At 59.7% G+C, this 194,003-nt stretch carries 176 protein-coding genes, 3 tRNA genes and 3 pseudogenes; 81 read left to right on the plus strand and 101 right to left on the minus strand.

The window, feature by feature from the left end; all coding sequences use genetic code 11:
- The coding region (locus tag AAEZ05_RS15475) for an IS3 family transposase (RefSeq protein WP_350647935.1) at positions 1 to 385 on the plus strand (385 nt) is incomplete at its 5' end.
- 86 nt (positions 386 to 471) lie between these two features.
- Here the strand turns inward: AAEZ05_RS15475 and AAEZ05_RS15480 are convergent.
- The 5 genes from AAEZ05_RS15480 to AAEZ05_RS15500 all read right to left on the minus strand — a co-directional run bounded on the left by AAEZ05_RS15480 (position 472) and on the right by AAEZ05_RS15500 (position 9,571).
- Positions 472 to 1,074 carry a DUF924 family protein gene (locus AAEZ05_RS15480; protein WP_350598000.1) on the minus strand — a complete coding sequence of 201 codons (603 nt, stop codon included), beginning with the start codon at positions 1,072 to 1,074 and terminating at the stop codon, positions 472 to 474.
- Between the two features lies 1 nt (position 1,075).
- The gene (locus tag AAEZ05_RS15485) at positions 1,076 to 2,086 is read right to left on the minus strand and encodes a class 1 fructose-bisphosphatase (protein ID WP_045061985.1); all 1,011 of its coding nucleotides are present in this window, start codon (positions 2,084 to 2,086) and stop codon (positions 1,076 to 1,078) included.
- Between the two features lie 286 nt (positions 2,087 to 2,372).
- Positions 2,373 to 3,746: a DUF3999 domain-containing protein gene (locus tag AAEZ05_RS15490; RefSeq protein WP_045061986.1), complete on the minus strand. Its 1,374-nt coding sequence runs from the start codon at positions 3,744 to 3,746 to the stop codon at positions 2,373 to 2,375.
- Complete coding sequence (locus AAEZ05_RS15495) at positions 3,743 to 6,958, minus strand: DUF2339 domain-containing protein (RefSeq protein ID WP_045061987.1); 3,216 nt, start codon at positions 6,956 to 6,958, stop codon at positions 3,743 to 3,745. The genes AAEZ05_RS15490 and AAEZ05_RS15495 overlap by 4 nt, the downstream gene beginning before the upstream one ends.
- 162 nt (positions 6,959 to 7,120) lie before the next feature.
- Positions 7,121 to 9,571: a glycogen/starch/alpha-glucan phosphorylase gene (locus AAEZ05_RS15500; protein WP_045061988.1), complete on the minus strand. Its 2,451-nt coding sequence runs from the start codon at positions 9,569 to 9,571 to the stop codon at positions 7,121 to 7,123.
- A gap of 259 nt (positions 9,572 to 9,830) precedes the next feature.
- Between AAEZ05_RS15500 and AAEZ05_RS15505 the strand changes: the two genes are divergently transcribed.
- Positions 9,831 to 10,271 carry a YkgJ family cysteine cluster protein gene (locus AAEZ05_RS15505; protein WP_045062033.1) on the plus strand — a complete coding sequence of 147 codons (441 nt, stop codon included), beginning with the start codon at positions 9,831 to 9,833 and terminating at the stop codon, positions 10,269 to 10,271.
- 173 nt (positions 10,272 to 10,444) lie between these two features.
- Here the strand turns inward: AAEZ05_RS15505 and typA are convergent, their stop codons facing one another.
- Both typA and thiI read right to left on the minus strand, forming a co-directional pair.
- Positions 10,445 to 12,265 carry a translational GTPase TypA gene (typA, locus tag AAEZ05_RS15510; RefSeq protein WP_045061989.1) on the minus strand — a complete coding sequence of 607 codons (1,821 nt, stop codon included), beginning with the start codon at positions 12,263 to 12,265 and terminating at the stop codon, positions 10,445 to 10,447.
- A 139-nt stretch (positions 12,266 to 12,404) separates the two neighbouring features.
- Positions 12,405 to 13,859 (minus strand): tRNA uracil 4-sulfurtransferase ThiI, encoded by a 1,455-nt coding sequence (gene thiI, locus AAEZ05_RS15515; RefSeq protein ID WP_045061990.1) that lies wholly within the window; start codon positions 13,857 to 13,859, stop codon positions 12,405 to 12,407.
- Between the two features lie 332 nt (positions 13,860 to 14,191).
- Here thiI and glnA point away from each other — a divergent pair, with 332 nt between their 5' ends.
- From glnA to AAEZ05_RS15530, 3 genes are all read left to right on the plus strand, one after another.
- The gene (gene glnA / locus AAEZ05_RS15520; protein WP_045061991.1) at positions 14,192 to 15,598 is read left to right on the plus strand and encodes a type I glutamate--ammonia ligase; all 1,407 of its coding nucleotides are present in this window, start codon (positions 14,192 to 14,194) and stop codon (positions 15,596 to 15,598) included.
- A 231-nt stretch (positions 15,599 to 15,829) separates the two neighbouring features.
- Entirely contained in the window at positions 15,830 to 16,339 is a 510-nt protein-coding gene (locus AAEZ05_RS15525) for a DUF4124 domain-containing protein (protein ID WP_045061992.1), read from the plus strand.
- A complete protein-coding gene (locus AAEZ05_RS15530; RefSeq protein ID WP_045061993.1) occupies positions 16,336 to 16,959 on the plus strand; it encodes a DUF4124 domain-containing protein in 624 nt (207 codons plus the stop codon). Before AAEZ05_RS15525 ends, AAEZ05_RS15530 begins: the two co-directional genes overlap by 4 nt.
- Before the next feature lie 33 nt (positions 16,960 to 16,992).
- On the opposite strand, the gene AAEZ05_RS15535 is transcribed toward AAEZ05_RS15530, so the two are convergent.
- Positions 16,993 to 17,166, minus strand: coding sequence for a hypothetical protein (locus tag AAEZ05_RS15535; protein ID WP_160298072.1), 174 nt, complete (start codon positions 17,164 to 17,166; stop codon positions 16,993 to 16,995).
- 23 nt (positions 17,167 to 17,189) lie between these two features.
- On the opposite strand from AAEZ05_RS15535, the gene glnL reads away from it, so the two are divergent.
- Complete coding sequence (glnL, locus tag AAEZ05_RS15540) at positions 17,190 to 18,275, plus strand: nitrogen regulation protein NR(II) (protein ID WP_045061994.1); 1,086 nt, start codon at positions 17,190 to 17,192, stop codon at positions 18,273 to 18,275.
- The gene (gene ntrC, locus AAEZ05_RS15545; RefSeq protein ID WP_045061995.1) at positions 18,272 to 19,708 is read left to right on the plus strand and encodes a nitrogen regulation protein NR(I); all 1,437 of its coding nucleotides are present in this window, start codon (positions 18,272 to 18,274) and stop codon (positions 19,706 to 19,708) included. Before glnL ends, ntrC begins: the two co-directional genes overlap by 4 nt.
- A 551-nt stretch (positions 19,709 to 20,259) precedes the next feature.
- Here ntrC and AAEZ05_RS15550 read toward each other — a convergent pair.
- Positions 20,260 to 20,700, minus strand: a complete 441-nt coding sequence (locus tag AAEZ05_RS15550) for a hypothetical protein (RefSeq protein ID WP_350597988.1) — start codon at positions 20,698 to 20,700, stop codon at positions 20,260 to 20,262.
- On the opposite strand from AAEZ05_RS15550, the gene AAEZ05_RS15555 reads away from it, so the two are divergent.
- Positions 20,699 to 21,154, plus strand: coding sequence for a tRNA (cytidine(34)-2'-O)-methyltransferase (locus AAEZ05_RS15555; RefSeq protein WP_007949025.1), 456 nt, complete (start codon positions 20,699 to 20,701; stop codon positions 21,152 to 21,154). The two genes, AAEZ05_RS15550 and AAEZ05_RS15555, sit on opposite strands and share 2 nt — an antisense overlap.
- Positions 21,155 to 21,262: 108 nt before the next feature.
- Here the strand turns inward: AAEZ05_RS15555 and secB are convergent, their stop codons facing one another.
- From secB to AAEZ05_RS15570, 3 genes are read right to left on the minus strand one after another with little or no spacing between them, the layout of a single operon-like run.
- Positions 21,263 to 21,754, minus strand: a complete 492-nt coding sequence (secB, locus tag AAEZ05_RS15560) for a protein-export chaperone SecB (RefSeq protein ID WP_045061997.1) — start codon at positions 21,752 to 21,754, stop codon at positions 21,263 to 21,265.
- Between the two features lie 39 nt (positions 21,755 to 21,793).
- Complete coding sequence (gene grxC, locus AAEZ05_RS15565) at positions 21,794 to 22,048, minus strand: glutaredoxin 3 (RefSeq protein ID WP_045061998.1); 255 nt, start codon at positions 22,046 to 22,048, stop codon at positions 21,794 to 21,796.
- Between the two features lies 1 nt (position 22,049).
- On the minus strand, positions 22,050 to 22,463 hold the full coding sequence (locus AAEZ05_RS15570; RefSeq protein ID WP_045061999.1) for a rhodanese-like domain-containing protein: 414 nt from the start codon (positions 22,461 to 22,463) through the stop codon (positions 22,050 to 22,052).
- Positions 22,464 to 22,616: 153 nt separating this feature from the next.
- Here AAEZ05_RS15570 and gpmI point away from each other — a divergent pair, with 153 nt between their 5' ends.
- The 4 genes from gpmI to AAEZ05_RS15590 all read left to right on the plus strand — a co-directional run bounded on the left by gpmI (position 22,617) and on the right by AAEZ05_RS15590 (position 27,822).
- Positions 22,617 to 24,146, plus strand: coding sequence for a 2,3-bisphosphoglycerate-independent phosphoglycerate mutase (gene gpmI / locus AAEZ05_RS15575; protein WP_350647939.1), 1,530 nt, complete (start codon positions 22,617 to 22,619; stop codon positions 24,144 to 24,146).
- Between the two features lie 251 nt (positions 24,147 to 24,397).
- Positions 24,398 to 25,693, plus strand: a complete 1,296-nt coding sequence (locus tag AAEZ05_RS15580; RefSeq protein WP_350647941.1) for a murein hydrolase activator EnvC family protein — start codon at positions 24,398 to 24,400, stop codon at positions 25,691 to 25,693.
- A 31-nt stretch (positions 25,694 to 25,724) separates the two neighbouring features.
- A complete protein-coding gene (locus tag AAEZ05_RS15585; RefSeq protein ID WP_045062002.1) occupies positions 25,725 to 27,044 on the plus strand; it encodes a S41 family peptidase in 1,320 nt (439 codons plus the stop codon).
- A gap of 1 nt (position 27,045) precedes the next feature.
- Entirely contained in the window at positions 27,046 to 27,822 is a 777-nt protein-coding gene (locus tag AAEZ05_RS15590) for a divergent polysaccharide deacetylase family protein (protein WP_350647943.1), read from the plus strand.
- A 132-nt stretch (positions 27,823 to 27,954) separates the two neighbouring features.
- Here the strand turns inward: AAEZ05_RS15590 and AAEZ05_RS15595 are convergent, their stop codons facing one another.
- From AAEZ05_RS15595 to AAEZ05_RS15625, 7 genes are all read right to left on the minus strand, one after another.
- A complete protein-coding gene (locus AAEZ05_RS15595; protein WP_045062004.1) occupies positions 27,955 to 28,710 on the minus strand; it encodes a substrate-binding periplasmic protein in 756 nt (251 codons plus the stop codon).
- Positions 28,711 to 28,787: 77 nt separating this feature from the next.
- Positions 28,788 to 29,558 carry an imidazole glycerol phosphate synthase subunit HisF gene (gene hisF, locus AAEZ05_RS15600; RefSeq protein ID WP_350647946.1) on the minus strand — a complete coding sequence of 257 codons (771 nt, stop codon included), beginning with the start codon at positions 29,556 to 29,558 and terminating at the stop codon, positions 28,788 to 28,790.
- 9 nt (positions 29,559 to 29,567) lie between these two features.
- Positions 29,568 to 30,305 (minus strand): 1-(5-phosphoribosyl)-5-[(5-phosphoribosylamino)methylideneamino]imidazole-4-carboxamide isomerase, encoded by a 738-nt coding sequence (gene hisA, locus AAEZ05_RS15605; protein WP_045062005.1) that lies wholly within the window; start codon positions 30,303 to 30,305, stop codon positions 29,568 to 29,570.
- 42 nt (positions 30,306 to 30,347) lie between these two features.
- Positions 30,348 to 30,602 carry a DUF2164 domain-containing protein gene (locus tag AAEZ05_RS15610; protein WP_045062006.1) on the minus strand — a complete coding sequence of 85 codons (255 nt, stop codon included), beginning with the start codon at positions 30,600 to 30,602 and terminating at the stop codon, positions 30,348 to 30,350.
- Complete coding sequence (gene hisH / locus AAEZ05_RS15615) at positions 30,603 to 31,241, minus strand: imidazole glycerol phosphate synthase subunit HisH (RefSeq protein ID WP_045062007.1); 639 nt, start codon at positions 31,239 to 31,241, stop codon at positions 30,603 to 30,605.
- On the minus strand, positions 31,241 to 31,834 hold the full coding sequence (hisB, locus tag AAEZ05_RS15620; protein ID WP_007897437.1) for an imidazoleglycerol-phosphate dehydratase HisB: 594 nt from the start codon (positions 31,832 to 31,834) through the stop codon (positions 31,241 to 31,243). The genes hisH and hisB overlap by 1 nt, the downstream gene beginning before the upstream one ends.
- Positions 31,835 to 32,116: 282 nt before the next feature.
- A complete protein-coding gene (locus AAEZ05_RS15625; RefSeq protein WP_350647948.1) occupies positions 32,117 to 33,778 on the minus strand; it encodes an OFA family MFS transporter in 1,662 nt (553 codons plus the stop codon).
- Positions 33,779 to 34,000: 222 nt separating this feature from the next.
- Between AAEZ05_RS15625 and AAEZ05_RS15630 the strand changes: the two genes are divergently transcribed.
- The 10 genes from AAEZ05_RS15630 to vapC all read left to right on the plus strand — a co-directional run bounded on the left by AAEZ05_RS15630 (position 34,001) and on the right by vapC (position 41,072).
- The gene (locus tag AAEZ05_RS15630) at positions 34,001 to 34,405 is read left to right on the plus strand and encodes an acetyl-CoA sensor PanZ family protein (protein ID WP_350647950.1); all 405 of its coding nucleotides are present in this window, start codon (positions 34,001 to 34,003) and stop codon (positions 34,403 to 34,405) included.
- A gap of 78 nt (positions 34,406 to 34,483) precedes the next feature.
- Entirely contained in the window at positions 34,484 to 36,703 is a 2,220-nt protein-coding gene (locus AAEZ05_RS15635; RefSeq protein ID WP_350647952.1) for an AsmA family protein, read from the plus strand.
- Positions 36,700 to 37,767: an A/G-specific adenine glycosylase gene (mutY, locus tag AAEZ05_RS15640; RefSeq protein ID WP_045062011.1), complete on the plus strand. Its 1,068-nt coding sequence runs from the start codon at positions 36,700 to 36,702 to the stop codon at positions 37,765 to 37,767. Before AAEZ05_RS15635 ends, mutY begins: the two co-directional genes overlap by 4 nt.
- Complete coding sequence (locus tag AAEZ05_RS15645; RefSeq protein ID WP_010464608.1) at positions 37,764 to 38,036, plus strand: oxidative damage protection protein; 273 nt, start codon at positions 37,764 to 37,766, stop codon at positions 38,034 to 38,036. Before mutY ends, AAEZ05_RS15645 begins: the two co-directional genes overlap by 4 nt.
- 103 nt (positions 38,037 to 38,139) lie before the next feature.
- Positions 38,140 to 38,215 (plus strand) — tRNA-Phe (locus tag AAEZ05_RS15650).
- Positions 38,216 to 38,377: 162 nt separating this feature from the next.
- Positions 38,378 to 39,340, plus strand: coding sequence for an alpha/beta hydrolase family protein (locus AAEZ05_RS15655; RefSeq protein WP_350648068.1), 963 nt, complete (start codon positions 38,378 to 38,380; stop codon positions 39,338 to 39,340).
- A gap of 37 nt (positions 39,341 to 39,377) precedes the next feature.
- A complete protein-coding gene (locus tag AAEZ05_RS15660; RefSeq protein WP_045062013.1) occupies positions 39,378 to 39,794 on the plus strand; it encodes a hypothetical protein in 417 nt (138 codons plus the stop codon).
- 6 nt (positions 39,795 to 39,800) lie between these two features.
- Entirely contained in the window at positions 39,801 to 40,253 is a 453-nt protein-coding gene (locus AAEZ05_RS15665) for a hypothetical protein (RefSeq protein WP_350647955.1), read from the plus strand.
- 181 nt (positions 40,254 to 40,434) lie between these two features.
- Positions 40,435 to 40,665, plus strand: coding sequence for a type II toxin-antitoxin system VapB family antitoxin (gene vapB / locus AAEZ05_RS15670; RefSeq protein ID WP_045062015.1), 231 nt, complete (start codon positions 40,435 to 40,437; stop codon positions 40,663 to 40,665).
- Positions 40,665 to 41,072, plus strand: coding sequence for a type II toxin-antitoxin system tRNA(fMet)-specific endonuclease VapC (vapC, locus tag AAEZ05_RS15675; RefSeq protein WP_045062016.1), 408 nt, complete (start codon positions 40,665 to 40,667; stop codon positions 41,070 to 41,072). Before vapB ends, vapC begins: the two co-directional genes overlap by 1 nt.
- 77 nt (positions 41,073 to 41,149) lie before the next feature.
- Here the strand turns inward: vapC and gabP are convergent, their stop codons facing one another.
- Both gabP and AAEZ05_RS15685 read right to left on the minus strand, forming a co-directional pair.
- A complete protein-coding gene (gene gabP, locus AAEZ05_RS15680) occupies positions 41,150 to 42,541 on the minus strand; it encodes a GABA permease (protein ID WP_350597964.1) in 1,392 nt (463 codons plus the stop codon).
- Positions 42,542 to 42,698: 157 nt separating this feature from the next.
- Positions 42,699 to 42,926 carry a hypothetical protein gene (locus tag AAEZ05_RS15685; protein ID WP_350647958.1) on the minus strand — a complete coding sequence of 76 codons (228 nt, stop codon included), beginning with the start codon at positions 42,924 to 42,926 and terminating at the stop codon, positions 42,699 to 42,701.
- Between the two features lie 175 nt (positions 42,927 to 43,101).
- Here AAEZ05_RS15685 and AAEZ05_RS15690 point away from each other — a divergent pair, with 175 nt between their 5' ends.
- From AAEZ05_RS15690 to AAEZ05_RS15720, 7 genes are all read left to right on the plus strand, one after another.
- On the plus strand, positions 43,102 to 43,875 hold the full coding sequence (locus AAEZ05_RS15690; RefSeq protein WP_247292342.1) for an ABC transporter ATP-binding protein: 774 nt from the start codon (positions 43,102 to 43,104) through the stop codon (positions 43,873 to 43,875).
- A 12-nt stretch (positions 43,876 to 43,887) separates the two neighbouring features.
- Positions 43,888 to 44,634, plus strand: a complete 747-nt coding sequence (locus tag AAEZ05_RS15695; RefSeq protein ID WP_045062019.1) for an ABC transporter substrate-binding protein — start codon at positions 43,888 to 43,890, stop codon at positions 44,632 to 44,634.
- Positions 44,635 to 44,712: 78 nt separating this feature from the next.
- Positions 44,713 to 45,408, plus strand: a complete 696-nt coding sequence (locus tag AAEZ05_RS15700; protein ID WP_045062020.1) for an ABC transporter permease — start codon at positions 44,713 to 44,715, stop codon at positions 45,406 to 45,408.
- The gene (locus tag AAEZ05_RS15705; protein WP_045062021.1) at positions 45,405 to 46,094 is read left to right on the plus strand and encodes an ABC transporter permease; all 690 of its coding nucleotides are present in this window, start codon (positions 45,405 to 45,407) and stop codon (positions 46,092 to 46,094) included. Before AAEZ05_RS15700 ends, AAEZ05_RS15705 begins: the two co-directional genes overlap by 4 nt.
- Positions 46,075 to 47,304: a methyltransferase gene (locus AAEZ05_RS15710; protein WP_350647960.1), complete on the plus strand. Its 1,230-nt coding sequence runs from the start codon at positions 46,075 to 46,077 to the stop codon at positions 47,302 to 47,304. The genes AAEZ05_RS15705 and AAEZ05_RS15710 overlap by 20 nt, the downstream gene beginning before the upstream one ends.
- A gap of 343 nt (positions 47,305 to 47,647) precedes the next feature.
- Complete coding sequence (locus AAEZ05_RS15715) at positions 47,648 to 48,472, plus strand: FkbM family methyltransferase (protein WP_350647962.1); 825 nt, start codon at positions 47,648 to 47,650, stop codon at positions 48,470 to 48,472.
- A 77-nt stretch (positions 48,473 to 48,549) separates the two neighbouring features.
- Positions 48,550 to 48,625: transfer RNA gene (locus AAEZ05_RS15720), tRNA-Thr, on the plus strand.
- Positions 48,626 to 49,189: 564 nt separating this feature from the next.
- On the opposite strand, the gene AAEZ05_RS15725 is transcribed toward AAEZ05_RS15720, so the two are convergent.
- The 4 genes from AAEZ05_RS15725 to AAEZ05_RS15740 all read right to left on the minus strand — a co-directional run bounded on the left by AAEZ05_RS15725 (position 49,190) and on the right by AAEZ05_RS15740 (position 52,176).
- Positions 49,190 to 49,867, minus strand: coding sequence for a glutathione S-transferase family protein (locus tag AAEZ05_RS15725; RefSeq protein WP_350647964.1), 678 nt, complete (start codon positions 49,865 to 49,867; stop codon positions 49,190 to 49,192).
- 154 nt (positions 49,868 to 50,021) lie between these two features.
- Positions 50,022 to 51,005 (minus strand): saccharopine dehydrogenase family protein, encoded by a 984-nt coding sequence (locus AAEZ05_RS15730; protein WP_350647966.1) that lies wholly within the window; start codon positions 51,003 to 51,005, stop codon positions 50,022 to 50,024.
- Entirely contained in the window at positions 51,002 to 51,403 is a 402-nt protein-coding gene (locus AAEZ05_RS15735) for a VOC family protein (protein ID WP_350647968.1), read from the minus strand. Before AAEZ05_RS15735 ends, AAEZ05_RS15730 begins: the two co-directional genes overlap by 4 nt.
- A 29-nt stretch (positions 51,404 to 51,432) precedes the next feature.
- Positions 51,433 to 52,176 carry an SDR family NAD(P)-dependent oxidoreductase gene (locus tag AAEZ05_RS15740; protein ID WP_350647970.1) on the minus strand — a complete coding sequence of 248 codons (744 nt, stop codon included), beginning with the start codon at positions 52,174 to 52,176 and terminating at the stop codon, positions 51,433 to 51,435.
- Positions 52,177 to 52,313: 137 nt separating this feature from the next.
- Here AAEZ05_RS15740 and AAEZ05_RS15745 point away from each other — a divergent pair, with 137 nt between their 5' ends.
- The 4 genes from AAEZ05_RS15745 to AAEZ05_RS15760 all read left to right on the plus strand — a co-directional run bounded on the left by AAEZ05_RS15745 (position 52,314) and on the right by AAEZ05_RS15760 (position 55,656).
- A complete protein-coding gene (locus AAEZ05_RS15745; RefSeq protein ID WP_350647972.1) occupies positions 52,314 to 53,210 on the plus strand; it encodes an AraC family transcriptional regulator in 897 nt (298 codons plus the stop codon).
- 156 nt (positions 53,211 to 53,366) lie between these two features.
- Entirely contained in the window at positions 53,367 to 54,278 is a 912-nt protein-coding gene (locus tag AAEZ05_RS15750) for a LysR family transcriptional regulator (RefSeq protein ID WP_350647974.1), read from the plus strand.
- A gap of 206 nt (positions 54,279 to 54,484) precedes the next feature.
- Positions 54,485 to 55,240, plus strand: coding sequence for an SDR family NAD(P)-dependent oxidoreductase (locus tag AAEZ05_RS15755; protein ID WP_350647976.1), 756 nt, complete (start codon positions 54,485 to 54,487; stop codon positions 55,238 to 55,240).
- 44 nt (positions 55,241 to 55,284) lie between these two features.
- Positions 55,285 to 55,656, plus strand: a complete 372-nt coding sequence (locus AAEZ05_RS15760; protein ID WP_350647978.1) for a cupin domain-containing protein — start codon at positions 55,285 to 55,287, stop codon at positions 55,654 to 55,656.
- A 44-nt stretch (positions 55,657 to 55,700) separates the two neighbouring features.
- On the opposite strand, the gene AAEZ05_RS15765 is transcribed toward AAEZ05_RS15760, so the two are convergent.
- On the minus strand, positions 55,701 to 56,915 hold the full coding sequence (locus AAEZ05_RS15765; RefSeq protein ID WP_350647980.1) for an MFS transporter: 1,215 nt from the start codon (positions 56,913 to 56,915) through the stop codon (positions 55,701 to 55,703).
- 64 nt (positions 56,916 to 56,979) lie between these two features.
- Positions 56,980 to 57,729, minus strand: coding sequence for a glucose 1-dehydrogenase (locus tag AAEZ05_RS15770; RefSeq protein WP_350647982.1), 750 nt, complete (start codon positions 57,727 to 57,729; stop codon positions 56,980 to 56,982).
- A 208-nt stretch (positions 57,730 to 57,937) separates the two neighbouring features.
- Here AAEZ05_RS15770 and AAEZ05_RS15775 point away from each other — a divergent pair, with 208 nt between their 5' ends.
- Positions 57,938 to 58,789, plus strand: coding sequence for an AraC family transcriptional regulator (locus AAEZ05_RS15775; RefSeq protein WP_350648070.1), 852 nt, complete (start codon positions 57,938 to 57,940; stop codon positions 58,787 to 58,789).
- Positions 58,790 to 59,121: 332 nt separating this feature from the next.
- Here AAEZ05_RS15775 and AAEZ05_RS15780 read toward each other — a convergent pair whose 3' ends face one another.
- Complete coding sequence (locus AAEZ05_RS15780) at positions 59,122 to 59,262, minus strand: hypothetical protein (RefSeq protein WP_350647984.1); 141 nt, start codon at positions 59,260 to 59,262, stop codon at positions 59,122 to 59,124.
- On the opposite strand from AAEZ05_RS15780, the gene AAEZ05_RS15785 reads away from it, so the two are divergent.
- Both AAEZ05_RS15785 and AAEZ05_RS15790 read left to right on the plus strand, forming a co-directional pair.
- Positions 59,249 to 59,713 (plus strand): toll/interleukin-1 receptor domain-containing protein, encoded by a 465-nt coding sequence (locus AAEZ05_RS15785; RefSeq protein ID WP_350647986.1) that lies wholly within the window; start codon positions 59,249 to 59,251, stop codon positions 59,711 to 59,713. The genes AAEZ05_RS15780 and AAEZ05_RS15785 overlap by 14 nt on opposite strands.
- A gap of 274 nt (positions 59,714 to 59,987) precedes the next feature.
- Complete coding sequence (locus AAEZ05_RS15790) at positions 59,988 to 63,794, plus strand: SIR2 family protein (RefSeq protein ID WP_350647988.1); 3,807 nt, start codon at positions 59,988 to 59,990, stop codon at positions 63,792 to 63,794.
- Between the two features lie 81 nt (positions 63,795 to 63,875).
- Here the strand turns inward: AAEZ05_RS15790 and AAEZ05_RS30765 are convergent, their stop codons facing one another.
- Positions 63,876 to 63,953 carry a hypothetical protein gene (locus tag AAEZ05_RS30765; RefSeq protein WP_371851362.1) on the minus strand — a complete coding sequence of 26 codons (78 nt, stop codon included), beginning with the start codon at positions 63,951 to 63,953 and terminating at the stop codon, positions 63,876 to 63,878.
- Positions 63,954 to 64,725: 772 nt separating this feature from the next.
- On the opposite strand from AAEZ05_RS30765, the gene AAEZ05_RS15795 reads away from it, so the two are divergent.
- The 4 genes from AAEZ05_RS15795 to AAEZ05_RS15810 all read left to right on the plus strand — a co-directional run bounded on the left by AAEZ05_RS15795 (position 64,726) and on the right by AAEZ05_RS15810 (position 69,050).
- Positions 64,726 to 65,007, plus strand: coding sequence for a DUF3077 domain-containing protein (locus AAEZ05_RS15795; protein WP_205893566.1), 282 nt, complete (start codon positions 64,726 to 64,728; stop codon positions 65,005 to 65,007).
- Positions 65,008 to 65,601: 594 nt separating this feature from the next.
- On the plus strand, positions 65,602 to 66,936 hold the full coding sequence (locus tag AAEZ05_RS15800) for an MFS transporter (protein WP_350647991.1): 1,335 nt from the start codon (positions 65,602 to 65,604) through the stop codon (positions 66,934 to 66,936).
- A gap of 66 nt (positions 66,937 to 67,002) precedes the next feature.
- Positions 67,003 to 68,253, plus strand: a complete 1,251-nt coding sequence (locus AAEZ05_RS15805) for an OprD family porin (RefSeq protein ID WP_045061351.1) — start codon at positions 67,003 to 67,005, stop codon at positions 68,251 to 68,253.
- A gap of 83 nt (positions 68,254 to 68,336) precedes the next feature.
- On the plus strand, positions 68,337 to 69,050 hold the full coding sequence (locus AAEZ05_RS15810; protein WP_045061350.1) for a GntR family transcriptional regulator: 714 nt from the start codon (positions 68,337 to 68,339) through the stop codon (positions 69,048 to 69,050).
- Between the two features lie 9 nt (positions 69,051 to 69,059).
- Here AAEZ05_RS15810 and AAEZ05_RS15815 read toward each other — a convergent pair whose 3' ends face one another.
- Both AAEZ05_RS15815 and AAEZ05_RS15820 read right to left on the minus strand, forming a co-directional pair.
- On the minus strand, positions 69,060 to 70,010 hold the full coding sequence (locus tag AAEZ05_RS15815; protein ID WP_045061349.1) for a PDR/VanB family oxidoreductase: 951 nt from the start codon (positions 70,008 to 70,010) through the stop codon (positions 69,060 to 69,062).
- 87 nt (positions 70,011 to 70,097) lie between these two features.
- Positions 70,098 to 71,156 (minus strand): Rieske 2Fe-2S domain-containing protein, encoded by a 1,059-nt coding sequence (locus tag AAEZ05_RS15820; RefSeq protein ID WP_350647993.1) that lies wholly within the window; start codon positions 71,154 to 71,156, stop codon positions 70,098 to 70,100.
- Positions 71,157 to 71,471: 315 nt separating this feature from the next.
- Between AAEZ05_RS15820 and AAEZ05_RS15825 the strand changes: the two genes are divergently transcribed.
- The gene (locus tag AAEZ05_RS15825) at positions 71,472 to 71,678 is read left to right on the plus strand and encodes a DUF6124 family protein (RefSeq protein ID WP_350647995.1); all 207 of its coding nucleotides are present in this window, start codon (positions 71,472 to 71,474) and stop codon (positions 71,676 to 71,678) included.
- Positions 71,679 to 71,783: 105 nt separating this feature from the next.
- Here the strand turns inward: AAEZ05_RS15825 and AAEZ05_RS15830 are convergent, their stop codons facing one another.
- The 4 genes from AAEZ05_RS15830 to AAEZ05_RS15845 all read right to left on the minus strand — a co-directional run bounded on the left by AAEZ05_RS15830 (position 71,784) and on the right by AAEZ05_RS15845 (position 75,268).
- Entirely contained in the window at positions 71,784 to 72,494 is a 711-nt protein-coding gene (locus AAEZ05_RS15830) for an SDR family NAD(P)-dependent oxidoreductase (protein ID WP_350647997.1), read from the minus strand.
- Between the two features lie 42 nt (positions 72,495 to 72,536).
- Positions 72,537 to 73,193, minus strand: coding sequence for a DsbA family oxidoreductase (locus AAEZ05_RS15835; protein WP_045061345.1), 657 nt, complete (start codon positions 73,191 to 73,193; stop codon positions 72,537 to 72,539).
- Positions 73,190 to 73,411: a tautomerase family protein gene (locus AAEZ05_RS15840; protein ID WP_045061344.1), complete on the minus strand. Its 222-nt coding sequence runs from the start codon at positions 73,409 to 73,411 to the stop codon at positions 73,190 to 73,192. Before AAEZ05_RS15840 ends, AAEZ05_RS15835 begins: the two co-directional genes overlap by 4 nt.
- 570 nt (positions 73,412 to 73,981) lie before the next feature.
- Positions 73,982 to 75,268: an OprD family porin gene (locus AAEZ05_RS15845; RefSeq protein ID WP_350648000.1), complete on the minus strand. Its 1,287-nt coding sequence runs from the start codon at positions 75,266 to 75,268 to the stop codon at positions 73,982 to 73,984.
- A gap of 381 nt (positions 75,269 to 75,649) precedes the next feature.
- On the opposite strand from AAEZ05_RS15845, the gene AAEZ05_RS15850 reads away from it, so the two are divergent.
- Positions 75,650 to 77,743 (plus strand): TonB-dependent receptor, encoded by a 2,094-nt coding sequence (locus AAEZ05_RS15850; protein ID WP_350648002.1) that lies wholly within the window; start codon positions 75,650 to 75,652, stop codon positions 77,741 to 77,743.
- A gap of 178 nt (positions 77,744 to 77,921) precedes the next feature.
- Here the strand turns inward: AAEZ05_RS15850 and AAEZ05_RS15855 are convergent, their stop codons facing one another.
- The 4 genes from AAEZ05_RS15855 to AAEZ05_RS15870 all read right to left on the minus strand — a co-directional run bounded on the left by AAEZ05_RS15855 (position 77,922) and on the right by AAEZ05_RS15870 (position 83,669).
- Positions 77,922 to 78,134, minus strand: a complete 213-nt coding sequence (locus AAEZ05_RS15855; protein WP_045061341.1) for an HAD family hydrolase — start codon at positions 78,132 to 78,134, stop codon at positions 77,922 to 77,924.
- 244 nt (positions 78,135 to 78,378) lie between these two features.
- Positions 78,379 to 79,485, minus strand: coding sequence for an agmatine deiminase (gene aguA, locus AAEZ05_RS15860; RefSeq protein WP_350648004.1), 1,107 nt, complete (start codon positions 79,483 to 79,485; stop codon positions 78,379 to 78,381).
- A gap of 5 nt (positions 79,486 to 79,490) precedes the next feature.
- Positions 79,491 to 80,369 (minus strand): N-carbamoylputrescine amidase, encoded by an 879-nt coding sequence (gene aguB / locus AAEZ05_RS15865; RefSeq protein WP_045061339.1) that lies wholly within the window; start codon positions 80,367 to 80,369, stop codon positions 79,491 to 79,493.
- Positions 80,370 to 80,756: 387 nt separating this feature from the next.
- Positions 80,757 to 83,669 (minus strand): aminotransferase, encoded by a 2,913-nt coding sequence (locus AAEZ05_RS15870; protein ID WP_350648007.1) that lies wholly within the window; start codon positions 83,667 to 83,669, stop codon positions 80,757 to 80,759.
- A 143-nt stretch (positions 83,670 to 83,812) separates the two neighbouring features.
- On the opposite strand from AAEZ05_RS15870, the gene AAEZ05_RS15875 reads away from it, so the two are divergent.
- From AAEZ05_RS15875 to AAEZ05_RS15885, 3 genes are read left to right on the plus strand one after another with little or no spacing between them, the layout of a single operon-like run.
- Complete coding sequence (locus tag AAEZ05_RS15875; RefSeq protein WP_350648009.1) at positions 83,813 to 85,621, plus strand: sensor histidine kinase; 1,809 nt, start codon at positions 83,813 to 83,815, stop codon at positions 85,619 to 85,621.
- Complete coding sequence (locus tag AAEZ05_RS15880) at positions 85,618 to 87,012, plus strand: sigma-54-dependent transcriptional regulator (protein WP_350597909.1); 1,395 nt, start codon at positions 85,618 to 85,620, stop codon at positions 87,010 to 87,012. Before AAEZ05_RS15875 ends, AAEZ05_RS15880 begins: the two co-directional genes overlap by 4 nt.
- A gap of 38 nt (positions 87,013 to 87,050) precedes the next feature.
- Positions 87,051 to 87,506 (plus strand): YiiD C-terminal domain-containing protein, encoded by a 456-nt coding sequence (locus AAEZ05_RS15885; RefSeq protein WP_350648011.1) that lies wholly within the window; start codon positions 87,051 to 87,053, stop codon positions 87,504 to 87,506.
- Between the two features lie 39 nt (positions 87,507 to 87,545).
- Here AAEZ05_RS15885 and cysQ read toward each other — a convergent pair whose 3' ends face one another.
- Positions 87,546 to 88,373, minus strand: a complete 828-nt coding sequence (gene cysQ, locus AAEZ05_RS15890; RefSeq protein ID WP_350648013.1) for a 3'(2'),5'-bisphosphate nucleotidase CysQ — start codon at positions 88,371 to 88,373, stop codon at positions 87,546 to 87,548.
- Positions 88,370 to 88,936 carry an ADP compounds hydrolase NudE gene (gene nudE, locus AAEZ05_RS15895; protein ID WP_045061333.1) on the minus strand — a complete coding sequence of 189 codons (567 nt, stop codon included), beginning with the start codon at positions 88,934 to 88,936 and terminating at the stop codon, positions 88,370 to 88,372. The genes cysQ and nudE overlap by 4 nt, the downstream gene beginning before the upstream one ends.
- An 89-nt stretch (positions 88,937 to 89,025) precedes the next feature.
- On the opposite strand from nudE, the gene yrfG reads away from it, so the two are divergent.
- Positions 89,026 to 89,688: a GMP/IMP nucleotidase gene (gene yrfG / locus AAEZ05_RS15900; RefSeq protein ID WP_045061332.1), complete on the plus strand. Its 663-nt coding sequence runs from the start codon at positions 89,026 to 89,028 to the stop codon at positions 89,686 to 89,688.
- A 53-nt stretch (positions 89,689 to 89,741) separates the two neighbouring features.
- Here the strand turns inward: yrfG and lysM are convergent, their stop codons facing one another.
- Positions 89,742 to 90,191 carry a peptidoglycan-binding protein LysM gene (lysM, locus tag AAEZ05_RS15905; RefSeq protein ID WP_045061331.1) on the minus strand — a complete coding sequence of 150 codons (450 nt, stop codon included), beginning with the start codon at positions 90,189 to 90,191 and terminating at the stop codon, positions 89,742 to 89,744.
- A gap of 138 nt (positions 90,192 to 90,329) precedes the next feature.
- On the opposite strand from lysM, the gene AAEZ05_RS15910 reads away from it, so the two are divergent.
- The 4 genes from AAEZ05_RS15910 to AAEZ05_RS15925 all read left to right on the plus strand — a co-directional run bounded on the left by AAEZ05_RS15910 (position 90,330) and on the right by AAEZ05_RS15925 (position 95,315).
- Positions 90,330 to 91,217, plus strand: a complete 888-nt coding sequence (locus tag AAEZ05_RS15910; protein ID WP_045061330.1) for a LysR family transcriptional regulator — start codon at positions 90,330 to 90,332, stop codon at positions 91,215 to 91,217.
- Between the two features lie 91 nt (positions 91,218 to 91,308).
- Entirely contained in the window at positions 91,309 to 92,148 is an 840-nt protein-coding gene (gene fdhD / locus AAEZ05_RS15915; RefSeq protein ID WP_350648016.1) for a formate dehydrogenase accessory sulfurtransferase FdhD, read from the plus strand.
- Positions 92,145 to 94,493: an FdhF/YdeP family oxidoreductase gene (locus AAEZ05_RS15920; protein WP_350648018.1), complete on the plus strand. Its 2,349-nt coding sequence runs from the start codon at positions 92,145 to 92,147 to the stop codon at positions 94,491 to 94,493. The genes fdhD and AAEZ05_RS15920 overlap by 4 nt, the downstream gene beginning before the upstream one ends.
- Positions 94,494 to 94,829: 336 nt before the next feature.
- Positions 94,830 to 95,315: a glycine zipper domain-containing protein gene (locus AAEZ05_RS15925; RefSeq protein ID WP_045061327.1), complete on the plus strand. Its 486-nt coding sequence runs from the start codon at positions 94,830 to 94,832 to the stop codon at positions 95,313 to 95,315.
- Positions 95,316 to 95,384: 69 nt separating this feature from the next.
- Here AAEZ05_RS15925 and AAEZ05_RS15930 read toward each other — a convergent pair whose 3' ends face one another.
- The 6 genes from AAEZ05_RS15930 to AAEZ05_RS15955 form a co-directional block, all read right to left on the minus strand.
- Positions 95,385 to 95,804 (minus strand): acyl-CoA thioesterase, encoded by a 420-nt coding sequence (locus AAEZ05_RS15930; RefSeq protein WP_045061326.1) that lies wholly within the window; start codon positions 95,802 to 95,804, stop codon positions 95,385 to 95,387.
- Between the two features lie 175 nt (positions 95,805 to 95,979).
- A complete protein-coding gene (locus tag AAEZ05_RS15935) occupies positions 95,980 to 97,206 on the minus strand; it encodes a 3-hydroxyacyl-CoA dehydrogenase (RefSeq protein WP_045061325.1) in 1,227 nt (408 codons plus the stop codon).
- A 240-nt stretch (positions 97,207 to 97,446) separates the two neighbouring features.
- Positions 97,447 to 99,381 (minus strand): RecQ family ATP-dependent DNA helicase, encoded by a 1,935-nt coding sequence (locus AAEZ05_RS15940; RefSeq protein ID WP_045061324.1) that lies wholly within the window; start codon positions 99,379 to 99,381, stop codon positions 97,447 to 97,449.
- 225 nt (positions 99,382 to 99,606) lie between these two features.
- Positions 99,607 to 101,148: a phosphoenolpyruvate carboxykinase gene (locus tag AAEZ05_RS15945; protein ID WP_122840747.1), complete on the minus strand. Its 1,542-nt coding sequence runs from the start codon at positions 101,146 to 101,148 to the stop codon at positions 99,607 to 99,609.
- 182 nt (positions 101,149 to 101,330) lie between these two features.
- Positions 101,331 to 102,233 (minus strand): Hsp33 family molecular chaperone HslO, encoded by a 903-nt coding sequence (gene hslO, locus AAEZ05_RS15950; RefSeq protein WP_045061322.1) that lies wholly within the window; start codon positions 102,231 to 102,233, stop codon positions 101,331 to 101,333.
- A 146-nt stretch (positions 102,234 to 102,379) separates the two neighbouring features.
- On the minus strand, positions 102,380 to 102,787 hold the full coding sequence (locus AAEZ05_RS15955) for an RNA-binding S4 domain-containing protein (RefSeq protein ID WP_045061321.1): 408 nt from the start codon (positions 102,785 to 102,787) through the stop codon (positions 102,380 to 102,382).
- A 116-nt stretch (positions 102,788 to 102,903) separates the two neighbouring features.
- Here AAEZ05_RS15955 and rimA point away from each other — a divergent pair, with 116 nt between their 5' ends.
- From rimA to rimK, 3 genes are read left to right on the plus strand one after another with little or no spacing between them, the layout of a single operon-like run.
- Positions 102,904 to 103,683: a S6 modification regulatory phosphodiesterase RimA gene (rimA, locus tag AAEZ05_RS15960; RefSeq protein ID WP_045061320.1), complete on the plus strand. Its 780-nt coding sequence runs from the start codon at positions 102,904 to 102,906 to the stop codon at positions 103,681 to 103,683.
- 16 nt (positions 103,684 to 103,699) lie between these two features.
- Complete coding sequence (rimB, locus tag AAEZ05_RS15965) at positions 103,700 to 104,179, plus strand: retropepsin-like aspartic endopeptidase RimB (RefSeq protein ID WP_045061319.1); 480 nt, start codon at positions 103,700 to 103,702, stop codon at positions 104,177 to 104,179.
- Positions 104,176 to 105,081, plus strand: a complete 906-nt coding sequence (gene rimK, locus AAEZ05_RS15970) for a 30S ribosomal protein S6--L-glutamate ligase (RefSeq protein ID WP_045061318.1) — start codon at positions 104,176 to 104,178, stop codon at positions 105,079 to 105,081. The genes rimB and rimK overlap by 4 nt, the downstream gene beginning before the upstream one ends.
- A gap of 64 nt (positions 105,082 to 105,145) precedes the next feature.
- Here rimK and AAEZ05_RS15975 read toward each other — a convergent pair whose 3' ends face one another.
- Both AAEZ05_RS15975 and ompR read right to left on the minus strand, forming a co-directional pair.
- Entirely contained in the window at positions 105,146 to 106,459 is a 1,314-nt protein-coding gene (locus AAEZ05_RS15975; protein ID WP_045061317.1) for an ATP-binding protein, read from the minus strand.
- A 103-nt stretch (positions 106,460 to 106,562) separates the two neighbouring features.
- Positions 106,563 to 107,303, minus strand: a complete 741-nt coding sequence (gene ompR / locus AAEZ05_RS15980; RefSeq protein ID WP_045061316.1) for an osmolarity response regulator transcription factor OmpR — start codon at positions 107,301 to 107,303, stop codon at positions 106,563 to 106,565.
- A 358-nt stretch (positions 107,304 to 107,661) separates the two neighbouring features.
- On the opposite strand from ompR, the gene AAEZ05_RS15985 reads away from it, so the two are divergent.
- The 7 genes from AAEZ05_RS15985 (at position 107,662) to tauD (ending at position 116,142) form a co-directional block, all read left to right on the plus strand.
- Complete coding sequence (locus AAEZ05_RS15985) at positions 107,662 to 109,986, plus strand: Tex family protein (RefSeq protein WP_350648022.1); 2,325 nt, start codon at positions 107,662 to 107,664, stop codon at positions 109,984 to 109,986.
- On the plus strand, positions 109,986 to 110,369 hold the full coding sequence (locus AAEZ05_RS15990; protein ID WP_045061314.1) for a PaaI family thioesterase: 384 nt from the start codon (positions 109,986 to 109,988) through the stop codon (positions 110,367 to 110,369). Before AAEZ05_RS15985 ends, AAEZ05_RS15990 begins: the two co-directional genes overlap by 1 nt.
- A 292-nt stretch (positions 110,370 to 110,661) precedes the next feature.
- Positions 110,662 to 112,245, plus strand: coding sequence for a glutamate--cysteine ligase (gshA, locus tag AAEZ05_RS15995; RefSeq protein WP_045061313.1), 1,584 nt, complete (start codon positions 110,662 to 110,664; stop codon positions 112,243 to 112,245).
- 256 nt (positions 112,246 to 112,501) lie between these two features.
- The gene (gene tauA, locus AAEZ05_RS16000; RefSeq protein WP_045061312.1) at positions 112,502 to 113,479 is read left to right on the plus strand and encodes a taurine ABC transporter substrate-binding protein; all 978 of its coding nucleotides are present in this window, start codon (positions 112,502 to 112,504) and stop codon (positions 113,477 to 113,479) included.
- Between the two features lie 16 nt (positions 113,480 to 113,495).
- Entirely contained in the window at positions 113,496 to 114,290 is a 795-nt protein-coding gene (gene tauB, locus AAEZ05_RS16005; protein WP_045061311.1) for a taurine ABC transporter ATP-binding subunit, read from the plus strand.
- Positions 114,287 to 115,120, plus strand: coding sequence for a taurine ABC transporter permease TauC (gene tauC, locus AAEZ05_RS16010; protein WP_045061310.1), 834 nt, complete (start codon positions 114,287 to 114,289; stop codon positions 115,118 to 115,120). The genes tauB and tauC overlap by 4 nt, the downstream gene beginning before the upstream one ends.
- 179 nt (positions 115,121 to 115,299) lie before the next feature.
- A complete protein-coding gene (gene tauD, locus AAEZ05_RS16015) occupies positions 115,300 to 116,142 on the plus strand; it encodes a taurine dioxygenase (RefSeq protein WP_045061309.1) in 843 nt (280 codons plus the stop codon).
- A 147-nt stretch (positions 116,143 to 116,289) separates the two neighbouring features.
- On the opposite strand, the gene mgrA is transcribed toward tauD, so the two are convergent.
- From mgrA to epsC, 3 genes are all read right to left on the minus strand, one after another.
- On the minus strand, positions 116,290 to 117,327 hold the full coding sequence (gene mgrA, locus AAEZ05_RS16020; protein ID WP_045061308.1) for an L-glyceraldehyde 3-phosphate reductase: 1,038 nt from the start codon (positions 117,325 to 117,327) through the stop codon (positions 116,290 to 116,292).
- Between the two features lie 67 nt (positions 117,328 to 117,394).
- Entirely contained in the window at positions 117,395 to 119,350 is a 1,956-nt protein-coding gene (gene betT, locus AAEZ05_RS16025; protein ID WP_177328583.1) for a choline transporter BetT, read from the minus strand.
- A 427-nt stretch (positions 119,351 to 119,777) separates the two neighbouring features.
- Positions 119,778 to 120,704 carry a serine O-acetyltransferase EpsC gene (gene epsC, locus AAEZ05_RS16030; RefSeq protein ID WP_045061305.1) on the minus strand — a complete coding sequence of 309 codons (927 nt, stop codon included), beginning with the start codon at positions 120,702 to 120,704 and terminating at the stop codon, positions 119,778 to 119,780.
- Positions 120,705 to 120,894: 190 nt separating this feature from the next.
- Here epsC and AAEZ05_RS16035 point away from each other — a divergent pair, with 190 nt between their 5' ends.
- The 13 genes from AAEZ05_RS16035 to AAEZ05_RS16095 all read left to right on the plus strand — a co-directional run bounded on the left by AAEZ05_RS16035 (position 120,895) and on the right by AAEZ05_RS16095 (position 133,931).
- Positions 120,895 to 121,887, plus strand: a complete 993-nt coding sequence (locus tag AAEZ05_RS16035) for a D-cysteine desulfhydrase (protein WP_350648025.1) — start codon at positions 120,895 to 120,897, stop codon at positions 121,885 to 121,887.
- A gap of 249 nt (positions 121,888 to 122,136) precedes the next feature.
- On the plus strand, positions 122,137 to 122,931 hold the full coding sequence (tcyJ, locus tag AAEZ05_RS16040; protein ID WP_045061303.1) for a cystine ABC transporter substrate-binding protein: 795 nt from the start codon (positions 122,137 to 122,139) through the stop codon (positions 122,929 to 122,931).
- Positions 122,931 to 123,596, plus strand: a complete 666-nt coding sequence (tcyL, locus tag AAEZ05_RS16045) for a cystine ABC transporter permease (protein ID WP_045061302.1) — start codon at positions 122,931 to 122,933, stop codon at positions 123,594 to 123,596. Before tcyJ ends, tcyL begins: the two co-directional genes overlap by 1 nt.
- A 4-nt stretch (positions 123,597 to 123,600) precedes the next feature.
- A complete protein-coding gene (gene tcyN / locus AAEZ05_RS16050; protein ID WP_122840763.1) occupies positions 123,601 to 124,356 on the plus strand; it encodes an L-cystine ABC transporter ATP-binding protein TcyN in 756 nt (251 codons plus the stop codon).
- 317 nt (positions 124,357 to 124,673) lie between these two features.
- On the plus strand, positions 124,674 to 125,915 hold the full coding sequence (locus AAEZ05_RS16055) for an SfnB family sulfur acquisition oxidoreductase (RefSeq protein ID WP_205893598.1): 1,242 nt from the start codon (positions 124,674 to 124,676) through the stop codon (positions 125,913 to 125,915).
- Positions 125,916 to 125,953: 38 nt separating this feature from the next.
- Complete coding sequence (locus AAEZ05_RS16060; RefSeq protein ID WP_350648027.1) at positions 125,954 to 127,147, plus strand: SfnB family sulfur acquisition oxidoreductase; 1,194 nt, start codon at positions 125,954 to 125,956, stop codon at positions 127,145 to 127,147.
- Positions 127,147 to 128,505 (plus strand): LLM class flavin-dependent oxidoreductase, encoded by a 1,359-nt coding sequence (locus AAEZ05_RS16065; RefSeq protein ID WP_350648029.1) that lies wholly within the window; start codon positions 127,147 to 127,149, stop codon positions 128,503 to 128,505. The genes AAEZ05_RS16060 and AAEZ05_RS16065 overlap by 1 nt, the downstream gene beginning before the upstream one ends.
- A gap of 128 nt (positions 128,506 to 128,633) precedes the next feature.
- Positions 128,634 to 129,443, plus strand: a complete 810-nt coding sequence (locus AAEZ05_RS16070; RefSeq protein ID WP_350648031.1) for a MetQ/NlpA family ABC transporter substrate-binding protein — start codon at positions 128,634 to 128,636, stop codon at positions 129,441 to 129,443.
- A gap of 2 nt (positions 129,444 to 129,445) precedes the next feature.
- Positions 129,446 to 130,567, plus strand: coding sequence for a methionine ABC transporter ATP-binding protein (locus tag AAEZ05_RS16075; RefSeq protein ID WP_350648033.1), 1,122 nt, complete (start codon positions 129,446 to 129,448; stop codon positions 130,565 to 130,567).
- Positions 130,557 to 131,201, plus strand: coding sequence for a methionine ABC transporter permease (locus AAEZ05_RS16080; protein WP_045061295.1), 645 nt, complete (start codon positions 130,557 to 130,559; stop codon positions 131,199 to 131,201). Before AAEZ05_RS16075 ends, AAEZ05_RS16080 begins: the two co-directional genes overlap by 11 nt.
- Before the next feature lie 498 nt (positions 131,202 to 131,699).
- Positions 131,700 to 132,050 (plus strand): DUF6124 family protein, encoded by a 351-nt coding sequence (locus AAEZ05_RS16085; RefSeq protein ID WP_045061294.1) that lies wholly within the window; start codon positions 131,700 to 131,702, stop codon positions 132,048 to 132,050.
- Between the two features lie 635 nt (positions 132,051 to 132,685).
- Positions 132,686 to 133,036, plus strand: a complete 351-nt coding sequence (locus AAEZ05_RS16090; protein WP_045061294.1) for a DUF6124 family protein — start codon at positions 132,686 to 132,688, stop codon at positions 133,034 to 133,036.
- Positions 133,037 to 133,301: 265 nt separating this feature from the next.
- Positions 133,302 to 133,931, plus strand: coding sequence for a class I SAM-dependent methyltransferase (locus tag AAEZ05_RS16095; protein ID WP_350598113.1), 630 nt, complete (start codon positions 133,302 to 133,304; stop codon positions 133,929 to 133,931).
- A 168-nt stretch (positions 133,932 to 134,099) separates the two neighbouring features.
- Here the strand turns inward: AAEZ05_RS16095 and AAEZ05_RS16100 are convergent, their stop codons facing one another.
- The 9 genes from AAEZ05_RS16100 to AAEZ05_RS16140 all read right to left on the minus strand — a co-directional run bounded on the left by AAEZ05_RS16100 (position 134,100) and on the right by AAEZ05_RS16140 (position 144,433).
- A complete protein-coding gene (locus tag AAEZ05_RS16100) occupies positions 134,100 to 137,153 on the minus strand; it encodes an efflux RND transporter permease subunit (RefSeq protein ID WP_350648035.1) in 3,054 nt (1,017 codons plus the stop codon).
- Complete coding sequence (locus tag AAEZ05_RS16105) at positions 137,150 to 138,217, minus strand: efflux RND transporter periplasmic adaptor subunit (protein ID WP_045061292.1); 1,068 nt, start codon at positions 138,215 to 138,217, stop codon at positions 137,150 to 137,152. The genes AAEZ05_RS16100 and AAEZ05_RS16105 overlap by 4 nt, the downstream gene beginning before the upstream one ends.
- The gene (locus AAEZ05_RS16110) at positions 138,214 to 139,317 is read right to left on the minus strand and encodes an efflux RND transporter periplasmic adaptor subunit (RefSeq protein ID WP_205893930.1); all 1,104 of its coding nucleotides are present in this window, start codon (positions 139,315 to 139,317) and stop codon (positions 138,214 to 138,216) included. Before AAEZ05_RS16110 ends, AAEZ05_RS16105 begins: the two co-directional genes overlap by 4 nt.
- Positions 139,318 to 139,597: 280 nt before the next feature.
- The gene (locus tag AAEZ05_RS16115; protein WP_045061290.1) at positions 139,598 to 140,380 is read right to left on the minus strand and encodes a MetQ/NlpA family ABC transporter substrate-binding protein; all 783 of its coding nucleotides are present in this window, start codon (positions 140,378 to 140,380) and stop codon (positions 139,598 to 139,600) included.
- A 234-nt stretch (positions 140,381 to 140,614) separates the two neighbouring features.
- Positions 140,615 to 141,544: a sigma 54-interacting transcriptional regulator gene (locus AAEZ05_RS16120; protein WP_205893929.1), complete on the minus strand. Its 930-nt coding sequence runs from the start codon at positions 141,542 to 141,544 to the stop codon at positions 140,615 to 140,617.
- A gap of 54 nt (positions 141,545 to 141,598) precedes the next feature.
- Positions 141,599 to 142,180, minus strand: a complete 582-nt coding sequence (locus AAEZ05_RS16125) for an alpha/beta hydrolase (RefSeq protein ID WP_045061288.1) — start codon at positions 142,178 to 142,180, stop codon at positions 141,599 to 141,601.
- 255 nt (positions 142,181 to 142,435) lie between these two features.
- Positions 142,436 to 142,837, minus strand: a complete 402-nt coding sequence (locus tag AAEZ05_RS16130) for an ExbD/TolR family protein (RefSeq protein ID WP_003220570.1) — start codon at positions 142,835 to 142,837, stop codon at positions 142,436 to 142,438.
- 1 nt (position 142,838) lies between these two features.
- The gene (locus AAEZ05_RS16135) at positions 142,839 to 143,564 is read right to left on the minus strand and encodes a MotA/TolQ/ExbB proton channel family protein (protein WP_205893928.1); all 726 of its coding nucleotides are present in this window, start codon (positions 143,562 to 143,564) and stop codon (positions 142,839 to 142,841) included.
- Between the two features lie 44 nt (positions 143,565 to 143,608).
- Entirely contained in the window at positions 143,609 to 144,433 is an 825-nt protein-coding gene (locus tag AAEZ05_RS16140) for an energy transducer TonB (protein WP_350648038.1), read from the minus strand.
- A gap of 461 nt (positions 144,434 to 144,894) precedes the next feature.
- Here AAEZ05_RS16140 and AAEZ05_RS16145 point away from each other — a divergent pair.
- A pseudogene (locus AAEZ05_RS16145) lies at positions 144,895 to 145,812 on the plus strand (LysR family transcriptional regulator); the annotation flags it as partial.
- Positions 145,813 to 145,879: 67 nt separating this feature from the next.
- Here the strand turns inward: AAEZ05_RS16145 and AAEZ05_RS16150 are convergent.
- A complete protein-coding gene (locus tag AAEZ05_RS16150; RefSeq protein ID WP_350648040.1) occupies positions 145,880 to 146,953 on the minus strand; it encodes a fatty acid desaturase in 1,074 nt (357 codons plus the stop codon).
- A gap of 100 nt (positions 146,954 to 147,053) precedes the next feature.
- Between AAEZ05_RS16150 and AAEZ05_RS16155 the strand changes: the two genes are divergently transcribed.
- On the plus strand, positions 147,054 to 148,058 hold the full coding sequence (locus AAEZ05_RS16155; protein WP_045059465.1) for an AraC family transcriptional regulator: 1,005 nt from the start codon (positions 147,054 to 147,056) through the stop codon (positions 148,056 to 148,058).
- A 2-nt stretch (positions 148,059 to 148,060) separates the two neighbouring features.
- Here AAEZ05_RS16155 and AAEZ05_RS16160 read toward each other — a convergent pair whose 3' ends face one another.
- Both AAEZ05_RS16160 and AAEZ05_RS16165 read right to left on the minus strand, forming a co-directional pair.
- Entirely contained in the window at positions 148,061 to 148,426 is a 366-nt protein-coding gene (locus tag AAEZ05_RS16160) for a response regulator (RefSeq protein ID WP_045059466.1), read from the minus strand.
- A gap of 54 nt (positions 148,427 to 148,480) precedes the next feature.
- Positions 148,481 to 149,170, minus strand: a complete 690-nt coding sequence (locus AAEZ05_RS16165; protein WP_045059467.1) for a Crp/Fnr family transcriptional regulator — start codon at positions 149,168 to 149,170, stop codon at positions 148,481 to 148,483.
- Positions 149,171 to 149,254: 84 nt separating this feature from the next.
- Between AAEZ05_RS16165 and AAEZ05_RS16170 the strand changes: the two genes are divergently transcribed.
- Positions 149,255 to 149,776: an Mpo1 family 2-hydroxy fatty acid dioxygenase gene (locus AAEZ05_RS16170; RefSeq protein WP_045059468.1), complete on the plus strand. Its 522-nt coding sequence runs from the start codon at positions 149,255 to 149,257 to the stop codon at positions 149,774 to 149,776.
- 102 nt (positions 149,777 to 149,878) lie between these two features.
- Here the strand turns inward: AAEZ05_RS16170 and AAEZ05_RS16175 are convergent, their stop codons facing one another.
- The 6 genes from AAEZ05_RS16175 to dibA all read right to left on the minus strand — a co-directional run bounded on the left by AAEZ05_RS16175 (position 149,879) and on the right by dibA (position 156,154).
- Positions 149,879 to 150,868 (minus strand): sulfate/molybdate ABC transporter ATP-binding protein, encoded by a 990-nt coding sequence (locus AAEZ05_RS16175; protein WP_045059469.1) that lies wholly within the window; start codon positions 150,866 to 150,868, stop codon positions 149,879 to 149,881.
- Positions 150,869 to 150,871: 3 nt separating this feature from the next.
- The gene (gene cysW / locus AAEZ05_RS16180; RefSeq protein ID WP_045059470.1) at positions 150,872 to 151,741 is read right to left on the minus strand and encodes a sulfate ABC transporter permease subunit CysW; all 870 of its coding nucleotides are present in this window, start codon (positions 151,739 to 151,741) and stop codon (positions 150,872 to 150,874) included.
- Between the two features lie 12 nt (positions 151,742 to 151,753).
- Positions 151,754 to 152,572, minus strand: a complete 819-nt coding sequence (gene cysT, locus AAEZ05_RS16185; RefSeq protein WP_045059471.1) for a sulfate ABC transporter permease subunit CysT — start codon at positions 152,570 to 152,572, stop codon at positions 151,754 to 151,756.
- Between the two features lie 140 nt (positions 152,573 to 152,712).
- Entirely contained in the window at positions 152,713 to 153,726 is a 1,014-nt protein-coding gene (locus AAEZ05_RS16190; protein ID WP_045059472.1) for a sulfate ABC transporter substrate-binding protein, read from the minus strand.
- 98 nt (positions 153,727 to 153,824) lie between these two features.
- Positions 153,825 to 154,007: a sulfur starvation response protein OscA gene (oscA, locus tag AAEZ05_RS16195; RefSeq protein WP_007975618.1), complete on the minus strand. Its 183-nt coding sequence runs from the start codon at positions 154,005 to 154,007 to the stop codon at positions 153,825 to 153,827.
- 227 nt (positions 154,008 to 154,234) lie between these two features.
- Positions 154,235 to 156,154, minus strand: coding sequence for a phosphodiesterase DibA (dibA, locus tag AAEZ05_RS16200; protein ID WP_350648043.1), 1,920 nt, complete (start codon positions 156,152 to 156,154; stop codon positions 154,235 to 154,237).
- A 145-nt stretch (positions 156,155 to 156,299) separates the two neighbouring features.
- Here dibA and desA point away from each other — a divergent pair, with 145 nt between their 5' ends.
- Positions 156,300 to 157,484, plus strand: coding sequence for a delta-9 fatty acid desaturase DesA (desA, locus tag AAEZ05_RS16205; protein WP_205893922.1), 1,185 nt, complete (start codon positions 156,300 to 156,302; stop codon positions 157,482 to 157,484).
- A 280-nt stretch (positions 157,485 to 157,764) separates the two neighbouring features.
- A complete protein-coding gene (locus AAEZ05_RS16210; RefSeq protein WP_045059475.1) occupies positions 157,765 to 158,754 on the plus strand; it encodes a GGDEF domain-containing protein in 990 nt (329 codons plus the stop codon).
- Positions 158,755 to 158,874: 120 nt separating this feature from the next.
- Here the strand turns inward: AAEZ05_RS16210 and AAEZ05_RS16215 are convergent, their stop codons facing one another.
- The 3 genes from AAEZ05_RS16215 to gabD form a co-directional block, all read right to left on the minus strand.
- On the minus strand, positions 158,875 to 160,089 hold the full coding sequence (locus tag AAEZ05_RS16215) for an HDOD domain-containing protein (protein ID WP_350648045.1): 1,215 nt from the start codon (positions 160,087 to 160,089) through the stop codon (positions 158,875 to 158,877).
- Positions 160,090 to 160,231: 142 nt separating this feature from the next.
- Positions 160,232 to 161,509: a 4-aminobutyrate--2-oxoglutarate transaminase gene (gene gabT / locus AAEZ05_RS16220; RefSeq protein WP_045059477.1), complete on the minus strand. Its 1,278-nt coding sequence runs from the start codon at positions 161,507 to 161,509 to the stop codon at positions 160,232 to 160,234.
- A gap of 185 nt (positions 161,510 to 161,694) precedes the next feature.
- Positions 161,695 to 163,137, minus strand: coding sequence for an NADP-dependent succinate-semialdehyde dehydrogenase (gene gabD / locus AAEZ05_RS16225; RefSeq protein ID WP_045059478.1), 1,443 nt, complete (start codon positions 163,135 to 163,137; stop codon positions 161,695 to 161,697).
- A 348-nt stretch (positions 163,138 to 163,485) separates the two neighbouring features.
- Here gabD and AAEZ05_RS16230 point away from each other — a divergent pair.
- Positions 163,486 to 163,562 (plus strand) — tRNA-Arg (locus AAEZ05_RS16230).
- Between the two features lie 91 nt (positions 163,563 to 163,653).
- On the opposite strand, the gene AAEZ05_RS16235 is transcribed toward AAEZ05_RS16230, so the two are convergent.
- The 5 genes from AAEZ05_RS16235 to AAEZ05_RS16255 all read right to left on the minus strand — a co-directional run bounded on the left by AAEZ05_RS16235 (position 163,654) and on the right by AAEZ05_RS16255 (position 167,403).
- Positions 163,654 to 163,923 (minus strand): hypothetical protein, encoded by a 270-nt coding sequence (locus tag AAEZ05_RS16235; protein WP_350597838.1) that lies wholly within the window; start codon positions 163,921 to 163,923, stop codon positions 163,654 to 163,656.
- A gap of 11 nt (positions 163,924 to 163,934) precedes the next feature.
- Complete coding sequence (locus AAEZ05_RS16240; RefSeq protein ID WP_350648047.1) at positions 163,935 to 164,492, minus strand: hypothetical protein; 558 nt, start codon at positions 164,490 to 164,492, stop codon at positions 163,935 to 163,937.
- Positions 164,489 to 165,070, minus strand: coding sequence for an RNA polymerase sigma factor (locus AAEZ05_RS16245; RefSeq protein WP_205894002.1), 582 nt, complete (start codon positions 165,068 to 165,070; stop codon positions 164,489 to 164,491). The genes AAEZ05_RS16240 and AAEZ05_RS16245 overlap by 4 nt, the downstream gene beginning before the upstream one ends.
- Before the next feature lies 1 nt (position 165,071).
- Positions 165,072 to 166,757, minus strand: coding sequence for a vWA domain-containing protein (locus AAEZ05_RS16250; protein ID WP_350648050.1), 1,686 nt, complete (start codon positions 166,755 to 166,757; stop codon positions 165,072 to 165,074).
- A gap of 85 nt (positions 166,758 to 166,842) precedes the next feature.
- Positions 166,843 to 167,403: a YbhB/YbcL family Raf kinase inhibitor-like protein gene (locus AAEZ05_RS16255; protein ID WP_350648052.1), complete on the minus strand. Its 561-nt coding sequence runs from the start codon at positions 167,401 to 167,403 to the stop codon at positions 166,843 to 166,845.
- Between the two features lie 157 nt (positions 167,404 to 167,560).
- On the opposite strand from AAEZ05_RS16255, the pseudogene AAEZ05_RS16260 reads away from it, so the two are divergent.
- Positions 167,561 to 167,797 (plus strand): annotated as a pseudogene (locus AAEZ05_RS16260) (pyridine nucleotide-disulfide oxidoreductase); the annotation flags it as partial.
- Between the two features lie 165 nt (positions 167,798 to 167,962).
- On the opposite strand, the gene AAEZ05_RS16265 reads toward AAEZ05_RS16260, so the two are convergent.
- The 22 genes and pseudogenes from AAEZ05_RS16265 to AAEZ05_RS30770 form a co-directional block, all read right to left on the minus strand.
- The gene (locus tag AAEZ05_RS16265) at positions 167,963 to 169,468 is read right to left on the minus strand and encodes a YdgA family protein (RefSeq protein WP_045059484.1); all 1,506 of its coding nucleotides are present in this window, start codon (positions 169,466 to 169,468) and stop codon (positions 167,963 to 167,965) included.
- Between the two features lie 285 nt (positions 169,469 to 169,753).
- Positions 169,754 to 170,389 (minus strand): hypothetical protein, encoded by a 636-nt coding sequence (locus AAEZ05_RS16270; protein ID WP_045059485.1) that lies wholly within the window; start codon positions 170,387 to 170,389, stop codon positions 169,754 to 169,756.
- 93 nt (positions 170,390 to 170,482) lie between these two features.
- Positions 170,483 to 171,931: an efflux transporter outer membrane subunit gene (locus tag AAEZ05_RS16275; protein WP_045059486.1), complete on the minus strand. Its 1,449-nt coding sequence runs from the start codon at positions 171,929 to 171,931 to the stop codon at positions 170,483 to 170,485.
- On the minus strand, positions 171,928 to 172,815 hold the full coding sequence (locus tag AAEZ05_RS16280; RefSeq protein ID WP_045059487.1) for an efflux RND transporter periplasmic adaptor subunit: 888 nt from the start codon (positions 172,813 to 172,815) through the stop codon (positions 171,928 to 171,930). The genes AAEZ05_RS16275 and AAEZ05_RS16280 overlap by 4 nt, the downstream gene beginning before the upstream one ends.
- Positions 172,812 to 173,021, minus strand: coding sequence for a DUF1656 domain-containing protein (locus tag AAEZ05_RS16285; RefSeq protein ID WP_045059488.1), 210 nt, complete (start codon positions 173,019 to 173,021; stop codon positions 172,812 to 172,814). The genes AAEZ05_RS16280 and AAEZ05_RS16285 overlap by 4 nt, the downstream gene beginning before the upstream one ends.
- The gene (locus tag AAEZ05_RS16290; protein WP_045059489.1) at positions 173,018 to 175,090 is read right to left on the minus strand and encodes an FUSC family protein; all 2,073 of its coding nucleotides are present in this window, start codon (positions 175,088 to 175,090) and stop codon (positions 173,018 to 173,020) included. The genes AAEZ05_RS16285 and AAEZ05_RS16290 overlap by 4 nt, the downstream gene beginning before the upstream one ends.
- Entirely contained in the window at positions 175,087 to 175,515 is a 429-nt protein-coding gene (locus AAEZ05_RS16295) for a MarR family winged helix-turn-helix transcriptional regulator (protein WP_045059490.1), read from the minus strand. Before AAEZ05_RS16295 ends, AAEZ05_RS16290 begins: the two co-directional genes overlap by 4 nt.
- Before the next feature lie 115 nt (positions 175,516 to 175,630).
- Positions 175,631 to 175,912 (minus strand): type II toxin-antitoxin system RelE family toxin, encoded by a 282-nt coding sequence (locus tag AAEZ05_RS16300; protein ID WP_350648054.1) that lies wholly within the window; start codon positions 175,910 to 175,912, stop codon positions 175,631 to 175,633.
- Entirely contained in the window at positions 175,902 to 176,147 is a 246-nt protein-coding gene (locus AAEZ05_RS16305) for a type II toxin-antitoxin system Phd/YefM family antitoxin (RefSeq protein ID WP_045059492.1), read from the minus strand. The genes AAEZ05_RS16300 and AAEZ05_RS16305 overlap by 11 nt, the downstream gene beginning before the upstream one ends.
- A 78-nt stretch (positions 176,148 to 176,225) precedes the next feature.
- Positions 176,226 to 176,471, minus strand: a complete 246-nt coding sequence (locus AAEZ05_RS16310) for a DUF2789 domain-containing protein (RefSeq protein WP_045059493.1) — start codon at positions 176,469 to 176,471, stop codon at positions 176,226 to 176,228.
- Between the two features lie 118 nt (positions 176,472 to 176,589).
- Complete coding sequence (locus AAEZ05_RS16315; RefSeq protein ID WP_045059494.1) at positions 176,590 to 177,051, minus strand: aminoacyl-tRNA deacylase; 462 nt, start codon at positions 177,049 to 177,051, stop codon at positions 176,590 to 176,592.
- A gap of 386 nt (positions 177,052 to 177,437) precedes the next feature.
- Positions 177,438 to 179,018: an efflux transporter outer membrane subunit gene (locus AAEZ05_RS16320; RefSeq protein ID WP_350648056.1), complete on the minus strand. Its 1,581-nt coding sequence runs from the start codon at positions 179,016 to 179,018 to the stop codon at positions 177,438 to 177,440.
- Positions 179,015 to 180,079 (minus strand): HlyD family secretion protein, encoded by a 1,065-nt coding sequence (locus AAEZ05_RS16325; protein WP_045059496.1) that lies wholly within the window; start codon positions 180,077 to 180,079, stop codon positions 179,015 to 179,017. The genes AAEZ05_RS16320 and AAEZ05_RS16325 overlap by 4 nt, the downstream gene beginning before the upstream one ends.
- 25 nt (positions 180,080 to 180,104) lie before the next feature.
- Complete coding sequence (locus AAEZ05_RS16330; protein WP_350648058.1) at positions 180,105 to 181,631, minus strand: MFS transporter; 1,527 nt, start codon at positions 181,629 to 181,631, stop codon at positions 180,105 to 180,107.
- A gap of 179 nt (positions 181,632 to 181,810) precedes the next feature.
- A complete protein-coding gene (locus tag AAEZ05_RS16335; protein WP_045059498.1) occupies positions 181,811 to 182,728 on the minus strand; it encodes a LysR family transcriptional regulator in 918 nt (305 codons plus the stop codon).
- Positions 182,729 to 182,898: 170 nt separating this feature from the next.
- The gene (locus AAEZ05_RS16340; protein WP_045059499.1) at positions 182,899 to 183,765 is read right to left on the minus strand and encodes an ABC transporter permease; all 867 of its coding nucleotides are present in this window, start codon (positions 183,763 to 183,765) and stop codon (positions 182,899 to 182,901) included.
- Between the two features lie 20 nt (positions 183,766 to 183,785).
- Positions 183,786 to 184,646: an ABC transporter ATP-binding protein gene (locus AAEZ05_RS16345; RefSeq protein ID WP_350648060.1), complete on the minus strand. Its 861-nt coding sequence runs from the start codon at positions 184,644 to 184,646 to the stop codon at positions 183,786 to 183,788.
- A gap of 5 nt (positions 184,647 to 184,651) precedes the next feature.
- Positions 184,652 to 185,677 carry an ABC transporter substrate-binding protein gene (locus tag AAEZ05_RS16350; protein WP_045059501.1) on the minus strand — a complete coding sequence of 342 codons (1,026 nt, stop codon included), beginning with the start codon at positions 185,675 to 185,677 and terminating at the stop codon, positions 184,652 to 184,654.
- Between the two features lie 17 nt (positions 185,678 to 185,694).
- Positions 185,695 to 186,582 carry a TauD/TfdA dioxygenase family protein gene (locus AAEZ05_RS16355; RefSeq protein ID WP_350648063.1) on the minus strand — a complete coding sequence of 296 codons (888 nt, stop codon included), beginning with the start codon at positions 186,580 to 186,582 and terminating at the stop codon, positions 185,695 to 185,697.
- A gap of 329 nt (positions 186,583 to 186,911) precedes the next feature.
- Positions 186,912 to 188,279 carry an HlyD family type I secretion periplasmic adaptor subunit gene (locus AAEZ05_RS16365; protein WP_350648064.1) on the minus strand — a complete coding sequence of 456 codons (1,368 nt, stop codon included), beginning with the start codon at positions 188,277 to 188,279 and terminating at the stop codon, positions 186,912 to 186,914.
- A complete protein-coding gene (locus AAEZ05_RS16370; RefSeq protein ID WP_045059504.1) occupies positions 188,269 to 190,425 on the minus strand; it encodes a type I secretion system permease/ATPase in 2,157 nt (718 codons plus the stop codon). The genes AAEZ05_RS16365 and AAEZ05_RS16370 overlap by 11 nt, the downstream gene beginning before the upstream one ends.
- Before the next feature lie 42 nt (positions 190,426 to 190,467).
- Positions 190,468 to 190,616, minus strand: a pseudogene (locus tag AAEZ05_RS30770) (TolC family outer membrane protein); the annotation flags it as partial.
- 547 nt (positions 190,617 to 191,163) lie between these two features.
- On the opposite strand from AAEZ05_RS30770, the gene AAEZ05_RS16375 reads away from it, so the two are divergent.
- On the plus strand, positions 191,164 to 194,003 hold a 2,840-nt coding region (locus AAEZ05_RS16375), incomplete at its 3' end, for a retention module-containing protein (protein ID WP_350648066.1).

The raw sequence follows: 194,003 nt of genomic DNA on the forward strand, positions 1-194,003 counted from the left end.
GGCCTATCAGATCGATACCCGACCAAGTTTTGCACTGGTAACCGAGATGCTGGATAAGGCTATTGAGCGGCTCAAAGGCCCGGTTAATTTAGTGCTTCACTCCGATCAGGGCTGGCAGTACCAACAGCCCCGATACCAACATGCGCTGAAGGATCGAGGTATAAAGCAAAGCATGTCGAGAAAGGGGAACTGCTTGGACAACGCGGTGATAGAGAGCTTTTTCGGAACACTAAAGTCTGAGTTTTTCTACCTCAACCGTTTTGAAAGCATAGAAGACCTCCAAAGGGGCCTAGACAAGTACATCCGTTACTACAACCATGACCGAATCAAATCGAAGCTCGGCGGAATGAGCCCTGTGGAATACAGAACACAGTCCGCTGGCTAGCAACAAAGACCGTCCAACATTTGGGGGTCAGTTCACAATGTGGGAGCCAGCCTGCTGGCGATGACGGCATCAGCCGCAAGGAAAATCTAGAACCTTGAACCAGGCCCCGAAAGAAACGCCAACTCTTCAGCCGTCGAATCCCTTCCCAACACTGCATTGCGATGCGGAAACCGCCCAAACCGCGCAATCACCTTCTGATGCTTTTCGGCGTAATTCAGGTAATCGGTAAACAACGCCTGATCACCCTCAGGTTGTTGGTTAACCAGATCGATGTACCGCGAAACGGCCTCGTTCTGCACCGCCAGATTCTCGCAATGCTCGAACACCATGTAGATGAATACCCGCTGAATCGGCTGCAACTGCCGATCAAAATCCGCAGCAATGCCTTGGGCTACCAGGGCTTGAGCCCTGAGGTCACCGAAAAAGGCTTTGGGGGAGTCGCGATAGATCATGCGTGGCAGCTGATCGAGCAACAGCACCAGCGCCAGCCAACCGTCGGGGCGTTGCGCCCAGTCAGTCAATCCGCCGGCCAGCGCCTGCTCGACCCAGTCCCCGAAACGCGTTTGCGCCTCGAGGTCCTGGCGGTCGTGCTTGCCGAACCATAACTTGCCCTTGTCAGCCGCTACCTCGTCAGAGGTCTGGGCTGAGCCAAACCACCATTCGAGCAACGGCTGCCAGGGCGCGGTCATGTTATTCCTTGTGGTAAGCCGTAACGCGGGCGACTTCTTCTTTCGAGCCCAGGTACACCGCTACGCGCTGGTGCAGGCCTTCTGGCTGGATGTCGAGAATGCGCTGGTGACCATCGGTGGAAGCGCCGCCGGCCTGTTCCACCAGGAACGACATCGGGTTGGCTTCATACATCAGGCGCAGTTTGCCCGGCTTCGACGGCTCGCGGCTGTCGCGTGGGTACATGAACAGGCCGCCACGGGTCAGGATACGGTGCACATCGGCCACCATCGCGGCAACCCAGCGCATGTTGTAGTTCTTTTTCAGCGGGCCTTCATCGCCAGCCAGCAATTCGTCGACGTAGCGCTGTACCGGAGCTTCCCAGTGACGCTGGTTGGAGGCATTGATCGCGAATTCCTGGGTGCTTTCAGGAATCGTGATGTCTTCATGGGTCAGGACAAAGCTGCCCATTTCACGGTCCAGGGTAAAGCCCTTGACGCCGTCACCCAGGGTCAACACCAGCATGGTTTGCGGGCCGTAGATCGCGTAACCGGCCGCAACCTGCTGGGTACCTGGCTGCAGGAAGGCCTTTTCGTTCAGGGCTTCGTTCTGGCTCAGGTATTCAGTTGGGCAACGCAGTACCGAGAAGATGGTGCCGACTGGCGCGTTGATATCGATGTTGGACGAACCGTCCAGTGGGTCGAACACCAACAGGTAGGCGCCTTTCGGGTATTTGCCCGGGATCTGGTAGGCATTGTCCATTTCCTCGGACGCCATGCCGGCCAGGTGACCGCCCCATTCGTTGGCTTCGAGCAGGATGTCGTTGGAGATCACGTCGAGTTTCTTCTGCACTTCGCCCTGGACGTTTTCAGTGCCCATGCTGCCCAGAACACCACCCAGGGCGCCTTTGGATACGGCGTGGCTGATTTCTTTACAAGCGCGCGCCACCACTTCAATCAGGAAACGCAGATCGGCAGGAGTGTTGTTGCTGCGGGTCTGCTCAATCAGATAGCGACTCAGGGTAACGCGGGACATGGAAGGCTCCGGTGGAATGGGGGGGCGGGAAACCCGCGCAGTTTAACGCGAGTCGGGGCGCATTTCCTCCTATCAGACGTGAGATGCCCAATAGAGTTCATGCGCGGGGTTTAGCGTAGTTCGAATCCTGCAGGATTTGGCGGAAGATTTTTGCCGACTCTGCGAGCGCCATCGCGGGCAAGCCTTGCTCCCACAGGCGCCATCAGTCAGGCCCAATCCCCCAGGACTTCCCTGATCCTGTGGGAGCAAAGCTTGCTCGCGATCCGGCGCGCAGCGCCGGCCATTCTCAGGAGTTCGCCGGCGGTTTGCGCAACAGGCTGAACGCCATCGCCGCCAGAAACACCACACTCAAGAGCAACACCGCCCAAAGACCGAATTTCTTCCAGTCGGTGGCGGCGGTGGCCGCAGTGGTCACCGTAGACGTCGGCGCCACGACCACTCCAGCATCTACCGACGCCTTGCCCAGCGCCGCCAACTTTTGCGCGCTGTAATCCGGGATCAGCGTCGACAACGGCAGGTTCGCCGCCTTCACCGTCGCACTGCCAAGCGCCAGGGTGTAAGGCCCCTCCCCGCGTGCCAGGAACACCAGCAGCGTAGAGCGCACGGCAAATTTCAGGGTCGGCGCCTGCGCGCCCAAGCCACCGCCGCGCTCGTCGACGACCAGCTTCAACTGCTGGACGGTCTGCCCGGCCAACTGCAACTCGTTCTGCACCACATCCTGGCCATTCTGGGTCAGGCGGTACAACAAACCGCTGCCCAGCGGCCGCCACGGCAAGCTGCTTTCCCGACGCCCGGACACCGTCACCGGCGCCAGGCTGTTGGCCTGATCCAACTCGATCTGGATGCGCTCCACGTTCAGCCCCGTCGGCAACTGCCAGATGTACTCACCGGCCTTGGCGCTGCTGGCGCCCAACGGCTGCGACCAGACCAACGGCAGCGGCAAGCTGCGCCCGCTGGCGCTTTCCAGTTGCGCCGAGGTCAGGACAGGCGCCGACTGCGCCGTGTTCCAGAGCAGGCGCAGGTAACGCGCCGATTGCCCCGGCAACCCCACCTCACGCTGCTCCACCCGCTCGTCGGCAAAGGTCAGCCGAGCCACCTGCCCTTCTCCCCAGGATTGCCAGTGCTGCAAGTCGTCGCTCGCCTCAATGGTGAAACGCTGGAAGCCATCGCGCTCACTGGTCCAGTCGAGTATCAACTGCTGCAGGGGCGCCTTGATTCCGCTGGCATCCAGCAACCAGCCGCGCAGCACTTCTTCGCCCGCTTCAAGTTGACCGGCTGGTTGCACTTCCACCAGCGTACCGTCACCGCTCGACCGCACCTTCACGCTCGGAGCGCGCTCAGTGGAGTCGGCGGAGGCGTACAGCGGGAACCATTTCACGTCGGTCAGCACAGGCTTCTCGCTGGCCTGCGCCGATTCCCGAGCCAGGGCATAGGCCTGGGGCTCGCCTGCGGCATTGAACACCCGTACATCTGCAAGATCGGTCTGGCGTGCATTCAATTGCACGCTCATCGGTAGCTCAAGGCGATACCACGGCCCCTCGCCGCTGATTGACAACGGCACCTGGGTGCTGAAGTCTGCCGGTTTTTCCTGGGCGCCGGCCGACAGCGTCACGCCTAGCGCAACAACGCCCAACCAACCCAGGCTCAGCTTCTGACTCAAGACGAAACTCCTTCGGTTTGCGGGGCCGGTTTATCCGCCTCCGCCGCAGCTTCGGCGCGCTTGGGCGGCAGCGGGGCGAAATAGCCCACCACCAGCAGCAACACCCCGACTCCAATGAAAGACACAATCCGCGCCAACCCGCCACGGTTGCTCAGCTCAACAAAGAACAACTTGGCAACCACCACACCGATCAGCGCGGCGCCGATCAACCAGACCTCGCGACGATGGCGCAGGTGACCACCAATCATCAGGCTCAGTGCCATCAAGGTCCAGACGATCGACAGCCCGGCCTGCACCCGCATGGATTCAAGCAATGCATCGAGCTGGAATGGCACGCCAGCCCAATGATGGGCGGTGCGCATCACCAGGACGGTGAAGAAGGCGAACAGCGAGACGCCTGCGATCATTTGCGCAGCCTGGTGGAAGTAGTTGCTGCGCAGCGCCAGTTGCGCCACTGCACTGCGCGCCCAGATAAATACGCCGAACAGCGCAAACAACAGGCCCAATTCCAGCGGATTGATCAACGGCACATAGGGCAAAGGGTCGGCCGACCCGTCGCTGACACTGTTCGCCAACCAGAACCAGCCAAGCATCAACAGCGCCAGCGGTACGGCCGCATAGACCCGGTACTCGCGGGGATAGGCAGCCACCGGCCATGGCCAACTGCGCGGCACCGCCATCAGCACCAGGTAGACGCTCGGCAGAATCGCCCAACCCAGCCAGCGCCAGGCATTGTACTGCTCGGACAACAGCAGCAAGGCGTAGCGCAACTCCGGGGCCAGCACGCCAATCAGCAGCCAGCAGCCGAGCACGTGGGCGATGCCGAGTGCGCGCTCGGGCACCCGCGCAGCCAGTCGCCGCAGCGAGATGAAATGCACGGCGAACACCGCGACCCACACCAGCCAGCCAAAATCGGCAGCCGGATGAAAACGGCCATGCAGCGCGTCCAGCAGCACCAGGGCGGCAGCAGGTATCAGCGTGAGACAGAGCAACCCCAGCGAGGCCCACTGCAGGCGCAAAGCAAGCACCGCCCACAGCGCGACGCTCACCGCCAGGACGGCCAGCAGCAACGTCGCTTGCAGGTCCACTGCAGCGAAACGCTGGATGTCCATACCCCAGGCGATCGCCCACCAACCCGCGCCCCACACCAGCAATACGTCAGCCAACCGCTTCAGGCTGAACGCACCGAATCTCGCTGCAGGGTTTCCGAACTGCAGGCACCAGGCCCCGACGAACGCTGCCAGGCCCAAAACCATTGGCGTCCAGAACCCGGTGTGCGCCAGTGGACGCAAGCCTTCGCTGGCGAACTGAGCGAAAAATCCTGCAGCCGACAGCGCGAAAGCCGCGCCACCCAGCAACTGCACGGCAAATGCCATGAACAGGAACGTGCGCGACTGCAGGCGCAGGCCGACAACCAAGGTCGCCAGGCCGGCCAGCGCCCAACTGATCGCCGTGCCCTGGGTCAGGAAAAACAGCGGCGCCAACAGATAGAGGAAGATCAGCCCCAGGCCCGCGAGCACCGGCAGCCCCTGACGTTCCCAAGGTGCAGTGTGCGCAGCAGAGGCTGTGCGCAATTGGTGGAAGCTGAACAACAACGCCGCGCCAAGCATCAACGCGCCCAGCGGTGCGCCTTGGAGCAAACTGCTGTCACCGAATCGCAGCTCGCTGAGAAACATCAGCGCCGAGCCCAGCTGCAAGAGCAAGGCAAAGGCGCGAGCCAATGTTCGCTGCTGACGCAGGCCAAGCCAGAGGATACCGGCCCCCTCAATAGCCCAGGCCGCAGACGTCCAGCGCGCATCCAGCCCCAGGGGAATCGCCAGGCTGGCGAAGATCACCCCGAGGGCGAGGCAGGTTTCCGCCAACAACAGCGCCCGGGCCCCCATCAGCCAACGGGCCAGGCCCATGTAGATCATGCCCAATGCCAGGGCACTGAACGCAGCGGCCAACTCCAGATGCTGGACCAGCACAAACTGCAGGCCAAAGCCCACCAGCGGCGGGCCGAAGAGCAGGGTGCCGTCGACGTAATCGCCCTTGCGCGCCGACCAGCGCAACAGCGCATCGCGACTGTCGTCCTCGGGTGTGTCGCTCATCTCCAACAATTTTCGACGGGCGAACAGCAGGCCGATGGCCAGGTACATCAGGAAAAACAGGATCAGGAACGGCTCGGTGCTCCACAGCAGCTCCGGCGTATAGGAACGCAAGCCCCAGGTGAAGCCGATACCGAAAGTGCCAACGAAGCCGATCACGTTGAGTAACCGCCAGGCCTTGAACCAGGCGATGGCGAGGATGCCCGCATTGAGCAGCGCGAAGTAACTGAACAGCGCGACGTGGCTGCCGGCGCCGGTCGAGGTTAGCAGTGGCGCGGCAAAACCGCCCAGTGCCGCAGCGGCGGCCAGGCCCAGGGAGTCCTGCTTGATGGCGAGGATGGCGGAAAACACTGTCACCGCCACCAGCAGGCCCAGGGCCGCAGTCGGGTCCAGCAGCGGATGCAGGCGCATTGCGGCGAACACCGTGAGGTACAGCACCGCGATCCCGGTGCCTTGCAGGATCAGCGCGTAGTTATTGTTGCGTGTGCGCAACCACCAACCCAGCCCAAGCAGGCTCAAAGCAGCCGCCGCCACCCCGGCGTACCGCAACTCGATCGGCACTACCATGCCTTCGGTGGCGTAACGCAGCAGGAACGCCAGCCCGAGGAACAACAGCACCACGCCGACCCGCAGCACGGTGTTGCCGCCGAATAACCAGGCACGGGCACCATCGATAGCCCGTTCGATGAAGTTGGGGCCGCGTGGAATCGCTGGCTCCAGGGGTTCGCGGGCGACCGGTGCGGCCCTCCAGGCATCGACGGGCGGCGGACGCCTCGCTTCAGAGGCTGCGACGGTAATCGGCTCGAGCTCGGGTGGAAGCTCCCAGACAAGTTCGGGCGCTTCAACAGGGATGTCGTCAAGAATGAACTCAGGAGCAGGCTCCGGTGCCTGCGGCGTCCTCATGCCGGACGTTTCGAGCGAAGCCAGGCGTTGCTGCAGCGCCAGCAGGTCGACTTGCGCCTTCTGTAACTGCAACTGTTGCTCGGTGGCTTGCAAGGCCAGACGGCCGATACGAATGGCCTGCCCGATACCCAGGCCGAGCAACGCACCCAATAGCGCATCGCCGAACGACTCGTCGAGCACCCAGCCGAGCACCAGCCCTATGAGCATGAAAATCCATTGCATGGTCGATATCCCTAAGCGCAGTGGCCAATCCGGGAAGATTAGCGCAGCCCGACACGAAAAGATCGCAGCCTTCGGCAGCGCCTACACAGGAATACGTCCCCCTGTAGGCGCTGCCGAAGGCTGCGATCTTTTCGGCGCCATTATATCCAGCCGGGCGGCTACTTACTCCAACGCTTTCCAGATATCTGTGGCGTACTCGCGAATCGTCCGGTCGGACGAGAACCAGCCCATCCGCGAGGTGTTCAGCACCGCCGAACGCCACCATTCGTTGGAATCGTGCCAATGCGCTTCGACCCGCATCTGCGCGTCCCAGTAGGAGTCGAAATCGGCGCAGACCAGGAAGCGGTCGTAGTCGATCAGCGAATCGATAAAGCCCGCGTAACGGGATGGATCATCCGGCGAGAACACCCCACCGCGAATCGCCTGCAGCACATCGTTGAGTCGATGGGACGCTGCGATGTCCGGCGTCGCATTGAACTCGTGGTTCTGCTTGCGCGCTTCAACCTGCTGGGCACTGAGACCGAAGATAAACATGTGCTCGGCACCGATGCGCTCGCACATTTCCACGTTGGCACCGTCCAGGGTACCGATGGTCAGCGCGCCGTTCAGGCCGAACTTCATGTTGCTGGTACCCGACGCCTCGAAGCCCGCCGTGGAAATCTGCTCCGACAAGTCCGCCGCCGGAATAATACTTTCCGCCAGGCTGACGTTGTAGTTGGGCAGGAACACCACCTTGAGCAGACCGCGCACGGTCGGGTCGTTGTTGACCACACGGGCGATGTCGTTGGTCAGCTTGATGATCAACTTGGCCTGGTGATAACTGGCGGCCGCCTTGCCGGCGAAAATTTTCACCCGGGGTACCCAGTCGGTTTCCGGCTCGGCACGAATCGCCTGATAAAGCGCCACGGTGTGCAGCAGGTTGAGCAGCTGGCGTTTGTACTCGTGGATCCGCTTGACCTGCACGTCGAACATCGCCGCCGGGTTGACGGCGATACCCAGGCGCTCGTGAATGATGTAGGCCAGGGCCTTCTTGCTGTGCAGACGCTGCTCGGCGAACGCCTTGCGGAAGGCGGCTTTCTCGGCGAACGGTTCCAGCTCCAGCAAGCGTTCTTCCGGGTTGTCCAGCAGGTCCGGTCCCAGGGCATCCACCAGCATTGAAGTCAGCTCGGAGTTGGCCTGGTACAGCCAGCGGCGGAAGGTGATGCCGTTGGTCTTGTTGTTGATCCGCTCCGGGTACAGCTTGTGCAGCTCGGAGAACACGGTTTTGCGCATCAGCTGGGTGTGCAGGCCGGACACGCCATTGACGCTATGGGAACCGAGGAACGCCAGGTTGCCCATGCGCACGCGGCGGCCATTGTCTTCCTCGATCAGCGACACCGCGCGCAACACGTCGAAGTCGTGTATGCCCTTGGCCCGCAACGAGTCGATGTGCTGGGCGTTGATCAGGTAGATGATCTGCATGTGTCGCGGCAGCATGCGCTCCATCAGGCCGACCGGCCAGGTCTCCAGCGCCTCGGGCAGCAGCGTGTGGTTGGTGTACGAGAGCGTATCGACCGTCACCTGCCACGCAGCGTCCCATGCCACGTCATAGACGTCGACCAGTTGGCGCATCAGTTCGGCTACGGCGATCGATGGGTGCGTATCGTTGAGCTGGATCGCCGCGTGGTCACCCAGGGTCAGCACCGAGGTGTGCATGTTGCGGTGGCGGCGCAGCAGGTCCTGCAAGGAGGCGGCAACGAAAAAGTATTCCTGGCGCAAACGCAGTTCCTGACCGGCTTCGGTGCTGTCCGCCGGGTAAAGCACACGGGAAATACTTTCGGCCCGGGCAACCTCGGCAACGGCGCCCAGGTGGTCACCGGCGTTGAAGCGTTCCAGGTGCAGATCTTCCATGGCGCGGGCGCGCCACAGCCGCAGAGTGTTGACGCTCGCCCCGCGCCAGCCGACAACCGGGGTGTCGTAGGCAATGGCGCGAACGGTTTCCACGGGTGTCCAGACCTGCTTGGTCTTGCCGTTCTCGTCAGTGACGGTCTCGACACTGCCACCAAAGCCGATCGGGTAAACCACCTCCGGGCGCTCGAACTCCCACGGGTTGCCGAAGTCCAGCCAATGCTCGGTTTGCTCCTGCTGCCAGCCATCCACGATGGCCTGGCGGAACAAACCATGCTCGTAACGAATTCCGTAGCCATGGCCGGCGATGCCGAGCGTCGACATGCTTTCCATGAAGCACGCGGCCAGGCGCCCGAGGCCGCCGTTACCCAGCGCCGCGTCAGGCTCCAGCAGGCGGATACGCTCAAGGTCGACACCCAGCTCGGTCAGCGCTTCGCGCGCAACATCAAGCAGGCCGAGGTTGCTCAGGCTGTCATAGAGCAGACGGCCGATGAGGAATTCCAGCGAGAGGTAATAAACACGCTTCTGGCCTTTACGGTAGATCTGCCGGGTGTGATCCATCCAGTGCTCGACCATGTGATCGCGCGCCGCCAAGGCAATGGCTTCGAACCAGTCGTGGTCGAAGGCGTGATCCGGGTCTTTGCCCACCGCGTAGGTGAGTTTGGTCAAGACGGCGTCGCGGAATGCGGCCACCTCTGCTTCGCGAACAAGTGGTTCTTGAGTCATCGATAAGACCTCGAGCGAGCGTGGAGTAGTTGAGCCTAGACGGTCTGACAGGCCGTGGAGAGTCTGGTTCGGCAGTTTTTCCCGTTAGTGCGAGATAGGTCGACATTACCTTGTCGTATGCCGGAAAGAATGCAGGGCCCGTGCCGGATTACCGAAGCCGATGAGCCGCGCTGGAAAAAAACTGGCGAAAGGTTGTTCAAAAATCCACCAGTCCCGGTATGATCGCGCGCCCTGATGCACACGCTGGTAACAACCGATGATGAAACCCAACCTGATCGCCGCTGCGGAGATCGATCGCCTCGATACCTGGGCCAAGTATTCTGCACCGATGTGCGGCTCTTGTGTGTCCAGCTGCTGCACCCTGCCGGTCGAGGTCAAGATCAAGGACCTGATCCGGATCGGCATCGTCGACGAATTCGAGCGCGGCGAGCCGGCGAAGAACATTGCCAAGCGTCTGCAGAAGGAAGGGATCGTCGAGCGCTACAGCCAGAAGACCGAGATCTTCACCCTCCAGCGCATGAGCAACAACGATTGCCTGTACCTGGATCGTAAGAGCCGTCTGTGCACTATTTATGAAAAGCGCCCGGATACTTGCCGCAATCACCCCAAGATCGGGCCGCGGCCGGGATATTGCGCTTACAAGCCCAAGGAAGTGGTGCGCGAGACCAGTAGCAGCCGTCGCACCCTCGAGAAATTCTAACGCCGAAAAGATCGCAGCCTCGTTTCACTCGACAGCTCCTACAGGGTTATGTGTACGCCTGTAGGAGCTGTCGAGTGAAACGAGGCTGCGATCTTTTGATTTTTTCTCCAGACAAAACAAAAACGCCCCCGATCTCGCGATCGGGGGCATTTTTTGTCTGCTAACTAAATGACTTAGTTACCGGACTTCTTGGCAGCGCGGGTACGCTCGCTTTCGCCCAGGATCTTCTTACGAAGACGGATGGACTTAGGAGTGACTTCGCACAATTCGTCTTCTTGAACGAATTCCAGAGCTTGTTCCAGGGTGAAACGGATAGGCGGAACCAGAGCGATGGTTTCGTCTTTACCCGAAGCACGCATGTTGTCGAGCTTCTTGCCTTTGGTTGGGTTGACGCCCAGGTCGTTGTCGCGGCTGTTGATGCCGACGATTTGACCTTCGTACACGTCTTCACCGTGACCCAGGAACAGTTTGCCGCGAGCTTGCAGGGTTTCCAGCGAGTAAGTCAGAGCCTTACCGGTAGCAACCGAAACCAGCACGCCGTTTTGACGGCCGGACATGTCGCCGGACTTCATCACGTCGTAACGGTCGAAGATCGAGGTCAGGATGCCTGCACCGGAGGTCAGGGTCAGGAACTCGTTACGGAAACCGATCAGGCCACGTGCCGGGATGTTGTACTCAAGGCGCACACGGCCCTTGCCATCCGGAACCATGTTGGTCAGGTCGCCTTTACGGATACCGATCTGCTCCATGATCGAACCTTGCGATTCTTCCGGCAGGTCGATGGTCACGTTTTCGTACGGTTCGTGCTTCACGCCGTCAACCATGCGGATGATCACTTCCGGACGACCAACACCCATTTCGAAGCCTTCGCGACGCATGGTTTCGATCAGTACGGACAAGTGCAGCTCACCACGGCCGGAGACCTTGAACTTGTCGGCGGTGTCGCCTTCTTCAACGCGCAGGGCAACGTTGTAGAGCAGTTCCTTGTCCAGACGTTCTTTGATGTTACGGCTGGTGACGAACTTGCCTTCACGGCCGCAGAACGGCGAGTCGTTAACCTGGAAGGTCATCGAAACGGTTGGTTCATCAACGGTCAGCGGCTTCATCGCTTCAACGTTCTGTGGGTCGCACAGGGTGTCGGAGATGAACAGCGACTCGAAGCCGCTGATGCAGACGATGTCGCCGGCAGCTGCTTCTTCAACGTCAACGCGGTGCAGACCGTGGTGACCCATCAGTTTCAGGATACGGCCGTTACGGCGCTTGCCGTCAGCGTCGATCGCAACAACCTGGGTGTTCGGCTTGACGCGACCACGAGCGATACGGCCAACGCCGATAATGCCCAGGAAGCTGTTGTAGTCCAGTGCCGAGATTTGCATCTGGAACGGGCCGTCACGGTCAACTTGCGGTGCTGGTACGTTGTCGACGATCGACTGGTACAGCGGAGTCATGTCTTCAGCCATGTCGGTGTGATCCAGACCGGCAATGCCGTTCAGGGCCGAGGCGTAGACGACTTTGAAGTCCAGCTGTTCTTCGGTGGCACCGAGGTTGTCGAACAGGTCGAAGATCTGGTCCAGAACCCAGTCCGGACGTGCGCCTGGACGGTCAACCTTGTTGATGACCACGATCGGACGCAGGCCGGCTTCGAAAGCCTTCTTGGTCACGAAACGGGTTTGCGGCATAGGGCCGTCTTGAGCGTCAACCAGCAGCAGAACGGAGTCAACCATCGACATTACGCGTTCAACTTCGCCGCCGAAGTCGGCGTGGCCCGGGGTGTCCACGATGTTGATGTGGTAGCCGTTCCAGTTGATGGCGGTGTTTTTCGCCAGAATGGTAATACCGCGCTCTTTCTCCTGGTCGTTGGAGTCCATCACGCGCTCGTCGTTGAGCTCGTTGCGCTCCAGGGTGCCGGATTGACGCAAGAGTTTGTCTACCAAGGTGGTTTTACCATGGTCAACGTGAGCAATGATGGCGATGTTGCGTAGATTTTCGATCACTTGTGTATCTCGATCAGAGGATTCGGTGTGCTGACAAGTCTTGGCAGCGATTAACAGTAGAGTCAGGCCTTGCCGTTACAGCTTGACGGCAGAGTCGGGGGGCCGGTGACGCAGGCCACAGGCAAACAGCCCCGGGCTCTTAGCTCGGTCGATAAACGCGCACATTGGCATGCCCCTCACTGAGCAAATGGTGGGCATGCAGGCGACTCATCACGCCTTTGTCGCAATACAGCAGGTACTGGCGAGTAGGGTCCAGTTCCTTGAAACGAGCGTTCAATGCATAAAACGGCATCGTTTGTACCTCAATGCCCGCGAGGTCCAGCGGCTCGTCTTCAGCGGCATCCGGATGACGGATGTCGATGACGATCTGACCTGCCAGTGCTTCGCCGACTTCTTCGATTTGCAAGTCCTGGCCCAATTCGTCGATCACGCGATCGATCGGTACCAGCTTGGCGTTCTCAAGCGCACGCTCGAGAACCGCCATGTCGAATTCTTTCTCTTCGTGCTCCACGCGCGGACGCTTGGCGTGGGTCTTGGGGTTCACCGAGATGACCCCGCAATATTCCGGCATGTGCTTGGCGAAATCGGCCGTGCCGATTTCGTTGGCCAGATCGATGATGTCCTGCTTGTGGCTGGCGATCAGCGGTCGCAAGACCAGCTTGTCAGTCACGCAGTCGATCACGGACAGGTTCGGCAGCGTCTGGCTCGACACCTGGGAAATCGCTTCACCGGTGACCAGCGCCTCGATCTCCAGCCGATCGGCAATACGGGAAGCAGCGCGCAACATCATACGCTTCAAAACTACGCCCATATGACTGTTATCGACTTTCCCGAGAATTTCTCCCAGTACTTCCTCGAACGGCACACTGACAAATAACACGCGTTGGGAGCTGCCGTACTTCTTCCAGATGAAGTGCGCGACCTCCATCACCCCCAATTCATGGGCCCGCCCGCCCAGGTTGAAGAAGCAGAAATGGCTCATCAGCCCGCGGCGCATGATCTGGTAGGCGGCCACCGTTGAATCGAAGCCACCGGACATCAGCACAAGCGTCTGCTCCAGGGCACCCAGCGGATAACCGCCGATGCTGTTGTGCTGGTTGTGGATCACGAACAACCGTTTGTCGCGAATTTCGAGACGAACTTCGATTTGCGGCTCTTTCAGCGAGATTCCGGCGGCGCCGCATTGACGACGCAGCTGGCTGCCGACGTATTTCTCGACATCCATGGAACTGAATTCATGCTTGCCGGCGCGCTTGCAGCGCACCGAAAAAATCTTCCCGGCCAGGGCGTCACCGAAGTGCAGCTTGCACTTGGCAACGATGTCGTCGAAGTCACCCAATGGGTACTCGTCGACCTGCAGGAAATGCGCAATGCCCGGCATGCAGCTCAGGCGCTCGGTCATCTCCTTCAGGGCCTTGGGCTCGCTAACGCGGGTTTCCAGCTCGAGATTGTCCCACACACCGTTCACCACCACGGCCGGGTCCAGGTCGCGGAGCACGGTGCGGATGTTCTTGGCCAACTGGCGGATGAAACGCATCCGTACCGGGCGGCTCTTGATGGTGATCTCGGGGAAGACTTTTACGATTAGTTTCATGAAAACAGCGCGCGCTGGGCCAGCCGAAAAAGGGGGGCGCGGATTATAGCGGAAATTGCTCAAGGTTTAACCAGTTAATATGCAGAACCTTCGACGCGCACCAAAACGGGTCATTTGTGTGATTATGCGCCACATAACGGGGCGAGTTTTGCCGTTTCTGAACGCCATACATCTATATAAGCGTGAATTTGGGGCGAAAAACCCATGCTGGGGCACTGGCATGCAATTTGCTCCCTTGTGAGGCAGGTTGCCTTGGCAGAGTATTCGCGCCGGCATCACCCACATTCCAAGGGCCATCCACTACCAAAGCCCGAAGCCACCCGGAGGACACTATGTCGAAGTCGGTTCAACTCATCAAAGATCATGACGTCAAGTGGATTGATCTGCGCTTCACAGACACCAAAGGCACTCAGCACCACGTGACCATGCCGGCTCGCGACGCGCTGGATGAAGCTTTCTTCGAAGAAGGCAAAATGTTCGACGGTTCCTCCATCGCTGGCTGGAAAGGCATCGAAGCCTCCGACATGATCCTGCTGCCAGACGACAGCACGGCCGTTCTCGACCCGTTCACCGAAGACCCAACGCTGATCCTGGTCTGCAACGTGATCGACCCGTCGACCATGCAAGGCTATGACCGCGACCCGCGCGCCATCGCCCACCGCGCCGAGGAATACCTGAAGTCGACCGGTATCGGCGACACCGTATTCGTTGGCCCGGAGCCAGAGTTCTTCATCTTCGACCAAGTGAAGTTCAAGTCCGACATCTCCGGCTCGATGTTCAAGATTTACTCCGAGCAAGGTTCGTGGATGTCCGACCAGGACATCGAAGGCGGCAACCATGGCCACCGTCCAGGTATCAAAGGCGGCTACTTCCCGGTTCCACCGTTCGACCACGACCACGAAATCCGTACCTCCATGTGCAACGCCATGGAAGAAATGGGCCTGACCATCGAAGTTCACCACCACGAAGTGGCGACTGCCGGCCAGAACGAAATCGGTGTGAAGTTCAACACCCTGGTGGCCAAGGCTGACGAAGTTCAGACCCTGAAGTACTGCGTACACAACGTTGCTGTCGCCTACGGCCGCACCGCGACCTTCATGCCTAAGCCACTGTACGGCGATAACGGCTCGGGTATGCACGTTCACCTGTCCATCGCCAAAGATGGCAAGAACACCTTCGCAGGTGAAGGCTATGCCGGCCTGTCCGACACCGCCCTGTACTTCATCGGCGGCATCATCAAGCACGGTAAGGCCCTGAACGGCTTCACCAACCCGTCGACCAACTCCTACAAGCGTCTGGTCCCAGGTTTCGAAGCACCGGTCATGCTGGCCTACTCGGCTCGCAACCGTTCCGCTTCGATCCGTATTCCTTACGTGTCGAGCCCGCGCGCTCGCCGTATCGAAGCCCGCTTCCCGGATCCAGCAGCCAACCCGTACCTGGGCTTCGCTGCACTGTTGATGGCTGGCCTGGACGGCATCCAGAACAAGATCCACCCTGGCGACGCAGCTGACAAAAACCTGTACGACCTGCCGCCTGAAGAGGCCAAAGAGATCCCACAAGTTTGCGGCAGCCTGAAAGAAGCCCTGGAAGAGCTGGACAAAGGTCGCGCGTTCCTGACCAAAGGCGGCGTGTTCTCCGACGACTTCATCGACGCTTACATCGCTCTGAAAAGCGAAGAAGAAATCAAGGTCCGCACCTTCGTACACCCACTGGAATACGAGCTGTACTACAGCTGCTGATCCGGTAGCGCCAGCACTCGCGGCGTGACAAAAAGAGGCCTCCTTCGGGAGGCTTTTTTTATGCGTACAAGATCAAAAGATCGCAGCCTTCGGCAGCGCCCACAGGCGCGTAGGAGCTGCCGAAGGCTGCGATCTTTGCTACTGCTTTTCATACCGAAATATTAACGACTTGGGTCAAGCGCCAGCCCTGACCTATGCTGCACCCCAACGCCTTCGCTTCTGGTCGATTTTATGGGTCGTGTTTTTTTACTGTTGTTGCTGCTGATCGCCCTGCCCGCTGCAGCGCAGATCTACAAGTACACCGACGCCAACGGCAACACCGCCTACAGCAACCAACCGCCCGATGGCGTCGTGGCGCAGCCGGTCGAGCTACCTCCGCTAAACAGCGTCGAATCACAAGCACCTGCTGCGCCGCCTGTTGACGCCGTAACTGACGAACAGCCGAGTAGCGCATACGAAGTGCTGGAATTGACCAACCTGCCCACCAGCGAAGCGTTACGCGCCAACAACGGCACATTCACCGTGAACGTGTTGATCAAGCCGCGCCTGCGGGGCCCGCATCTGTTCCGGCTGCTGCTGGATGAACAGCCCTACGGCCAGCCTGGCAACGTGCCAGTCCTGCAGTTGGTAAACATCGATCGTGGCACCCACAGCCTGGCGGTACAGGTGATCAGCGGGGACAACGTCGTGCAGCAAAGCCCGACCGTGACCTTCACCGTGCAGCGAGTGCACAAGCCTTGAAAGGGTGGCTGTTGGCCGGACTGCTGCTGGTTGCGCTGCCCGCGCCGGCCGAAATATTTACCTACGTCGATGCCCAGGGCAATCGGGTCTTCACCGATCAGCCCGGCTCCGGCAACGCCAAGCGCGTACCGCTGGCGCCGGGTAATCGCATGTCCGCCAATCCGGGCAGCGCCAAACCGGCGACCCCCAGACCACAAGCCGAAGCCCCCCCTCTTTATCGCTACGACCTGCTGAGGGTGCTGGTACCCGAACCTGACGCCACGCTGCGCAGCAGCGCCGGTGAACTGATCGTCAGTGTGACCAGCGAGCCCGGCCTGCAACGGGGTCACCGCTACCGCCTGCTGCTGGACGGCAAACCCACCGCCGAACCCGGCCTCAGCCCGGTCTTTGCCCTGACCAATGTCGACCGCGGCAGCCACAACCTGTCCGTTGAAATCCTCGACCAGCAAGGCCGCACAGTAGAGCGCACCGCCAATCAACCCTTTCACATGCTGCGAATTTCCCTTGCCCAGAAACGCCAGGTCAAACCCTGCGCCCTTTCCGACTTCGGCCAGCGCCCGGAGTGCCCGCTCAAGGACAAACCCGAAGAGGAAAAAAATCCCTTCCTGAAGTTCTTTTAACCCTCAGCCTGCTTGCGCACTATATTGGTGCGCCTAGAGGCGCACTACCCAGTTCTCATCCCATTTTGGTTCGAAACTACCCGTCGAAGCTGGCAAAACGCCACGCAAAAGAGCGTCAAACGCCTGTTTCAGGCGATCGACGCTTCTTTTCAGAGCCTTGGTTTGGTTTTTGCATTTTCCAGTAACAAACGCTTTTTTCTTGCGCACGCCCTGCTCCAAAAGAGGTCCTGATGACCATTAGCGACGCACTGCACCGCTTGCTGCTCGACAACCTGACTACCGCCACCATCCTGCTCGACGCGCAGCTGCGCCTGGAGTACATGAACCCGGCGGCAGAAATGCTCCTGGCAATCAGCGGGCAGCGCAGTCACGGGCAATTCATCAGTGAATTGTTCACCGAATCCACCGAAGCGCTGAATTCCCTGCGCCAGGCTGTTGAACAGGCTCACCCTTTCACCAAGCGTGAAGCGATGCTTACTGCCCTCACCGGCCAGACCCTGACTGTCGACTACGCAGTGACGCCGATCCTCTCCAACGGCGACACCCTGCTGCTGCTCGAGGTCCACCCGCGCGATCGCCTGTTGCGCATCACCAAGGAAGAGGCACAGCTGTCGAAACAGGAGACCAGCAAGATGCTGGTGCGTGGCCTGGCGCACGAGATCAAGAACCCGCTGGGCGGGATTCGTGGCGCAGCGCAACTGCTGGCCCGTGAACTGCCCGAAGAAAGCCTTCGCGATTACACCAACGTGATCATCGAAGAAGCCGATCGCCTGCGAAACCTGGTGGATCGCATGCTCGGCTCGAACAAGCTGCCATCGCTGGCCATGTGCAACATTCACGAAGTGCTCGAGCGGGTCTGCCATCTGGTGGAAGCCGAAAGCCAGGGTTGCATCAACCTGGTGCGCGACTATGACCCAAGCATTCCCGATGTCCTGATTGATCGTGAGCAGATGATTCAGGCGGTATTGAACATCGTGCGCAATGCGATGCAGGCCATCAGCAGCCAGAATGAGCTGCGCCTTGGCCGCATCAGCCTGCGCACCCGGGCCATGCGCCAGTTCACCATCGGCCACGTGCGTCACCGCCTGGTCACCAAGATCGAGATCATCGACAACGGTCCAGGCATACCGGCGGAACTTCAGGAAACCATCTTCTTTCCCATGGTCAGCGGCCGCCCGGACGGTACCGGGCTGGGCCTGGCCATTACCCAGAACATCATCAGCCAGCACCAGGGCCTGATCGAGTGTGACAGCCACCCAGGCCACACCACCTTCTCGATCTTTCTGCCACTGGAACAAGGAGCCACATCGACATGAGCCGTAGTGAAACCGTGTGGATCGTCGATGACGACCGTTCTATCCGTTGGGTCCTGGAAAAAGCCTTGCAGCAGGAAGGCATGACCACGCAAAGCTTCGACAGCGCCGATGGCGTGATGAGCCGCCTGGCGCGCCAGCAGCCGGACGTGATCATCTCTGACATTCGCATGCCCGGCGCCAGCGGCCTGGACCTTCTGGCGCGGATTCGCGAACAGCACCCACGGCTGCCAGTGATCATCATGACCGCTCACTCCGATCTGGACAGCGCTGTCGCGTCCTATCAGGGCGGCGCGTTCGAGTACCTGCCAAAACCGTTCGACGTCGACGAAGCCGTATCGCTGGTCAAGCGGGCGAACCAGCACGCCCAGGAGCAGCAAGGTCTTGAAGTCGTCCCGACCCTGACCCGCACTCCGGAGATCATCGGCGAAGCGCCGGCGATGCAGGAAGTGTTTCGCGCCATTGGACGCTTGAGCCACTCCAACATCACCGTGCTGATCAACGGCGAATCGGGCACCGGCAAGGAACTGGTCGCCCACGCCCTGCATCGTCACAGCCCACGGGCAGCCTCGCCGTTCATCGCGCTGAACATGGCGGCAATCCCCAAGGACCTGATGGAATCCGAGTTGTTCGGCCATGAGAAAGGCGCCTTCACCGGCGCCGCCAACCTGCGTCGCGGGCGTTTCGAACAGGCAGATGGCGGCACGCTGTTCCTCGATGAAATCGGTGACATGCCGGCAGACACCCAGACTCGCCTGCTGCGGGTCCTGGCCGACGGCGAGTTTTATCGGGTAGGGGGTCACACCCCGGTCAAGGTGGATGTACGAATCATCGCCGCGACTCACCAGAATCTGGAAACCCTGGTGCACGCGGGTAAATTCCGCGAAGACTTGTTCCACCGCCTCAACGTCATCCGCATCCACATTCCACGACTGTCGGACCGTCGCGAAGACATCCCGACCTTGGCCAAACACTTCCTTGCCCGCGCAGCCCAGGAACTGGCAGTGGAGCCCAAGCTGCTCAAGAGCGAGACCGAGGAGTACCTGAAGAACCTGCCGTGGGGCGGCAACGTGCGTCAGCTGGAGAACACCTGCCGCTGGATTACAGTGATGGCTTCCGGTCGCGAAGTGCACATCAGCGACCTGCCGCCGGAACTGTTGAACCTGCCTCAGGATTCGGCCCCGGTGACCAACTGGGAGCAGGCGCTGCGCCAGTGGGCAGACCAGGCGTTGGCCCGTGGCCAGTCGAGCCTGCTCGACAGCGCGGTGCCGGCGTTTGAACGGATCATGATCGAGACCGCCCTCAAGCACACCGCTGGCCGCCGGCGTGATGCCGCGGTGTTGCTGGGCTGGGGGCGCAACACCCTGACTCGCAAGATCAAGGAATTGGGGATGAAGGTTGATGGTGGAGATGATGATGAGGGGGAAGAGGGCTAAATACCCTATAAATCATCGTCGCTACATAGATCCATTCGCGGGCAAGCCCGCTCCCACAGTGAATCCGGTGTTTTCACGATTGCGTGAACAACACTGGACCCTGTGGGAGCGGGCTTGCCCGCGATGTTTTTGGCGCCATCGTGCACCGACTGAATGCACCGTGAACCGCAATCGCGCACAAATGCTGATTTAAAACCCCGCCTGCTTTCGCAATCGAACCCTGACCGAAAAAACACGAAAGCCCCGGAATACGGGGCTTTCGACGTTTCAATGCGACTTTCTGTTTCAACTTGTTAAAAACTGGCACGCCCCCTGCAATAGTCCATTCAGTGAATCAGTTCACTACCCAGTTTCGGGGACCTTGGTACAGGCAGGCCGGGGATTCCCCTCTTTACACCGGGCTCACACCGCACAAGCGACGAGCCCAACCAGTTTTGGGGCCCTTGATACAGGCAGGTCAGGGGTTCCTTCTTTACACCGGGCTCACGTCGTCATGCGCGAGCCCTCCCGTTTCGGGAACCTTGGTACAGGCAGGCCGGGGATTCCCTCTTTTATTGCTCCCGGAGATGGATCTCCAGCCGCCAGCGGTCATCGACCTCGCTACCGGCCCACTCGCCCAGCAGTGGCCGGGCAGCCACCACGGTCAGCAACAATCCCCCATCACTCAAACGCACTCGCCAGTTCGTGCTTTTATCATTGAGCTTGAGCTGCCCTTTCTGCGCCTTGCCTTCGGCCGCGAACAGCAGCGCAAGGCTGCCGTCGACGATCTCGCCATGGGTCTTGGGTTCGTTGCTGAACCACACGACCAATCCGTCACTCGTCACCTCGACCTGCTGCAGTTCACTGGGGTCGGGTGTGGTCAGGCGGCCAATCATCAGCCCGACCATGACACCGACTATCGCCAAAGAACCCATCACGCGCGGGAATAGTTTCGAACGCCGATCCTCGGGCGGCGTAGAATGCCGGTCATCTTTATCTTCGGAGCCGTGCATGTTTCACGTCATCCTCTTCCAACCAGAAATTCCGCCGAATACCGGCAACGTTATCAGGCTGTGCGCCAACAGTGGCTGCCACCTGCATTTGATCGAGCCGCTGGGCTTCGAGATGGACGACAAGCGTCTGCGCAGGGCGGGCCTCGACTACCACGAGTATGCCACCCTGCAACGTCACGCCGACCTCGCCAGCTGCCTGGAAAGCCTCGGTCACCCGCGCCTGTTCGCCTTCACCACCAAGGGCTCGCGGCCGTTCCATGATGCGAGCTTCGCCGAGGGCGATGCCTTCCTGTTCGGTCCGGAGAGCCGGGGCCTGCCGGCCGAGGTGCTGGACGCCCTGCCAGGCGAGCAACGCCTTCGGTTACCGATGCGCGAAGGCTGCCGCAGCCTGAACCTGTCGAACACCGTGGCCGTGGCCGTGTACGAAGGCTGGCGCCAGCTCGGCTTCAAGTAACCCGAAGATTATTTTCGCCTGACAGAAACAATCGCGGGCAAGCCCGCTCCCACAGGTTTTGCTCAATCCTGTGGGAGCGGGCTTGCCCGCGATTTGCAGCAGCGCCGCTTATTGAACCGTCGGAGTCTCGCCAGCTGCCTGCATGCGTTGCAGCTCTTGCGCGTACAGCGCATCGAAGTTCACCGGGGCCAGCATCAGGGCCGGGAACGAGCCGCGGGTTACCAGGCTGTCCAGGGTTTCGCGAGCGTACGGGAACAGGATGTTCGGGCAGAACGCACCCAGGGTGTGGCTCATCGAAGCGTCGTCCAGGTTCTTGATCAGGAAGATCCCGGCCTGTTGCACTTCAGCGATGAAGGCGACTTCGCCGCTCTCACCGTTCTTCACGGTCACCGACAAGGTCAGCACGACTTCGTGGAAGTCACCTTCCAGGGCCTTCTGGCGGGTGTTCAGATCCAGACCGACGCTCGGCTCCCACTGCTGGCGGAAGATCGCCGGGCTTTTCGGGGCTTCGAAGGACAAGTCACGTACATAGATGCGCTGCAAGGAGAATTGCGGTGCGGTTTCTTCTTCGCTAGCTGCAGTGTTCTGTTGGTCAGTCATCTCAGATCCTTTCTGATCTTGGGTCTTATAGGGAAGGCGTCAGGCCTTGAGCAGGGCGTCGAGCTTGCCGGCGCGCTCAAGGGCAAACAAATCATCACAGCCACCGATGTGGCGCTCGCCGATCCAGATCTGCGGGACGGAGGTCCGCCCGGCTTTCTGGGCCATGGCGGCGCGCACCTGCGGCTTGCCATCGACCTTGATCTCTTCGAAGGCCACGCCTTTGTTCTCGAGCAGGTACTTGGCTCGCGAGCAGTAAGGGCAGTAATCGCTGGAATAGACGACGACGTTGCTCATATCACTTCACCAGCGGCAGGTTGTCGCCTTTCCAGCTGGAGATCCCGCCGGACAGCTTGGCGGCGGTGAAGCCGGATTTCATCAGTTCGCGGGCGTGAGTGCCAGCGGTCTGACCCATGGCGTCGACCAGGATGATGGTCTTGGCCTTGTGCTTTTCCAGTTCGCCGACACGAGCAGTCAGTTTGTCGTGAGGAATATTCAGCGCGCCGACAATGTGACCGGCGGCGAAGTCCTTGGCCGGACGAATGTCGATCACCACGCCTGCGTCCTTGTTGACCAGCCCGGTCAGTTCACCGGTGCTCAGGCTACGACCGCCGCCCTTCATTTCATGGGCGATCAGCAGAGCCAGCAGAACGGCGAAGATACCGACAAGCAGATAGTGAGTGGTGGCAAATGCAATCAGGTGATCAACCATTGAAGGAGGTTCCAGGGCGTTAAAATGTCGGCCAGTATACACAGCCACTATGGTGGGCCAAACCCCGTCCGGCGGTGACGCAGCAGGAACTTACCTTTAAACTGCCACTCCCTTTTCCATTGCCCTCTTTTAACTCAGCCACGAGTGGAATCCATGACTACCACGCCTAAACCTTTGGTCCTGATCATCCTCGACGGCTTCGGTCACAGTGAGAGCCCTGAATCCAACGCCGTATTCGCCGCGAAGAAGCCTGTGCTGGACCGCCTGACGGCCTCCGTACCCAATGGCCTGATCTCCGGCAGCGGCATGGACGTCGGCCTGCCGGATGGCCAGATGGGCAACTCCGAAGTCGGTCACATGAACCTGGGTGCTGGCCGCGTTGTGTATCAGGACTTCACTCGCGTGACCAAATCGATTCGTGACGGCGAGTTCTTTGAAAACCCGACCATCTGCGCTGCCGTGGATAAAGCCGTTGCTGCCGGCAAAGCCGTGCACTTCATGGGCCTGCTGTCTGACGGCGGCGTTCACAGCCACCAGGACCACATGGTGGCCATGGCGGAACTGGCCTACAAGCGCGGCGCAGAAAAAATCTATCTGCATGCCTTCCTCGACGGCCGCGACACCCCGCCGAAAAGTGCCCAGTCGTCGATCGAATTGCTCGATGCCAGCTTCCAGGCCCTCGGCAAAGGCCGCATCGCCAGCATCATCGGCCGTTATTTCGCCATGGACCGCGACAATCGCTGGGACCGCGTAGCCCAGGCTTACAACCTGATCGTCGACGGCAACGGCGAGTTCAACGCCGCCACCGCCCAGGAAGGTCTGCAAGCCGCCTACGACCGTGGCGAGAGCGACGAATTCGTCAAGGCCACCTCCATCGGTGAGCCGGTCAAGGTCGAAGACGGCGATGCCGTGGTGTTCATGAACTTCCGCGCCGACCGCGCCCGGGAACTGACCCGAGTGTTCGTCGAGGACGATTTCAAGGAATTTGCCCGCGCCCGCCAGCCGAAACTGTCCGGTTTTGTCATGCTGACCCAATATGCCGCCAGCATCTCTGCCCCATCGGCTTTCGCCGCAGGCAGCCTGGACAACGTACTGGGCGATTACCTGGCGAAAAACGGCAAGACCCAGCTGCGCATCGCCGAAACCGAAAAATACGCTCACGTGACCTTCTTCTTTTCCGGCGGGCGCGAAGAACCGTTCCCGGGCGAAGAGCGCATCCTGATCCCGTCGCCAAAAGTCGCCACCTACGACTTGCAGCCGGAGATGAGCGCACCGGAAGTCACAGACCGGATCGTCGAGGCCATTGAAAACCAGCGTTATGACGTGATCGTGGTCAACTACGCCAACGGCGACATGGTCGGCCATAGCGGCGTATTCGATGCAGCAGTCAAGGCGGTTGAGTGCCTGGACCTGTGCGTGGGGCGCATCGTGGACGCGCTGGAAAAAGTCGGCGGCGAAGCGCTGATCACCGCCGACCACGGTAACGTCGAGAAAATGGCCGACGAAGAAACCCACCAGGCTCACACGGCGCACACCACCGAGCCGGTACCGTTCATTTATGTCGGCAAGCGTGATTTCAAGGTACGCCATGGTGGCGTACTGGCGGATGTGGCGCCGACCATGTTGATGCTGATGGGCCTGGAAAAACCGGCCGAAATGACCGGTACTTCGATCCTGGTGTAATCCGCCCGCACAAACACCGCAAAACCCTGTGGGAGCTGGCTTGCCAGCGATAGCTATCTGACACCAACCTCAATGTTGAATGTTCAGACGCCATCGCCGGCAAGCCAGCTCCCACAGTGGCTTATGGCGTTTTCGCAATGGAATCTGGCCTGTTGCTTGTCCCGGTTATCACACAGCCCCAATTGGGCATTTTTTTTGCTGCGCTTGGCGGGCATACTAGGCCGTCCCTTTCCCTGGTGTCGCCCGCCTTTATGCTTCGCGTCCTGATAGCCCTTGCCCTGACTTGCCTGCTCCAACCGGCCTTCGCTGACGAGCGCGCGCAAACCCAACAGCAGTTGGACGCCACGCGTCAGGACATTGCCGAGCTGAAGAAACTGCTGGGCAAGCTTCAGGAAGAAAAATCCGGTGTGCAAAAGGACCTCAAAGGCACCGAGACGGAAATGGGCAAGCTCGAAAAGCAGGTCGATGCCCTGCAAAAAGAACTGAAGAAAAGCGAAGCCGAGCTGCAGCGACTCGATGCCGAGAAAAAAAAACTCCAGAGCGCGCGCATTGAACAGCAACGACTGATTGCCATCCAGGCCCGAGCGGCCTATCAGAACGGGCGACAGGAGTACCTCAAGCTGCTGCTTAACCAGCAGAACCCGGAAAGATTCGCCCGCACCCTCGCTTATTACGACTACCTGAGCCAGGCCCGCCTGGAGCAGCTGAAAAACTTCAACGAAACCTTGCGCCAACTGGCCAATGTCGAAAAAGACATCGACATGCAGCAGGCTCAACTGCTGGTGCAGAAAAGCAGCCTGGACAGCCAGCGAGACGAGCTCGAAAAGGTGCGCCAGGAGCGCCAGCAAGTGCTCGCCAAGCTCAACCTCGACGTCAAGGCTCGCGACCAGAAGCTGGCGGCACGCGAGCAGGATCAGGCAGACCTGTCTAAAGTCCTTAAAACCATCGAAGAAACCCTGGCCCGTCAGGCCCGAGAGGCAGAAGAAGCGCGGCAAAAAGCGCTGATCGCCCAGCAGGAAGCCGAAAAAAAGCGTTTACGTGAGGCCCAGGCAGCAGCAGAAGACAACACTGACGCCCCACGCAAACAGGTCAAATCAACACCCGGCGCTCTGGTCTCAAGCTCAGGCGAAACCTTCGGTGGTGCTTTTGCTTCCACTCGGGGAAAACTTCCATGGCCTGTTGATGGTCGATTGCTGGCACGCTTTGGCGAATCCCGTGGTGATGACGCTCGAACCAAGTGGGACGGCGTAATGATCAGTGCTTCCGCCGGCAGCCAGGTGCATGCCGTGCACGGTGGTCGTGTGGTGTTTGCCGATTGGCTGCGCGGTGCCGGACTGCTGGTTATCCTGGATCACGGCAACGGTTTCCTGAGTCTTTATGGTCACAACCAGACGCTGTTGAAGTCTGCAGGTGACGTGGTTAAAGCCGGTGAGTCCATCTCCACTGTCGGTAGCAGTGGCGGGCAGGACACCCCGGCGTTGTATTTCGCTATTCGTCAGCAGGGTCACCCGAGTGATCCCGCGCAATGGTGCCGCGCGCAAGGATAAGCACGCCATCTACTTCAGGAGTTCGTTCGACATGCTGCATCTGTCCCGCCTTACCTCGCTGGCCCTGACGATCGCCCTGGTGATCGGCGCGCCTCTGGCGTTTGCCGCTCAACCGGCCCCGGTAGTCGCGCCTGCGGGCACTGCTGCGACCACCAAGGCGCCTTTGCCGCTGGAAGAGTTGCGCACCTTTGCCGAGGTCATGGACCGGATCAAGGCCGCCTATGTCGAACCTGTTGACGACAAGACGCTGCTGGAAAATGCCATCAAGGGCATGCTCAGCAACCTTGACCCGCACTCCGCCTACCTGGGCCCGGAAGATTTTGCCGAGCTGCAGGAAAGCACCAGCGGCGAATTTGGCGGCCTGGGTATCGAAGTCGGCGCCGAGGACGGTTTCATCAAGGTGGTTTCGCCGATCGATGACACCCCTGCGTCGAAGGCCGGCATCCAGGCTGGCGACTTCATCGTGAAAATCAACGGCCAGCCCACTCGCGGCCAGAGCATGACCGAAGCCGTGGACAAGATGCGCGGCAAAATCGGCCAGAAAATCACCCTGACCCTGGTGCGCGACGGCGGCACGCCGTTCGACGTGACCCTGTCCCGCGCCATCATCCAGGTGAAGAGCGTCAAGGCACAGCTGCTGGAGTCGGGCTACGGCTATATCCGCATCACCCAGTTCCAGGTCAAGACCGGCGAAGAGGTCTCCAAGGCCCTGGCCAAGCTGCGCAAGGACAACGGCAAGAAACTCAAGGGTGTCATTCTCGACCTGCGCAACAACCCGGGCGGCGTACTGCAATCGGCGGTGGAAGTGGTCGACCACTTCATCACCAAAGGCCTGATCGTCTACACCAAGGGCCGCATCGCCAACTCCGAGCTGCGCTTCTCGGCCACCGGCAAGGATGAAAGCGAAGCCGTGCCAATGGTCGTGCTGATCAACGGCGGCAGCGCCTCGGCCTCGGAGATTGTCGCCGGCGCCCTGCAGGATCAGAAACGTGCAGTGATCATGGGCACCACCAGTTTCGGCAAAGGCTCGGTGCAAACCGTGCTGCCGCTGAACAACGACCGCGCCCTGAAGATCACCACGGCGCTGTACTACACGCCGAACGGCCGCTCGATCCAGGCCCAGGGCATCGTCCCGGACATCGAAGTGCGCAAGGCGAAGATCACCAGCGAGCAGGACGGCGACTACTTCAAGGAAGCCGATCTGCAAGGTCACCTGGGCAACGGCAATGGCGGCGAAGACAAACCGACCGGCTCCGGCGGCAAAGCCAAGGCGATGCCGCAGGATGATGATTACCAGCTGGCCCAGGCGCTCAGCCTGCTCAAAGGTTTGAGCATCACCTCTGGCCGCTGAGATGTGCGTGCGGTTGCTGCTCGCCCTGTTGTGCTGCCTGGCGGGTGTTGCTCACGCGACGCCCGCCGCTACCACGGCGCATAAGGCCTACATCAGCCTGATCATTGACGACCTGGGGCAGAACCTGCCCCGGGACCGTCGAGTGCTTGCCCTGCCCGGCCCCGTGACGGCGGCGATCATGCCCGACACGCCACACGCCACCGAGTTTGCCCGTGAAGCACACCGCGCCGGCAAGACAGTGATCCTGCACATGCCCATGGACCCGGCCACCGGCCCGTTCGCCTGGCATCCCGAGCTGCCTATCGAAGAACTTGAGAAACGCCTCAACGCGGCGCTCAAGGTCGTGCCTTATACCGCCGGCATCAACAACCATATGGGCAGCCGCATGACCGCTCAGCGACCGGCCATGGCCTGGTTGATGGCGCACTTGCAGCGCCGGCACAAGCTGTTCGTCGACAGCCGCACCAGCGCGCAGACGGTTGCGGCGGCCGAGGCGCAGAAGATTGGGTTGGCGAGCGTTTCGCGGGATGTGTTTCTGGACGATGAGCGCACTGAAGCGGCGATTTTCACCCAGCTACAGACGGCGATCAGCCTGGCGCGCAAGCAGGGTTCGGCGGTGATGATCGGGCATCCGTATCCGCAGACGCTGGCGGTATTGGAGCGGGAATTGCCGAAACTCAAGGCTCAGGGGATTGAGTGGATCGACATCAAGCAAATGATCAGCGTGCGCGGCAATCGCGCGACGGCGGCTCACGGCAACGATGGCGTGTACCGCTAAAAGATCGCAGCCTTCGGCAGCTCCTACACGTCGGGGCGTTCGCCAGCTCCTACACGTGGGTGCGTTCGGCAGCACCTGTAGGGTGGTGCGTTCGGCGTAGGAGCTGCCGAAGGCTGCGATCTTTTGATTGACCTAGAGATACTTCGCCATGATCTCACCTACCACGCCTTCCTTGCGCAACTGATCCAGCGCGGCCTGCAGTTTGGCAACGGTGGTATCCGGAACGTCTTTGTTCAACGCCAGATAGAGCTCGGCACTGTTGAACCGCAGTACCGTCTTGAGCCCGTACACGCCCTCCTGACGCGCCAGATAACGCCCAGCCGGGTCACCCGTGGCCCACAGGTCGATCTGGCCATTGACCAGCTTCTTCGCGTTGTCCTGATCGCGCAGCACCAGGATCGGCTTTAGGCCCTGCTTGGTCAGCGTCTCGGCGATCGCATCGCCCTTGTAGGCACCGATCCGGTATTGGCTGGCCTGCTCCAGCGTCTCCAGGCTGATCTTGCTGTCTGCCTTGGCGAGCATGATCCAGTCATCAGGACCAATGGGGCCAACCCACTTGAAGAGATTTTCGCGATCAGGCAGTCGCGCCATCACGAACACGCCGTAGCCTGGTTTTTCGAGGGCGAGTTTATACACGCGCTCCCAGGGGAAACGCAGCGTCAGGCTGTAGGTGATATCAGCACGCTTGAACATCTCGCGGACGATGTCGGTGGCGATGCCATTGATATTTTCGTTCTGGGCGAAATTCTTGCCGTTCTTCGCCATGTTGTAGGGCGGGAAGTTTTCAGTCAGCAGCACCAGGTCGGTGGCGTGACTTTCTGCGGCAGGCACATTGTTGGAGAGCAATACGGCTGCGCTGGCGAGGACAAGAAGAAAGCGTTTCAGCATGTCTGGCTACCGAGATCCATGGCGTACCCAAGAGTGCCTTGAGCCCGCCATGATGTCCACTGGCCTGTACCGTTTGTTCAGCGCATCACAATGCCGCGATGAGCCATGTAGGCCTTGGCTTCCTGCACGGTGTATTCGCCGAAGTGGAAGATACTCGCCGCCAGCACAGCACTGGCGTGACCTTCGATAATGCCATCGGCCATATGCTGCAGGTTGCCGACGCCACCCGAGGCGATCACCGGGATCCCCAGTGCATCGCTGATGGCGCGAGTCACGCCCAGGTCGAAGCCGTTTTTCATGCCGTCCTGGTCCATGCTGGTCAGCAGGATTTCACCGGCGCCCAGGCCTTCCATCTTCTTCGCCCACTCCACCGCGTCGAGACCGGTAGGTTTGCGCCCGCCGTGGGTGAAGATTTCCCAGCGCGGGGTTTCGCCCGGGCCGGAGACTTTCTTCGCGTCAATGGCGACAACGATGCACTGCGAACCGAAATGCTGGGCAGCTTCGCCGACGAATTCCGGGTTGAACACGGCCGCGGTATTGATCGAGACCTTGTCCGCGCCGGCATTGAGCAAGTTGCGAATGTCCTGCACGGTACGCACGCCGCCGCCCACGGTCAGCGGGATGAATACCTGGCTGGCCATGCGCTCGACGGTATGTAGCGTGGTGTCGCGGCCATCGACGCTGGCGGTGATGTCGAGAAAGGTAATCTCGTCAGCGCCCTGCTCGTCGTAGCGACGGGCGATTTCCACCGGATCACCGGCATCGCGGATGTTCTCGAACTTCACACCCTTGACGACCCGGCCGTTGTCCACGTCCAGGCAAGGGATGATGCGTTTGGCCAGCGCCATAGTCAGTCCTCAGCCTTTATACGAATCGCAGAAAGCTTGCGCTTCGGCGACGTCGAGGGTGCCTTCGTAAATCGCCCGGCCGGTGATCGCGCCGATGATGCCAGGCGCCTTGGCGTCGAGCAGCGACTTGATGTCACCCAGGTTGTGGATGCCGCCGGAAGCAATCACCGGAATACGCGTGGCAGCCGCCAGCGCAGCGGTGTACGAAACGTTGCAGCCCTGCATCATGCCGTCTTTGGCGATGTCGGTATAAACGATGGCAGACACACCGTCGGATTCGAATTGTTTGGCCAGGTCGATGACGTTCACGGTGCTGATCTCAGCCCAGCCGTCGGTAGCGACGAAGCCGTCCTTGGCATCCAGGCCAACGATTACCTTGCCAGGGAATGCGCGGCAGGCTTCGGCGACAAACGCGGGGTCTTTCACGGCCTTGGTGCCGATGATCACGTAGCTCACGCCGGCTTTCACGTAGTGCTCGATGGTTTCCAGCGAACGGATACCGCCGCCGATCTGGATCGGCAGGTTGGGGTAGCGCCTGGCGATCGCAGTGACAACCTCGCCATTGACCGGCTGGCCTTCAAAAGCACCGTTCAGGTCGACCAGATGCAGACGGCGGCAACCGCCCTCTACCCACTTGGCGGCCATGCTCACCGGGTCATCGGAGAACACCGTGGAATCTTCCATGCGGCCCTGGCGCAGACGAACACAGGCACCGTCTTTGAGATCGATAGCGGGGATAATCAGCATCTGGCAAACCTTCAAATTCGATTGTTCAGCTTCGCTCGGAAATCAGTTTTTCTCGAGCGCCCACAAGTCGCTTTCGATGCTCTCGAACCTTTCTTTAAGGTGCGTCTGCACATCGAAAATCGCCCTGTTGTAATAGTGCGGAGCAATTTCGCGGGTAAACAGCTCAAGGATTTCGGCCGCTTCGAACGAACCCAGGTCCAGTTCGAAGCGATCCTCCATGAAGCGCTTGATCTTGTGATTGGCCTCATTCTCCTGTTCGGGAGTGAGGGTCAGGATCGGCGGCTTCTTCCTGGCCATTTACCAGCGACCATCCCACGCAGCGAAGTTCTGCAACAATTGCAGGCCATGGGTATGGCTCTTCTCCGGGTGGAACTGCACGGCGAAACGCGAGCCATCGGCCAGCGCCGCGGCGAAATCGACACCGTAGTGACCGCCACCCACCACCTGCCGCGCGTTGCCGGCAGCGATGTAGTAGCTGTGCACGAAGTAAAAACGCGCCAGGTCCGGAATGTTGTGCCACAGCGGATGCGAGATCGTCTGCTGCACTTCGTTCCAGCCCATGTGCGGGACCTTCAGGTGCTCGCCATCTTCATGCAGGTCCTTGCCGAAGAACTTCACCGCGCCGGGAAACAGGCCGATGCAGTCAACGCCGTCGTTCTCCTCACTGCTATCGAGCAGGGCTTGCATGCCGACGCAGATGCCGAGGAACGGACGGTCCTGGCTGACTTCGCGCACCAGCGAATCGAAGCCCAGGCGCCGGATCTCGGCCATGCAGTCGCGAATCGCGCCGACGCCGGGGAAAACCACCCGGTCGGCTTCGCGAATCACATTGGCATCGCTGGTGATCAGGACCTTGCCGGCACCGACGTGCTCGAGGGCCTTGGCCACCGAGTGCAGGTTGCCCATGCCGTAATCGATTACCGCGACCGTCTGCATTACAGAACGCCCTTGGTCGACGGCATTTGGCCGGCCATGCGGTCATCGAGCTCGACGGCCATGCGCAGGGCGCGGCCGAATGCCTTGAACACGGTTTCGATCTGGTGGTGGGTGTTGGTGCCACGCAGATTGTCGATGTGCAGGCTGACCAGTGCGTGGTTGACGAAGCCCTGGAAGAATTCCTGGAACAGGTCAACATCGAAACCGCCAACGGTGGCGCGAGTATAGGGAACATGCATCTGCAAGCCAGGACGGCCGGAGAAGTCGATGACTACCCGCGACAGTGCTTCATCCAGCGGGACATAGGCGTGGCCGTAGCGACGGATGCCTTTTTTGTCACCGATGGCTTTGGCAAAAGCCTGACCCAGGGTGATGCCGACGTCTTCCACGGTGTGGTGGTCGTCGATATGCAGGTCGCCCTTGCTGACGATATCCAGGTCGATCAGCCCGTGACGGGCGATCTGGTCCAGCATGTGCTCAAGAAAAGGTACACCGATATCAAATCGGGCCTTTCCGGTGCCATCCAGGTTGATCGAGGCTTTAATCTGGGTTTCCAGAGTGTCGCGCTCGACTGACGCCATACGTTCGGCCATCACCAGCTCCGCAAATCATTGGGCGAAAAAGGCATCCATTATAGGGGCGCGGGCGGGAAACAGAAACACGAGAGGTGATATCGCTGACGGAGTGAATTCAGGAGTGTGGCGGGTAGACATGTCCATACAAGCGATATTTGGAGACACATGAATCAAGTGTGGGAGTGAGCCTGCTCGCGACAGGGCCCGCACATTCAGCATTTCTGCCGACTGTCAGGCCGCAATCGCGGGCAAGCCCGCTCCCACAGGGTTGGGTGTTGGCCTGAAATTCAGGCCTGTCCCTTAGTGAAACAGCACCGCCGTTTTCTGCAGGGTCACCCAGACACCCCACGCCAACGGAATGCCCACCACCAGCCAGGCGGCAATCGCCAGCGGCTTGGTACCCGGGGCGGCTTTCCACTCCAGCACGGTAGTGCTGTCAGCGCCCTTGTCGTGACCCAGCGCCTGTTCGGCGGCCAGTTCGGCGTCGGTCATGAAGTACTTGTCCGCCACCGGCCGCACCAGCAGGTTGCACAGGAAGCCCAACACCAGCAGGCCTGCCAGGATGTACAAGGTGATGTCATACGCTGCCGCGCGCTCCACCCCCATGCTCAGCTGATACTCGCGCAGGTAGTTCACCAACACCGGCCCCAACACACCCGCCGCCGCCCATGCGGTCAGTAGGCGACCGTGAATCGCCCCCACCATCTGGGTGCCGAACAGGTCCGCCAGGTAAGCCGGCACCGTCGCAAAACCACCGCCGTACATCGACAGGATGATGCAAAACGCCGCCACGAACAGCGCGATATTGCCCAGGTGGCCCAGGTTCGGGATCAGCGCGTACAGCGCGAAACCCAGGGCGAAGAACACGAAATAGGTGTTTTTGCGGCCCAGGTAATCCGAGAACGACGCCCAGAAGAAACGACCACCGATGTTGAACAGGCTCAGCAACCCGGTAAAACCTGCCGCAATGGCAGCGATCGAAGCCAGTTGCCCGGCATCCAGTTGGCCAAATGGCAGGTCGACACCGATCAGCTTGCCGCCAAACACTTCCTGCAACAGCGGCGACGCCATGCCCAGGATGCCGATACCGGCAGACACGTTGAGGCACAGAACCAGCCAAACCAGGCGGAATTGCGGGGTTTTCCACGCCACATTCACGTGCACATGGCGATGGGTGATCATCGCATTCGCAGTTTTCTTGGCCGGGGCAGTCCAGCCCTCAGGCTTCCAGCCCGTTGGCGGAACGCGGTAGGACAGTGCGCCGCCGATCATGAACACGAAGTAGATCGCGGCCATTACCAGGAAGCTTTGCCACACCCCGACGCTGGTCGGCGAGGCAAAATGCCCCATCAGCGCCGCAGCGAGCGGAGCCCCCACCATAGCGCCACCACCGAAGCCCATGATCGCCATGCCAGTGGCCATGCCGCGTTTGTCCGGGAACCACTTGATCAGGGTCGAAACCGGCGAAATGTAGCCCAAACCAAGGCCGATGCCGCCAATGACCCCGGAACCTACCCACATCAGCCAGATCTGGTGGGTATAAATCCCCAGCGCCGATATCAGCAGACCACCACACCAGCACAATGCCGACACTACGCCAGCCTTGCGCGGCCCGGCGTGTTCCAGCCAGCCACCCCAGATCGCCGCCGAGCAACCGAGGAAAATGAAGAACAGGGTGTAGATCCAGCCGAGCATCGAGATCGGCCAGTCGCACTGGGAGGAGAAGATTTGCGAAATAAAGCTCATGTCCGGCGCGCAAGCCACCGGTGCGGTCACACCCAGGGCTTTGGACAACGGCAGCCAGAACACCGAAAAGCCGTAGGCCATGCCGATGCACAGGTGGATCGCCAGTGCGGCTGGCGGTACCAGCCAACGGTTGAAACCGGGCTTGGCGATGATGCGTTCCTTGGACAGGAACGCAGGCTGGCCGGCTATGCCGTCAGCCGTGATGCTCGTGGTCATTGTGTATCCCCCAATTATTAGTATTGTTCGCCAGCCACTGCTCATCCCCAGCCTTTATGCACACAGGCATGACTGTCTTGTCAGATGAAGCTCCATTTTGATGCAACATCAAGTCGCAGAAGGACGGACGTACCAGCAGAGGTTACCATTTGCGCGTGGCAGAAAAATCAAGCTGCCATCACCTTTTGCACGTCATCTGATCTCTTTCCCGCTGGAGCCGCCATGCCGATCGTTGTCGAGTCGCTCAAAGATGCCAACTATCAGGATCAGCAAGACCTGCAGAAGATCTACCTTGATGCGCCGCAGTGGCTCTTCGCACCCTTTGCCTCGCCGCAACAGTTGATCGAAGCCTGCCTGGGCGATGGCTCACTGATCGCCGGGCGCTTCAATGACCGGTTGCTGGGTGCAGCTCGCCTGCAACGGCACCAGAACGTCTGGCACCTGTCGCAATTGTGCGTGCGCAAGGTCACCCGTCGACGCGGCGTCGCCGAACGCCTGGTGGACGAGGCGCGGAAAATGGCCCGCGACGCCGGCGCCACCTTGCACCTGCTGGCCCCCGCCGGCCATCTTGAAGCCCAGGCGCTCGCCGCCAAGCTGAAAGTGTCGCTGGATGAACTGACAACGTGATCGCCGACCGATCGTCGTCCCCGGGGCGCTATACTCCCCGGCTGAATTTCGAATTTGACTAACTACAAGGACTCGCCCATGAAAGCGTTCGGCAAAATCCTGGGTCTGGTACTTCTCGGGCTATTGCTGATCATTGTGGCCCTGGGTTTTGCACTGACCCACCTCTTTGATCCCAATGACTATAAAGACGAGATTCGCCAGATAGCCCGCGACAAGGCCCACATCGAGCTGACGCTCAATGGCGACATCGGCTGGAGCCTGTTCCCGTGGCTGGGCCTGGAATTGCACGAAGCCAGTGTCGCGACCCTGGCCAAACCCGCCGAACCCTTTGCCGATCTGCAAATGCTCGGCCTGTCCGTTCGCGTGCTGCCCCTGCTGCGCCGCGAAGTCCAAATGAGCGATGTGCGGGTCGAAGGCCTGAACCTGCGCCTGAACCGCGACAAGGACGGCCACGGCAACTGGGAAGACATCGGCAAGGTGCCTGCCACTCAGACCACGCCACCTGCCACCCCCGGTGAGCCTGCCAGCGAGACCACGGCCCAGGCGGAAAAACCCGCCCAGCCCATTCGCCTGGACATCGACAGCCTGACCGTCAATAACGCCCGGGTTGAATACAGCGACGAAAAGACCGGCAAGCAGTTCAGCGCCGAAAGCATCCAGCTCAGCACCGGTGCCGTGCATGACTCGACCAATATTCCGGTCAAACTCACCGCGTTCCTTGGCACCAATCAGCCAGTCCTGCGGGTTCGCACTGAACTGAACGGCGAACTGCGTTTCGAACGCGCCCTGCAGCGCTACAAGTTCGAAGACATGAAACTGACCGGGGAAGTCGCCGGCGATCCGCTGCAAGGCAAGACCATGACTTTCGCCGCACAGGGCCAGCTTTTGCTGGATAAAGCGGCGAACGTCGCCGAATGGACCGGCATCAAGATTTCCGCCAACCAGCTTCGCGCACTCGGCGAGCTGAAGGTCAACGACCTCGACAAGACACCTCAGGTCAACGGCGCGCTATCGATCGCCCAGTTCGACCTGGCCAAGTTCGTCGACAGCATCGGCCAGACCCTGCCGGCCATGGCCGAAGGCAGCCTGAGCAAGGTCGAGCTGGTCAGTCGCGTCAGCGCAACGCCCACCAGCGTGGCCTTCGACAACATCAACCTGAAAATCGACGACAGCAGCTTCAGCGGTCGCATCGCCGTCGAGGACTTCGCCAGGCAATCGCTGCGTGCGGTGCTCAAGGCTGACACCTTCAACGTCGACCGTTACCTGAAGCCAAAATCTGCCGAAGCCAATAGCGCAACGCAAGTGCGCCAGGCCGAAGTGGCCAGCACCGAAGCCAATGCCATGGCCGGCGCAGGCAGCACTCCGCTGCCGGATGCGCCGACCAAGACAGCCTGGAGCAACGATCGCCTGTTGCCCGTGGAGCGCCTGAGCAAACTCGATCTCGACGCCGACCTTACTTTCGGCCAACTCACCCTCGACAAGCTGCCGATCCGCAACGCGGCCCTCAAGGCTACCGGCCAAAATGGCCTGCTGACCCTGGAAAACCTGCGCGGCGAATTGTACGAAGGTAACTTCGAAGCCAAAGGCACCCTCGATGTGCGCCAACAGGTCCCGGCGCTGAACCTGCAGACCCAGATCAACAAAGTGCCGGTGGAAAAAATCCTTGAAAGCCAGGGTAAAAACCCGCCAGTCAAAGGCCTGGTCACCCTCAACAGCAACCTGACCGGCAGCGGCAACAGCCAGAAAGCCCTGGTCGACACCCTCAACGGCACCGCCAGTTTTGCGATCAACAATGGCGTGCTGCTCAATGCCAACCTTGAACAGCAGCTGTGCAAAGGCATCGCCACGCTCAACCGCAAGACCCTCAGCGGCGAGCCGCGCGGCAAGGACACGCCCTTCCAGGAGCTCAAGGGCAACCTGACCTTTCGTAATGGCGTAGCCACCAACCCCGACCTGAAAGTGCGCATCCCCGGCATGACCGTCAATGGCGACGGCGATGTCGACCTGCGCGTGCTGGGCATGGATTACCGCGTCGGCATCATCGTCGAAGGCGACAAGAGCGACATGCCCGACCCGGCCTGTCAGGTCGGCGAGAAGTTCGTCGGCATCGAGTGGCCATTGCGCTGCCGCGGCCCACTGGAACTGGGTGCCAAGGCTTGCCGCCTCGATAACGAACGCATGGGCCAGGTCGCGACCCGGCTCGCGGGAGACAAGCTCAGTGAAAAAATCGACGAAAAACTCGGCGACAAAGTCAGTCCAGAACTGAAAAACGCACTCAAAGGGCTGTTCAAGCGATGAGATCCGAGCAGTTTTCGGCAGCAGTGCTGGATTGGTACGACCGCCACGGCCGCCACGATTTGCCTTGGCAGCAGGGCATCACGCCGTATCGGGTGTGGGTCTCTGAGATCATGCTGCAGCAGACCCAGGTCAGCACCGTGCTGAACTACTTCGACCGCTTCATGGCCTCGTTGCCGACGGTCGAAGCCCTGGCTGCCGCGCCGGAAGATGAAGTGCTGCACCTGTGGACCGGCCTGGGCTACTACACACGGGCGCGCAATCTGCAGAAAACCGCGAAAATCATTGTGGCCGACTACGCCGGTGAATTTCCGCGGGACATCGACAAGCTGGTCGAGCTGCCAGGTATTGGCCTGTCTACCGCCGGCGCCATCGCCAGCCTGAGCATGGGCATGCGTGCGCCGATCCTCGATGGCAACGTCAAACGCGTCCTGGCGCGCTTTACGGCCCAGGAGGGATATCCGGGCGAGCCAAAGGTGGCCAAACAGCTGTGGGCCACCGCAGAGCGCTTCACACCCCATGACCGGGTCAACGCCTACACCCAGGCCATGATGGACCTGGGCGCCACGCTCTGTACACGCAGCAAGCCCAGTTGCCTGCTGTGTCCGCTGGAAAAAGGCTGTGAAGCGCACATGCTTGGCCTGGAAACCCGCTACCCGATCCCCAAGCCGCGCAAAGCCGTGCCCCAGAAGCGCACGCTGATGCCGATGCTGGCCAATGGCGAAGGCGCGATTCTGCTCTACCGTCGGCCTTCGACGGGCTTGTGGGGCGGCTTGTGGAGCCTTCCGGAGCTCGATGACCTGGACGACCTGCAACACCTGGCCACTCAACACTCACTGGAGCTGGGCCAGCAACAAGCCTTGCCGAGCCTGGTGCACACTTTCAGCCACTTCCAGTTATCCATCGAACCCTGGCTGGTCCAGGTCCAGGAGGCGGCCCATCACGTGGCCGAGGCCGACTGGCTCTGGTATAACCTCGCCACCCCGCCGCGCCTGGGCCTTGCCGCCCCGGTCAAGACCTTGCTCGAACGCGCGGCCGCCGTATTGAACGCAGGAGAGTCGTCATGACCCGCACCATCATGTGCCGCAAGTACAAAGAAGAATTGCCTGCCCTGGAGCGCGCTCCATTCCCGGGCGCCAAAGGCCAGGACATTTTTGACCACGTCTCGGCCAAGGCCTGGGCCGACTGGCAGAAACACCAGACCCTGCTCATCAACGAAAAACGCCTGAACATGATGAACGCCGAAGACCGCAAATATCTTCAGGGCGAGATGGACAAGTACTTCTCCGGCGAGGAATACGCCAAGGCTGACGGCTACGTTCCGCCGGCTGAATAATCCCGATTTCACGGGGGTCGGATCGTAAGCGACGGTAATAATTAAATATTTTTTGAAAACTTGCTTGACGACCCCCTGAAAAACCAGTTTAATGCGCCCCGTTGCCCAGATAGCTCAGTCGGTAGAGCAGGGGATTGAAAATCCCCGTGTCGGCGGTTCGATTCCGTCTCTGGGCACCAAATACCGAAAACCCTGAATCGCAAGATTCAGGGTTTTTTTATGCCTGCGATTTGACCGGCGCAGCCGTGATGAACTTTCCTGCACACCCCGGCCTCGGCCTGGATTGTCCAACCGCCGCCCGAAGACTATCGTTGTCAGCTACCCGCATTGGTAAGACGCCGATGAATCTGCAGGACATGCCGTCACTGGCACCCAGCCACATCGAGTTGCCGCTGCCCGCGTTCGCGCCCGGCGAACCCTTCAAGGAACCCGCTGCAGACGGTTTCATCCTCGGCGGCTTTACCTGGCGCCATGCCCCCCATGACAGCGCGCGCCCGGTTGTGATCATCAACGCCGCCACTTCCGTGCGCTGCCGCCACTACGCGCGGTTTGCCGACTATCTGCATGCCAACGGCTTCGACGTCATCACCTACGATTACCGCGGCATCGGAGAATCGCGCCCCGCTTCGATGAAAGGCCTGAGGGCGTCATGGTCCGATTGGGGCACCCTGGACTTCGAGGCGATGCTCAAGCGCGCCCAGCGCGAATTCCCCGGCCAACCCATCGATGTGGTGGCTCACAGCTTTGGCGGCTGTGCAGCGGGCCTGGGAGCGTCGGGGCCGGTGATTCGTCGCCTGGTGACCGTGGGTGCGCAATTCGCTTACTGGCGCGACTATGCGCCCGCCCATCGCTGGCGCATGTTTGGCAAGTGGCACCTGGTGATGCCGTTGCTGACGATGCTGTACGGTTACTTCCCCGGCAAGCGCCTGGGCTGGCTGGAAGACACCCCTGCCGGCGTCGTCCGGGACTGGAGCACGCCCACCGCCCGTTACGAAAAGCGCCCCAGCGGCCGCGACCTGCATGTGAAAACCTTTGCGGCAGTCAAGGCGCAAGTCCTGGCCATCAGCATCAGCGACGACCCCTATGGCACAATTCCCGCCATAGAACGCCTGCTCGGCTACTTCACCCACAGCCGCAAAACCCATTTGCGCATCGCGCCTGAAGACATTGATCAGACAGACGTGGGACATTTCGCCTTTTTTCGCAGCGCATACCAAGCCACACTATGGCCCATTGCATTGTCCTGGCTGCAAAGCGGCGAACTGGCCCCCGGTACTCCGGGGCGGCTAGTGCCACGCAGCTGACTGATGCGCCCACTCAACGCAATACGGAACGACGCCCATGGCCTCCGCCAACAAGCAGCAAAAACGCGCCACCCGCGCCAAAGACAAGGCCAAGCAGAACCGTACCCAGCGAGCGGCTGCGCCGGTGGAGCTGGACCCGAACGACGATCGCATCGATTTTGACTCGGTGGACCTGACCGAACTGTTCAAGGAAATGCTCGACGCGCAGAAAATCAGCCAGCAAGCGATGTGCGCAGCCTTCCTCGAACACCCGCTGCTCGCCCTGGTGCTGGAACAGGAAGGCGAGGAGATCGCCACTGACTTCATCATCGGCGCGCTGATTGAGTATCGCCAATGGTCCACCGAAACCGACGAAGCCGGCGCCCTGGCGTGGATCGAATCCCCCGCCTTCCAGGTTGATTACGTGGCAGCCTCCGACGCCATCGCCGCCCAAAACCCACAGACACCCAACTGAGTTCCCATGGCCTCCCTGAACAAGCAGCAGAAACGCGCCAAGCGCGCAAAAATCAAAGCCAAGCAAATCAACATCCACGGCCGCAAACCCGCAGCGCTGGATGATGACCTGGGCGAACCGGGCGAGCCGATCCCGGAATACACCCTGGCGATGTTCAGCAAGATGCACGACGCCGAAGCAGTCGGCCGCAACGACATGCTGCAGGTACTGCTGTCGGAGCTCGCGGTTATCATCTCGGACCATCCCGACCTGCTCGACATGGAAAACGCCGACAACGAAGCCATGGCCGCCACCCACCTGGCCGCCGACATGCTGCTCGACTACCGCATGTGGGCCGACGGCATGGACCGCGAAACCGCCCAGGCCTGGCTCAACGAGCCGCAGTTCATCACCGACTTCGGTCATGCACTGGACCAATACCGCCAGGCGCTGGATGCGCAGGAAGAAAAGGGCGAGTAACCCGCTGCGCCCTGAAACAAAAACGGCCGCCTGTCATCCCTGACAGCGGCCGTTTTGCTAAAAATCCACAACGTGTCCTTCCCCTTATCCCACACTCTCGGTTACGTATATCCCGTTGACATATCCCGACAAGGATTTATCCTTGGGTTTATCAACGAAAACCAAAGCTGAGGAGGCCAATATGGAACAGACCACTCTTTTCATGAGCAATCGAAGCCAAGCCGTTCGTCTTCCGAAAGCCGTCGCAATGCCAAGTGACGTGAAGCGAGTCGACGTAGTTGCTATTGGAAGATCCCGAATCATTACTCCTGCAGGTGAAACCTGGGACAGCTGGTTTGATGGAGACGACGTGAGTAACGACTTCATGGCAAACCGCGCTCAACCAGCCGATCAGGAGCGCGAGTCGTTCTGATGCTCAAGTTCATGCTCGATACCAACATTTGCATCTTTACGATCAAGAACAAGCCACAAATCGTACGAGAAGCTTTCAACCTTCATAACGGGCAGTTGTGCATTAGTGCTGTTACGTTGATGGAGCTGATCTATGGGGCTGAAAAGTCAGCAGCCCCCGAGAAAAATCTTGCGGTAGTCGAGGGTTTAGCGGCCCGTCTTGAAGTCTTACCTTTCGATAAAGACGCGGCGGCGCACACCGGAATGATTCGCTCAGAGCTGGCAAAGGCAGGCACGCCCATTGGCCCGTACGATCAAATGATTGCAGGGCACGCGCGTTCGCGAGGATTCATTGTAGTGACCAACAATCTGAGGGAGTTCGAAAGAGTCCCTGGATTGCGCGTAGAAGACTGGGTGACCGCCGACTGAATGCCGATGACCGCACAAAACAAAAAACGGCCGCCTGTCATCCCTGACAGCGGCCGTTTTGCGTTACCCGTTATTTATCAGTTCAGCACTGCAGCGCCCAGCTTCTGCTGCTTGCGACGGCGCGCCACGAACAGCCCGGCGGCTACTACCAGCACGCTGAGCAAGCCGGTCGCGAGGATCTCCACGCGATGGGCTTCCTGGAACAGCATGATCGTCAGCACGCCAACGATGAACACGATGACCGCGTAGGTCAGGCCCGGGAACAGCCACATGCGGAAGGCGATTTTCTCGCCGGCGATGGCGCGCTGCTTGCGCATGCGCAGTTGCGACACCGCGATGACCAGGTACACCAGCAAGGCGATTGCACCGGAGCTGGCCAGCAGGAATTCGAACACTGCAGCAGGCGCTACGTAGTTGGCGAATACCGCGAGGAACGCAGCAGCCGTCGACAGCACCACGGCCCAGTACGGCGTGCCGCTGCCGTTGGTGCGCTTGGACACCGCCGGCGCATCGCCACGCTTGCCCAGGGAGAACATCATGCGCGAGGCAGTGTACAGCGCCGAGTTCAGGCAGCTGGTCACTGCAACCAGGACCACGATATCGACGATCATCTTGGCGTTTGGAATGCCCATGCGCTCAAGGACGGTCTGGTAGGAACCCACGCTGGCCAGGACTGGATCGTTCCATGGCACCAGGGATACCACGATGAAGATCGACACGAGGTAGAACAAGCCGATCCGCCAGATCACCGAATTGGTGGCCTTGGAGATTTGCTGGCCCGGGTTCTTCGATTCTGCGGCGGCAATGGTGACGATCTCGGTGCCCATGAACGAGAACATGGTGGTCAGAATAGCCGCCAATACCGCGCCCATACCGTTAGGCATGAAGCCCTGGGTGTCGAACAGGTGGGACACACCACTGACCTGACTGGTCGGCAGAAAGCCGAAAATCGCCAGGATACCCAGCACCACGAAGCCAACGATCGCAATGACCTTGATCAGCGCGAACCAGAATTCGAATTCACCGTAATTCTTCACACTGAACAGGTTGGTCGCCGTCAGCAACAGCGTGATGATCAGCGTAAACGCCCAGATCGCTATATTCGGGAACCAGGCGTGCAGGATGGTCGCGGCGGCGTTGGCCTCCAGCGGTATCACCAGCACCCAGAACCACCAGTACAGCCAGCCGATAGTGAAGCCGGCCCAATGACCGATCGCCCGATCGGCGTAGGTCGAAAATGAACCGGTGTCCGGTGAAGCAACCGCCATCTCACCCAGCATGCGCATCACCAGTACCACCAGGGTACCGGCGGCGGCGTAGGCCAGCAGCACGGCCGGGCCTGCTGCAGCAATGGCATGACCGGAACCGACGAACAGCCCGGCACCGATAACCCCGGCGATCGACAGCATGGTCACATGACGCGGTTTGAGCCCCTGTTCGAGGCCATTGGAACTTGGGGTACTGCTCATTGAAACTACCTTTGTAAGGAAAAGCGAAAGCATTGAGCTCGCCGTTTGTTCTCTCTCGTAAAAAGAAACCAACGGGTCGTTCCTTATTCTGCACGCAATAATTGCGCCAAAATGTTACGAACTCCCACGGCCCGGGGCTCTCCGCCTGACCGGACAGTCATCGCAAGTGATTGAGATTAATGGCAATTTGCCAGAGCGTTACCCTGCGACTCACTTTCAGGACGATTTGCCGCACCAGAAACACAACAAAAAATGCCCGTCGCACAATAAAAGTGCAGATCAGGAACGTTTGTCCGGTTAACGCTTCCAACCCCCCGGCAAAGCTGGCAACATCGCGCCTTTTTTTACGGCAGGACGTCGTTTTTCCATCGCCGGGCAGGTTCAAACACCTGTTCGTTTGATAGCAGCGCGACAGTCTGCTGTGACGATGCGACAACCTGCCACATGACATCCGTTTACTGCCCGTAGCGCTGTTGGCTGCCATTCAGACGCTATGCTAGCTTGGCCGCCTCGCCAGGAAGGCCGCCAACAGCAGGAGCAACACACTATGAGGAACGCACATGGCTGAGGCCACGCCCGCGCTTGAAATCCGCAACCTGCATAAACGCTACGGTTCGCTGGAGGTGCTCAAAGGCATCTCGCTGACCGCCCGCGACGGCGATGTGATCTCGATCCTGGGCTCCTCCGGTTCCGGCAAGTCCACGTTCCTTCGTTGCATCAACCTGCTGGAAAACCCGCACCAGGGCCAGATCCTGGTGGCCGGTGAAGAACTCAAGCTCAAGGCCGCCAAGAACGGCGAACTGGTCGCTGCCGATGGCAAGCAGATCAATCGCCTGCGCAGCGAGATTGGTTTTGTGTTTCAAAACTTTAATCTGTGGCCGCACATGAGCGTGCTCGACAACATCATCGAAGCGCCGCGCCGGGTGCTCGGGCAAAGCAAGGCCGAAGCCACCGAAGTCGCCGAAGCCTTGCTGGCCAAGGTCGGCATCGCGGACAAGCGCCACGCCTACCCCGCCGAACTGTCCGGCGGCCAGCAGCAACGCGCGGCCATTGCCCGCACGCTGGCGATGCAGCCCAAGGTGATTCTGTTCGACGAGCCCACCTCCGCCCTTGACCCGGAAATGGTCCAGGAAGTACTTAATGTCATCCGCGCATTGGCCGAGGAAGGCCGTACCATGCTGCTGGTCACCCACGAAATGGGCTTTGCCCGCCAGGTGTCCAGCGAAGTGGTGTTCCTTCACCAAGGCCTGGTAGAAGAGCAAGGATCGCCACAGCAGGTGTTCGAAAACCCGCTTTCGGCGCGCTGCAAACAATTCATGTCCAGCAACCGCTAACGGAGCTACAGCATGCAGAACTACAAAAAGGTCTTCCTGGCTGCCGCCGTCACCCTGGCGTTCAGCGCCGGTGCCATGGCCGAAACCCTGAAGATGGGCATCGAAGCGGCCTACCCGCCGTTCAACAACAAGGATGCCAGCGGTAATGTCGTCGGCTTCGACAAGGAAATCGGCGACGCCCTGTGCGCCAAGATGAAAGTCGAGTGCACCGTGGTGACCTCCGACTGGGACGGGATCATTCCGGCCCTGAACGCCAAGAAATTCGATTTCCTGATCTCCTCGATGTCGATCACCGACGAGCGCAAGCAGGCGGTGGACTTCACCGACCCGTACTACAGCAACAAGCTGCAATTCATCGCCCCGAAAGACAAAGACTTCAAAACCGACAAGGCTTCCCTGCAAGGCAAAGTGATCGGCGCACAACGTGCGACCCTCGCCGGCACCTGGATGGAAGACAACATGGAAGGCGTTGAAGTCAAACTCTACGACACCCAGGAAAACGCCTACCTGGACCTGACCTCCGGTCGTCTGGACGGCATCCTGGCGGACAAGTACGTCAACTACGAGTGGCTCAAAAGCGACGCCGGCCGTTCTTACGAGTTCAAGGGTGACCCGGTGGAAGAAAGCGACAAGATCGGTATCGCTGTACGTAAAGGCGACCCGGTCCGCGAGAAGCTGAACGCGGCACTGAAAGAGATCGTTGCCGACGGCACCTACAAGAAGATCAACGACAAGTACTTCCCTTTCAGCATCTATTGATTCTGACTTGCCTGGCAGGCGCCGTTCGCTAACGGCGCCCGCCCCTGGCATTGCCTGCCGCGATTTGAAAAGAAATCCATGACTATCGATCTCTACGGATTCGGCCCGGCGCTCGCCGCTGGCGCGCTGATGACTGTAAAACTGGCACTCTCGGCCCTGTGCCTGGGGCTGGTGCTCGGTCTGCTCGGCGCCTTGGCCAAGACTTCCCCGTACAAGCCGTTGCAATGGCTTGGCGGCACTTATTCGACCCTGGTGCGTGGCATCCCGGAATTGCTCTGGGTGCTGTTGATCTACTTCGGTACGGTCAACCTGATGCGCGAACTGGGCGAGTTCTTCGGCAACCCCGACCTGGAACTCAACGCCTTCGCCGCTGGCGTGATTGCCCTTGGCCTGTGCTTCGGCGCCTACGCCACGGAAGTATTCCGCGGCGCGATCCTGGCCATCCCCAAAGGCCACCGTGAAGCGGGCGTGGCCCTGGGCCTGTCTAAATTTCGCATCTTCACCAAGCTGATCATGCCGCAGATGTGGCGCATCGCCCTGCCGGGCCTTGGCAACCTGTTCATGATCCTGATGAAAGACACGGCGCTGGTGTCCGTGATCGGCCTGGAAGAAATCATGCGTCATGCGCAAATCGGCGTCACCGTCTCCAAGCAACCGTTCACCTTCTATATGGTGGCCGCGTTCATGTACCTGGGCCTGACGATTCTCGCCATGATTGGCATGCACTTCATGGAAAAACGCGCCGGTCGCGGGTTCGCAAGGAGCACCCAATGAACTGGGAAGTCATCATCAAGTGGCTGCCGAAGCTCGCCCAGGGCGCAACCCTGACGCTGGAGCTGGTGGCCATCGCCGTGATTGCCGGGTTGCTGCTGGCCATTCCGCTGGGCATCGCCCGGTCATCGCGCCTGTGGTACGTGCGCGCATTCCCCTACGCCTACATCTTCTTTTTCCGTGGCACGCCGCTGCTGGTCCAACTGTTCCTGGTCTATTACGGCCTGGCGCAGTTTGATGCTGTGCGCAACAGCTCGATGTGGCCCTACCTGCGCGATCCGTTCTGGTGCGCCACCGCCACCATGACCCTGCACACCGCGGCCTACATCGCGGAAATCCTGCGCGGTTCGATCCAGGCGATTCCCAAGGGCGAAATCGAAGCTGCCCGGGCGCTGGGCATGTCACGGGCCAAGGCGATGTTCTACATCATCCTGCCCCGCGCCGCGCGCATCGGCCTGCCGGCCTACAGCAACGAAGTCATCCTGATGCTCAAGGCCAGCGCCCTGGCCAGCACCGTGACCTTGCTTGAGCTGACCGGCATGGCCCGCACCATCATTGCCCGGACCTACCTGCCGGTGGAGATCTTCTTCGCGGCGGGCATGTTCTACCTGCTGATGGCCTTCGTTCTGGTGCGCGCCTTCAAGCTGCTGGAGCGCTGGCTGCGCGTCGATGCCTGCCAAGGGCGTTGATAGGCACGTGCTGTCGGGCGAGGCCCTGCTCGCCCGCTTCGCCGCGCTGGATGCTTTTCTGATCGAGCATCAAGCGCTGTGGAAGCCGCGACCGTTCACCCATCTGCAACTTCCCTGGGAAGCGTCCTGCCCGCAACTGGCGCAGTGGCTGCGCGGTCGCTCCCTGGAAGAGGCTGAACTCGCCCACAACCACCCCGCCCTGCTGGACGCGCCCGAGCCTTTCGCTTCGCTGGCCGCGCAGTCGCTGCAACTCAGCGCCATCGGCGAACTGCCGGCCCATGCGCTGGAAGAGGCCGGGCACCGCCTGAACGTCGATGTGCCGGGGCGCAAATGGCAGCAGATCGAAGCGTTCGCCAGCCGCCTGGAATTCACCCAGCCATCAAAACACTGGCTCGACTGGTGTGCCGGCAAAGGACACCTGGGCCGACGCCTGTTGCAGGCCGGCCAGCAACTCACCTGCCTGGAATACGACCCGGCACTGGTCGCCAGCGGCCAGGCACTCAGCCAGCGCCATCACCTGCACGCCCTGCATGTTGAACAGGATGTGCTCGCCGCCGACGCCGCCAGCCTGCTGAATGGCGGGCATACCCCAGTCGCGCTGCACGCTTGCGGAGACCTGCACGTCAGGCTGATCCAGCTCGCCAGCGCCGCAGGCTGTCAACAGCTGGCTGTCGCACCCTGCTGCTACAACCGGATCAGTCTCACAGCCCCTCAGGCGCTTTCCTCACCGGGCCAGCAATCCACCCTGCAGCTGTCCCTGGATGACCTGGCGCTGCCCGCGAGCGAAACCGTCACCGCCGGCGCCCGGGTCCGCCATCAGCGTGACACCTCCATGGCCCGCCGCCTGGGATTCGACCTGCTGCAAAGGCAACTGCGCGGAGTCGATCAATACCTGCCCACGCCATCTCTTCCCAGCGCCTGGCTGGACAAACCCTTCGCCGAATACTGCCATCACCTGGCCGCGCTCAAGGACTTATCCACAATCGGGCCGCAGGACTGGCCCGCGCTGGAGGCCTCCGGCTGGCAACGCCTGGCACAGGTGCGCAACCTTGAGCTGTTGCGCGGGCTTTTCCGACGCCCGCTGGAGCTTTGGCTGGTGCTCGACAGGGCCATTTACCTCTCCGAGCAGGGTTACACCGTTCGCCTCGGAACCTTCTGCGACAGCCCCCTCACTCCGCGTAATCTGCTGATCCTGGGCGAGCGCTGCTGAAGCACGCAGCCTGTGGATAACTCTGTTGATGGAATTATCCTGGATCCAATGTATACAGCTGTTTCCTCCCTGAAACACCTGTGTTCATTTTTCGTACACATGGATAAAAAACCATAAAAACAGGCATTTGCGGCCTAATGAGAACGGGTCCACAAAATCGGTATTGAGCAGTAAAGGCCATCACGCCCGTTGTGCATAAGCAATTCGCGAAAAGGACATAACCGCCGAATACGGGACCACGCCCGCAGGCATTTGCGCCCCGACCGCGACCCTTGCTATACAGGCAAACAAAGCGCCGACACTGCGGCCGTTAACAATAAAAACAAAACACAGGACTCGACTCGTGACGTTCATTTCCTACGCACAGAACTTCGAAGACATCCGCCTGTGGCGCGCCCTCAGAACCGTCGAAAACGGCTTCTACATCGACATAGGCGCCAACGATCCCGTCCACGACTCGGTCACCAAGGCTTTTTATGACCACGGCTGGACCGGCATCAACGTCGAGCCCGTCGCCAATTACCACCAGGCCCTGTGCGAACAACGCCCCAAAGACACCAACCTGCAATGCGTCGCCGGCGAAAACGCCCAGGACCTGACGTTCTACAGCATCGCCGACACCGGCCTGTCGACACTTGAACCCACCGTCGCGCAACAGCGTAAAGACGCCGGCATGGACGTGCGCAGCCACACCGTGCAATCGCGCACCCTGACCGCCATTTGCGAGCAACATGCCCAGGGCAAGCCCATCCACTTCCTGAAAATCGACGTCGAAGGCCACGAAGAAACCGTGCTGCGCGGCATGGACTTCAGCCAGTGGCGCCCGTGGATCATCCTCATCGAGACCCCATGGGAGCGCAACCAGTCCTGGGAAACCCCGCTCATCGACGCCGGCTACCAGTCCATCCTGTTCGACGGACTCAACACCTACTACCTCGCCGAAGAACACCTGAACCTCAAACCCGCCTTCGACATCCCGCCCTGCAACCTGGACAACTTCCAGCTCTGCCGCGGCCACACATTCAGCCACCCCCTCAGCGACGCCGACCAACACCTCGCCGCCGCTCTACAACGCGCCGAACAGGCCGAAGCGCAACTGCACGCCATCCAAAACAGCCGCACCTGGAAAGCCCTGCACAAACTCCGAACAGCACTGCGCCGCGCCTGACCCGAGGCCCGCTCAAAAATAGTCTGAATTCAGGGGTTTACAGAACCATTCCAATCGCTATAATCGTCGCCCAACACGCCGGTATAGCTCAGTTGGTAGAGCAACTGACTTGTAATCAGTAGGTCCCGGGTTCGACTCCTGGTGCCGGCACCATACAAAACGAAGCCCCTGCAGAAATGCAGGGGCTTTGTTGTTTCTGGGTCGCTTGTTTTTTGTCCGCACCTTGAAACTTTCGGGACCACCTACGGGGGCTACCTGAAAAGGGACACCTGTGGGAGCGAGCTTGCTCGCGATGAGGCCGCCAGCCTCACTGTAGATATCCAGTCATGACTATCTTGCTTCCCCTTCCCGCTATCTAACCGCCCCGCTGTTCGGCTGGCGCGCGAAAACTCTTGAGCGGTCGGTATGCCATCTACGATGTTCATTACACTGTCCGCTGGGATCCCTGTATCCCGCTCTACTTGGGCAGAAGTGCACGATGAAGCATTCGGCTGACTTCCTGCTTGATCCATCCAACGAGCCATTCTTTGGGGAAATAAACTCGCCAGGACGAGCCTATGCTGCCTATACCCCCCACCGGTCGCAACCGACACATTGCTGACGGTCAGCAGCGGCAGAAATCGGCCAAAAGCGGTCACTAGAATAGGTCGGGAATGTTGCTCGGCGGAGTTGCCCAATTGATCGTGGATTGACCTTGGGAGCATTTCCTACCTGATATCAGCCTCCTGAAGATAAAAGCCAGTGCGGTGGATATGCAGCATCAAAAGCTGGCAGAGCCTCCAGGCGAGCGAGCCATTTGGCAATTGCAGGATACGTGGACCGCACGTCATTGAACCTTAACTCCAGCGCCAGTACATCCGGGCGGATGCCCAGGCGCATAAGCATCAGTAGGTTGGGGACAACGGTAAAATCCGCCGCAGAAACCCGATCACCCGCCAGGTAATCGGTTACCCCCAATACGGCCTCAAGCCTCGCGAGCGATTCATGCACAGCGATGGTGGCGGCTGTCAGAGCATCCTTGCTATCTGGCTTAAGCCCTTGGCTCAGCGGCCGAACCACGCCATCGTCTATAAGGTCCCGCAATCCGTTCACAAACTCGAATATCCGTTGCCAAACAAGTCCAGTTTCGGCAGCGGTTACGCCAAACAATGGAGACTTCGGGTGCACGCTCTCCAGATAGGCCATGATTGCGATTGACTCACAGACAACAGTATCACCGTGCTTTAGAACGGGCACCTTGCCTTGCGGATTGAGAGTCAAAAAAGCCGAGCTTTTGTGCTCCTGCTTGCTGGCATCAAGCCGATGAGAGTTGTAAGAAACGTCTTTATACTCAAGCGCCAGCATCGCGCGCCAAGCGTTGGGGCTGCCGCTGATCCAGTAAAAGTCGTATTCCATTTTCAATCCTCTTCAGTGAGCATGCATAGACGATATCAACCGCTCTGGCCACCACCGTAACTCAGTGTATTGACGGAAGTACGCCGCGTCTGGTCCCAGCAAAGTCTTAAGTACTCAGAACCTTGAACCATGAACCATGAACCATGAGACTGATTTAGCCCACGAAATCGGTGATTGTCGTGCCCGCAATAGTCTCGGCGAATCCACCACCGAACAACCGGGCAGGCGTTTCAAAACCTGGCCTGCGCTCGCCGCCCAATACCCGTCGCGCGGCCTCAACGGCGGCAAGTGGCGTGTAGGAATAACCGTTGACGGTCTCGATCATCGACCGCGCAACCGTACCGTCAGCCCTTGATACCTCAGCCACTGCACGTGCGCGATGAGCATCACGTTGCTGAGCGCTCGGACCATCCGGTAGTTGTGATAGATCACCCTCAGGGAAGGCATCTCCAGAGATGTGTACAAACATTGCGATATTGGGAATCCCCGTCGAATGCCAACCTGTCACAAGGTCACCGAAGGACAGGGGTACGCACAGGACCGGGCCATCGCCAAAATCGAAGTGTCGTGGCTGCGCATCCGGCGCCGAAACGAGCTGACCGTCGACTCTCGCCAACAGGCCGGAGCCAATGATTTCAGCGACGCTCATTGCGGAACCCCGCGACATGGTGCCAGGGACCTGAAGTGCGACGTTCAGTGAGTGCGGTTGCAGTACACGTCGTGCGACATGCACAGCCAGGCAGTCCGTCGGTACGACGTCCCAGCCGACGCCGGGCATCAGCATGACACCCGCCTTCGCGGCGTGAGGACCCAAGCTGTCCGCGAGGCGATAAACGTTGATCTCGGCCGTGATGTCCAGATAGTTCACCCCGACTTTGATGCATGCGCGCATCAGCGCTTCAGCCGTTTGCGCGAAAGGCCCCGCAAAGTTCAGCAGCGTGTCGATACCGCCCAGAAAGCGCTCTGATCGGTCATCGAGCGTGAAGACTCGGTAAGGAACATCAAGAAGCGTGGCAAGGGATTGCAACCGTTCGGCATTGCGCCCGGCAATCTCGAAATTCAGCCCCAACATTTTGGCGCGTTCTGCCGCCATGCGGCCGGTATAGCCTGTAGCACCGTAGATGAGAAGTGTATTCATTGCGCGTGCTGCCAATTCTTGTAAACGAATTCAAGGCTGTAACCGTCAGGGTCAAGGACGTTGCCGGCGTAATAATTCGGGTCGTAATGCAGGCGTGCACCCGGCACACCGTTATCGATAGCACCAGCCGCCATGGCGGCGGCGTAGGCAGCGTCAACCTCGGCTTTGCTGCTCGCCACGAATCCAACGTGCACAGCTCGCCCTTCCACAACGCCTTCGCGCAACCAGAAAAACATTCGGCCATCGGCCCCAAAGCCCTTGAGGTCGGGGTGACCCGGAGGACCATCCCTGCCGTCGTAATCGAGTCGCGCGGTAATCCCGAGCGGAGTGAGTGCTGCGTCGTAGAAATGAATGGAACGTTCGATGTCGCTCACAGAAATAAAGATGTGATCCAGCATGGGATAGCCTCGCTTATTCAGTTGCTGATTCAGATGCTGTAACCACCCGCGACTTCGATAGTCTGGGCATTGATCCAGCGTCCCTCCTCGCTAAGCAGCATGGCGATAACGCGGCCAACCTCCTGCGGCTCGCCCACCCTGCCAAGGGCTGTTTGCGAAGCAAGCAGCGCCTCGAATTCGGCGTTCAGACCGCCGCCCAACTCAGTGCGGATCGCACCGGGCGAGACCGAATTCGCACGTATGCGCCGATCACTAAATTCTTTAGCCATGTAACGGGTGAGCACGTCCAGCCCACCTTTGAAAGCGGCATAAGGCGCCACGCCCGCCGTCGCTACACGCGTGGTTGCACTGGTCAAATTGACGATGCTCGAGTCAGTCTCCATCAAAGGAAGCAATGACTGGGTGAGGAAAAATGGACCTTTGAGATGCACGTTCAGCAGGCCATCAAACTGTGCCTCAGTGACCGACTCAAGTGGGTTGAACAGGCCATAGCCAGCGTTGTTGACCAAACCACTGAGGGTGGTCACGCCCCACGTTGCCTGTAATGTCAGCAATATCGATTCGCGAAACTTCTCGAAACTGCCGATATTGGCGACATCAAGTTCAACCGCGACGGCCTTGCCACCAGCGGCCTCGATACGATTTACAACTGAATCGGCGGCCTGCGGATTACTTTTATACGTGAGGATAACCCCCATGCCTCGCTGGGCGCAGTGTTCTGCCGCGCTGGCACCGATGCCACGACTGCCTCCGGTGATCAGGATAACGCTCATGGGGTGCTCCACTGTTGATCAAATGAGCTATCACAGTAACCATGATGCTGCGCAGGGGCGCAGCCGTTCCTACTCAAAACCTGCCTGTTTCTGCTTTTTGCTTGCACAGGGCTGACTCCTGGGATCAGCATGCGCTCATGAACAATCAATTGATCGAACTTCGGTCCTTGGCTTCCAAGGCCCAAAATCGCCGCACTGAAACGGGCATTCCACGCGTGGCCATGGTCCAGGGCAAAATCCCCGAGCACATGCTGGCCGCGGTCTACGATCCGATGATCAACCTGATCCTGCAAGGCAGCAAAACGATGACCGTCGGCGACCGCACATTGCGGTACGACCCGGCGACGTATTTCGTGATGTCCATCGAGTTGCCAGCGGTGGGAACAGTGCACCCAGCTAGCTCGGGCGAGCCGTATCTCGCAGTAAGTCTGACACTTGATCCTATGGTCCTGTCGACGCTGCTCGCCGACCTCCCCAAGCCCTCCGGGCGTTACGATAACGATCCAGGATTCTCGGTAGCCGCCGTTACCCCCGAATTGATGGACTCCTGGGTACGTATGTTGCGATTGATGGACCGCCCCGAGGATATAGCGGCCCTTGCACCCGCTTACGAACGGGAGATTCTGTATCGGGTTCTGCAAGGTCCAAACGGCTGGATGCTGCGTGAAATAGCGGCTCCTGATACCGCGATGGCCCGAGTAAGTATGGCTATTCAGTGGATTCGTCGAGACTTCGCCCAGTCCATTAGAGTGGACACCCTTGCCCAAAAAGCGGCGATGAGCGTGTCCGCCTTCCACCGCCACTTCAAAGCCGTCACTACCTTAAGCCCGTTGCAGTATCAAAAAAGGGTTCGATTGCTACAGGCTCGGACGCTCATGGTGGTCAATGCCCAGAGTGTCACGAGCGCTGCCTTCGAGGTCGGCTATGAAAGCGCGACTCAGTTCAGCCGTGATTACGCGCGGGTATTTGGTCTGCCTCCTGCACGAGATGCTGCAAGAATCTTGTTGGAGACCAGAGGCGCCGTTGGCGGATAAGTCGAGCACCCACATGTTGGTGTTCCAACGACCGGAGGGGGTGTACGGTGCACATCTAGCAGAAACCGCACCGCTATGCCGCGTCGAGCACAAGTGACATGCAACTGCGGACGCCGCCGATAGGTTTTCCCCCTCACGAGTCGCAGGAGCGCATTTTTGGACCAACTTCTCGCCATGCGGGTTTTCATACGAATCGCAGATGCTCGCTCCTTTGCGAAAGCGGCAGACTCGCTCGATATTCCTCGCTCGTCCGTCAGCAAGCTACTTCAAGACCTTGAGCAGCATCTGGATGTAAAGCTCATAGAGCGCAGTACGCGCTCATTCACCATTACACCGGCAGGTGAGGCTTACCGGGAACAAACCCTGGGTCTCCTGGCCCAACTGGACGAAATGGATACGGCCGCAGGGGACGCCCGTGCGAGCCCGCACGGCAGGCTGCGCGTTGACGTCGGTTCGTCACTGGCAAATCTGGTCATCATTCCTGCGCTACCTGAATTTCGAGCACGTTTTCCGGATTTAGAGCTGCTTCTGGGTGTCAGTGATCGCCCTGCCGATCTCATCGGTGAGGGCGTCGATTGCGTGATTCGAGGCGGTGCTTTGCCTGACAGCTCACTCATCGGGCGACACCTTTGCAGCATTGATTACGTGACATGTGCCACTCCCGCTTATCTCACGAAACACGGAATCCCGCTGCATCCCCAGGAACTCGAAGAGCGGCATCAAACCATTCGTTATTTCTTTCCGCACACCGGCAAATCATTGCCTCTGCACTTCAGTCGAGGGGACGAGAAGTACGAAATCAATGGGCACTCAGTGATGAACGTCAGCGAAAGTACCGCCCTCACGGAAGCGGTGTTAACAGGTTTGGGAATCGGCCAGATTTTTCGCTTCAGCGCGCGTGCGCATTTCGGCACGGGGCGGCTGGTTCCCCTCCTGGAAGACTGGGTTCAGCCCTCACATCCGATCCAGCTTGTATATCCGGCAACCCGCCACCCGAGCGCAAAACTTCGCGCCTTTGCCGATTGGGCAGTCGAACTCTTCAGTAGAAAAGACTGCAAGCCCGGGTAGCTTTCTTGGCCGCAAGAAACGTCCGCTGTGACACATCCATTACGCTCGGCCGGTATTTCTCCATATACAGATTTGATTATCCAGTGGCGTGGATTAAGTCTCTATTCTGGCGGGCTTCTGCCGTGTGTTGAGCCGCCCTAGACTCGATTCAGGAGGCTGACCTGACTTCTTCGGATCCGCCGCTCCTGACGCTAGGGAACATCACCATGCAGGATAGACTTGACGGCAAGATCGCCCTTATTACCGGCGCTACCAGCGGCATCGGTCTGGCCACTGCGAAACTGTTCGCGGCTGAAGGCGCACACGTTTACATAACCGGTCGCAACCGGGATGCCCTTCAAGCGGCCCAGGACGAAATAGGCGGCAACGTCACCAGCGTCCAGGCGGACTCGACCAACAGCGCGGATCTCGACCGTTTGTTTGATCAAATCAAGGCCGAAGCAGGCCGCCTCGATGTGTTATTCGCCAACGCCGGTGGCGGGAATATGTTGGCTCTGGGGCAGATCACCGAAGACCACATCGACGAGACCTTCGGGCGAAATGTAAAGGCTACGATCTTTACCGTTCAGAAAGCGTTACCCCTCATGGCCAAGGGCGCCTCGATCATCCTGGCGGGCTCTAGCGCCAGCATTGAGGGCACCGCTGCATTCAGTGTCTATTCCGGGTCTAAAGCTGCTGTTCGCAACTTGGCGCGCAGTTGGGCACTTGATCTCAAAGGGACTGGCATTCGTGTGAATGTATTGAGCCCAGGCCCCGTCCGCACACCATTCCTCCTCGACTTCGCTGGCGACGATCCCGCCCAGCAACAGGGCATGCTCGACTATCTCAGTACACGCATCCCCTTAGGCCGCGTCGGTGAGCCAGAAGAGATCGCCAGAGTCGCGCTGTTTCTAGCGTCTGACGACGCCAGTTTTGTGAATGGAGCGGAAATTTTTGCAGATGGCGGCCAGGCGCAAGTCTGATGCGCTCACCACCTGTTTTTCTCTAACGGACAAGGAACAATGCCATGAATCTCTCACCGATTATTTCCAGTTTTGAAGAGACACACTGGAAGGATTTCCCCGGAGCACCTGAGGTTAAGTATTTCGACGTCGAAGGCTCGATCACCGCGCCCGGCCCTTTCATTGCCCGCGTCAAGCTCCCTACTGGCCTGGCGGCAGCGCCACATTCTCATCGCGCGCCCTTCGCCGAGCGCAACACAGTGATCTCCGGCACCCTCCATGTCGGAGTGGGCGAAACGTTCGACAGAGCCCGTTGCGTGGCACTCAAACCAGGTGGCGTCGTTGTGTTTCCACCTGGCCTATCGCATTTCACGTGGAATGAAGATGAAACCGTCGTTCAAGTTCACGGTGAAGGTCCGTGGATAAGCGCTGACTGAGTAAAATAGACAGAGCCAGCTGACGTTCTGGCTGGCTCTGGTGACTATCGAACTTGCTTGTGCGGGAAGCGTGCAAAAATCCATATCGCTCCGCCTAACGCGCCCACTGCGCCTAACCACACGGCGCTCGCAACGCCATAGTGATCGACAGCTAATCCTCCCAACAGCGCCCCGGCCCCCATTGCGAGCTGAGCGATGGAAACAAACAGCGCTGCCACGCTTTCCAGACGATCAGGCGCAGCCCTGAAAATCCAGCTCTGAATGGCAATGGGCAACATCCCGAATCCGAATCCCCACGTGACGACAGCGGCTATTGCGGGCAATGGATCGTCGCCCATGGCACCGAGCAATAACATCGCAGAACCTAACAGCAGCGATGTTCCCAGCACTGCCAGACGCACATCACGTTCGACACACCATCCGCAGAACAAGTTGCCGAATATCCCGGCAACGCCATACCCCAATAAGAGCAAACTCAGCTCACTCGATTCAATCCCGCTGATTTGATTTAGATAAGGCGTGATGTAGGTATAGGCCGCAAATTGTCCGGTAAAGATGAGGATCACGGCCACCAGTCCCACCTGAACTTTAGGCAGTCTCAACACCGCCGGAATTTGCGCGAAACCCGACGACTTTTCCGGACGGATCGATGGCAGCAGCAGTACTAACGCGATGACGACCAGTGAGGCCAATGCAGCAAAAGCGCCAAATGCCATTCGCCAACCGAACAAACCTCCGAGCAGCGTTCCTGTCGGGATGCCTGCAACAGTTCCAAGCGTAACCCCCGAGAAGATAATCGATGTCGCCCGGCCCACCGCGTCGGGCCTCAACCTCGGGCCCAGCGCTACACCGATAGTCCAGAACCCGCCCACCGCAACGCCAAGCAGGACGCGGCCCGCTAACAGAACGAATAATCCGTTTGCACACGCCATTAGTGCGTTGGACACGACCAATAGACTGAGTAGGACCCACAGCACGTGTCGACGATCAAATGACTTGGCCAAACTGATCGTCAAAAGTGCCGAACAGGCCGCAACGAGACCGGGAATAGTGATCATGAGGCCTGCTTGCCCCTCACTGATTGCCAGATCATTAGCAATTTGAGGGAGTAGTCCGACAGGCAAGAACTCGGCGGTAACAAGCGCGAACGCCCCCACACCAATGGCTGCCACCGCGCTCCATGGAGCGGGGGCTGGAGAAGGAATAGACGTGGGGGATGAATCGGAGTGTAGATCTGCTGCAACTAAGGATTGTGTCATTATCTGGAACCTGAACACCTACAGACGCACGTCACCGTGCGCCTACAGCTTTAATCGGTGGTGTTTAGTAACCAACCCCTCGTACGCCACCCGAAGCCCGGATGGATTCGCCGGTGACCCAATGCGAATCCTCGGACGCCAGGAACACGGCCAGCGGTGCAATGTCCTCTGGCTCTCCAAAACGACCTAGAGGTGTGCCAGCGATGAGATTTTCTCCAAATTCACCGGCGAAGTTACCGTCAGTGGCTGGGGTGTTCGTGTGACCGGGCAAGATCGAGTTGACTCTGATGCCGCGCGGCCCCAGCTCTCGGGCCAATGCGAAGGTCAAGGTATCGACCGCGCCCTTGGTGGCCGAATAGACACTGGATGCCAGATACGGATCGGTGCTGAGGATGGAACTGATATTGATGATGCTGCCTGATTGGCCCAACAGCTTGACGGCCTCTCTAACCGCAAGAAGATAGCCCAGCACATTGAGATTGAATTGCTTGTGGAAGGCTTCTTCTGTGAGGTCTTCAATCATTTGAAAGACCGCAAGACCTGCATTGTTCACGAGGATATCCAGCGTCCCGTAGTCGATTCTGACGGTGTCAAACAAACGCGTCACATCGGCGGCCTTGCTCATGTCTGCTTGAATGGCAACAGCTGCGCCGCCCTGCGCTTGAATCTGTGCCACAACCGCATCGGCGTCAGTCTTGCTTGACGCATAGTTCACTACGACAGTGGCACCCGCCGCACCGAGCGCTCTGGCTATACCTGCGCCGATACCTTTTGATGCGCCTGTTACTACAGCAATTTTCCCATCGAGCTTCATAGGGGAACCTCTTCTAAGTTGAGTAATGTTTTGCTGAGAGACACGCACTCAGATTTTCAGGGGCCTGAGCGCTGGTGCCGCTTGCTAACAGTATTTGCTTAATAGAGGGTCCGACGTTTGCCGGTTTTTCGCACATCCTTGCCTATTCTTCTCGGGTAGCTTGCTTTGCTGTCGGATGTAGACCATGTTCAAACGCATGAACAATTCAATGCAAGAACTGCGCAGTATCGTGATGCGCGCAGATAACACGTGGACAGATACCGGGCTGCCGCGTGTGGCAATGGTCCAGGCCGAAGTCTGTGCAGATCAGGTCTATCAGCCGATGCTGCACCTGGTTCTTCAGGGCTCCAAGACACTGTCCATCGGCGAGCAGGTTTTTCATTACCCAGCGGGCAGCTATTTCCTCGTGCCCGTGGATGTGCCCGCCACCGGCGAGATTTACCCCAGCGGACCTGATCTCCCCTACCTCGCGATCAGCCTGACACTGGACCCCAATGTGATTGCCTCGTTGTTGGTTGAGGAGGGCAAAGCAGATAAGGCGTCAACCAGCAGTTGCTTTAATGCCGTGACGGCCCCTGCCGAAATGATTGATGCATGGCTGCGCATGATGCGTCTCATAGACAAACGGCACGAAGCTACGGTACTGGCACCGATGATCGAACGAGAGATTCTGTTTCGCGCTTTACAGGGGCCTCTAGAAGGAATACTGCGTGAAATCGCTCGCCCGGACGGACGGCTGGCGCAAATCCAGCGGGCCACCCTATGGATCCGTGAGCACTACACCGAACCCTTCCGTGTAGTACCGCTCGCCGCGATGACCGATATGAGCGTCGCTGCCTTCTATCGGCATTTCAAATCCATCACAGCGATGACCCCCATTCAATACCAGAAGAGGCTGCGCCTTCTCAGGGCACGCTGGTTACTGTTGTTCGATACTCTCGATGCCACTTCCATCGCTTACTCCGTGGGTTATGAAAGCGCCTCGCAATTCAGTAGAGAGTATGCCCGCCTCTTTGGCTTGCCACCTGTGCGGGACGCGGCGAGATTCAAATCCCCATAGCCGCAGCGCATAGCGCCGCACGTAGTTAATTGAACCCAAATCTGTGAACGGTAGTTCTGGGGCGGATAGGCAGAGCGTTGGCTCCGCTTGTGGAGAGCCTAATCCTAATACCGAGCCCGGAATTTTCTCTTCTGTTTAGGCATAGCACTAGGCTACTGTTGAGTCAGACCCACATCCGTGTGTTGCAAAGGGACTGACCAATGGAAGGATTACGACATGGCTAGATGCACGGCACCATCAAGAGGCCATCGCTCAGCAAGCGCGGCAGCGGACTGCCCCGCATGCAGTAGCCGCTATAGCCGTCACAGTTCAAACTCCTATTCGCCCTCATCCTACTCCTCGTCGAGCAGCAGCGGAGGTAGCTCTGGCAACAGTGGCGGCGGTGGCGGCAAGTCCAGCAGCAGTTCAAGGCCGCGCTGGTCGAGAGCGGGTTCGTCCGTGTCGTATACGTCTACCCAAGTGCAGTCACTCACGCCAATCCGCCAAACTGTTGAGACGCGAGCAGCGCAGCAGCCTGATCTTCGTGACGTCTTCCTGTGCCACGCGTGGGACGACCGTCAGGGGCCGGCCAAAGAGCTGCACGAATTGCTCGTGGCGGCTGGTGTCAAAGTTTGGTTCAGCGAGAAGGACCTTGGCCTCGGCGTTCCGATGATGCGCGCCATCGACAAGGGCTTAGCGAATTCTCGAATTGGGCTTGTGCTGGTGACCCCTGCGCTGTTGGCCCGCCTCCCCAAAGAGAGCGTCGCCGACAAAGAGCTTTCGGCACTCCTGGCAGGTAATCAGCTCGTTCCCATCGTGCACAACACGACGTATGAAGCTCTACGCAATGTCAGCCCCTTGCTCGCTTCCCGAAGCGGTCTGGACACTGAAGAAGACTCAATGGCGGTGGTTGCGGCAAAAATCGCCGAGCTGGTCGCGCTCTAGCTCTATTGCCCACCCAGGTTCGCCATGCGGCTGTTCGGAAAAGTTCGCTCCAACCCCTCGGTCAACCAGACCTAACTCCGGAAGACCGGTTAGCTCCAACGGTAGTGTCCGCTTTTAGTCCCTATCTGCCCTCTGCGAAGGGCAGCTTAGGGTCGATTTCAGCCGGTCGAGGAAGACAGAAATCGGCCAAAAGCGGTCGTTCCCAAGCGGCGGCTTTCGACCCTAGCAGCCCTTCGCTAAGGCGCGCTATCCATTCTAGTGGTGAGTTGAACTTATGAAATTTTACGCCAGTGGTCCCTCGATACCAGATGTTTTACTAGAGCGTTGCGATGCCGGTCGCGTGGTGTTTCTATGTGGTGCAGGAGTCTCAATTCCGTCTGGAATGCCCACATTTATCGGGTTGACTCAATACGTCATCGAGTTCTTCGGCCCGCCTGACGATTCGGAAATTATGACCTCGTTTCTGCCGTGGTTGATTCGTGAGTCGGATTCGAACGTGCCGCTGGACCAGATTTTTAACCTTCTTCATTTAGAGTATGGCAAGGATGAGGTTAATGCCCTGGTCACAGAGAGGTTAAGTGTTTCTTTGGAAGTTCATGATTTTGGGCGGGAACACAACCTCATAAAACGCATTTCTTCTAGTCAGGGTGGAATGCCACAGATCGTAACGACAAACTTTGATAGGTTGTTCGAGTTGCCGGGTGACGCTGGGCAACTGAAGTTGCATGTTCCTCCTGCTTTCCCAAATCTTAATTTTGGCTTGAATATAGAAGGTGTTACCTATCTGCACGGAAGACTAGTAGATACAACCGCAGAAAGTCACCCTTATGTCTTAAGTAGCGCCGATTTCGGGCGGGCCTATCTTTCCGAGGGCTGGGCGACAAACTTCATTAGGCATCTCCTTGAGCGCTATACGGTTGTTCTGGTTGGTTATAAGGCCGAAGATCCGCCGGTAAAGTACCTGCTTCAAGGGCTAAATCATGATGGCCAATATGATCGATCCAAACTCTACGCCTTTGACCGGGGGACAGTTGAAGATGTCGAAGTCAAATGGCGTGATCGAGGTGTTACTGGTATCGCTTATTCCGATCACTCAGACTTGTGGAAAAGCATGGAGGCTTGGGCTGAGCGGTCCGATGATCCGCGCAAGTGGCGTTTATCCACGATTGCTAAGAGTCAGAGGGATCCAAAGGAATTAATGCCCCATGAGCGAGGTCAAGTTGCTCATGTGCTTCGCACTGTGCGGGGTGCGAGAGCGTTTTCAGAGGCTGAGCCTGTACCACATCCAGAGTGGATATGCGTGATGGATGCTAATGTCCGATCAGGCGAGAAGAGTAGCGGTTATGGGAGTGAAAGAGAAACATTTGATCCTGTTTTCCATTATGGGCTTGATGATGATCTGATAGATATCTCTGAAAATGAGCGCAGGCAAGGGGTCACTAATGACAATCTTCTTGTGTGGCGTGAGGAAGATGATAATCCGCACGACTCCCATCGTTTGGGTGGACGACAGGTGGAGGGCTTAGAGAGTACGCCAAAAAGGCTTGGCCACCTTATATCTTGGATTTGCAAGTCTATCAATAGTCCTGTTTTGGCCTGGTGGGCAGTTCGCCAGAATGGACTGCATCCTAGGTTGCTTCACCAAATTCAGTGGCATTTGAGGCATTCCAAACTCCTCTCCGAACGTGCTCGCCATTTATGGCGGCTACTTGTTGAGCATCATCAAGACCCTCGCAATCGTCGATGGAATGGTGAGTGGTTTGACTTTAAAAACTTGATTGATGCAGAAGGTTGGACCCCTAATGCTCTACGAGAGTTTCGGAGATTCGCGACGCCAAAACTGCAGATTAGCCTCCCGTCCGGCTTAGGGAAGTCAATGCCTCCATCAGCATCTTGGGAGGAAATAGATTTTGACGACTTAGGGCGGTTTGAGGTCGCGTTCCTTGATCGGAACAATGAAGAATTACAGGTTCCAGATAGTCAGTTAAGTCAGGTTTTTGGGATTTTGGAACACCAGTTGAGTGTTGTTCCCAGCTTGCTGGAAGATGTCGACGTTAAATTCTTCGACACACCTACCTGTTATCCAGAGCGTGATATAGGTGGGCGGGAGCGGGTCACAAGTACAGCTGAGCCTATGATTTGGTTCGTTCAGCTTTTTGACAGGATGGCTTCCACCTGGCCAGAGATTGCAAGAGCGCACGCAACTATCTGGTCTATGGATGAGCAATTTTTCTTTAGGAAGTTAAAGTTATACGCGTTTAGTAAGGTTGATATCTTTGATGCGGATCATGTAGCGCAGGCGGTTTTGGGCTTGAGCCAGGAGGCATTGTGGGACACTGACGTGGTTCGTGAGCTGCTTTTTTTGCTTAGTGATCGGTGGGCAGAGTTTTCAACTGAATACCAGAGAAGAATTGCAGAGCGGATCATCGCCGGTCCCGATCAGCAATCTCACTGGTCTGATGAAGAGTTTCATGAAGTCAGAGACAGGATTGCGGCCAAATATGCTCGATATCTCGAAATTCAGGGCTGCAATTTGACTGGCGACCTCAGTCAGCGGCTTAAGGAAATTATTAGCGGGATTTCTGAGTGGAGCGACGGGTGGGCAACCTCTACAGTAACCATACATGGTTCGAGGGTAGGTTGGGTGGGTACTGACGAAGCTCCCGACAAACTTATGAATGTTCCCGTTAACGAAGTTATTCCCAAGGCTAAAGAAGACCATCAGCGCGACTTCGGCAGCTTCACTGATAAGCGACCTTTTGCAGGATTGGTGAAGGCCAATCCTAGGAAGGCGCTTACTGCGCTAACACTTGAAGGTAAGAGAGGTGAATACCCAAGTGCGTTCTGGAACTCCATGATCAACGATCTTCCAGCGGATATTTCCCCCAGACTGAAACGATTATTTATAAATAGACTGGCGCGCCTTCCGAACGTAGTTGTAGTAGAGCTGCGATACGTATTGACAAGATGGCTGGAGCAAAATATTAGGTCTGTCTTGGATTTTGATAGCGCCCTCGCTTGGGCTGTCTATGACAATGTTGTCAACGGAATTTTTAGTGGTGATCCTGATGCTACTGAGAGCGGGGTGGGTGAGGTTCACCGTGGTGGGAAGGCTGTCGAGCGATCACGTCGCACTTACAACTATGCAATCAATGGTCCCATTGGTATGTGCGCCGAAGCTCTTCTTCATGCACTTTCAAGTAATCAGCAGGGCGCGAATTCGTTAATCCCAGCTAACATAAAGTCTCGTGTTGAACGGCTTTTTTCTGCCCAGGGAGAGGGCGCGGATCACGCTGTTTCTATCGTGTTTCGTGAATTGAACTGGCTTATGTTTGTCGATCCAATTTGGACTAAGCATAAACTTGTCCCAATGTTATCGTTCGATCATCCAGTCTCAGAGCCTGCTTGGAATGGATTTCTTCATGTAGATATGCCCGCAACTGAATTAGTAGAGGTCATTAAGCCACTATTGCTTAATTTAATTCCGTGGATTAACGGTCTGTCTTGGGAACGCGATCTATCTCAGGTAGCCTCTCAATGGTTGGGGTTGATGAGGATTTTTCATCCGGATAGCCCACGCGGGCTTACACGAAGCGAAATGCGCTCGGTTCTTCGGGACATGTCCGACGATGAGCGAAATCAGTTCATTTTCTGGTTGGGGCTAGTTGGGCGGAAGAATGAAAACGGTTGGGTAGAGCACGTGATCCCATTTATTAATATGGATTGGCCAAGGGAGCGCCGATATAGGACATCTGCTTCGATAAAAGCATGGATCGGCCTACTTGATGATACGGGCGAATATTTTCCAAAGGTGTATGAGGCGGTGAAGAAATTCTTGGTGCCGGTGGAGATAAGTGACCATCCGTTTTATCGGTTTACCCTGGATGTCGGTGAAGAAAGACCGATTGCCGTTCTTTATCCTGAAGTTACGCTCGATCTTATGCACGCAGTTACTCCACAGGTGCTGACCAGAGCTCCTTACGAATTACCAAGCATACTTGCGTTGGTAGTTGAGAGCGCTCCTAGCCTTCAATCGGATACGCGCTATTTGCGCCTAATTGAACTTGTAGAGGCAAGCTGAGAAACAAGATAAATAACTAGGGTCGGGAGCATGGGGTGCTTTCGACCTTAGGGGTTAGGCTCAAGTCTCAACCGACCTGCACTACTGCGCTAACCAGGACTCTATTGAATTGGTCCCGTACTCAGCCATCCATTTCTTCAACACTTTATGGTTGGGCAATCCCTTTGGCTAGTAAGGTGTGAAGTGCAGTTGCTAAACCACTTGTGGCCGATTCCTGACTGTCGCGAAGCCTAAAACGCTCTAATGCAGCCGCGGCAATGGCTAATAGGCTTACTGCCAATCCGAAAAACACTGTAATCAGGCGAGAAACCGGTCGAATAGTTTTCTCAGAAATACATCGCCTGCCATAGAGTCTGAAAGCAAGTAATGCCCAGACCAATTGTCCCAACCCGACGCAAGGCTGAACTCAGCACACTGGAAATCGTGGTGCATTTTTTCACTAACCATTGTGACGTGCGAGCCTACGCGTCAAGGCCATCGATGAGCCAAAAGGAGCGCAGATGACCTCATCCTGCGAATTTCAGAAGTCAGCCCAAAGTTGTCGGTGGTTGCAGGGGGAGGAACGCTCGCGATACCCTGACGCCGTCGCTGCCAATTCAGCGACCGGGCTTGGTAACCCGAGGTAAATCACTGCGCAACAGTGCTATGCGTTCGCAGGCGCTTTTTTTTCGCCTGCAATATGCGTTATGGCGGCTGTGCGTGGGACGTCTTCGGACGTGCCGGTTTCCTTGATTTCCCGGTTTACCAACCTGCGCACAGCTGTCACCCATTCGCTTGGTAACGAATTGTGGCAGCTCTTCAAATTAAGGAGCTTCACTATGCGCAGCATAAATCCGTTCGAAATTTGGCTTTCCCCTCTACGCGGCTCCCGGTTGCGTGACGTCCCACCATCTGCCCTCCTCCACAGCCTCTCCATCAACGGAGGTGGCAAATGACCGACAATCCCGAACTCAAAACCATCGGCTTCACCCCCGCAATCTACCTCGGTAATCAAGCGATGTTTCACGTCATTGGTGGTGTGCCCATTGCCGATGCGTTATCGATGGCTTCGGATTTTCTCTGCCTTGCCAAGTCGCTGACTGAGGATGCGGCTTATGCGAAGGGCAATGGGCGGCATGCTTGGGCTGCGCATTATCTGGTGTCTATGGGTAAGGCGTTGGTTGATGATTCGGTGAAGGTTTTGATGCGGGAGCGAGGGGTTTCTGGGGGTTAGTCAAAGGTGGGCTTGCGATGGTGCTGCGTCATTTGGGTTTGTTGTGGATGATCTGGCGCTATCGCGGGCAAGCTTTGCTCCCACAGAGGTATTTCCCACAGGGGGTCATCCAAATCGGGCCTTCTGCAGCAGGGCTCCTGCTGATTCGGGCCCCGGGCGAGGGGCAGTGAACAGCCAAAAGCGAACGGTGCGTAAATAATGTCTGCGGCGCTCGGCTTAAAACGCAAAGCTTATCCCTTGGGTCTACCAAACCAGCCCTCCGCCGGCTATTAGTGGATCCCCAAAAGACAAAACATCCAATCCGTCCGATAATCGAACGCTTTTACAGCAATATAAGTCGTTGATTTTAAATAGCTTTATTTGTTATTTGAAAAAATATAGATCACATGTTTCTGTAGTCCACTTCTCAATGGATCCATAAATTGATTGACTGCCACCACACGGTGTCAGGTACCCCACCTGCCCGCCCATAAAAATAACAAGGGTGTCTGTCGTGATGAGTGACTTCTCAATCTGGCTCAAGCCTTGGCTTGCAGCCCCTTACGTCTGCTATTCCAGCCTTACCTGTGCACAACCTCGTCTCGAGGGCCAGCCATGACCGTCGATCTCAAGAGAGTGGTGGACGAGCGCCCCATGGCGCCGTTCCAGTGGCTGGCCGTGGGCATCTGCATTGTCCTGAACATGATTGATGGCTTCGACGTGCTGGTCATGGCCTTCACGGCCTCTTCGGTGTCTGCCGAATGGAGCCTGAACGGTGCGCAGATCGGCCTGTTGTTGAGCGCCGGGCTGTTTGGCATGGCGGCAGGCTCTTTGTTCATTGCCCCATGGGCGGATCGATTTGGTCGTCGCCCTTTGATTCTGTTTTGCTTGCTGCTCTCCGGGGTCGGGATGCTGTTGTCGGCGCTGACCCAGACGCCCTTGCAGCTGGCGCTAATGCGCGGGCTGACCGGCCTGGGTATTGGCGGGATCCTGGCCAGCAGTAATGTGATTGCCAGTGAGTACGCCAACAAGCGCTGGCGAGGATTGGCGGTGAGCCTGCAGTCCACCGGTTATGCCTTGGGCGCGACGCTTGGGGGCTTGTTGTCGGTGTGGCTGCTGACGCACTTTGGCTGGCGCTCGGTGTTTATCTTCGGTGGCGTCGTGACCCTGGCGGTGATTCCCCTGGTGCTGCTGTATTTGCCTGAGTCGCTGGATTTTCTGATCGCCCGCCGTCCCGTCAATGCCTTGGCCCGGATCAATCGTCTGGCCGCCCGCCTCGGCCAGCCGGAGCTAGGCGCCCTGCCCGTCGCCATGACAGCGCCGACTTCAGGCCGCGGACGCTTGGCGCAGTTGCTCTCACCAGCGTCGCGGCGCACTACGCTGCTGATCTGGTTGCTGTTCTTCCTGGTGATGTTCGGCTTCTACTTCGTGATGAGCTGGACGCCGAAGCTGCTGGTCGCGGCGGGGCTGTCGGCGCAACAAGGGATCAGCGGCGGGGTGTTGCTGAGTGTTGGCGGTATTTTTGGTGCGGCATTGATTGGTGCCATGGCCTCGCGCTGGCGGCTGACTCGGGTGCTGTCGCTGTTCATGTTGGTGACCGCAGGCTTGCTGGTGTTGTTCGTCGGCTCGGCTTCATCGGTGTCAATGGCGCTCAGCCTGGGGCTGTTGATCGGCCTGTTTGCCAACGGCTGTGTGGCGGGCCTGTATGCGTTGTCGCCGATTGTCTATGACGCTTCGGTGCGCGCGACGGGGGTGGGTTGGGGCATCGGTATCGGACGCATTGGCGCGATTCTTTCGCCGACGGTCGCCGGCCTGTTGCTGGACGGCGGCTGGCAACCCCTGCACCTGTATGGGGTGTTTGCCGTGGTTTTCGTCATCGCCGCCGCTGTGCTGTTGGCACTGCGGCCTGCCGCCCAACCACAGCCTGGCACCCAGCTCAGCCAGGCCTGACACCTTTGCAAAGAGGTAGCGGGGCCGTCCCCGCTACTGACTACATCCTTCAGGAAAACAACAATAATGACTTACCTCTCCTTCCCTCCCCGGGCGCTGCTCGGCGGTGCAATAGCGCTTGCCCTGATTCCTTCGGCGCAGGCTGAAAGCAGCGGTTTTTTCGAGGATTCGAAGACCAGCCTGACGCTGCGAAATTACTATTTCAATCGTGATTTCAACGATCCCGGCGCCAGTAAGAGCAAGATCGAGGAATGGGCCCAGGGCGCGATCCTCAAGTTCAGTTCCGGTTATACCCCGGGTGTGGTCGGCTTTGGCCTGGACGGTATAGCGATGTTTGGCGTCAAGCTCGACAGCGGCCCTCAACGCTCCGGATCGGAGCTGCTGCCGGTGCACGACGATGGTCACGCCGCTGACAACTATGGGCGCGCGGGGGTGGCGGCAAAAATGCGTGTTTCCGACACTGAACTGATGCTCGGCGAGCTCATGCCGGATATTCCGCTGCTGCGCTACGATGACGGGCGCCTGCTGCCACAGACCTTCCAGGGCACCACGCTGGTGTCCCGAGAGCTCCCTGGCCTGAGCCTGCAGGCAGGTCAATACACCGCCGTGAGCCTGCGTAACTCCTCGGACATGCAAGACCTCTCGGCCTGGGCGGCTCCCACCGTCATGTCGGACAGTTTCAACTACGCGGGCGCCGAATACCGTTTCAACGAACAACAAACGCTGATTGGCGCCTGGCACTCGCAACTCGAAGACATCTATCAGCAAAGCTATCTGAATCTGCTGCATAAACAGAAATTCGGTGACTGGACCCTCGGCGCGAACCTGGGCTATTTCATCGACAAGGATGACGGCAGCGCGCTTATCGGCAACGTGCAAAGCCATACCGCCTACGGGCTGTTCTCGGCCAACCTGGGGGGCCATACCCTGTATCTGGGGCTGCAAAAAGTCAGCGGCGATACCGGCTGGATGTCCGTGTATGGCAGCAGTGGGCGCACCCTGGGCAATGACATGTTCAACGGCAATTTCAGCAACGCCGATGAACGTTCCTGGCAGGCTCGGTATGACTACAACTTCGTCGCCGTCGGCATTCCCGGCCTGCAGCTGATGACCCGCTACGGCCATGGCGACAACGCGACGACCAAGGCTGGCAGCAATGGCAAGGAATGGGAGCGCGACACCGAGCTCAGCTACACCCTGCAAAGTGGCCCGCTGAAGAACCTCAGCCTGCGGGTGAACAACGCCACCAACCGCCGCAGTTTCAACAGTGACTTCGACCAGACCCGTGTGATCGTCAGCTACCCACTGTCACTCTGACCTCCGCCCAGGGGCGCCTGGCGCCCCTGCATCTCCCCCTCTCCTTGCGTTACTATGGCGACCCCTCACTGGAAGTCGCCTGCATGAGCAAACCAGGTCAAATGGTGCTGGTCGCACTGCGCAAAATGATCGCCTCGGGCGAGCTGGCGGCCGGCGAACGGCTGATGGAGATTCCGACGGCGGAACGCTTTGGCGTCTCGCGCATGCCGGTGCGCATGGCCTTCCTGACCCTGGAACAGGAAGGCTTGCTGGTGCGCCATGGCGGGCGCGGCTATCAGGTACGCTCGGTGAGCGCCGACGATATCGCCGGCGCCGTGGAGGTACGCGGGGTGCTGGAGGGGCTGGCGGCGCGGCAGAGCGCCGAGCGCGGGTTGAGTGAGCAAGCGCAGGCGGCGCTGCTCGAATGCCTGGTGCAGGGCGATGCGCTGTTCGACAAAGGCTTTGTGACCGAAGAAGACCTTGAGGTATTCCATGACCTCAACATGCGTTTTCATCAGGTGATCGTCGCCAGCAGCGCCAACCCGGCCATTGCCGAAGCCCTGTCGCGCAACGACCATCGCCCTTTCGCCTCAGTGTCAGCGCTGGCGATCGATCGCGAAGACATGGCGCGTGAATACCGGCGCTTCAACTTCGCGCACATGCAACACCACTCGGTCTACGACGCGCTGGTCAGCCGCCAGGGCGCACGCGCTGAAGCCATCATGCGTGAACACGCCAACGCCACGCTGCGCTACGCCGAAGTGTTCGGAGCAATCGGTAATGGCGAGCGGGTAAAAGTCATCGCGCGCGGCGAATGACCGGCTCGTTCAGAGATCCAGCACCAATAACGCGGATTTGGCCCTCGAACAGCAGGGCGTGAACTGATCATTGGCCGCTTGCTCGTCTTCGGTGAGGAACAGGTCACGGTGATCCGGCACCCCCTCCAGTACACGGGTCAGGCAGGTTCCGCAGACGCCCTGCTCACAGGAAATGGCAATCTCGACACCGTGGCTTTCCAGCACCTGGACCACCGTCTTGTCGGCGGGAATGTCGAACACCTGCCCGCTGCTGCCAAGCTTGACCTGGAACGTCCCGTCGCCGGCGGTATCCACCGGCGCCGCGGCGAAGTATTCACGGTGCAACTGCCCATCGCTCCAGCCCTGAGCCTTGGCGCTGTCGAGTACATGCTGCATGAAGCCTGAGGGGCCGCAGACATACAGGTGCACGTCAGGCTGCGGATTGGCCAGAACCCTGGCGGCGTCGAGGCGAGAATCGGCTTGTTCATCGAAATGCAGGTGCACACGATCGGCAAAGGATGCCCCTTTTAGGCGCTCGACAAACGCCGCACGTTCACTGGAGCGAGCACAGTAGTGCAGCTCGAAATCGGCGCCGCTGTGGGCCAGTTGCTCGGCCATGCACAGGATCGGGGTGATGCCGATGCCGCCGGCGAACAACAGGCTGCGTCGTCCCTCGGCCACCAGCGGGAACAGATTGCGCGGCTCACTGATCATCAGCCGATCGCCACTGTTGATCTGCTCATGCAGGCTCTGGGAACCACCGCGCGAGGCGGCGTCCCTGAGTACGCCAATCACGTAGCGATGGCGCTCTTGCGGGTGATTGCACAGCGAGTACTGGCGGATCAGCCCGCCGGGCAGGTGCACGTCGATATGGGCCCCGGCACTGAAGACGGGCAATGCCCCGCCTTGGGCACAGGTCAACTCGTAGCTGCAGATATCCAACGCTTCGTTGTTGCGGGATGACACGACGACTTCAATCATGGCGCACCTTCAAGACCGGCCACCGCAGTGGCCGCGAACAGGATCTTTGGGAGGGGACTGGCGTAGCGCGAAAGGCAATGCCCTTGGCTATTTGGCCGCTGCAATCAGCTCGACCGACGGTGCTCGTTCAAGGGCGATGAGACGTTCCAGCACGCGCCTGGACTGCACGCCCCCGGCATCGATGTTGAGCTTGAGCAAGTTGCGTTCGGGATGGGCCAGCAGGTTTTTCTGCTGCTGCTCGAGCATGTCGAGGTCTTCGCTGAAAATCTTACCCTGGCCCTCGCGAATGCTGGCGGTCAGGGCATCGTCGCCGGGATTGAAATTGCGTGCCATGCCCCAGAAGTACCAGATCGACGTTTCGGTCTCCGGGGTGATGAAGTCGACCACGATGCTCGCGGCCTTGTGTTGCGGCTCGGCGTGGTAACCGCCCTTGCCGGCGTGGGCCACGCCCACCTCGATCAACACGTGGCTGGGCGGGCTGAAGCGGCAGATCTGCCAACGGTCTACCGGCACGTCGTCGGCCAGATTGTTGCCGCGCAGGGCCATACGCCAGAACGGCGGGGCCATGATGTTTTCCATGTGCCGCTCGGTGACCACCTCGTTGCCCTGGACGGTGGTGACCGGCGCCGCTTCATCGATCTCTTTCTGGCCGATGCTCGAAGCGTGTACGTAGGTTTCGTGGGTGAGATCCATCAGGTTATCGATCATCAGTCGATAGTCGCAATTGATATGGAACAGCCCACCGCCGTAGGCCCACTCATCACTCACAGCCCATTCCAGGTGGTGGATCAGTGCAGGATCAGCCTTGTCCTGCTCCCCAGGCCAGACCCAGATGAAGCCGTAACGCTCTTCGACCGCGTAAGTCTTGTTGCACGGAAAACCCCGTACGCGCTGACCCGGCATTTCGACGGTCTTGCCGTCGCAGCCCATGACCAGGCCATGGTATCCACACACCAGGTTGCCGTTGTCGACATAACCAAGCGAGAGGGGAGCACCGCGATGAGGACAAAAATCCTCGACAGCGGCAACGCGCCCCTCAAGGCCTCGATAGAAAACGATTTTCTCACCGCATATTTGCCGCCCCAGAGGCTTGGAAGCGATCTCGTCAGGGGTGCAGGCGACATACCAGGTGTTTTTCGGATACATGAAGATCTCCAGCGCAGGCTTGTTTTTATGGATCCATTAAATAGGAGTATTCTCAAATCAGTCAAGCGTTAAGCCTGAAAATAGGCATTAGTGGATCCATTAAGCACTGGAAAGCTCGGGAGTAGACCGTTATCAGAGTTCGAAATACCAAGGCCGCATTCTCGGATCGCAATACAAACTGAGCACCGAAGAACGCGTTCGACGCTGTGGGCGTGAAGCGGTATCGGAGCAAGTGCAGGCCCGACTGGCTGAGGGGTCCGAGACCTGGGCGTTAGGTATGCACGCTCGAAGGCACGATCGTCAGAAATACCCACGATGTACACCATCAACCCGACAGTCGATATCCAGACTCTCCTGGGCTCCGTCAGCGAATCCCTGGCATCCGCCAGCGTCATCACCATGGACATCGCCGACCGCGAAACCGGCCCAAGCCGCAACTCCCTATTGGGCGTTCACCAGATTCTCATGCTGGCAGAGCTCTCGGTGAACCGGGCTCTGGATCAACTCGACCCGATAGCCTAAGCGTTCCGTTGCGTGAGATAGGGTCTGCAGGTAAACCTGTTTCGACCCCGCAAAACAAAGCCCTCAAACGAGGGCTTTGTTTGTCGAAGGCTGCAGCACCAAACCTCAGTGCCCAGCGCTCTGCCCACCGTCAACATGCAAAATCTCGCCAGTAACAAACTTGGCACTATCCAAATACACCACAGCCTGCGAAATATCGTCGATCTCGCCCATGTGCCCCATCGGATGCAGGCTGCCCAGCGCCGCATGAGTCTCCTCACCATGCATCGGCGTCTTGATGATGCCAGGCGAGACCGCATTCACCCGAATCCCGCGTTTGGCGTACTCGATGGCCAGGGATTTGGTAGCCGCGTTCAAGCCGCCTTTGGTCAACGACGCCAGTACCGAAGGCACGCCATCAATCGCATGATCGACCAGGCTGGTGGTGATGTTGACCACATGCCCTTTGCCTTGCTTTTCCATCTCGGTGATGGCGAGTTGGGTGATGTAGAAGAAGCCATTCAGGTTCACCGACAGCACGGCGGCGTAATCTTCGGCGGTGTAGTCCGTGAACGGTTTGGCGACGAAGATCCCGGCGTTGTTGACCAGGGTGTCGATGCGGCCGAAACGGGCGATGGTTTCGCGGATGACTTGTTGGGCTACTTCAGGTTCGCCGATGTCGCCGGCCACGGTGAGGATGTCCGGATCGGTGGACGGTTTGATCGAACGCGAAGTGGCAACCACCTGGTAGTCCAGATCACGGAAGGCTTTAACCATGCCGGCGCCGAGGCCTTGGGATGCGCCAGTAATAACGATGACTTTTTTCGAATTGCTCATGATGAACCTCTACTCATAAATGATGGTTTAGAAATCAGGTAATCAGGCTTCAGCGGGGGCGTTGGCCATTTGTCGCAACATCTGTTCGTAGTACTCGACCGACTGTGAACCGGACACCAGGTGACGACCGTTGAGCACCATGGCCGGCACCGAGTTGATGCCGTGCTGGCGGTAAAAACCTTCCAGCTCGCGCACTTCGCTGGCGAAAGCGCCGGACGTCAGTACTTCACGTGCTCCGTCCTCATCCAGCCCGGCTTCCACCGCCAGCCGCACCAGGGTTTGCTGATCGCTGGGGTTCTGGCCCTCGGTGAAGTAGGCTCGCAGCAGGATCTTCTTCAGTGCGATTTGCCGCCCTTGCTGCAAGGCCCACAACAGCAGGCGGTGTGCATCGAAGGTGTTGTAGAAGTGGCTGCGTTTCTCCAGGTCGAACTTGAAGCCGATGGCTTCCCCGCGAGCGATTTGCATGGCCTTGCCGGCGGCGACTTCCTCGGCGGTGCGGCCATATTTGCGCATCAGGTGCTCTACGGCTTTCTCGCCGGCTGCCGGCATGTCGGGGTTCAATTCGAAGGGTTTGTAGGTGAGCTGCACCGAGACATCGTCCGCCACATTCGCGATCGCTTGCTCCAGCGCCGTGGCGCCCAGGGCGCACCAGGGGCACACCACGTCGGAGACAAAATCGACGGTGACCGAGGCGGTCATGACTTGCCCTCCTCTTCAGCCAGTTGTTTTCGGTACGCAGTGGTGGTCATGCCGGCGTAGCCCCAGTTATCGGTGTCGACTTCTTCGATCACGATGTGGGTCAGGTCCGGGCGTTTGTTGAGGACGCGTTCCAGGGTTTCAGTGATTTCGGCGATCACCTGAGCTTTCTGCTCTGGGGTAACGCCATCGCGGGTAATGCGAACGCTGACGAAAGGCATGAGGAATCTCCAGTGACCTGCCCTCGGAATGATGGGTAGGTGTTGGAGCTCAATGTAGGGCGTTGGGTGCAGGGGATAAAGATGGGGACGGGAACATCATTAGTTACGTCGGGTAATCAATCATATGGGTATCGGATACTTGTTTGAGTCCCCATGGGTCCCTGTCGCGATTTCGTCAAACCTGACATGGGCGAGACACAGCGTGCCTCAGGGGGCTTCAATCAAAACCCACAATCTAGGCCCTTCGCCGCTTGAAAATGGAATTATGGAAATTATGGCTGGCCAATAATTATTGCCCAGCCATAAAAATCACTAAAACCCGAGGCTGATTCGTGCCCCTGCAAACTGCCCTATGTCGCACATAACGCAATGAGCCCAGAACGTGTCGCAATTTTCCACTTTTTGCGACACGTTATTGGAACGTGTCGCCGCCGACGACATGTTCGCGACACGTGTTCTCGAAATACGATTTCAGCGACATGACATCCTGCGGACAAAAACCCACCGCCCAGAAATAAAAAAACCCCGAACCAGTCGGGGTTTTTTCATGTTCGAAAACTCAAATCCGCATCAGAAGATGTTGATCGGGTAATCCACGAACACACGCACTTCGTTGCCGCTGACGTTGTACTCGCTCGACTTCTGCGAAACCCGCAGGATCGAGCTGCGCAGTTTTACGCTGAGGTCTTTGGCCGGGCCGCTTTGGACGACGTATTTGAACTGGTTGAAGATTTCGCGCTCGGTACCGCCTTCGCTGGTGGAAGTGGTGATGTTGTCGCCGCGCACGTAGGCGAAGTTGTAGCTCAGGCCTGGCACGCCGAAGGTGCCGAAGTCGAGGCCGTAGCCCAGCTGCCAGCTGCGTTCGTCTTCGGCGTTGAAGTCGGACCAGTAGGAGTTCGCCAGGTAGATGGTGTTGCCGCCGTCACCCACACGACCTTGGCCGCGCTGATAGCCGCCGTAGGCATAGCCCAGGTTGCTGTCGCCGGTGCTGCGCTGGTGGGCGATGGTGAACGAGTGCGGGCCGGTGGCGAAAGTGGCCGCCAGGCTCCAGATCTTGTTGTCGTCGCCGGTGGCGCCGCTGTCACGGACGTAGGAGTCTTCCAGCTTGGTGCGATAGCCGTTGAAGTCCAGGGTCAGGGACTGATCCTGGTCGATCGGGAAGACGTAGTTGGCGTTGAGGTACTGTTTCTTCAACACGTCTTCAACGTCGGAAGCGTAGACCGCTGCCTTGAACTGCTCGGTGAACTGGTAGCTGCCGCCCAATACGTTGATCGACTTCAGGCCACCGCTGTCACGGCCTTCAGCGCTCTTGCGCGATTCGGCGGTGAAACGACCGGCGTTCAGCTCCAGGCCCTTGATCTCCTTGGAGGTGATCAGGGTGCCGGTGTAGCTTTCCGGCAGCAGGCGCGAGTTGTCGTAGCTCAGTACCGGCAGGGCCGGCATCTGGTCGCCGTAGGTCAGCGTGGTGCTGGACAGGCGGAATTTGACCGCAGCGCCAGCCTTGGACAGGTCGTCAGCCGCAGCGCCGCTGTCGCCTTGTTTAAAGAAATCGATACCGCCAGCGCCGCTGCGGCCTTTGCCGCCGTCCAGGCGCAGTGCGTAGAGGCCGAAGGCGTCAACACCGACACCAACGGTGCCTTGGGTGAAGCCGGACGAGAAAGTGCCGATGGCCGCTTGGCCCCATTCGGCCTTGTCCGGGTTGCCGTCTTTGTAGTCACGGTTCATGTAGGCGTTGCGCAGCAGCACTTTGAGGCTGCTGTCTTCAACAAAACCCTTGGATTCGGCCTGGTCGTTAGCCATGGCCTGTGTAGCACTCAACATCCCCAGAGCGATCAGGCTGATACGCTTGTTCAACATTTTGTTCTTTTCCTTATAAGCGGTTAATACGCGCTGTGCCGAACGGCTGAAACGGCGCTGTTGCGCTCTTTTTTCAACGCAAAACAAAAAGGCCCGCCCACGAGAAATCGAGGCGGGCCTTTTATTATTTTGTCAGTCATGGCGGTTGGCCACAGGCGTTGGGGCGAATCCTAGCCGCGCCCTTAACGGTGTGTCAATTTGAAGAATCGTCTGTGAATAGGCGAAAAAAGTCTAAGGAATCATCAACGTAATGTTTCTGACATGATCAGTAACAATCGAACCAGGGAACTTTTCAGGAATAATTATCGAAAGTAAATAGCACGCATTATCATTCGAGCCGTTCAGCCACATCCCAAAAATTCTAAGGACGCGCCCTCCAAAATGCCTGCCCCTTTTCGCCTTGTGCCCTTCAGCTTGGGTCTCTCAGCTGTGCTTTCTGCCGGTTTTTCCTACGCCGCACCGACCACATTACCGGCGACTTCCATCAGCGCCGAAGCTGAGGCCGATGACCCGCGAGTGAAGGAAACCAGCACGGCGACCCGCACGGCGACACCGGTGCGTTACGTTCCCCAGGCCATCGACTCGGTGAAAACCGCGAACGTGATGGACTACGGCACCAACGACCTGGGCACGGCACTCAGTGGCATCCCCAACGTCAGCAGTGGCGCCGACACCCGTTTTGATAGCCTGCGCATTCGGGGCTTCGACGCCAGCAACGACTTTTACCTCGACGGCATTCGTGACGACAGCCAGTACGTGCGCGACCTGCACAACATCGAGAAGATCGAAGTGCTCAAAGGCCCGGCAGCCGTGCTGTATGGCCGTGGTAGCCAGGGCGGCATCGTCAATCGGGTCAGCAAACAGCCAGAATTCGGCCGCCGCTCGACCATTGAAGCCCAAGGCGGCAGCGAAGACCTGCGCAGCCTGTACGCCGACCTGAGTACCGACCCGACCGATAACATCAGCCTGCGCCTGAACATGGGCAATATGGACGAAAACAGCTTCCGCGATGGCGTCAGCGGCAATCGCCAACTGTTCGCGCCATCGATGAGCTGGCAGCTGACCCCGGACCTCAACTGGCTGGTGCAGTACGAGTACAGCCGTTACAACCGCACCCCGGATCGTGGAGTGCCTGGGGTAAATGGCCGCCCGGCAGATGTAGGACGGGATACCACCTACGGCAGCGATCACGATTTCATCGACGACAAGTCACAATCCCTGCGCTCCAAACTCAGCTACGAACTCAGCGATAACTGGCAGCTTCGCCATACCCTGGGCGTATTCAAGCTCAACAGTGATTTTGATAACACCTACCAGACCGGCTACACCCCGGCCACCCACCAGGTCACGCGCCAGCACTGGCAACAGGACCTGACCACCCGTAACGTTTTCAACAACGTCGAGCTGGAAGGTGGGTTCGACACCTTCGGCCTGGAACACCGGTTGCTCACCGGTATTGAAGTGGGCAGCCAGCGCCGTGATCCGACGCTGTACAACGCTGCTACGTCGGGGCCAGGCAGCTCACCGGTGCCGGCACTCGACCTGTTTAACCCCAACCGTGAGCTGCGCCATACCGGGCGCATGCAGGTGGCGAGCAACAACCACACCGAAGTCGAGAGCCGCGCGGTGTACGTGCAGGATCAGCTGCGCCTGAACGACCAATGGCAGGTGTTGGCCGGCCTGCGCTACGACACCTTCGATATCGAATCGACCAACCAGCTGCGCAATATTTCCGAAGACCGTGACAGCCACAGTACCAGCCCGCGTGTAGGCCTTGTCTGGACACCGCTGCAGGATCATTCCTTCTATGCGTCCTGGTCCAAGACCTTCTCGCCGGTGGGCGGAGGTTTGATCGGCATCACGCCGGGCGCCACCGGTAACGGCAATGACCTGAGTCCAGAGCTGACCAAACAAAAGGAAATCGGTGTGAAGTCCGACTGGCTCGACGACCGGCTGAGCACCACCCTGGCGATCTACGAACTGGAACTCTACAACCGGCGCACCAGCGACCCGCTGGACCCGACCATCACCTTGCTCACCGGCAAGCAACGGTCCCGCGGCATCGAGCTGACCGGTACCGGCCGTATCACCGGCAACTGGTATGTGCGCGGTGGTATGGGCATTCAGGATGCGACGGTGGAAAAGGACAACAACGGCTTTGAGGGCAAGCGCATCAGCGACGTGGCCAAGCGTAACGGCAGCCTGTTCGTGACCTGGAAACCGGAGATGGGTTGGTACGCGGAAACCGGTTTGACGCTGGTCGGTGATCGGTATGCCGATAACCTCAACACGGTGATGATGCCGGGCTATGGTCGGTGGGATGCATTGGCCGGGTTCCGGCAGAAGGATTGGGATCTGCGGGCGGCGTTGAACAATATTGCGGATAAGGAATATTACGAGTCAGCGACGAGTCAGTTTCAGATTCAGCCGGGGGCGCCGCGCAGCCTGGTTGTGACCGGAACCTACAGCTTCTGATCACCGCAAAACCTGTAGGAGTGAGCCTGCTCGCGATGAGGCCATGTCAATCGGCAGATGCTTTCTGACAGACCACTATCGCGAGCAGGCTCGCTCCCACACTTGATCTTCAGCGTTTAAAAAGCAAAAAAAAGCGCCGCCATCCCGGCAGCGCTTTTATCAATCCGTTGTTTTCTTCTTATCCTTCCATCACATCCCACAACGCTTCCAGTTCCGCTTCGCTGAATAAACCAGCGGGGTAGCGCTCGATCATCATCCGGCGCGGATCAGGTTCCCTGATCTGACGCGTTCCATTGGATTTCAACCAGTGCGCCAGGAGCTGGAGCGATTCGTTGTTGACTGCCAGGGGATGCGACGCCTGCTCGCTCACTACATTTACTTCGGCGTTCATCTCCGCGCTCTCTCCCGGTATATGAGCGGCTAACTTATCCAAGGTTTGTGACAGAACATCGCAGTTCTCCCCTCCTTGTTTAACCCCATAACCGATACAAGAGCTGTGCCAATGTGTTGACGTTGTCGATAAGCGGACACAAAAAAGCCCGCAGTCCTGATGGACGGCGGGCCTCTCGTGTCAGTCAGTAGGAAAATCGTCGAGTTGAAATTTTTCCAGTCAACTCAATCTGTTACAACCCCACTCACTCGTTGTGCGGCGCCGGCTGCTGTTGGGTAAGGCAGTGAATGTTGCCGCCGCCCAGTAACAACTCACGCCCCGGCACCATCACCACTTCGTGCTGGGGAAACAGGTTCTGCAGGATTTCCCGCGCCGGACCATCCAGCGGGTCGTCGAAACTTGGTGCGATGATGCCGCCGTTGACGATCAGGAAGTTCACGTAGGAACCCGCCAAGCGAACGCCAGGATTTCGTTCCTGGCTGCCGTCGACCGGATCCACGCCCGCACATTCTTCCTCGGTCGCGTACAGCGGCCCCGGAATCGGCATCTTGTGCACCGTGAATGGGCGCCCCTTGGCATCAGTGGCACTTTCCAGCACTTTCATTGCGGCCTGGCAGCGCGGGTAGTTCGGGTCTTGCGGATCGTCGGTCCAGGCCAGCAGCACTTCACCCGGACGGATGTAGCAGCAGAAGTTATCCACATGACCATCGGTTTCGTCGTTGAACAAACCGTCCGGCAGCCAGATGATTTTATCCACAGCGAGGTTCGCGCTCAGCACCGCTTCGATGTCAGCGCGGTCCAGGTGTGGATTGCGGTTGCGATTGAGCAGGCACTCTTCGGTGGTGATGAGCGTGCCTTCGCCGTCGACGTGAATCGAGCCGCCTTCGAGCACAAAACCTTCGGTGCGATAGCGCGGGCTGCGTTCGATCTCGAGGATCTTGCCGCCGACCTGCGAGTCGCGGTTCCACGGCGAATAGAGGCCGCCGTCGAAGCCGCCCCAGGAGTTGAAGTCCCAGTTCACGCCGCGAACTTCGCCACTGTTGTTGATCACGAAAGTCGGACCGGTGTCGCGGACCCAGGCGTCGTCGCTGGACATCTCGACGACCCGGATATTCGGCACGTCCAGGCGCGCACGGGCATTTTCATACTGACCGGCGGAGACCGCCACGGTCACCGGTTCGAAACGCGCGATGGCTTTTGCTACTGCAACGTGGGCGGCTTGCGCCGGCTTGCCGCCCAGACGCCAGTTGTCCGGGCGCTCTGGCCAGATCATCCAGGTTTGGGTTTGTGGCGCCCACTCGGCCGGCATGTAGAAGCCATCGGCGCGGGGCGTGCTGTTTAAAGTGGTCATGACGATCAGGACTCCAGGGCACCGTCTAGGGTTTTGATAGCACCATACAGGTTGGGGCGGCGGTCACGGAAGGAGCCCCATGCACTGCGGGTATGTTCCAGCAGGTCCAGATCGAAGCTCTGGACCAATACGCCTTCTTCGGTTTGATTGAGTTCCTGCACCTTTTCGCCGAACTGGTTGGCGATAAACGACGAACCGTAGAAGGTGATGTCGTACCCGTCCTGCTCTTCATTGCCGATACGGTTACTGGCGATCAGCGGCATCAGGTTGGCGCCGGCATGGCCTTGTTGCACACGCTGCCAGTGGTCGCGGGACGAGATGGTCTTGTCGTGCGGCTCGCTCCCGATGGCGGTCGGGTAAAACAGGATTTCCGCGCCTTGCAGCGCCATGCTGCGGGCACACTCGGGGAACCACTGGTCCCAGCAGATGCCCACGCCGATTTTCGCGTAGCGGGTATTCCACACCTTGAAGCCGGTATCGCCCGGGTTGAAGTAATACTTTTCATGGTAACCGGGGCCGTCCGGGATGTGGCTTTTGCGATAAATCCCGAGGTTGCTGCCGTCTGCATCGATGATGGCGATGCTGTTAAAGCGCGCGCGGCCGGCCAGCTCGTAGAAGCTTATCGGCAGCACGACTTGCAGCTCCCTGGCGATTTTCTGGAAGTGCTTGATGGCGACGTTGTCTTCGACCGGGGTGGCCAGTTGCAGGTAATCGGCGTTGGGCTTCTGGCAGAAGTACGGTGCTTCGAACAATTCCTGGATCAGGATGATTTGCGCACCCTTGGCTGCAGCCTCGCGGACCAGCCTTTCAGCGGTCTCGAGGTTGGCCTCGAGGTCCCAGGAACAAGCCATCTGGGTGGCGGCGACGGTAACGATACGACTCATGAATCATCTCCTGGGCAAGCGGCTGGGGTCAGTGTGACGACGACCCATGACAGAAAGCGGAAGCCCAGGCGGAATTTCACCATGCCGAGGCAATGGCGACTTTATAGCCGATAAAAATCGGCTTTAAAAGCGAATATTTTTATAAAACCGAATATATACGCTGAAAACACCGATAAGAATCGATATTCCTGGACGACCCCCACACCCCTGGGAGCTGCGTAGGAGCTGCGTAGGAGCTGCCGAGTGCAACGAGGCTGCGATCTTTTGATCTTAAAAAACACAAAAATCAAAAGATCGCAGCCTCGTTGCACTCGACAGCTCCTACACGCCCTCAACACAGTCCCAACACCCCCCCAACACAGCCCAACAGCGCAATGGGCATAGGGTTCAAAGGCCCTCTGCAAGCACCTTCGAAAGCATATCCACAAAGAAATCCACACTCCGGCGCGACGTCACCATCGGCGGTTTGATTTTCAGCACGTTCAGGTAATCCCCCGTCGGCTGCATGAAAATCCCCAGCTCGCGCAGCCGATCACACAGCGCCGTGGTCTCCTGCGTCGCCGGCTCCAGGGTCTCGCGGTTACGGATCAGCTCCACCCCAAGATAAAATCCGGAACCGTGCACCGCGCCCACCAGCGGATGAATATCGATCAGGGCCTCAAGTCGCTCCTTGAAGTACCCGCCCACGACCTGAGCGTTGTCCCAGAGTTTTTCTTCCTCCATCACATCCAGCACCGCCATGCCGATCTGGCAGCTCACCGGACTGCCACCCGCCGACGAGAAGAAATAGCCCTCGGCCTCCAGCGCCTCGGCGATTTCCCGGCGAGTGATCACCGCGCCCAAGGGCTGGCCGTTGCCCATGCCCTTGGCCATGGTGATGATGTCCGGCACCACGCCCTGCTCTTCAAACCCCCAGAAAAAGTGGCCCATGCGACCGTAGCCGACCTGCACTTCATCGGCGATGCACACGCCACCCTGGGCGCGTACCAGGGCGTAGACCTGCTTCAGATAACCCGGCGGCAACGAGATTCCGCCCGCGTTGCCATAGACCGGTTCGCAAATGAACCCGGCAAGCTGACGCTGCTGCCCGGCGATTTTCGCCAGGTGGTGCTCGACGCTGCGCACGTAATCGGGAGCACTGTCGGAGCCACGGAATTCGCCGCGATAGGTGTTCGGCGCCGTCACCGGGTGCACCCAGTCCGGGCGGCTGCTCAAGGCCTGGGGGTTATCGGCGATCGAAGTCGAAACGGCGTCCGCGCCCACCGTCCAGCCGTGATAAGCCTCCAGCACGCTGAGCATGTCGCGCCCGCCGCTGTAGGCCCATGCCAGGCGAATGGCCAGGTCATTGGCCTCGCTGCCGCTGTTGACCAGGAACACCCGGTCCATGGAGTCCGGTGCCAGCTTGAGCAGTCGCTCGGAAAACTCGGCGACCGCCGCGTAGTTGAAACGCGAGTTGGTATTGAGCAGCGACCACTGGCGACTGGCGACCGCCGCCATGCGCGGATGGCCATGACCCAAGACTGCAACGTTGTTGAGCATGTCGAGATAGGAGCGGCCCTGCATGTCGATCAGGTGATTGCGCCAGCCGCGCTCGATACGCGGCGGGTCGACGTAGTAGTGTTTTTGCGTGCGGGCGAAACTGGCCTCGCGACGCGCCAGCAGGGTCTGCGAATCCAGCTCCTGTTCCGCATCGCAGGCCAGCCCCAGCAGGCTTGCCGGCGACGGGCATAGCGCCTGCCAGGCGGCAGCGCGGGAAGGTGTGCAGAACAACGGCGCGTTTAACGAAGCACCGCGACACAGTTGTACCCGTAACGCCCCGTTTACCGCACCCAGCACCTGGCCTTTGACCAGCGCCGCGCCCGTGTGCAGCGACGGCTGGACGCCCCACAACCGCAGGCTCAATTGCGGGCCATCGAGTTGCAGCACACCCGGCTCGGGTTCATGGACCATGCCGGCAAACGGCGACTCGACCGCCGTGCCCATGGGCACCCTTAATTCGACGTGCAGCGGGCAAGTGTCCGGCTCGCGAAACGAATCCGGCTGGGTGCGCGACAGGCGATATTGCCCGTAGCGACTCGCCGCCAGCTCATGCACGGCGGCGGCCTCGTCCAGCAGGCGCTGATCGATGCCTGGCTGTTCCCAGTTGCCGGCTTCGAAATGCGGGCTCAGGACGCCCAGGTTAATCAGGGCAAACTCTCGTCCGACCAGGCCCGGCAGCAGCGGGGCAAACCCTTCGCTGCCAATGCCCGGCAGGTGCTGACCGACGGCAGACAGGATCGCCGCCTCCATCAATTCCAACGGCACCGAAGTGGCCACGCGAAAGATTTCCCACTCGTGGGTCAGGTTGTCACGGCTGTAGGCGTTGCCCGGATCGATGCTCACCTGCTGCTCGCCACTGAGCACCAGCACGGCGGCGCGGGCCACGATCAGCGGCCACAGCGCCAGGAGCTCTGCGTGCTCCAGTGGATTGACCGCGTGATACGCCTGCACCGCCGGCAGGATGTAAAACGGATCGCCACCGGCATGATGCAACAGCGCCGCGCAGGTCACCGACAGATCGGTGATGCGCCAGGTACGGATCAGGTCGCCGAAATCGATCACGCCCTGTAATTGCCACAGGCGATCAGCATCGCGTTGCCAGACTACGTTGTCGTCGGTGATGTCCATGTGAATGGCCTGCACCGGCAGCTTGTCCACCAGCGGTTGCAGATGCCGTTCGGCGCGTTCCGCTGCATCGGCGATTTGCCGGCGCTGCGTGTCATCCTTGATCACCGGCAGCAAGTGCGCAATCAGCGCATTGGCGTGACGGGCATCCCATTGCAGCGTGCGGGTCAGGCCGGGATGATCAAAGTCGGCCAGCGCCAGGTCCATTTCACCGCAGAGCCGCCCGAACCCGGCAACGACGGCACTGGGCAGGTGATCGAGGTCTGTCAGCGGCTGACCGTCGATGTAACCCAGCAGCCGCACATGCACGGTCTGATCGGCCACTTGCAGGGTCAGCAGGTCCGCGCCGCTCCTGGCGCAAATAACCCGGGGCACTTGCACCCCGGCCTTTTCGGCCAGGTGCTTGAGGCCTGCATGCTGGGCTTGCAGCTCTTGCACGGCATAGTCGCCGCGGCAGATTTTCAGGACGAAGCGCCCCTGATCGCTGTCGACGCGGTAATTAAGATCCTGCTGACTGCCCAGGGCCCGCAGCGTTGCGCTCAACCCGTAATGCTCTGCGAGCAGCCCAAGCGCAAGCTCGGCCGACACTTGTGGGCTGGGCAAACTGGCGCGATGAATCAACGTGGCGAGCGGCATACAACGACCCCTGAGAATTTGATCAGGCGCTTATATCGCCATTGCTTGGGGCGATACGCAACCCCCCACAATCACACACCCCTCGCGCCACCCGGCACTTTGCGCAAGAATGCCGACCATCAACGCGACAGGCGCTCGACCTCATGACCCCGACTCTCCCCCGCAGACCCCGCTGGCGCAGCCTCGCACTGCTCGCGCTATGCCTGGCGCCGTTGCTGTGGCCACTGGAGCATCTGGCCGAACGCTATTACCGCAGCGAACTGGCCGGGCAGAACCGCCAGACACTTGACCTGTACGTCGCCAACCTGCTGGGCACCCTGCACCGTTATGAGGTGCTGCCGCAGATTCTCGGCGAGCTTCCAGCCCTGCGCGCCGTCCTGGGCGCGCCGGACGACGGCGTGAGCCAAGGCAACGCCAACCGCCTGCTGAAAAACATCAGCGCCCAGACCGGCGCCGAAGTCATGTACCTGATGGACACCACCGGCAAAACCCTGGCGGCGTCCAACTGGGACAAACACGACAGCTTCGTGGGGCGCAATTTTTCCTTCCGCCCCTACTTCAGCGAAGCCATGGCCGGTCGCCTTGGACGCTTCTTCGGCCTGGGCACGACCTCGGCCAAGCGTGGCTATTTTTTTGCGGCGGCAGTTCGTCAAGGCGAAAAGATCATCGGCGTATTGGTGGTCAAGGTTGACCTCGACCATACCGAGAGCCTATGGGGCAACACCCCGGAACAGCTGTTGGCCACCGATCAGAATGGCGTGGTCATTCTCACCTCACGGCCGGAATGGCGCTTTCGTTCGACCCGCACCTTGAGCGAGGCGCAGAACAAGGCGATCACGGCGATCCAACCCTACCCCACTCGCGATCCCCAGCCGCTCAAGCTCAACCCCGATGCGTGGCTGACCCAGTCCCACCAGATCGACGAGACCGGCTGGACGGTGAACATCCTCGCACCGCGGACCCTGATCGACCGCCCGGTGCGCACGGTCGTTGCCATTGGCGGCGCCACCCTGCTGGTGTTGATGCTGCTGCTCGGCCTGATGATGCAGCGCCGCCGCCATTACCTGGAGCGAATCGCCTTCGAGGCCAAGGCCCGTCGCGAACTCGAAGGCCGGGTTGCCGAGCGCACCAGCGACCTTGAAGGCCTCAACCGGCGGCTCAAGGAGGAAGTGCTGGAACGCGAGCAGGCGCAGCAGGAATTGGTGCGCGCCCAGGATGACCTGGTGCAGGCCGGCAAGCTGTCGGCACTGGGGACGATGTCCGCCAGCATCAGTCATGAGTTGAATCAGCCGCTGGCGGCGATCCGCAGCTATGCGGAAAACGCCGAGGTGCTGCTCGATCACCAGCGCACCGACGATGCCCGTGGCAATCTCAAACTGATCAGTGAACTGACCGCGCGCATGGCGTCAATCATCGCCCACTTGCGCGCATTCGCCCGCCGCGATCGCCATGCGCCGGAGAGTGTCGCCCTGCAACCGGCGCTGGACGACGCACTGGCCCTGCTCGCCAAGCGCCGGCGCAGCATGGAGGTCGAACTGATCCGCGATTTGCCGGCCGCCACCTTGTGGGTCGAAGCCGGCGAAACCCGCCTGCGCCAGGTGCTGGGCAATTTGCTGGCGAACGCCCTGGACGCTCTTACGGAAAAAGGCCCGCCGCGTAAACTGTGGCTGAGTGCCCAATCCACTGCCGAAGGCGTCAACCTGTACATTCGCGACAATGGCCCGGGTTTTTGCATGGAAGCCCTGGGCCGCGCCAGCGAACCTTTCTACACCACCAAGACCCGCACCCAGGGCTTGGGGTTAGGGCTGGCGATCTGCGAAACACTGATGCGCGCCTTCGGTGGTGAACTGTCGTTCTCCAACCACAAGGAAGGCGGCGCGCTGATTACCTTGAAATTGCGCGCAGGCGCACCGGGCGTGAGCCTGCAACCGTCCGAGGACCGAAGTGCATGACCATCGACAACCGCATCCAGGTCGTGCTGATCGACGACGATCCGCACTTGCGCCAGGCCCTGAGCCAGACGCTGGACCTTGCCGGCCTGAAGATCCTGCCGCTGGCCGAAGCCAAGGGCCTGGCTGCCCAGCTGGAGCGAGACTGGCCGGGCGTGGTGGTCAGCGATATTCGCATGCCGGGCATGGACGGTCTCGAACTGCTGACCGAACTGCATGCCCAGGACCCGGAGCTGCCGGTGTTGTTGATCACCGGCCATGGCGACGTACCGCTGGCGGTGCAAGCGATGCGCGCCGGGGCGTACGACTTCCTGGAAAAACCTTTTGCCAGCGATGCCCTGCTCGACAGCGTGCGCCGGGCGCTGGCCCTGCGCCGGTTGGTGCTGGATAACCGCAGCCTGCGCCTGGCACTGAGCGATCGCAACGAGCTGAGCGCCCGACTGGTGGGACATTCAGCGCCAATGGCGCGCCTGCGCGAGCAGATCGGCGCCTTGGCGGCCACCCGGGCGGACGTGCTGATCCTTGGCGAAACCGGCGCGGGCAAGGAAGTGGTCGCCCGCGCGCTGCACGATCTGTCGAGTCGGCGCAACGGGCCATTCGTGGCAATCAATGCCGGCGCCCTGGCTGAATCGGTGGTGGAGAGTGAGCTGTTCGGGCACGAGCCCGGGGCTTTCACCGGGGCGCAGAAGCGCCGCATCGGCAAGTTCGAATTCGCCAACGGCGGCACGCTGTTTCTCGATGAAATCGAGAGCATGAGCCTGGATGTGCAGGTCAAACTGTTGCGCCTGCTGCAAGAGCGAGTGGTTGAGCGCCTTGGCGGCAACCAGCAGATCCCGCTGGACATCCGCGTCATCGCTGCAACCAAGGAAGACCTGCGCCAATCTGCCGACCAAGGCCGTTTTCGGGCCGACCTGTACTACCGCCTCAATGTAGCGCCGCTGCGCATCCCGCCTTTGCGCGAGCGCGGCGAAGATGCCCTGATGCTGTTCCAGCATTTCGCCAACGAGGCCAGCGCCCGCCACGGTCTGCCGCCCCACGAACTGCAACCGGGTCAACGCGCCCTGCTATTGCGCCACACCTGGCCAGGCAACGTACGGGAGCTGCAAAACGCCGCCGAGCGCTTCGCCCTGGGCCTGGAACTGGCCCTGGACAACAGCGCACCGGATGGCACATCCGGGGTCACGGCAGAGGTGATCAGTGGCGGGTTGAGCGAACAGGTGGAAAACTTCGAGAAGAGCCTGATCGCGGCCGAGCTCGCGCGCTCCCACAGCTCGGTCCGCAGCCTGGCGGAAGCACTGGGCATCCCGCGCAAAACCCTGCACGACAAACTACGCAAGCACGGGCTCAACTTTGCCGATGGTGGCGCCCACACCGCCACCGACGAACTCGACTGAGCTACCGTCCAATCACCGCCACCTACAAGAGAGCGTTCATGAACCTCGACAGTCGTCACCTGGAAAGCATCCTGCACCACGACATTCCCCTGACACGGGACATGGGCCTCAAGGTGCTCGACTGGCACGACCAGCAGTTACGCCTGCACCTGCCGCTGGAGGCCAACGTCAACCACAAGAGCACGATGTTTGGCGGCAGCCTGTATTGCGCCGCCGTACTGGCGGGGTGGGGCTGGTTGCACCTGCGGTTGCGCGAGGAAGGCATTGAAGACGGGCACATCGTGATTCAGGAAGGGCAAATCAGTTATCCGCTGCCGGTGACCATGGACGCGATTGCGATTTGCCAGGCGCCCGGTGCGGCGCAGTGGAAGAAATTTTTGGCGATGTACCGGCGGTATGGGCGGGCGAGGTTGACCCTGCAATCGCGGATTGTGAATGCCGAGGATGCCGAGGATGCGGTGACGTTTAGCGGGCAGTACGTTTTGCACCGTTAAAATCAAAAGATCGCAGCCAGGCTGCGATGTTTTCGATCGTTAACCCTGAGCCAGTTCCAACAACTGCTGTCGCCAGGACGCCTGGGCCGGCAGCGCCAGGAAAAACCCGTTCAACAACGATTCCCGCGCCGGGTAACTGAACGTTTTACCGCTCAACTCCAGCACCTCGCCCCCGGCACCTTCCAGCACTCCCTGGGCCGCCGCCGTGTCCCACTGCGAAGTCGGCGCCAGGCGCGGATAACAATCCGCCGCGCCTTCGGCCAGCAGGCAAAACTTCAATGAGCTGCCGATGTTGGCCAACTCCAGCTCACCCAGGCTCGCGCTCAAGCCTGCAAGCAAGCGTTCCTGCTCGGGGCTCGAATGCCGGCGGCTGGCGACTACGGTAAAAGGCTCACCTGCCGGCGGCACTTGGCGGACCTGAATAGGCAAAGGCTCGGCACCTTTATCCCCGCGCCATGCCCCAATGCCTGCGCCTCCGACATAAACGCGCCCATTGGTCGGCATCGATACCACCCCAAACACCACGCGGCCTTGCTCGATCAGGGCGATGTTGACGGTGAACTCCTCGCTGCCCGAGATGAACTCCTTGGTCCCGTCCAGCGGATCGACCAGCCACCAGCGCTGCCAGCCGGCGCGCACGCTTTGGGGGATGTCGGCGTCTTCTTCCGAGAGCACCGGGATGCTTGGGTCCAGAGCGGTCAGCCCGTCCAGAATCAGATGGTGAGCCGCCAGGTCAGCTGCTGTGACGGGCGAATCGTCGGCCTTGGCAGTCACGGCCGTGCCGGTGCGCCAGAACGGCAAAATGGCGTCGCCTGCCTGCAATGCCAGTTCGATCACCGGCGCCATCAGAGGATGTGGGAAATTCATGGCTGGTACACCCCACGCTGTGTCAGCAGATCCCGGGCCAGATAGAGCGCGGCCAACGCACGGCCTTCGGTGAATTGCGGGTTCTGCGCCAGCGCCGACAGCTCGCGCAGGTTGACCTTGCTTACGCCCATCGGCTCGGGCTCGTCGCCTTCCAGGCGTTCCTCGTACAAGTCCGTGGCCAGCACCACCTGGATCTTCTGGCTCATGTAGCCGGGCGACAAGGACAATTCGGTCAGGTGTTCCAGCTGCCGTGCGCCATACCCGGCTTCCTCCTTGAGCTCGCGCTCGGCCGCCGCCAGCACGTCTTCGCCGGGTTCGATCAAACCCTTGGGCAACGACATCTCGTACTCATCGGTGCCGCCGCAGTACTCCTCGACCAGCACCGCATGATCCGCGTCCAGCATCGCCACGATCATCACCGCGCCATAGCCGGCGCCCTTGCCGACCAGTCGCTCATAAGTGCGCTCGACGCCATTGGAAAAGCGCAACTTCAGCTCTTCGACGCAGAACAGGCGGCTGGTGGCGACGATCTCGCGAGCGAGGATGGTAGGTTTCTGGCGCATGAGCGGCTCCTGGGTGATAGCGAGTTACTATACCCGGCCTATCCTGAATGTTGACCCCGGATATCCTTTTTACCGCTGGAGAAGTTTTTATGTCCCTGCTGCCCTGGCATGACATCGATACCGTTTTGCTGGACATGGACGGCACCTTGCTGGACCTGCATTTTGACAACCATTTCTGGCTGGAGCACCTGCCGCAACGCTATGCGCAGCTGCATGGAGTCAGCCTGGCGATGGCCGAGATGGAGTTGCAGCCGCTGTTCGAACGCCACGCCGGTCAGTTGCAGTGGTATTGCCTGGACTTCTGGAGCACCGAGCTGAAGTTGTCGGTTCGCGAGTTGAAACTGGAGACCGCGCACCTGATCGCCCTGCGCCCGGACGCGGACACGTTCCTGGCGGCGATTAAAAAAGCCGGCAAGCGGGTGGTGATGATCACCAACGCCCACCGCGATTCCCTGTCACTCAAGCTTGAACGGATTGAACTGGCGCCTTACTTCGAGCGGCTGATCAGCTCCCACGATTACGGCTTTCCCAAGGAAAATCCGCAGTTCTGGGACGCCCTGCAGGCGGATATCGGCTTCGATCCGGCGCGCAGCCTGTTTATTGACGACACGCTGCCGATTTTGCGCAGTGCGCGGGACTTTGGCGTGGCACATCTGCTGGCGGTGCGGGAGCCGGACAGCCGCAAAGGGCCCAAGGACACGGAGGAATTTGCGGCGGTTGAGGACTATCGGCAGCTTGTTGCAGGGCTCTAGACCGAGTCGGCTGCATCGCGGGCAAGCCTTGCCCGCGATGGCTATCTAAAGCTTTACTCTGGAATCCGCAACGACTGCCCCGGATAGATCTTGTTCACATCCTTGAGCATCGGTTTGTTGGCTTCGAAAATCTTGTTGTACAAGTTGGCATTGCCATACACCCGCAGGGAAATCGCGCTCAGCGTATCGCCCTTCTCCACCACCACAAACTTCGCAGCCACCATCACTGGCCCGGTCACGGTAATCTGGTCTTCAACACCACTGACGCCCGCCACGTTGCCCAGGGACAACAGGATCTTTTCTTTCTCTTCCTGGGTGGCGGCTTCACCACTGGCGATCACCTTGTCGCCCTCGACCTTGACCTGGATCTTCGAAGTATCGATGCCCGTCAGCGCATCCTTGACGTGCTTGGTCAGCGCCTCACTATTGGCTTCGGCCTTGTCCGGCGTCAGCGCATCGAGGATTTTTTCACCGGCTTCTTTGAGAAAACTGAAAAGGCTCATCGTGTGCTCTCCATGGTAATAAAAGGGTCCAGACGCAAAAGCCTAGACCAAGCTTGCACACTGCGGTTCCAACCCGACCAATGACGCCGCTTCCCGCCAGGGGCTAGAATCGGCGCCTTCCTGCGCCCTGGAGCGAAGATGGACATCAAGCAGCTGAAATTTCTCATCGCACTCGACGAAACGCGACATTTCGGCCAGGCCGCCGCGCGCTGCCACATCACTCAACCGACCTTGTCGATGCGTTTGCGCAGCCTTGAAGAAGAGCTCGAATTACCCCTGGTCAACCGCGGCCAACGCTTTGAAGGCTTTACCGCACCGGGCGAGCGAGTGCTGGCGTGGGCGCGCACGGTGCTGGCGGCCTACGACGGGCTGCAAGCCGAGGCGGCCGCCTGTCGCGGCAATCTGGTCGGCACCCTGCGCCTGGGGGTGGTGCCGTTATCGAGTTTCGATCCATTGCCGTTGATGCAACGCCTGCATGCCGAACACCCGAACCTGCGGTTCGAGTTGTCTGCATTGAGCTCCGAGCAAATTCTCGAACAGCTGGCAAACAACCGCCTGGACCTTGGCGTGTCTTACCTGGAACGCCTCGACGGCGAGCGTTTCGACTCCCTGGCCTTCAGCGAAACCCGCATGGGCCTGCTTTACGACCAGCGTTTCTACAGCTTCAGCGAGGCACCGCTGAGTTGGGAGTCGTTGATCGAACTGCCGTTGGGCATGCTGACTAGCGGCATGCACTTTCGCCAATCCATCGACCACAATTTCCACAGTCGTGGCCTCAGTCCCCAGCCTCTGCTGCAGACCGACGCCGTGCATCAACTGTTACAAGCTGTGCACGGCGGCTTGTGTTGCGCCGTGATGCCGCTGGATGGCGGCCTGGAAAACCTCACCGACCACCTGCGCCTGCAACCCATTGAAAACGCCCAGACTCTCGCGCGCCTGGGGTTGATCATGCGGCGCAGCGCCCCTCGATCGGCACTGGCCGAGGCGTGTTTTGCGATTTATCAAAAATCATCCACGGACGCTTGATCGACGCCATCTATCGGCACATCAGTATTAGCGATTAGACGCGACCGTTTGACGCGCCTAGGCTTAAAGCTGATCAAACCGTGGTGATGCCATGAACGCCAAGCGCCCAGCCTGCGCGGCGCCTGCCCTCGAAACGCCCGCGCCCGCTGCGAGTCAGACTTACAGCTACAACAACCTTGATGCTTCCGGATCGGCCAATACCGAGCTGGCCGAGGAAGTTGCGCTGGCGATTGCCTACAACGGCATCAGCCAGGCCGTGATGCTGGTGACCCCAACCGACCTGGAAGACTTCATCGTCGGTTTCAGCCTCGGCAGCGGCATCATCAACGACCCCGCCGACATCTACGACCTGCAACTCAGCGGCTCCGGCTCGGCGCAGTACGCGCAAGTCACTATCGCCAACCGTGCATTCTGGAACCTCAAGCAGCAACGCCGGCAACTGGCCGGAACCAGCGGTTGCGGGTTGTGCGGAGTGGAAGCGGTCGAGCAGGCATTGCCAGACCTGAAAGTATTGCCCGGCGCGCCATTGCCTCCGATTGCCTGGCTCGACGGCTTGCGCCAGCGCATCGGTGCTTTCCAGCCCCTTGGCCAACACTGCGGAGCAGTACATGCCGCGGTGTTCATGAATGATCGGGGCGAGTTGTTGCTGGGTCGCGAAGATATCGGCCGGCATAACGCCCTCGACAAGCTGATTGGTGGCCTGATCCGCCAGGACATCCCGATTGGCGCGGGGCTGGCGATCGTCACCAGCCGTTGCAGCCTCGAACTGATCCAGAAAGTGTTGCGCGCAGGCATCCAGACCCTTGTCAGCCTGTCTTCGCCTACGGGCCTTGCTGTGCAATGGGCGCGCCGACACAACCTCAATCTCATCCACCTGCCGCAGAAAAGTGCGCCGCGGGTCTACAGCCCTGCGATGGAGAAACTCACGTGAGCCAACATCATCAAGCCGACCAGAAACCCGTCCCCCGCTACAAGCCCTACAAAGGCCCGGCCGGTGGCTGGGGCGCGCTGATCAGTGTGGCCCAGGCGTGGCTGACCAGCGACAACGCGCTGAAGAACCTGCGCATGATGCTCAAGACCAACCAGAACGGCGGCTTTGACTGCCCGGGTTGCGCCTGGGGCGACTCGCCGGAAAGCGGCATGGTGAAGTTCTGTGAGAACGGCGCCAAAGCCGTGAACTGGGAAGCGACCAAGCGCCGGGTGGATGCTGCCTTCTTCGCCAAACACAGCGTCAGCTCGCTGCTGGAGCAAAGTGACTACTGGCTGGAATATCAGGGCCGCCTGACCGAACCGATGAGCTACGACGCCGAGACCGATCGCTACAAGCCGATCACCTGGGAAGCCGCCTTCGCCCTGATCGGCAAACATCTGCAGGGCCTCTCGAGCCCGGATCAGGCCGAGTTCTACACTTCGGGGCGCGCCAGTAACGAAGCGGCCTACCTGTATCAATTGTTTGTGCGCGCCTATGGCACCAACAACTTCCCCGATTGTTCGAACATGTGCCACGAGGCCAGCGGCGTGGCGTTGGCGCAGAGTGTCGGCGTGGGTAAAGGCACGGTGACGTTCGACGATTTCGAACACGCCGATGCGATATTTGTCTGGGGCCAGAACCCCGGCACCAACCACCCCCGGATGCTGGAGCCGCTGCGTGAAGCGGTCAAGCGCGGCGCCCAGGTGGTGTGCGTCAACCCGTTGAAAGAGCGTGGGCTGGAACGCTTCCAGCATCCGCAGCACCCGATCGAAATGCTCACCAATGGCGACAAGCCGACCAATACCGCGTACTTCCGGCCGGCGCTCGGCGGCGACATGGCCTTGCTGCGCGGCATGGCCAAATTCCTGCTGCAATGGGAGCGCGACGCGCAGAAGACTGGCGGGCCCGCCGTGTTCGACCACGACTTCCTCAATGAGCACAGCGTCAATGTTCTGGAGTACATGGGCGCCATCGATGACACGCCATGGGAGCAGATCGTCGAGCAATCCGGCCTTGCCCTGGTGGAAATCGAGCAAGCGGCACGGATGTACGCCTCGGGCAAGAACGTGATCATGTGCTGGGCGATGGGGATTACCCAACACCGTCATTCCGTGCCGACGATTCAGGAAATCGCCAACCTGATGCTGCTGCGCGGCAACATCGGTCGCCCAGGCGCCGGCCTGTGTCCGGTGCGTGGCCATAGCAACGTGCAAGGCGACCGGACCATGGGCATCAACGAACGTCCGCCGGTGGCGTTCCTCGACTCCCTGGAACGTCGCTTCCAGTTCAAGGTGCCGCGCGAGAGCGGCCACAACGTGGTCGAGGCGATTCATGCAATGGCCGAGGGTCGCGCCAAGGTGTTCATCGGCCTGGGCGGCAACTTCGCCCAAGCCACGCCGGACAGCCCACGCACCTTCAAGGCGCTGAGCAGCTGCGACCTGACCGTGCAGATCAGCACCAAGCTCAACCGCAGCCATCTGGCCCACGGCAAGGACGCGCTGATCCTGCCGTGCCTGGGTCGCACCGATATCGATATCCAGACCGAAGGCCCGCAAGCGGTGACCGTTGAAGACTCGTTCAGCATGGTCCATGCCTCCAACGGCCAGTTGCAACCGCTGTCAAACCAGATGCGCTCGGAGCCGTCGATCATCGCCGGTATCGCCGCCGCTACCCTGGGCAGCCGGCCCGTGGACTGGAGCTGGCTGGTGGCCGACTACGACCGCATTCGCGACCTGATCGCCGATACCATTCCAGGTTTCAAGGACTTCAACGAGAAAGTGAAGAGTCCAGGCGGTTTTTACCTGGGCAACAGCGCCGGTGCCCGCAAGTGGAATACGGCGTCGGGCCGGGCCAGTTTCCGCCCCAATATCCTGCCCAAGGACCTGGTTCACGAACGGACGCGCGCTACGGGCGTGCTGCCGGATCTGATCATGCAGTCGATGCGTTCCCACGATCAGTACAACACCACGATCTACGGGCTCGATGACCGGTATCGCGGGGTCAAGGGGCAGCGCGACGTGCTGTTTGTCAACGAAGCCGACATCATCCGCCTGGGCTTCAAGCCTGGGCAGAAGGCAGACATCGTTTCAATCTGGGACGATGGGCGTGAGCGCCGGGTGAAGGGTTTCACGTTGCTGGCGTTTGATATCCCGGCGGGACAGGCTGCCGCTTATTATCCGGAGGTGAATCCTCTGGTGCCGTTGGAAAGCACGGGGGATGGCAGCCACACGCCGACGTCGAAATTCGTGGCGATCCGGTTGGAAGCGGCAAGCGAAACCGGTTTGATCATGGCGAGGTCGGCGTAGGGTTGTTTCGGCCGATCCAGCGCCATCGCGGGCAAGCCTTGCTCCCACCGTATTGTGGTTCAGATGATTTTGCTGAGTGTAGGGCCTTGTGGGAGCAAGGCTTGCCCGCGATAGCGTCAGCCCGGGCAATTACCTTTCAATCGCCCACAAAAAAGGCCATTTCTGTGTGGAAACGGCCTGTCTGAAGTAGATAAAGACCAGCGAAAAAGCATTAAGTTCCGCCCAAAAAACAGTAACTTACGCAATTGTGTACAAGTCGTGTCACTCGTCGGATTTCGATTGTAACCAGTACCTCCCAGCCTCAGGATCGCGCCGTCATCCCCTTGAGGTTCCTCTATGAAGTTCTCCTCGATTCTCTTGTTGTCCCTTGGCCTGGTCAGTGGCTTCGCTTCTGCCGGAGGCACCACCGAAGCAGGCGTGGGCGGCGCATTGGGCGGGGTTTTGGGCTCAGTCGTCGGTCAATCGTTAGGCGGCAATACTGGTTCAACCATTGGCGCGGCCCTGGGCGGCGCGGGTGGTAGTGCCGTCGGCGCAGACAAACGCAGCCGTGGCGAAGCCGCCATCGGTGGTGCGCTGGGCGCAGCCGGCGGTAACGTGGTCGGCCGCAGCATGGGCGGCACCACAGGCAGCCTGATCGGCTCCGCAGCGGGCGGTGGCGCCGGTGGCGCACTCGGCAACTACATGGGCAACAAGAGCGATGAGGACGATAATCGTCGCTCTTATCGCGGTGGCCGTGATGATCGTCGCTACTATCGCGATGACCATCGGGGTCGCGGTCATGCCTACGGCCACCGCAAGAACAAACACCGCTATCGCGACTGAGGCATCAATCGCCTCGGTTATCGGTAGATCGAAAAATCGCAGCCCAAGGGCTGCGATTTTTTTTGCCAGTCAAACCACCAATCGCTCCAGCGCCCCGCGTAACCCGCCAGGAATCGCCACCGGCTGATTCGACCCGCGATCGACGAACACATGCACAAAGCGCCCTGCTGCACAGGCCTCGTCTTCACCTGCCTTGAACACCGCCAGTTCGTATTGCACCGAACTGTTGCCCAGCTTGCCTACGCGCAGGCCGATTTCAATCCGGTCCGGGAACGCAATCGAGGCGAAATAATCGCAGGCCGAGCTCACGACAAAACCGACGACTTCTCCGTCATGGATATCCAGGCCGCCGACTTCAATCAGGTAGGTGTTCACCGCGGTATCAAAGAAGCTGTAGTAGGTCACGTTGTTGACGTGGCCGTAGGCATCGTTGTCATGCCAGCGGGTGGTGATGGGCTGGAAATGCGGGTATTCGCAGCGTTGAGGCATTGGCGTCGTTTCCTTGGATTGAATTCCAATTCTAAAGCTAATACGGCTTCAGCATTCTTCGCCAGCAGGCTGGCTCCCACAGTCAATCGGGTTTCAACTCAAGGTTTAAGAACACCCACAATTTCATGTGGGAGCCAGCCTGCTGGCGATGGCGCCCGCAAGAGCACTGTAGTGATCACCTGTCGGCAAACCCCTTGCCGGTCGCCGCCAACTCACCAATCAACCGGGCCGGATTCCAGTGATCGCCCTGGCGAGTTTCCAACGCCAGCAACCGCTGATGAATATCCGCCAGCCCCTGCTGATCGGCCCAGGCCATCGGGCCGCCCTTGTCGGCCGGGAAGCCATAGCCGTTGAGGTAGACCAGATCGATATCGTGGGCCGATCCGGCGATGCCTTCCTCAAGAATCTTCGCGCCTTCATTGACCAATGCCAGCAAGGAGCGCTCCAGCACCTCCTCAGGCGAGATCTCACGGCGTTGATAGCCCAATCCCTCGCTGACCTCCAGCACCAGCGCATCGACCTCTACGTCGTGCTCTGCCTGGCGGCTGCCGGCTTCATAGTGATAATAACCATTGCCGCTCTTCTGACCGAAGCGACCCAGTTCGCACAAGCGGTTATCGACCTGCACCTCGGGCGCATCCTGGCCAACACCCGCCAGTTGCCTGGCGCGCCACCCCAGATCGACGCCAACCACGTCGTACATGCGGAAAGGGCCCATGGCAAAACCAAAACCTTGCAGCGCCGCATCGACCTGATGGGGATAGGCGCCCTCCAGCAGCATCTTGCGTGCTTCGTGCACGTAGGTATTGAGCATGCGGTTGCCGATGAAACCGTCGCAGTTGCCGGCCACCACGCTGACCTTGCCCATGCGCTTACCCAGCGCCAGCGCCGCCTCCAGTACCGCCGGCGCAGTCTTCGCACCGCGGACGATTTCCAGCAGTTTCATGATGTGCGCCGGGCTGAAGAAATGCAGCCCCAATACCTGCCCGGGACGGCCGGTGACTGCAGCGATGGCGTCGATATCCAGCGCCGAGGTATTACTCGCCAGAATCGCTTCGGGCTTGAGCAGAGCGTCCAGCTCGCGGAAGATCTTTTGCTTGAGCTCAAGGTTCTCGTACACCGCTTCGATCACCAGGTCTACATCAGCAATGGCCGCATAGTCTGCAACGGCAGTGACCCGCGCGACACGCGCATCCGCTTCGGCCTGATCGATACGGCCCTGGCGAACATTGTGAGCGCAGGTGTCTGCCACGCTTGCCAGGGCTTGCTCGAGCATCTGCGGATTATTATCGACCCACTGCACTGGCACCCCGGCATTCACCAGGCACATCACAATGCCCCGGCCCATGGTGCCCGCGCCAATCACGGCGGCGCGCTGAATGTTGAACGGTGTCTGGCTCATGGTTGTTCTCTTGTTGGCGATCCAAAGACAGCCCTCACCATAGTCAGCCACCGTTCATTTTTGAAATTTATTCCTGTGATGGGGGACATTCAGCAGATGGATACGCTGTTTGCCCAGACGCCAAAACCCCTGTAGGAGCGAGCTTGCTCGCGATGATCTTGAGGTCGCGCAAATTAAGCTGTTGCCCCGCGTCATCGTTGACGACCATCGCGAGCAAGCTCGCGCCTACATATATCCCGCTCAAGCTGGGAGGTGAGTTTCGACCCACCCCCGCACTTCGCCATAAGGGTATTCCTCCAGCACCGCATACCCCGCAATTGACCGCGCCTTGAGCTTGGTAAACAACGGCACACTGATGCCGCACAGGAAACGGGTCACCCGTTCGGTCGAAGGAATGCTGCCGGTGTGCTGCTCGTGCCTGTGGATAAATTCAGCGCACAACGCCTCGAAATTCTTATCCACAAGCGCTGGCAGCTCCGGCGGCGCCGGCAGTCGTGCGATATCGCCGTGACACACTGAACAATGCCCGCACTGCCGGGGAGCCTGTTCGTCCCCGAAGTACTCGGCCAGCCGATAACCCAGGCAGCGTTCGGTGGCAAACAGATCCAGCATCGCGTGAATTCGGGCGACCTCGGTTTGCTCGTGGCGGGTGAAGTAAGCGTGCAGTTCCGTGGCCAGTGCCTGACTGTCAAAGCCTGCTTGCAGCACGCTGTAGACCTCGGTCATCTGCTTGCTTTCGAGCTCGATCCAGCCCTTCTCCTGGAAATAATCCAGGGCTTTGACCACCCGATTACGCTCGGCCTGGTAGCGTTCGTACAGCGCGTCAAAACTCACCGTGGCCCAGGCTCGCGCGAGGGTTGATGTATGAATGATCGCCGCCACGAAATCCTTGCGCTCACCCTCGAACCGGGCCAGCAAGTCGGCAGGCTCCTGCAGGTATTTGAATCGGTACTCGGCGTAGTAGGCGTAACGCGGGGCGATGATCCGGCGCAGCTCCAGCTGAACCAGCAACGTCTTGAGCGGCAGCTGCCGGATGTTGCTCTGGTCCGCCAGCGGCCCCAGCAGAAACTCCCATTGCCCATCAGCCGCGCACGCCTTCAACTCATCCAGCACGTGCCGGATGCCATCCAGCTCCGGCGTGTCGCCGTAGACGAAGTTTTCCAGCACATTGAGGCTGTCGCGGTTGGCCAGGACCAGGCAGTCCGACGGCTGCCCGTCGCGCCCGGCACGACCGATTTCCTGACTGTAGTTTTCGATGGACTTGGGCAGGTCGAAATGCACCACGTTGCGTATGTCGCTTTTGTCGATGCCCATGCCAAATGCGATGGTGGCGACGATGCAATTGGATTGCCCGCCCATGAAGCGCTTCTGGATCGCCTCACGTTTTTCGTGGGGCAACCCGGCGTGATAGGCCTCGGCCTGTATGCCATTGCGACCCAGGTGCTCGGCGATGTGCTCGGCGGTTTTCTGCAGGGTGACGTAGACGATGCTGGGCTGACCCGGCCGCTCGCTCATCCACTCAACCAGTCGCCGGCGCTTGTCCTGCCCACGCACCGGCTCCACCAGCAAACTGAGATTAGGCCGGTAGAAACCAGTAGTCACGACGTCTTCTGGCGCGATGGCGAACTTGGCCTGCATGTCCGCGATCACCTTCGGCGTCGCCGTGGCGGTCAGCAGCAGCGCCTGCGGGATGTTGAACTGGCGCTGGTAGTCCGGAAGCTTGAGGTAATCAGGCCGGAAGTTATGACCCCACTCGGAAATGCAGTGCGCCTCGTCCACGACCAGTAACGAGATTGGCACCTGCTGGAGGAAGTTGCGAAAGCGCTCATTCTTCAGCCGCTCCACGGACACCATCAAGATCTTAAGCTCACCCGATTTCGCCCGAGCCATCACATCGGCGGCGTCGTCGCGGCTCTGCGCCGAATCGATACTGCCTGCCGAGATACCATGACGCTGCAGGAATGCCAGCTGGTCCTGCATCAGCGCCAGCAGTGGCGAGACCACCAGCGTCAGGTGTGGCAACAGCATCGCCGGGATCTGGTAGCACAGGGACTTGCCTGAACCCGTGGGAAAGATCGCCGCTGCCGAGCGCCCTGCCAGTACCGCGCTGATCGCAGCCTCCTGGCCGGGACGAAATTGTGGATAACCGAAAACCTGTTCCAGGGTGTTGTGCATAAGCTGTCACTCCGTTGACCGCTGGCGAAGCCCAAAGCCTAGCTGGCGATCGCCGCGAGTCGAGAAAAGGTCGGGGGTAAAAAGATACCGGATGATACCGCGCAGGGGCTGGCAGGGCGTGTTGAATCAAGGCAGCGACAGGTTCGCAGGCACCTCAAGACCTGATGCTCACGCCCACGAAAAAGCCGCCCTGAAGGCGGCTTTGTCGTTACATCAAGCCAATCCTTACAGCTTCGGACCAGCAGCCTTGATGGCGTCGCTCACGTCGAACTTCTTGAAGTTCTCGACGAACAGGCCGGCCAGTGCTTTAGCCGATTCATCGTAAGCAGCCTTGTCAGCCCAGGTATTACGTGGGTTCAACAGGCCAGTCTCAACGCCCGGTACGGCCAATGGCACGTCGAGGTTGATGGTGTCGAGGTGTTCGGTTTCAGCACCGATCAACGCGCCGCTCTGGATCGCTGCGATGACGCCGCGAGTGGTCGGAATGTTGAAGCGCTTGCCAACGCCGTAGCCACCGCCGGTCCAGCCGGTGTTGACCAGGTACACCTTGGAGCCGAAGCCGCGGATGCGCTTGATCAGCAGTTCTGCGTATTCGCCAGCCGGACGCGGAAAGAACGGTGCGCCGAAGCAGGTGGAGAACGTCGACTTGATGCCGCTGCCCGAGCCCATTTCGGTCGAGCCCACCAAAGCGGTGTAGCCGGACAGGAAGTGGTAGGCCGCTTGTTCTTCGCTGAGGATCGACACTGGCGGCAGTACGCCGGTCAGGTCGCAGGTCAGGAAGATCACCGCGTTAGGCTCACCGCCAAGGTTCTTCTCGGAACGCTTGGCAACGTGCTCCAGCGGGTAAGCTGCGCGGCTGTTCTGGGTCAGGCTCACATCGGCGTAGTCGGCGTGCTTGGCGTCATCGATAACGACGTTTTCCAGGACTGCGCCGTGCTTGATGGCTTTCCAGATGACCGGCTCGTTCTTCTCGGACAAGTCGATGCACTTGGCGTAGCAGCCGCCTTCGATGTTGAACACAACGCCTTCGCCCCAGCCGTGCTCGTCGTCACCGATCAGGTAACGGCTTTCGTCGGCGGACAGGGTGGTTTTACCGGTGCCGGACAAACCGAAGAACAGGGTCACGTCGCCCGCTTCACCGATGTTGGCAGCGCAGTGCATTGGCAGCACGTCGGCGGCCGGCAGCAGGAAGTTCTGCACCGAGAACATGGCTTTCTTCATTTCACCGGCGTAACGCATGCCGGCGATCAGTACCTTCTTCTGGGCGAAGTTGAGGATCACGCAGCCGTCGGAGTTGGTGCCATCACGCTCAGGCACGCACTCGAAGTTGGCCACGTTCAGTACTTGCCACTCTTCGCGACCTGCCGGGTTGTACTGGGCAGGATTGATGAACAGGCAACGACCGAACAGGTTCTGCCAGGCAGTCTGGGTGGTCATTTTCACAGCCAGGTAGTGGTCTTCGGACGCACCTACATGCACATGGGAAACGAAATGCTCTTGCGCGTTGTTGAACGCCTCGACGCGGTCCCACAGGGCATCGAACTTGTCGGCCGGGAACTTGCGGTTGATCGGGCCCCAGGCGATGGCTGCCTGGGTGGTTGGCTCTTCCACGATGAAACGATCGACTGGCGAGCGGCCGGTACGGTGACCGGTACGAACAACCAGCGCGCCGGTATCGGCAAGCTCGCCTTCACCACGATTCAGAGCTTCTTTTACCAGATCATCAACACTCAGATCGGTGTACACGGCGTTATTGGCTTGCGTCATGAGATTCCCCGTCGGCCAGTGGCCGAGTGTGCTCCAAACGTTTTGTAGTAGAAAGTCGTGCACTACTACCGCGACAAAAAGTGGGCCGGATTATGCCAGAAACGCCCAAAAATAGTAGGGCCCTCCCGTCGTAACGGCGCTATTGCGCCGCTAAGCAGTGAATTTACCTGCGCTGAACCGTTTTAGTGCCGGGTATCTGACGGGGTATCGACACCGGCTCCAGCGAACAATTGAGTGATATCGGCCGCATCGAACAGGTAGCGCTGATTGCAAAACTGGCAGTCGATCTCAATGTTGCCACCGTGTTCCACGACCAGGTCCTGAGCGTCTTCCAGACCCAGGCTGACCAGCGCATTCGCCGAGCGCTCTCGCGAGCAACTGCAACGGAAGCGCAATCGCTGGACATCGAACAGGCGCACCTGCTCTTCGTGGTACAAGCGGTGCAGCACGGTTTCGTTGTCCAGGCTGAGCAGCTCATCGGCAGTCAGCGTACTGCCCAGGGCGGTGATGTGCTGCCAGCTGGCGGCACGCTCTTCTTCATCCTTGAGGCGATCAGCGGGCAGTTGCTGCAGCAGCAGACCTCGGGCACGACGGCCGTCGGCGTACAGCCAGAAGCGCGTGCCGACCTGCTGGGACATGACGAAATAGTTGGTGAAGCACTCCGACAGGGTTTCGCCGTCCAGGTCAACGATGCCCTGGTAGCGCTGGCCTTGGGTCGGATCGACCGTCAGCGCGAGGACACCGTTGGGCATCAGGTCGGCAAGCGTCGCATCAGGTGCGATGCGGTCAGCCTCGTAACGGGCCAGGCCACGGATCTCGCGCTCGCTGGAGCACTCGATCATCAGCAGCGGGATGGGCCCTTCGGAACGGGCCTGTAGAATCAGCAGGCCATCGAATTTCAGGGTGCCGACCAGCAACGACGCCGCGGCCATCAGTTCGCCGAGCAATTGCGCAACCGGTTCCGGATACGCATGTTTAGCCAGGACTTCGGCGTAGCTGAGTTCCAACGAAACCAGTTCGCCGCGGGTATCGCTGTCATCGAAGATGAAGCGTTGGGTGTAGTCGGTATCCGTTAGATCGGTCATAGGTTTGGGTATCTGAATTAATGTCAAAAGATTTCAAAGAGTAAGCTGCGCAGGGTTTGCGCACGCGAAGTCTGGCCATGGCAGGCATTTTAGGAACAATCCGGTCGGGTTCCAAGCTCATACCGGCCAGCGCACGAACACCTGCTTCACTCGTCGTTGCTGTTCCCACGAAACTTAAACAGATCCCGCCGCTGTTTTTTGCTCGGCTTGCCGTCGGTGGTCATGCCCAGCGAACCCGCCTTGCGCATCTCGGCAGCAGCCTCGCGCTTGGCGACGCTGGCTTCGGTCTCGGCGTACAAGGCCTGCGCCTCGGGAGCACCCCGGCGCACGATCGACAGTGCCTGAACTACCACCGTACGCTCTTCGAACCCCTGGCGAATCTGAAATTCGTCACCGATGCGCGGTTCCTTGCCGGGTTTGCAGCGCTCGCCGCGACAATGCACCTTGCCACTTTCGATCGCCGTCTTGGCCAAGGCACGTGTTTTATAGAAACGCGCAGCCCACAGCCACTTATCGAGACGGACCTTGTCGTCCTCATCCTTTTTTTGTGTCACCGGAATTCCTCTTTTAGCCCATAGTCGGAACTGTACTACCGTTTCTGTCGGGCGCAAGAACCCGCCCCTCCAGATAGAATGTCATCCTGGTCGGTTCATCGCAGTGGAGTGTTCGAGTGACAATATTTCCGTCTTCATTGACTTCATCCAGTGGCGATTGCCAGGGATGTCAGCAAAGCGAACCGTTGGGCTTTGATTTTGCCTTTGCTTACCAACCCATCGTGGACCTGCGGGACCGATCGATCTTTGCTCACGAGGCACTGGTGCGCGGCACCGACGGTGAAGGCGCGTTATCGGTACTTGACCAGGTCACCGAGGCCAATCGCTACCGATTTGACCAGCTCTGCCGCACCAAGGCGATCGAAGGTGCTGCGCAACTGGGCATGCAAACCAACCTGTCGATCAACTTCATGCCCAACGCCGTGTACCGCCCGGAGCTGTGTATTCGCAGCACGCTGAAGGCCGCCAAAAAACATAATTTCCCTATAGACAGGCTGATTTTCGAAACCCTGGAAAGCGAGCACGTAGATAACTATCGCCATTTGACCAATATTCTGCGTGAATACCGCGAATTCGGCTTCAAGACCGCCATCGATGACTTCGGTGCGGGGTACTCGGGGCTCAATCTGCTCGCTGACTTCCAACCCGACCTGATCAAACTCGACATGGCACTGATCCGTGATGTCGATCGCGATCGTGTTCGTCAGGCTATCGTGCGGGGGATTGTCACAATCTGTGCGGATCTGGACGTTACAGTCATTGCCGAAGGCATCGAAAGCGCTGGAGAACGGGATTTCCTGGCGGACTGTGGAATTTTTCTGATGCAAGGCTACTGGTTCGCCAAGCCTGCATTCAAAGCGTTGGCCCAGGTACCAGCGGGTACCTGGACGCGTTAATCGCCGGTTTATTCTATTGAAGACATTTGACCATTTGACCGTTGTCGGTCTGCGCGAGTGGGTGGCGCTTCCGGATTTGGGAGTGGCAGGCCTGCGGGCAAAAATCGACACCGGTGCCAGCACCTCCAGCTTGCATGCCACCGACATTGAGCCGTTTGAGCGCGATGGCGAAAAATGGGTGCGTTTTACCGCGCATCTGGGCACGGTAGTGCAACTGCGTCATCGACGTTGCGAAGCCCCGCTGGTGACCATGAAAACCATCAAGAGCTCCAATGGCCATGCGCAGAAGCGCTATGTGGTCAGCACCACCCTGGCCCTCGGTGATCGGGTCTGGCGGGTCGAGTTCACCCTCGCCTGCCGTAAATCCATGCGATATCGCCTGCTACTCGGCTCCAAAGCCCTTATCGACGGCCAACTGGTCGTCAATCCGGGCATCAAATACGTACAAGACAAGCCGGTGTTCCCGGTCTCTACCCTTTCCACAGGTGTTGCATGAAGATCGCTGTGCTGTCGCGGAACCCGCGTCTGTATTCCACTCGTCGTCTGGTCGAAGCCGGAACCGAGCGTGGCCACGAAATGGTCGTGGTCGACACCTTGCGCGCCTACATGAACATCGCCAGCCACAAGCCGCAGATCCACTACAGGGGCCGGCCGCTGGAAGGTTTCGATGCGGTCATCCCGCGTATCGGGGCATCGGTGACGTTTTATGGCTGCGCGGTTTTGCGCCAGTTCGAGATGATGGGGGTATTTCCGCTCAACGAATCGGTGGCCATCGCGCGTTCGCGGGACAAACTACGTTCACTGCAACTGCTCTCGCGCCGAGGGATCGGCTTGCCGGTCACCGGGTTTGCGCACTCGCCGGATGACATTCCCGACCTGATCGAAATGGTCAACGGCGCCCCTCTGGTGATCAAGGTACTGGAAGGCACCCAGGGCATCGGCGTGGTGCTGTGTGAGACCGCGACTGCGGCGGAGTCGGTGATCGAGGCCTTCATGGGTCTCAAGCAGAACATCATGGTCCAGGAATACATCAAGGAAGCCGGTGGGGCAGACATTCGCTGCTTCGTGGTGGGCGACAAAGTGATTGCTGCGATGAAACGCCAGGCCAAACCCGGGGAGTTCCGTTCCAACCTGCACCGGGGCGGCAGCGCGAGCCTGATAAAGATCACCCCGGAAGAACGCATGACGGCCTTGCGTGCGGCCAAGGTAATGGGGCTGGCCGTCGCAGGCGTGGATATCCTGCGTTCCAATCACGGGCCGCTGGTGATGGAAGTCAACTCGTCGCCGGGGCTGGAAGGCATCGAGACCACCACCGGCAAGAACGTGGCGGGGATCATCATCGAGCATCTTGAAAAGAATGGTGGGCCGAATATGACGCGCACCAAAGGAAAAGGCTAAAGCGGGAAGATCAAAAGATCGTCCGAAGGCTCGGGCCGCGTTCGGACGATCTTTTTTTCAGCCGTTAAACCGCATCGCGCGGCAACATCAACCCCAACGGCAAGCGCACCCGCGCCTCCAGCCCGCCACCATCACGGTTGCGCAGCTCGACATTGCCGCCATGCATCGAAGCAATCCGCTTGACGATCGCCAGGCCCAATCCGGTTCCCTTGCCGCCCCGGGCACGATCACCACGGGTGAACGGGTTGAAAATGGCTTCCAGCTCCGACGGATCGATCCCGGCGCCACGGTCCATCACGCTCAGCACCACGTAAGGCGCGCTGGTATCTCCGGATACGTACGCCGCCACCTCCACACCGCTGCCGGCGTGATGCAGCGCATTGCCGATCAGGTTGTTCAACAGTCGTTTCATCGACACCCGCCGTAGCGGGAACGGCTGAATCGGCTCCAGGCGCAAACGCACTTTTTCTTCGTTCTGGTTGTAAGGAGCAGCGACTTCGCGCACGAGATCGATCAGGTCGACTTCTTCCACCGACTCATCGCGTCCATCACGGATAAATGCCAGGAACTGGTCAAGAATCGCGTCCATGTCCTCGATGTCACGCACCATATCGTCGGTGAGGTCGCTGTGGTCGCCCATCAGCTCCAGGGACAGGCGCAAACGGGTGAGCGGGGTTCGCAGGTCGTGGGATACCCCGGCCAGCATCAGCTCACGCTCACGGCCCGCCTGCTCGACGTCCTCGGCCATCTGGTTGAAGGCGCGGTACACCTCGGTCATTTCGCTGGGCGTATCGCTGATCGGCAGGCGCACGCTGCGCCCCTGGCCGAGCTGTCTGGCCGCGTAGACCAGGCGTTTCAAAGGTTGATTGAGCTGACTGACAAAAATCCACGCCGAAGCCGTGGACAGCAATCCGATGGCGAGGAACCAGCCGAGTACGTTCCAGATTTTCTGCCCGCGCAGCGGATGCGGGTAAAGCGGTACTTTCAGCCAGCCGTCACCCAGGCTCGGCGCCCGCACCCAGAGGGCTGGGGGCGAGTGCATACGTAACCGGACTTCGGTATCGGCACCGAGTTCTGCCTGCATCTGTCGCTGGTAGATTTCGCTGTAGGGCCAGTGCTGCTCACCCTCCGGCACACCGGTGCCAACCACACGAATCAGCGTTGCCGCTTCGGCGATCTTGTCTCGATTGTTTTCATCAGCCGCCCAATAGGCGCGCAGCGTCAAGGCGACGCCGTGGCTGTACTGGCGATCCACAAGCACGTCTTCGTTCATCAGCAGATAAACGAGGGTCAGTGCCTTGGAAAACAGCACAACGATCAGCACCAGCCACAGGGTGCGAGAGAAGAAACTTTGGGGGAACCACACGGGCGTTTTCATGGATAACCGCTAAACACATGCAAGAGCGAGCGATGCTCGCATATTGCGGTTCGCGAGTCTGCGGACAAAATCATCCGCATGACCCGCTCCTACAAATCGCCAATCACTTGGTGGCTGCGCCATCCGGCACGAATACGTAACCCACGCCCCAAACCGTCTGGATGTAACGCGGTTTGGATGGATCAGGTTCGATCATCCGGCGCAGACGCGAGATTTGCACATCGATGGAGCGTTCGAGCGCATCCCATTCACGACCACGAGCCAGGTTCATCAGCTTGTCGCGAGTCAATGGCTGACGCGCGTTCATCACCAACGCCTTGAGCACGGCGAACTCGCCAGTGGTGAGCATGTGCACTTCTTCGCCGCGCTTGAGCTCACGGGTGGCCAGCGACAGTTCGTAGTCACCAAATGTCACGCTCTCGTCTTCGCTGCCCGGTGCGCCTGGCACAGGCGTCGACTGGCGACGCAGCACCGCCTTGACCCGCGCCATCAGCTCGTCCGGGTTGAACGGCTTGGCCAGGTAGTCGTCGGCACCCAGCTCCAGACCCTTGATCCGGCTCAGCTCATCGCCCTTGGCAGTCAGCATGATGATTGGAATCTGGTTGTTCGCGGTACGCAGGCGGCGGCAGGCGGTCAGGCCGTCTTCGCCTGGCAGCATCAGGTCGAGAACGACCAGGTTGAACACTTCACGCGCCAGCAGGCGGTCCATTTGTTCCGTGTTCGGTACCGTGCGGGCACGGTAGCCCTTGCTGACGAAAAAGCGCTCCAGCAGGCTGCTCAGCCCCGGGTCGTCATCAACAATAAGAATTTTTTCGCCTTCAGCAATGTTTGCAGTGCTGCTCATTAGATGCTCCTTTTAGCTCCGCGCGCATTATGGCGTAGCTGCCGTTATACGCACCGTGTGCATTGTTAGCAGATTTTTCCTCCACCGCCAGTAAACCGGGTGGGTAGCGGGAGCCTGCGATGCCCCGAATGACCGATGCTGGTTATAATGCGCGGCCTTTTGTGTCAGGCAACGTCTGATCGTTTACAGCAGCAGCCACTTTTTATTTTCATGGCGCTGGCAGTAATTGTTCGATTTCACGGGTCAACGGGATGCCTGTTGATCCAGGTAGCGGCGCAGGCCAGGCCGCTCAACCAGACTCGCCGAGCCTTTAATCCTGTGCCTGCGAGCCTGCTTTCACAATTTGTCAGGTGGTTTTATGGACAGCATCAACAGCCGCATCGCCGAGGAACTCGGTGTACGCCCACAACAGGTCGAAGCGGCCGTCGCGCTACTCGATGAAGGTTCTACCGTGCCCTTCATCGCCCGCTACCGGAAAGAAGTGACCGGCAGCCTCGATGACATCCAGTTGCGTCATCTGGAAGAGCGTCTGCGCTACCTGCGAGAACTCGACGAACGGCGCATCAGCATCCTGGCCAGTATTCAGGAACAAGGCAAGCTGACCCCGCAGCTGGAGCGCGACATCAAGCTCGCCGACACCAAGACCCGCCTCGAAGACTTGTACCTGCCGTACAAGCAGAAGCGCCGCACCAAGGGCCAGATCGCCCTGGAAGCCGGCCTCGGCGAGCTGGCCGATGGCCTGTTCAACGACCCGACCCTGGCCCCGGACGCCGAAGCTGCACGCTTCATCGACGCGGAAAAAGGCGTAGCCGATGTGAAGGCAGCCCTTGAAGGCGCCAAGTACATCCTGATGGAGCGCTTCGCCGAAGACGCCGGCCTGCTGGACCAACTGCGCAGCTACCTCAAGCAGGAGGCCATCCTCAGTGCCCGCGTGATCGCCGGTAAAGAAGAGGAAGGCGCCAAGTTCCGCGACTACTTCGAACACGACGAGCCGCTCAAGAGCATGCCATCGCACCGCGCCCTGGCGATTTTCCGTGGCCGCAACGAAGGCATTCTCAGTTCCGCGCTGAAAGTCGGCGACGAGCTGCCGGGCACCATGCACCCCTGCGAAGGCATGATCGGCCAGCAGTTCGGCATTCAGAACCAGAACCGCGCCGCCGACAAATGGCTGGGCGAAGTGGTGCGCTGGACCTGGAAGGTCAAGCTCTATACCCATCTCGAAACCGACCTGCTCGGCGAGTTGCGCGATGGCGCGGAAACCGAGGCGATCAACGTGTTCGCCCACAACCTGCACGATCTGCTGCTGTCGGCCCCGGCCGGCCCGCGCGCCACACTGGGCCTGGACCCGGGCCTGCGCACCGGTTGCAAGGTCGCCGTGGTCGACTCCACCGGTAAGCTGCTGGATCACGCCACCGTTTACCCCCACGTGCCGCACAACAAGTGGGACCAGACCATTGCGATCCTCGCAGCCCTTTGCGCCAAGCATTCGGTCGACCTGATCGCCATCGGCAACGGCACCGCCAGCCGTGAAACCGACAAGCTCGCCGCTGAGCTGATCAAGAAATACCCGGCGATGAAAATGACCAAGGTCATGGTCTCCGAGGCTGGCGCATCGGTTTACTCGGCGTCGGAATTGGCTTCCAAGGAATTCCCGGACCTCGACGTGTCGATCCGTGGCGCGGTATCCATCGCTCGTCGCCTGCAGGACCCGCTGGCCGAACTGGTGAAGATCGATCCGAAATCCATTGGCGTCGGCCAGTATCAGCACGACGTATCGCAGCTGAAACTGGCGCGCGGCCTGGACGCCGTGGTCGAAGACTGCGTGAACGCCGTCGGCGTGGACGTCAACACTGCTTCCGTGGCACTGCTGGCCCGCATCTCCGGCCTCAATGCGACCCTGGCGCAGAACATCGTCAGCCACCGCGACGAACACGGTGCGTTCAAGACCCGCGCCGCGTTGAAAAAAGTCGCACGCCTGGGTGAAAAAACGTTCGAACAGGCCGCCGGCTTCCTGCGGGTCATGAACGGTGACAACCCGCTGGATTCGTCCGCCGTTCACCCGGAAGCCTATCCACTGGTGCAGCGCATTGCCGCTGAAACCGACCGCGACATCCGTTCGCTGATTGGCGACGCCAGCTTTCTCAAGCGCCTGGATCCGAAGAAGTACACCGACGAGACGTTCGGTCTGCCAACGGTCACCGACATTCTGCAAGAGCTGGAAAAACCCGGTCGCGACCCGCGTCCCGAGTTCAAGACTGCCGAGTTCCAGGAAGGTGTCGAAGACCTCAAGGACCTGCAGCTGGGCATGATCCTCGAAGGCGTGGTAACCAACGTGACCAACTTCGGCGCATTCGTTGACATCGGCGTGCATCAGGACGGTTTGGTGCATATCTCTGCACTTTCGGAGAAGTTCATCAAGGATCCCCGTGAAGCGGTGAAGGCGGGCGACGTGGTGAAAGTGAAGGTCATGGAAGTCGATATACCGCGTAAGCGCGTGGGCCTGTCGATGCGCATGAGCGACACCCCTGGCGAGAAAATCGATGGCGCTCGTGGTGCGCGTCCTGGTTCGGCACCGCGTCAGTCCCAGAACACTGCACCGCGCAAGGAAACCACGGCGCCCGCCCCTGCCAACAATGCCATGGCTTCGCTGTTCGCCAACGCCAAGCAACTGAAGAAGCGTTGATGGAGATCCCGCCAGGGTTGACCGAAAGCGCGTTCTTCAAGCTGCTGGGTTGTCGTTTGCACAGCCTGGACACCGGGGTGGCGCAAGTCGCCCTGGCACTGCAGCCCGAACTGCGCAACCGCGGCGGCAAGCTGCACGGCGGCGCGTTGTTCAGCCTGGTGGACATTGCCATGGGCCTGGCCTGTTCCAGCACCCATGGCTTCGACCAGCAGAGCGCGACCATCGAATGCAAGATCAACTACATTCGCGCGGTTTCTGAGGGCGAGGTGATGTGCACGGCACGGGTGATCCACCCGGGCCGTCGCACGCTGGTGGTCGAGGCCGAGGTGATGCAAGGCGAAAAATTGGTCGCAAAAGCGCAAGGCACGTTCGCTGTCCTGTAGCTACCGATCATCATTTTGAGGTAATTTCGGCGCTATGAAAGCGGCGCCGGGATTTTCTGTGGGAGCGCGCTTGCCCGCGATGGCGGTGTGTCAGGCAACATAAATGGTGACTGACACTCCCTCATCGCGGGCAAGCCCGCTCCCACAGGGTTCGCGGCGACGGGTACTTGACCGACTGGCATGAAGTCCGTGCTGCTAAAAAACCAGGCGAAAACGCCAGTTTCAACTTCACCCTTGTAGACCGTCTTGCCCACCCCCATATTGGGGCGACTGACGCGTGAAGGAATCCAACTTGAGCGAAATTCTCAACCGCCGCCTGGCTCTGCTTGGCGAGCGCGCTAACCTCTCTCTGCTCGAACAGTGCCTTCACGGCATCGAACGTGAATGCCTGCGCGTGACCAGCGAAGGTCGCCTGGCGCAAACGCCCCACCCCGAAGAATTGGGTTCCGCGCTGACCAATGAACAAATCACCACCGACTATTCCGAGTCGCTGCTGGAGTTCATCACGCCCGCCCTGCCGGACCCGGCCGATACGCTGGCGAGCCTGGACAGCATTCACCGCTTTGCCTACAGCAAGCTGGGCAGCGAGTACCTGTGGAGTCCTTCCATGCCGTGCCCGTTGCCGGCTGAGGAAGACATCCCGATTGCCTACTACGGCACCTCGAACATCGGTCAGCTCAAGTACGTCTACCGCAAGGGCCTGGCCCTGCGCTACGGCAAGACGATGCAATGCATCGCCGGGATTCACTACAATTTTTCCCTGCCGGAACAGCTCTGGCCGCTGCTCAAGGAAGCTGAAGGCTTTGTCGGCACCGATCGCGACTATCAGTCCTCGGCCTACATCGCGCTGATCCGCAACTTCCGTCGCTACAGCTGGCTGCTGATGTACCTGTTTGGCGCTTCACCAGCCCTTGATGCGGGCTTCCTGCGAGGGCGCTCCCATCAGCTGGAGCAGCTGGACCCGGACACGCTCTACCTGCCTTACGCCACCAGCCTGCGCATGAGTGACCTGGGTTACCAGAGTAACGCCCAGGCCGGCCTGACGCCTTGCTATAACGACCTGGTCAGCTACACCGACAGCCTGCGCAAAGCGGTAGCCACTCCCTACGCACCGTACGTGGAGATCGGCACCCATCAGGATGGAGAGTGGGTTCAGCTCAACACCAACATCTTGCAGATCGAAAACGAGTACTACTCCAACATTCGCCCCAAGCGCGTGACCTACACCGGCGAGCGCCCGATCCAGGCGCTGGTGGCACGTGGTATCCAGTACGTCGAAGTGCGCTGCCTGGACATCAACCCGCTCCTGCCGATGGGCATCGACCTCACCGAGTCGCGCTTCCTCGACGCGTTCCTGCTGTACTGCGCGCTCAACGACAGCCCGCTGCTGACCAACACCTCGTGCGGCAACGCGACCTCGAACTTCCTTAGCGTGGTCAAGGAAGGTCGCCGCCCGGGCCTGCAACTGCAGCGCGACGGCCAGCCGGTGGACCTCAAGGAGTGGGCCAGCGAGTTGCTGGAGCACATTGCTCCCCTCGCGGCGATACTGGACCAGAGCCACGGCGGCGATGCTCACAGCAAGGCGCTGGATGCCCAGCTGGCTAAGGTCAAGGACCCGGCCCTGACCCCATCGGCCCAGGTGTTGGCCGCGATGGCAGAGCACAAGGAGAGCTTCAGTCAGTTCTCGTTGCGTCAGAGCCAGGCGCATGCGGAATATTTCCGCAGCGAACCGCTTTCTGCCGAAGACCAGGCGAAATTCGAAGACCGTGCACGCTCGTCGCTGGCGGAACAGGTGGAGCTGGAGAAGAACGAAGTCGGCGATTTTGATGTGTTCGTCGGGTCGTATCAAGCGAGCATTCTGGCGATCAGTAATTAATCGGCAGCTTTAAAAAGATCGCAGCCTGCGGCAGCTCCTACAAGGATCGGCTGGAGTCTGCGATTTTTTTTCGCCGCGCCACGCAGTCCCCGAGCCTGCACGCGACCTGTGTAAGAGCTGCCGCAGGCTGCGATCTTTTGATCCTCCGCTTTTTCCACTCATAAGCTAATGCGAAAAAGTTATTTATTTCCGCATTCTTAGATCATTTAGTCTCCTCAAACGCCAACTCCCGGCCGCCTGTTGAGGAGCTTCTCCGATGAAACTGCATTTCCCCCTTCGCCTCCTGGCGGCCGCTTCGCTGGCTGCGGCGAGCTTCTTCGCCCAGGCCGCCGAAGTCACCGTTGCCTACCAGACCACCGTAGACCCGGCGAAAGTTGCCCAGGCCGACGGCGCCTATGAAAAAGCCACCAACGCCAAGATCGACTGGCGCAAATTCGATAATGGCGCCGACATCATTGCCGCCATTGCCTCCGGCGACGTACAGATCGGCTACCTCGGCTCCAGCCCCCTGACCGCCGCGATCACTCGCAAAGTGCCAGTGGAAACCTTCCTGATCGCCACTCAGATCGGTGCCGCCGAAGCCCTGGTGGCTCGCGACGGATCGGGGATCAAGACCCCGCAAGACCTGATCGGCAAGAAGATCGCCGTGCCATTCGTGTCCACCGGCCACTACAGCCTGCTGGCCGCGCTGAAGCACTGGAATATCCACCCGTCGAAAGTCACCGTACTGAACCTCGCCCCGCCAGCCATTATCGCCGCGTGGAAACGGGGTGACATCGACGCTACCTACGTGTGGGACCCAGCCCTGGGCGTTGCCAAGGAAAACGGCAAAGTGCTGATTACCTCTGGCGAACTGGCCAAGTTCGGCGCACCGACCTTCGATGCCTGGATCGTGCGTAAAGATTTCGCTGAAAAACACCCGGAAATCGTCACCGCCTTCGCCAAAGTCACCCTCGACGCCTACGCCGACTACCGCAAGGACCCAACAGCCTGGCTGGCTAATCAGGGCAACGTCGACAAGCTGGTGAAACTCTCCGGCGCCAAGGCCAGCGACATTCCACTGTTGTTGCAAGGCAACGTCTACCCGCTGGCGGCTGATCAGGTGATTACCCTCGGCGCGCCGACCACCAAAGCCATCACCGACACCGCCGTGTTCCTCAAGGAACAAGGCAAGGTGGAAGCGGTTCTGCCGGACTACGCGCCGTACGTCAGCGCCAAGTTCATCACCAACTGATCGGGAGTTTATTGCGATGGCCTTGCTACAGCTGGAGCGTATCAGCGCACAGTACCCCGGCAGCCCCGAACCGGTACTGGCGGATATTTCCCTGAGCCTGGGGCCTCAGCAATTGCTGGTGGCGCTCGGCCCGTCGGGCAGTGGCAAGACCTCACTGCTGAACCTGATTGCCGGTTTCGTCGAGCCCAGCGCCGGGCGCATCACCCTCGACGGCGTGCCCGTCAAGGGACCGAGCGCCGAACGCGGCGTAGTGTTTCAGGACGACGCCCTGCTGCCTTGGCAGGACGTGCTGGCTAACGTCGGCTTCGGCCTGGAACTGGCAGGCGTCTCGAAAGACAAGCGCGAAATCCGTGCGCGGGAAATGCTCACGCTGGTGGACCTGTCCGGTTTCGAACACCGGCGCATCTGGCAGCTTTCGGGCGGCCAGAAACAGCGTGTCGGCCTGGCCCGTGCGCTGGCGGCCGACCCTCGCGTACTGTTGATGGACGAACCGTTCGGCGCGCTCGATGCGTTCACTCGTGAACAGATGCAAGAGCTGCTGCTGCAAGTCTGGCAGCGCACCGCAAAACCGGTATTTCTGATTACCCACGACATCGAAGAGGCGGTGTTTCTTGCCACAGACCTGATTCTGCTGGCGCCAAATCCGGGGCAGATCGTCGAACGTCTGAGCCTGGACTTCGGTCAGCGTTACGCCGCCGGCGAGTCGGCACGGGCGATCAAATCCGACCCACGTTTTATCGAAACCCGCGAACACGTGCTCGCCAAGGTGTTCTCCCAACGCAGCGCCGCACAACGGCAGGAGCGCGCATGAGCAGCTACGAAATTCCTGCCGTTAGGGTAAAAACCGCTTCGACGGTGATTCCCGTACGCCGCAGCTTGAGCACGCGCTGGATCAGCGTCCTGACACTGGTCGCACTGGTAGCGCTTTGGTGGGCTGTGACGGCAACCGGCATGATCGAGCCGCTGTTCTTGCCACCACCGTCGGCCGTCCTGCAGAAGGGCTGGTTGCTGGTAACCACCGGCTACATGGACTCGACGTTGTGGCAGCATTTGGGCGCGAGCCTCAGCCGTATAGGCCTGGGCCTGGGCTTTGCCGTGCTGACCGCCGTTCCGGTGGGTATCGCCATCGGTCACAACCGCATCGCCCGTGGCATTCTCGATCCGCTGATCGAGTTTTACCGCCCTATCCCACCGCTGGCGTATCTGCCACTGATCGTGATCTGGTGCGGCATCGGTGAGCTGTCCAAAGTCCTGCTGATCTACCTGGCGATCTTCGCCCCGATTGCCATTGCCACCGCCACCGGCGTGCGCACCGTCGATCCGGCCAAATTGCGTGCTGCACAGTCCCTGGGCGCTACCCGCGCGCAGCTGATTCGCCATGTGATCCTGCCGAGCGCGTTGCCGGACATCCTGACCGGCGTGCGCATTGGCCTGGGGGTTGGCTGGTCGACGCTGGTCGCCGCCGAACTGATCGCCGCCACCAGTGGTTTGGGCTTCATGGTGCAGTCGGCCGCGCAGTTCCTGGTCACTGACGTGGTGGTACTCGGGATCCTGGTCATCGCGCTCATCGCCTTCGCCATGGAAATGGGCCTGCGCGCCCTGCAACGCAAGCTGGTGCCGTGGCACGGCCAGGCCCACTGAAAAATTTGAATACCCCTTTTTGGACCCAGCCCTGTAGGAGCTGTCGAGGGAACCGAGGCTGCGATCTTTTGATCTTGCGTCTAAAAAACAACATCAAAAAATCGCAGCCTCCGACAGCGCCTACAGGTGCCGTGTCGTTCACCAAACATAGACGACACTCAGAATTGAAGAGAATCACGATGAGTAACCTGACGATAGTCCCTTTAAGCTCGGCCCTCGGCGCGCAGATCAGCGGTGTCGACGTGAGCCAGCCACTGACTCCGGAACAACGCGACGCTATCGAGCAGGCATTGCTCAAGCACCAGGTGCTGTTCTTCCGCGACCAACCGATCACGCCACAACAACAGGCACGATTCGCCGCGTATTTCGGCGACCTGCACATTCATCCGATCTACCCCAATGTGCCGGAACAACCCGAAGTACTGATCCTCGACACCGCCGTCACCGACGTGCGCGACAACGCTATCTGGCATACCGACGTGACCTTCCTGCCCACCCCGGCAATGGGCGCGGTGCTCAGTGCCAAGCTGCTGCCCGAATTTGGCGGCGACACCTTGTGGGCCAGTGGTATTGCAGCCTACGAGGCGCTGTCCGCCCCCATGAAATCCATGCTCGAAGGGCTGACAGCCACTCACGACTTCACCCGGTCATTCCCGGTAGAGCGCTACGGCAACACCCCTGAAGCGCTGGCCCAATGGGAAGAGGCCCGACGCAAGAACCCGCCGTTATCGCACCCGGTGGTTCGCACGCACCCGGCGAGCGGGCGTCGGTCGCTGTTCGTCAACGACGGCTTCACCTCGAAGATCAACGAGCTGTCCGACACCGAGAGCGAGGCGGTGCTGAAACTGCTGTTCGCCCATGCCACTCGCCCGGAGTTCACCATTCGCTGGCGGTGGCGGAAGGACGACGTGGCGTTCTGGGATAACCGCGTGACGCAGCATTACGCGGTAGACGATTACCGGCCTGCGCGGCGGGTGATGCAGCGGGCTACGGTGTTGGGTGATGTTCCGTTCTTTCGGTAGTTGCCCAGTTTTTGTCGCGAATTTGATGGCCCCTTCGCGGGCAAGCCCGCTCCCACAGGAATCCGTGCCATGCACAAAACTCACTGTGGGAGCGGGCTTGCTCGCGAAGGCGACCTGAGAGGCACCAGATAATCCGGCGCCTGACGCTTACTCAGCCGTCGAAGGCTTCTCCCAGAGATTGATCCCGCCTTCCTGGGCAAAGCGGTCGATCTCCGCCAACTCTTCAGCACTGAAGCTCAGATTCTTCAACGCCCCGACGTTTTCGATAATCTGCTCAGGCCGGCTTGCACCGATCAGCGCCGAGGTCACCCGCGGGTCACGCAGTGTCCAGGCCAGTGCCAACTGCGCGAGGCTCTGGCCGCGACGCTTGGCAATCTCGTTCAGCGCGCGCACATGAGCGATGTTGGCTTCAGACAAATGCGAGGCCTGCAACGAACCACCCCCCGGACGATTCACCCGCGCATCCGTCGGCACGCCGTTGAGGTACTTGTCAGTCAGCAGACCCTGGGCCAGCGGCGTGAAGGCGATAACGCCAGCGCCGAGCTCATCGGTGACATCCAGCAGGTCCTTTTCAACCCAGCGATTGAGCAAGTTATAAGCCGGTTGATGGATCAGCAGCGGCACTTTCCACTCTTTCAACAGTTCGGCCATTTCGCGGGTTTTAACCCCGGAATACGAGGAGATCCCGATGTACAGGGCCTTGCCTTGCTGCACCGCTGTTGCCAGTGCGCTGGCAGTTTCTTCCAGTGGCGTGTCCGGGTCGAAACGGTGCGAGTAGAAGATATCAACGTAGTCCAGGCCCAGGCGCTGCAAGCTCTGATCAAGACTGGCCAGCACATACTTGCGCGACCCGCCGCCCTGGCCATAGGGGCCGGGCCACATGTCCCAGCCGGCCTTGCTCGAGATGATCAGTTCGTCGCGGTACTGCTTGAAATCTTCACGCAGCAAACGACCGAAGTTGATCTCGGCACTGCCGTAGGGCGGGCCATAGTTGTTGGCCAGGTCGAAGTGGTTGATGCCCAGGTCGAACGCGGTGCGCAGCAACGAGCGCTGGGTGTCGATCGGCGTGCTGTCGCCGAAGTTGTGCCACAGGCCCAGCGACAACGCCGGTAGCACCAGCCCGCTGCGGCCTACGCGGCGGTATGGGATAGAGTCGTAGCGATTTTCAGCAGCGGTATAGATCATCGAATCCTCTCTCGTTGATTTCTGTGGGAGCAAAGCTTGCTCCCGATGACGCCCTCACCTTTCCTGATCAACGTACCAAATGCAGGAACTGCATGTGCCGCTCGTACTGATCGAGGATGTCGTTGATGATCTGCTCCTTGGTGTAGCCGACCAGATCATAGTCCTGACTGCCCTCGGCCAAATGCACTTCAGCCCGGTAATAACGGCGATTGTTGAGCTGCTTGGAGCCCATGCCTCCGCGGGCAAACGACGGCGTGAAGTACCCGCGCATCTGCACTTGATAGATGAACGGATGCTCCTCGCCATGTCCGATTTCCAGGCTGACGTTGTCGTTGGCCGGGTCGGGTTGAGTGACCACGCTCAAGCCCTTTTCGACGAACACGGCCGTCACTTCTTCAATCGCCGGGCGCACCGTCGTATCAAGGAAGCGATAGACTTCGTCACGCGACGGGAAATGCACGGCCTGAGTCAAGCGTTGACGCCATCCGCCACGCCGCGAGCCGGATACCGGCGCCAGGGAATGCAGCTGCGCAATCTGCTTCTGCGACTCCAGGTAAAACGCCTTGTGCAGGCCCCACATCATCAGCAGCAAGATCATCGAGAACGGCAGCGAGGTCAGCACCACCGCTGATTTCAACGCATCGATGCTGCCCGAAAACAGCAGCGCACTGGTGACCAGCGCAGTCATAGCGCCCCAGAACACCCGCAGCCATTTCGGACCATCCTCATCGGGATTGCCACCCTTGGCCGACAGCGTCGACAGCACCACCGTGCCCGAGTCGGCAGAGGTGACGAAGAACACGAAGCTGATGAACACGGTGACCGCGATCACCGTCTTGCTCCACGGATAGGTTTCCAGGAGCAGGTACAACGTCATCGACGGGTTGTCGATGGCGGACATGCCCAGTGCACTCATGCCGTGATTGAGCACCTGATCGATCGCGCTGTTACCGAAGATCGACATCCACGCCAGGGTGAAGCCAAGCGGGATCAGCAATACGCCAAAGACGAACTCGCGGATGGTCCGGCCACGGGAAATCCGTGCGATGAACAGCCCCACGAACGGCGACCATGCGATCCACCAGGCCCAGTAGAACACCGTCCAGCCACCCAGCCAGTCGCTCGGTTTGTCGTAGGCGTAGAGGTCGAAGCTCTTCATCGGCAAGGCGCCGAGATAATCGCCGATGTTCTGGATCAAGGTATTGAGCAAGTGCTGGGTAGGACCGGCGAACAACACAAACAGCAGCAGCGCGCAGGCCAGCAACATGTTGATATCGGACATCACCCGCACGCCTTTGTCGACGCCGGACACCGCAACGATGATTGCCGCGCCCATCATCAGGGTGATCAAGCCGACCTGAATCCACTGGGTATGGGCGATACCGAACAGGTAGTCGAGGCCGGAGTTGAGGTGCAACACCCCAAAACCCATGTCGGCACCCAGGCCGAACACCGTGGCGATGATGCCAAAGCCATCCACCGCGTAGCCAATCGGGCCGTTGATGCGTTTGCCAATCAGCGGGTACAGCGCCGAACGCAAGGCCAGCGGCAGGTTATGCCGGTAGGCGAAGTAAGCCAGCGCCATGCCCACGAACGCGAATACGCCCCAACCGTGCAGGCCCCAGTGCAGAAACAGAATCTGCATTGCCTGGCGTGCGGCATCCGCCGTGCCCGCTTCCCCTTGAGGCGGTTGCGCCAGGTGGGTCAGCGGTTCGGACACGCAAAAGAAGAACAGTGTGATGCTGATCCCGGCGGCGAACAGCATGCCGGCCCAGGACAGGTAACTGAATTCGGGTTCGTCGTGGTCGGCACCGAGCTTGATCTTGCCGTAGCCGGACAAGGCGGTGACCACCACGAAGACCAGATACAGGGTCATCGCGAGCATGTAATACCAGCCGACCGTGTTGGCCGCCCAGTTTTGCGCTTCCAGAAGCCAGGCACCGGCCTGTTCAGGCATGGCGATGACGACAATGCCAAACAGCAGGATAAACGTCGCCGAGAAGTAGAACACCGGCGGATTCATGCGGACCTGGCCGCTTGGAGGGAGAGACGATGCACTCATGAAGTGTGCACCTCAACGGTTGCGGATGTAGCTGTAAAAATCGGACTCAGCAAAGGCAAGCCTCCTGTTGTGAGCGGGCAGCGAACCAAGGTTTTAACTTGAATGAACGTTCAAGTTAAACATGGATAGGGCGCTAAGGACTAATCGCAAGGCTCGGCGGTACTGTTTGTACGCTAGCTCAAGGAAGGGTATGACGCGGGGCTGGGGGCATTCGTTCAGCAAGAAATTAGCGATAAATGCCATTATCTCGGTCGGCTTGAAATCCTTCGCGGGCAAGCCACGCTCCCACAGGAGTTGTGTCGTACGGTAATTACGCGAACGACATCAATCCTGTGGGAGCGTGGCTTGCCCGCGAAGGCGTTAGCAAGATCACTGAGGATTTCAGCCCTTACTTCTGCGTCCCGTCGTCGTGCTGCAGATTCGCCTGCGTCAGGTTGCACCCCGCCGGCACACTGCGTGTCAGCCAGACATTGCCGCCAATGGTCGAGCCCTTGCCAATGGTAATCCGACCCAGGATCGTCGCACCGGCATAGATCACCACGTCATCCTCGACAATCGGATGCCGGGCATGGCCCTTCTGCAACTGCCCGTCCTCATCCGCCGGAAACCTTTTGGCGCCCAGCGTCACCGCCTGATAAATCCGCACGCGCTCGCCAATGATGGCCGTCTCGCCAATCACCACGCCCGTCCCGTGATCAATAAAGAAGCTGCGGCCAATCTGCGCCCCGGGGTGAATATCGATGCCGGTGGCCGAGTGCGCGATTTCCGCGCTGATCCGCGCCAGCAAGGGCAAGCCGGCGCGATACAAATGGTGCGCCAGGCGATGGTGAATCACCGCCAGGATGCCGGGATAGCACAGCAGCACTTCATCGACACTGCGTGCCGCCGGGTCGCCGTGATAAGCCGCCAGTACGTCGGTGTCCAGCAAACTGCGCAGGCCCGGCAAGGCAAGTGCGAAATCCTGGATGATCTGAATCGTCCGCGCCTCGACCTCGGTATCGGCCTGCGCACTGTGGCGCGCGGCGTAACGCAGTTCGAGGCGTGCCTGGGCAAGCAACGCGTTGAGGGCGACATCCAGGGTGTGGCCGACGTAAAAGTCTTCGCTCTCCTCGCGCAGGTCCACAGGGCCAAGGCGCATCGGGAACAATGCGCCACAAAGCGCTTCAAGAATTTCCGCCATGGCCGCCCGGGAAGGTAATTCCCTACCGCCCTGCTCTCCGCTGACACGGCCATTCTGGGTGCGCCACTGATCACGCGCTGTACGCAGTTGGCTGACGATGGTCTGCAACTGCCAATGGCTGGAACGCTCGCTCACGGTAAAGACTCCTCTCGGGCGGCCGGACTGTCTGGCCGCCTTGACGGCATTTACTTTACGGCAAGGTCTCAAAATCGAATTAAGAACCAATAGTGCTGTACTCAGTACTTTCAGCTATAAGCGATTCACGGTTGCCCACGGATTTGGGGCTGCCTATAGTCCTGACACCTTCCTCCGCCAGTACGGAACCATGATCAAACAACAGCTCGCCCGTTTTGACCGCCTCGACCTGCTCGGCCATCCCACGCCCCTGGAAAAACTCGAACGCCTCTCGACCTGGCTGGGCCGCGATGTCTACGTCAAGCGCGACGACCTGACGCCACTGGCGATGGGCGGCAACAAGCTGCGCAAGCTCGAGTACCTGGCAGCCGACGCGTTGTCCCAGGGTGCCGATACCTTGATCACCGCCGGGGCGCTGCAATCCAATCACGTGCGGCAAACGGCAGCCCTGGCCGCCAAGCTGGGACTGGGTTGCGTCGCCCTGTTGGAAAATCCCCTGGGCACGGATGACAAAAATTACCTGGGCAATGGCAATCGCCTGCTACTGGACCTGTTCGACGCCAAGGTTGAATGGGTGGAAAACCTCGACGACGCCGACGGCCAACTGCAGGCCCTGGCAGATCGCCTGCGTAACAATGGCAAGAATCCTTATGTTGTGCCGATTGGCGGTTCGAATGCCCTGGGTGCACTGGGCTACGTGCGCGCCGGCCTCGAGTTGGCCGAGCAGATCAAGGACACCGGCCTGACCTTTGCCGCAGTGGTCCTCGCTTCCGGGAGCGCTGGGACCCACAGCGGTCTGGCCTTGGCTTTGAGCGAAGTACTGCCGGATTTGCCAGTGATCGGGGTGACCGTATCGCGCAACGATGAAGAGCAGCGACCCAAGGTGCAGGGGCTGGCCGAGCGCACGGCAGAGCTGATGGGTATGAGCCTGCCGCCAGCCTTCAAAGTGCAATTGTGGGACGAGTATTTCGGCCCGCGTTATGGCGAACCGAATGCAGGGACGTTATCGGCGGTGAAGCTTGTGGCGAGTCAGGAAGGCTTGTTGCTGGACCCGGTGTACACCGGCAAGGCCATGGCTGGCATGCTCGATGGGATTGGACGGCAGCGTTTTGATGAGGGACCGATCATTTTCCTGCACACGGGTGGGGCGCCGGCGTTGTTTGCTTACAAGGATTTCCTTTGACGGGTTGCAAGATCAAAAGATCGCAGCCTTCGGCAGCTCCTACAATGTTGTGCCGCTTATTCTTTTAACGAATAAAAGAAGCGATATTTATTATTTTATTATCTATTGCCGTCATCATATAGTCGCGCCGCAGGCGAATTTGTGGCAAAACACATATGCTGCTTCAGGGCAGCATCATGCAGTCGCTTCAATCCCGAATTTGCCAACATTCCTAAAGCGTCTTCCCATAAGAAACCACAGGGGCTTGTCATGAATTTTTCCGTACTCCGTCGAAATCTGCTGGTAGGTTCGCTGGGCCTGGCGCTGAGCGCCGGCCTGATCGGCCAGGCCGTTGCCGGTGAGCAACTGCAAAAAATCAAGGACGCAGGCGTGATCAACGTCGGCCTGGAAGGCACCTACCCACCGTTCAGTTTCGTCGACGCCGACGGCAAACTGGCCGGCTTCGAAGTTGAATTCTCCGAAGCCCTGGCCAAAGAGCTGGGCGTGAAAGTGAAGCTGCAACCGACCAAATGGGACGGGATCCTCGCGGCGCTGGAATCCAAGCGCCTCGACGCCGTGGTCAACCAGGTAACCATTTCGGAAGAGCGCAAGAAGAAGTACGACTTCTCCGAACCGTACACCGTTTCCGGGATTCAGGCGCTGGTTCTGACCAAGAACAAGGACACCATCAAAACCGCCAACGACCTGGCTGGCAAGAAAGTCGGCGTGGGCCTGGGCACCAACTACGAACAGTGGGTAAAAGCCAACGTACCGGGCGCCGACGTGCGCACTTACGAAGATGATCCGACCAAGTTCCAGGACCTGCGAGTGGGTCGTATCGACGCCATCCTGATCGACCGCCTTGCAGCGCTGGAATACGCCAAAAAGGCCAAGGACACCACCGCCGCCGGCGAACCGTTCTCCCGTCAGGAAGCCGGTATCGCCCTGCGTAAAGGCGAACCTGAACTGCTGGCGGCCGTGAACAAGGCGATCGACAAGCTGCGTGCCGACGGCACACTGACCAAGCTTTCGGAAAAATACTTCAACGCTGACGTCACTAAATAATGGAAGAGGCTTTCAAACTCGCGCTGGATTCCGCGCCTTTCCTGCTGAAGGGCGCGTACTACACGGTGATCTTGAGCCTGGGCGGCATGTTTTTCGGCCTGCTGATGGGCTTTGGCCTGGCCTTGATGCGCTTGTCGCGCTTCAAGCTGGTGAGCTGGATCGCCCGCATCTACGTGTCGTTCTTTCGCGGCACACCGTTGCTGGTGCAACTGTTCGTGATCTATTACGGCCTGCCGCAACTGGGTGTCGAACTTGATCCGTTGCCAGCGGCCCTGATTGGCTTCTCGCTGAACATGGCCGCCTATGCCTGCGAAATCCTGCGGGCTGCGATCAGCTCCATCGAACGCGGCCAATGGGAAGCCGCCGCGAGTATCGGCATGACCCGTGCGCAGACCTTGCGCCGGGCCATTCTGCCGCAAGCGATGCGCACGGCCCTGCCGCCACTGGGCAACAGCTTCATTTCGCTGGTCAAGGACACCGCCCTGGCAGCCACCATCCAGGTGCCGGAACTGTTCCGCCAGGCGCAGCTGATCACAGCTCGCACCTTCGAAATCTTCACCATGTATCTTGCCGCCGCACTGATCTACTGGATTCTGGCCACGGTGCTGTCGCACCTGCAGAACAAGTTGGAAGAGCGGGTCAATCGGCACGACCAGGAGTCCTGACCCAATGATTGTCGTGGAAAAACTGACAAAGCAGTTCAAGGGTCAGGTGGTGCTTAACGGCATCGACCTGCAGGTGAAGGCCGGCGAGGTGGTGGCGATCATCGGGCCTAGCGGCTCGGGCAAAACCACCTTCCTGCGCTGCCTGAACTTTCTAGAAGAACCCACCAGCGGCCGGATCAAGGTCGGCGACATCGAAATCGATGGCAGCCGTCCACTGAACCAGCAGCAGAGCCTGGTGCGCCGCCTGCGCCAGCACGTGGGTTTCGTGTTTCAGAACTTCAACCTGTTCCCCCATCGCACCGCCCTGGAAAATGTCATCGAAGGGCCGATCGTGGTGAAAAAAATCCCCCAGGCCGAGGCTGTTGCCTTGGGCAAGAAGCTCTTGGCCAAGGTCGGCCTGGCCGGCAAGGAAGACGCCTATCCAAGGCGCCTCTCCGGTGGCCAGCAACAGCGCGTGGCAATTGCCCGGGCGCTGGCGATGGAGCCGGAAGTGATTCTGTTCGATGAACCGACTTCAGCGCTGGACCCGGAGCTGGTGGGTGAAGTGCTGGCGACCATCCGCGGACTGGCCGAGGAGAAGCGCACCATGGTTATCGTGACTCATGAAATGGGGTTCGCCCGGGATGTCGCCAACCGCGTGGTGTTTTTCGACAAGGGCGTGATCGTGGAACAAGGCGAGGCGAAAGCATTGTTTGCCAATCCTCAAGAAGAACGGACTAAACAATTCCTTAGCAAGTTTCTGAACAACACCCACGCCTAACCTCCCCGCACTACTTTTAACTTCCAAGGACGGAAGTCTCCCTTGCGTTATAAATTCAAAACCTGTGCGCGGCTCAAACCGAGGCGTCTGCGTGGCAGTGAGAGTCAGCCATACCTTCTATGCATATTCCTAAAAGTTAGTTTATTTATTATTTATACACGCTTACGGTATATGCACCGGACCACCGGACATTCTTGATTTCGTTCGCCGCCATTTCGCGCGGCGTTTCCATGAAGATGTGAGGTAGGTATGGTCCGGAACACAATCACCCCAGTGCAGAACGCCAGGGCATTGCGTGCAGCCAAGGAGTGGCACTGATGTCCAGTCTGGCAGATGCACTCGTCCAGAGTGATCTGGACATCGCCCCGTTGGTATTGCCAGCACAGGTGCTGCGCAACGATGCGCAAGCCATCAAGGCCGCTCGTGAACTCGCGCAGGTCGCGCGCCTGCAAGCAGCCAGGCGCGACCAGCAGCGCAAGCTGCCTTGGTCGGAAATCGAACAGTTCACCCGTAGCGGCCTGGGCAGTATTTCCATTCCCCGCGAATACGGCGGCCCGCAGGTCTCCTTCGTGACCCTGGCCGAGGTGTTCGCGATTATTTCCGCGGCCGACCCGGCATTGGGTCAAATCCCGCAGAACCAGTTCGGCATCCTTCACCTGCTGCTCGGCAGCGCCACCGATGCGCAAAAAAAGCAGCTGTTCACCAGCGTGCTTCAAGGCTGGCGGATCGGTAATGCCGGTCCAGAGCGCGGCACCAAAAACACTCTGGAACTCAAGGCGCGAATCACCCCGAGCGGCGACGATTTTGTAATCAACGGGCAGAAATTCTATTCAACGGGCGCGCTGTTCGCCCATTGGGTAGCCGTCAAGGCGCTCAACGACGATGGCAAGCAAGTCCTGGCCTTCGTTCGTCGCGGCACGCCGGGTTTGCGCATCGTTGATGACTGGTCGGGTTTTGGCCAGCGCACTACCGCCAGCGGCACCCTCCTGCTGAACAATGTGCAGGTCGAAGCCGAACTGGTGGTGGACAACTGGAAGATCAATGACACGCCCAATATCCAGGGCGCCGTCTCGCAGTTGATTCAGGCCGCGATTGACGCCGGTATCGCCCGGGGCGCCATCGACGACGCCATCGAGTTCGTGAAAACCCGTGCCCGGCCATGGATCGATGCCCAGGTCGAACGAGCCAGTGACGACCTCTATGTGATCGCCGACATCGGCAAGCTGAAAATCGAACTGCACGCAGCCGAAGCGCTGTTGCGCAAAGCCGGCAAAGTCCTCGATCAGGTCAGCGCCACGCCGCTGACTGCCGAGTCTGCGGCCCGAGCCTCGATAGCCGTGGCCGAAGCCAAAGTGCTGACCACCGAGATCTCGCTACAGGCCAGTGAAAAACTCTTCGAACTGGCTGGCAGTCGCGCCACCCTCGCTGAATTCAATCTCGACCGCCACTGGCGTAACGCCCGGGTGCACACGCTGCACGATCCGGTGCGCTGGAAATATCACGCGGTCGGCACTTACCACTTGAACGGCACCCTGCCGGCTCGTCATTCCTGGATTTGACCCCCGGAACACTTTTGACCAGATCTCTGGAGAAGCACATGCCTCTTTCTCACCACGTCGCGGTCATAACCAGCGATGAGCAAGCCTTGGTCGTCGCCAGTGACCTGGCCGATGATTTCAAACGCGACAGCGCCCTGCGCGACCGCGAACGCCGTTTGCCACACCCGGAACTTGAAGTGTTTTCGCGCTCGGGCCTCTGGGGCATCAGCGTGCCTGAAGAATATGGCGGCGCCGGCGTGTCCAACGTCACATTGGCCAAGGTCATCGCCCTGATCGCCCAGGCAGATGGTTCCCTGGGACAAATTCCGCAAAACCATTTCTACGCCCTCGAAGTGCTGCGGGTAAACGGCAGTGAAGACCAGAAAAAACGCCTGTACGCCGAAGTATTGGCCGGCCAGCGCTTGGGCAATGCGCTCGCCGAACTGGGCACCAAAACCGCCCACGACCGCGTCACTCGCCTGACCAGGGAGGGCGGCGGCTATCGCATTAACGGGCGCAAGTTCTACGCCACCGGCGCGATCTATGCCCAGCGCATCCCAACCTCGGTGGTGGATGAGCATGGAGTACAGCAACTGGCGTTCGTGCCGCGCAACAGCAAAGGCCTGACGGTGATCGACGACTGGAGCGGGTTCGGCCAGCGCACCACCGGCAGCGGCTCAGTAGTATTCGAAGATGTGTTCGTCGCGGCCGAGGACGTGATCCCGTTTCAAAGCGCTTTCGAGCGGCCAACGCCAGTCGGCCCCCTGGCGCAGATTCTCCACGCGGCCATCGACACCGGTATCGCCCGCGCCGCCTACGAAGATGCGCTGCACTTCGTGCGCACCAAGACCCGGCCATGGATTGACGCCACCCACGAAAAGGCCACTGAAGACCCGCTGACCATCAGAAGCTTCGGCCACTTGAGCATTCGCCTCCACGCAGCCGAAGCGCTCCTGGAACGCGCCGGTGAATACCTCGACAAGGCCCAGGCCGACACCCAGGCCGCAACCGTCGCGGCAGCCTCGATTGCCGTCGCCGAAGCCCGCGCCATCAGCACCGAAATCTCTCTCGCGGCGGGCAGCACGCTGTTCGAATTGGCAGGTAGCCAGGCGACCCTGATCGAACATGGCCTGGATCGCCACTGGCGCAACGCCCGGGTACACACCCTGCATGACCCGGTGCGCTGGAAATACCACGCCGTGGGCAACTACTACCTCAACGATGAAAACCCGCCACTACGGGGGACCATCTGATGACCGTTGCCAAGAAGAAGATCCTGCTTAATGCGTTCAACATGAACTGCATCGGGCACATCAATCACGGGCTGTGGACCCATCCACGGGACAACTCCACCCAATATAAAACCATCGAATACTGGACCGAACTGGCGCAACTGCTCGAGCGCGGCCTGTTCGATGGCTTGTTCATCGCCGACATCGTCGGGGTGTATGACGTCTACCAGAATTCGGTGGATGTGCCGCTCAAAGAATCGATCCAGCTGCCCGTCAACGATCCCCTGCTGCTGGTTTCGGCCATGGCCGCCGTCACCCGCAATCTTGGTTTCGGCCTGACGGCAAACCTCACTTATGAGCCGCCGTACCTGTTCGCCCGGCGCATGTCCACGCTCGACCACCTGAGCCGCGGCCGGGTTGGCTGGAACATCGTCACCGGTTATCTCGACAGCGCGGCCAAGGCCATGGGCTTGCGCGAACAGGTCGAACACGACCGTCGCTACGACCAGGCTGATGAGTACCTGCAAGTGCTCTACAAGCTCTGGGAAGGCAGCTGGGAAGACGGCGCAGTGGTGAACGACCCCGTGCAACGCGTCTATGCGCAACCAGACAAAGTGCACAAGGTCGAGCACAAGGGCGAGTTCTATCAGGTCGAGGGTTATCACCTCTGCGAACCCTCACCGCAACGCACGCCGGTGCTGTTCCAGGCTGGCAGCTCGGATCGCGGATTGCTGTTTGCCGGGCGTCACGCCGAGTGCGTGTTCATCAGCGGCCAGAACAAACCGTCGACCAGGGCCCAGGTGGACAAGGTGCGCGCCAGTGCCGTCGAGGCCGGGCGCAAGCCCGAGGACATCAAGGTGTTCATGGGGTTGAACGTGATCGTCGGCGCCACCGAAGAACTGGCCTGGAACAAGCATGCCGAGTACCTGAGCTACGCCAGCGCGGAAGCCGGCGTGGCGCACTTCTCGGCGTCTACCGGGATCGATTTTGCCGAATACGAAATCGATGAGCCGATCCAGTACGTAAAGAGCAACGCCATCCAGTCAGCGACCAAAAACCTGCAGAACAACGACTGGACCCGACGCAAATTGCTCGAACAACACGCCCTCGGTGGCCGCTACATCACCGTGGTCGGCTCGCCGGAGCAAGTGGCCGATGAACTGGAATCGTGGATCGCTGAGACCGGTCTCGACGGCTTCAACCTGACGCGCATCGTCACACCGGAAAGCTATGTGGACTTCATCGAGCTGGTGATTCCGGAGTTGCAGCGGCGAGGGTCGTACAAGACCGCTTACGACGACGGCAGCCTGCGGGAGAAGCTGTTTCACGCGCAGGCGCATTTGCCAGCGCAACACATCGGCGCCGAGTTCCGCCGCTAAGAGCATCGCGGGCAAGCCTTGCTCCCACAGGGTGGAGTGAGCACCTGAGAACCCTGTGGGAGCAGAGCTTGCTCGCGATGACATTCGACCAAACACCCCAATTTCATGCACTGACTGGAAAAACCATCATGACCAAAAAACTCATCTCTCACCCAGTCAAAGCACTGGCCCTGACCCTCGGCCTCTTCAGCTCGGTGACCTTCGCCGCTGACGCCCCACTGAAAATCGGTACCACCGCCGCCTTTGCCATTCCCCTGGAAGCCGCTGTCGAAGAGGCCAACAAGCAGGGCCTGAAAGTCGAACTCGTCGAGTTCAGCGACTGGATCGCCCCCAACGTCAGCCTCGCCGCCGGCGACATCGACGTGAACTACTTCCAGCACATCCCGTTCCTGGAAAATGCCAAGGCCGCCGCAGGGTTTGACCTGGTGCCGTTCGCGCCAGGAATCATCAATAACGTCGGCCTGTACTCGAAAAAATACAAAAGCTTCGATGAATTGCCAGAAGGCGCCACCGTCGCGATCGCCAACGACCCGATCAACAGCGGCCGCGGCCTGCAACTGTTGGCCAAGGCCGGCCTGATCACCCTCAAGCAGGGTGTCGGCTACAAGGCCACCGAAGAAGACATCGTCGCCAATCCGAAGAAAATCAAGATTCTCCAGGTCGAAGCTGTGCAACTGGTACGCGCATACGATGACGCCGACCTGGTACAGGGCTACCCGGCCTACATCCGCCTGTCCAAGACTTTTGATGCTGGCTCTGCCCTGCTGTTCGACGGCCTTGATCACAAGGAATACGTGATCCAGTTCGTGATCCAGCCCAAGAGCAAAACCGACCCGCGCCTGATCAAGTTCGTCGACATCTACCAGCATTCGCCAGCCGTTCGCGCCGCCCTGGACCAGGCCCACGGCAAGCTCTATCAAGCTGGCTGGGAAAGCTGAGAATGAGCGCTGCCACCCAGCTGCGACTGGATATTCCAGAGCAACGTAATGCGCAACAAGCCCAACTGCACCCGGAACTGAACCGCGCCCACGTGCGCTTCGTTGGCCTGGGCAAAACCTACAATGGCCAGCAGGGTCCGGTGGCGGCCCTGCACGGCATCGACCTGGCGATCCAGCGCGGCGAAGTGTTCGGCATCATCGGCCGCAGCGGCGCCGGCAAATCGTCGCTGATCCGCACCATCAACCGCCTCGAACAACCGAGTAGCGGGCGGGTGCTGATCGATCAGGTCGACATCGGCGAGTTCGATGAAGACCGCCTGGTGGCGCTGCGGCGACGCATCGGCATGATCTTCCAGCACTTCAACCTGATGTCCGCCAAAACGGTGTGGCAGAACGTCGAGTTGCCGCTGAAAGTGGCGGGTGTACCGAAGGAAAAACGCGAGCGAAAAGTGCGCGAACTGCTGGAGCTGGTCGGCCTGGAAGGCAAGCACAAGGCCTACCCGGCGCAGTTGTCCGGCGGGCAGAAACAGCGAGTCGGCATCGCCCGGGCCCTGGTGCACGACCCGCAGATTCTGCTGTGCGACGAAGCCACCTCGGCACTGGACCCGGAGACCACCCAATCGATCCTCGGCCTGCTGCGCGAGATCAATCAGCGCCTGGGCCTGACCATCGTGCTGATCACCCACGAGATGGCGGTGATCCGCGACATCTGCGACCGCGTCGTGGTGCTGGAACATGGACACATCGTCGAGCAGGGCCCGGTCTGGGAGGTGTTTGGCAACCCGCAGCACGAAGTCAGCAAGACCCTGCTTGCGCCGCTGCAACACGCCTTGCCGCAGGAATTGCAAAGCCGTTTGCAGCCGCAACCACCGTCGCCAGATGCAGCGGTGGCGCTGCGCCTGCAGTTCACCGGCAGCGCCACCGACGAGCCCGACCTGGCTGCGCTGTTCAGCGCGCTCGGCGGTCGCGTGCGCCTGCTGCAAGGTGGTGTGGAACGGATTCAGGGACATGCCCTGGGGCGACTGCTGCTGGCGGTGTCAGGCTCGTCTCTGGGCACTGAGCAACTGCGCCAACGCGCCGGGCAATGGGCGCAACAGGTAGAGGTGCTTGGCTATGTGGTTTGATCGCTTGCTGCAAGGCTTCATCGACACCTTCCTGATGGTGGGTGTCTCGTCATTGATCGCGCTGCTGGCGGGCATTCCGCTGGCGGTCATTCTGGTCACCAGCGCCAAGGGCGGCATCTACGAAGCGCCGGCGCTCAACCGAGCATTGGGCGCGTTCGTGAACCTGTTTCGCTCGATCCCGTTCCTGATTCTGATGGTGGCCCTGATTCCATTCACCCGGCTGATCGTCGGCACCACCTACGGCGTCTGGGCGGCCGTGGTGCCCCTGACGATTGCCGCCACACCATTCTTTGCGCGCATTGCCGAGGTCAGCCTGCGCGAGGTGGATCACGGGCTGATCGAAGCGGCGCAAGCGATGGGCTGCCGGCGCTGGCACATTGTCTGGCACGTGCTGTTGCCTGAAGCGCTGCCGGGGATTGTTGGCGGGTTCACCATCACCCTGGTCACCATGATCAACTCCTCGGCCATGGCCGGCGCGATTGGTGCCGGTGGGCTGGGTGACATCGCGTATCGGTACGGCTATCAGCGATTTGACAGCCAGATCATGTTGACGGTGATTGTGTTGCTGGTGGTCTTGGTGGCGATTATCCAGCTGGGCGGGGATCGCCTGGCGCGGGGCTTGAACAAGCGTTGAATCAAGATCAAAAGATCGTCCGATCGCGGCCCGAGCCTGCGGCAGCTCCTACAGTGATAAATGTTCACCGAGGATGCCGTGCATCACCACGCCCCCCTGTAGGAGCTGCCGAAGGCTGCGATCTTGGCGATCGGAAAAACGCTACAAACCGGGAAGTTTTCTGACAGAAAAATCAGCGTTCCTACACGCATGTTCCCTTCCCTTTGCAGGAAATTTCCTAGATTATTTCGCCCGCTTGCGCCTACCGATTTCCGTGTCTAATCTCGGCCCGTCACTGCTCATCAGTGACCGGGTTTAGTAGCCCGAACAATAGGTGCATAGCGCCCCATGCTCATGCCCGGCAATTTTTGCCGGGTAATGAATATGGCGGCTGTGCGTGGGGCACCTCCGGGTGCGCCGGGTTTCCTATTGACCGGTCTACTAACCTGCGCACAGCTGCCACCCTCGTTTTAGTAGGCGAGAAGTGTCGGCTCCCACGTATCAATAGGAGCAACACGGATGAAAAAGCCTGTCCCCGATCCACCCTCCAATGCAACCAGAAACGATGACCTCCAGAGAGACCGCTCCGCACTCTACCGTGCCATCGATTTCTACCTGACCGGCGAACAACCGTCGGCTCCCGACGAGCTCAGGTTCTACAACGTCAGCAACGATGTAAGCTTCGAAGACACCCAACTCTACATCGCCGATTTGTTGCGCTGCGCATCGGTCACGGCCTATCAGTGTGGCGACCACCTCAAGGGGGCCGACCGAGCCATGGTGTATTCGATTTGGCATTTGCTGGAGATCGCCAAGGCCATGGTTGACCGGTCGATTGATTGCCTGGGGATGAAGCAGGCGCAGGACTGACTTGACGGGTGTTCCTTAAGGCCGCCTTCGCGAGCAAGCTCGCTCCCACAGGGTTCTGCGGCGCACACCGAATTTCCGTCCGGCAGAAATTACTGTGGGCAGGGCGGGGAACGCCTGGCGCGGGGCTCGAACAAGCGTTGAATCAAGATCAAAAGATCGTCCGATCGCGGCCCGAGCCTGCGGCAGCTCCTACATCGATAGATGTTCACCGAGGATGTGCGGATCACCACGCTCCTGTAGGAGCTGCCGAAGGCTGCGATCTTGGCGATCGGAAAAACGCTACAAATCGGGAAGTTTTCTGACAGAAAAATCAGCGTTCCTACACGCATGTTCCCTTCCCTTTGCAGGAAATTTCCTAGATTATTTCGCCCGCTTGCGCCTACAGATTTCCGCGTCTAATCTCGGCCCGTCACTGCTCATCAGTGACCGGGTTTAGTCGCCCGGATATCACTTGGCGTACAGCGCTACCTCTTTCAGGTGTTTTTTATCGCCTGAACTTTATGGTGGCTGTGCGCAGGGCACCCTCGGGTGCGCCGGGGTTCCAGGTGACCGGTCGACTAACCTGCGTGCAGCCGCCACCCCTTCTCGTTTAGTCGCGAAATCGGTTGGCTCCTACCACCACCTGGAGTTTACCAATGAAAAAGCCTGTCCCCGATCCACCCTCCAATGCAACCAGGAACGATGACCTCCAAAGAGACCGCTCCGCACTCTACCGTGCCATCGATTTCTACCTGACCGGCGAACAACCGTCGGCTCCCGATGAGCTCAGGTTCTACAACGTCAGCAACGATGTAAGCTTCGAAGACACCCAACTCTACATCGCCGATTTGTTGCGCTGCGCATCGGTCACGGCCTATCAGTGTGGCGACCACCTCAAGGGGGCCGACCGAGCCATGGTGTATTCGATTTGGCATTTGCTGGAGATCGCCAAGGCCATGGTTGACCGGTCGATTGATTGTCTGGGGATGAAGCAGGCGCAGGACTGACTTGACGGGTGTTCCTTGAGGCCGCCTTCGCGAGCAAGCTCGCTCCTACAGAGTTCTGCGGCGCACACAGAATCACTGTAGGAGCGAGCTTGCTCGCGATGGACGTCAACGATTACGCGGGCTTACAGATTGCACGCGTCGTTCTTGAATTTTTCGCGAGCAAGCTCGCTCCTACAGGGAATGCGGCTTGCTCGCGAATGGCTGCGCGGCAGCCACCAGCCTGATGGCGTATATTCGGCGCATCCCCATTGCCGCGCAGCCCACCATGAAGCAGACCCCCGACGACCTGGAAAAAATCACCTCCACCACACTGGGCCATTACAACTCGGTGGCCGAGGAGTTTCGCGAAGGTACTCGCGATCATGATGTCAGCCAGAATATCGACGCTCTGCTGCGGCATATCCAGGGTAGCGCGCCTTTCGACATTCTCGATTTCGGCTGTGGCCCGGGGCGCGATCTGCAGACGTTTTCCCGCATGGGGCACACGGCTGTGGGCCTGGACGGCTCGGAGCAGTTCGCGCAGATGGCGCGTGCAGACAGTGGCTGTGAGGTCTGGCAGCAGGACTTTCTGAAGCTGGATTTGCCCGGTGAACGCTTTGACGGGATTTTTGCCAATGCCGTGCTGTTTCACATCCCGCGTCAAGAGCTGCCGAGGGTGCTGAAGGCGTTGCGCGGGGCGTTGAAGCCAGGAGGTGTGTTGTTCAGCTCAAATCCTCGCGGGCAGAACGAGGAAGGTTGGAACGGGCCGCGGTATGGGGCCTATCATGACTGGAAGACGTGGCAGCAATTGCTGGCCGAGGCGGGGTTTGTGGAGTTGGAGCATTACTATCGCCCGGCAGGGCTGCCGCAGGAGCAGCAGCCGTGGTTGGCGAGTGTGTGGCGTAAGCCGGCGTAGTCTCACAGGCCGCCATCGCGGGCAAGCCCGCGCCCACAGTGATTAAGGTCGGACCACAAATTGTGATCCTCCCTGATACCTGTGTATTAAGGCAGGACCACAAATTCTGTGATCCTCCCTTATACCTGTGGGAGCGGGCTTGCCCGCGATGAGCGCGGAGCGCTCGCTTTACTGCGCTTCTGGTTCCGGCTCGCGAATCTTGTACCAGGCCACATACAGTGCCGGCAAAAACAGCAGCGTCAGCAAGGTCGCAATGATGATCCCGCCGATCATCGCGTAGGCCATCGGCCCCCAGAATACTTCCCGGGCAATCGGGATCATCCCAAGGCTCGCTGCTGCTGCCGTGAGCAGAATCGGCCGGCGCCGATGCTCCGTGGCTTGCACTACCGAGTCCCACGGCGAGTAGCCGTCTTTCTCAAAAGCCTCGATCTGCGTCACCAGGATCACCGAGTTACGGATGATGATACCGATCAGCGCAAGAATCCCCAGGATCGCCACGAAACCCATCGGCGTGCCGGTGGGGATCAGCGCCAGTACCACGCCGATCAATCCGAGCGGCGCGACGCTGGCCACCAGGAACAGCTTCTGCACGCTGTGCAACTGGATCATCAGGAATGTCGCCATCAGGAACAGCATCAGCGGCACGACCTTGGCGATCGGGCCCTGGGCCTTGCCGCTTTCCTCGACCGTACCACCGGTGGCCACCTTGTAGCCGACCGGCAATGTCGAGGCGAACTGCTCGATGGCCGGCTTGAGTTGCTTGACCAGGTCGGTGGGCTGAATCTCGTCCCGCACCGCCGCCTTGATGGTGATGGTCGGCTTGCGATCGCGACGCCACACCAGCGGCTGCTCAAGTTCGTAGCGCACGGTGGCGAACGACAGCAGCGGAATCGACGTACCACTGGAAGTCACGATCTGCAGGTTCTGCAGGGTCTCCGGCGTGCCGCGTTCGGCGTCCACTGCGCGTCCCACCACGTTGATCAGATAAATATCGTCATCCACCTGGGTGACGGGGGCGCCCACTACGATGCTGTTCATCAAGTTGGCCACGTCTTCCGAGGACAGCCCCAGCTGCCGTGCCTTGTCCTGGGCGATGTCGATGCGCAGGACTTTACCCGGCTCGTTCCAGTCGTAAATGATCTCGCCAATGTGCGAATTCTTGTCCAGCTCGGTGGCCAGCGCGATCGCATGCTTGCGCACTTGATCGATGTCCTTGCCGCTGACCCGGTACTGGATGGGCCGCCCGACCGGCGGGCCCATTTCCAGGGCCTGGACGTAGCTGCCGATGCCGACGAAATCCTTGCGCAGGCGTTCACGCAAGCGCTGGCTCAGGGCCTCGCGCGACTCCAGGCCCTTGCTGACGATGACCAGTTGCGCGTAGTACGGGTTCTGCAATTGCTGGTCGAGGGGCAGGTAGAAACGGATCGCACCTTCGCCGATATAGGTGCTCCAGCGCACGATATCCGGGTCGCCCTTGAGCGTTTCTTCGAGCTTGTTCACCGCCTTGCGGGTTTCGGCGATGGAAGCATTTTGCGGCAGGTTCAGGTCGACGAGAATTTCCGGACGGTCCGAGGACGGGAAGAATTGGTTCTGCACGAATTGCATGCAGAACACCGAGGCCGCGAATAGCGCAATGGTGATGCCGATCGCCCACCAGCGATTGCGCATGGCCCACAACATGCCGCCATTGAACGCCCGCCCGATACGGCCGGGTTCGGCGTTGTGCGGCTTCACATTGGCGCTGAGAATATGCACGCCGATCACCGGGGCAAACAGCACCGCCACCACCCATGACACCAGCATCGCCACCGCGATCACCGCGAACAGCGTGAAGGTGTACTCGCCCGCCGAGCTGGCGTTGAGGCCGATCGGCACGAAGCCGGCTACGGTTACCAGCGTACCGGTGAGCATCGGGAAGGCCGTGGAGGTATAGGCGAAGGTCGCCGCCTGCTCCTTGGTTTCGCCCATCTCCAGGCGCGTGACCATCATCTCCACCGTGATCATGGCGTCGTCCACCAGCAGGCCAAGGGCGATGATCAAGGCGCCGAGAGAGATCCGCTGCATGGTGATGCCGCTGTACTCCATGAAGACGAAGACCATCGCCAGCACCAGCGGAATCGAACACGCCACCACCAGCCCGGCACGCACGCCGAGGCTGATGAAGCTGACGATCAGTACGATCACCACCGCTTCGAACAATGCGCTGGTGAAGCCGCCGACGGCTTTTTCCACCACTTCAGCCTGGTCGGAGACGCTGTGCACGCCCACACCGACCGGCAGGTCAGCGGTCAGTTCTTCCATGCGTTGATGCAGGGCCTTGCCGAACTCCTGGATGTTGCCACCCTTCTTCATGGCGATGGCCAGGCCGATGGCGGTCTGGCCGTTGAAACGGAATTCGGGCGTCGCCGGGTCGACGTAGCCGCGGCTTATGTCCGCGATGTCAGCCAGGCGATAGAAACGATCGTTGAGCTTGAGATTGACGTCCGCCAGGTCTTTTTCCGAATCGAACTGGCCGGACGTGCGCACCGAAATCCGCTCAGGGCCTGCCTCGATCACACCGGCAGGGGTCACCGCGTTCTGCGATTGCAGGCTCCGCACCACCTGGCTCTGATCGATGCCCAGGGCCGCGAGTTTGCGCGTGGAGAAGTTCAGGTAAATCACTTCGTCCTGCTCGCCAACCATTTCGACCTTGCCCAACCCTGGCACGTCGCGGATCTGCGCGCGAACCTGCTCAACGTAATCGCGCAGCTGGCGCAGCGACAAACCATCAGAGGTGAAGGCGTACACCGAACCGTACACATCACCGAACTCGTCGTTGAATCCCGGCCCTTGAATACCCTGCGGAAAATCACCGCGGATGTCGTTGATCTTCTTGCGCACCTGGTACCAGATTTCCGGGATGTCTTTGGCACTGGTGGTGTCGCGCAGGTAGACGAACACCGTGGATTCGCCGGGCCGGGTGTAGCTTTTGACGTAGTCGAGGGAATCAAGCTCTTCGAGTTTTTTCTCGATGCGGTCAGTGACCTGCTTGAGGGTTTCCTCCTGGGTCGCCCCCGGCCAGTTGGTCTGGATGACCATGGTCTTGATGGTGAACGAGGGGTCTTCCTCGCGACCCAGGTTCATGTAGGAGAACACGCCCATCAGCAGCGCGACGAACATCAGATACCAGACAAACGACTGATGCTTGAGGGCCCATTCGGATAAATTGAAACTCCCTTTCATTGTGGGCTTTCCTCGTCGATTTTCACTTTTTGCCCGGGCTTCAGGCTGTTCACGCCGGCACTGACCACGCGCTCACCAGATTTCACGCCATCGGCCAGCACCACCGAGTCGTCCGTACGGCTGATCACATTGACGTCTCGCGGGGAAACGGTTTGGCTTTGTGCATCGATCACCCAGATTCGCGTCTTGCCATCGACTTCCTGCAAGGCGGTGACCGGCAATTCGATACGCGGCTTGATCGCCGAACTGAGCGTCACGCTGATGGCCGTACCCAGGCGAAAGCCAGGGGGTGAATCGGCCAGGGTCAGGCGCGCGCGCCGGGTGCGGGTTGCGCTCTGCGCCTGCGGTTCGATTTCGCGAACGATGGCGGTGCTGGTGATGCTCGGGTCCAGCTGCGCGGCCACCTGGAATACCACGTCCGGGGGCAACTGGTCGACCAGGGTGTCCGGCAGGTCAATCACCGCCTCCTTGATATCCGGTTGGGCCAGTGTGACCACTTGCTGACCTGCGGTGACGACCTGGCCGGCTTCGGCATTCCACGCGGTGACGATGGCCTTGTGGTCGGTGCGCAGCTCGACGTAGCCGAGTTGGTCCTTGGCCTGATTGACGGCGGCCTTGGCTTGATCAAGGGACGCCTGAGTGGTTTTCAGGTCGGTCAGGGCAATGTCCAGCTGAGCCTGCGCGCCGACTCCGCGATTGAACAGCTCCTGCTGGCGCCGGGCATTGGCCTGGGCGTTGATGAGCTGGGCCTGGATCTTCGCCAGGTCACCCTGGGCAGCGCGCAACTGGTTCTGCTGATCCGTGGGGTCGAGCGTGGCGAGCAAAGCGCCTTTCTCGACTTCGGCGCCCACATCGACATTACGGCTGGCGATGCGCCCGGGCACGCGGAACCCGACGTTACTCTCGTAGCGCGCCTGGATACTGCCGGCGAAGCGACCAAGGGTTTCCTCGTTGAGCACCTGGACCTTGATCGACAGCACCGGGCGCACCGGCTCCGGCGGTGGTTCTTTCTTCGAGCAGGCTGCCAACATGACCCCGGCCAATACCAGCAACAGGCGCTTCATGGCTGGTTCCCCACTTCCAGATCCTTGTAGGTGTTCTCGGCGATTTCCACTTTTACCCCAGGGTGCAGCAATTGCCCGCCGGCGATGATGACTTTGTCGCCCGCATTCAAGCCGTCGCTGATGATGACTTTACCGGTCAGGTATCGGCCGACAGTGACCGTGTGCAGTTGCGCCTTGCCTTCACCGTCCACTCGCCACACCGCAGGCTCGCTGATGTTTTTGGTCAGCGCCGACCACGGCAGCACCACGGCAGACTTGCCCGGGGTCTTGGCCGTGGCGCTCACCACAGAACCCAGTTGCATGCCATCCGGCAAACCCTGAAGGGTGACCTTGACCTGTACGGTGCCGGTTTGTGCAGAGACCGCAGGGGTGACTTCGCGAACGGTGCCGGTGGTCTTGATTGCCGGGTTGTCCAGCAGGCTGACGACCACCGTCTTGTCTTCCGGGGCTTCGGTCAGCAGCGACTCATAGACGTTGAACACCGCATCGCGCTCGCCATCCCGGGCCAGGCTGAAAATCGGCACCGTGGCCTGCACCACCTGGCCGACTTCGGCCTGGCGCGCAGTAATCACGCCCGGTGCGTCAGCGATCAACGAGGTGTAGCTCAGTTGTTCACGGGCATTGGCCAACTGGGCCTGGGCCGCCGTCAACGCGCTCTGGCTGCTGCGTAAGGCGGCCTGGGCGGAATCGTATTCGCTTTGGCTGGTGTAACCCTTGGGCAGGAGTTTTTGCTGGCGCACGAACGCCGCAGCAGTCTGTTTGACCCGCGCCTGTTCGGCGGTGACCTGGGCCTGCGCCGAGTCGACATTGGTCTGCAGGTCCTTGGGGTCCAGCTTGGCCAACACTTGCCTGGCCGTCACGCGGTCCCCGACATCGACCATGCGCTGGATGATCTTGCCGCCGACCCGAAACGAAAGTTCGGTCTGGACCCGTGCCTGGACATCCCCCGTCAGGGTCACCGAGGCCGCGTAATCCGCCGGTTTGACCTCCTGCACGAACACCCGCGGGCGGTCCTTCTCGACCGGTTTTTCGTCACCGCAGGCGGTCAACAAAGCCAACAGGCCCAGCCCAACCACCAGTTTTATTCCAGGACCAGCCATGCAGACTCCTTTGCGTAGTACGGGCGTGCGATTGTCGATACGACTGTGAGCTTAGAACAGGGTTCCAAGGGTGCCTCTGATGGGCGTCAAATAAACCCCTTACGCTACTACCCCCCGGGCTTTTGAACCGTATCATTACCGGGTTGGAGGTCCGATGACCATTGCCCGCACTCAAATCCAGTGGCTGACACCTGTCAGAGATGCTTTTCGGGGGCATAAAAAAACGCCGACGCTCTATCAGCCGTCGGCGTTTGCAACCGTGATGCGGTTAGCGAACAAATCAGAACGCAGGCAGTACCGCGCCGCTGTATTTCTTCGCGATGAAAGCCTTCACTTCAGGACTGGTCAACGCCTTGGCCAGCTTCTGAATGGCAACGCTGTCCTTGTTGTCCGGACGGGCCACCAGGAAGTTCACGTAAGGCGAATCGGCACCTTCGATGACCAGGGCGTCTTTAGCCGGGTTCAGGCCGGCTTCCAGCGCGTAGTTGGTGTTGATCATGTCCAGATCGACCTGATCCAGAACCCGCGGCAGCATGGCCGATTCGAGTTCCTTGAACTTGAAGTTATGCGGGTTCTTGGCAATGTCCTTCGGAGTGGCCAGAGCGTTTTTCGGGTCTTTCAACTCGATCAGGCCAGCCTTCTGCAGCAGGATCAGGGCACGGCCGCTGTTGCTGCCTTCGTTCGGGATAGCGATGGTCGCGCCGTCTTTCAGTTCAGCCAGGCTTTTGACCTTCTTGGAGTAGCCACCGAACGGTTCGACGTGCACGCCGATCACGGTCACCAGGTTAGTGCCTTTGCCTTCGTTGAAGCTGTTCAGGTACGGCAGGGTCTGGAAGTAGTTGGCGTCCAGACGCTTCTGATCGACCTGTACGTTGGGTTGGACGTAGTCGGTGAAGACCTTGATTTCCAGGTCCACGCCTTCTTTGGCGAGGGTTGGCTTGATCAGTTCCAGAATCTCGGCGTGTGGAACCGGAGTCGCCGCCACTACCAGTTTTTCGCCGGCCTGGGCCAGGCCCGCGGTCAGGGCAGCCGCCAATGCGGTGAACAACAGAACCTTTTTCATGCAGTGTCCTTATCGAAAATCGCGATCGTCATCGACGACGGCTAAGAGTACGAGTGCCAGTGAAGTGCTATCGCTGGCGTGACGCGGACAATACCGGGATTTTTTATTCCTTAACAATATCTTTTATTTACTTTGATATTCCATTTTGTTCATACACATGTGTGAGCAAAGCTTGCTCGCGATCCGGGCGGCTCGGTCTGCACCAATGAGGCCAATCGCGAGCAAGCTTTACTACTACAGGACGGAGTGGTTCTGGAGCAGCAGTTTCAAGGCAGCCTTGTCGGCATTGGAACCCTTCGCGAGAACATGGCTGAGCTGCCGTTCGATTTGCTCAAGCGCACTCGGCACTGTTGGCAAATTCAAATGCTCCGGCAGAATCTCGTCGCCCGTACTGACCAGCAACGCAAAATGAATGACGTTCTCCAGCTCCCGGGTATTACCCGGCCAACTGTGCTGCTCCAGCACTTGCTGCGCCGCCTCGCTGATCAACGGCACCGGCAAGTCCAGGCGCTGGCTATAGATGCCGAGGAAGTATTCGGACAACGACAGAATATCGCCCACCCGCTCGCGCAGCGCCGGTAGCTCCAACTGGCCTTCGCTGAGGTAGTGATACAAACGTTCGTGGAATTTCCCGGCAGCTACGGCTTGCGCCAGGTCAATGCTGGTGGCGGCCACCAATCGCACGTCCACCGGGCTTGGCTGTTGAGCGCCCACGCGGGTGACTTCGTGATTTTCCAGGGCCGCCAGCAGTTTGATCTGAATCGGCAGCGGCAGGTCGCCGATCTCATCCAGGTACAAGGTGCCGCCGTTGGCCGACCCAAACCAGCCCGCGCGGCTGCTCGCTGCCCCGGTGTAGCTGCCGGCTGCGTAACCGAACAATTCGGCATCCGCATAGGTCGGGCTGATTGCACCGCAATTGACCGACACGAAAAGCCCGCTGCGATCGCTGGCGCGATGGATGTGCCGCGCCAGCAGCTCCTTGCCGCTACCGGTCTCGCCACGAATCAGCACGCAAATCGCACGCGGCGCCAATTGCTCGAGCTCTTGGCGTAACTGCCGCGAGCGTGGATCAACAAACACCAGCGCCTTGGCGCGGATACTTAGCGGGCTTTTTTCTGCGTCGGGGAAGGTCAGCAGCGGCTGACCAAAGGCTTCAAAACTCATGGCAGGCTCCCGCCCAAAACCGCCGGAGGGCGGGGGCGTTTAAAAAAGGAAAAATCAGGCGCGACGCAGGGCGTGATGTTCCATACGGTTTTGCAGGCGATACAGGTAGGCAAAACCCTGCTCCCAGCGCTGGTGGCCGGACTTCACATTGATGTGCCCTGCCCCCGCCAGGATCCCCGCCTCGGCGCCCCAGGTGCGCGCCAGTTCCAGCGCTCGCGGGGCACTGACGGCACTATCATTGTCGGAGCTGACGACCTGACTCGGAAACGGCAGCAGGTCGGTCGGAATCGGTGCGAAGTTGCGCAAGGCGGGCACGCAGGCCGGGCGCTCCACGTCTGCCGGAGCGACGAGCAACGCGCCGCGCACCTGTCGCAAAAACTGCACGGGCGCGGCAGCCGCCCAGTGGGCGACCGTGATGCAGCCCAGGCTGTGAGCAATCAGGATCACCGGCGTACTGTCCGCAGCAATCGCCTCGGCCAGCGCCGCGACCCAATCTTCACGGCGGGGCGTCAGCCAGTCGGCCTGCTCCACCCGTGCGCTGTTCGGCAAACTGTTCTGCCAGTGGCTCTGCCAATGATCATCTGGCGATCCTTGCCAGCCCGGCACAATCAGGTAGCGAATTGATTCGTTGCGCATGGGGGAACTCTCCTGCTGCGTGTCTGTTCCTGAGCGAGTATAGGGAGTGGAGTTATATCCGTTAAGGAATAAGAAGCTATTTATTAAGATCATTATCGAATAACCCTGTAGGAGCTGCCGCAGGCTGCGATCTTTTGACCTTGCTTTTAAAAGATCAAAAGATCGCAGCCTGCGGCAGCTCCTACGAGGTGTTTTTTCAGGCAAAAAAAGGGGCCGCACCCTGCCAAGGAGACGGCCCCGGAAAACTTGAAACTGTTAGCGAGCGGTGATCACCGACAGCTTGGTAATCCCTGCACGTTCAATCGACGCCATGGCGCGTGCCACTTCGCCGTAGTTCACGCCGTCATCCGCCTGCAATTGCACGCGCACCTCGGGGTCCTTGGCCTTGGCCGACTTGAGGTTGAATTCCAGCAGGTCCGGCTGGATTTCATCCTTGTTGATAAACAGTTTCCCGGCACCGTCAATGCTCACCACCAGCGGGTCCTTCTGCTCTACCGGCGCCACGGCTTCGGTCTTGGGCAGGTTGATCGGAATGGCGTTGGTGAGCAGCGGGGCGGTGACAATAAACACCACCAGCAACACCAGCATGACGTCTACCAGCGGTGTGACGTTGATCTCGCTCAGCACCTCATCGCTGTCTTGCGTAGAGAAGGCCATATCAGGACGCCTCCTTCACTTTTTGCGCGTTGCCCGGCGCAGCAGCCTTGTGCGCCGTCGGGTGGACCAGCACACGGAACGAACTCTTCTGTGCCAGGCTGTAGAAGTCATGGGCGAAGTCGTCCAGGTCCGCCGCCGTCAGTTTCAGGCGCCGCAAAAAGTAGTTGTAAACCAGTACTGCCGGCACCGCGACGGCGATCCCCACACCGGTCGCAACCAGTGCCGCGCCAATCGGCCCAGCCACGGTTTCGAGGCTGGCCGAGCCTGCCGCGCTGATGCCTTTCAACGCTTCCATGATCCCCCACACCGTGCCGAACAAACCAATGAACGGCGACGTACTGCCAATACTTGCCACCACTGCCAGCCCGGTTTCCAGCGAGCGGCGCTCACGCACGATCTGCTGACGGAGGGCCCGCTCGAGGCGATCCTGATGGTTGATCGCCTGGCTCAGATCCGCCGCGTGTGGCGCTTCACCGACCTGGATCGCCGCGTAGCCAGCCTGGGCTACGCGCGCCGCAGCGCCTGGCTGGGTCTCGGCCAACTCCGCCGCTGAATCAAGGCTCGACGCGGCCCAGAACTGCTTGTGAAACTTGCGATCCTGAGCTTTCAGGCGGCCGAACTGCACGCCCTTGAGCAAGGCCAGACCCCAGGTGGCCACGGAAAAAACCACCAGCAGCCAGATCACCGCGCTTTCGATGGACTCAAGTGGAGATGCCAATAACGTCATGATGAATTCCTCGTGTAAACGTTTCGCGTGAAATAGGTTTCTGTTTAATGAATCTTGAAATCGATGGGCACGCTGACCCAGCCATCCTGGGCGACATCACCCTGCTTGGCGGGCACGAAACTCCAGCGTTTCACGGCGCTCAGGGCCGCCTCATCGAGGGCCTCGCGACCGCTGCTTTTCTGGATCTGGATCTCACCCGGCTTGCCGCTGGCGAGCACATGGACCCGTAACAACACCGTGCCTTCCCAACCGCGCCGCTGAGCCAGCGAGGGGTATTCCGGCGCCGGGTTTTTCAGGTACCCGGCGTTGGCCGATGCCGGCGTCACGGGTGCTGGCGCAGGGGGAGCGGGTGGCGCCGGGGCCGCCACAGGCGCGGCCGGCTGTGGCGGCGCTGGTGGTTGTTGAACCGCTTTGGGCACCGGTTTCGGAATCGGTTTCGGAATCGGTTTGGCGATCGGTTTCGGCTTGGGAATCGGTTTCGGTGGCGGCGGTTTCACTGCCAGTTCGTCTTCAACCGGCGGTGGTGGCTCGACCACCTCTTGAACAGGTGGCGGTGGTGGTGGCGGCTCGACCACGGGCGGTGCCGGTTGCGAAAACTCGATGGTCATCGGTGGAATTTCCGGCGGCACTACCGGCAACACGGCGGTCGGCTGCTGGTTGACCCAATAGATCACCGCACCGTGCACGAGCAGCGCCAGCACACCCAGCAAAATCGTTTCCCGGCGGCTGAGGATGCCCCTTGGGGCGCGCTGCAAACGCTGCTGCCCCAAAGGCACGCGATGTACCCGGCCGAGGTCGACCAACTCGCCACCTGGCCCCTGGCGCCACAGCACCTCTTGTGCACTGGCGGCGGTCTGGACATTACCCATTGCTTTACTCCTGCGGTCTCTTTGCGAATAACCCGATAGGCCGGACCTGACATCCCCCGTACGACGTATCGACGGACAGATCATTGAGCTAGACGCTTATCTCTTAAAGTAATCTTTATCGTTATAGATAGATCAATATCGAATATAGAGAATAACCAAGAGTCCGCAGCCCTCGTGTTTCAAGGGCTATGGAAGACGCTCCCGGGCAACATGCCTTCAAGGCATGGAAAATATTCCCCAGAGGCATGGTGGAAGGGATGTTCAGACGCGATGAACAGCGGGAAGACCCTCGTCTGACTGCTACAGATGTGAGCAGTAATACGCGCTCTATCCATATTCAATTTAGGTCTAACTAACAATGGAATCCTTTATTGACGGAATAATGGCTTGCATTTAAAACCTCTGTCATCCCGCCTCGTCGCGAATGCCGTCGAGCTATTTTCAGGACGCCGAAAAAGCATATGGATCTTCGCCAGTTGCGTTACTTCATCGCCCTCAATGATCATCGCAGTTTCGTCCGCGCAGCCGACGCCATGGGAATCACGCAACCGGCGTTCAGCCGCAGTATCCAGGGACTTGAACAGGAGTTCGGGTGCGTGCTGGTTGACCGCGGTAACAAGGACTTGCGCCCGACGCCCGAGGGTCAGGTAGTGCTGCAACATGCACTGACCTTGGTGCAGGGGGCTGCAATGCTGAGCGCCCAAGTGACGCAGATGAACAAGCTCGACGCCGGCGAACTGCACTTCGGTTGCGCGCCTGCGGCAGCGGTGGGACTGGTGCCGGACGCGGTGGCGCAATTCATCAACGCCCACCCGAAAGTTCGTACCTTTTTCCAGGTGGATAACTGGGAAAAACTCAGCCGCGCATTGGGCCGCGAAGAGATCGAATTCTTCATCGCCGACATCCGTCACTTCGAAGCCGACCCCAACTTCCAGACGCACGCGCTGACGCCCAGGCGCGGCGTATTTTGCTGCAGGCAGGAACATCCGTTGCTGGCCAAGGAAAGCCTGTCGACCAATGACATGTTCGACTATCCATTGGCGACCACGCGGATTGCCCCAGGCATTCGAAAGTTGCTGGCCAACCTGAGCGGGCGCATGGATTTTTCGCCCAGTATCGAAACCGAGCATTTTCCAGCGCTGGTGAAAATCGTGCTGCAGTCGAATGCAATTGGCGTGGGAACCCAGGAGGCATTTGCCGAAGACATTGCCAAGGGCTCCCTGGTGCCGTTGCACTGGAGAAATTTGCCGCAGAACATCGAAACACTGAATGCGCGATGTGCGGTAGTGAGTCGAACGGGGTACCGGTTATCGACTGCGGCACGGGCGATGATTGCGGCATTGGTGGCGGTGGATAAGCATCAGCTTAGCGTTGCAGTTCAAGCCCCCTTGCGCGCGGGCACGCTGTCAAAAAAATGTGAGCGTGCCCCCTCGCCACAGGCATAAATCAGACTTGAGCAGCACGTGTCCTCGCGCCTGCCACCGGCTCCTCACGCACAAATCGGTTCGCCCGCCTGAACGTGCCGAAATCGTTAAAACGCACCCCCATTTCGCGCATGACCTTATGCGCCACCGGCACCGTCATCTGGCGAATGTAGAAAGGCTCCTTCACCACAAAATGATGAACCCCGTGACTGCTGCCGAAGTTGAAGCAGAACGCCTGCATCGGCCACATCCACCAGGGATTCAGTACCTGGGTCTGCTGCATCACATTGCCCGGGTCCACATCGCCGTAGTAGTGCATGTTAGAGCTGACGAAGTGCAGGCAAAAAGTACGCAGCACATTCGGGCCGATGATCACCACCACGGCAATATCGATCACCTGCATCACTGACAACGTGGTGGCCGACCATTCAATGGGTGCGCCCATCAGATGTGCGACGCCATTGGCTGCATGAAACCCGAGAAACACGTACCAGGCGCCCCAGTGCACCAACGCCAGCGGCGCATACACTTTCAGCGTGCGCTTGATGATGCTGAATTTATGCGCCCAGGTTTTGGCCCGCAGCATGCGAATGAACGCCGACATGATGTTGTCGCCGATCATCAGGAATCGCGCGAAACCCCAAGGCTCGCCGTTGGTGATGGCACGCTCTTCCATATCGGTTTCCGTGCCGGACACCTTGTGGTGATTGAGGTGCAGGTGGCGACGGATCCATGGGTTGATCGTGCTCGGCCGCGCCAGCCACACCAGAGCCATCATCAGGTTGTGCGGGATGCGCTTCTTGCGAAAATACATGCTGTGGATCAGATCGTGTTCCAGTTCGTGGGTCAGTGAAGCGAAAAATGCGTTGAGCAGCAGGCACACCCACCAGGCCATATGACCGTTGATGTACAGCGCTGCAGAACCGATCATCCCAGCCAGCGCAAAGGCCAGAATCCCCGCGCCCAAGGCGTCTTGATGATTGAGAAGGGGGTAGCGCTGACGCAATTCAACGCCCTTGGCCAACACCACTTCGCGAATATGCGCTGATCGTTGGGATGCATTCAGTCGTTGGGGACTTGCAGAAGTACGGTCCATGCTTCCATCCTCTGGTTATTGATGTTCGCATCCTGCCTTGCGAACCCTCGCAAGGCGGTAGCCGTGAACGCCAACCTGTTGACCGGAAGCGCCAATCAGCATGACTGAACCGACCTCCCTCGCCAGTTGGACCCGTGCCCTGCGCAAGCAACTGGACGCATTGGGCCTCGACAGCACCGCCCTGTGTCACCAGGCGGGGCTCGACCCGCTGTGGATGGACGACCCTAACGCCCGTTATCCGTTGTCCGGCACCACGCGGCTGTGGGAACTTGCCGTGCAGGTCAGTGGGGACCCGGCGATCGGCCTGCGGGTTTCACGCTTTGTCAGCCCGACCACCTTTCACGCACTCGGGTACGCGCTGGTGGCCAGCGGTAGCTTGCGCGAAGTCTTCGAACGCATCGTGCGCTATCACCAAGTGGTCAGCGATGCCCTTGAACTCGAATTGACCCGTTGCGAGGATCGTTATCGCTTCCGCCTGAAAGTCCCGCCGGGCAGCCCGGCGCCGGCCTATGAAGCCATTGATGCCTTCACTGCGATTTATGTGCGTACCTGCCGTAACCGGCTGGGCCGCGAATACGCGCCGATGGCGGTGTACCTGCGGCGTCCGGAACCGGCTGATGCGCACCAATGGCACAAGGTTTTCCGCTCACCGGTGCACTTCGCCGCCGACGAGGACCGCCTGGAGTTTTCCCTGGTGGACTTTGAAAGTCATCTGGACGACGCCAACCCGGAGCTGGCCGAGCACAACGAAACCGTGCTCAAGCGCACCCTGGCGCAACTCAAGCCGCTGACCTGGGAACGCAAGGTCCGCGACGCCATAGAAGAACAACTGCCCGAAGGCGAGCCCAGCGCAGAACACATCGCCCACACGCTGCACTTGAGTTTGCGCAGCCTGCAGCGGCACCTGGCAGATGAAGGTTGCCGGTTTGACACGTTGCTCAACGAAAGCCGCGAGAACCTGGCGTTGTTGCACCTGCGGGACCCGCAATGCTCATTGAGCGAGATCAGCTACCTGCTGGGGTTTGCCGACACCAGCAGCTTCAGCCGCGCCTTCAAGCGCTGGACCGGGATGACACCGGGGCAGTTTCGCGATGGATTGCGGTGATGTTAACGCCCACGATCCCGGCGCAACAATTTGCGCACCCGCGCCACCAGGTCACTCACCTTGAAAGGCTTGAGCAAGTAGTCTTCTTCGTGCAGTTCCAGCCCTCGCAGGCGGTCTTCGATGCCGTCCCTGGTGGTGAGGAATAACACCGGCGTGTCGCCGAGTTTGCGGATCTGTTGCTGCAGCTGCCAGCCGTTGAGGCCCGGCAGCATGACGTCGAGGATGATCATCTCGTACGCGCCGGACTCGATGAAACGTCGGCCATCCATCCCGTTCAGCGCTACATCGACCGTATAGCCCGCTTCACCCAGGCCGTTGGCCAGGAGTTTGGCGGTCTCCGGCTCGTCTTCTACTAACAACACACGCATGGCACACCTCATTTGTCGTCGCTACAGGCTATGCGCGTTCGGGGACAAAACCCACTAAAAGATGACCGCCAATGCCCGCAGCCGCTCGGCATCGGTAATTTCTATCTCGCCGTACCTCAAGCTGACGACGCCCTGCCCTTCCAGCTCCTTGAGCAACTGGTTGGTCGTCTGGCGCGAGAGTGACAGCATCGACGCCAATTGCTCCTGTGGCAGGTGCAGCACACGACGTGGCGGATCGATTTCGCCATAGCTGTCGGCGATCATCAGCAAGCGGTGCGCCAGGCGTGCCGGGGCTGGCAGCAGGCTCAGCTGTTCGAGATTGATAAAAGTCAGGCGCAGTTTCTGGCTCATCAGCAATGCCAGTTGCCGCCAATGCAGTGGCTGCTCATCGAGCATCGCCAACAGCGCTGTCTGCGGGATATGCAGCAGGGTGCACTGGCCCAGGCCAAAAGCGTCATGGGTGCGCGCCTGCCCATCGAACAGGCAGATTTCACCGAACCAGTGCGGCGGCTCTACCAGACTCAACAGCGCTTCCTTGCCCTGCTCGTTAACTGCGCCGATGCGCACGGCACCCTCGAGCACCGCGTACAGCCCGCATGGCGGGTCACCACGTTTGAACAATCGCTGCCCCGCAGACAAGCGTCGCAGCCGGGCCGCTGCCAGCAGACTATCCTGTAGAGGAGCAGGCAGATGACTGAACCACTGACCGTTCATCAAGCGCGCACGCCAGACCTGCATGTCCATGAAAACTCCTCAAGATTGTCGCCTGGCTGACAGAGCAAAACATCCAACCGGTGGATGATCACTCACCCTACAGGAGGAATAACAATGAAAAAAAGCCTGGTTGACCACCTCAGTCAATATGCCGCTTATCACCGCGACCCGAGAAACATCGCCAGTCATTTCATCGGAATTCCGCTGATTGTGGTCGCGGTAGCGGTGTTGCTGTCCCGCCCGCAATGGGCTGGAGGCTGGCTTTCGCCGGCGGTGCTGGTGTCGCTGGCGTCGGCTTGGTTCTACCTGCGCCTGGAACTGCGTCTCGGGCTACTGATGACGATACTCCTGGGTTTGTGCGTCTGGGCCGGTCATGTGTTAGCCCAGCAAAGCACCCCGGTATGGCTGGCCAGCGGCATCGGCATGTTTGTGGTGGGTTGGGCGATCCAGTTCGTGGGGCATCACTATGAAGGACGTAAACCGGCCTTTGTCGATGATGTGACGGGGTTGATTGTCGGTCCGTTGTTTGTGGTGGCGGAGTTGGCGTTTCTGCTGGGGCTGCGACATGACCTTAAAGAGCAGATCGAGACGCGTGCGGGGGGTGTGCGTCTGCGTCAGAAAAACGCAGCGGCGTAGATCGCTTTCGCGAGCAAGCCCGCTCCCACAGTGGATTGGTGTTGAACACAAAACTTGTGACCAGCCTCAAACCCTGTGGGAGCGGGCTTGCCCGCGATGCTTTTAGATGTTGGCGAGTTTCTGCCAGACCTTCGGCTTGAAGAACAGCGTCTCCCCCTTCGCCAACCCGGTCAGGCTGTCGTGGTCCTTGACCACTTCCGCTTCGATCAGCTCGCTCTGGCCTTCGACTTTCAGCGTCACCCGGGTCGTCGCACCCAGCGGACGGATATCGCGCACTTCGGCCGCATGGTGATCCTCCAGTTCATGGCGCGACAGCGACACTTCGTGAGGACGGAACAGCACGTGATTGTCTTCGCCCAGGTGCAACCGGTTCGAATCCCCCAGGAAGTGGTAGACGAAATCGCTGGCCGGGTTCTCGTAGACGTCACCCGGTGAGCCGATCTGTTCGATCACGCCCTTGTTCATCACCACGATGCGGTCGGCGACTTCCATGGCCTCTTCCTGGTCGTGGGTCACGAACACCGACGTCAGGTTGATATCCTCGTGCAGGCGCGCCAACCACCGCCGCAGTTCCTTGCGGACCTTGGCATCGAGGGCGCCGAACGGTTCGTCGAGCAGCAGGACTTTGGGCTCTACCGCCAGGGCGCGGGCCAGGGCAATACGCTGGCGCTGACCACCGGAAAGCTGTTCCGGATAACGATCCGAGAGCCAGTCCAGCTGCACCATGTTGAGCAATTCGTGAACCTTGACCGCGATCTGGCTTTCGCTCGGACGCTGGTTTTTCGGCTTCATGCGCAGGCCGAACGCGACGTTGTCGAACACCGTCATGTGGCGGAACAGCGCGTAATGCTGGAACACGAAGCCGACGTTACGATCACGCACGTCGTGGCCGGAAACGTCTTCACCGTGGAACACGATATTGCCCTGATCCGGCGTCTCCAGGCCTGCGATGATCCGCAGCAGCGTGGTCTTGCCGCAACCGGAGGGGCCGAGCAGCGCCACGAGCTCACCGCTCTGGATGTCCAGGCTGATGTTGTCCAGCGCCTTGAACGCGTTGAAATTCTTGCTGACGTTACGCACTTCGATCGACATGAATTATTCCTCCGCGGCGCTGGCGCGCAGGCGGTTAATACGATTTTCGCTCCACTGCTTCAGCAGCAGGATGAAGAGCGCCATGATCAGCAACAGGCTCGCTACCGCGAACGCGGCCACGTGGTTGTATTCGTTGTAGAGGATCTCAACGTGCAACGGCAAGGTGTTGGTCACCCCGCGAATGTGCCCGGAGACCACCGACACCGCACCGAACTCACCCATGGCCCGTGCAGTACACAGCACCACGCCGTAGATCAGGCCCCACTTGATGTTGGGCACGGTGACGTGCCAGAACATCTGCCAACCATTGGCCCCCAGCAGCCTGGCGGCTTCTTCTTCCTGGGTGCCCTGTTCCTGCATCAGCGGGATCAGTTCCCGCGCCACGAATGGCACGGTGACGAAGATCGTCGCCAGCACGATGCCCGGCAAGGCGAAGACGATCTGGATGTCATGATCCTGCAGCCACGGCCCGAACAGGCCTTGGGCGCCGAACATCAGCACGTAGACCAGGCCGGCGATCACTGGCGAAACCGAGAAAGGCAGGTCGATCAGGGTCACCAGCATGCTCTTGCCACGGAATGAGTACTTGCTCACGCACCACGCGGCGCTGACACCAAACACGACATTCAGGGGCACGGAGATCAATACGGCAATCAGGGTGAGCTTCAGCGCGGAGAGCGCATCAGGCTCGAAGATCGCGGTGAAGAATGCACCGATACCCATTTTCAAACCCTGGGAGACCACGATGATCAGCGGCAGCAACAGGAACAGGGCGAACACCAGCCAGCCGAGGCCGATCAGCACCCGACGGGAACTGGCACTGCCACGACGGGCAGCGTTCGAGGAAGCAGCAGCAATAGACGATTGGGACATGTGTGCGCCTCCTTATGGGGTTTCGATACGGCGTTGCAGCAGGTTGATCAGCAGCAACAGGACGAAGGAAACCACCAGCATCAACACACCGATGGACGTGGCGCCGGTGTAATCGTACTGGTCTAGCTTGACCATGATCAGCAGCGGCAGGATTTCAGTTTTCATCGGCATGTTGCCGGCGATGAAAATCACCGAGCCGTATTCGCCAACTCCACGGGCAAAGGCCAGGGCAAAGCCGGTCAGCCAGGCTGGCAACAGCGCTGGCACCAGGATATGGCGAAACACCTGCAGGGGTTTGGCACCCAGGCACGCCGCCGCTTCTTCGACTTCACGAGGGATATCGGCCAATACCGGCTGTACCGTACGTACCACGAATGGAAGCGTAACGAATGTCAGCGCGAGGGTGATACCCAGGGGGGTGTAGGCGATCTTGAAGCCCAAATCCGCCGCCAGCTGGCCAACCCAGCCATTAGGCGCGTAGAGGGCAGTCAGCGCGATGCCGGCTACGGCGGTCGGCAAGGCGAAGGGCAAGTCGATCATCGCATCGATGATCTTGCGCCCCGGGAAGGTATAGCGCACCAGCACCCAGGCGAGCAGCGTGCCGATGATGCCGTTGATGATCGCGGCATAGAGCGCAGTGCCGAAGCTCAGCTTCAACGCCGCCAGCACTCGAGGCGCGGAGATGATTGCCCAGAACTGATCCCAGGTGAGTTGAGAGGCGTGCACGAACATCGCCGCCAGTGGAATGAGCACAATCAGGCTGAGGTACACCAAGGTGTAGCCCAGCGTCAGCCCGAAGCCGGGTATGACGGGGGAGATACGACGCGACATAAAAGTCCTTGGTTAAAAACGCATCAATGTGGGAGCGGGCTTGCTCGCGAAGAGGAAGAATCAGTCAACATCCCTGTCACTGAAATACCGCCTTCGCGAGCCAGCTCGCTCCCACATGTTGGGGCTCGTTTCGAGTGAGATTACTGCGCCTGATAGATCTGGTCGAACACCCCGCCATCATTAAAGAATTTCGGTTGGGCAGTTTTCCAGCCGCCGAAGTCTTTGTCGATGGTCACCAGCTCCAGTTTCGGGAACTGCTGGGCATACTTGGCGGCGACTTCCTTGTCACGTGGGCGATAGAAATTCTTCGCTGCAATTTCCTGGCCGGCCGGGCTGTACAGGTGCTTGAGGTAGGCTTCGGCGATCTGCTGGTTGCCCTTTTTCTCGGCGTTCTTGTCGACTACAGCCACTGGAGGTTCGGCCAGGATCGACAGCGAAGGCACGACGATCTCGAATTTGTCGGCGCCGCCATCTTCCTTCAGAGCCAGGAACGCTTCGTTTTCCCAAGCCAGCAACACGTCGCCCTGACCGTTGTTGACGAAAGTGATGGTCGAACCGCGAGCGCCGGTGTCCAACACAGGGACGTGCTTGAACAGCGTCTGCACATATTCCTTGGCCTTGGCTTCGTCACCGCCGTTGGCTTTGAGGCCATAAGCCCAGGCCGCGAGGAAGTTCCAGCGTGCGCCGCCGGAGGTCTTCGGGTTCGGGGTGATCACCGACACATCATTTTTAACCAGGTCGCCCCAGTCCTTGATGCCTTTCGGGTTGCCCTTGCGCACCAGGAACACGATGGTCGAAGTGTAAGGGGTGCTCGCCTCCGGCAGACGCTTCTGCCAGTCGGCTGGCAAGGTCTTGCCGAGCTTGGCAATTTCGTCGATGTCGCCGGCCAGTGCCAGGGTTACGACGTCGGCACGCAGGCCGTCGATGACCGCACGGCCCTGCTTGCCCGAGCCACCGTGGGACTGCTGGATTTTCACCGAATCGCCGGCGTGGTCTTTCTGCCAGAATTTGACGAATTCTGCGTTGTATTCCTGATACAGCTCGCGAGTGGGGTCGTACGACACGTTAAGGAGCTCGTAGTCCTTGGCAACCGCGGAACCAGCAAAAAGGGCACTGGCCAGGGCGGCCAAAGCGAAATGACGAATCGACGACATGGTGAAAGCTCCTGGAATTCTGATTGTGTTGGCTTTTTTTGATTTTATGGAATCGCGGTACGGCTCAAAGATCGTTCGGCCAAGTGCGTGATCATTGATCAGCCCGGCTTGTTGCCCGGCTGCTGCAGACGGAATTTTTCCTTGCGTTCGATCTGGACGACCTGAGCGTTGTGCACAGTGATTTCCACTGCCCCGAACCGCAGGTCGCGCAGTGCGCTCTGGATCTCGCGCAGGATGGTTGCTTCGTCCTGGCCGTCAACGCTACGTAGGGATGCGCTCATGGTGCTGCTCCTTCGACTGAGAGGTTGCCTGGCAGTGGCGGCACTGCTTGCGGCGTGAGACCAATAGTAGATAGGTGCGGATATTCTTAAAAAGACTATTTAAGAATGTTTATATAACCAGAAGTACTCATGACGAACACCGCCCATCCTCCGCCCCGTAGGAGCTGTCGAGTGAAACGAGGCTGCGATTGATGCTGCGCAATCTTTCAAGGGGACCATATGAAGGTCTAACCGATAAGCGGCGCCCGCGCCCAATCGAGCTGCGCAGCAGGCATCGGTCGCGCGAACCAGTAGCCCTGGCCAAGATCGCAGTCGTGCTCGAGCAGGAAACTGGCCTGCTCGACCTGCTCGATCCCTTCGGCGTGCACCTGCATGCCCATGCTCTTGGCCAACGCGATAATGACCCGCACGATCGCCACGTCGTCGTCGTCCCACGGCAGCCCGGCAACGAAACCCTGGTCGATCTTGAGTTTCTGTACTGGCAAGCGCTTGAGCCGCAGCAAGGATGAATAGCCGGTGCCAAAATCATCGATCGCCAGGCGCACGCCCAGCTCACGCAAGCGATGCATCTGCTCCAGCGCAACTTCCGGGTCATCCATTACCGCGCTTTCTGTCACCTCCAGCTCCAGAAACGCCGGGTTGAGCCCTGTGTCGCGTAGCACCTGCGCCACCTGCTGGTACAGCTCACGACGGGCAAACAGCCGCGCAGAAACATTCACCGCAACAAACGACAACACAACGCCGGACTGCTGCCATTGGCACATTTGCTGACACGCCTGCTGCATGACCCAGGCATCGATTTCCGCGATCAGGCCGGTACGCTCGGCGATGGGAATGAACTCGGCAGGCGAGACCAAACCCCGCAGAGGGTGCTCCCAGCGCACCAGCGCCTCGACGCCGATCAGGCGACTGGTCTTCAGGTCGTGGACCGGCTGGTAATACACCCGCAGCTCATCCTGCTCCAGCGCCCTGCGTAATTCGAACGCGGTCTCGACCCGCTGCTGGGCCTGGGCCGTCAGTTCTTCGGTATAAAGCGCATAACTGTCGCGGCCTGCATTTTTCGCCTTGAACAAGGCCGCGTCCGCATTACGCAGCAACTGCGCGGCACTCAGGGCGTCGCTGGGAAACAGGCTGATGCCCACGCTGGCGTTGATGAGCAGCTGATTGCCGTCGATCACGAAGGCTTCCTTGAAGCCGTCAATGATCCGCTGGGCCAGCGCCGCCGCATGGACCAGTTGCGGGCAACCTTCCGCCAGGACTGCAAATTCATCGCCCCCGAGGCGGGCCAGGGTAATGCCTGGCCCGAACATCGCCAGCAGCCGCTCGGCCACGGCCTTGAGCATCTGATCGCCCACGGTGTGACCGAGGCTGTCGTTGATCATCTTGAAGTGATCCAGGTCGATCACCAGCAGGGCGCAGCCGCGCTTGTGCACCTGTGCCGATGCCACGGCCTGTTCGGCGCGGTCGGTGAACAGCAGGCGATTGGGCAAGTCGGTCAATGGGTCGTGATGGGCGAGATGGGTCAGCTCATTCTCGGAGTTCTTGATTGCACTGATGTCGGAAAATACCGCCACGTATTGGCTGACCCGTCCATCATCGTCGCGAACGATACGGATCGTCTGCCACTGCGGGTAGATTTCCCCGCTTTTGCGCCGATTCCAGATTTCACCGCTCCACTCGCCAACACTGTTGAGCGTCTTGAACATGGCCTGGTAGAAGCTCGCCGGATGGCGACCGGATTTGAACAGGCTCGGTTGCTGGCCCATCACTTCTTCGCGCTGATAGCCGGTGATCTGCATAAACGCCCGGTTGACGTGAACGATCAATCCTTTGTCATTTGTGACCAGCACGCCTTCGCGGGTGCAATCGAACACGGCCGCCGCCTGACGCAGCCGCTCTCTATCCGCAGAACGCTCACGCAACTGCGCACCGATCCCAAGGCAGCGGAACAAACGCGTGCGGGCAATGAAAATAATGCCCGCGCTTAGAATCAGCCAGATGTAGCCGTTGATCGTTTGCCAATGCAACGCTTCGGCCGAATCATCGAAGAAACTGTTTAATGCAAAACCGCTGAGCGAAACCCAGAGGACGGAAAGCAGCAGATACAGCAGCGCTGCACGCAGGGCGTCGCGATAGGTGGCAGACATTCGGTCGTCCATGTCCCTCAAATGATTGGAATTATAGGGTAAAGAAACATCCAGCCACTCTTATCTGAAAGGGTGACTGGTTTTATCTGTGCGCTTGGTGATAATGCGAGGGCTGTTTTTTTCTTTATCGAGGGCCCTACAGCCTATGTGGTACGAAGGTTTTCTTGGCTTGTCGCCTTGGTCACTGGTGGCAGTCACCCTGCTGATGACCCACATCACAATCATCGGCGTCACTGTCTATCTGCATCGCTATTCAGCCCATCGCTCCCTTGAGCTCAATGCCGGCCTGAAACATTTCTTCCGCTTCTGGCTGTGGTTGACCACGGCGCAGAACACCCGTGAGTGGACCGCTATCCACCGCAAGCATCACGCCAAATGCGAAACCGTCGATGACCCGCACAGCCCCGTCGTCAAGGGCCTGTCCACCGTTTTGCGCAAAGGTGCGGAGCTGTATCGCGCCGAAGCGGAAAATCCGGAGACCCTGCGCATCTATGGCAAGAACTGCCCGGAAGACTGGATCGAACGTAACCTGTATAGCCGCTTTCCGCTACTGGGCGTGGCAATCATGGGTGTCATCGACGTGTTGCTGTTCGGCACCATCGGCATCACCATCTGGGCCATCCAGATGATGTGGATCCCTGTGTGGGCGGCCGGCGTGGTCAACGGCCTGGGCCATGCCATCGGTTATCGCAACTTCGAATGCCGCGATGCGGCCACCAACCTGGTGCCGTGGGGCATCCTGATTGGCGGCGAAGAACTGCACAACAACCACCACACCTACCCCAACTCGGCAAAACTGTCGGTGAAGAAATGGGAGTTCGACCTCGGCTGGGCCTGGATCCAGGTTTTCAGCTTCCTGCGCCTGGCCAAGGTTCAGCGGGTCGCGCCAATTGCCCATCGGGTTGAAGGCAAAGGCAACCTGGACATGGATACCGCCATGGCGATCCTCAACAATCGTTTCCAGATCATGGCCCAGTACCGCAAATTGGTCATCGCGCCCCTGGTCAAGCAAGAGCTGGAAAAGGTCGATCACTCCGTTCGCCACCAGTTTCACCGGGCCAAGCGTCTGTTGTCGCGTGAAACCAGCCTGCTGGATGACAAGCACCATGTGCGGATCCAGACCATGCTCGAGCACAGTCAGGCCCTGAAAGTCATTTACGAGAAGCGCCTGGCTTTGCAGCAGATCTGGGTCAAGACCAGTTCCAATGGTCACGACATGCTGGCAGCCATCAAGGAATGGATTCACGAGGCCGAAGCCAGCGGGATTCAGTCCCTGCGTGACTTCGCCGACCAGCTGAAAACCTACTCCTTGCGCCCCGCCAACGCCTGACCCCACGCAGAGCACCTCGCCCGAGGTGCTCCGCGACAGCAAGGCGCGCTCCTGTGGCGAGTATGCTTGCTCCCGCTCGCTTTTTGCGCAGCAAACGCCCCCTGAACAACCGCTGCACGCGATAAAACCCTTAGCTTACCGCCCGGCGGGTGCATCCCCCTGCTCTCCCTGCCCCGGGAACTTAGTTCCAAATCCCCTATCTCAAAAGCACTTCGCCACCCTGGCGGTCTTCGTTGCAGCCGCTGCCGAACTCGCGGCACGCTCTTTGAGATTAGTGTCGATGGTCGATAAAAACCCGCAGGATTCTTCCCCGCCGCAATGGCCAGAGGCCGCCCAGACCCTGATGGCGCTGATGCAGGCCCGAGGCGAGGTCGCGCGCTTGAGTGAACGCGAACAGCTGTTGAGCTCGCTGCTGGTGAGCGTCAATGCGGTGCTGTGGGCATTCAACTGGGAAACCCGCGAGGTGCTCTATGTCAGCCCGGCCTACGAACGAATTTTTGGGCGCCCCACCGACCCGTTGCTGGCCGACTACAACCAGTGGCGCGACAGCGTTTACCCGGATGACCTGGAAGAAGCCGAGCGCAGCCTGGCCTCCGTGCTGGACAAAGGCTCGGTCGAAGACCGTGAGTATCGAATCGTTACCGCCGACGGCCAGGTACGCTGGCTGAGCGACAAGTGCTTTATCAACCGCCAGGGCGAGCCGGGCCAGCCTTTGATCATCGTCGGCATTGCTGAAGACATCACCGAAAAAAAGCACCTCGAAACCGAACTGCAACGCCTGGCCACTACCGACGAATTGACCGAAAGCAGCAACCGCCGGCATTTTTTTGAATGCGCCAACCACGAGTTCGAGCGGGCGCGAACCCAGGGCACCCCGCTGTCGTTCCTGATGCTGGATATCGATGATTTCAAGACCGTGAACGACACCTATGGCCACCAGGAAGGCGATAACGTGTTGCAACGCATCGCTGAGTGCGGTCGCGCCGCATTGCGTCGTGGTGACGTGTTCGGGCGCATCGGCGGAGAGGAGTTTGCGGCAGTGTTTCCAGGCTGTGAGCCCGGGGTGGCCATGCAGGTGGCCGAGCGCCTGCAACGGGAAATTCAACAACTGAGTTTCAGCCACGACAGCCGGACTTTCACCATCACCATCAGCCAGGGCCTGACCAGCCTCTTACCTGAGGATGAAAGTGTCGACAGCCTGTTCTCCCGGGCGGATGCCGCGATGTATGAAGCCAAGCGACAGGGCAAGAACCGGATCATCCCCGGCTGATTCGCCCCCCTGTAGGAGCTGCCGAGAGAAACGAGGCTGCGATCTTTTGATTTGGGGCTAACCAAAGATCAGAAGATCAGAAGATCGCAGCCGTCGGCAGCTCCTGCGGGGCGGGGGTGGCTATTTTTTGCGCAACCGCACCAACTCCGGCAGGCCGATCTGCAGCAACCTCGCCGTGCGCCCCTTGGCCAGCGCCTCAAGCCCCTCATCCTCGCCCAGGCCCGCCAGTTGAGCCGCCATGTTCATCACCAGCGCTTCGCGGGAATAAACCCCGCCACCGAGCTGATAGACCGCCGCGATCAGCTCTCGCAGCTCCAGCGGCAGGCGCCAGCGGGTGCGCAGCGCCGAACCGTAAGCGGCCGCAAATCCACTCAGCGCTTCGTCGACCTCAGCCAACTCGTCCAGCTCGCCGCCGGCCTGCTTCCATTCCTGCAAACAACGCAGCAAGGCCAGGTCACCCAGCCGATGCAGCATGCCCGCGCAATAACAGCGCTCCTGGTCCAGGTCGAGAAGACGGGCCAGGGTCCGCGCGTATTCGGCGGTATGCAGCGACAGGTCCCAATAACGCTCGGCGTAGTCAGCCAGGTACGGGTCGCTGAGCCGCGCGGTGCGCTTGAGGGTCAGCCCCAGAATCAGGTTCATGCTCTGCCCGCAGCCCAGGCGATGCAGGGCCTGGGCCAGGGTTTGCACGGCAGCGCCGCGGTGTTGGGCGGCGCTGTTGGCGGCAGCGATCAGCACGGCGGTAATCTGCGGATCGGTACGCGTTCCCTCTTCGAGGACGGTCAGGTCAAGCCCGCCGGGGTTGAGGCTGCGTTTGACCGCTACCTCCACATCGGTCATCAGTGGCGCACCGTCAGCCAGAGTCCGCCGGCGCTCCAGATACACCGCCAAGGTCATGCCCGCCGCCAGGGCCGGCACTTCACAAAAAACTTCCTGCCCGGCATCAAGCAGCAGATCCTGCAATCGCTGGGTCAGGTTTTCCATGTTCAACGGCTTGGTCAGGTAAGCCGTAGGTGCCAACGGTAAGGCTTCGCGCACGCTGGCGCTGTCATTGCGGCTGCTCATCAGAATGAACGGCAACGGCGGATTGCGCTTGCGCTGGCGAACGCTGCGCAACACATTCAAGCCATCCACACCAGGCAACTCCCAGTCGACGATCACCAGGTCGTAGGCGTTTTCCGCGAGTCGCGACAACGCGTCCTGGCCATCGGCACAGAGATCGATGCGAGCATCGCAGCGCACGTTCAGCAGTACTTGCTGGAGCAAATCCCGCGACCACGGATCCGCCTCGGCAATCAGCACTCGAGGTACAGCGGGTAACTCAACAGCTCTCATGCAAACAGGCTCCCCTCTCAATGCATGCACCATATTCAATGCAGGCCACAGGAAACAGCGCTGTGGGTTTCACGTACAAAAAAAACCCGCCTAGGCGGGTTTTTTTGTCGATCAGCTCACACTTTCATACGAGCACTGTAGATCAAAGCTCCGAGAAGCACTCTTCGATGATTGCCAGACCTTGGTCCAGTTGTTCATCCGGCGAAGTCAGGGGTACCAGTACGCGCAGAACGTTGCCGTAGGTGCCGCACGACAGCAGGATCAGGCCTTTGTCGCGAGCCTTGGCCACAACGGCGGCGACTGCCGGTGCGTTTGGCTTGTGGCTGTCACCGTCTACGAACAGCTCGACCGCGATCATCGCGCCAAGGGCACGTACTTCACCAATCACTGGATACTTGGACTGAATGGCTTTCAGGCCAGTGACCAGACGCTCGCCGACTGCCTTGCAGCGATCCAGCAGGTGCTCTTCTTCGAACACTTCCATCACTGCCAGCGCAGCAGCGCACGCGATCGGGCTACCGGCGTAGGTACCGCCCAGGCCGCCTGGAGCAATGGCGTCCATGTATTCAGCCTTACCGCACACACCCGCCAGCGGGAAGCCGCCAGCGATGGACTTGGCGAAGGTGGTCAGGTCGGCAGACACGCCCATCTGTTCCATGGCGAAGAACGTGCCGGTCCGGCCAGCGCCAGTCTGCACTTCGTCAGCGATCAGCAGGATGCCGTGCTGGTCGCACAGGGCGCGCAGACGCTTCATGAACTCTTTAGGCGCGACGTAGAAACCGCCCTCACCCTGAACCGGCTCGATGATGATCGCAGCGATGTCACGCGGCTCGGCGTCGTTCTTGAAAATGCGTTCGATGCTGGCGATCGAGTCGTCGACGCTCACGCCGTGCAGTTCATTAGGGTACAGCGCGCGGAAGATGCCGCCTGGCATCAGGCCCATGCCGGCCGAGTAAGGCACGACTTTACCGGTCAGGCCCAGGGTCATCATGGTGCGACCGTGGTAAGCGCCAGTGAACGCGATCACGCCGGCACGGCCAGTGGCGGCGCGGGCGATTTTCACGGCGTTCTCTACGGCTTCGGAACCGGTGGTCACCAGCAGGGTTTTCTTGGCGAAATCACCAGGCACCTTGGCGTTGATTTTTTCGCACAGCTCTACGTACGGTTCGTAGGCCAGCACCTGGAAGCAGGTGTGGGTCAGCTTGTTCAGCTGCGCGGTCACGGCGGCGATGATTTTCGGGTGCACGTGACCGGTGTTCAGTACTGCGATACCGCCGGCGAAGTCGATGAACTCGCGACCTTCAACGTCGGTAACGGTAGCGTTCTTCGCGGACTCGGCGAAGATCGGGTGAATCTGGCCAACACCGCGTGGTACAGCGGCTTCGCGGCGTTTCATCAAAGAAGCGTTAGTCTTGCTCATAAAGTCCTCATTCGCCGCTCATCGGGCGGCGTGGCTCAAGGAAAATGCGGCGGGGAGGCAACTACGGCAGCATGCGATGATCGACTGCCATAGCTTTCCCGGCCACAGAGAAAATTCCGGTTGAAACGCAGAAAGGGTCAGCGCTCTCGTGCCCTTTCCGCTTATTGCATTCCCGTCTGCCGCGCTTAGATGCCCAGGCAGAGGTATTTGATTTCCAGGTAATCTTCGATGCCGTACTTGGAGCCTTCACGGCCCAGGCCCGACGCCTTGATGCCACCAAACGGCGCGACTTCGTTGGAGATCAACCCGGTGTTGACGCCGACCATACCGTATTCCAGGGCTTCAGCCACACGGAATACACGGCCCAGGTCACGGGCATAGAAGTACGACGCCAGGCCGAACTCGGTGTCGTTGGACATCGCGATCACTTCGGCTTCGTCTTTGAAGCGGAACAGCGGCGCCAACGGGCCGAAGGTTTCTTCCTTGGCCACGGCTGCGTTGTTCGGCACGTTGGTCAGGATGGTCGGCTCGAAGAAGTTGCCTTCGATGGATTTGCCACCCGACAGCACGGTGGCGCCTTTGGCCACGGCGTCGGCAATGTGTTCCTTGACCTTGGCCACGGCTTTTTCATCGATCAGCGGGCCAGTGGTGGTGCCGTCTTCCAGACCGTTGCCGATCTTGAGTTTGGCCACAGCCACTTTCAGTTTTTCAGCGAACGCATCGTAGACCGAATCCTGAATGTACAGGCGGTTGGCGCAGACGCAGGTCTGGCCGTTGTTGCGGTACTTGGAAATGATCGCGCCTTCGACGGCCTTATCCAGGTCCGCGTCGTCGAACACGATGAACGGCGCGTTGCCACCCAGCTCAAGGGACACTTTCTTGATGTCCTTGGCGCATTCAGCCATCAACTGGCGACCGATTTCAGTCGAGCCGGTGAAGGACAACTTACGCACGATCGGGTTGCTGGTCAGCTCGCTGCCGATGTCGCCGGCGCTGCCGGAAACAACGCTGAACACGCCAGCAGGAATGCCGGCACGCTGGGCCAGCTCAGCCAGGGCGAACGCCGAGAACGGAGTCTGCGAAGCAGGCTTGAGCACCATGGTGCAACCGGCGGCCAGGGCCGGGCCGGCTTTACGGGTGATCATCGCGGCCGGGAAGTTCCACGGGGTAATTGCCGCGGTCACGCCGATGGGCTGCTTGATCACGATCAGGCGCTTATCTGGCTGGTGGCCCGGAATCACGTCACCGTAGACGCGCTTGGCTTCTTCGGCGAACCACTCGATGAAGGAAGCGGCGTAGACGATTTCGCCCTTGGCTTCGGCCAATGGCTTGCCCTGTTCCAGGGTCATCAGGCGAGCCAGGTCGTCCTGGTTTTCGATGATCAGTTCGAACCAGCGACGCAGCTTGTTCGCACGGTCCTTGGCGGTCAGTGCACGCCAAGCCGGCAGCGCCTTGTCTGCGGCTTCGATTGCCCGGCGGGTTTCGGCAGCGCCCATTTTCGGCACGGTGCCCAGAATTTCGCCCGTTGCCGGGTTGTTGACCTTGATCGTCTGACCATTGTCCGCATCGACCCAAGCGCCATCGATGAAGGCTTGCTGGCGGAACAACTGGGTGTCTTTAAGCTGCATGTCGGCTTTCCTTAACAGCACCGCGCCGGGCGCGGAGCAAATTATGATTGTAGAAAGGCGCCTTATAGGCTGCCGTCAGGGAAATCATTCACCGGGCTGAAGCACATAAATAGCGCACGGATTGGACTCGCGCGGTTCAGCACCCAGACAAGAGCGTTTGAAATCTCAAACGAATCCTAGGATCAAAGGGGGTAAAGGACAATAGCCTGTTCGAAAAAAAGAACGAAAACCGCTCTTTTGCCCATTTTTTCTGATCAACGTGACAACCGCCCGCTCGGCGGCCAAAAAACACAGGCGATTCAGCAGCATGGACGCCCGCAGCGCTTATGAGTATCATGGCGCCCGCTTGCACCAGTAGCTCAGCTGGATAGAGTACTGCCCTCCGAAGGCAGTGGTCGTGGGTTCGAATCCCGCCTGGTGCACCATAGTAGAAACGAAAAAGCCCCAGGCCTTAAGGTCTGGGGCTTTTTTTGTGGGTGGTGTCTCGACCTGAATCAGGTTTACTCCGCAGCTCCCTCACTCCGTAGTCCAATCAAACTCATCATATTCATCATCCCCCTCCTCATCCTCGAACACCCCATCATCAAGGTCATCCTCCTCCAAGGCCTGCTCCTTCTCCTGAGCCAACAGGAATTCCTTGCGGCTCTCGGTCACTGCCCGCCTTAGTTCCTCTCCCTTCACCGGGCAGTTGAGCATTTGGGCGATGCGGTCGATTTTTTTCGCCATGGCTTCCTCCAACGCATCGGCTATGGCCCGATAGTGCGCGCTTTCGGGGCTGGTTGCCAAATGGCGGACGGTTATCGGTGCTGGTTTTTCTGCAGTTCCTTGAGCCGGTCGTCGAGGTTTTCGTTGGGGAAACGTTGTTTCAGCGACTCTAACAACTTGTCCGCCGCTGATTTCTGACCGGTTTCCTGCAGGCGTACCACCTCAAGCAACTGCTCATCCAGGCTCTTTGCCGGCGCCGCCATGCGTTTGCTGACTTTGGCTTCGTCGGCCATTTGCGCACGCATGGATTCACGCTGCGCAGGCGCGGCGAGTTCGGCCATCGGCGCTGCAGGTGCCGGGGCGGAGGCTTTGGGGGTTGGCGCGAAGTCGTAGACGGGCTCCTGCTCGGGACCGGGTTGTACCAGCGCCAGCATCAGCGCTACGCCGACCAGGCTGGCGAATGCGACTTGCCAGCGCGGCTTTTGGCAGGCTTGCGACCACCGCTGCCAGAGGCTTGCCTTGGGTGCCGGGGTTTCTCGATGCGCTGCGGCGAGGATGAACGCATCCAGGTGTGCCGGTGGCTCGTCGGTAGACTGTTCACGAAAGTGTTTCACCACTTCCTCTTCAGGTGCTTTACGGGCGTCAGTCATGTCAGTACCTCCTCGGCCAGCAGCCGACGCAGTTTTTGCTGGGCGTAACGCAAGCGACTCTTGACGGTTTCCAGCGGTGTTTCAGTGAGGGTGGCGATCTGTGGCAAGTCGAGATCGCCGTGGGCACGCAGCAGGAACACTTCGCGCTGGTCCGCCGGCAGGGTTTGCAGGGCGGTTTCCAGGCGCTGGGTGTCGCGGCTCAAGCTCAGTAATTGCGCGGGGTCGGCGGCGTCATCAGGCAAGGCGTGGACCTGTTCGTCATAGCTGTCGTGCAAAGGGTTACGAATTCCGTGTTTGCGCCAGTGGTCGATCAGTCGATTGCGGGCAATCTGGTACAACCATGTACGAAAATTCGCCCGGCCTTGTGGCTGGCTGGTGCTGCGGATCAGGCTCAGCCAGGTGTCCTGGTACACCTCTTCGGCCAGCTCGGCTTTACCGCTGAGGCCAAGAAGGAATCGGTACAGTCCCTGGCGGTGGCGGGCGTACAGGATCTCGAACGCCACGCTGTCGCCTGAGCGGTAGCGGGCCAGCAGCGATTCGTCGCTGCTGGTGGCCGAGCTTGGGGGCGGGGCAGTCATGTCAGTGGGTCTCTTGGATCATTGCCTGATGTTCGGTGGTTTGCAGGCTTTGCGCCAGCTCGACCAACTGCACGAACTCCGCTCGCAGGCCAAACCGGTCTTCGCCCCGGGCGCCACGGGCCAGTGCCTCAGTGTCTTTCAGACTGAAGCTGGCGGTATAGCGCCCGTCCTTCAGCTGCTGGGAAAAAGCTGCCACGGCTGCGGCGAAGCGCAGATCGTCAGAGGCGGCTGCGGCTTGGCCTGCAACGATCGGGCGTTCAATCAAGCGACTATTCCCACCTTCCGGCAGCTGATAACGCACGCGCAGCATGGCCATTTCCGTTGTCTTGGTGGCATCAATGCTGGCGGCCTGGCTGTAGCGCAGCGGCTCCAGCCAACCCTTCTCCCCCTTTGGAACAATTTCGTACAGGGCGGTTACCGTATGGCCTGCGCCGATTTCGCCAGCGTCGACCTTGTCGTTGCTGAAATCTTCGCGTTTCAAGGCGCGATTTTCATAGCCCAACAGGCGGTACTCGCTGACCTGGGCCGGATTAAATTCCACTTGCAGCTTTACGTTTTTCGCGACGACCGCGAGGGTTGAACCGAGCTGGTCCACCAGGACCTTGCGCGCCTCGCGCAGGTTGTCGATATAGGCGTAGTTGCCATCGCCCGCGTCGGCCAGTTGCTCCATCAGGTGTTCATTGTAGTTATCCACTCCGAAACCCATTGTGGTCAGGGAAATACCGGTCTTGCGCTTGTCCGCCGCCATTTGCTTGAGGCTGTCGAAGTCGCTGATGCCGACGTTGAAGTCGCCGTCCGTGGCCAGCAGGATGCGGTTGATACCTTTTGCAATGAACGCCTGCCCTGCCAACTGGTAGGCCAGTTCGATGCCTGATGCGCCAGCGGTCGAGCCGCCCGCCGATAACTGATCGATGGCTGTTCGAATTTTAGCTTTTTCCCGTCCGGAAGTTGGCTCCAGCACCACACGAGATTCACCGGCGTATACCACCAGTGACACGCGATCCTGATCGCGCAGTTGATCGACCAGCAGTTTCAGCGTGCTCTTGACCAGCGGCAGGCCTTCGCGGCGGTCCATCGACCCGGAGACGTCGACCAGGAAGACCAGGTTCGCCGGGGCCAGGTCAGCCACTGCGTGGTCCGAGGCCCTAATGCCGATGCGCAGCAACCGGGTGTGCGCATTCCAGGGAGTTGGCGCCAGCTCCGTGGTCACGCCAAAGGGCGAGCCGTCGGTGGGTAAGGCGTAGTCGTAGGGAAAGTAGTTGACCATTTCTTCCAGGCGCACCGCTCCTTCGGGCGGCAGGCGCCCCTGGTTGAGCAAGCGCCGGACATTGGCGTAGGCGCCGGTATCGACGTCGGCACTGAAGGTTGAGACCGGCGTTTGAGCCACGCTGTGGATCGGGTTATCGGCCAGCGCCTGATACTGCTCGCGCTGCTGGTCCTGGTAGCCCGCAGGGGATGCTTCTGGCATTGGCGCAAAAGTCGCCAGCGGCGCTGCTCGCACAGTGCGCTTGGCCGCGGAAGCATCGCCAAGGACCAAGGCTTCGGTCTTCAACTCAGCCTGCGCGGGTGCTGAGGCAATCGAAGCGGAGTCTGGCGTGGACGAGACACCGCAACCGGCCATCGCCAGCAGCAGGCCCGCGGCGAAACCATGGGCGGCCGGGCGGAGGAAATGCAGAGGGAGGGACATGGGGGCTGACCTCAAGGAAGATGATCCATTCATCCTTTGAGACGGGCAGCCCGGCAGGTTCGGGTTAACTCACCGGAAAAAATATTCAGCGGTGATAACGGCGCACCACGCTGCTGTTCTTCAGCACATGCCCTTTGATCTTTTCCAGCAACTGAGTACGCGTCAGGCCGGCGGGCAAGGCGTCGGGAGCGAGGTCCAGGGCGTAAAGCTGGATGATGTAGTGGTGGGCGCTGTCGCCGACAGGCGGACAAGGACCGACGTAGGCCTTGGTGCCCTTGCTGTTCAGGCCACCGACTCCGTCGAGCGTGGGCTTGGTGCCCGCACCTTCGGCAATCTGATGGGTAGAGGCCTTGATGCCGTAATTCAGCCAATGATCGACGCCCTGGCCTTTTTGCCCGTCGGGGTCGTGCATCACGATCGCGTAGCTCAAGGTGCCGGCCGGGCCGGCATTCCAGCTCAGTGCCGGAGAAACGTTGTGGCCGCCGCAGCCTTCGGCGTCGCTGGCGGCCGCGGCAGTGAACAGCCGGTCATCGGAGACGCCCGGGATGTTAACAGTGAAACGCTCATGGGCCTGGGCCGGCAGTTGTACGCAGAAGGCAACTGCAAAGGCCGCCAGCCAAGGGGTCAAAGAGGTCAATCGGGTCATTGCGGAGCACCTGGTGCGGGTGGGGCCAACGTCGGCTTGCGAACTATAGCCGCACCGTTCGCGCCGTGGCAGAGGGATTTGGCTGAACCTCGCGATCGGCCGCCCAGTCTTAATGGAAATGCCTGCCTGGAGAGCGATCATGGCCTTGCAACGCGTCTGGACCTGGCATTTCGGCAAGAACTACGACTACCTCGGGCACGCTGAAACGTGGGACGAGGTGGAGTTCAAGGGCGACCCCTACCCTCCGCCGTTTATTGGGCTGTTTGGTAAAAACGGAGTGGTTTCCGCTGCAGTTGCGTGCGATGAAGAGTGGGCGATGGCGATGCTGGCAGAACGTATGAAACAGCCGTTGTCCGTGGATGAGGCCTGGCGACTGATTCGCGATGCCCGATGAATTCTTGGCTGCAAAATTTCCCGTAGGAGCTGCCGAAGGCTGCGATCTTTTGATGTTGAAAGTCAAAAGATCGCAGCCTTCGGCAGCGCCTACAGGGGAGCGTTTTATCCGCAAGTGCGAGGCGCCCTGAAGCAGACGCCGAGCGCTTCTGCGCAACGGTTGGCCTTACTCGACGGGCACCGGAGCACTGATTTTGCTCATGATGAAGCCGACAAACTCTTCAACGGTCATCTTCTGGCCATTGAACTCCACCAGGTTGTTGGCGTAGTGCAACTTGGTGACGATGTTGTTGCCATCGAGTCTGGCAAACTCGCTGCCCACCGCCATGCTGCCGAACATGTCCGCAGTGGCCATGGCCTGATCGGCGATCAGCTTGGCATCGGTCTGGCCATCGATTTGTGACTGCACGCTGAACAGGTCAACCAGCATCGGCTTGGACACTTGCACGTTGAGGTCCAGCAGGGCGATCAGTTGCTGAGTCAACTGATCCGGCGGCAGGTCCATCGATTTCGGCTTGGTCAGGTCGAGCACCAGGTTGGCCTTGCTTTCGCCGTTGGCGGTTTTCAGCGAGAGGTTTTCCAGCGCAACCTGCGGCCCGGCGGCCAGCAGTTTTTCCAGGCCGGTTTTTACCTGGGCCTCTTCGGCAGGGGTCAGCACCAGCTCCGGCGCCGGCAGACCTGCTGCTGCCGCTTCAGCCGCGGCCTTCTCGTAAGGTTGCAGTTTGGTCTGGTAAACCTGCATCAACGACATGGTCGCCGGAATGTCCAGGTTCTTCAGGCTCATGGCCATCTGCGCGGAGCCGATGGTCTTGCCGTTCAGCGACACCTCGCCCACCTTGTAATCGGCACGGCCTGAAGCGCTGGTGCCCGATTCTTCGGTCTGGTTCTTCATTTCAAACTTCTTCAGGCCTAATACTGACTGGCCGGCGCCGAAGGTGGTCTTGTTGTCGGTCAGCTCGACGGTGTTTTCGCCGACGTAATACCCGTAGGTACCCTTGGTCAGGTTGCTGGCGAAGGTCAGGCCGCCGAGTTCGACTTTAACCGGCGTCAGGTCCTCAGCCACGGTCGTGAGGGTCAGGCTGTCCATGTAACCGTTGGCCTTGACCTTTTGCGCCTGGGCGCTGGCATCGACGTCGACATTCAATCCGGAAAACTTCAGCTGGGACTTGTCGTCAAGGGCGACGTCCAGCGGCAGCAACTGGAGGTTACCGTTGGTGGATTTGTCGTAGCCGATGTTGACCACGCCGGTGAGCGGGGACTTGTCCTTGGCAGCGGCGAACCATTTGGCGGTGAGCGGGGTTTTTTCCAGTTCGTAGTGACTGGTGGCCATGACTGGCAGCCACTTCAGCGACACCAGGCGGGAGAACGGCAGAGGACCGTGCTCGATGTGGTCGACGAACAGTAACTCCACCGGGGCTTCACCGAACATCTCGCCTTCACCCTTGAGGCGGTAGTGCGCGGTGCTGCTGAATACGTTGCGCTCCAGCGACACCAGCTCCAGCGACGCGGTGCCATTGGAACCTACCAGCGCGGCTTGCAGCTCCTTGTTGGCATCGGCGATCGAGGTATTGAGCACGCCTTCAAGCTTGGTGCCGGTGTACCAGGCACCCCCTGCGCTGATTGCACCGATTGCCACGACAATTCCCAGAAGCACGCCTGCTGATTTATTCATGAATTACCCGATCAATGTCCGTTGTTTGAAGGTGTGTCGTCTTCCCTGAACCCGTGACGGGTTACGGACACGACTAAGCTGAAAGTGCGATGGAGATTAGCACCGGGCGCACTGGGTGGCCCAATGATTAAAGGTTTAGGAGCAAAGCTTGCTCGCGATGACTCCGGCTCATCCACCTGCAGCGTGGCTGACGGACCGTTATCGCGAGCAAGCTTTGCTCCTACAGGTGTCAGAGATCCCACAGTTGCCACAGTTCCCTGAGGGCCACCGGGATGATTTCAGATGTCAGGAATACTGCACTTCAATTTCATCGAGCTGATGGTCAAAACTCTTCAGCCGCGCGGTCCAGGTATACACCAGCACCTCAAAATCCCGATTGATCACCGCCCCACCCGTCACCTCCGCGCGCGGGTCGCAGAAGTCCAGCTGGTAACGCTCCCGGGCCATGGCGGTGGCGACATCGGAGAGCTCGCGGGCGTTGCTTAGCCAATGCCGCTCCTCGTCCGACACCTGCTTGTCCAGTGCCAGGCACTGCTTCTTTAAGGTTTCCAGGCTTTTTTCCAGCGGCGTGCCGGTCAGCTCGCCCATGACTTCCTGGAAAGTGCGGCCGGGTTGCCAGTAGCTGCCCCAGAAATAGCGGTCAAACACGGTTTCAACCCGGCGCAAAGCCACCTTGGTGTCCCAGATGAGCACCAGCGTCTTGCCTTGTTCGAGGTGTTTTTTCTTGATACGGGCGCCCTGAACAGAAGCCCAGGCGACCACCACAATCGACAGCACGGCGATCAGCGCCGAGGCACTGTCGAGAAATATCAGGGCCTTGTCGATCTGGTGGGCCAGCATGATGCCGTAGAAATAGGTGGCTGACAGCAGGACCAGTGCGGCTATAGCGCACCAGAAGCCGGGAGCATAAGGGTTTTTCATTATTTTAGTCCCCATGACCAACGCGAGCCTTGATCAGTGGACTGGCGTGGCTCGTGGCGCGTCAGCCCAACAAATCAAAGCATAGCAACGGCCTCAGGGTTTGCTGGAGTTCGAACCTTGCGTTCGTCCGCTTTCCCATCCGCCGCCCAGCGCCAGGAACAAATCGATCTGGCTCATGGCAACCTGGGTGTTCGCGGCGGCCAACTGCGCCCGTACGTCGGTGTAGGTCCGGGTGGCTTGCAGGTCCGCGAGGAACGACGCCCGGCCGGCCTGGAAGAAGCGGTGGGTCTGGTCTGCTGCCTGTTGCGCCGATTGTTCCGCCTCGGCCAGCGCATCGCGACGTTGCAGCAACGCGGAGTATTGGGCCAGGCCGGTCTGGGTTTCGCGAATGGCGTTGAGCACTACCCCATCGAAATGCGCCAGGGCGCCCTGGGTGGTCGCTTCGGCCTCACGAATACGTGCACGCGAGCCGTTGGACGGTACGGTCCAGCTCAGTAACGGACCGAAGCCCCAGCGATTGGTCGCCGGTTTGCCGAGGTTTTCCAGGATGCCGACGGTTCCAACCGACGCGCCGATGCTGATGTCCGGGTACAGCTCGCCCGTGGCGATGCCGATACCCGCCGTGGAAGCCGCGAGGCGTCGTTCGGCCTGCCGCACGTCGGGGCGGCGCTTGAGCAACGTGGCACCGTCACCCACCGGTAACAGCTGGGCGATTTTTGGCAGTTCGGCGCAAGTCGCCGTCCCGGCTGGCAATTGATCCACTGGCTGGGCGAGTAGCATCGACAGGCGGAACAAGCCGGCCTGACGGGCCGCTTCGTAGCGCGGCATTTCGGCACGCAGGGATTTGAATTGGGTTTGCGAGCGGGTCACCTGGGTTTCATCACCGCGCCCCGCATCGCGCAGCCGCTGTACCAGCGTGGTGCCCTGGGCTTGCAGATCCAGGGAGTGCTGGGCGATTTCCTGCTCTTCGTTGGCCGCGCACACCTGGGTGTAGGCCCGCACCACATCGGCCACCAGGGTGATTCGTGCAGTATCGGCTGCCGCTTGAGTCGCATCGGCATTGGCCTTCGCCGCCTCGATACCGCGCTGCAAGGTGCCGAACAGGTCGAATTGATAAGAGGTGGTGATGCCAATATCGCCCACATTGGCCACCGGCACCTTGTCCGCCAGCAGGAATGCTTCGCCGGACTCCTGCAAACGCTGAGCGCCGATTTTCACGCCGCCGCTCCAGCCGCCTGCGGCTTGCGCTTCATCGACCTGTGCCCGGGCCCGGGAAATGTTCGCCGCTGCCACTCGCAGATCGGTGTTGGTGACCATGGCCTGCTGCACCAGTTGATCCAGGCGCGGATCCTGGTACAACCGCCACCAATCACCGGGCACGGGCGCGGAAACGACGTTCTTGTCGTTCACCGCCAGCTCGCCCTGGAAATCATCACGGTGCACGGCGGCTTCGTCCGGCAGGTGGTAATCCGGCCCGACCACCTGGCAGGCCGACAGCAGCATGCCCAGGCCGATCACCGCCAAACCCGAAGCCTTGCTCATTGCGCGGGCTCCTGTTGCTGATCCTCGATGATCGATACGGTGGCGGTACGCCCGGCGATCATGCGGAAGTCCGCAGGCACCTCATCGAAAGCAATGCGCACCGGAATCCGCTGGGCCAACCGTACCCAGCTGAATGCAGGGTTGACGTTGGGCAGCAGGTTACTGCCGCTGGTGCGGTCGCGGTCTTCGATACCGGCAACGATGCTTTCAACATGCCCACGCAACCGCGCGCGGTCACCCACCACCCGGATATCGACGCTCTGGCCGACGTGAATCCCGTCCAGTTTGGTCTCTTCGAAATAGCCGTCAATGTGGAACGAGTTGCTGTCCACCACCGACAACACCGGCCGCCCGGCAGTTACGAATTCCTGATGGCGTGGCGCGCGGTCGTTGACGTAGCCGTCCACCGGGCTGCGGATGGTCGAGCGATCCAGGTTGAGCTGGGCACTGTCCACCGCCACCTGCGCTTCCATCAAGGCGACTTCGGCGCGGGCGACCCGGGACTGGCTTTCTTCCAGTTGCTCGCCCGGCACCAGGTTGCCCAGGCCACGGTTACGTTTGTGCTCGCGCTGCGCCTGCGCCAGGGTTTCCTGACGATCAGCCACGGCAGCCTTGGCCTGGCGCAACGCCAGTCTGAAGCGGTCCTGGTCGATGCTGAACAGCACCTGGCCACGCTTGACCAATTGGTTGTCGCGCACTTCAACGGTCTGAATCAGGCCGGACACGTCCGGCGCGATCTGCACGATGTCGGCACGGATGTGCCCGTCCCGGGTCCATGGGGCGAACATGTAGTACATCACCATGCGCCAGACGACGACGACGGCGAAGGTCACGATCAGCAGAGTCAGCACCACGCGACCGAGGGTCAAAAAAGGTTTTTTCATGTCATCAGGTATCGACTGAGTGAGTCCACGGCGCCAAGTAGCAAGGCGTAGAGAGCCACGTTGAACAATGCCCGGTGCCAGACCAGACGGTAAAAGTGCAGACGCGTCAGCAGCCCGTGCACCAGCAGGAAAATCACGTAAGTAATGCCCATCAGCACCAGCAGCGTGGGCAGGAAAACACCGCTGATATCCAGATCACCGATCATAAAGGCGCTCCATCGATGCCATGGGGAAGCGGTTCTTCGAGTTCGCCCGTGCCGACAAATTCCACCCCCGGCAACAGTGCCAGGCGCAGCCCGCTCAGGGCGTGGAGCAAGTGCAGGCGCGCCCCTTCGTCACACTCGGTGGTGAGCGCACGGCGGGTACGATCGAGCGTCATCTGCAGGGCCGTCGGTGCCGGCAAGCGTTCGTCCGCCTTGAGGCAGGCCTTGAAGTAGGCGCCAACTTCCGCCACTACCTGGTGCAGCAGCGTCTGCGGAACGCCTGTGACCCGTGGCGTGTAGGCCAGCAAGTCGAGCAGGTTCAACGCCACGCGCACTTCGCGCAGGGCAATGCCGGTGTCCTGGCCGGTCATCGCCAGCCGCGGCAGGTGCTGCATCAGGCGATCGAGCATCTGCACGCCCAGGTGCCGATGTTCGGACAGGGTTGCCGGTTCGGTGAGGCTGACAATGTCGCGCCAGCTGAACCGGGTCAGGCGCTTGGCCGCCAGTTCCGCGCCAAATGGCCGGGCAATCAGGGTCCAGACGAACGCGAAAAGCAGCCCGACCGGGCCGGCCAGATTGGAGTTGGCGAAGCTCAGGAAATCCGCGTCATAGGCTCCCTGGATACTGATGAACGACGAGGTGTTAACCAGCGTCAGCAACATGCCCAGGTAGAACTGCGGCTTGACCGTCAGGGTGCCAATGCAAATGAACGGGACCGCGAACGCCAGCACCAGCATCGGAAAGTCATGCAGGTTGGGCAGGACCAGAAACAGGTACAGGCTGGCGAACACCACGGACATCGCCGTCCAGAAGAAAAAACGGTAAATCTGCGGCGCCGGGTCGTCCATCGAGGCAAAGAAGCTGCAAGCCACGGCCGCGAGAATCACTGCAGCGCCGCCGTCAGTCCAGCCGAGCAAGATCCACAGCACCGACGCCACGATGATCGCAGTGACCGTTGATGCCGCCGAATACAACATCAGCCCACGATCCAGGAACGGCGAGAGCCGGCCCAGGCGCCAGTGCCGATACACCGCGCGCCAGCTGTCCTGGCTTTCGCACTCAATGGCATGCTGCAGGCTGCGGCAGTCCTGCCACAGGTCGATCCATTCACCTAGGCGATAGATGGCGTTGGAGAACAACAGTTGCCTGCGATCATCCAGCGCCTCGGCGTTCGGTTGCAGGGCTTCGAGTTGGTTTTTCAGGGCCTGCCAGCGCTGCAGGTCGGCGTCCTTGTGTTCGAGCCATTGGGTGGTGGCCGCCAGCAACGGGGCAAATTTCTCCACCAGCTCGGGTGTACGCCGCTCCAGGGCATACAGCGCATCGTCCAAGGCATCAATCACTGGAAGCAGATGAATCATCCTCCCACGCAGCTCTTTGGTATTGCGCACGGTTTGTGGCCGGGCACCCTCGTGGGGCAACTGGCCGATCATCAGCTCCAGGGTGTTGAAGGTCGCGACCATCGAGGCCCGCAGGGCACTGACTTCATCGGGCTGCACCTGGCGATTGAGAAACCGCAGGCTGTAAGTCGAAGCGTCAGTAAACCATTTGCCCACCGAGTCGTTGAACACCGGCGCCAGCCGTCGCGGCCAGAACATCGCGCCAACCACCGCAGCTACTGCGATACCGAGGAAAATTTCCTCCGTACGCGCTTCGGCCACATCCCACACCGCCAACGGGTTATCCACCACCGGCAAGGCGATCAGCGGCAAGGTGTAGCCAGCGAGCATCAAGGCATAGCTGTTGGCAGTACGCAGGTGCAGGGACAGAAACAGCAGCGTCCCGGTCCATAGCGCGATCACCACCACCAGTACGTAAGGGCTTTGCACGAACATCGGCACGAAGAAAACCGCCGCCATGGCACCGAGAAAAGTCCCGACCGCACGGTATAGCGCCTTGGAACTGGTGGGGCCGACAAAAGGGCTGGAGACGATATACACCGTGGCCATCGCCCAATATGGACGGGGCATTTGCATGAGCATGGCGATGTAGAGCGCGATCATGGAGGCGGCAAACGTGCGAACCCCGTAGAACCAGTCTCGCGCAGGGGGCATGCCGGTAAAAAATCCGCTCACGAGCCAATCACCGATGGCGCGTTCGCCGCTTCGAACGCCCGAAGCACCCGCAACGTGGCTTCCAGGTCACTCTGGTCGATGCCTTCGAGCACTTCATGACGCAAGCGGACCAACTCGGCTTCAACCGCCTGTACCAGCTCCCGCCCGGTTTCAGTCAGGCTCAGGCACTTGGCCCGGCGATCATGGGCATCTTCGGTACGCCGTACATAGCCGGAATGACAAAGCTGATCGAGCAAGCGCACCAGCGAAGGGCTTTCCATCCCCGCCGCCTGCGCCACCGTCACCTGACGCACACCCTCACCCAAACGCCCGATCATCAAGAGCGGGACGGCGCAGGCTTCGGAAATTCCATAATTAACCAGCGTGGTCTGGCAGATTTTGCGCCAGTGCCTGGCGGCTACCACCATGGCACTGCTGATGTTCATTTGGAGGGCGTCGAGGTTCTTCGGCACGAGACTATGCACACACTGTTAGTTTGCTAACTATCAATATCGCATTTGCAGGGAATGCCGGTCAAGTTTTGAAACAATTTGACTGCGTTCAGCGTTTTCGAGCTCGCTCGTAGACTTCGCTGCGCTCGCGCTTACCTACCGCCACAAATGAGACGACTACACGCTCATCCACTACTTGATAAACCAGACGATATCCCGATGCCTTCAGTTTTATCTTGTAGCAGTCAGACATTCCATGCAGTAGGTCCGAAGGTATTCGAGGCACCTCTAATCTTTCTGCCAGCTTTTTCTTGAATTGCTCGCGCAATGTATGTCCCAGCTTGTCCCACTCCTTGCGGGCAGATGGCAGAAACTCGAGCTTATAAGTCATCCAGCGTTACCGGCACCGGTGTCTCATGAAGACGCGAGCGAACGATTTCTGCCAACTCAAGATCGTCGAGGCGTTCAACCATGCGTTCGAAAACATCCGCAGGAACCATGTAACCCATGACGCGATTATGATTCAGCACTGCGACAGGACCACCCAATGAGCCGTTCAGAACGGCTGAAGGATTTTTCTTCAACTCTGAAACACTGACAGCCATATCGGCTAGAACATTTTGCATAATTAAGACCTCTTTTAGGTCTTAATTCTGGTCCTTTTTTTGACGGCCAGCAATCCTGAAGTAACTTTTCTCTGCCTGTTAAACGCCCCGTCCCTTTCTCAACAACACATTCAACTGGTCAACCACCTCCGCCCAGTCCGCATCATCCAGAATTTCGTCCCGCAGGAACGTTGCCTGGCTCTGGGTCCAAAAGAATGCGTCCGCCAGGTGCAGCTCCGGCTTGAGCGGCGAGTGGGTGGCGATGAACTGGTCGATGCTGACCGGATCGTCGGCCAGCCCCAGCTGCTTGAACAGAGAGGGCAAGCTATGTGTTGGGGATTCCATGTCAGGCTTCCTATGGTGATCAAGAAGTAATCGCGAGCAGACTCGTCCCCACAGTTGAGCGCATTTTCCCTGCGGGAGCGAGCCTGCTCGCGAATAGAGGTCGCTGACGCCGCAGAATTCAATCACTCACCTCGACCACCTGCGCGTGCGGCACCATTTTCAAGTACTGCGGCACACTCATGTGTAGCAGGTTGTTGTGATTACCCGCCTCCAGGTAGATGTCTTTTTGCCGCGTCAGCAACGGGTCGATGACCATGTCCAGGCCGTAGGACTCACCCAGCGCCGGCACCGCTCCGCGTTCGCAGTCATTGAACAGGTGCGCCAGGTTGCTTTCACGAGTGATCTGCCACTCGCCGCTGCCGCGGACCTTGCTCAAGTCCAGGTGGCGACTGGCCGGCAGGACGGCCATCAGGTAACGCCCATGGTGATCATCCAGGATCACCGACTTGGCCACTCGTTCGGCCGGAATACCGGCGACACGCGCGGTTTCCAGGCTGCTGGCCGAGTGAGGGTGACTGACGATGTCAAATTCGCAGTTGGCCTTGTCCAGGCTGTTCTGCACGGTTCTTGCCATACGCATGATGCACCTCGGTGTCCGCAGGGTTCACCTGCGGACGATGGATAAACCTGTTGGCTCCATGACAAAAGTCTAGGCCCGCCAAGGCGATCGCGGGGGGAAATCCGCCCATCGGGGCGGTGTGTCGATTGATCAAAATCCATACAGTCGAGCCCTCTACTAGACTGCGAAAGCGGTGCCTCAGTCAGCATGGGTACTGAATGTGACGGCCTCTTCGCGGGCAAGCCCGCTCCCACAGGGATTTGTGGTGTCGATTCGAGTTGAGTCGTTCGAGCTCCCACAGTTTCTGCAATTTGCCTTACCAATCGTAAGTCAGGCTCGACACCACGGTCCGGCCATCGCCGTAGCAGCAATCCCACTGGCTGCGGCAACTGGCAAAACGACATTGATCAACGGCTAACTGTGGCTGCCTCAAGCGGATACACCGACTCCCATCCACCGCCCAGCGCCTTATACAAGCCCACCATCGCCAACGACACCCCGGTCGAGCTTTCCACCCACTGTTCCTGGGTCGCCAGCAGTTCGCCTTGTACGGTGAGTACGTTGACGAAATCGACTACCCCTTCGACGTATTGCCGTTGCGCGGTGGTCAGTGCGATCTGGTTCTGGCGCACGGCTTCGGCCAGGCTGTCCCGGCGCCGTTGGCTGGCGTTGTAGGCGCTCAGTTGATCATCGATTTCGTGCCACGCGCGCAAGACGGTTTGCTGATAGGCGATAGCCGCTTCCTGTTGCTGGGCTTCGCGCAGGTTGAGCACGCCGCGCAGGCGACCGCCGTCGAACAGTGGCAGGCTGAACTGCGGACCGATGCCAAATGCGCGGGAACCCCAGCTACCGAAATCACTCAACTGCAGCGCTTGGGAGCCGACGTTGCCCGACAAGGTAATCCGTGGATAAAAATCGCCTTTGGCCACGCCAATATTGGCGGTGGCGGCGTGCAGGCGCGCTTCGGCCTGACGGATATCAGGTCGTCGCTCGGCCAGTTGCGAAGGCAAGCCAATGGCGATCTGACTTGGGCTTTGCGGCACCGGTGCATCGGCGGCCAACTCGGCGGACAGCGCATGGGGTGGTTCCCCCATCAACAGGCTCAGCGCGTTGATCAACTGCGACTGGCGTTGCTCAAGCGATGGCAGGCGCGACTCGATGGCGGACACTTGCGCAGCGGCTTCGGCGACATCCAGGTCCGTGGCGACGCCGTCGGCCAGGCGCAGCTGTGACAGCTTGAGGCTGTGCCGGGCGACGTCGAGGTTTTGTTCGGTGACTGCTCGTGTGCCTTGTACTCCGCGCAGCTGGATGTAGTCCCGGGCGGTCTCGGCGAGCACCGACAGCAGTACCCCGCGACGATCATTTTCGGCGACTTCGAGGGTGGCATCGGCAGCCTCGGTCTCGCGCCGCACCCGGCCCCAGAAATCCAGCTCCCAGGACGCCGAGAAGCCGGCATCCCACAAATTGAAGGCCGAATCACCGTTGTTGCCCGAAGGGTCGTTCAACCCTTCGCCGCTGTTGCGTTTACGCCCATAGCTGCCGGTGGCGGCGGTGTTGGGGTAACGGTCGGCGGTGATCACCTGGCGTGCTGCGCGGCTTTGCTGCAGGCGACTGCTGGCGAGTTTGAGGTCCAGGTTGTCGGTCAGGGCGCGCTGGGTGAGCGCTGACAGCTTGGGATCGTTGAACACTTCCCACCAGCGCTCGTCCATGTTTTCGGCGACCGCCTGACTCGCGGCGGCCTTGGTGGGCTGCGACCAGTCGGCCATTTGCTGTACCTGGGGTTTCTGGAAGTCGGAGCCGACCGTGCAGGCTGAGAGGCTTATTACCAGTAAGGCACAGAGGGTGAGTTTTGGCTTGCGGCCTCTTCGCGGGCAAGCCCGCTCCCACAGGTGATCAGAGTCCGGGCAAAACGTGGGGGAATGAATCAGGCCCCTTGTGGGAGCGGGCATGCTCGCGAAAGCGCCGGCCCAATCAAGCAATCCTTTCATCGTTGCGCCACCTCATGCTTATCGGTCGCGGCAGTGTCGATACTCGCCTCCACCGACATCCCTACTCGCAGCCGCTCGGCCGACGGCTGCCCTGGATCAAGCACAATCTTCACCGGAATCCGCTGTACCACCTTGGTGAAGTTACCCGTCGCGTTGTCCGGCTTGATCGACGCAAACGTCACCCCGGTGGCCGGTGCAATACTTTCGACACGCCCCGTCAGCGCCTCGCCGTCCAGGCTGTCCACCCGCACCTGGACCTGCTGCCCGGGCCGCACGTCGGCCAATTGGGTCTCCTGAAAGTTGGCCACCACATAAGCCTGCGCCAGCGGCACCACTGCGAGGATTTTGCTGCCGGGCGTGACGTACGCGCCGACTCGCACTGCGCGCTCGCCAACCATGCCGTCCTGGGGCGCAACGATGCGTGTATAGGACAGTTCAAAACTGGCAATTTCCAACGCAGCCTGTGCACGCTTGAGGCCACCTTCAGCCGCATCCCGCTGGGCGATGAGGATGTCCACCTGCTTGCGCTCTGCGGCCAATACAGCCGTGACATTGGCCAGCTTCGCCGACGCCTGGTCGATGCGAGTGCGGGCTTGCTGTGCGTTCTGTACCGTGCCGGCACCGACGCCAGCGAGGTGGTTGTAGCGGTTCAGTTCATGTTCGGCGAAGTCCCGTTCTGCCTTGGCCGATACCACGCTCGCTTGCGCCTGAGCGATCACGGAGGCCTGGCGCTCCAGCGTTGCCCGCACATTCTGCAATTGAGCCCTGGCGACCAGCGTTTCCGCATCGGCGGCCTGGGCAGCTGCGCGCAGGTCCCGGTCATCAATCAGCGCCAGCAACTGGCCGGCCTTGACCTGCTGGTTGTCTTCCACCAGCACTTCCTTGATGAACCCGGCAACACGCGGGACCACCAGGGTGAAGTCCGCAGAAACGAAAGCATCATTGGTGGTCTGGTGTGTGCGTTTGCCGAACAAACCGGGTGCCAGCAGGTAAATCAATACGCCGAGCGTAACCACCGCCGCGATGCCGACGGCCGCTTTTTTCCTGGAGAGAGTCGTCATAAAAACCTTCTGTTTCGTGGAGCGTTCAAGTCGGGGCCCGGGGCGGATAGATCCGCGTTGGCATCCAGAAAATCAGCAGGATCAGCGCCAATGCGACGCCGGCCATGCACAGATAGAGATCCGATGCGGTGAGCACGACGACCTGCTGGTGCAAACGGTGAGCGAGGCCGGCGCTGTCACTGTCCACCAGGGGCGAATTGCCGAGACGGTCGACTAGCATGGTCGAGTGAAAATGTTGTCTTGCGGTGGTCAGCGCCTCGATCACGCCGGTGGCGATCACCGCCGACAGGCCCTTGACCGTGTTGAACCAGGCGGAGGCGAACGGCCCTTCCATCGGGCTGATACTGCCGGTGGACAGCATCAGCAACGGCAGCACCGACATGGGCTGGCCGAAAATCTGCAGCAGTTGCAGCGGGTAGAAATCGTCGCGAATCCACACCGACGTCAGTTGCGAGCCCCCGAGGCACGACAGCACCAACATGCCGAGGCCAATCCCCAGTACCCATCGGCAATCGACCCAGCGCAGGTTGCACAAGGCCGCCACCAGGGGCAGCGCGATCAACTGTGGCAGTGCTGCCAACAAGGTGATCGGCGCGGTTTGTATCGGGCGATAACCCTGGACCTGCGCCAGGTAGCTGGACGGAATAATGATCACCGCCAGCAGGATCACCAGCACCCCGGCCAGGGTCAGCAACGCGAAGGCCAGGTTACGGATACCAAGCATCTGCATCTTGAAAAACGGCATCGGTTGCGACCATTCGTTGATCAGGAACAGCACCAGCAGCAGCAACCCGCCGCCGAGCAACGTGCAGATAAGGCTCGACTCGAACCAGTCCAGGCGATTGCCCTGCAGGATGCCGATCACCAGCATGCAGATCGCCGGGAATCCCAACAGCAAACCGCGCCAGTTGAACTGTTTGCAGCGCTCAAGGCGCAGCGGATCCTGGGGCAAACCGTAAGCCACCGCCGCCATGGCGATCAGGCACGGCACGACGATTTGCCAGAAGGTCCACTGCCAGCCGACATACTCTGTCCACAGCCCGGCCAGCGGAGTGCCCAGGCCGGGACCAAAAGTGGCGGTCAATGCATACCCTGCCAGCCCGTAGAGCTTCACGTCGGCCGGCAGGAAGCGCAGCGCGACCGTCATCAGCATCGGCGGCAACGCTCCCCCCGCCAGGCCTTGCAAAGTGCGCATCAGCAGCAGGCTTTCGTAGTTCGGAGCGAACGGACACAGCACACCCAGCACGGTGAACACGCCGATGGCCCAGAGCGTGAACCGGCGCAGGGAGAAGGTCACCGAACACCACGGAGCGAAGGCCATGGCCGCCACCGAAGTGGCGGTGTAGCTGGCGACCAGCCAGGTACCTTCGTCGTAACCAATGGCCAGCGCACCGCGGATGTCGGCGAGGGCCACCTTGGTGACCATCTCGTTCAGGCCGGACACCAGCACGGCGATGAGCACGCCGACCAGGCCAATGATGATTCGCGGGCCGAATACCGGGGGCGAAGCAGCGGTCGTGGCGACAGGTGCCGGGACCGTGAGGGAAGTCATGTACTGCAGGCTCCGGGATTTGAATACCCGGTTATTTTATGGAGGGTGGCAGCTGACGAAAATCAACTTATTGGCAGGTTATAAGTGCGTGGGGCGCAATCGTCATAAAAGATCAAAAGATCGCAGCCTTCGGCAGCTCCTGCAGGCATACCTGAAGGCGGCTGCGATCTTCTGATCTTTTAAGGCTGCGCCGCCAACCAGGTCTCATCGCAACACGCTTTCAACGTCTCGCGCAGCCAGCGATGCGCTGGATCCTTATCGAACCGAGGATGCCAGGCCTGCGTCAGCATGATGGTCGGCAGCGGTATCGGCAGGGTAAACGAGCGCAGCTTCAGACCCAGGCGCCGGATGCTCAGCAGCGCCTCCTTGGGCACCGGCAGGATCAAATCGGAATCCGGCAACGCAAACATCGCCGCATGAAAACTCGGCGCAATCACCGCTACCCGCCGCTCCAACCCCAAGGCATTGAGCGCCGTATCAATCGGCCCCCGGGCAATACCACGGCGCGACATGCTGATATGGGAAAACCCCGCATATCGCTCGGCAGTGATCTCTTCATCGAACAACGGGTGATCCTCACGAACCAGGCCAACGAAGTGCGTAGCAAACAGATTTTGTACTTTAACCTCAGGCATCAGCGGGCGATTGTTGCTCACGCTCAGATCGATCCGCCCCTCGCGCAAGGCCTCGTCATCCCCATCCCCCTCGGGAACAAAGCGCAGCTCACAATGCGGGGCCTGGCGCTCCATGGTGTCGAACAGCTTGCCGCCGTAAACGCCCACAAAGAAGTCATTGGCGCGAATGCTGAAACGTCGGCGCAAACTGCTCAGATCCACGTCATCCGCCGAGCGAAACAGCAACGAGGCCTGCTCCACCACATCCCGCACCTGCTCACGCAACTCCAGCGCCTTGGGCGTCGGCACCAGGCCACGCCCCGCCCGCACCAGGATCGGATCGCCAATGGCTTCACGAATACGCGTCAGCGTCCGACTCATCGCTGCCGGGCTGAGATTCATCCGCCGCGCAGCGCCCACCACGCTCCCCTCGTCGAGCAAGGCGTCGAGGGCGACTAAAAGATTCATGTCCGGAAGTTGCATACTGAGCACTCGTAAACGATCAGGATTGACTCAACCGCAATCCTAACAGCGAAGCCGTACCCTGTAGGAGCAAAGCTTGCTCGCGATGAACGATGAAGCGTTGATCAGTTAGACAGCGTTGCGGCAATCGCGAGCAAGCTTTGCTCCCACAGGTTAAGAGAGGTGAAGGCTTACCGCTGCATCCCCCACCGCTTCACTGTCACTCTTTCCAACGTATCAAACACCAGGTTCTCCACGAGCAGCCCAATCAGAATCACCACCGCTAACCCGGCAAACACCTTATCGGTGTACAGCTCATTGCGATTCTGAAAAATGTACCAGCCCAACCCACCCTTGCCGCTGGTAGCTCCGAACACCAGTTCAGCGGCAATCAGCGTACGCCAGGCGAAGGCCCAGCCTATTTTCAAACCCGCGAGGATTGAGGGCAGCGCGGCGGGGATGAGGATGAACAGGACAAATCTCATCCCCTTGAGCCCGTAATTACGCCCGGCCATGCGCAGGGTTTCCGAGACCCCGAGAAAGCCGGCGTAGGTGTTCAGCGCCAATGCCCACAACACCGAATGCACCAGCACGAAAATCAGGCTGTTCTGCCCCAGCCCGAACCACAGCAGTGCCAATGGCAGCAGTGCAATGGCCGGTAGCGGGTTGAACATCGAGGTCAGGGTGCTGAGCAGATCGCGGCCGAACTGGGTGGATACCGCCAAGGTGGTCAAGCCAAATGCCAGGACGATGCCGATCAGGTAGCCCTTGAGCAGCACTACCAGAGAGATCCACACCTTGCCCAGCAATTCGCCACTGAGCAGCCCTCCATACAGGGCGTTGGCGGTTTGCATGAAGCTGGGCAGCAGCAGGTCGTTGTTCTGGATTCGCGCAATCACTTCCCACAGCACCGCGAGCATTATCAGGATCAGACTTTTGCGCAGCCAGCCTTGCTGCCAAAGGCGCTGGCGCAACGGCAACTCACGCTCCACCGGAACACTCAACAGTGGCTGCAGGTCAGTTTCAAACTCTTTACGCGGGGATGATAAAAGGCTCATCGGGCACTCCTCTCAATGGCTCAATAAGCGATGCGGATGTCGGAAAAATCCAGCTCACGCTCGGTTTCCGGCGACTGGCCTTCATCGAACAGCAACCGGTGAATCCGTCGCGCCGACGCTTGAAATTGCGATCCACCGAGGCTGTGCAAATCGTATTGATGGCTATGGACTTCCGCCCGCACTCGTCCTGGATGGGGCGATAGCAGGAGGATGCGATTGCCCACCACCAACGCTTCTTCGATGGAGTGAGTGACGAACAGCAAGGTAAAGCGCACCTCTTCCCAAAGCAGCAGTAGTTCTTCCTGCATCTTGCGTCGGGTGAGGGCGTCGAGGGCGGCGAAGGGTTCGTCCATGAGCAGGATTTTGGGTTGCATGGCCAAGGCGCGAGCGATGGCGACACGCGCCTTCATGCCACCGGACAAGGTATGCGGATAGGCATCGGCGAACGCCCCCAGACCGACCTTGTCGAGGTAGTGCAGCGCGCGCTGCTCAGCTTCTTTGCGCTTGAGGGTTTTAGAGGCCAGCAGCGGAAACATGACGTTCTGCTTTACGGTTTTCCAGGGCGGGAGTTGGTCGAATTCCTGAAAAACCACGATGCGGTCCGGGCCTGGCGCATGGACCGTCTGCCCCTGCAGGCGGATCTCGCCTTCGCAGGGCTCAATGAACCCGGCGACAGCCTTGAGCAGCGTGGATTTACCGCAACCTGAAGGGCCAAGAAGCACGAAGCGGTCGGCCGGATCGATCTCGAAACTGACTTGGTGGGTCGCTCGAACCACACGCTGGGGCGTGCGGTACTCGAGGCTGACTTTATCGACCGACAGCAACGCCTGGGTTGCTGCGCTCGGTTTGCTGACCGTGTGGCCTTGCAAGGGGGCGTTCATTTTGATCAGCTCCCCTGCAGCGGTTTGGCATCCTGGAAGAAGTAATCTTTCCAGGAATCCGGTTTGTTTTTAATCGCGCCGACGCGGTACAGGAACTCGGCCAGCGGATAAGTATTTTTCGGCGTGACGCTGAATTCGTACTGCGGGTTATCGATGATTTTCAGCAGCGCGGCACGGTCGATTTTCGCCTTGGTCACACGGATGTAGGTATCAGCCGCAGCGCCTTTGTCGTTCTGGGCGAACTGCGCCGCTTCGGTCAACGCATCGACAAAGGCCTTGTAGGTCTTGGGGTTCTCGTCGCGGAATTTCTCGGTGGCAAACAGCACCGTCGGCGAGTTTGGACCGAGCAGGTCGTAGGTGTTGAGCACCACGTGCACGTTGGGATTTTCCAGGGCCTGATCCTGGAACGGCGGATTGGAGAAATGCCCGCTCAGCTCGGTACCACCGGCGATCAGCGCAGCCGTGGCGTCCGGATGGGGCAGCGCGATGGTGTACTTGTCGAGACGATTGAATTCCTTGTCACCCCACTGCCTGGCGGCGGCGTATTGCAGGAAGCGCGACTGCACGGACACCCCGACCGCCGGCACCGCGATGCGGTCCTTTTCAGTAAAATCGGCGATGGTCTTGACCCTGGGATTGTTGCTCACCAGGTAGTACGGAAAGTTGCCCAGGGACGCGACGGCCTTGACGTTCTGCTTGCCGTGGGTGCGGTCCCAGATGGTCAGCAACGGTCCTACGCCGGCGCCGGCGATGTCTATGGAGCCCGAGAGCAAGGCGTCGTTGACTGCCGCGCCTCCGGACAACTGGGTCCAGTCGACCTTGATATCGATGCCCTGCTGTTTGCCGTGTTTCTCGATGAGATTCTGATCGCGCACGACGTTGAGGAGCAGGTAAACGATGCCGAATTGTTCAGCAATACGGATTTCACCCTCGGCGTGGGCTGCGGCGGGTGCTACCAGGCTGCCGGCGATCAGGCTCAAACCCAGGCCTATAGCGGCAGCCAGGGGTGCAAATGGAAGACGTCTGGACATGGTGTTTCTCCGGCAAATCAGAAAGGCGCATCGCCCTGGATGGTGGTGCGATACAGCTTGCGGCGCAGATGACTTGGGCATCCAGCGGCGAGGTGGATCAGCGAGCGGTTGTCCCAGAACACCAGGTCATGGGGCTGCCATTGATGGCGATAGATGTTTTGCTCGAGCACACTGTGGGCGTACAGCTCGGCCAACAGTGGCCGGCTCTCGTCTTCGGGCAGGCCGACGATGCGCGTGGTGAAGCCTTCACTGACGAACAACGCCTGGCGCCCGTTTTCCGGGTGGGTACGAACGATGGGGTGCACGACTTCGACGACTTGGGCGAGTTGCTCCGGTGTCAGGGTGGGACGCCAGTTGCCTTCGAACTTGGTCTCGCTGTAGCGCGCCGTGTACGAATGCGCAGCCGAGCGGCCTTCGACGGCTTTGCGCAGCGCGTCCGGCAGGTTGTCCCAGGCTTTGTGCATGTCGGCGAACAGCGTATCGCCGCCTTCGGACGGCAGCTCCTGGGCATGCAGCATCGAGCCCAGGCTTGGAAGTTCTTTATAGGAAAGGTCGGAGTGCCAGAACTTGCCAGCGTCACCGAGGCCGATGGATTGGCCGTTTTCGATGATGTTGGAAACGATGAGGATTTCCGGGTGGCCGGCGAGCAGAAACTGCTTGAGGACATGGATTTGCAGCACGCCAAACCGGCGGCTGAAATCAATCTGTTGTTCGGGGGTGATGCGCTGGTCGCGAAATACCACCACGTGATGGTCAAGGTGCGCTCGGTGAATGCGGGCGAAATCCTGATCATTGATCGGGCGGGACAGGTCAAGGCCGATGATTTCGGCACCGACAGCGCCAGTGAACGGGCGAATGTCGAAGGTTTGTGGCGCGATGCTGCTGGAGGCGGATACGGCGGACATAAAAATCACTCCCACGCACGGCACGCTCAAAGGCGCGCGCGTCGATCAAGAAACTCACGGAGGTCCCGTGTTGGTTCGTGTCGTGCGGCGCGCCGATTGGTCGGCAGGTACGCAGGGAAGTGACTTTATAGATATAAGAATTATAATTTAAATACCGTTATTGAATAACGATATGGCTTTTGTTTCGTGAGGCTTGGGGCCTCCTGCAGGAGCGAGCTCGCTCGCGATGGTCGTCAACGATAACGCTGGCTTCCTGACACCCCGAGGCGGTCTCGGGGTTTTCGCGAGCAAGCTCGCCCCTACAGGGATGGGTGCATCGCGGATGAAATCTACCGCTCGTGCAAGGCCTCAGCCCGAGCGCGAATGATCGGCTTGAGCAGATAGCTCAGCACCGTTTTCTTGCCCGTGATGATATCCACCGAAGCCACCATCCCGGGGATAATCAGCAGCGGCTTCTCATCTGTGCCCAGGTGGCTCTTATCGGTGCGCAGCTTGATGATGTAGTAAGTGGTTTTCTTGTCTTCATCGGTGATGGTGTCCGCACCAATCTGCTCAAGCCTGGCTTTCAGACCACCATAGATGGTGTAGTCGTAGGCGGTGAATTTTACCGTCGCTTCCTGCCCCGGATGCAGGAACGCGATGTCCTGCGGGCGAATCTTGGCTTCCACCAGCAAGGTGTCGTCCAGCGGCACGATCTCGATAAGATCACTGCCCGGCTGGATCACCCCACCAATGGTGTTCACCAGCAGCTTGTTGACGATGCCGCGCACGGGCGATGTCACCAGGGTCCGGCTGACACGGTCTTCCAGCGCCTTGCCGGTAGCCTGGGCCTTGTTCAGGTCAGTGCGGGCTTCGTTGAGCTGGGTCAGCGCTTCACTGCGGAATTTGCCCCGGGTCTCGTCAATCTTGCGCGCCACTTCCTTGATGGCAGACTCGGCCCGCGGAATAGCCAGCGTCATCGCATCCAATTGGCCACGGGTTTCAACCTCGGCGCGCTTGAGTCGCAGCACCTCTACCGGCGACACCGCACCCTGGGCCACGAGCGGCTCGGACATGTTGATTTCCTGACGCTGCAAGGCCAGTCCATTACGGTACTGGGACTGCTTGGAGGTGAACTCGCGCAGCTCCTGCTGGCGCTGGATCAACTGCTCTTGCAGGCCGCCGATCTCATCGTGCAGCTGCTGGCGACGACTGATGTACAGCGATTCCTCACTGGCGGCCTGACCCGGAACGGCCTTCAGCACGTCGGCTGGAAACTTCAGTGGACGGTCATCGACTTCGGCACTCAGGCGCTCTACACGCAGCAGCATCGCCAGGCGATCAGCTTCGGTTTCGCCAACGTTGGAGGCGAAACGCGTGTCGTCCAGGCGGATCAAAGGGGCACCGGCCTCGACGATCTGCCCTTCCGAGACAAACAGCTCGGCAACGATACCGCCCTCAAGGTTCTGGATTTTCTGGATCTTCGACGAAGGAATCGCCTTGCCGTCGCCCTTGGTGACCTCATCGATCACGGCAAAATTGGCCCAGATCAGGAGGAACAGGAAAAAGCCGATGATGCCCCAAATGGTCAGGCGCACCACGCGCGGAGCATCTTCGATGAGGGCCTTGTTAACCTCCGGAAGCGGCTGGCCATGCAGTGAATCAGTGCCTTTGAAATAGCGGCGGATGGAACCTTTGATCCCGGACTTAAGCAACACTGATTTGCCCCTTTTTCAACGCTTCCATCACCACGGCTTTAGGCCCATCGGCGAGTATCTGCCCACGGTCGATGACGATCAGGCGATCGACCAGCGACAACAGCGAGGCACGGTGCGTCACCAGCACCACGGTCTTGTTTTCAATCACCGCTGCGAGGCGTTGCTTGAGGCGTTCTTCACCGGTGTTGTCCATGGCGCTGGTCGGCTCATCGAGCAACAGTATCGGCGGATTGAGCAGCAGCGCTCGGGCCAGGGCCACGTTCTGCCGCTGACCGCCAGACAGGTTTTGCCCCCGCTCACCCACCTGCAACTCATACCCCTGCGGGTGCAGGCGGGCGAACTCGTGCACGCCTGCCAGCTCGGCGGCTTGCAGGACCATTTCGTCTTCCACATAACGTGCGCCGGAGACCAGGTTGTCGCGCAGTGTGCCGGACAGCAGCTGGATATCCTGAGCCACGTAGCCAATGCTGTGGCGTAACTCGCTGACGTCGATCTGGCGAATGTCGACACCGTCCACCAGCAACGCACCGTCATCCGGTTGATACAGGCCCACTATCAGCTTGGCCAGCGAGCTCTTGCCCGAGCCGCTGCGACCGATAATGCCGATTTTCTCGCCCGGCTTGATGACGAGGTTGATATTTTTCAGCGCCGGGTTCTGTTGTTGCGGGTAGGTGAAGTTCAACTGACGGCATTCGATGCCACCCTGCAGTACCTTGCGGCTCAGCGGACGCTCTTCGAAATTGCGCTCCTGGGGCAATTCCATCATCTGGTCGACCGAGGTCATGGTGACCCGCGCCTGTTGATAGCGGGTCAGCAGGCCGGACAGCGACGCCAGCGGGCTGAGCGCGCGACCACTGAGCATGTAGCAGGCGATGAGGCCGCCCATGCTCAAATTGCCAGCGATGATCTGGTACACGCCGAACACAATCATGATCACCCCGGCCAGTTGCTGGATCAGCAGGGTGATATTCATGGCCAGGCCGGAGAGCATTTTCACCCGCAGCTCAAGGCGGCTGAGGGTGCCGATGGTTTGTTCCCACTGGTACTGGCGTTCGCTTTCGGCGTTGTTGACCTTCACTGCATCCAGGCCGGCCAGGGTTTCGATCAGGCTCGACTGGCGCTCTGCGCCGAGCGCCATGGTGCGCTCCATGGTCGCGACCAGTGGCTTCTGCAGCGCATAACCGATCAGCAAGGCAATCGGGAAGGCCAGCACCGGAATCCACACCAGGTGCCCGCCGAGGATCGCGATAACCATGAAGATCAGCAGCGTGAACGGCAGGTCGATCAGGCTGGTGAGGGTCAGGGACGCGAGGAAGTCGCGCAGGCTCTGAAACTCGTGGATGTTTTGCGCGAAGCTGCCGACCCGGGCTGGCCGAAACTTCATCGACATACCCACAATTCGCTCGAACAGCGTTGCCGAGATGATCAGGTCGGTTTTCTTGCCGGCAAGATCCAGGCACAGGCTGCGCAGGCTCTTGAGAATCAGGTCGAACATGTAGGCGCCGCAGATACCGATGGCCAGCACCCAGAGGGTGGACTCGGCCTGGTTCGGCACTACGCGGTCGTACACGTTCATGACGAACAAGGGCGCCGCCATGGCGATGATGTTGATCAGGAAACTGGCGGCGATCGCATCGGCATACAACCAGCGGGAACGCTTGAGGGTGTCGCGAAACCACGACCGCGCGCGGGGAATGAGCGTGCCGTGATTGACGTCGAATTTATGTTGGGGTTGGGCGAAGAACACTTTGCCGATGTAGTCGTCGGCCAGCAGTTCTCGAGCAACGAGACTCTCACCGCCGTCGCTTTCGCTCAACAGCAAGCGAGCCTGGTCTTCGCCATGCCAGCCGAGAAGTACGGCGCTTCGACCGTCCTTGAGCAGCAGCAGCGCGGGCATTGCGATCTCTGGTATCTGCTCCAGCTTGCGCACCAGCACTCGCCCTTGCAGGCCAGCACGGGCCGCAGCGCGCGGCAGCAACTCAACACTCAGCCGCTGCTTGGGCAATGGCAGGCCAGTGGTCAACATCGCGGCGCTGGCGGGTTTCTGATGCAACGTGCAAAGGGCTAGCAGACCGTCCAGTAACGGATCGTCATGCAACGCGCGTGGATCATGGATGAGATGAACTCGACTGACTTCTGATTCCACGCTCGGCACTCTTGGCTAACAATTGAACGATTAAGGTTCTGCTCAATCCGTACCGGGCAGTTGGACCTTGGCTTTACGCTGTTTTGCACAACGGATGCCAACGGTGCGACCACTCCCTGGCTCTTGAGCAACTTGCCCATGGTCGCCTTGATTCGGTACTGAGTAAATAACTGAATGTTTCTGATCCACGCAGAGCACGGATTGTTGACGCGTTGCTGAGAAGCACGCCGCAAATCCGGCAATAGCAACTTGCGACACCCCTGAACTTCATGAGGTGCGATTTAATTCCTGCGAATACCCCCGAGACCCAGTCCCAGGAAAAATGATGCAAAACGAGCAATCAGGAGAAATTGTCGGACCGGTTCGTTGGTCAATGGCTAGTCTGGATAATTGATAATTCGTTGTCCTGAATCACTGCAAAACGTGCACTTACGGGGGATTCTGAGCAGACCGTATACCGTTTGTCGGAAAGTCCAAAATGGGTACTGGATCACACGGTTTGGCACCGCTCGACACCCGAATATCAATGTGACATTACCGGGGCGATTGTTTAGGATGGCAACCATAAGGTCAATAGTTTGGCATATGGTTTATAGCCGAAAATTATTGACAGAATATTGACGCAAGAAAGCGTCAAAGTTGTAACTATTATTGCAGGAAAGAGCGTCCAGACTGATTAGGCAACAGTGCCGTCAGGTCCATGGAAGTCTACTGAACGTGACACCCGGAGAGTCTTCAATGAGCAGTGTTGTTGCCATCGTCAAAAGCATTGTTGGTCAAGTTTTCGTGGTGTCCCCAGAGGGCATCCGGCGCGTGCTTGTTGAAGGCGACCGCCTGTTCGTCGGTGATCAGGTCGACACCGGCCTGGCCGGCTCCGTCACCCTCGAGCTGGCCGACGGCCGCACACTGGACCTGGGTCGCGAGACGCAATGGAGCGGCAGCGCTCCGGACTCCATCACCGACCTGGCCGAGGCCACCGCGCAAGCCGCGCCATCGGTTGAAGAACTGCAACAAGCCATCGTAGCCGGCGCCGACCCGACCAAAGATCTGGAAGCCACTGCGGCAGGCCCTACGGCTACCGGCACGGGCGGCGCGGCAGGAGGTGGTCATAGCTTCGTGATGCTTGATGCAACCGCCGGCCGGGTTGACCCGACCGTTGGTTTTCCAACTGCAGGTTTTGGCGCAGTGCCGCTGACCACGCTGGAAACCGTTGATACCCAGAACACCAACAACAACGCCGTTGCCGACGCGCCTCTCACCTCGACGCTGAGCCTGAGCGCAACCCCGACTATCACCGAGGCCGGCGGCGTACTGGTCTACACCGCGAACTTGAGCCAGGCGCCTCTGAGTGACCTGACCATCACCCTATCCAATGGCGCGGTCATCGTAGTTGCCGCGGGCCAGACCACCGGCACCGTCAATGTGCCTCTCGCGCCGAACGACACTGTCTATAACGACCCGAGCCAGATCGAAGTAACCGTCACCGGCACTACAGGCGGCGGGATCACAGTGGCGCCTCCGACCACTCCGGCCGTTACCCAAGTCACTGACACCGTGGACACCACCAACGTCACGCTGACTGCGGGGTCGACCGTTGTTGAAGGTGGCCCGATCACCTACACCGCGACCTTGACCAACCCGGCGCAGACGCCTGTCACCGTAACCTTGAGCAATGGTTCGGTCATTACCATTGGCGCAGGTCAGACCACCGGCACCGTCGTGGTCCAGACTCCGGCGAATGACGTCTATATAAACGGCAGCACTGTCAGCACTACGATCACTGGCGCTACTGGTGGCAACTTTGAAAACCTGGTGCCAAGTACTACGCCGGCTGTTACCACCATTACCGATTCGATCGATGCCACCGCTGTCACCCTGACTGCTGGCTCGACTGTTGTTGAAGGTGGCCCGATCACCTACACCGCGACCTTGACCAACCCGGCGCAGACGCCTGTCACCGTAACCTTGAGCAATGGTTCGGTCATCACCATCGGCGCGGGTCAGACCACTGGCACCGTCGTGGTCCAGACTCCGACCAATGACGTTTATGTCAACGGCAGCACCGTCAGCACCACGATCACTGGCGCTACTGGCGGTAACTTCGAAAACCTGGTGCCAAGTACTACGCCGGCTATTACCACCATTACCGATTCGATCGATGCCACCGCCGTCACCCTGACTGCTGGCTCGACTGTTGTTGAAGGCGGCGCGATTACCTACACCGCGACCCTGACCAATCCTGCCGGCACTCCGGTGACTGTGACTTTGAGCAATGGCTCGGTCATCACCATTGGTGCGGGTCAGACCACCGGCACCGTCGTGGTCCAGACTCCGGCGAATGACGTCTATATAAACGGCAGCACTGTCAGCACTACGATCACTGGCGCTACTGGTGGCAACTTTGAAAACCTGGTGCCGAGCACTACGCCGGCTGTTACCACTATCACCGACTCGATCGATGCCACCGCTGTCACCTTGACTGCTGGTTCTACTGTTGTTGAAGGCGGCGCGATCACCTACACCGCCACCTTGACCAACCCTGCCGGCACTCCGGTGACTGTGACCTTGAGCAATGGCTCGGTCATCACCATTGGTGCAGGTCAGACTACCGGCACCGTCGTGGTCCAGACTCCGGCGAATGACGTCTATGTAAACGGCAGCACTGTCAGCACTACGATCACTGGCGCTACTGGTGGCAACTTTGAAAACCTGGTGCCAAGTACTACGCCGGCTGTTACCACTATCACCGACTCGATCGATGCCACCGCTGTCACCTTGACTGCTGGTTCTACTGTTGTTGAAGGCGGCGCGATCACCTACACCGCCACCTTGACCAACCCTGCCGGCACTCCGGTGACTGTGACCTTGAGCAATGGCTCGGTCATCACCATTGGTGCGGGTCAGACCACCGGCACCGTCGTGGTCCAGACTCCGGCGAATGACGTCTATGTAAACGGCAGCACTGTCAGCACTACGATCACTGGCGCTACTGGCGGTAACTTCGAAAACCTGGTGCCAAGTACTACGCCGGCTGTTACCACCATCACCGACCGCATCGATACCGTCACTGTGACAATCGAAAGCGCCGGCGATGTGCTGGAAAACGCCGCACCGACCTTCACAATCAAGGTTGATCAGAAGCTGGATCAAGACCTGACCGTGACCCTGAGCAATGGCCAGACCGTGACTATCGCGGCTGGTGCAACTGAAGCCACCTACGCCCTGCCCGCTCAGGGCGATGACGTTTACAAAGATGGCGAGACCATCAAGCTGGGTATTACTGGTGCAGTGGTAGAAGGTAAGACCTTCGAGAACCTGGTCATCGGTACCGAGGCTCAAGTTGTTGTTGGCGATACCACCAGCGAAGTGGTTGCGACCCTGACCGCAGATAAAACCACTGTGGCGGAAGGCGGCTCGGTTACTTACACCGTGACCCTGACCAACGCAGCAGGCCTGCCGATCAACAACCACGGTGAACTGACCTTCACCCTGACTGACGGAACCCAGATCAAAGTCCCAGCCAACGGTAACGTCGGCAGCGCGACCATTGTTGCTCCGGACGACATCCTGGTTGGCGG

Origin of the sequence: Pseudomonas sp. HY13-MNA-CIBAN-0226, from assembly GCF_040310305.1 — a bacterium.
GTDB classification, from domain to species: domain Bacteria; phylum Pseudomonadota; class Gammaproteobacteria; order Pseudomonadales; family Pseudomonadaceae; genus Aquipseudomonas; species Aquipseudomonas gregormendelii.

Bases quoted from the DNA above. Each gene is read 5' to 3' on its own strand.
- AAEZ05_RS15480 (WP_350598000.1), bottom strand. From the start codon at position 1,074: ATGACCGCGCCCTGGCAGCCGTTGCTCGAATGGTGGTTTGGCTCAGCC.
- AAEZ05_RS15485 (WP_045061985.1), bottom strand. From the start codon at position 2,086: ATGTCCCGCGTTACCCTGAGTCGCTATCTGATTGAGCAGACCCGCAGC.
- AAEZ05_RS15495 (WP_045061987.1), bottom strand. From the start codon at position 6,958: ATGCAATGGATTTTCATGCTCATAGGGCTGGTGCTCGGCTGGGTGCTC.
- AAEZ05_RS15500 (WP_045061988.1), bottom strand. From the start codon at position 9,571: ATGACTCAAGAACCACTTGTTCGCGAAGCAGAGGTGGCCGCATTCCGC.
- AAEZ05_RS15505 (WP_045062033.1), top strand. From the start codon at position 9,831: ATGAAACCCAACCTGATCGCCGCTGCGGAGATCGATCGCCTCGATACC.
- thiI (WP_045061990.1), bottom strand. From the start codon at position 13,859: ATGAAACTAATCGTAAAAGTCTTCCCCGAGATCACCATCAAGAGCCGC.
- glnA (WP_045061991.1), top strand. From the start codon at position 14,192: ATGTCGAAGTCGGTTCAACTCATCAAAGATCATGACGTCAAGTGGATT.
- AAEZ05_RS15525 (WP_045061992.1), top strand. From the start codon at position 15,830: ATGGGTCGTGTTTTTTTACTGTTGTTGCTGCTGATCGCCCTGCCCGCT.
- glnL (WP_045061994.1), top strand. From the start codon at position 17,190: ATGACCATTAGCGACGCACTGCACCGCTTGCTGCTCGACAACCTGACT.
- ntrC (WP_045061995.1), top strand. From the start codon at position 18,272: ATGAGCCGTAGTGAAACCGTGTGGATCGTCGATGACGACCGTTCTATC.
- AAEZ05_RS15555 (WP_007949025.1), top strand. From the start codon at position 20,699: ATGTTTCACGTCATCCTCTTCCAACCAGAAATTCCGCCGAATACCGGC.
- AAEZ05_RS15550 (WP_350597988.1), bottom strand. From the start codon at position 20,700: ATGCACGGCTCCGAAGATAAAGATGACCGGCATTCTACGCCGCCCGAG.
- secB (WP_045061997.1), bottom strand. From the start codon at position 21,754: ATGACTGACCAACAGAACACTGCAGCTAGCGAAGAAGAAACCGCACCG.
- grxC (WP_045061998.1), bottom strand. From the start codon at position 22,048: ATGAGCAACGTCGTCGTCTATTCCAGCGATTACTGCCCTTACTGCTCG.
- AAEZ05_RS15570 (WP_045061999.1), bottom strand. From the start codon at position 22,463: ATGGTTGATCACCTGATTGCATTTGCCACCACTCACTATCTGCTTGTC.
- gpmI (WP_350647939.1), top strand. From the start codon at position 22,617: ATGACTACCACGCCTAAACCTTTGGTCCTGATCATCCTCGACGGCTTC.
- AAEZ05_RS15580 (WP_350647941.1), top strand. From the start codon at position 24,398: ATGCTTCGCGTCCTGATAGCCCTTGCCCTGACTTGCCTGCTCCAACCG.
- AAEZ05_RS15585 (WP_045062002.1), top strand. From the start codon at position 25,725: ATGCTGCATCTGTCCCGCCTTACCTCGCTGGCCCTGACGATCGCCCTG.
- AAEZ05_RS15590 (WP_350647943.1), top strand. From the start codon at position 27,046: ATGTGCGTGCGGTTGCTGCTCGCCCTGTTGTGCTGCCTGGCGGGTGTT.
- AAEZ05_RS15595 (WP_045062004.1), bottom strand. From the start codon at position 28,710: ATGCTGAAACGCTTTCTTCTTGTCCTCGCCAGCGCAGCCGTATTGCTC.
- hisF (WP_350647946.1), bottom strand. From the start codon at position 29,558: ATGGCGCTGGCCAAACGCATCATCCCTTGCCTGGACGTGGACAACGGC.
- hisA (WP_045062005.1), bottom strand. From the start codon at position 30,305: ATGCTGATTATCCCCGCTATCGATCTCAAAGACGGTGCCTGTGTTCGT.
- AAEZ05_RS15610 (WP_045062006.1), bottom strand. From the start codon at position 30,602: ATGGCCAGGAAGAAGCCGCCGATCCTGACCCTCACTCCCGAACAGGAG.
- hisH (WP_045062007.1), bottom strand. From the start codon at position 31,241: ATGCAGACGGTCGCGGTAATCGATTACGGCATGGGCAACCTGCACTCG.
- hisB (WP_007897437.1), bottom strand. From the start codon at position 31,834: ATGGCCGAACGTATGGCGTCAGTCGAGCGCGACACTCTGGAAACCCAG.
- AAEZ05_RS15625 (WP_350647948.1), bottom strand. From the start codon at position 33,778: ATGACCACGAGCATCACGGCTGACGGCATAGCCGGCCAGCCTGCGTTC.
- AAEZ05_RS15630 (WP_350647950.1), top strand. From the start codon at position 34,001: ATGCCGATCGTTGTCGAGTCGCTCAAAGATGCCAACTATCAGGATCAG.
- AAEZ05_RS15635 (WP_350647952.1), top strand. From the start codon at position 34,484: ATGAAAGCGTTCGGCAAAATCCTGGGTCTGGTACTTCTCGGGCTATTG.
- mutY (WP_045062011.1), top strand. From the start codon at position 36,700: ATGAGATCCGAGCAGTTTTCGGCAGCAGTGCTGGATTGGTACGACCGC.
- AAEZ05_RS15645 (WP_010464608.1), top strand. From the start codon at position 37,764: ATGACCCGCACCATCATGTGCCGCAAGTACAAAGAAGAATTGCCTGCC.
- AAEZ05_RS15655 (WP_350648068.1), top strand. From the start codon at position 38,378: ATGAATCTGCAGGACATGCCGTCACTGGCACCCAGCCACATCGAGTTG.
- AAEZ05_RS15660 (WP_045062013.1), top strand. From the start codon at position 39,378: ATGGCCTCCGCCAACAAGCAGCAAAAACGCGCCACCCGCGCCAAAGAC.
- AAEZ05_RS15665 (WP_350647955.1), top strand. From the start codon at position 39,801: ATGGCCTCCCTGAACAAGCAGCAGAAACGCGCCAAGCGCGCAAAAATC.
- vapB (WP_045062015.1), top strand. From the start codon at position 40,435: ATGGAACAGACCACTCTTTTCATGAGCAATCGAAGCCAAGCCGTTCGT.
- vapC (WP_045062016.1), top strand. From the start codon at position 40,665: ATGCTCAAGTTCATGCTCGATACCAACATTTGCATCTTTACGATCAAG.
- gabP (WP_350597964.1), bottom strand. From the start codon at position 42,541: ATGAGCAGTACCCCAAGTTCCAATGGCCTCGAACAGGGGCTCAAACCG.
- AAEZ05_RS15690 (WP_247292342.1), top strand. From the start codon at position 43,102: ATGGCTGAGGCCACGCCCGCGCTTGAAATCCGCAACCTGCATAAACGC.
- AAEZ05_RS15695 (WP_045062019.1), top strand. From the start codon at position 43,888: ATGCAGAACTACAAAAAGGTCTTCCTGGCTGCCGCCGTCACCCTGGCG.
- AAEZ05_RS15700 (WP_045062020.1), top strand. From the start codon at position 44,713: ATGACTATCGATCTCTACGGATTCGGCCCGGCGCTCGCCGCTGGCGCG.
- AAEZ05_RS15705 (WP_045062021.1), top strand. From the start codon at position 45,405: ATGAACTGGGAAGTCATCATCAAGTGGCTGCCGAAGCTCGCCCAGGGC.
- AAEZ05_RS15710 (WP_350647960.1), top strand. From the start codon at position 46,075: ATGCCTGCCAAGGGCGTTGATAGGCACGTGCTGTCGGGCGAGGCCCTG.
- AAEZ05_RS15725 (WP_350647964.1), bottom strand. From the start codon at position 49,867: ATGGAATACGACTTTTACTGGATCAGCGGCAGCCCCAACGCTTGGCGC.
- AAEZ05_RS15730 (WP_350647966.1), bottom strand. From the start codon at position 51,005: ATGAATACACTTCTCATCTACGGTGCTACAGGCTATACCGGCCGCATG.
- AAEZ05_RS15735 (WP_350647968.1), bottom strand. From the start codon at position 51,403: ATGCTGGATCACATCTTTATTTCTGTGAGCGACATCGAACGTTCCATT.
- AAEZ05_RS15740 (WP_350647970.1), bottom strand. From the start codon at position 52,176: ATGAGCGTTATCCTGATCACCGGAGGCAGTCGTGGCATCGGTGCCAGC.
- AAEZ05_RS15745 (WP_350647972.1), top strand. From the start codon at position 52,314: ATGAACAATCAATTGATCGAACTTCGGTCCTTGGCTTCCAAGGCCCAA.
- AAEZ05_RS15755 (WP_350647976.1), top strand. From the start codon at position 54,485: ATGCAGGATAGACTTGACGGCAAGATCGCCCTTATTACCGGCGCTACC.
- AAEZ05_RS15760 (WP_350647978.1), top strand. From the start codon at position 55,285: ATGAATCTCTCACCGATTATTTCCAGTTTTGAAGAGACACACTGGAAG.
- AAEZ05_RS15765 (WP_350647980.1), bottom strand. From the start codon at position 56,915: ATGACACAATCCTTAGTTGCAGCAGATCTACACTCCGATTCATCCCCC.
- AAEZ05_RS15770 (WP_350647982.1), bottom strand. From the start codon at position 57,729: ATGAAGCTCGATGGGAAAATTGCTGTAGTAACAGGCGCATCAAAAGGT.
- AAEZ05_RS15775 (WP_350648070.1), top strand. From the start codon at position 57,938: ATGCAAGAACTGCGCAGTATCGTGATGCGCGCAGATAACACGTGGACA.
- AAEZ05_RS15790 (WP_350647988.1), top strand. From the start codon at position 59,988: ATGAAATTTTACGCCAGTGGTCCCTCGATACCAGATGTTTTACTAGAG.
- AAEZ05_RS15795 (WP_205893566.1), top strand. From the start codon at position 64,726: ATGACCGACAATCCCGAACTCAAAACCATCGGCTTCACCCCCGCAATC.
- AAEZ05_RS15800 (WP_350647991.1), top strand. From the start codon at position 65,602: ATGACCGTCGATCTCAAGAGAGTGGTGGACGAGCGCCCCATGGCGCCG.
- AAEZ05_RS15805 (WP_045061351.1), top strand. From the start codon at position 67,003: ATGACTTACCTCTCCTTCCCTCCCCGGGCGCTGCTCGGCGGTGCAATA.
- AAEZ05_RS15810 (WP_045061350.1), top strand. From the start codon at position 68,337: ATGAGCAAACCAGGTCAAATGGTGCTGGTCGCACTGCGCAAAATGATC.
- AAEZ05_RS15815 (WP_045061349.1), bottom strand. From the start codon at position 70,010: ATGATTGAAGTCGTCGTGTCATCCCGCAACAACGAAGCGTTGGATATC.
- AAEZ05_RS15820 (WP_350647993.1), bottom strand. From the start codon at position 71,156: ATGTATCCGAAAAACACCTGGTATGTCGCCTGCACCCCTGACGAGATC.
- AAEZ05_RS15825 (WP_350647995.1), top strand. From the start codon at position 71,472: ATGTACACCATCAACCCGACAGTCGATATCCAGACTCTCCTGGGCTCC.
- AAEZ05_RS15830 (WP_350647997.1), bottom strand. From the start codon at position 72,494: ATGAGCAATTCGAAAAAAGTCATCGTTATTACTGGCGCATCCCAAGGC.
- AAEZ05_RS15835 (WP_045061345.1), bottom strand. From the start codon at position 73,193: ATGACCGCCTCGGTCACCGTCGATTTTGTCTCCGACGTGGTGTGCCCC.
- AAEZ05_RS15840 (WP_045061344.1), bottom strand. From the start codon at position 73,411: ATGCCTTTCGTCAGCGTTCGCATTACCCGCGATGGCGTTACCCCAGAG.
- AAEZ05_RS15845 (WP_350648000.1), bottom strand. From the start codon at position 75,268: ATGTTGAACAAGCGTATCAGCCTGATCGCTCTGGGGATGTTGAGTGCT.
- AAEZ05_RS15850 (WP_350648002.1), top strand. From the start codon at position 75,650: ATGCCTGCCCCTTTTCGCCTTGTGCCCTTCAGCTTGGGTCTCTCAGCT.
- AAEZ05_RS15855 (WP_045061341.1), bottom strand. From the start codon at position 78,134: ATGAACGCCGAAGTAAATGTAGTGAGCGAGCAGGCGTCGCATCCCCTG.
- aguA (WP_350648004.1), bottom strand. From the start codon at position 79,485: ATGACCACTTTAAACAGCACGCCCCGCGCCGATGGCTTCTACATGCCG.
- aguB (WP_045061339.1), bottom strand. From the start codon at position 80,369: ATGAGTCGTATCGTTACCGTCGCCGCCACCCAGATGGCTTGTTCCTGG.
- AAEZ05_RS15870 (WP_350648007.1), bottom strand. From the start codon at position 83,669: ATGCCGCTCGCCACGTTGATTCATCGCGCCAGTTTGCCCAGCCCACAA.
- AAEZ05_RS15875 (WP_350648009.1), top strand. From the start codon at position 83,813: ATGACCCCGACTCTCCCCCGCAGACCCCGCTGGCGCAGCCTCGCACTG.
- AAEZ05_RS15880 (WP_350597909.1), top strand. From the start codon at position 85,618: ATGACCATCGACAACCGCATCCAGGTCGTGCTGATCGACGACGATCCG.
- AAEZ05_RS15885 (WP_350648011.1), top strand. From the start codon at position 87,051: ATGAACCTCGACAGTCGTCACCTGGAAAGCATCCTGCACCACGACATT.
- cysQ (WP_350648013.1), bottom strand. From the start codon at position 88,373: ATGAATTTCCCACATCCTCTGATGGCGCCGGTGATCGAACTGGCATTG.
- nudE (WP_045061333.1), bottom strand. From the start codon at position 88,936: ATGCGCCAGAAACCTACCATCCTCGCTCGCGAGATCGTCGCCACCAGC.
- yrfG (WP_045061332.1), top strand. From the start codon at position 89,026: ATGTCCCTGCTGCCCTGGCATGACATCGATACCGTTTTGCTGGACATG.
- lysM (WP_045061331.1), bottom strand. From the start codon at position 90,191: ATGAGCCTTTTCAGTTTTCTCAAAGAAGCCGGTGAAAAAATCCTCGAT.
- AAEZ05_RS15910 (WP_045061330.1), top strand. From the start codon at position 90,330: ATGGACATCAAGCAGCTGAAATTTCTCATCGCACTCGACGAAACGCGA.
- fdhD (WP_350648016.1), top strand. From the start codon at position 91,309: ATGAACGCCAAGCGCCCAGCCTGCGCGGCGCCTGCCCTCGAAACGCCC.
- AAEZ05_RS15925 (WP_045061327.1), top strand. From the start codon at position 94,830: ATGAAGTTCTCCTCGATTCTCTTGTTGTCCCTTGGCCTGGTCAGTGGC.
- AAEZ05_RS15930 (WP_045061326.1), bottom strand. From the start codon at position 95,804: ATGCCTCAACGCTGCGAATACCCGCATTTCCAGCCCATCACCACCCGC.
- AAEZ05_RS15935 (WP_045061325.1), bottom strand. From the start codon at position 97,206: ATGAGCCAGACACCGTTCAACATTCAGCGCGCCGCCGTGATTGGCGCG.
- AAEZ05_RS15940 (WP_045061324.1), bottom strand. From the start codon at position 99,381: ATGCACAACACCCTGGAACAGGTTTTCGGTTATCCACAATTTCGTCCC.
- AAEZ05_RS15945 (WP_122840747.1), bottom strand. From the start codon at position 101,148: ATGACGCAAGCCAATAACGCCGTGTACACCGATCTGAGTGTTGATGAT.
- hslO (WP_045061322.1), bottom strand. From the start codon at position 102,233: ATGACCGATCTAACGGATACCGACTACACCCAACGCTTCATCTTCGAT.
- rimK (WP_045061318.1), top strand. From the start codon at position 104,176: ATGAAGATCGCTGTGCTGTCGCGGAACCCGCGTCTGTATTCCACTCGT.
- AAEZ05_RS15975 (WP_045061317.1), bottom strand. From the start codon at position 106,459: ATGAAAACGCCCGTGTGGTTCCCCCAAAGTTTCTTCTCTCGCACCCTG.
- ompR (WP_045061316.1), bottom strand. From the start codon at position 107,303: ATGAGCAGCACTGCAAACATTGCTGAAGGCGAAAAAATTCTTATTGTT.
- AAEZ05_RS15985 (WP_350648022.1), top strand. From the start codon at position 107,662: ATGGACAGCATCAACAGCCGCATCGCCGAGGAACTCGGTGTACGCCCA.
- AAEZ05_RS15990 (WP_045061314.1), top strand. From the start codon at position 109,986: ATGGAGATCCCGCCAGGGTTGACCGAAAGCGCGTTCTTCAAGCTGCTG.
- tauA (WP_045061312.1), top strand. From the start codon at position 112,502: ATGAAACTGCATTTCCCCCTTCGCCTCCTGGCGGCCGCTTCGCTGGCT.
- tauB (WP_045061311.1), top strand. From the start codon at position 113,496: ATGGCCTTGCTACAGCTGGAGCGTATCAGCGCACAGTACCCCGGCAGC.
- tauC (WP_045061310.1), top strand. From the start codon at position 114,287: ATGAGCAGCTACGAAATTCCTGCCGTTAGGGTAAAAACCGCTTCGACG.
- tauD (WP_045061309.1), top strand. From the start codon at position 115,300: ATGAGTAACCTGACGATAGTCCCTTTAAGCTCGGCCCTCGGCGCGCAG.
- mgrA (WP_045061308.1), bottom strand. From the start codon at position 117,327: ATGATCTATACCGCTGCTGAAAATCGCTACGACTCTATCCCATACCGC.
- betT (WP_177328583.1), bottom strand. From the start codon at position 119,350: ATGAATCCGCCGGTGTTCTACTTCTCGGCGACGTTTATCCTGCTGTTT.
- AAEZ05_RS16035 (WP_350648025.1), top strand. From the start codon at position 120,895: ATGATCAAACAACAGCTCGCCCGTTTTGACCGCCTCGACCTGCTCGGC.
- tcyJ (WP_045061303.1), top strand. From the start codon at position 122,137: ATGAATTTTTCCGTACTCCGTCGAAATCTGCTGGTAGGTTCGCTGGGC.
- tcyL (WP_045061302.1), top strand. From the start codon at position 122,931: ATGGAAGAGGCTTTCAAACTCGCGCTGGATTCCGCGCCTTTCCTGCTG.
- tcyN (WP_122840763.1), top strand. From the start codon at position 123,601: ATGATTGTCGTGGAAAAACTGACAAAGCAGTTCAAGGGTCAGGTGGTG.
- AAEZ05_RS16055 (WP_205893598.1), top strand. From the start codon at position 124,674: ATGTCCAGTCTGGCAGATGCACTCGTCCAGAGTGATCTGGACATCGCC.
- AAEZ05_RS16060 (WP_350648027.1), top strand. From the start codon at position 125,954: ATGCCTCTTTCTCACCACGTCGCGGTCATAACCAGCGATGAGCAAGCC.
- AAEZ05_RS16065 (WP_350648029.1), top strand. From the start codon at position 127,147: ATGACCGTTGCCAAGAAGAAGATCCTGCTTAATGCGTTCAACATGAAC.
- AAEZ05_RS16070 (WP_350648031.1), top strand. From the start codon at position 128,634: ATGACCAAAAAACTCATCTCTCACCCAGTCAAAGCACTGGCCCTGACC.
- AAEZ05_RS16075 (WP_350648033.1), top strand. From the start codon at position 129,446: ATGAGCGCTGCCACCCAGCTGCGACTGGATATTCCAGAGCAACGTAAT.
- AAEZ05_RS16080 (WP_045061295.1), top strand. From the start codon at position 130,557: ATGTGGTTTGATCGCTTGCTGCAAGGCTTCATCGACACCTTCCTGATG.
- AAEZ05_RS16085 (WP_045061294.1), top strand. From the start codon at position 131,700: ATGAAAAAGCCTGTCCCCGATCCACCCTCCAATGCAACCAGAAACGAT.
- AAEZ05_RS16090 (WP_045061294.1), top strand. From the start codon at position 132,686: ATGAAAAAGCCTGTCCCCGATCCACCCTCCAATGCAACCAGGAACGAT.
- AAEZ05_RS16095 (WP_350598113.1), top strand. From the start codon at position 133,302: ATGAAGCAGACCCCCGACGACCTGGAAAAAATCACCTCCACCACACTG.
- AAEZ05_RS16100 (WP_350648035.1), bottom strand. From the start codon at position 137,153: ATGAAAGGGAGTTTCAATTTATCCGAATGGGCCCTCAAGCATCAGTCG.
- AAEZ05_RS16105 (WP_045061292.1), bottom strand. From the start codon at position 138,217: ATGAAGCGCCTGTTGCTGGTATTGGCCGGGGTCATGTTGGCAGCCTGC.
- AAEZ05_RS16110 (WP_205893930.1), bottom strand. From the start codon at position 139,317: ATGGCTGGTCCTGGAATAAAACTGGTGGTTGGGCTGGGCCTGTTGGCT.
- AAEZ05_RS16115 (WP_045061290.1), bottom strand. From the start codon at position 140,380: ATGAAAAAGGTTCTGTTGTTCACCGCATTGGCGGCTGCCCTGACCGCG.
- AAEZ05_RS16120 (WP_205893929.1), bottom strand. From the start codon at position 141,544: ATGAGTTTTGAAGCCTTTGGTCAGCCGCTGCTGACCTTCCCCGACGCA.
- AAEZ05_RS16125 (WP_045061288.1), bottom strand. From the start codon at position 142,180: ATGCGCAACGAATCAATTCGCTACCTGATTGTGCCGGGCTGGCAAGGA.
- AAEZ05_RS16130 (WP_003220570.1), bottom strand. From the start codon at position 142,837: ATGGCCTTCTCTACGCAAGACAGCGATGAGGTGCTGAGCGAGATCAAC.
- AAEZ05_RS16135 (WP_205893928.1), bottom strand. From the start codon at position 143,564: ATGACGTTATTGGCATCTCCACTTGAGTCCATCGAAAGCGCGGTGATC.
- AAEZ05_RS16140 (WP_350648038.1), bottom strand. From the start codon at position 144,433: ATGGGTAATGTCCAGACCGCCGCCAGTGCACAAGAGGTGCTGTGGCGC.
- AAEZ05_RS16150 (WP_350648040.1), bottom strand. From the start codon at position 146,953: ATGGACCGTACTTCTGCAAGTCCCCAACGACTGAATGCATCCCAACGA.
- AAEZ05_RS16155 (WP_045059465.1), top strand. From the start codon at position 147,054: ATGACTGAACCGACCTCCCTCGCCAGTTGGACCCGTGCCCTGCGCAAG.
- AAEZ05_RS16160 (WP_045059466.1), bottom strand. From the start codon at position 148,426: ATGCGTGTGTTGTTAGTAGAAGACGAGCCGGAGACCGCCAAACTCCTG.
- AAEZ05_RS16165 (WP_045059467.1), bottom strand. From the start codon at position 149,170: ATGGACATGCAGGTCTGGCGTGCGCGCTTGATGAACGGTCAGTGGTTC.
- AAEZ05_RS16170 (WP_045059468.1), top strand. From the start codon at position 149,255: ATGAAAAAAAGCCTGGTTGACCACCTCAGTCAATATGCCGCTTATCAC.
- AAEZ05_RS16175 (WP_045059469.1), bottom strand. From the start codon at position 150,868: ATGTCGATCGAAGTGCGTAACGTCAGCAAGAATTTCAACGCGTTCAAG.
- cysW (WP_045059470.1), bottom strand. From the start codon at position 151,741: ATGTCCCAATCGTCTATTGCTGCTGCTTCCTCGAACGCTGCCCGTCGT.
- cysT (WP_045059471.1), bottom strand. From the start codon at position 152,572: ATGTCGCGTCGTATCTCCCCCGTCATACCCGGCTTCGGGCTGACGCTG.
- AAEZ05_RS16190 (WP_045059472.1), bottom strand. From the start codon at position 153,726: ATGTCGTCGATTCGTCATTTCGCTTTGGCCGCCCTGGCCAGTGCCCTT.
- oscA (WP_007975618.1), bottom strand. From the start codon at position 154,007: ATGAGCGCATCCCTACGTAGCGTTGACGGCCAGGACGAAGCAACCATC.
- dibA (WP_350648043.1), bottom strand. From the start codon at position 156,154: ATGTCTGCCACCTATCGCGACGCCCTGCGTGCAGCGCTGCTGTATCTG.
- desA (WP_205893922.1), top strand. From the start codon at position 156,300: ATGTGGTACGAAGGTTTTCTTGGCTTGTCGCCTTGGTCACTGGTGGCA.
- AAEZ05_RS16210 (WP_045059475.1), top strand. From the start codon at position 157,765: ATGGTCGATAAAAACCCGCAGGATTCTTCCCCGCCGCAATGGCCAGAG.
- AAEZ05_RS16215 (WP_350648045.1), bottom strand. From the start codon at position 160,089: ATGAGAGCTGTTGAGTTACCCGCTGTACCTCGAGTGCTGATTGCCGAG.
- gabT (WP_045059477.1), bottom strand. From the start codon at position 161,509: ATGAGCAAGACTAACGCTTCTTTGATGAAACGCCGCGAAGCCGCTGTA.
- gabD (WP_045059478.1), bottom strand. From the start codon at position 163,137: ATGCAGCTTAAAGACACCCAGTTGTTCCGCCAGCAAGCCTTCATCGAT.
- AAEZ05_RS16240 (WP_350648047.1), bottom strand. From the start codon at position 164,492: ATGACTGACGCCCGTAAAGCACCTGAAGAGGAAGTGGTGAAACACTTT.
- AAEZ05_RS16245 (WP_205894002.1), bottom strand. From the start codon at position 165,070: ATGACTGCCCCGCCCCCAAGCTCGGCCACCAGCAGCGACGAATCGCTG.
- AAEZ05_RS16250 (WP_350648050.1), bottom strand. From the start codon at position 166,757: ATGTCCCTCCCTCTGCATTTCCTCCGCCCGGCCGCCCATGGTTTCGCC.
- AAEZ05_RS16255 (WP_350648052.1), bottom strand. From the start codon at position 167,403: ATGACCCGATTGACCTCTTTGACCCCTTGGCTGGCGGCCTTTGCAGTT.
- AAEZ05_RS16265 (WP_045059484.1), bottom strand. From the start codon at position 169,468: ATGAATAAATCAGCAGGCGTGCTTCTGGGAATTGTCGTGGCAATCGGT.
- AAEZ05_RS16270 (WP_045059485.1), bottom strand. From the start codon at position 170,389: ATGAAAAACCCTTATGCTCCCGGCTTCTGGTGCGCTATAGCCGCACTG.
- AAEZ05_RS16275 (WP_045059486.1), bottom strand. From the start codon at position 171,931: ATGAGCAAGGCTTCGGGTTTGGCGGTGATCGGCCTGGGCATGCTGCTG.
- AAEZ05_RS16280 (WP_045059487.1), bottom strand. From the start codon at position 172,815: ATGAAAAAACCTTTTTTGACCCTCGGTCGCGTGGTGCTGACTCTGCTG.
- AAEZ05_RS16285 (WP_045059488.1), bottom strand. From the start codon at position 173,021: ATGATCGGTGATCTGGATATCAGCGGTGTTTTCCTGCCCACGCTGCTG.
- AAEZ05_RS16295 (WP_045059490.1), bottom strand. From the start codon at position 175,515: ATGAACATCAGCAGTGCCATGGTGGTAGCCGCCAGGCACTGGCGCAAA.
- AAEZ05_RS16300 (WP_350648054.1), bottom strand. From the start codon at position 175,912: ATGACTTATAAGCTCGAGTTTCTGCCATCTGCCCGCAAGGAGTGGGAC.
- AAEZ05_RS16305 (WP_045059492.1), bottom strand. From the start codon at position 176,147: ATGCAAAATGTTCTAGCCGATATGGCTGTCAGTGTTTCAGAGTTGAAG.
- AAEZ05_RS16310 (WP_045059493.1), bottom strand. From the start codon at position 176,471: ATGGAATCCCCAACACATAGCTTGCCCTCTCTGTTCAAGCAGCTGGGG.
- AAEZ05_RS16315 (WP_045059494.1), bottom strand. From the start codon at position 177,051: ATGCGTATGGCAAGAACCGTGCAGAACAGCCTGGACAAGGCCAACTGC.
- AAEZ05_RS16320 (WP_350648056.1), bottom strand. From the start codon at position 179,018: ATGAAAGGATTGCTTGATTGGGCCGGCGCTTTCGCGAGCATGCCCGCT.
- AAEZ05_RS16325 (WP_045059496.1), bottom strand. From the start codon at position 180,079: ATGACGACTCTCTCCAGGAAAAAAGCGGCCGTCGGCATCGCGGCGGTG.
- AAEZ05_RS16330 (WP_350648058.1), bottom strand. From the start codon at position 181,631: ATGACTTCCCTCACGGTCCCGGCACCTGTCGCCACGACCGCTGCTTCG.
- AAEZ05_RS16335 (WP_045059498.1), bottom strand. From the start codon at position 182,728: ATGCAACTTCCGGACATGAATCTTTTAGTCGCCCTCGACGCCTTGCTC.
- AAEZ05_RS16340 (WP_045059499.1), bottom strand. From the start codon at position 183,765: ATGAGCCTTTTATCATCCCCGCGTAAAGAGTTTGAAACTGACCTGCAG.
- AAEZ05_RS16345 (WP_350648060.1), bottom strand. From the start codon at position 184,646: ATGAACGCCCCCTTGCAAGGCCACACGGTCAGCAAACCGAGCGCAGCA.
- AAEZ05_RS16350 (WP_045059501.1), bottom strand. From the start codon at position 185,677: ATGTCCAGACGTCTTCCATTTGCACCCCTGGCTGCCGCTATAGGCCTG.
- AAEZ05_RS16355 (WP_350648063.1), bottom strand. From the start codon at position 186,582: ATGTCCGCCGTATCCGCCTCCAGCAGCATCGCGCCACAAACCTTCGAC.